220 protein-coding genes, 1 tRNA gene, 5 pseudogenes and 4 riboswitches (1 of these 230 only partly in view) are annotated in these 227,647 nt (G+C 69.7%); of the genes and pseudogenes, 100 read left to right on the top strand and 126 right to left on the bottom strand.

The annotated features are described in order from the left end of the window. Positions 1–8 precede the first annotated feature (8 nt). The 3 genes from EER30_RS09015 to EER30_RS09025 all read right to left on the bottom strand — a co-directional run bounded on the left by EER30_RS09015 (position 9) and on the right by EER30_RS09025 (position 2,475). Positions 9–320: a DUF3040 domain-containing protein gene (locus EER30_RS09015; RefSeq protein ID WP_127499871.1), complete on the bottom strand. Its 312-nt coding sequence runs from the start codon at positions 318–320 to the stop codon at positions 9–11. 412 nt (positions 321–732) lie between these two features. After that, the gene (locus tag EER30_RS09020; protein WP_240669897.1) at positions 733–1,848 is read right to left on the bottom strand and encodes a DNA glycosylase AlkZ-like family protein; all 1,116 of its coding nucleotides are present in this window, start codon (positions 1,846–1,848) and stop codon (positions 733–735) included. A gap of 18 nt (positions 1,849–1,866) precedes the next feature. Continuing rightward, positions 1,867–2,475, bottom strand: coding sequence for a GNAT family N-acetyltransferase (locus EER30_RS09025; RefSeq protein ID WP_127499872.1), 609 nt, complete (start codon positions 2,473–2,475; stop codon positions 1,867–1,869). 191 nt (positions 2,476–2,666) lie between these two features. Between EER30_RS09025 and EER30_RS09030 the strand changes: the two genes are divergently transcribed. Continuing rightward, the gene (locus EER30_RS09030) at positions 2,667–3,176 is read left to right on the top strand and encodes a hypothetical protein (protein ID WP_127499873.1); all 510 of its coding nucleotides are present in this window, start codon (positions 2,667–2,669) and stop codon (positions 3,174–3,176) included. Between the two features lie 25 nt (positions 3,177–3,201). Then, the gene (locus tag EER30_RS09035) at positions 3,202–3,891 is read left to right on the top strand and encodes a TetR/AcrR family transcriptional regulator (RefSeq protein WP_240669898.1); all 690 of its coding nucleotides are present in this window, start codon (positions 3,202–3,204) and stop codon (positions 3,889–3,891) included. On the opposite strand, the gene EER30_RS09040 is transcribed toward EER30_RS09035, so the two are convergent. After that, positions 3,872–5,110, bottom strand: a complete 1,239-nt coding sequence (locus EER30_RS09040) for a saccharopine dehydrogenase family protein (protein ID WP_127499874.1) — start codon at positions 5,108–5,110, stop codon at positions 3,872–3,874. The two genes, EER30_RS09035 and EER30_RS09040, sit on opposite strands and share 20 nt — an antisense overlap. A gap of 125 nt (positions 5,111–5,235) precedes the next feature. Further along, a riboswitch (cyclic di-AMP (ydaO/yuaA leader) is annotated at positions 5,236–5,387 on the top strand. 51 nt (positions 5,388–5,438) lie between these two features. On the opposite strand from EER30_RS09040, the gene EER30_RS49580 reads away from it, so the two are divergent. Next, complete coding sequence (locus EER30_RS49580) at positions 5,439–5,945, top strand: LysM peptidoglycan-binding domain-containing protein (RefSeq protein ID WP_284699704.1); 507 nt, start codon at positions 5,439–5,441, stop codon at positions 5,943–5,945. 61 nt (positions 5,946–6,006) lie between these two features. Next, on the top strand, positions 6,007–6,363 hold the full coding sequence (locus EER30_RS09050) for a GatB/YqeY domain-containing protein (protein ID WP_127499876.1): 357 nt from the start codon (positions 6,007–6,009) through the stop codon (positions 6,361–6,363). 95 nt (positions 6,364–6,458) lie between these two features. Here the strand turns inward: EER30_RS09050 and EER30_RS09055 are convergent, their stop codons facing one another. The 3 genes from EER30_RS09055 to EER30_RS09065 are packed head-to-tail and all read right to left on the bottom strand — an operon-like array spanning position 6,459 to position 9,214. Next, positions 6,459–7,652, bottom strand: a complete 1,194-nt coding sequence (locus tag EER30_RS09055; protein WP_127499877.1) for an NAD(P)/FAD-dependent oxidoreductase — start codon at positions 7,650–7,652, stop codon at positions 6,459–6,461. Between the two features lie 4 nt (positions 7,653–7,656). Then, positions 7,657–8,661 carry a zinc-dependent alcohol dehydrogenase gene (locus EER30_RS09060; RefSeq protein ID WP_127499878.1) on the bottom strand — a complete coding sequence of 335 codons (1,005 nt, stop codon included), beginning with the start codon at positions 8,659–8,661 and terminating at the stop codon, positions 7,657–7,659. Between the two features lie 25 nt (positions 8,662–8,686). Beyond that, positions 8,687–9,214: a TetR/AcrR family transcriptional regulator gene (locus EER30_RS09065; RefSeq protein WP_127499879.1), complete on the bottom strand. Its 528-nt coding sequence runs from the start codon at positions 9,212–9,214 to the stop codon at positions 8,687–8,689. A gap of 154 nt (positions 9,215–9,368) precedes the next feature. On the opposite strand from EER30_RS09065, the gene EER30_RS09070 reads away from it, so the two are divergent. Beyond that, complete coding sequence (locus EER30_RS09070; protein ID WP_164842262.1) at positions 9,369–9,902, top strand: class I SAM-dependent methyltransferase; 534 nt, start codon at positions 9,369–9,371, stop codon at positions 9,900–9,902. Positions 9,903–9,930: 28 nt separating this feature from the next. On the opposite strand, the gene EER30_RS09075 is transcribed toward EER30_RS09070, so the two are convergent. Together EER30_RS09075 and EER30_RS09080 are read right to left on the bottom strand one after the other, a co-directional pair. Then, the gene (locus tag EER30_RS09075) at positions 9,931–10,215 is read right to left on the bottom strand and encodes a hypothetical protein (protein ID WP_127499881.1); all 285 of its coding nucleotides are present in this window, start codon (positions 10,213–10,215) and stop codon (positions 9,931–9,933) included. A gap of 43 nt (positions 10,216–10,258) precedes the next feature. Beyond that, complete coding sequence (locus EER30_RS09080; RefSeq protein ID WP_284699705.1) at positions 10,259–10,921, bottom strand: TetR/AcrR family transcriptional regulator; 663 nt, start codon at positions 10,919–10,921, stop codon at positions 10,259–10,261. A 77-nt stretch (positions 10,922–10,998) separates the two neighbouring features. On the opposite strand from EER30_RS09080, the gene EER30_RS09085 reads away from it, so the two are divergent. Further along, positions 10,999–12,423: a DHA2 family efflux MFS transporter permease subunit gene (locus EER30_RS09085; RefSeq protein WP_127499883.1), complete on the top strand. Its 1,425-nt coding sequence runs from the start codon at positions 10,999–11,001 to the stop codon at positions 12,421–12,423. Then, positions 12,420–12,716, top strand: a complete 297-nt coding sequence (locus EER30_RS09090) for an Rdx family protein (protein ID WP_127499884.1) — start codon at positions 12,420–12,422, stop codon at positions 12,714–12,716. The genes EER30_RS09085 and EER30_RS09090 overlap by 4 nt, the downstream gene beginning before the upstream one ends. Here the strand turns inward: EER30_RS09090 and EER30_RS09095 are convergent. From EER30_RS09095 to EER30_RS09140, 10 genes are all read right to left on the bottom strand, one after another. Beyond that, positions 12,706–13,476: a DinB family protein gene (locus tag EER30_RS09095; protein ID WP_127499885.1), complete on the bottom strand. Its 771-nt coding sequence runs from the start codon at positions 13,474–13,476 to the stop codon at positions 12,706–12,708. The two genes, EER30_RS09090 and EER30_RS09095, sit on opposite strands and share 11 nt — an antisense overlap. A gap of 17 nt (positions 13,477–13,493) precedes the next feature. Continuing rightward, positions 13,494–14,318, bottom strand: coding sequence for an ABC transporter ATP-binding protein (locus tag EER30_RS09100; protein WP_127499886.1), 825 nt, complete (start codon positions 14,316–14,318; stop codon positions 13,494–13,496). Beyond that, the gene (locus EER30_RS09105; RefSeq protein WP_240669899.1) at positions 14,315–15,334 is read right to left on the bottom strand and encodes a FecCD family ABC transporter permease; all 1,020 of its coding nucleotides are present in this window, start codon (positions 15,332–15,334) and stop codon (positions 14,315–14,317) included. Before EER30_RS09105 ends, EER30_RS09100 begins: the two co-directional genes overlap by 4 nt. Positions 15,335–15,336: 2 nt before the next feature. Continuing rightward, positions 15,337–16,356: a FecCD family ABC transporter permease gene (locus EER30_RS09110; RefSeq protein WP_127499888.1), complete on the bottom strand. Its 1,020-nt coding sequence runs from the start codon at positions 16,354–16,356 to the stop codon at positions 15,337–15,339. A 7-nt stretch (positions 16,357–16,363) separates the two neighbouring features. Beyond that, entirely contained in the window at positions 16,364–17,365 is a 1,002-nt protein-coding gene (locus EER30_RS09115) for an iron-siderophore ABC transporter substrate-binding protein (protein ID WP_127499889.1), read from the bottom strand. A gap of 86 nt (positions 17,366–17,451) precedes the next feature. Next, on the bottom strand, positions 17,452–19,620 hold the full coding sequence (locus tag EER30_RS09120) for an FtsX-like permease family protein (RefSeq protein ID WP_127499890.1): 2,169 nt from the start codon (positions 19,618–19,620) through the stop codon (positions 17,452–17,454). 3 nt (positions 19,621–19,623) lie between these two features. After that, positions 19,624–20,367 (bottom strand): ABC transporter ATP-binding protein, encoded by a 744-nt coding sequence (locus tag EER30_RS09125; protein WP_127500249.1) that lies wholly within the window; start codon positions 20,365–20,367, stop codon positions 19,624–19,626. Positions 20,368–20,477: 110 nt separating this feature from the next. Then, complete coding sequence (locus tag EER30_RS09130) at positions 20,478–21,125, bottom strand: response regulator transcription factor (protein ID WP_127499891.1); 648 nt, start codon at positions 21,123–21,125, stop codon at positions 20,478–20,480. Continuing rightward, the gene (locus EER30_RS09135) at positions 21,113–22,339 is read right to left on the bottom strand and encodes a sensor histidine kinase (protein WP_127499892.1); all 1,227 of its coding nucleotides are present in this window, start codon (positions 22,337–22,339) and stop codon (positions 21,113–21,115) included. Before EER30_RS09135 ends, EER30_RS09130 begins: the two co-directional genes overlap by 13 nt. Before the next feature lie 5 nt (positions 22,340–22,344). Then, entirely contained in the window at positions 22,345–23,715 is a 1,371-nt protein-coding gene (locus EER30_RS09140; protein ID WP_127499893.1) for a VTT domain-containing protein, read from the bottom strand. A 130-nt stretch (positions 23,716–23,845) separates the two neighbouring features. On the opposite strand from EER30_RS09140, the gene EER30_RS09145 reads away from it, so the two are divergent. Both EER30_RS09145 and EER30_RS09150 read left to right on the top strand, forming a co-directional pair. Next, entirely contained in the window at positions 23,846–24,424 is a 579-nt protein-coding gene (locus EER30_RS09145; protein WP_127500250.1) for a copper resistance CopC family protein, read from the top strand. 17 nt (positions 24,425–24,441) lie between these two features. Then, positions 24,442–25,575, top strand: a complete 1,134-nt coding sequence (locus EER30_RS09150) for a Gfo/Idh/MocA family protein (RefSeq protein WP_127499894.1) — start codon at positions 24,442–24,444, stop codon at positions 25,573–25,575. On the opposite strand, the gene EER30_RS48510 is transcribed toward EER30_RS09150, so the two are convergent. Beyond that, positions 25,559–26,146, bottom strand: a complete 588-nt coding sequence (locus tag EER30_RS48510; protein ID WP_240669900.1) for a hypothetical protein — start codon at positions 26,144–26,146, stop codon at positions 25,559–25,561. The genes EER30_RS09150 and EER30_RS48510 overlap by 17 nt on opposite strands. A gap of 131 nt (positions 26,147–26,277) precedes the next feature. Here EER30_RS48510 and EER30_RS09160 point away from each other — a divergent pair, with 131 nt between their 5' ends. Beyond that, positions 26,278–27,066: a calcium-binding protein gene (locus EER30_RS09160; RefSeq protein WP_164842263.1), complete on the top strand. Its 789-nt coding sequence runs from the start codon at positions 26,278–26,280 to the stop codon at positions 27,064–27,066. Positions 27,067–27,112: 46 nt separating this feature from the next. On the opposite strand, the gene EER30_RS09165 is transcribed toward EER30_RS09160, so the two are convergent. Then, positions 27,113–27,919, bottom strand: a complete 807-nt coding sequence (locus tag EER30_RS09165; protein ID WP_127499896.1) for an alpha/beta hydrolase — start codon at positions 27,917–27,919, stop codon at positions 27,113–27,115. 116 nt (positions 27,920–28,035) lie between these two features. Between EER30_RS09165 and EER30_RS09170 the strand changes: the two genes are divergently transcribed. Further along, positions 28,036–28,812 carry a polysaccharide lyase family 7 protein gene (locus EER30_RS09170; protein WP_127499897.1) on the top strand — a complete coding sequence of 259 codons (777 nt, stop codon included), beginning with the start codon at positions 28,036–28,038 and terminating at the stop codon, positions 28,810–28,812. Positions 28,813–28,974: 162 nt separating this feature from the next. On the opposite strand, the gene EER30_RS09175 is transcribed toward EER30_RS09170, so the two are convergent. After that, entirely contained in the window at positions 28,975–29,523 is a 549-nt protein-coding gene (locus tag EER30_RS09175) for a TetR/AcrR family transcriptional regulator (protein WP_240669901.1), read from the bottom strand. Between the two features lie 61 nt (positions 29,524–29,584). Here EER30_RS09175 and EER30_RS09180 point away from each other — a divergent pair, with 61 nt between their 5' ends. The 7 genes from EER30_RS09180 to EER30_RS49885 all read left to right on the top strand — a co-directional run bounded on the left by EER30_RS09180 (position 29,585) and on the right by EER30_RS49885 (position 38,104). After that, on the top strand, positions 29,585–31,300 hold the full coding sequence (locus tag EER30_RS09180) for an ABC transporter ATP-binding protein (RefSeq protein WP_127499899.1): 1,716 nt from the start codon (positions 29,585–29,587) through the stop codon (positions 31,298–31,300). Between the two features lie 41 nt (positions 31,301–31,341). Beyond that, the gene (locus tag EER30_RS47870) at positions 31,342–34,083 is read left to right on the top strand and encodes an ABC transporter permease family protein (protein WP_205650146.1); all 2,742 of its coding nucleotides are present in this window, start codon (positions 31,342–31,344) and stop codon (positions 34,081–34,083) included. Continuing rightward, entirely contained in the window at positions 34,073–34,876 is an 804-nt protein-coding gene (locus tag EER30_RS09185; RefSeq protein ID WP_205650147.1) for an ATP-binding cassette domain-containing protein, read from the top strand. The genes EER30_RS47870 and EER30_RS09185 overlap by 11 nt, the downstream gene beginning before the upstream one ends. Positions 34,877–34,976: 100 nt before the next feature. After that, on the top strand, positions 34,977–35,426 hold the full coding sequence (locus EER30_RS09190) for a hypothetical protein (RefSeq protein ID WP_127499901.1): 450 nt from the start codon (positions 34,977–34,979) through the stop codon (positions 35,424–35,426). A gap of 37 nt (positions 35,427–35,463) precedes the next feature. Then, positions 35,464–35,832 (top strand): nucleotide pyrophosphohydrolase, encoded by a 369-nt coding sequence (locus EER30_RS09195; protein WP_127499902.1) that lies wholly within the window; start codon positions 35,464–35,466, stop codon positions 35,830–35,832. Positions 35,833–35,951: 119 nt separating this feature from the next. Next, entirely contained in the window at positions 35,952–37,847 is a 1,896-nt protein-coding gene (locus EER30_RS09200; RefSeq protein ID WP_127499903.1) for a DUF2075 domain-containing protein, read from the top strand. A 41-nt stretch (positions 37,848–37,888) separates the two neighbouring features. Beyond that, positions 37,889–38,104, top strand: a complete 216-nt coding sequence (locus EER30_RS49885; RefSeq protein WP_127499904.1) for an NUDIX domain-containing protein — start codon at positions 37,889–37,891, stop codon at positions 38,102–38,104. Here EER30_RS49885 and EER30_RS09210 read toward each other — a convergent pair. Further along, positions 38,076–39,095, bottom strand: a complete 1,020-nt coding sequence (locus EER30_RS09210) for a TOTE conflict system archaeo-eukaryotic primase domain-containing protein (RefSeq protein WP_240669902.1) — start codon at positions 39,093–39,095, stop codon at positions 38,076–38,078. The two genes, EER30_RS49885 and EER30_RS09210, sit on opposite strands and share 29 nt — an antisense overlap. Positions 39,096–39,154: 59 nt before the next feature. On the opposite strand from EER30_RS09210, the gene EER30_RS09215 reads away from it, so the two are divergent. The 5 genes from EER30_RS09215 to EER30_RS09235 all read left to right on the top strand — a co-directional run bounded on the left by EER30_RS09215 (position 39,155) and on the right by EER30_RS09235 (position 42,043). Beyond that, complete coding sequence (locus tag EER30_RS09215; RefSeq protein ID WP_127499905.1) at positions 39,155–39,466, top strand: calcium-binding protein; 312 nt, start codon at positions 39,155–39,157, stop codon at positions 39,464–39,466. A gap of 195 nt (positions 39,467–39,661) precedes the next feature. Further along, positions 39,662–40,060 (top strand): YbaB/EbfC family nucleoid-associated protein, encoded by a 399-nt coding sequence (locus tag EER30_RS09220; RefSeq protein ID WP_240669903.1) that lies wholly within the window; start codon positions 39,662–39,664, stop codon positions 40,058–40,060. Next, the gene (locus tag EER30_RS09225; RefSeq protein WP_164842264.1) at positions 40,057–40,365 is read left to right on the top strand and encodes a type VII secretion target; all 309 of its coding nucleotides are present in this window, start codon (positions 40,057–40,059) and stop codon (positions 40,363–40,365) included. Before EER30_RS09220 ends, EER30_RS09225 begins: the two co-directional genes overlap by 4 nt. A gap of 218 nt (positions 40,366–40,583) precedes the next feature. Continuing rightward, a complete protein-coding gene (locus tag EER30_RS09230; RefSeq protein ID WP_240669904.1) occupies positions 40,584–41,576 on the top strand; it encodes a CdiA C-terminal domain-containing protein in 993 nt (330 codons plus the stop codon). Between the two features lie 5 nt (positions 41,577–41,581). Continuing rightward, positions 41,582–42,043 carry a SitI3 family protein gene (locus EER30_RS09235; RefSeq protein ID WP_127499908.1) on the top strand — a complete coding sequence of 154 codons (462 nt, stop codon included), beginning with the start codon at positions 41,582–41,584 and terminating at the stop codon, positions 42,041–42,043. Positions 42,044–42,149: 106 nt separating this feature from the next. Here the strand turns inward: EER30_RS09235 and EER30_RS09240 are convergent, their stop codons facing one another. The 4 genes from EER30_RS09240 to EER30_RS09250 all read right to left on the bottom strand — a co-directional run bounded on the left by EER30_RS09240 (position 42,150) and on the right by EER30_RS09250 (position 46,861). Next, on the bottom strand, positions 42,150–42,635 hold the full coding sequence (locus tag EER30_RS09240; protein ID WP_127499909.1) for a GNAT family N-acetyltransferase: 486 nt from the start codon (positions 42,633–42,635) through the stop codon (positions 42,150–42,152). 38 nt (positions 42,636–42,673) lie between these two features. Beyond that, on the bottom strand, positions 42,674–43,804 hold the full coding sequence (locus EER30_RS09245; protein ID WP_127499910.1) for an FxsB family cyclophane-forming radical SAM/SPASM peptide maturase: 1,131 nt from the start codon (positions 43,802–43,804) through the stop codon (positions 42,674–42,676). 14 nt (positions 43,805–43,818) lie between these two features. Then, positions 43,819–43,989 carry a hypothetical protein gene (locus EER30_RS46965; protein ID WP_164842266.1) on the bottom strand — a complete coding sequence of 57 codons (171 nt, stop codon included), beginning with the start codon at positions 43,987–43,989 and terminating at the stop codon, positions 43,819–43,821. Positions 43,990–44,107: 118 nt separating this feature from the next. Continuing rightward, entirely contained in the window at positions 44,108–46,861 is a 2,754-nt protein-coding gene (locus EER30_RS09250; protein WP_164842267.1) for an ATP-binding protein, read from the bottom strand. Positions 46,862–46,963: 102 nt separating this feature from the next. On the opposite strand from EER30_RS09250, the gene EER30_RS09255 reads away from it, so the two are divergent. Together EER30_RS09255 and EER30_RS09260 are read left to right on the top strand one after the other, a co-directional pair. Next, positions 46,964–47,353, top strand: coding sequence for a hypothetical protein (locus EER30_RS09255; protein WP_240669905.1), 390 nt, complete (start codon positions 46,964–46,966; stop codon positions 47,351–47,353). A 138-nt stretch (positions 47,354–47,491) separates the two neighbouring features. Beyond that, entirely contained in the window at positions 47,492–47,797 is a 306-nt protein-coding gene (locus tag EER30_RS09260) for a hypothetical protein (RefSeq protein WP_127499912.1), read from the top strand. A 91-nt stretch (positions 47,798–47,888) separates the two neighbouring features. Here the strand turns inward: EER30_RS09260 and EER30_RS09265 are convergent, their stop codons facing one another. The 4 genes and pseudogenes from EER30_RS09265 to EER30_RS49890 form a co-directional block, all read right to left on the bottom strand. Beyond that, a complete protein-coding gene (locus EER30_RS09265; protein ID WP_127499913.1) occupies positions 47,889–48,398 on the bottom strand; it encodes a DUF6933 domain-containing protein in 510 nt (169 codons plus the stop codon). 98 nt (positions 48,399–48,496) lie between these two features. Beyond that, positions 48,497–49,408 carry a nucleotidyl transferase AbiEii/AbiGii toxin family protein gene (locus tag EER30_RS09270; protein WP_127499914.1) on the bottom strand — a complete coding sequence of 304 codons (912 nt, stop codon included), beginning with the start codon at positions 49,406–49,408 and terminating at the stop codon, positions 48,497–48,499. Positions 49,409–49,418: 10 nt separating this feature from the next. Beyond that, the gene (locus EER30_RS09275; protein WP_240669906.1) at positions 49,419–49,883 is read right to left on the bottom strand and encodes a type IV toxin-antitoxin system AbiEi family antitoxin domain-containing protein; all 465 of its coding nucleotides are present in this window, start codon (positions 49,881–49,883) and stop codon (positions 49,419–49,421) included. Beyond that, positions 49,884–50,006: pseudogene (locus EER30_RS49890) on the bottom strand (type IV toxin-antitoxin system AbiEi family antitoxin domain-containing protein); the annotation flags it as partial. A gap of 298 nt (positions 50,007–50,304) precedes the next feature. Here EER30_RS49890 and EER30_RS09280 point away from each other — a divergent pair. Further along, positions 50,305–50,742, top strand: coding sequence for a hypothetical protein (locus tag EER30_RS09280; RefSeq protein ID WP_127499916.1), 438 nt, complete (start codon positions 50,305–50,307; stop codon positions 50,740–50,742). Between the two features lie 132 nt (positions 50,743–50,874). Beyond that, positions 50,875–52,104, top strand: coding sequence for a hypothetical protein (locus tag EER30_RS09285; protein ID WP_127499917.1), 1,230 nt, complete (start codon positions 50,875–50,877; stop codon positions 52,102–52,104). 159 nt (positions 52,105–52,263) lie between these two features. Here the strand turns inward: EER30_RS09285 and EER30_RS09290 are convergent, their stop codons facing one another. Then, a complete protein-coding gene (locus tag EER30_RS09290; RefSeq protein WP_127499918.1) occupies positions 52,264–52,914 on the bottom strand; it encodes a type IV toxin-antitoxin system AbiEi family antitoxin domain-containing protein in 651 nt (216 codons plus the stop codon). 368 nt (positions 52,915–53,282) lie between these two features. Between EER30_RS09290 and EER30_RS09295 the strand changes: the two genes are divergently transcribed. From EER30_RS09295 to EER30_RS09305, 3 genes are all read left to right on the top strand, one after another. After that, positions 53,283–54,299, top strand: a complete 1,017-nt coding sequence (locus EER30_RS09295) for an ArsR family transcriptional regulator (RefSeq protein ID WP_127499919.1) — start codon at positions 53,283–53,285, stop codon at positions 54,297–54,299. Further along, positions 54,289–54,879: a hypothetical protein gene (locus tag EER30_RS09300; RefSeq protein WP_205650148.1), complete on the top strand. Its 591-nt coding sequence runs from the start codon at positions 54,289–54,291 to the stop codon at positions 54,877–54,879. Before EER30_RS09295 ends, EER30_RS09300 begins: the two co-directional genes overlap by 11 nt. 634 nt (positions 54,880–55,513) lie before the next feature. Further along, positions 55,514–55,589, top strand: a tRNA-Arg gene (locus tag EER30_RS09305). 11 nt (positions 55,590–55,600) lie between these two features. Here the strand turns inward: EER30_RS09305 and EER30_RS09310 are convergent. From EER30_RS09310 to EER30_RS09320, 3 genes are all read right to left on the bottom strand, one after another. Further along, on the bottom strand, positions 55,601–55,936 hold the full coding sequence (locus tag EER30_RS09310; protein ID WP_127499920.1) for a hypothetical protein: 336 nt from the start codon (positions 55,934–55,936) through the stop codon (positions 55,601–55,603). A gap of 1 nt (position 55,937) precedes the next feature. Continuing rightward, complete coding sequence (locus EER30_RS09315) at positions 55,938–56,897, bottom strand: MBL fold metallo-hydrolase (RefSeq protein WP_127499921.1); 960 nt, start codon at positions 56,895–56,897, stop codon at positions 55,938–55,940. A 121-nt stretch (positions 56,898–57,018) separates the two neighbouring features. Next, positions 57,019–57,861 carry a serine hydrolase gene (locus EER30_RS09320; protein ID WP_127499922.1) on the bottom strand — a complete coding sequence of 281 codons (843 nt, stop codon included), beginning with the start codon at positions 57,859–57,861 and terminating at the stop codon, positions 57,019–57,021. Between the two features lie 28 nt (positions 57,862–57,889). Between EER30_RS09320 and EER30_RS09325 the strand changes: the two genes are divergently transcribed. Genes EER30_RS09325 through EER30_RS09335 form a run of 3 tightly spaced genes read left to right on the top strand, consistent with a single transcriptional unit; the run spans position 57,890 to position 60,013 of the window. Next, positions 57,890–58,864, top strand: coding sequence for a LysR family transcriptional regulator (locus EER30_RS09325; RefSeq protein WP_127499923.1), 975 nt, complete (start codon positions 57,890–57,892; stop codon positions 58,862–58,864). After that, positions 58,861–59,316, top strand: a complete 456-nt coding sequence (locus EER30_RS09330; protein WP_127499924.1) for a hypothetical protein — start codon at positions 58,861–58,863, stop codon at positions 59,314–59,316. The genes EER30_RS09325 and EER30_RS09330 overlap by 4 nt, the downstream gene beginning before the upstream one ends. Positions 59,317–59,320: 4 nt before the next feature. Next, positions 59,321–60,013 carry a hypothetical protein gene (locus EER30_RS09335; protein ID WP_127499925.1) on the top strand — a complete coding sequence of 231 codons (693 nt, stop codon included), beginning with the start codon at positions 59,321–59,323 and terminating at the stop codon, positions 60,011–60,013. On the opposite strand, the gene EER30_RS09340 is transcribed toward EER30_RS09335, so the two are convergent. From EER30_RS09340 to EER30_RS09370, 7 genes are all read right to left on the bottom strand, one after another. After that, a complete protein-coding gene (locus EER30_RS09340) occupies positions 60,010–60,846 on the bottom strand; it encodes a hypothetical protein (protein WP_205650149.1) in 837 nt (278 codons plus the stop codon). The two genes, EER30_RS09335 and EER30_RS09340, sit on opposite strands and share 4 nt — an antisense overlap. A 59-nt stretch (positions 60,847–60,905) precedes the next feature. Beyond that, complete coding sequence (locus EER30_RS09345; RefSeq protein ID WP_127499927.1) at positions 60,906–61,571, bottom strand: hypothetical protein; 666 nt, start codon at positions 61,569–61,571, stop codon at positions 60,906–60,908. Continuing rightward, a complete protein-coding gene (locus EER30_RS09350; RefSeq protein ID WP_240669907.1) occupies positions 61,568–62,104 on the bottom strand; it encodes a SigE family RNA polymerase sigma factor in 537 nt (178 codons plus the stop codon). Before EER30_RS09350 ends, EER30_RS09345 begins: the two co-directional genes overlap by 4 nt. A gap of 54 nt (positions 62,105–62,158) precedes the next feature. Further along, positions 62,159–62,617: a lamin tail domain-containing protein gene (locus tag EER30_RS09355; RefSeq protein WP_127499929.1), complete on the bottom strand. Its 459-nt coding sequence runs from the start codon at positions 62,615–62,617 to the stop codon at positions 62,159–62,161. 360 nt (positions 62,618–62,977) lie between these two features. Beyond that, positions 62,978–64,174, bottom strand: coding sequence for an MFS transporter (locus EER30_RS09360; RefSeq protein WP_240669908.1), 1,197 nt, complete (start codon positions 64,172–64,174; stop codon positions 62,978–62,980). A gap of 53 nt (positions 64,175–64,227) precedes the next feature. Then, positions 64,228–65,115 (bottom strand): NAD-dependent epimerase/dehydratase family protein, encoded by an 888-nt coding sequence (locus EER30_RS09365; protein ID WP_240669909.1) that lies wholly within the window; start codon positions 65,113–65,115, stop codon positions 64,228–64,230. Between the two features lie 89 nt (positions 65,116–65,204). Beyond that, positions 65,205–67,181 (bottom strand): glycosyl hydrolase family 28-related protein, encoded by a 1,977-nt coding sequence (locus EER30_RS09370; RefSeq protein ID WP_127499931.1) that lies wholly within the window; start codon positions 67,179–67,181, stop codon positions 65,205–65,207. A gap of 137 nt (positions 67,182–67,318) precedes the next feature. Here EER30_RS09370 and EER30_RS09375 point away from each other — a divergent pair, with 137 nt between their 5' ends. From EER30_RS09375 to EER30_RS09390, 4 genes are all read left to right on the top strand, one after another. Further along, positions 67,319–68,272 carry a hypothetical protein gene (locus tag EER30_RS09375; protein WP_127499932.1) on the top strand — a complete coding sequence of 318 codons (954 nt, stop codon included), beginning with the start codon at positions 67,319–67,321 and terminating at the stop codon, positions 68,270–68,272. A 38-nt stretch (positions 68,273–68,310) separates the two neighbouring features. After that, a complete protein-coding gene (locus tag EER30_RS09380; RefSeq protein WP_127499933.1) occupies positions 68,311–69,531 on the top strand; it encodes a CehA/McbA family metallohydrolase in 1,221 nt (406 codons plus the stop codon). An 84-nt stretch (positions 69,532–69,615) separates the two neighbouring features. Next, positions 69,616–70,815 (top strand): CehA/McbA family metallohydrolase, encoded by a 1,200-nt coding sequence (locus EER30_RS09385; RefSeq protein ID WP_127499934.1) that lies wholly within the window; start codon positions 69,616–69,618, stop codon positions 70,813–70,815. A 7-nt stretch (positions 70,816–70,822) separates the two neighbouring features. Beyond that, positions 70,823–72,043: an EAL and HDOD domain-containing protein gene (locus EER30_RS09390; RefSeq protein ID WP_240669910.1), complete on the top strand. Its 1,221-nt coding sequence runs from the start codon at positions 70,823–70,825 to the stop codon at positions 72,041–72,043. On the opposite strand, the gene EER30_RS09395 is transcribed toward EER30_RS09390, so the two are convergent. Together EER30_RS09395 and EER30_RS09400 are read right to left on the bottom strand one after the other, a co-directional pair. Then, positions 72,040–72,960, bottom strand: a complete 921-nt coding sequence (locus EER30_RS09395) for a LacI family DNA-binding transcriptional regulator (protein ID WP_127499936.1) — start codon at positions 72,958–72,960, stop codon at positions 72,040–72,042. The genes EER30_RS09390 and EER30_RS09395 overlap by 4 nt on opposite strands. 91 nt (positions 72,961–73,051) lie before the next feature. Further along, complete coding sequence (locus tag EER30_RS09400) at positions 73,052–73,960, bottom strand: hypothetical protein (protein ID WP_164842268.1); 909 nt, start codon at positions 73,958–73,960, stop codon at positions 73,052–73,054. Positions 73,961–74,167: 207 nt separating this feature from the next. On the opposite strand from EER30_RS09400, the gene ahcY reads away from it, so the two are divergent. The 8 genes and pseudogenes from ahcY to EER30_RS09440 all read left to right on the top strand — a co-directional run bounded on the left by ahcY (position 74,168) and on the right by EER30_RS09440 (position 82,847). After that, a complete protein-coding gene (gene ahcY, locus EER30_RS09405; RefSeq protein WP_205650150.1) occupies positions 74,168–75,643 on the top strand; it encodes an adenosylhomocysteinase in 1,476 nt (491 codons plus the stop codon). Positions 75,644–75,700: 57 nt separating this feature from the next. Beyond that, entirely contained in the window at positions 75,701–77,338 is a 1,638-nt protein-coding gene (locus tag EER30_RS09410) for a Na+/H+ antiporter (protein WP_127499937.1), read from the top strand. Between the two features lie 57 nt (positions 77,339–77,395). Beyond that, positions 77,396–78,094 (top strand): hypothetical protein, encoded by a 699-nt coding sequence (locus tag EER30_RS09415; RefSeq protein WP_127499938.1) that lies wholly within the window; start codon positions 77,396–77,398, stop codon positions 78,092–78,094. A 261-nt stretch (positions 78,095–78,355) separates the two neighbouring features. Next, positions 78,356–78,727: a hypothetical protein gene (locus tag EER30_RS09420; protein ID WP_127499939.1), complete on the top strand. Its 372-nt coding sequence runs from the start codon at positions 78,356–78,358 to the stop codon at positions 78,725–78,727. A 146-nt stretch (positions 78,728–78,873) separates the two neighbouring features. Further along, a pseudogene (locus EER30_RS09425) lies at positions 78,874–79,552 on the top strand (class I SAM-dependent methyltransferase). Positions 79,553–79,771: 219 nt separating this feature from the next. After that, entirely contained in the window at positions 79,772–80,383 is a 612-nt protein-coding gene (locus EER30_RS49585; RefSeq protein ID WP_127499940.1) for a TetR/AcrR family transcriptional regulator, read from the top strand. Continuing rightward, positions 80,380–81,273 carry an ABC transporter ATP-binding protein gene (locus EER30_RS09435; protein ID WP_127499941.1) on the top strand — a complete coding sequence of 298 codons (894 nt, stop codon included), beginning with the start codon at positions 80,380–80,382 and terminating at the stop codon, positions 81,271–81,273. The genes EER30_RS49585 and EER30_RS09435 overlap by 4 nt, the downstream gene beginning before the upstream one ends. Then, positions 81,270–82,847, top strand: coding sequence for an ABC transporter permease (locus EER30_RS09440; protein WP_127499942.1), 1,578 nt, complete (start codon positions 81,270–81,272; stop codon positions 82,845–82,847). Before EER30_RS09435 ends, EER30_RS09440 begins: the two co-directional genes overlap by 4 nt. A 193-nt stretch (positions 82,848–83,040) precedes the next feature. Here the strand turns inward: EER30_RS09440 and EER30_RS09445 are convergent. The 3 genes and pseudogenes from EER30_RS09445 to EER30_RS09455 all read right to left on the bottom strand — a co-directional run. After that, positions 83,041–83,190 (bottom strand): annotated as a pseudogene (locus EER30_RS09445) (SAM-dependent methyltransferase); the annotation flags it as partial. A gap of 27 nt (positions 83,191–83,217) precedes the next feature. Next, positions 83,218–83,628 carry a hypothetical protein gene (locus tag EER30_RS09450; protein WP_127499943.1) on the bottom strand — a complete coding sequence of 137 codons (411 nt, stop codon included), beginning with the start codon at positions 83,626–83,628 and terminating at the stop codon, positions 83,218–83,220. A 78-nt stretch (positions 83,629–83,706) separates the two neighbouring features. Next, positions 83,707–83,955, bottom strand: a complete 249-nt coding sequence (locus EER30_RS09455) for a hypothetical protein (RefSeq protein WP_240669911.1) — start codon at positions 83,953–83,955, stop codon at positions 83,707–83,709. Positions 83,956–84,035: 80 nt separating this feature from the next. On the opposite strand from EER30_RS09455, the gene EER30_RS09460 reads away from it, so the two are divergent. After that, positions 84,036–84,239, top strand: a complete 204-nt coding sequence (locus EER30_RS09460; protein ID WP_240669912.1) for a DNA-binding protein — start codon at positions 84,036–84,038, stop codon at positions 84,237–84,239. A 15-nt stretch (positions 84,240–84,254) separates the two neighbouring features. Here EER30_RS09460 and EER30_RS09465 read toward each other — a convergent pair whose 3' ends face one another. Further along, positions 84,255–84,950: a pentapeptide repeat-containing protein gene (locus EER30_RS09465; RefSeq protein ID WP_240669913.1), complete on the bottom strand. Its 696-nt coding sequence runs from the start codon at positions 84,948–84,950 to the stop codon at positions 84,255–84,257. An 18-nt stretch (positions 84,951–84,968) separates the two neighbouring features. Between EER30_RS09465 and EER30_RS09470 the strand changes: the two genes are divergently transcribed. Further along, positions 84,969–85,424, top strand: coding sequence for an NUDIX hydrolase (locus tag EER30_RS09470; protein ID WP_127499944.1), 456 nt, complete (start codon positions 84,969–84,971; stop codon positions 85,422–85,424). Between the two features lie 5 nt (positions 85,425–85,429). On the opposite strand, the gene EER30_RS09475 is transcribed toward EER30_RS09470, so the two are convergent. Continuing rightward, entirely contained in the window at positions 85,430–87,370 is a 1,941-nt protein-coding gene (locus tag EER30_RS09475) for an APC family permease (protein WP_127499945.1), read from the bottom strand. A gap of 77 nt (positions 87,371–87,447) precedes the next feature. On the opposite strand from EER30_RS09475, the gene EER30_RS09480 reads away from it, so the two are divergent. Next, positions 87,448–88,146, top strand: a complete 699-nt coding sequence (locus tag EER30_RS09480) for a LamG-like jellyroll fold domain-containing protein (RefSeq protein WP_240669914.1) — start codon at positions 87,448–87,450, stop codon at positions 88,144–88,146. Here the strand turns inward: EER30_RS09480 and EER30_RS09485 are convergent. The 8 genes from EER30_RS09485 to EER30_RS09520 form a co-directional block, all read right to left on the bottom strand. Continuing rightward, positions 88,125–88,688 (bottom strand): DUF1707 SHOCT-like domain-containing protein, encoded by a 564-nt coding sequence (locus EER30_RS09485; protein WP_240669915.1) that lies wholly within the window; start codon positions 88,686–88,688, stop codon positions 88,125–88,127. The genes EER30_RS09480 and EER30_RS09485 overlap by 22 nt on opposite strands. Positions 88,689–88,697: 9 nt before the next feature. After that, entirely contained in the window at positions 88,698–89,489 is a 792-nt protein-coding gene (locus tag EER30_RS09490) for an SAM-dependent methyltransferase (protein ID WP_127499946.1), read from the bottom strand. A 153-nt stretch (positions 89,490–89,642) separates the two neighbouring features. Beyond that, entirely contained in the window at positions 89,643–91,058 is a 1,416-nt protein-coding gene (locus tag EER30_RS09495; RefSeq protein ID WP_127499947.1) for an L-fucose/L-arabinose isomerase family protein, read from the bottom strand. Further along, complete coding sequence (locus tag EER30_RS09500) at positions 91,055–91,651, bottom strand: LutC/YkgG family protein (protein ID WP_127499948.1); 597 nt, start codon at positions 91,649–91,651, stop codon at positions 91,055–91,057. The genes EER30_RS09495 and EER30_RS09500 overlap by 4 nt, the downstream gene beginning before the upstream one ends. Next, on the bottom strand, positions 91,648–93,075 hold the full coding sequence (locus EER30_RS09505) for a LutB/LldF family L-lactate oxidation iron-sulfur protein (protein WP_127499949.1): 1,428 nt from the start codon (positions 93,073–93,075) through the stop codon (positions 91,648–91,650). The genes EER30_RS09500 and EER30_RS09505 overlap by 4 nt, the downstream gene beginning before the upstream one ends. Beyond that, positions 93,072–93,809: a (Fe-S)-binding protein gene (locus EER30_RS09510; protein ID WP_127499950.1), complete on the bottom strand. Its 738-nt coding sequence runs from the start codon at positions 93,807–93,809 to the stop codon at positions 93,072–93,074. Before EER30_RS09510 ends, EER30_RS09505 begins: the two co-directional genes overlap by 4 nt. A 9-nt stretch (positions 93,810–93,818) precedes the next feature. Beyond that, positions 93,819–95,156, bottom strand: coding sequence for a rhamnulokinase (locus EER30_RS09515; protein ID WP_127499951.1), 1,338 nt, complete (start codon positions 95,154–95,156; stop codon positions 93,819–93,821). Continuing rightward, positions 95,153–97,177: a bifunctional aldolase/short-chain dehydrogenase gene (locus tag EER30_RS09520; RefSeq protein WP_127499952.1), complete on the bottom strand. Its 2,025-nt coding sequence runs from the start codon at positions 97,175–97,177 to the stop codon at positions 95,153–95,155. Before EER30_RS09520 ends, EER30_RS09515 begins: the two co-directional genes overlap by 4 nt. A 391-nt stretch (positions 97,178–97,568) precedes the next feature. On the opposite strand from EER30_RS09520, the gene EER30_RS09525 reads away from it, so the two are divergent. The 4 genes from EER30_RS09525 to EER30_RS09540 all read left to right on the top strand — a co-directional run bounded on the left by EER30_RS09525 (position 97,569) and on the right by EER30_RS09540 (position 100,069). Further along, complete coding sequence (locus tag EER30_RS09525) at positions 97,569–97,940, top strand: hypothetical protein (RefSeq protein WP_127499953.1); 372 nt, start codon at positions 97,569–97,571, stop codon at positions 97,938–97,940. Further along, a complete protein-coding gene (locus EER30_RS09530) occupies positions 97,937–98,374 on the top strand; it encodes a hypothetical protein (protein ID WP_127499954.1) in 438 nt (145 codons plus the stop codon). Before EER30_RS09525 ends, EER30_RS09530 begins: the two co-directional genes overlap by 4 nt. A gap of 159 nt (positions 98,375–98,533) precedes the next feature. Next, the gene (locus EER30_RS09535; protein WP_127499955.1) at positions 98,534–98,941 is read left to right on the top strand and encodes a roadblock/LC7 domain-containing protein; all 408 of its coding nucleotides are present in this window, start codon (positions 98,534–98,536) and stop codon (positions 98,939–98,941) included. 327 nt (positions 98,942–99,268) lie between these two features. Beyond that, positions 99,269–100,069, top strand: a complete 801-nt coding sequence (locus EER30_RS09540; protein WP_127499956.1) for an alpha/beta fold hydrolase — start codon at positions 99,269–99,271, stop codon at positions 100,067–100,069. 87 nt (positions 100,070–100,156) lie between these two features. Here EER30_RS09540 and EER30_RS09545 read toward each other — a convergent pair whose 3' ends face one another. Beyond that, positions 100,157–101,233, bottom strand: coding sequence for a LacI family DNA-binding transcriptional regulator (locus tag EER30_RS09545; RefSeq protein ID WP_127499957.1), 1,077 nt, complete (start codon positions 101,231–101,233; stop codon positions 100,157–100,159). 160 nt (positions 101,234–101,393) lie between these two features. On the opposite strand from EER30_RS09545, the gene EER30_RS09550 reads away from it, so the two are divergent. From EER30_RS09550 to rhaI, 6 genes are read left to right on the top strand one after another with little or no spacing between them, the layout of a single operon-like run. Continuing rightward, on the top strand, positions 101,394–103,022 hold the full coding sequence (locus EER30_RS09550) for a sugar ABC transporter ATP-binding protein (protein WP_240669916.1): 1,629 nt from the start codon (positions 101,394–101,396) through the stop codon (positions 103,020–103,022). Then, positions 103,019–104,053: an ABC transporter permease gene (locus EER30_RS09555; protein ID WP_127499958.1), complete on the top strand. Its 1,035-nt coding sequence runs from the start codon at positions 103,019–103,021 to the stop codon at positions 104,051–104,053. The genes EER30_RS09550 and EER30_RS09555 overlap by 4 nt, the downstream gene beginning before the upstream one ends. Next, entirely contained in the window at positions 104,046–105,050 is a 1,005-nt protein-coding gene (locus EER30_RS09560; protein WP_127499959.1) for an ABC transporter permease, read from the top strand. The genes EER30_RS09555 and EER30_RS09560 overlap by 8 nt, the downstream gene beginning before the upstream one ends. Before the next feature lie 22 nt (positions 105,051–105,072). Then, the gene (rhaS, locus tag EER30_RS09565; RefSeq protein WP_127499960.1) at positions 105,073–106,146 is read left to right on the top strand and encodes a rhamnose ABC transporter substrate-binding protein; all 1,074 of its coding nucleotides are present in this window, start codon (positions 105,073–105,075) and stop codon (positions 106,144–106,146) included. Between the two features lie 11 nt (positions 106,147–106,157). Continuing rightward, positions 106,158–106,487, top strand: a complete 330-nt coding sequence (locus tag EER30_RS09570; protein ID WP_127499961.1) for an L-rhamnose mutarotase — start codon at positions 106,158–106,160, stop codon at positions 106,485–106,487. Next, positions 106,484–107,650, top strand: a complete 1,167-nt coding sequence (gene rhaI, locus EER30_RS09575) for an L-rhamnose isomerase (protein ID WP_127499962.1) — start codon at positions 106,484–106,486, stop codon at positions 107,648–107,650. The genes EER30_RS09570 and rhaI overlap by 4 nt, the downstream gene beginning before the upstream one ends. Positions 107,651–107,860: 210 nt before the next feature. On the opposite strand, the gene EER30_RS46970 is transcribed toward rhaI, so the two are convergent. After that, a complete protein-coding gene (locus tag EER30_RS46970) occupies positions 107,861–108,136 on the bottom strand; it encodes a hypothetical protein (protein ID WP_164842269.1) in 276 nt (91 codons plus the stop codon). Positions 108,137–108,309: 173 nt separating this feature from the next. On the opposite strand from EER30_RS46970, the gene EER30_RS09585 reads away from it, so the two are divergent. Together EER30_RS09585 and EER30_RS09590 are read left to right on the top strand one after the other, a co-directional pair. Further along, the gene (locus EER30_RS09585) at positions 108,310–110,967 is read left to right on the top strand and encodes an AAA domain-containing protein (protein ID WP_127499963.1); all 2,658 of its coding nucleotides are present in this window, start codon (positions 108,310–108,312) and stop codon (positions 110,965–110,967) included. A 281-nt stretch (positions 110,968–111,248) separates the two neighbouring features. Further along, positions 111,249–113,444, top strand: a complete 2,196-nt coding sequence (locus tag EER30_RS09590) for a discoidin domain-containing protein (protein ID WP_127499964.1) — start codon at positions 111,249–111,251, stop codon at positions 113,442–113,444. Between the two features lie 168 nt (positions 113,445–113,612). On the opposite strand, the gene EER30_RS09595 is transcribed toward EER30_RS09590, so the two are convergent. The 3 genes from EER30_RS09595 to EER30_RS09605 form a co-directional block, all read right to left on the bottom strand. Next, positions 113,613–114,263 (bottom strand): alpha/beta fold hydrolase, encoded by a 651-nt coding sequence (locus EER30_RS09595; RefSeq protein WP_127499965.1) that lies wholly within the window; start codon positions 114,261–114,263, stop codon positions 113,613–113,615. Positions 114,264–114,465: 202 nt separating this feature from the next. Further along, positions 114,466–115,722 carry an ATP-binding protein gene (locus tag EER30_RS09600; protein WP_127499966.1) on the bottom strand — a complete coding sequence of 419 codons (1,257 nt, stop codon included), beginning with the start codon at positions 115,720–115,722 and terminating at the stop codon, positions 114,466–114,468. 134 nt (positions 115,723–115,856) lie between these two features. Continuing rightward, positions 115,857–116,822 carry a LacI family DNA-binding transcriptional regulator gene (locus EER30_RS09605; RefSeq protein WP_127500262.1) on the bottom strand — a complete coding sequence of 322 codons (966 nt, stop codon included), beginning with the start codon at positions 116,820–116,822 and terminating at the stop codon, positions 115,857–115,859. Between the two features lie 153 nt (positions 116,823–116,975). Here EER30_RS09605 and EER30_RS09610 point away from each other — a divergent pair, with 153 nt between their 5' ends. From EER30_RS09610 to EER30_RS09620, 3 genes are read left to right on the top strand one after another with little or no spacing between them, the layout of a single operon-like run. Beyond that, the gene (locus EER30_RS09610; protein WP_240669917.1) at positions 116,976–118,025 is read left to right on the top strand and encodes a sugar ABC transporter substrate-binding protein; all 1,050 of its coding nucleotides are present in this window, start codon (positions 116,976–116,978) and stop codon (positions 118,023–118,025) included. A 2-nt stretch (positions 118,026–118,027) separates the two neighbouring features. Beyond that, positions 118,028–119,041: an ABC transporter permease gene (locus EER30_RS09615; RefSeq protein WP_127499967.1), complete on the top strand. Its 1,014-nt coding sequence runs from the start codon at positions 118,028–118,030 to the stop codon at positions 119,039–119,041. After that, on the top strand, positions 119,038–119,841 hold the full coding sequence (locus EER30_RS09620) for an ATP-binding cassette domain-containing protein (RefSeq protein ID WP_127499968.1): 804 nt from the start codon (positions 119,038–119,040) through the stop codon (positions 119,839–119,841). The genes EER30_RS09615 and EER30_RS09620 overlap by 4 nt, the downstream gene beginning before the upstream one ends. A 41-nt stretch (positions 119,842–119,882) precedes the next feature. Here the strand turns inward: EER30_RS09620 and EER30_RS09625 are convergent, their stop codons facing one another. Continuing rightward, positions 119,883–120,095, bottom strand: a complete 213-nt coding sequence (locus EER30_RS09625; RefSeq protein ID WP_127499969.1) for a hypothetical protein — start codon at positions 120,093–120,095, stop codon at positions 119,883–119,885. A gap of 156 nt (positions 120,096–120,251) precedes the next feature. On the opposite strand from EER30_RS09625, the gene EER30_RS09630 reads away from it, so the two are divergent. Then, positions 120,252–120,752, top strand: a complete 501-nt coding sequence (locus tag EER30_RS09630) for a DUF2199 domain-containing protein (protein WP_127499970.1) — start codon at positions 120,252–120,254, stop codon at positions 120,750–120,752. 150 nt (positions 120,753–120,902) lie between these two features. Here EER30_RS09630 and EER30_RS09635 read toward each other — a convergent pair whose 3' ends face one another. Continuing rightward, positions 120,903–122,369: a glycine hydroxymethyltransferase gene (locus tag EER30_RS09635; protein WP_349290858.1), complete on the bottom strand. Its 1,467-nt coding sequence runs from the start codon at positions 122,367–122,369 to the stop codon at positions 120,903–120,905. Positions 122,370–122,388: 19 nt separating this feature from the next. Further along, a riboswitch (ZMP/ZTP riboswitch) is annotated at positions 122,389–122,479 on the bottom strand. Positions 122,480–122,519: 40 nt separating this feature from the next. Between EER30_RS09635 and EER30_RS09640 the strand changes: the two genes are divergently transcribed. Further along, the gene (locus EER30_RS09640) at positions 122,520–124,085 is read left to right on the top strand and encodes a cation:proton antiporter (RefSeq protein WP_127499971.1); all 1,566 of its coding nucleotides are present in this window, start codon (positions 122,520–122,522) and stop codon (positions 124,083–124,085) included. A gap of 76 nt (positions 124,086–124,161) precedes the next feature. Beyond that, positions 124,162–125,040, top strand: a complete 879-nt coding sequence (locus tag EER30_RS09645; RefSeq protein WP_127499972.1) for a dioxygenase family protein — start codon at positions 124,162–124,164, stop codon at positions 125,038–125,040. Positions 125,041–125,183: 143 nt separating this feature from the next. Here EER30_RS09645 and EER30_RS09650 read toward each other — a convergent pair whose 3' ends face one another. Together EER30_RS09650 and EER30_RS09655 are read right to left on the bottom strand one after the other, a co-directional pair. Continuing rightward, positions 125,184–126,413, bottom strand: coding sequence for an SLC13 family permease (locus tag EER30_RS09650; protein WP_127499973.1), 1,230 nt, complete (start codon positions 126,411–126,413; stop codon positions 125,184–125,186). Positions 126,414–126,447: 34 nt separating this feature from the next. Next, positions 126,448–126,861, bottom strand: a complete 414-nt coding sequence (locus tag EER30_RS09655) for an ATP-binding protein (RefSeq protein WP_127499974.1) — start codon at positions 126,859–126,861, stop codon at positions 126,448–126,450. Positions 126,862–127,198: 337 nt separating this feature from the next. Here EER30_RS09655 and EER30_RS09660 point away from each other — a divergent pair, with 337 nt between their 5' ends. The 5 genes from EER30_RS09660 (at position 127,199) to EER30_RS09680 (ending at position 130,546) form a co-directional block, all read left to right on the top strand. Then, positions 127,199–128,011 (top strand): RNA polymerase sigma factor SigF, encoded by an 813-nt coding sequence (locus tag EER30_RS09660; RefSeq protein ID WP_127499975.1) that lies wholly within the window; start codon positions 127,199–127,201, stop codon positions 128,009–128,011. A gap of 68 nt (positions 128,012–128,079) precedes the next feature. Next, a complete protein-coding gene (locus tag EER30_RS09665) occupies positions 128,080–128,427 on the top strand; it encodes a DNA polymerase ligase N-terminal domain-containing protein (RefSeq protein WP_127500265.1) in 348 nt (115 codons plus the stop codon). Positions 128,428–128,449: 22 nt separating this feature from the next. Continuing rightward, complete coding sequence (locus tag EER30_RS09670; RefSeq protein ID WP_127499976.1) at positions 128,450–129,127, top strand: DedA family protein; 678 nt, start codon at positions 128,450–128,452, stop codon at positions 129,125–129,127. Positions 129,128–129,180: 53 nt separating this feature from the next. Beyond that, positions 129,181–129,795, top strand: a complete 615-nt coding sequence (locus tag EER30_RS09675; protein ID WP_127499977.1) for a hypothetical protein — start codon at positions 129,181–129,183, stop codon at positions 129,793–129,795. Positions 129,796–129,925: 130 nt separating this feature from the next. Next, positions 129,926–130,546, top strand: a complete 621-nt coding sequence (locus EER30_RS09680) for an HAD-IA family hydrolase (RefSeq protein ID WP_127499978.1) — start codon at positions 129,926–129,928, stop codon at positions 130,544–130,546. Here the strand turns inward: EER30_RS09680 and EER30_RS09685 are convergent. The 3 genes from EER30_RS09685 to EER30_RS09695 all read right to left on the bottom strand — a co-directional run bounded on the left by EER30_RS09685 (position 130,539) and on the right by EER30_RS09695 (position 134,827). Continuing rightward, on the bottom strand, positions 130,539–131,513 hold the full coding sequence (locus tag EER30_RS09685; RefSeq protein WP_127499979.1) for a Dyp-type peroxidase: 975 nt from the start codon (positions 131,511–131,513) through the stop codon (positions 130,539–130,541). The genes EER30_RS09680 and EER30_RS09685 overlap by 8 nt on opposite strands. A gap of 67 nt (positions 131,514–131,580) precedes the next feature. Beyond that, complete coding sequence (locus tag EER30_RS09690) at positions 131,581–132,702, bottom strand: hypothetical protein (RefSeq protein ID WP_127499980.1); 1,122 nt, start codon at positions 132,700–132,702, stop codon at positions 131,581–131,583. A gap of 7 nt (positions 132,703–132,709) precedes the next feature. Next, positions 132,710–134,827 carry an alkaline phosphatase family protein gene (locus EER30_RS09695; protein ID WP_127499981.1) on the bottom strand — a complete coding sequence of 706 codons (2,118 nt, stop codon included), beginning with the start codon at positions 134,825–134,827 and terminating at the stop codon, positions 132,710–132,712. 187 nt (positions 134,828–135,014) lie between these two features. Here EER30_RS09695 and EER30_RS09700 point away from each other — a divergent pair. After that, positions 135,015–136,166 (top strand): annotated as a pseudogene (locus tag EER30_RS09700) (glycoside hydrolase family 18 protein); the annotation flags it as partial. Here the strand turns inward: EER30_RS09700 and EER30_RS09705 are convergent. Next, complete coding sequence (locus EER30_RS09705; RefSeq protein ID WP_205650152.1) at positions 136,126–136,974, bottom strand: LysR family transcriptional regulator; 849 nt, start codon at positions 136,972–136,974, stop codon at positions 136,126–136,128. The pseudogene EER30_RS09700 and the gene EER30_RS09705 overlap by 41 nt on opposite strands. A 69-nt stretch (positions 136,975–137,043) precedes the next feature. On the opposite strand from EER30_RS09705, the gene EER30_RS09710 reads away from it, so the two are divergent. After that, on the top strand, positions 137,044–137,712 hold the full coding sequence (locus EER30_RS09710; protein WP_127499983.1) for a type 1 glutamine amidotransferase domain-containing protein: 669 nt from the start codon (positions 137,044–137,046) through the stop codon (positions 137,710–137,712). On the opposite strand, the gene EER30_RS09715 is transcribed toward EER30_RS09710, so the two are convergent. The 3 genes from EER30_RS09715 to EER30_RS09725 form a co-directional block, all read right to left on the bottom strand. Beyond that, the gene (locus tag EER30_RS09715; protein WP_127499984.1) at positions 137,709–138,428 is read right to left on the bottom strand and encodes a LamG-like jellyroll fold domain-containing protein; all 720 of its coding nucleotides are present in this window, start codon (positions 138,426–138,428) and stop codon (positions 137,709–137,711) included. The genes EER30_RS09710 and EER30_RS09715 overlap by 4 nt on opposite strands. Before the next feature lie 168 nt (positions 138,429–138,596). Continuing rightward, positions 138,597–140,087, bottom strand: a complete 1,491-nt coding sequence (locus EER30_RS09720; protein ID WP_127499985.1) for a DHA2 family efflux MFS transporter permease subunit — start codon at positions 140,085–140,087, stop codon at positions 138,597–138,599. Continuing rightward, positions 140,071–141,384, bottom strand: a complete 1,314-nt coding sequence (locus EER30_RS09725; protein ID WP_127499986.1) for an NAD(P)/FAD-dependent oxidoreductase — start codon at positions 141,382–141,384, stop codon at positions 140,071–140,073. The genes EER30_RS09720 and EER30_RS09725 overlap by 17 nt, the downstream gene beginning before the upstream one ends. A gap of 364 nt (positions 141,385–141,748) precedes the next feature. On the opposite strand from EER30_RS09725, the gene EER30_RS09730 reads away from it, so the two are divergent. From EER30_RS09730 to EER30_RS09740, 3 genes are read left to right on the top strand one after another with little or no spacing between them, the layout of a single operon-like run. Beyond that, the gene (locus tag EER30_RS09730) at positions 141,749–142,276 is read left to right on the top strand and encodes a SigE family RNA polymerase sigma factor (protein WP_127499987.1); all 528 of its coding nucleotides are present in this window, start codon (positions 141,749–141,751) and stop codon (positions 142,274–142,276) included. Continuing rightward, on the top strand, positions 142,273–143,397 hold the full coding sequence (locus EER30_RS09735; protein ID WP_127499988.1) for a TolB-like translocation protein: 1,125 nt from the start codon (positions 142,273–142,275) through the stop codon (positions 143,395–143,397). The genes EER30_RS09730 and EER30_RS09735 overlap by 4 nt, the downstream gene beginning before the upstream one ends. Before the next feature lie 41 nt (positions 143,398–143,438). Continuing rightward, on the top strand, positions 143,439–144,455 hold the full coding sequence (locus tag EER30_RS09740) for a lysylphosphatidylglycerol synthase transmembrane domain-containing protein (protein WP_127499989.1): 1,017 nt from the start codon (positions 143,439–143,441) through the stop codon (positions 144,453–144,455). On the opposite strand, the gene EER30_RS09745 is transcribed toward EER30_RS09740, so the two are convergent. The 5 genes from EER30_RS09745 to EER30_RS09765 all read right to left on the bottom strand — a co-directional run bounded on the left by EER30_RS09745 (position 144,445) and on the right by EER30_RS09765 (position 149,892). Then, entirely contained in the window at positions 144,445–145,131 is a 687-nt protein-coding gene (locus tag EER30_RS09745; protein ID WP_240669919.1) for a tetratricopeptide repeat protein, read from the bottom strand. The two genes, EER30_RS09740 and EER30_RS09745, sit on opposite strands and share 11 nt — an antisense overlap. 53 nt (positions 145,132–145,184) lie before the next feature. Next, entirely contained in the window at positions 145,185–146,132 is a 948-nt protein-coding gene (locus EER30_RS09750) for a cyclase family protein (protein ID WP_127499990.1), read from the bottom strand. An 8-nt stretch (positions 146,133–146,140) separates the two neighbouring features. Continuing rightward, entirely contained in the window at positions 146,141–146,728 is a 588-nt protein-coding gene (locus EER30_RS09755) for a TMEM165/GDT1 family protein (RefSeq protein ID WP_127499991.1), read from the bottom strand. 233 nt (positions 146,729–146,961) lie between these two features. Then, positions 146,962–148,560, bottom strand: a complete 1,599-nt coding sequence (locus EER30_RS09760) for an alpha/beta hydrolase (protein ID WP_127499992.1) — start codon at positions 148,558–148,560, stop codon at positions 146,962–146,964. Positions 148,561–148,653: 93 nt separating this feature from the next. After that, positions 148,654–149,892, bottom strand: a complete 1,239-nt coding sequence (locus EER30_RS09765; protein WP_127499993.1) for an MFS transporter — start codon at positions 149,890–149,892, stop codon at positions 148,654–148,656. An 82-nt stretch (positions 149,893–149,974) separates the two neighbouring features. Between EER30_RS09765 and EER30_RS09770 the strand changes: the two genes are divergently transcribed. Further along, complete coding sequence (locus tag EER30_RS09770) at positions 149,975–150,562, top strand: TetR/AcrR family transcriptional regulator (protein WP_127499994.1); 588 nt, start codon at positions 149,975–149,977, stop codon at positions 150,560–150,562. On the opposite strand, the gene EER30_RS09775 is transcribed toward EER30_RS09770, so the two are convergent. Together EER30_RS09775 and EER30_RS09780 are read right to left on the bottom strand one after the other, a co-directional pair. Then, complete coding sequence (locus EER30_RS09775; protein WP_127499995.1) at positions 150,559–152,313, bottom strand: MFS transporter; 1,755 nt, start codon at positions 152,311–152,313, stop codon at positions 150,559–150,561. The genes EER30_RS09770 and EER30_RS09775 overlap by 4 nt on opposite strands. Before the next feature lie 164 nt (positions 152,314–152,477). Next, positions 152,478–152,918 (bottom strand): MarR family winged helix-turn-helix transcriptional regulator, encoded by a 441-nt coding sequence (locus EER30_RS09780; RefSeq protein WP_240669920.1) that lies wholly within the window; start codon positions 152,916–152,918, stop codon positions 152,478–152,480. A 151-nt stretch (positions 152,919–153,069) separates the two neighbouring features. On the opposite strand from EER30_RS09780, the gene EER30_RS09785 reads away from it, so the two are divergent. Beyond that, positions 153,070–153,630, top strand: a complete 561-nt coding sequence (locus EER30_RS09785) for a hypothetical protein (protein ID WP_127499996.1) — start codon at positions 153,070–153,072, stop codon at positions 153,628–153,630. Between the two features lie 25 nt (positions 153,631–153,655). Here the strand turns inward: EER30_RS09785 and EER30_RS09790 are convergent, their stop codons facing one another. The 6 genes from EER30_RS09790 to EER30_RS09815 all read right to left on the bottom strand — a co-directional run bounded on the left by EER30_RS09790 (position 153,656) and on the right by EER30_RS09815 (position 159,894). Continuing rightward, the gene (locus tag EER30_RS09790; RefSeq protein WP_127499997.1) at positions 153,656–153,961 is read right to left on the bottom strand and encodes a hypothetical protein; all 306 of its coding nucleotides are present in this window, start codon (positions 153,959–153,961) and stop codon (positions 153,656–153,658) included. Between the two features lie 364 nt (positions 153,962–154,325). After that, on the bottom strand, positions 154,326–155,855 hold the full coding sequence (locus tag EER30_RS09795; RefSeq protein ID WP_240669921.1) for an APC family permease: 1,530 nt from the start codon (positions 155,853–155,855) through the stop codon (positions 154,326–154,328). A gap of 101 nt (positions 155,856–155,956) precedes the next feature. Continuing rightward, the gene (locus tag EER30_RS09800) at positions 155,957–156,775 is read right to left on the bottom strand and encodes a carbohydrate ABC transporter permease (RefSeq protein WP_205650153.1); all 819 of its coding nucleotides are present in this window, start codon (positions 156,773–156,775) and stop codon (positions 155,957–155,959) included. A 35-nt stretch (positions 156,776–156,810) separates the two neighbouring features. Beyond that, positions 156,811–157,740 (bottom strand): carbohydrate ABC transporter permease, encoded by a 930-nt coding sequence (locus EER30_RS09805; protein WP_127500000.1) that lies wholly within the window; start codon positions 157,738–157,740, stop codon positions 156,811–156,813. After that, positions 157,737–159,086: an ABC transporter substrate-binding protein gene (locus EER30_RS09810; RefSeq protein WP_127500001.1), complete on the bottom strand. Its 1,350-nt coding sequence runs from the start codon at positions 159,084–159,086 to the stop codon at positions 157,737–157,739. Before EER30_RS09810 ends, EER30_RS09805 begins: the two co-directional genes overlap by 4 nt. A 46-nt stretch (positions 159,087–159,132) precedes the next feature. Next, positions 159,133–159,894, bottom strand: a complete 762-nt coding sequence (locus tag EER30_RS09815) for a DeoR/GlpR family DNA-binding transcription regulator (protein WP_127500002.1) — start codon at positions 159,892–159,894, stop codon at positions 159,133–159,135. A gap of 299 nt (positions 159,895–160,193) precedes the next feature. Here EER30_RS09815 and EER30_RS46980 point away from each other — a divergent pair. Next, a pseudogene (locus tag EER30_RS46980) lies at positions 160,194–160,322 on the top strand (EAL domain-containing protein); the annotation flags it as partial. A gap of 114 nt (positions 160,323–160,436) precedes the next feature. On the opposite strand, the gene EER30_RS09825 reads toward EER30_RS46980, so the two are convergent. Continuing rightward, positions 160,437–160,883, bottom strand: a complete 447-nt coding sequence (locus EER30_RS09825; protein WP_127500003.1) for an NUDIX hydrolase — start codon at positions 160,881–160,883, stop codon at positions 160,437–160,439. 10 nt (positions 160,884–160,893) lie between these two features. Next, a complete protein-coding gene (locus EER30_RS46985; RefSeq protein ID WP_164842270.1) occupies positions 160,894–161,043 on the bottom strand; it encodes a hypothetical protein in 150 nt (49 codons plus the stop codon). Positions 161,044–161,274: 231 nt separating this feature from the next. Between EER30_RS46985 and EER30_RS09830 the strand changes: the two genes are divergently transcribed. Both EER30_RS09830 and pseI read left to right on the top strand, forming a co-directional pair. Further along, entirely contained in the window at positions 161,275–161,727 is a 453-nt protein-coding gene (locus tag EER30_RS09830; RefSeq protein WP_127500004.1) for a GNAT family N-acetyltransferase, read from the top strand. Continuing rightward, positions 161,727–162,755, top strand: coding sequence for a pseudaminic acid synthase (gene pseI / locus EER30_RS09835; protein WP_127500005.1), 1,029 nt, complete (start codon positions 161,727–161,729; stop codon positions 162,753–162,755). Before EER30_RS09830 ends, pseI begins: the two co-directional genes overlap by 1 nt. 36 nt (positions 162,756–162,791) lie before the next feature. Here pseI and EER30_RS09840 read toward each other — a convergent pair whose 3' ends face one another. Both EER30_RS09840 and EER30_RS09845 read right to left on the bottom strand, forming a co-directional pair. Continuing rightward, complete coding sequence (locus EER30_RS09840; protein ID WP_127500006.1) at positions 162,792–164,651, bottom strand: hypothetical protein; 1,860 nt, start codon at positions 164,649–164,651, stop codon at positions 162,792–162,794. A gap of 4 nt (positions 164,652–164,655) precedes the next feature. Beyond that, a complete protein-coding gene (locus EER30_RS09845; RefSeq protein WP_127500269.1) occupies positions 164,656–165,489 on the bottom strand; it encodes a hypothetical protein in 834 nt (277 codons plus the stop codon). A gap of 451 nt (positions 165,490–165,940) precedes the next feature. Between EER30_RS09845 and EER30_RS09850 the strand changes: the two genes are divergently transcribed. After that, a complete protein-coding gene (locus tag EER30_RS09850; RefSeq protein ID WP_127500007.1) occupies positions 165,941–166,570 on the top strand; it encodes a GNAT family protein in 630 nt (209 codons plus the stop codon). A 387-nt stretch (positions 166,571–166,957) separates the two neighbouring features. On the opposite strand, the gene EER30_RS09855 is transcribed toward EER30_RS09850, so the two are convergent. The 10 genes from EER30_RS09855 to EER30_RS09900 all read right to left on the bottom strand — a co-directional run bounded on the left by EER30_RS09855 (position 166,958) and on the right by EER30_RS09900 (position 180,357). Further along, complete coding sequence (locus EER30_RS09855; RefSeq protein WP_127500008.1) at positions 166,958–169,108, bottom strand: MMPL family transporter; 2,151 nt, start codon at positions 169,106–169,108, stop codon at positions 166,958–166,960. 71 nt (positions 169,109–169,179) lie between these two features. Beyond that, positions 169,180–169,824 carry a response regulator gene (locus EER30_RS09860; RefSeq protein ID WP_127500009.1) on the bottom strand — a complete coding sequence of 215 codons (645 nt, stop codon included), beginning with the start codon at positions 169,822–169,824 and terminating at the stop codon, positions 169,180–169,182. 26 nt (positions 169,825–169,850) lie between these two features. After that, positions 169,851–171,149 (bottom strand): sensor histidine kinase, encoded by a 1,299-nt coding sequence (locus EER30_RS09865; protein WP_127500010.1) that lies wholly within the window; start codon positions 171,147–171,149, stop codon positions 169,851–169,853. Between the two features lie 83 nt (positions 171,150–171,232). Continuing rightward, the gene (locus EER30_RS09870) at positions 171,233–173,527 is read right to left on the bottom strand and encodes a hypothetical protein (RefSeq protein ID WP_127500011.1); all 2,295 of its coding nucleotides are present in this window, start codon (positions 173,525–173,527) and stop codon (positions 171,233–171,235) included. Between the two features lie 65 nt (positions 173,528–173,592). Beyond that, a complete protein-coding gene (locus EER30_RS09875; RefSeq protein WP_127500012.1) occupies positions 173,593–175,941 on the bottom strand; it encodes a hypothetical protein in 2,349 nt (782 codons plus the stop codon). Then, positions 175,938–177,125, bottom strand: a complete 1,188-nt coding sequence (locus EER30_RS09880; RefSeq protein WP_127500013.1) for an acyl-CoA reductase — start codon at positions 177,123–177,125, stop codon at positions 175,938–175,940. The genes EER30_RS09875 and EER30_RS09880 overlap by 4 nt, the downstream gene beginning before the upstream one ends. Continuing rightward, the gene (locus EER30_RS09885; protein ID WP_127500014.1) at positions 177,122–178,159 is read right to left on the bottom strand and encodes a LuxE/PaaK family acyltransferase; all 1,038 of its coding nucleotides are present in this window, start codon (positions 178,157–178,159) and stop codon (positions 177,122–177,124) included. The genes EER30_RS09880 and EER30_RS09885 overlap by 4 nt, the downstream gene beginning before the upstream one ends. Then, positions 178,156–179,385: an AMP-binding protein gene (locus tag EER30_RS09890; protein WP_127500015.1), complete on the bottom strand. Its 1,230-nt coding sequence runs from the start codon at positions 179,383–179,385 to the stop codon at positions 178,156–178,158. The genes EER30_RS09885 and EER30_RS09890 overlap by 4 nt, the downstream gene beginning before the upstream one ends. Continuing rightward, a complete protein-coding gene (locus tag EER30_RS09895; protein ID WP_127500016.1) occupies positions 179,382–180,119 on the bottom strand; it encodes an SDR family NAD(P)-dependent oxidoreductase in 738 nt (245 codons plus the stop codon). Before EER30_RS09895 ends, EER30_RS09890 begins: the two co-directional genes overlap by 4 nt. Then, positions 180,112–180,357, bottom strand: a complete 246-nt coding sequence (locus EER30_RS09900; RefSeq protein ID WP_127500017.1) for an acyl carrier protein — start codon at positions 180,355–180,357, stop codon at positions 180,112–180,114. The genes EER30_RS09895 and EER30_RS09900 overlap by 8 nt, the downstream gene beginning before the upstream one ends. Before the next feature lie 191 nt (positions 180,358–180,548). Between EER30_RS09900 and pseB the strand changes: the two genes are divergently transcribed. The 6 genes from pseB to EER30_RS09930 are packed head-to-tail and all read left to right on the top strand — an operon-like array spanning position 180,549 to position 186,756. Next, positions 180,549–181,529, top strand: a complete 981-nt coding sequence (pseB, locus tag EER30_RS09905) for a UDP-N-acetylglucosamine 4,6-dehydratase (inverting) (protein WP_127500018.1) — start codon at positions 180,549–180,551, stop codon at positions 181,527–181,529. Then, positions 181,529–182,647 (top strand): DegT/DnrJ/EryC1/StrS family aminotransferase, encoded by a 1,119-nt coding sequence (locus EER30_RS09910; RefSeq protein ID WP_127500019.1) that lies wholly within the window; start codon positions 181,529–181,531, stop codon positions 182,645–182,647. The genes pseB and EER30_RS09910 overlap by 1 nt, the downstream gene beginning before the upstream one ends. A 3-nt stretch (positions 182,648–182,650) precedes the next feature. Continuing rightward, entirely contained in the window at positions 182,651–183,514 is an 864-nt protein-coding gene (locus tag EER30_RS09915; protein WP_127500020.1) for a hypothetical protein, read from the top strand. 5 nt (positions 183,515–183,519) lie between these two features. Next, on the top strand, positions 183,520–185,016 hold the full coding sequence (locus EER30_RS09920; protein WP_240669944.1) for a class I SAM-dependent methyltransferase: 1,497 nt from the start codon (positions 183,520–183,522) through the stop codon (positions 185,014–185,016). Further along, the gene (locus EER30_RS09925) at positions 185,013–185,738 is read left to right on the top strand and encodes a cytidylyltransferase domain-containing protein (RefSeq protein ID WP_127500022.1); all 726 of its coding nucleotides are present in this window, start codon (positions 185,013–185,015) and stop codon (positions 185,736–185,738) included. The genes EER30_RS09920 and EER30_RS09925 overlap by 4 nt, the downstream gene beginning before the upstream one ends. A 4-nt stretch (positions 185,739–185,742) precedes the next feature. Next, positions 185,743–186,756 (top strand): PseG/SpsG family protein, encoded by a 1,014-nt coding sequence (locus tag EER30_RS09930; protein WP_127500023.1) that lies wholly within the window; start codon positions 185,743–185,745, stop codon positions 186,754–186,756. Here the strand turns inward: EER30_RS09930 and EER30_RS09935 are convergent. Next, complete coding sequence (locus EER30_RS09935) at positions 186,734–187,747, bottom strand: NADPH:quinone reductase (RefSeq protein WP_127500270.1); 1,014 nt, start codon at positions 187,745–187,747, stop codon at positions 186,734–186,736. The genes EER30_RS09930 and EER30_RS09935 overlap by 23 nt on opposite strands. A 108-nt stretch (positions 187,748–187,855) precedes the next feature. Further along, positions 187,856–188,104 carry a helix-turn-helix domain-containing protein gene (locus EER30_RS09940; RefSeq protein WP_127500024.1) on the bottom strand — a complete coding sequence of 83 codons (249 nt, stop codon included), beginning with the start codon at positions 188,102–188,104 and terminating at the stop codon, positions 187,856–187,858. Positions 188,105–188,269: 165 nt separating this feature from the next. Here EER30_RS09940 and EER30_RS09945 point away from each other — a divergent pair, with 165 nt between their 5' ends. Then, a complete protein-coding gene (locus EER30_RS09945; RefSeq protein WP_127500025.1) occupies positions 188,270–188,725 on the top strand; it encodes a response regulator transcription factor in 456 nt (151 codons plus the stop codon). A gap of 92 nt (positions 188,726–188,817) precedes the next feature. Beyond that, a complete protein-coding gene (locus EER30_RS09950; RefSeq protein WP_127500026.1) occupies positions 188,818–190,290 on the top strand; it encodes a DHA2 family efflux MFS transporter permease subunit in 1,473 nt (490 codons plus the stop codon). Here EER30_RS09950 and EER30_RS09955 read toward each other — a convergent pair whose 3' ends face one another. Together EER30_RS09955 and EER30_RS09960 are read right to left on the bottom strand one after the other, a co-directional pair. Beyond that, positions 190,291–191,325: a S66 family peptidase gene (locus EER30_RS09955; RefSeq protein ID WP_127500027.1), complete on the bottom strand. Its 1,035-nt coding sequence runs from the start codon at positions 191,323–191,325 to the stop codon at positions 190,291–190,293. 15 nt (positions 191,326–191,340) lie between these two features. Then, positions 191,341–191,964 (bottom strand): response regulator transcription factor, encoded by a 624-nt coding sequence (locus EER30_RS09960; protein WP_127500028.1) that lies wholly within the window; start codon positions 191,962–191,964, stop codon positions 191,341–191,343. Between the two features lie 240 nt (positions 191,965–192,204). Between EER30_RS09960 and EER30_RS09965 the strand changes: the two genes are divergently transcribed. Beyond that, complete coding sequence (locus tag EER30_RS09965) at positions 192,205–195,513, top strand: ATP-binding protein (RefSeq protein ID WP_127500029.1); 3,309 nt, start codon at positions 192,205–192,207, stop codon at positions 195,511–195,513. A 6-nt stretch (positions 195,514–195,519) separates the two neighbouring features. On the opposite strand, the gene EER30_RS09970 is transcribed toward EER30_RS09965, so the two are convergent. The 3 genes from EER30_RS09970 to EER30_RS09980 all read right to left on the bottom strand — a co-directional run bounded on the left by EER30_RS09970 (position 195,520) and on the right by EER30_RS09980 (position 197,988). Then, entirely contained in the window at positions 195,520–196,230 is a 711-nt protein-coding gene (locus EER30_RS09970; RefSeq protein WP_127500030.1) for an anti-sigma factor family protein, read from the bottom strand. Continuing rightward, the gene (locus tag EER30_RS09975; RefSeq protein WP_127500031.1) at positions 196,227–196,748 is read right to left on the bottom strand and encodes a sigma-70 family RNA polymerase sigma factor; all 522 of its coding nucleotides are present in this window, start codon (positions 196,746–196,748) and stop codon (positions 196,227–196,229) included. The genes EER30_RS09970 and EER30_RS09975 overlap by 4 nt, the downstream gene beginning before the upstream one ends. A gap of 157 nt (positions 196,749–196,905) precedes the next feature. Beyond that, complete coding sequence (locus EER30_RS09980) at positions 196,906–197,988, bottom strand: neprosin family prolyl endopeptidase (protein WP_240669922.1); 1,083 nt, start codon at positions 197,986–197,988, stop codon at positions 196,906–196,908. A 905-nt stretch (positions 197,989–198,893) separates the two neighbouring features. On the opposite strand from EER30_RS09980, the gene EER30_RS09985 reads away from it, so the two are divergent. Further along, complete coding sequence (locus tag EER30_RS09985) at positions 198,894–199,367, top strand: cysteine dioxygenase (protein ID WP_240669923.1); 474 nt, start codon at positions 198,894–198,896, stop codon at positions 199,365–199,367. Beyond that, the gene (locus tag EER30_RS09990; protein ID WP_127500034.1) at positions 199,361–199,771 is read left to right on the top strand and encodes a rhodanese-like domain-containing protein; all 411 of its coding nucleotides are present in this window, start codon (positions 199,361–199,363) and stop codon (positions 199,769–199,771) included. Before EER30_RS09985 ends, EER30_RS09990 begins: the two co-directional genes overlap by 7 nt. On the opposite strand, the gene EER30_RS09995 is transcribed toward EER30_RS09990, so the two are convergent. Beyond that, the gene (locus EER30_RS09995; RefSeq protein ID WP_127500035.1) at positions 199,768–201,420 is read right to left on the bottom strand and encodes an MFS transporter; all 1,653 of its coding nucleotides are present in this window, start codon (positions 201,418–201,420) and stop codon (positions 199,768–199,770) included. The two genes, EER30_RS09990 and EER30_RS09995, sit on opposite strands and share 4 nt — an antisense overlap. Before the next feature lie 93 nt (positions 201,421–201,513). Here EER30_RS09995 and EER30_RS10000 point away from each other — a divergent pair, with 93 nt between their 5' ends. Together EER30_RS10000 and EER30_RS10005 are read left to right on the top strand one after the other, a co-directional pair. Further along, positions 201,514–202,212 (top strand): TetR/AcrR family transcriptional regulator, encoded by a 699-nt coding sequence (locus EER30_RS10000; RefSeq protein ID WP_127500036.1) that lies wholly within the window; start codon positions 201,514–201,516, stop codon positions 202,210–202,212. A 7-nt stretch (positions 202,213–202,219) separates the two neighbouring features. After that, positions 202,220–203,776 (top strand): GGDEF domain-containing protein, encoded by a 1,557-nt coding sequence (locus EER30_RS10005; RefSeq protein WP_127500037.1) that lies wholly within the window; start codon positions 202,220–202,222, stop codon positions 203,774–203,776. A gap of 54 nt (positions 203,777–203,830) precedes the next feature. Here the strand turns inward: EER30_RS10005 and EER30_RS10010 are convergent, their stop codons facing one another. Then, positions 203,831–204,376, bottom strand: coding sequence for a hypothetical protein (locus EER30_RS10010; RefSeq protein ID WP_127500038.1), 546 nt, complete (start codon positions 204,374–204,376; stop codon positions 203,831–203,833). Between the two features lie 32 nt (positions 204,377–204,408). Next, positions 204,409–205,407 carry a LacI family DNA-binding transcriptional regulator gene (locus tag EER30_RS10015; protein ID WP_127500039.1) on the bottom strand — a complete coding sequence of 333 codons (999 nt, stop codon included), beginning with the start codon at positions 205,405–205,407 and terminating at the stop codon, positions 204,409–204,411. A gap of 73 nt (positions 205,408–205,480) precedes the next feature. Between EER30_RS10015 and EER30_RS10020 the strand changes: the two genes are divergently transcribed. Then, a complete protein-coding gene (locus EER30_RS10020; protein ID WP_127500040.1) occupies positions 205,481–206,710 on the top strand; it encodes an MFS transporter in 1,230 nt (409 codons plus the stop codon). Here EER30_RS10020 and EER30_RS10025 read toward each other — a convergent pair. Further along, positions 206,707–207,063, bottom strand: a complete 357-nt coding sequence (locus EER30_RS10025) for an Atu4866 domain-containing protein (protein ID WP_127500041.1) — start codon at positions 207,061–207,063, stop codon at positions 206,707–206,709. The genes EER30_RS10020 and EER30_RS10025 overlap by 4 nt on opposite strands. A 90-nt stretch (positions 207,064–207,153) precedes the next feature. Beyond that, positions 207,154–207,756: a TetR/AcrR family transcriptional regulator gene (locus EER30_RS10030; RefSeq protein WP_127500042.1), complete on the bottom strand. Its 603-nt coding sequence runs from the start codon at positions 207,754–207,756 to the stop codon at positions 207,154–207,156. A 178-nt stretch (positions 207,757–207,934) separates the two neighbouring features. On the opposite strand from EER30_RS10030, the gene EER30_RS10035 reads away from it, so the two are divergent. Next, entirely contained in the window at positions 207,935–208,831 is an 897-nt protein-coding gene (locus tag EER30_RS10035; RefSeq protein WP_127500043.1) for an ABC transporter permease, read from the top strand. Then, entirely contained in the window at positions 208,824–209,600 is a 777-nt protein-coding gene (locus tag EER30_RS10040) for an ABC transporter ATP-binding protein (RefSeq protein ID WP_127500044.1), read from the top strand. Before EER30_RS10035 ends, EER30_RS10040 begins: the two co-directional genes overlap by 8 nt. Positions 209,601–209,648: 48 nt before the next feature. On the opposite strand, the gene EER30_RS10045 is transcribed toward EER30_RS10040, so the two are convergent. Next, positions 209,649–210,686 carry a coiled-coil domain-containing protein gene (locus tag EER30_RS10045; RefSeq protein WP_127500045.1) on the bottom strand — a complete coding sequence of 346 codons (1,038 nt, stop codon included), beginning with the start codon at positions 210,684–210,686 and terminating at the stop codon, positions 209,649–209,651. Positions 210,687–210,689: 3 nt separating this feature from the next. Continuing rightward, a riboswitch (cyclic di-AMP (ydaO/yuaA leader) is annotated at positions 210,690–210,822 on the bottom strand. Positions 210,823–211,033: 211 nt separating this feature from the next. Next, positions 211,034–211,166: riboswitch (cyclic di-AMP (ydaO/yuaA leader) on the top strand. 3 nt (positions 211,167–211,169) lie between these two features. Between EER30_RS10045 and EER30_RS10050 the strand changes: the two genes are divergently transcribed. Beyond that, complete coding sequence (locus EER30_RS10050; RefSeq protein ID WP_127500046.1) at positions 211,170–212,204, top strand: coiled-coil domain-containing protein; 1,035 nt, start codon at positions 211,170–211,172, stop codon at positions 212,202–212,204. A gap of 60 nt (positions 212,205–212,264) precedes the next feature. Here the strand turns inward: EER30_RS10050 and EER30_RS10055 are convergent, their stop codons facing one another. From EER30_RS10055 to EER30_RS10080, 6 genes are all read right to left on the bottom strand, one after another. Further along, positions 212,265–214,628 carry a glycoside hydrolase family 65 protein gene (locus tag EER30_RS10055; protein ID WP_127500047.1) on the bottom strand — a complete coding sequence of 788 codons (2,364 nt, stop codon included), beginning with the start codon at positions 214,626–214,628 and terminating at the stop codon, positions 212,265–212,267. 64 nt (positions 214,629–214,692) lie between these two features. Next, on the bottom strand, positions 214,693–215,433 hold the full coding sequence (locus EER30_RS10060) for a beta-phosphoglucomutase family hydrolase (RefSeq protein WP_127500048.1): 741 nt from the start codon (positions 215,431–215,433) through the stop codon (positions 214,693–214,695). An 87-nt stretch (positions 215,434–215,520) separates the two neighbouring features. Next, the gene (locus EER30_RS10065) at positions 215,521–216,033 is read right to left on the bottom strand and encodes an ATP-binding protein (protein WP_164842271.1); all 513 of its coding nucleotides are present in this window, start codon (positions 216,031–216,033) and stop codon (positions 215,521–215,523) included. A 122-nt stretch (positions 216,034–216,155) separates the two neighbouring features. Beyond that, on the bottom strand, positions 216,156–217,457 hold the full coding sequence (locus EER30_RS10070) for an ABC transporter ATP-binding protein (RefSeq protein ID WP_127500049.1): 1,302 nt from the start codon (positions 217,455–217,457) through the stop codon (positions 216,156–216,158). Between the two features lie 135 nt (positions 217,458–217,592). Next, positions 217,593–219,761: a bifunctional glycosyltransferase/CDP-glycerol:glycerophosphate glycerophosphotransferase gene (locus tag EER30_RS10075; protein ID WP_127500050.1), complete on the bottom strand. Its 2,169-nt coding sequence runs from the start codon at positions 219,759–219,761 to the stop codon at positions 217,593–217,595. Then, entirely contained in the window at positions 219,758–221,608 is a 1,851-nt protein-coding gene (locus tag EER30_RS10080) for a DUF5941 domain-containing protein (RefSeq protein ID WP_127500051.1), read from the bottom strand. Before EER30_RS10080 ends, EER30_RS10075 begins: the two co-directional genes overlap by 4 nt. Before the next feature lie 234 nt (positions 221,609–221,842). On the opposite strand from EER30_RS10080, the gene EER30_RS10085 reads away from it, so the two are divergent. Next, positions 221,843–222,025 carry a PspC domain-containing protein gene (locus tag EER30_RS10085; RefSeq protein ID WP_127500272.1) on the top strand — a complete coding sequence of 61 codons (183 nt, stop codon included), beginning with the start codon at positions 221,843–221,845 and terminating at the stop codon, positions 222,023–222,025. A 59-nt stretch (positions 222,026–222,084) separates the two neighbouring features. Here EER30_RS10085 and EER30_RS10090 read toward each other — a convergent pair whose 3' ends face one another. From EER30_RS10090 to pdxH, 7 genes are all read right to left on the bottom strand, one after another. Beyond that, a complete protein-coding gene (locus tag EER30_RS10090; protein ID WP_127500052.1) occupies positions 222,085–222,855 on the bottom strand; it encodes a DUF4230 domain-containing protein in 771 nt (256 codons plus the stop codon). Positions 222,856–222,897: 42 nt separating this feature from the next. Further along, a complete protein-coding gene (locus EER30_RS10095) occupies positions 222,898–224,064 on the bottom strand; it encodes an acyl-CoA dehydrogenase family protein (protein ID WP_127500053.1) in 1,167 nt (388 codons plus the stop codon). 23 nt (positions 224,065–224,087) lie between these two features. Next, positions 224,088–224,384, bottom strand: a complete 297-nt coding sequence (locus tag EER30_RS10100; RefSeq protein WP_127500054.1) for a type II toxin-antitoxin system VapB family antitoxin — start codon at positions 224,382–224,384, stop codon at positions 224,088–224,090. Positions 224,385–224,459: 75 nt separating this feature from the next. Beyond that, entirely contained in the window at positions 224,460–225,098 is a 639-nt protein-coding gene (locus EER30_RS10105; protein ID WP_127500055.1) for a nitroreductase family protein, read from the bottom strand. Next, the gene (locus tag EER30_RS10110; protein ID WP_127500056.1) at positions 225,098–226,018 is read right to left on the bottom strand and encodes an aldose 1-epimerase family protein; all 921 of its coding nucleotides are present in this window, start codon (positions 226,016–226,018) and stop codon (positions 225,098–225,100) included. The genes EER30_RS10105 and EER30_RS10110 overlap by 1 nt, the downstream gene beginning before the upstream one ends. A 10-nt stretch (positions 226,019–226,028) precedes the next feature. Then, a complete protein-coding gene (locus EER30_RS10115) occupies positions 226,029–227,360 on the bottom strand; it encodes an MFS transporter (RefSeq protein WP_127500057.1) in 1,332 nt (443 codons plus the stop codon). Next, positions 227,357–227,647, bottom strand: the end of a protein-coding gene (gene pdxH / locus EER30_RS10120; RefSeq protein WP_205650177.1) for a pyridoxamine 5'-phosphate oxidase. Its footprint extends 336 nt past the window's final position; 291 of the gene's 627 nt are visible here — the last part of the coding sequence; the start codon falls outside the window, past its right edge; its stop codon occupies positions 227,357–227,359. The genes EER30_RS10115 and pdxH overlap by 4 nt, the downstream gene beginning before the upstream one ends.

The raw sequence follows: 227,647 nt of genomic DNA on the forward strand, positions 1-227,647 counted from the left end.
AGGGTGAGTCAGTGGCCCGGTGGAAGTTCGTCGGGTGTTATTCGCCGGGGGCGGCCCGACGGGCGACGGAGGATGGCGGCGACAACGACGAGGGTGGCGAAGAAGGCGGCGGCCGAAGCGGCGATCCACCAGCCGAGTACGCCGAGAATGAGCGCGGCGATCCAGATGACGACGGCGGTGAGGATCAGCGAGAGCGACGGTTTTCCACGACGGGCCGGTTCGAGCCGGCCGCTGGTCATGCGGGCACAGAACTCGGGGTCATCACGCCGGAGCTGACGCTCGAGCTGCGCCAGGCGTCGGCTGTCTTCCCTGCTCAACATGTCGCCACCTCCGGTCCGGGCCGCGCCACACTCGATCGAACGGCACGCCGCGCGATCACTGCCATTGTTACCTACAGGTTGCGTTCCGGATACCTCTGGAATTCCTCCCGGCCCACTCGCCGGGATCCGACCTGCCCCAACAACCACAACAGGCCGGCCAGAATCCCACTCTGTGGACCCTGATCCACTCCAACGATCCGCCGTGCCTGAGGTTGCCCGAACCATCTAAAATACTGCGGAATGCGGATAATCGGGACCACCCTGACCTGCGGGGTCCGTCGTCTTCGCGAGCCGGCTCGGCTGATCTGACTCGGCGGCAGCAGCCGTTATGCGGTGCATCGCAGGATGCTGACGCGGCGGGCGGACTCGGTGCCGGGCCGCGGTTAGGCGGCGGCGTCCAGCCGAGAGTCGATCAGTCGAAGGTGACTGTCACGTCGGGGAAGGCTCGGGCCCGGGCCACCTCGGTGGATTCTTTCTCGATTTGTTTTCGGTGGGCGGCGGTGAATGAGTCGAAGGGCGTGACGGTCAGGTCGAGGCGTTTGCGGCCGGCGGCCTTGGCCCGCCACACGCCGACGATCTCGCCGTCGAGCAGGAGGGCGCCCGGGTTGCCCAGAACGCGCCAGACCTCTTTCTGGCGAGCACGGTCGGGCACCAGCACGTCGCGGTCGCGGGCTTGCAGCAGCGCGTCCATCGGCGGGAGGAAACGGGCGCCGGACGCGCGCGGCGGGGACTTCAGCGTCTTGGCGGCGTCAGCGGGCAGCCAGGCCTTGCGGCCGTCGACGGAGACCTCGGTCAGGTGGTCGGTGGGCCAGACGGATTTCATCTCGGCGGTTGAGCTGCCCAGATATTTGCCGACCTCGAGCGGAGTCGCCGGGCCCAGGAAGCGCAGATAGCCGAGGATCAGCGAGTCGATGCCCTCGTTCTCGGACGGCATGGGCGGGGCGTCGGGGATCGGGCCGAGCATCGCGTTGCGCCCGCGGGACTGGACCTCTATGCCGCCGGCCAGACCCGAATGCTGCCAGACGTTGCCGGCGATGTGCCGCGCCTCGCAGCTGCGGCAGTCGTAGGTCAGCGAGCGCGGCACCCGCTTGCTGACCTCGGTGCTCACCTCGCCGCGCGGCATCGGCCCCCGCACGACCTCACGGAACGCCGACGCGGTGGCCCGAAAGGCCTCGACACCGAGCTTCATGCCCGACGGGATCTGGCCGCTCTTGATGCGGGCGGACGCGTCGGCGTCGCTCACCGGCCACAACTGTTTGACCAGCGCCGCCAGGTCGGAGCGACGATGCAGGTGGGGCGCCCCGCGGGCCGCCCACACGGTGATCAGCCGGTCGTCGTCGACGTCGGCGCTCGTGCGGGCGGCCAGCGCGACCTGGGCCGAGCCGGGCGTGTATTCCTGCACGCCGAGGTCGAGGACGGGCAGGTCGGCGGGCTTGGCGCGCCACCGCGAGGCGAGCCCGAGCGCGGCGACCCGATAGGCCATGACCTGGGCGCGGTCGAAAAACTGGGCACGGTCGACGTTGACCACGGCACCCCCAAAGGAAATCTAGGTGCGACGACCGTACCGCCGGGCTGCGACATTTTTCAGGCGATCAAGACGGCCGTCCGTCTGCCCCGAGACGAGCTCCCACGTGTCCAGCCGGCTCGACCCGTACGGTCCCTCCTGCAGGATCGGCGCCTCGCCGGTGAGGCGATAACCGCAGCGCCGGGCCACGGCCGTGCTGCTGGCGTTACGCGGGTCGATGCGTAGCAGCAGCCGGCTGAGACCGAGGGAGCTTTGGGCGTACGCCGAAAGAAGTGACAATGCGCCCGTCGCGAGGCCGCGTCGGCGCTCCCCCACGTCGACCAGATAGCCCAGTTCGGCCTCCTTGAGACCGAGGTCGACGCCGAAGAGCAGCACCTCGCCGAGGGGCCGGGAACCGTCGGCCGTGATCGCCAGCTGGATGCGCGATCCGTTGACCCGCCCCTGGTAGGCGCGTTTCAGGTAGGCGATGCCGGCCTCGATGTCGAATGGCGAAGGCATCGGCGTCCACCGGGCGATCTCGGGCTCGTCGAGCATGCGTACGAGATCGTCGAGGTCTTCGGATCGCCATTCGCGCAGGATGATGCCGTCCCCCGGCAGTGTCAGCGGGAAAGGGAGACGGCTTGCGGCCATGATTCGATCCTGCCCGTAAGGACCGGTTCCGGCCAGTAGTGCGGCATATGAAGGCCATGAGTGATTCGTCATGCTCCGCGGGTCGGATAGCCGCTACCGTCCGCGACGGACTCGCGAGATGATGCCGAGGTCCTGTGAAGATCCAGTGTGCGCGGGGAGAAAGACTCGGCCCCACGCGTACGTTGTGGATCATGAGAGCGATCCGCGCCTGGCTGCTGATTTTCGTCGTCGGCCTGGTCCTGAGCGGCGTCACCGCGTTCCCCCTGGTGACCGAGGTCCGCATGCTGGCCGACGTGCTGCACGCCGTGCCCGCGCCCGACGCCCTGACCGCGTGGATCGACCGGGTCCACGAGGGCCTGCGCGTCACCGGAGATCAATACCCGTTCATCGCGTACGGCACCGACTGGCTGGCCTTCGCCCATATCGTGATCGCCGCGGCGTTCTGGGGCCCGTGGCGGAACCCCGTACGCAACATCTGGGTCATCGAGTGGGGCATGGTCTGCTGCGTCGCGATCATCCCATTGGCCTTGGTCGCGGGCCCGATTCGAGAGCTCCCGTTCTGGTGGACCCTGATCGACATCTCGTTCGGCGTCTTCGGCATCGTCCCGCTGATCATCGTGCGTCAGAAGATCAAGAAGCTGGAAATCAAGAACCCGGAGGTCCCCGATTTGACCAATGTGGAGGGTTACCGGGTGACCTGAGCGGGGAAGTCGTAACGTTATGCCGGTGGAGGGACAGACGACTATGACGCGGCGGGGTGAAACTTACGCCGGGCGGTCCCGCGAGCAGCGGGCCAGCGAGCGGCGGGCCCGCATCATGGCGTCGTCGGTGCACCTCTTCGGCACCCGCGATTACGACGACGTCACGGTCGCCGACATCTGCGCCGGCGCCCGAGTGTCCAAAAGGTACTTTTACGAGCACTTCGCCGATCGGGCCGACCTGCTACTGAAAGTGAACCGCGAGCAGAACGAGTGGCTGCTGCGCAACGTCGCGGCGGCGATCCCCGAGCGGCCGCGAAGCCTGGCCGAGGTGTTCCGCCCCGCGCTGCGCACCCTGGTCGAGATGCTGCGCACCCACCCCGAGAGCGCCCGCGTGATCTATGTGAACGCGCCCCGCATGGAGGACCGGCGCCGCGGCGTGCTGCGGGAGGACGCCCAGTTCGTCGCCGCCGTCCTGCGGAGGGCGATCGGCCAACCTCAGGACCAGATCGGGTACGACCGTACGCTGCTCGCCCTCGTCGCCGGCCTCAGCGAGGTCATCATCGACTGGATCTCGCACGACATGGCCGGCGACCCCGATCAGCTCGCCGAGCACCTGACCGGGATCGCCCTGGCCCTTACCGGCAGCATCAAACCTGAGCAGACCGGCAGCGTCACACCCGAGCAGACCGGCAGCGTCACACCCGAGCAGCGCTGATCTCCATACCCGCGGCCCGCAAACGTTCGACCAGCGCGTCACCGAGCGCGGTCGCCGGGGTCAGCACTCCCCCGCCCGACGACGGCAGGGCGTCTCCGTCGTGGGCCAGTGCGAGCGCCGACTCACCCAGCATCACGGCCGTGGCGGCGTACCCGGGGTCGCCCTTGGCTCTGAATCGGGCCGTGTAGCGAGCGCCTGTCGTCGTCGTGGTGAAGAAGTCGATCGTGAAGTGGCCGGCGCGCTGAACCTCCTCGCTGGGCCCGCTGCCGGGTTTCGGGAGCAGACGGTCGAGCAGGAATCGGGTGGGCGGCAGCATCAGACCCGCGACCAGCGCGCCGAAGCCGAGCTTGAGCCCGTTCGCGACCAGCGGCGAGAGCGGCGAGCCGCCCACACTCATCAGCTCGCGATAGCGGAACTGACGACCGTACCGATGGTTGTGCAGGGCGTTGCTGCGGCGCACGACCCGGGTGTTGTAGGACGCCATGAAGAACGGCGCGAGCGTGCCCCGCAGCCGCGGGTGAACGTCGGCACCCCGCACAGTCGCCACGTCGTCCTGACGGCCCAGGTCAGGTTCGGCGTTCCGGTCGGGGCTCAGCGAGTACGGGCTGCCGGCCACCCGCCGCAGCCGGCGATCGTTCTTGACGATGTCGAGCTGGTGGCGCAACGAGTCGATCGTGCCCCCGCTGACGCCGCCGCGCAGGCTCGTCACCACCATCGTCGTGTCGGTGAGCTCCCCGGCGCCGTCCGCCGCGACCTGGGCCGCCAGCACGTGCACGCCGATGTCGGACGGGACCGAGTCGAAGCCGCACGAATGCACGATGCGGGCGCCGGTCTCGCGGGCTGATTCGTGGTTGCCGTCGATGCTGTCGCGGGCGAAGAGCACCTCACCGGTCAGGTCGACGTAGTCCGTGCCGGCCTCGGCGCACGCGCGGGCCAGCGCGACGCCGTATTTGAGATAGGGCCCCACGGTGGTCAGCACGACCCGGGTCGAGGAGGCCAGCGTGGCCAGGGCCGCGGGGTCGGCCGCGTCGGCCACGATGATCGGCCAGTCGACGCCGAGCCGGTCACGAACCTCGGCCAAGCGCTCGCGGGAGCGGCCGGCCAGCGCGAGACGGCTGCCCGCCGGGGCGTGCTCGGCCAGATATCGCGCGGTCAGCACGCCGACGAAGCCGGAGGCGCCGTAGACGACAATATCGTGATCCCGATCGTGGTCGCTCATGAATGTGGATTCTCCATCAGCGCCCCGCGAACCGCTCGGCTCCTTTAGTCTCGATCCGTTTGTTCCCATACACATTCGGCTGGTGACGGGCTGTTTCACGGCTCGGCCGGCCTCCGCGGGCGGAACGCCGAATCCTGCCGCCGCTCGACGGGACGCACACACTCACGGCATGGAGCGGGGAACCCACGTTCCTCGGCGCGATCATGCGCCTCGGGGTGAAGCCGCCACGCGCGGCCGGGCACCTCAGCCCGAACCCGACAGCTCACCTCGCAGGCGTGGAGGGTCCACTGTCATGGCAAAAATCTGCACATCTGCCCGTCTTGCGCTCGTGTTCGCCACCGCGGGCGCCGCGGCCCTGATCGGGACGGCCGCTAAGGCCTCACCCGACATCAACTGGGACGCCATCGCCCACTGCGAGTCGCGCGGGAACTGGAGCATCAACACCGGAAACGGGTACTACGGCGGCCTGCAGTTCAGCCGCAGCACGTGGCGGGCCCACGGTGGGGCGCGCTTCGCCTCCACGGCCGACAAGGCCAGCCGCGACGAACAGATCACGGTCGCCGAGCACGTCGTCCGCGAGGGACAGGGCCTGGGAGCCTGGCCGACCTGCGGCCGAAAGGCCAGTTCAACCCGGGCGTACGGGGCCAGGAGCGCACACGCTCCGAAAACGTCGCCGGCGGTGTCGAAAACCTACGTCGTACGCTCCGGCGACACGCTCGCGAAGATCGCCGCCAAGACGAAGATCGCGGGCGGCTGGCAGGCTCTTTACCGGCTCAACCGCGCCGTGCTCAAGACCCCGCATCAGATCTTCCCGGGCCAACGGCTCAACCTCTGAGCCCGAACGTGCCCGGAAATTGAGCGGCACCCGGCCCGGCCCGCTGGATAACTTCATGGTCATGACTGAGACACCACTGCGGGAGAGGCTCCGCAAGGCTCTCCCGGGGGCCATGAAGGCCAAGGACCGGGCCGCCGTGTCCGCGCTGCGGGCGACGCTCGCGGCACTCGACAACGCCGAGGCGGTCGCCCCGGCCGAGGACCAGCTCCGCGGCCAGGCGATCGAGGAGGCGGCGGTCGGGGCCGGTGCGACCGAGGTGGCCCGCCAGGTGCTCAGCGACGACGACGTCGTCCGCATCGTGCGGGCCGAGGCCGACGAGCGTGAGCAGGCCGCGGCCGAATACCGGGGGCTCGGCCGCGACGACCGGGCCGAGCAGTTGCTGGCCGAGGCGCTCGTCCTGCGCGGCCACCTAGCGTAGGGCGAGGGCGTCGAAACGGACCCGAGCCGCAGGAACGCGGGCGCTCTCGAGCCGCCGCGGGGTCGCGGAGACCGTGGCGGGAGGTGACGCGACGATCAGGCGTGCAGGGCGGCCAGCTCGACCCCGGGGTCGGCGAGGCGGGCGCGGTCGACCGTCACGCGGGATTTGATCAGCTCGCCGATCTGGTCGTTCACGTCCCAGATGTTGACGTTCATGCCGGCGGCGACGCGGCCGTCGACCAACCAGAACGCCAGGAACTCGCGACCGGCCAGATCGCCCCTGATCACCACCTCGGCGTCGGCCGGCGCGGTGCCGATATATTCCATGCCCAGGTCGTACTGGTCGGTGAAGAAGTAGGGCAGGCGGTCGTAGGCGACGGGCTGGCCGAGCATCGCCCGCGCCGCGGCCTGCCCGGTGTGGATGGCCACGTCCCAGTGCTCGACGCGCACGCGGTGGCCGAGGAAGGCGTGCTCGATGTTGGCGATGTCGCCCGCCGCGAAGATGTCGGGGTCGCTGCTCGCCAGGGAACTCGACACGAGCACGCCGTTGTCGACGGCCAGGCCCGCGTCGGCGGCGAGCCCGACGTTCGGCGTGACCCCGATACCGGCGATCACCACGTCGGCCGGCAGACGGGCGCCGTCGGCCAGCACGACCTCGGTCTCGGTCACCTCGACGACGTGGTTGTCGAGCCGCAGCTCGGTGCCGTTGCCCCGGTGCAGGTCGGCGAAGACCTGGGCGATCCGGTCGCCGAGGATCTTCTGCAGCGGCAACGGGGTCGCGCCGACGACGGTGACCTGGGCGCCCCGGCTACGCGCGGCCGCGGCGACCTCGAGACCGATCCAGCCGGAGCCGATCACGACCACGCGCGTCGTCGCGGTGACCGCCTCGGAAATGCGGTGCGAGTCGGGGATCGTACGCAGAAGAAGTGCTCTTTCACCGCCGGGAACCGGAAGACGGCGGGGCGTCGAGCCGGTCGCCAGCAACAACCGCTCGTACGGCACCTCGTCGCCGCTCGCGAGCCGCACGACCTTGGCGCTGCGGTCGAGCTCGGTCGCCGTCGTGCCCAGCCGCAGGTCGACGTCGTGCTCCCGATACCACTGCGGGGAGTGCACGAAGACGCTCTCAAGCTCCTCGGTGCCGAGCAACAGGCCCTTCGAGAGGGGCGGACGCTCGTACGGCCGGTCGGTCTCGGACGCGATCAGCGTGACCGGACCCTCGAAGCCCTCGTCACGCAGGGCCTCGACCGCTTTCGCCGCGGCCAGGCCGCCGCCCACCACTACGTAGGTCATAGCGTCATCCTCGCGGGTCGATGTGAAACTTTGGTGCCGTTCCCCGAAGTCGTCCGGCGAGCACATCCGCCGCCTGATCGAGCCCGACCACCCCGGCGACCAGCGGACGAGGATCGACAGATCCCGACGCGTACGCCTCGATGGTCTCACCGAGTCCACCCGAAGCGCTCAGAATGCCCACCAGAGAAACATCTTTGAGTACGGCCTGACGCGTGTCCACGAAGGACGGCTCACCCGAGATGCCGATGCAGACGACGCGGCCGCCGGGCTCGACGCGGTCGAGGGCGAAGGCCGGCAGCTCCCGCGCGTTGGACGCGTCGATGATCGCGTCGTAGGGCGTGGCCGGCAACTCGTCGCGCGTCCAGGCGTTGTCGAAGCCGAGATCACGCGCGAACTTCAGCGACTCGGGCGTCACCCCCAGCACGTGAACGTCAGCGCCCTTGTAGCGCGCGAACATGGCCGCCAGCAGGCCGATCGTTCCCGGCCCCATGACCAGTACGGTCTTGCCCGGGGCGGGCTCGGCCGCGCGGACGGCGCGCAGGGCGTTGCCGCCCGGCTCGACCATCGCGCCCAACGTGGGATCGACCTCGTCGGGCAGCGCGAAGAGCGCCTTCGCGGGCACCGGCAGCTGCTCGGCGAGCGCGCCCGGCCACCCGCGCCGGATGCCGATCTCGTAGCGGTCGACGCACAGGTGCTGCCGTCCGTTGACGCAGCGGACGCAGTGGCCGCAGCCGAGCATCGTGTCGCCGGTGACGCGTCGGCCCAGCCAGGACGGGTCGACGCCCTCGCCCACGGCCGAGACCGTGCCGCTCCACTCGTGGCCGATGCGCATCGGGTACGCCGCGTCGCCGCTCGCCGTGTAGGCCATGTCGCCACGGAGGATCTCCATGTCGGTGCCGCAGACGCCGGCCCGTTCCACGTCGACCACGACCTCACCGTGGCCCGCCTGCGGCGGCTCGACGTCGACGACCTCGGACCGGCCCGGCCCGGTGATCACGAATGCGCGCATGGGAACAGTCTGCCCGGTCGATCTACTAGGCTGCCGTGACACTGCCGACAGTCAGCTCGCGGATCATCCGGGCCATCTCGCCGGGCCCGTACGGGAAGTCGGCACGGACCCACCAGCCGAGGACACCGACGAGCGCGCTGGCGTGATACTCGGCGACCACGTCGACGGGAAGCCGCAGCTCGTCGTGGGTGCAGAGGTGCTCGCGCATCACCTCGAAGATCATCGGATGCAGGTGGGTGGTGCCGACGGCTCGGTAGACCTGCTGGTGGCGATGGGCGTGCTCGAAGATCACGCTGAGGGGCTTTACCGGGTCGCCGGGCCGCTCGTGGCCGAGGGCGTTCATCTCCCGGTCGAGGTCGTCGCGCAGGTCCTCGAAGCAGGAGGCGAACAAGGTGTCCTTGTCGCGAAAGTGCGCATAAAACGTGGACCGGCCGATGTCAGCGCGTTCGAGCACATCGCGAACGGTGACCCGGTCATAGCCACGCTCGACAACCAGCTCGACCAGGGCATGACGAAGAGCAGCCCGCGTACGCCGAACTCGCCGATCCTCCATGCCGCGCCGCCCCATTCCCGCGCTCGAGCCCGCGCTTCCGGCCACTTTCCGGCTTCTGTTCGGTATCGAACGTCGCGGCGATACCGCCCGTTGACCGTCTCGACCGTAACCGAACATGCTGTTCGAAAGCGAACATGATGTTCAGGGATGGATCATGGAGACGTTCACGAACGCGGAACGATACGACCGCCACGCCGGAAGGCTGGGCCGCAAGCTCTACGACCGAGTCGTGGCGGATGCGCACGAGGCCGGGTTGCCGGCGGGGACACGGGTGCTGGACGTCGGAACCGGGCCGGGGCGAGTGCCGCGGGCGTTGGCTCTGGCCGAGCCGTCCTGGATCGTGGAGGGCGTAGATCTCTCGCCGCAAATGATCGCGTATGCCCGACAGCGGTCGTCAGCAGTCAGCTACGCAGTGGGCGATGTGGCCGCGCTCCCCTATCCGGACGCGAGCTTCGACCTGATCGTGTCGTCGCTGAGCCAGCACCACTGGTCCGATGTGCACGGCGGGCTGCGAGACCTGCGCCGAGTGCTGCGACCGGGTGGACGGCTGTGGATCTATGACTTCCGGTGGGCTCTCGCCCGGGCTTCGCGGGCCGCGAAGGAGCTGTTCACCGAGATCCAGCGCGAGCCAGTGCGGCTTACGCGGTGGCTGTTCCCGCTGATAGCCCGGCTGAGCGCGCGAGGCTGAGGCCGGTCGGGGCTGAACACACGCGGGTTCAGCGGCTCACCTGCGTGAGCCGGGCCTGGCGGGCGGCGGTCGAGCGGCGCGGCTCGGCCAGGATCGCCAGCAGGGCCACGGCGGTCAGGGCTGCGCCGGCCAGCGCGGGATAGCGCGGACCCGCCCCCGTGAGCAGGGCGCTTCCCAGCAGGGCGCCGCCCGTGATGCCGACGTTGAAAGCCGTCGAGGTGCCGGCGGCGGCCATGTCGGTGGTGCCCGGGGCGACTTCGAGCACACGGGCCCCAAGGGCCGCGAGGGCGGTCCAGGCTCGTGCGCGATTCATGTCCCGGACGCTACCCAGGGGGTCCGACAGTTTTCGGGCGGGCTCAGGAGCGGGCGCGGGCCATCGCCTCGACGCCGCTCATCAGCAGGTCGACGCCGAACGTGTAATAGCGCTCGACGTCTGGCTCCCCCGCATAGGTGGCCCCGATCTGCACGAGCATCGGGAACTGGTCGACCGGCAGGCACTCGAGCTCGATGCGCCGCTGCCGCCGCCACTCGGGCACGTCACCGGCCGCCATCTGCGACGGCTTCTCGACCTGGGCGTGCACCAGACCGATCACGCTGTGCAGCAGATAGCTGCCGATCCAGTAGCCCTCCTGCACCGTGAAGCCGGCCTGGGCGAGCAGGGCCAGCGCGTCTTCGGTGGCGCGGTTGAAGCTGGTCGCACGGGCCTTGTCGGACTGGTGCAGCAGGTCGGGCAGGATCGGGTGCCGCCGCATGGCGTCGACCAGCGACTCGACCATCGCGCGGAGCTGTTTCGGCCAGGGGCCGCTCGTGCCGGGGTCGGCCCGCACGTCGCTCAGCGCGTGATCGACCACGCCCAGGAACAGCTCTTCCTTGTTCTTGAAGTGCCAGTAGAGCGCCATCGGGGTGACGCCCAGTTCCTGCGCGAGCCGACGGATCGTCACCGCGTCGAGCCCCTCGGTGTCGCCGAGGCGCAGCGCCGCCTCGGCCACGGTCGCCTTGCTGAGTCGTTCTGCCGCCACTTGACAACCATACAACGTACAGGTCTCATGTACGAGGTACATGTACGCCGTACAAGGACGTTGTACAGGGGGGCGTTATGGAGAAGAACCGCAGGTGGTGGGCGCTGGTCGCGGTGGCGCTGGGCACGTTCATGACCTATCTGGACAACAACGTGGTGAACGTTGCTCTCCCTTCGATCCAGCGCGATCTGGGGCTGAGCATCGAGGGACTGGAATGGATCGCCAGCTCCTACATCCTGGTCTTCGCCGGCTTCCTGCTGGCCGGGGGCCGCATCGCCGACGTGCTGGGCATGCGTGGCGCGTTCTTCGGCGGCCTCGCGATCTTCACGGTCGCCTCGGTCGTCGCCGGTCTCGCGCAGAGCCAGGAGATGCTGATCGGCGCGCGGGCCGTGCAGGGCGTGGGCGCGGCCCTGCTCACCCCGGCCTCGCTGGCCCTGCTGCCGGCGCTGTTCCCGAATCCCCGCGAACGCGGAACGGCCATCGGCATCTGGGGCGGCGTGGGCGCGCTGGCCCTGGCCATCGGGCCGCTGACCGGCGGCTGGCTCAGTGAACACGTGTCGTGGGGCTGGATCTTCCTGATCAACGCCCCGATCGGCGTCGCCACCGCCGTTCTCGCCGCGGTGAGCATCCCGGCCGGTCGTCGCGCCAAGAACCGCGGGCTCGACCTGCCCGGTCTCGCCACCTCGTCGCTCGCGCTCTTCGCCCTGACGTTCGCGCTGATCGAGGGAGAGTCACGCGGCTGGAGCGACGGCCTGATCCTGGCCGGTTTCGCCGTCGCCGCGGTCAGTGCGATCGCCTTCATGGTCATCGAGTCTCGCTCGGCCAATCCGATGATGAACCTCGGCTTCTTCCGCATGCGCGTCTTCAGCGGCGGCCTGCTCGCGATGGGCCTGTGGGCGTTCGGCGTGTTCGGCATCTACTTCTACACGGCCATCTACATGCAGAACGTGCTCGGCTTCTCGCCCACCGAGGCGGGCGCCGCGTTCGTGCCGATGGCGCTGGTCATGGCCGTGATGGCGACGCTCTCGCCGCGGCTCGAGGCACGGTTCGGGGCCGCGCGCACGGTGGCGGCCGCACTCGCGCTCATGGCGGTGTCGGTCGCGGGCATCGCGTCGTACGGGGAAGGAACTTCCTATCTGGATCTGTTGCCGTGGTTCCTGGTCTACGGCGTCGGCGGCGGGTTGCTGGTGCCGCTGAACAACGTCGTGGTCGGCGCACTGCCGCTGAGCCGGGCCGGGATCGCGTCGGGCATGCTCAACGTCTCGCGTGAGGTGTTCGGCCTGCTCGGCATCACGATCCTCGGCGCGATCCTGTCGAACCGGTCGAACGCGGCCACCGGCAGCGAGCTGCACCGCTACCTCGCCGGCTACCAGTTCTCGCTGGTCGTGGCGGCGATCCTGGTGGCCGCGGGCATTCCGATCGCGTTGTGGGCGCTGCGCTCGGTGCGCCCGGCCGCCGTCGACGAGCAGCTGCCGAAGGAACCGGCATACTCGCAGGCGTGACGAGAACACCCCGGTTGGAGATCGAGTACTGCACGCAGTGCCGCTGGCTGATGCGGGCCGCGTGGACGGCGCAGGAGCTGCTCACCACGTTCCAGAAGGAGCTGGGCGAGGTGGCGCTGGTGCCGGGCACGGGCGGGGTGTTCGAGATCCGGCTCGACGACGAGCTGCTGTGGTCGCGCAAGGAGAGCGGTTTTCCGGAGCTGCCCGAGTTGAAGCGGCTGGTGCGCGACCGCATCGCGCCCGGCCGCTCCCTCGGTCACACCGACCGCGCGGCCGAGAGTCCTAGCGGCTGAAGAGCACGTCGAGGTCGCGCTCGGCATAGAGCCGGTGATGCCATTCCTCGTTCAAGACCGTCAACAGGCATTCCCGTACGGGGTACCGGTCCGGCGGCGGCCAGCCGATGCCCTCGGTCGGGGTCGTACGAGAGTCCAGCTCCGCGACGGTCAATGAGCCGACCACCCGGCGTACGGTCGCCATCCGGTCAAGCCGCAGCTCGAGCACCTCGTCGAGGGTCGGCCGCACCGCCCGGTCGCGCGGTACCCCGGGCGTGTCGGGCATGCCGTCCCAGGGCAGCGAGAGCGGATGCCACGGCGCCTGCTCGCCGAGCATCGCCCGGGAGACCCACGACTCGGTGGCGAACGCGAGATGCCGCAGCGTCTCGATGAACGACCATTCGCCGTCGACCGATTCGTGCAGCATCTCCGGCGGCAGTTTGCGGGCCCGCTCGACCGTGCCCTCCCACATGGTCCCGACGAGGTCCCACGCCTCGCGGAACCCGGCCGGGTCGGTCGGGCGCATCTTGGGCCGCCGCGGGTCGCGCCGGTCGAGCTCGGCCTCGACCAGCGGCGCCACGTCGACCCCGTTGATGACCAGGTTCTTGATCTCGCCCTCGATGCTCACGTCGCTCAGATAGACGCTGCGCATGACCGAGCCGAAGAAGTCGGTGTCGCGGAACACCGAGCGCCGCAGGTCGACGTCGGTGAACCGGGACGCGCTCAGGTCGACGTGGTTGAACCGGGACGCGCTCAGGTCCCGCTGCTCGAATTCCGCCATGTCTCGCAGGCTAGGTGCTATTCCGGACGATCCGCTTCCCCGATGCGATGCCGGCCGATCGGGACGATCATCGGCGTGTCCGAGATGGGGTCGTTCACGAGCCGGCAGCGCATGCCGAAGACGTCCTCGATGATCGACTCGCTGAGCACCTCGCCCGGCACGCCCGCGGTCACCACCGCGCCGTCCTTCATCACCACGAGATGGTCGGCGTAGCGGAAGGCCAGGTTCAGCTCGTGCAGCACGATCACGACGGTCGTGCCCTCGGCCTCGTTCAGGTCGGTGAGCAGGTCGAGCACCTCGACCTGATGGCTGATGTCGAGGTAGGTCGTCGGCTCGTCGAGCAGCAGGATCCCGGTGCGCTGGGCCAGCGCCATCGCGATCCAGACCCGTTGCCTTTGCCCGCCGGAGAGCTCGTCGACCGGCCGGGCCGCCAGCGACAGCGTGCCCGTCGCCGTGAGCGCCTGCGTGACGGCGTCGTCGTCCCCGCTGCTCCACCGGCGGAACCAGCCCTGGTGCACGTGCCGGCCCCGGCTGACCAGGTCGGTGACCGTGATGCCGTCCGGCGCGATCGGTCCCTGCGGCAGGATGCCGAGCTTGAGCGCGACGTCCCGGCTCGGCGTCGCGTGTATTGATTTTCCGTCGAGCAGCACCGCGCCCGACGCGGCGGGCAACAGCCGGGCCAGCCCGCTCAGGAACGTCGACTTCCCGCAGGCGTTCGGGCCCACGATGATCGTGACCTTGCCGGTGGGCAGCGCCATGCTCAGGTCGCGGACCACGGTCCGTTCGCCGTATCCCAGCGACAGCCGGTCGGCCTCCAAGTTCACGGGAGCGGGCACCGTCATCCTCCTCGGCCGGAGCGGTTGGCCGTGGCGAGCAGCCACAGCAGGTAGGGGGCGCCGATGACGCCGGTGACGACGCCGACCGGGAACTGGCGGGCGCCGAGCAGGTGTGTGCCGATGAAGTCGGAGGCGAGCACCAGCACCGCCCCGACCAGGGCGGCCTGCACCAGGACGGGCCGTCCACCGCCGACCAGGCGTACGGCGATCGGGCCGGACATGAACGCGACGAACGCGATCGGTCCGGCCGCCGAGGTCGCCATGCCGGCCAGGCACACGCCGGTGAGCAGCAGCGCGAATCGGCTCCACTCGACCCGTACGCCGAATGCTTTGGCCAGGTCGTCGCCGAGCTGCATGCCCGAGAGCACCCGCCCCAGCACCAGGGCCAGCGGCACCAGGATCACCTCGGCGACGGCCAGCGGCACGATCTGGGCCCAGGTGCGGCCGTTCACGCTGCCGGTGAGCCAGATCAGCGCCTCGGCCGCGATCTTCACGTCCGAGCGGGTCAGGATGAACGAGGTGATGCTGGTCAGCGCCGTGCCGACGCCGATGCCGACGAGGATCAGCCGATAGCCGCCGACGCCCTTGCGCCACGAGAGCAGGTAGATGGCCAGGGCGGTGACGACGGCGCCACCCAGTGCGGCCGCCGCGACCCCTCCCCCGCTCACGCCGAAGACCAGCACCGTCGTCACCGCGGCGGCCGTCGCGCCCTGGCTGACGCCGATCACGTCGGGGCTGGCCAGCGGGTTGCGCAGGAGCTGCTGGAAGATCGCGCCGGCCAGCCCGAACGCGAGCCCGGCCAGCGCCGAGACCGACGCCCGGGGCAGTCGCAGTTCGTGCATGACGTACTCGACGCCCGGCGGCGTGGACAGGCCCAGCAGCGAGCGCACCACGTCGGGCAGCGAGATCTGGAAGTCGCCGTAGGAGAGGGCCAGCGCGAACACCGCCACCACGGCGACGGCCAGCACGACGGTGACCCGGCGGCCGCGAGCGAGCTCCCGGCGACGAATGTCGGCGATCACGTTCACAGCTCGGCCAGCCTTTCCCGGCGGGCCAGGATGATGAAGATCGGGGCGCCGATGATCGCGGTGACGATGCCGACCTGCACCTCCCCGGGGCGGGCGATGACCCGGCCGAGCACGTCGGCCAGCAGCAGGAGCAGCGGCGCGAGCAGCATCGAATAGGGCAGCAGCCATCGGTGGTCGGGGCCGGTGATCGCCCGCGCGATGTGCGGGATGACCAGGCCGATGAAGACGATCGGGCCGGCCATCGCGGTCGCCGCGCCGCAGAGCAGCACCACCGCCCCGGCGGCCAGAAGCCGGGCGACGATCACGTTCTGGCCGAACGAGGTGGCGACGTCGTCGCCGAGGGCCAGGGCATTCAGCGCGCGGGCCGACCCGAGGGCGAGCAGCGCCCCGACGATCAGAAACGGCAGGCCCTGTACGGCGATGTCGGTGCCCCGGTTGGCCAGGGCGCCCACCTGCCAGAAGCGGAACTGGTCGTACGCGTCCACGTCGGTGATCAGCACGGCGGTGGTGAACGACGTGAGCCCGGCGGTGACCGCCGCACCGGCCAGCGCCAGCTTGACCGGGGTGGCGCCGCCGCGGCCGAGCGAGCCGATGGCGTACACGACGAACGAGGTGATCGCCGCGCCGAGGAAGCCGAACCAGACGTACCCGGTCAGGCCGGTGATCCCGAAGAAGCTGATCGCGATGACGATGAACAGCCCGGCTCCGGCGTTGACGCCGAGGATGCCGGGGTCGGCCAACGGGTTGCGGGTGACGCCCTGGATCACCGCACCGGCCAGGCCGAACGCGGCCCCGGCGAGCAGCCCGATGATCGTGCGCGGTATCCGCGACTCGGTGACGATCAGGTCGACGGTGGCGTTGGGGTCGGGGCTGACCAGGGCGTGCAGGACCGTGCCGAAGGGGATGGCGCGGGCGCCGACGGCCAGGCTGAGAAGGGCTGCTCCGGCGAGGGCCGCCGCGACCACCACCAGTCCGGTGGTGAGCACGACGGCCCTGCGGTGACGGTTGTCCGGCACCTGCGACTCAGCCGAGGGCGGTAGCCAGCAGCGGGGTGACCTTGTCGACGGCGAACGACAGGCCGCCGACCGACGCGCTCGAGAAGGCGTTCGAGATGTCCTTGTCGTCCATGTAGGCCACGTGACCGGCCTTGACCGACGGGACGGCCTGGAAGAGCTTGTCGTTCTTGACCTGGTCGAGCGTGGCCTGGATGAGGAAGACGACGGTCAGGTCGGCGTCGGCCAGGTCGAGTTGCTCGTTGGAGAGCGGGATGTAGAACGAGTTGGTCTTCTTGGCCTCGATCGCCGGCGCGTTCTTGAAGCCGAGCTTGGTGAGGAAGTCGACCCGGCCGTCGCCGGTGACGTAGGCGCCCCAGCCGTCGCCGGTGCGGGCGACCGCGGCCACGGTGGCGTCCTTGAACTTCGGGTTGGCCGCGGCGGCCGCGGTGAACTTCGCGTCCAGGTCGGTCTTGAGCTTGGCCGCCTCGGTCTGCTTGCCGAGCGCCTTGCCGACCATGTCGAGCTGCTGCTCCCAGGTGGTCAGGTACATCTCGCCGCCCTTGGGGACGTCGATCACCGGAACGCCGAGCTTGCTGAGCTGGTCGTAGCGGGCTTTCTCGCCGCTGGACCGGGTGTCGAGGATCAGGTCGGGCTTGAGCGCGGCGACCTTCTCCATGTCGACCTCGAGCGTGCCGAGCAGCTCGGGCTTCGTCGTGTACTTGCCGGCGTTCCACGGGCCCTGCCCGTCGCCGCCGAAGGCCAGCCAGTCGGACGCGCCGACCGGCTGCACACCGAGGGAGAGCGCCACGTCGGCGTCGCTCCAGCCGAGCGCGACAACCCGCTCGGGCTGCTTGGGGACGGTCACGTCACCGAACGCGGTCGGGATCGTGACCGGGAAGGCGGAGCCGGCTGCGGGTGCGGCGTTGTTCGTGTCCTCGCTGCCGGTCGTCGAGCAGCCGGCGAGGGCCACGACGGCGCCGAGGAGGCCGACCGACAGCAGTCGGCCGGCCCGCGAAAACGGAAGTCGCATCAAGGCTCCATCAAGATTTAGTAGGTGAGCCTAACCTAATGAAGCTCACCATATCCGCAAGCCAGAGCCGTTCAGGTCACATTTTGCTACTCCTTTGTGCCCGCCGCGTGCACCGCCGGCACCCGCAGCAGGCGACCGACCGGCAGGATCGTGGTCACCAGTGCCAGCACCGTCGTGCCGCCCAGCACGACCACCCAGCCCATCGGCGGTATGTAAGGCACCAGCGTTCCGGTCAGGGCGTGCACCACCGCGATCAGCGTCATCCCGGCGATCACGGCGCCGACCGTGAGCGCGGCCCCGAGCAGGCCGGCCTGCTCGGCGTTGACCATGCGCCGCACCTGGCGGCGGGTGACGCCGGCCAGCCGCAACAGGGCCAGTTCCCGGCTGCGGGCCAGCGCCGCCATCACCATCGTGTTGCCGGCCGCGAGCGCCGCATAGCCGACCATCACACCGATCAGCAGCTTGTTGAGCCAGGCGCTGATCGCCAGGTCACGGCTCAGCCGACCGCTCAGGTCGTCGACCGAGCTCACCGTTCCGAAGGCGGCCAGCCGCTGGTCGGCGGTGCCGTCGGTGCGCAACAGAAGCTCGTCGACCGGGCCGCCGCCACCCGGCAGCAGGACGTCGCCGAAGCCGAGCCCACGCTGATAGATCGCGACCACCCGCGCCTGAGCCGGGGAGCCGTCGGCCCGCCAGAAATCGGCCCGGTCACCGACCTTCCAGCCGGACGACGACGCCTGCAGGGCCGAGACCGCGATCGTGCCGTCGGTCAGGTCGGCCAGGCTGCCCTTCTGGACCTTCAGATCCATCGTGGATCGCACGGTGGCCGGGTCGACCTCCCGGGCCACGGAGGCCTGGGCGCCGTCGAAGATGCGCACGACCACCGACGTGTGCCGCACGCCCGTCGCCGTGGCCACACCGGGAACGTGCCGCACCTGGTCGACGATGGTGGCGGGCAGCCCCTGCGGCGCGGTCAGCACCCGGTCGGCCAGCATGCCGTCGCGGCTCTGGCTGATCGTCTGGCGTTGCAGGTTGTCCTGCAGGAACCAGACCGAGCCGCCGAACCCGACCGACAGGACGAGCGCGGTCAGCACCGCCGACATGCCGCGGGCGTTCGCCTTCAGGTTGGCCGCCGCGAGATCGCCCGAGACACCCCAGACCCCGCGCAGGAACGGGCGCAGCAGCCGGGCCGCGAACCCGTTGACCCACGGGGCGAGCAGCGCCACCGCGATGACGAACAGGTAGAGCATGCCGATCGCCGCGGCCAGCGCCCCTTCCCCGGACAGGCCGGCGGCGAAGAACGTGGCCGTGCCGGCCAACGCGAGCGTGAGCAGGCCGAACACGAGACGGACGCGCCCTCCCCGTGCCGGTTCGACGGCGATCTCGCCGAGCGCCTCGACGGGACGAATGCGGGAGATCCGTCGGGCCGCGAGGCGCGCCGCGAGAACGGCGACCAGCAGGATCGCGGCCGTGGCGATCCCGGCGGCGATCCAGGGAGGGGCGATCGGGAAGCCGGCCGGGACGAATCCGCGGGCGACCAGCTCGTGGTGCGTCCAGCGGGTGGCCAGGATGCCGGCGGGCACACCGATCGCGGCGGCGGCCAGGGCGACCGTCGCGGCTTCGGCGACGACCAGGCGGCGTACCTGACGTGGGGTGGCGGCGACAGCGCGGAGCAGGGCGAGATCGCGGCGACGGTGCCGGACGGACAGGCCGACCGTGCCGGCCACCACGAAGACGATCAGCAGGATCACGTAGGCGCCGAACACGCCGCCGACCTCGATCAACAGGGTGCGGGCCTCGGTCGAGGAGGACGGCTCGGCCCAGCCGCGGTCCTTCCCCGCGTACGCCTCGACGCCGTTGCCGCGGGCCAGCCTGTCGATTTCACGTTCCGCCGCCGGCGCCGCCTTGACGGCGATCGCTTGCGCGCGGCCGTTCTGCGGGTTGGCGACCTGAACGTCGGTGACGCCGGGCAGGGCACGGATCTGATCGGCCAGCGCGACCGGGACCGTGCCCTCGGGCAGCGGAACCTCACTGGTGGTCGTGCCGCCGTCGAACTCCTTGGTGGTGACGGTGATCTGCCGGTGAGCGACCACCACGTCGGCCGCCGCGAACTGTTGCGGCTGAGGCCGGTAACGCAGCCCCGACTCGACGAAGACGGCCAGGGTCATCAGGATCATGACGCCGCCGGCCAGGGCGACCAGGGTGGCGATCGAGGTTCCGGGGCGGTGGCGCAACAGGCGGGTCGCGAGCTTCAGCACGGCTCAGCCCCCCACCGTCACGCGGCGGCGGCCCAGGGACGCGAGCACCTCGGCGATGCCTTCGGCGCCGAGCTGCGGCAGGTCGCGCACGATGCGGCCGTCGGCCAGCACCATCACGCGATCGGCATAGGAGGCCGCGACCGGGTCGTGGGTCACCATCACCACGGTCTGTCCGTATTCGTCGACCATCGAGCGCAGCAGGCCGAGAACCTCGGCGGCCGTCTCGGTGTCGAGCGCGCCGGTCGGTTCGTCGGCGAAGACCACGTCGGGACGCACGGCCAGCGCCCGGGCGATGGCGACGCGCTGCTGCTGGCCGCCGGAGAGCTGGGCGGGACGATGTTTGAGCCGCCCGGTCAGGCCGACGCGCTCGACGACGCTCGCCACCCACGGCCGGTCGGGCCGCTCGCCCGACAGCTTGGACGGCAGCAGGATGTTCTCTTCGACGGTGAGCGCGCCGATCAGGTTGAACGCCTGGAAGACGAAGCCGATGCGGTCGCGCCGAAGCTCGGTCAGCCTGGTCTCGTTGAGCTTCGACAACTCGGTGTCACCGATCCACACCCGGCCCGAGGACGGGCGGTCGAGGCCGGCAGCCGTCTGCAACAGGGTGCTCTTGCCGGAACCGGACGGGCCCATCACCGCGGTGAACGTGCCCCGCGCGAACTCTGCGTCGACCCCGGCCAGGGCCGCGACCGCCTGACCGTCGGTGGCGTACGTCCGGGTGAGATTCTCGACCCGGACCGCGACCATCTGGTTCATCACTTGCGCCTCTCGGTAGGGGTTTTCCCTGCACCGAGAACGCTATTTTCGGGGGCGGTCGAGCGCGATGGAGCTAGCTGCCCTGTTCGAGGTACAGCCAGCTATACCTTCTCGAGATAGCGCAGCACGGCGGTCACCCGGCGGTCGGCGCGGTCGTCCGGGGCCAGGTCGAGCTTGGCGAAGATGCTGCGAATGTGCTTGTGCACGGCACCCTCGGTGACCACGAGCTTCTCGGCGATGGCGGTGTTGCCCAGCCCCTCGGCCATCAACGCGAGCACGTCCTGCTCGCGCGGGCTGAGCCGGGCCAGCGCGGTGTCGGGCCGGTTGCGGGCCAGCAGCAGACCGACCACCTCGGGATCGACCGCCGTACCCCCGCCGGCGACGCGGTGCAGCGCCTCGAGGAACTGCTCGACCCGGCCCACCCGCTCCTTGAGCAGATAGCCGAGCCCGCCCGCGCCCCCGGCCAGCAGGTCAGTGGCAAAAGCCTTCTCCACGTACGCCGAGAGCACCAGCACTTTCAGCTCCGGCAACCGCTTCCGCGCCTCGACCGCGGCGACGATGCCCTCGTCGGTATGCGTGGGCGGCATGCGGACGTCGACGATCGCCACGTCCGGTTCGTACGCTTCGACGGCGGCGAGGAACGTGGCCGGGTCGACCGCCGTGGCGACCACGTCGAGCCCCTCGGCCCGCAGCAGCAGGGCCAGGCCCTCACGCAGCAACGGGTCGTCCTCGGCGATCACGATCCGCACGGCAGCTCCACTCGCATCGTCGTCGGTCCGCCAACCGGACTCGACAGCATCAAACTTCCGTCGTACGCCTCCACGCGGCGACGGATGCCGGTGATGCCGGACCCGCCGAGCTCGTCGGCGCCGCCGCGACCGTCGTCCTCGACGGTGACGATCAGCCGGTCACCGGCCCGCCGCACCGCGACGCTCGCCGAGGTCGCCCCGCTGTGCTTGGTGATGTTGGTCAGCGCCTCGGCCACGACGAAATAGGCGGTCGCCTCGACCGAGGCGGCGCACCGGCCCGGCACGTCGACGTCGAGCCGGCAGGGCACGCCGCAGTCGGCCGCCAGCCCGGCCAGCGCGCCGTCGAGACCGCGGCCGTCGAGCACCGGGGGCAGGATGCCACGCACGACCGTACGCAGCTCGGCCAGGGCTTGTTCGGCCGCGTCCTGAGCCCGGTCGAGCACCTCGCCGGCGGTGGCGGGATCGCGGGCGACCGCCCGGCGGGCCGCACCGAGCAGCACGCTGACCGCGACCAGGCGGTTCTGCGCGCCGTCGTGCAGCGAGCGCTCGATGCGGCGCAGCTCGGCCGCGTGCGCGTCGAGGGCGGCGGCCCGGGTCGCGGTCAGCTCGGCGATGCGCAGCGACTGGTCGGTGCCGGGCGGCGGAGCCAGCAGCAGCCGGCCCGGCCACGCCTGCGCGCGGGCCAGCAGCGGATTGCCAAAAAGGGTGAACACGAGCCAGCCCAGACCGATCAGGGCCACGCCGAGCGCGTCGAACAGGTTGTGCACGGCCCAGAACGCGAAGCCCGGCGCCCCGTCGGGTGGGACGGCCCGCCACCAGAGCGGGAAGGTCAGGTCTTGCAGGGCCGAGAACGGCGCGGTCAGGCCGAACAGTCCGATCACGAAACCGAGGCTCGCGTGCTCGGCGACCCACACCAGTTCCCGCCCCAGCGCCGGGTCGCGCCAGGCCCGCAGGCCCGGGCGCAACGGCATCGGCCCGAGGACGGCGGGACCCCATCGGGACAAGCGAGCCCGTTCGCGGTCGGCCACGAAGCGGACCAGGTGCGCGGCGGACGGGGCGAGCAGCAGACCGATCCCGGCCACGCTGAGCACCAGCACGACGATGCACCAGAACAGGGCGGCCATCGCCAGGATCGCGACGCCGAAGCCGCTTGCCAGCCGCAGGAAGGCGTCGACCGCCGAGCGCACCTGGTGCCGCAGCCGATCAGCGGTCATAGCCGTCACCCTAACGCGTGCTCCAGCTCGGCTCGTGCCGGCACCGGCGGCGGGCCGGGGCTGCGGGAAGCCCAGATCGCCGCGTTGAGCACGGCCCAGGCGACACCGAGGAGGACGGCCGCGATCGTCGCGCTCAGATGACTCCAGCCCAGGTAGACCCACGAACCGGCACAGACGGTGAGCCCGGCGGCGGCCACCGTGCCGACCGTGACCCGCCACGGCCACGACCGGCGCCGCGCCAGCAGCCAGGCGAGGAGGCCGACGACCGCGGCCAGTTGGGCGGTCGCCCCGGAGGCCAGGCCGGCCAGGGCCGGAGCGGCGTCGCCGAGCGGAAGCGGGCCGTCGAATTCGAGCACCGACGGGAAGAACACGTCGGGCGGCCCCTGCCAGGACGGCGGGTCCGCGATCGCCAGGATCAGCACGAGCACCGCCATCGGCAGCAGCGGGATCACGGCGTCGAACAGCTTTTCGCGGCGCCACCAGGCACGGGCGAGGGCGACGACCACGGCGCCGCCCAGCAGCGCCTCGGGGCTGACCGAGGTGGCCAGGTCGAGAGCGAAGAGATAGCCGTCGGAGGTCCACTGGCCGCGGGCCCAGCCCGCGACGGCCTGATCGGCCGCGGACAGACCGCTGAACTTGACGATCAGCGGGATGACCAGCAGGAGAAGAACGGCCAGGACCCCCAGAAGCCCCGTGCTCGCGGCCACCGCGAGAGTCCGGTTCGACCACAACCGCACGATCAGTGGATGGTTCAGGCGCATCGACCGGCGCCACGGTTCGGAGCTCACCGGGCGGCTGCCCAGCCAACGACCGGCCAGCGCCAGCCCGATGAGCAGGGCGGTCAGCACGGCCAGCGCTCCCCCGGCCCGGCCCGCGCGGGCGGCCAGCACGTCGTAGGAGGCACCGGCCAGATAGCTGCCGACGACCAGCCACACCGCCCAGCCGACCGCCGCCGGGCTGTGCCAGGCCGCGAACCTGCGGTAAGGCACCCCGTTCATCCCGGCGAGGCGGGGCACGAGCGTACGCGCGCCGACCACCCACTGTCCGAAGAAGACAGCTCGGCCGCCGTGGCGGGTGAAGATGCGCTCGGCCCTCTGCCAGTGTTTCTCCTTGACCCAGCGCACCCGCGGCCCTCGGCGCCGACCGGCGACAAAGCCCGCGGTGCCGCCCAGCAGCGCCGCCCCCACGGCGACCAGCACGGCCGGCACGATGCCCACGACCTGTTCGTTGGCCAGCAGGCCCAGAGCGACGAGGGCGGTCGCCGAGGGCAGCACGAGCCCGGCGAGCAGCGCCGCCTCGGCCAGCACGAGCGCCCCGACGACCGCGAGCACCAGCCCCGCGGGCAGTGCGCCGAGAAGCTGGTCGAGAATTTGCACGCCCGGAGCCTAAGGACGGTCACACCCCGGGGGGATCGGTGACATTCCCTGGCCGTACCCGGAACTCCTGTGCCGTCCGGAGCGACCAACGAGCACTGCCCCGCACCATACGATGGGATGCGTGAACCGCATGAACAAAAGCACCCGTCTTCTCGTCGCGTTGGCCGCCATGGTCGCTGTGCTGCTGCCCGGCGCGCCGGCGCTGGCCCACAACGCGCTGACCGAGGCCACGCCGGCCAAGGGCGCCACGGTCAAGAAGGCTCCGACCAGCGTCAAGCTCAAGTTCCTGCAGAAGCTGAACCCGGAATACACGACGATCAAGCTGACCGGTGCGGCCGCCGTCACCGCCTCCGCGCCCAAGGTCGAAGGGGCCGTGGGGTCGATCACGTTCGAGCCGCTGGTCAACGGCTCTTACACGGTCGCCTACAGCGTCGTCTCCACCGACGGCCACACGGTCAAGGGCTCCTACAAGTTCACCGTGGCCGACCCGACCGCGACGGCCTCCCCCTCACCCACCGCCACCGCCACCACGGCGGCCCCGGCGTCGGCTCCGGCGGCCAGCGTCGCCGCTCCGGCCGACCTTGCCTCCTCGTCGTCCGCCCCGGACGAATCCAGCAACACCGGCCTGATCGTCACGATCGCCGCGATCGTCGTCGCCCTTCTGGCCGTCGGCGGCTTCCTCTTCGCCCGCCGCCGCAAGACCACCTGACGGGTTAGGCTCGGCCGATGGACGAGGTCGGCGTCGCGGTTGTCGGGTTCGGCTGGATGGGCCGGGTGCACGCCCAGGCGTACGCCCGGGTGCCTCACCATGTCGCCGATCTGCCCCCGCTGCGCCTGGTCTCGGTGGCCGACGACGTGCCCGGCCGGGCCACGGCCGCCGCCGTCCGTTACGGCTTCGACGAGTCGACCGCGAGCTGGCGCGACCTGGTCGGTGACCCGCGGGTGCGCGCCGTCAGCATCACCGCGCCCAACTTCCTGCACCGCGAGATGGGCAGCGCCTTCGCGGCGGCCGGCCAGCACATCTGGATCGAGAAGCCGGTCGGTCTCACCGCGGCCGACGCGCGCGCCATCGTCGGCGACGTGCGAGTGACCGTCGGCTTCAACTACCGCAACGCCCCGGCCGTCGAGAAAGCCCGGTCGATCATCTCGGCGGGCGAGATCGGCTCGGTCACGCACGCCCGGTTCCGTTTCCTGAGCGACTACGCGGCCCACCCCGACGGCGCTCTGAGCTGGCGTTTCGAACGAGCCCGCGGCGGCAACGGCGTACTGGGCGATCTGGGTGCCCACGGCGTCGACCTGATCCGCTACCTGCTCGGCGAGATCGACTCGCTGGTGGCCGACACAGCCGTGTTCATCCCCCAACGGCCACGGCCGGTCGGTGCCACCGCCGGTCACGAACGCGGCAGCGGCGAACCGGGCCCGGTCGAGAACGACGACTATTTCGCCGCACTGCTACGCCTGGCCTCCGGCGCCCGCGTGACCCTCGACTGCAGCCGCGTGGCGGTCGGCGAACAGAACAGCTACGGCTTCGAGATCCACGGCACCCGCGGCGCCCTGTTCTGGGACTTCCGCCGCATGGGCGAGCTCGGCCTGGCCGTCGGCTCGTCCTATCAGGACGAACCGGTGAGCACGATCTTCGTCGGCCCGCACGACGCCGACTTCGGCGCCTTCCAGCCCGGCGCGGGCATCCCGATGGGCTACGACGACCTCAAAGTCATCGAGGCGGCCCGCTTCCTGCGTTCAATAACCGACAACCAGCCGTACGGTGCCACCCTGGTCGACGCGATCCGGGCAGCCGAGGCCCTCGACGCGCTGGAACAGTCCGCCGCGTCAGGCGCCTGGGTCACACTGCCGCGGTGATCCTGAAGCTGTCGTCCAGCGCTTCGACCAGGGCAGACGTGCGCCCGCCGAGCCCGGCACGCTGACCCCAGCCGCCCAGCGCGTCCAGAAAACCGACCAGGTCACGCCGAACGTCGGCGAGCAGGCCCGGCAACGCGGCTCGCGGCAGGTCGACGTACGCCTGGCGGTTCTTGCCGTCCTGCCAGACGCGCAGATCCTCGCCGAAGAACTCGATTTCGGGGTCCGGGCTGTGCCCCAGCCAGACCGATTGACCGGCCATCAACTCGGCCCAGTCGCGCCAGTTCTCGAGACCCGCACAGCAGCCCGGCACCACAACCTGTGCCGTGGCTTCGTCGGTCAACCGCACGCCGCCGTTGATCAGCAGAACCTCCTCGGCGATCAGCGCGTCGATGACCTCGGCCAGGCTTCCCGTCGCTCCGCCGATCGACGCCAGGCGCGCGATGAACAGCCCGCTCTCCTCGTCAGTGGTGTTCCTGTCGAGAACCACCCATGACCACGGTGCCGCCGTCGCCACCGGCCAGGACACGTCGTCCACCGGATCGACTTCGAAAACGGCAGTCCAAGAGATCACGATCAGGAAGGTATGTCCTGTCACGGGCTTCGTCCATCGAGTTCCGCGTGACACGAAACCGGGAGATCATTTCGCGAGAGGTCCTCATAGGATTTTCTCAGCGAAACGGGAATGACGACGGGGGATTTTCGATGTATCTGTTCAACCGAAAGGCGTTGGCGGCGATCGGTGCGGCGGCGGTCGCGATGTCGGGCGCGGCGATTCTGTTCGCCTCGCCGGCCCAGGCCGCGACGTCGGCCAAGGCGCAGGTCACCGGACAAAGGGGCAGTGTCGTCGAGTTCTCCGCCGCTTCGGGGCAGACGAACTCGCTGACCATCACGGTTTCCGGCCAGACGATCACGCTGAACGACCGGGTTGCCATCAAGGCCGGCAAGGGCTGCAAGGCGATCAAGGGCGACCGTACAAAGGTTCGATGCACGACGGTGGGTGTGCCGGGACAGGTCCAGGTCCGCCTCGGCAACAAGAACGACAAGGTCGTCAACAAGTCGTCGCTCCCGATGGTCGTCGACGCCGGGTCGGGCAACGACCGGGTGTACGGCGGCTCAGGCGTCGAAACCGTCTACGGTGGCAGCGGCAACGACACCATCCACGGCAACGGCGGCCGCGACGAACTGCACGGGGACACCGGCAACGACTGGATCCGGGGCGGCTCCGGCAACGACACGCTCCTGGGTGGCTCGGGCCGCGACAACGTGTTCGGCGACAGCGGCAACGACTGGGTGATGGGCAGCGTGTTCGACGGCGACGTCCCCGACGGCGGCGACTGGCTGCACGGCGGCACCGGCAACGACCACGTCGGCGGCGACGCCGGCAACGACCGGATGTGGGGCAACGCGGGCAACGACGTCCTCGCCGGTGGCCCCGGCCGCGACCAGATCTCCGGCGGTCCGGGCAAGGACACGATCCGCCACGGCTGGTAATCCGACGCCGAATGCCCCCACCCGGTCGGGTGGGGGCATTGGCGTGTCAGGAGGAGAATTCGCGGCGGAACCACTCGACGGCCAGGCGGTCGACCTCGCGGGCCTGGGGAGTCTGCGGGGCTGCTTCGATGCCGGGCTCGTCGGCCAGGGCGTGCGCCATGTCCGGCACGACCTGGTGGTCAACGGTCGCACCACGGCCGGCGAGTTCAGCGACGATTTTCTCGACCGGTCCGATGAATCCGTCGTACGAGTCCGAGGCGCCAGTGATGTAGCGAAGCGCGACCCCGTCGAGGTCGGCCGCCCGAGCGAGGAAGTCGAGGCGGGCCGCGATCTGGTTCGACGGCGGGGTCCAGTGATACTTCGCGTCGTGGGCGGCGGCGATCGCGTTGATCGAGTCACGCAGCCGGACGACCGGGTTGACCAGCACGGCGACGCGCGCGACGGGCCGCCCCTCGGCCGCCACGAGCTGGGCCGCGGCGGCACCCATCGAGCCGCCGAGCAGCCCGATCGGCACGTCGGCGTCGATCTCGAACCGCTCGCGGATCGCCGCGAACGCGGCCGGGAACTCGTCGAGGGCGCCGAGCACCACGTGGCGGTGCACGTTGAGCACAGCGTCCTCGAGAACGAGCTGCCAGATGTCGGTCTCGGGCAGACGGGAGCCGCTCATCGGCAGGCCGAGGTAGACCCGCCAGGCGTCGAGGCCGTCCAGCGGCAGAGCCGCGGCGAAGGCGACCTCCGTGCGGGGCGCGTCGAGCAGGTGGTAGCCGACGACGACCGGCGCATCGGACCGGGCGCCGCCCGCGGGCGGCGAGACGACGTACGGAACGCCGGCCGCGACTCCCGAAAACTCCATGCCTAATTCGTACGCCATCTCGCCGGCCGCCGTGGCCCATTGACAACGCATAGATAACTGTCTTTATTGTTAGGAGTCTTGCCAATCCCCTTCGAACTGGCAGCGAGGTATCCCCCATGCGCAAGCTGCTCGCCATCGTCGTGCCGGCCGTCGTCGTCGGCGCGTTGAGCGCCCTCGGTATCACCAACGCGTCGGCCGCCGCCCTCGACCCGACCGTCGCCCCCGGCGGCAACTTCAACCTCTCGGTCTGGAGCCTGCAGCTGCCGATCGGCTCGCCCGGCAGCCCCGAGACGATCCCGCCGTCGCGGCTCAAGGGCGCCAACGGCTACAGCAACCCGGCGTATTTCTGGACCGACAAGAACGACGGCTCGATGACCTTCTGGGCGCCGGAGAAGGGCGTGACCACGCCGAACTCGAAGTATGCCCGTTCCGAGCTGCGCGAGATGAACGCCAACGGCTCGGCCGCCGACTGGCCGCTCGCCGGCAACCACACGCTCAGCGCCGACCTGCGGATCGTCTCGGTGACCAAGAACGTGGCGGTCGGCCAGGTGAAGCTCGGAACCGGTGGCACGTCGACGAAGCCGCTGCTCGAGCTCTACTACCGGCCCAACGGCGACATCTACCTCGGCCAGCAGCGCAGCCCGACCGACGGGCAGACGCTCTACAAGGTGGGCAGCGTGCCGCTCGGGCAGCGCTGGACCTACGTCATCAACGTCTCGGGCAACCGCGCCACGCTGACCGTGAACGGCAGCCGCACCACCTACACGATCCCGTCGTCGTTCAACCCCTACAGGCAGTATTTCAAGGCCGGCTCGTACAACCAGTCATCGTCGGAGAGCACCACCAACGGGGCCAAGGTGAAGTTCTACAGCCTCACCGTCAACCACGCCTGACCGTACGATGTAGTCGGCTCGCTGCCAGGGTCGGTCCTCAAGGAAGAACGGCACCTCCCACTCGCGCACCGCGTCGGCCTCATCGTCGCCGCCTTGAGGACCGACGACGAGCTCTTCGATCGCGGCCTCGACCTCGTGCTCGACGCCCCCGGCCGGTCGTGATCACGACCGGCCGGGGGCCAGCGCGTTCGCGAGCGTGCGGGTCAGCAGGTCGAGCACCTGGTGGCGCGACGAGTCCTTGCGTTCGCCGAGGTAGGCCCACGCGGCGTAGAGCTGGGACCAGAGCAGGCTCAGCACCCAGTCGGCCGGCAACTGCGGGTCGATGGAGCCGTCGTTGTGACCGCGCTCGATGACCCGTACGAGGAATTGCTCGTCCTGGGAGTCCCAGCATTCGCCGCCCTGGCCGCTGAACATGAGCGAGAGCAGCGAGCCAAGGTCGAAGTACTCCCGGCAGAGCCGCAGCAGGGCCTCGGCGCCGGTTCCGCGCTCGAGATCGGCCAGGGTCGCCGCGCGCACGAGACGCTCGCCGCCCTCGGCGCCGACCGCCGCGAGCAGGTCGGCGCGCTCGGCGAAGTAGCGGTGCAGCGTGGTCCGCCCGACCTGGGCCGCGGCGGCGATGTCGCCCAGCGAGCAGGCCGGGTTTCCGGCCAGCAGGTCGATCGCGGCATCGATGATCGCCTGCCGCGTGCGGTTCTTCACTCCTGACGTCACGGCCACACTATAAAGGAATTGGCATTGCCCGCGATGGAACAACTGTGTTCCACTACGAATCATGCGGATTCTGCTGAGTCTCCTTCGCCCGCACTGGCCGGTGCTCGCCCTCGGTCTGGTTCTAGGCCTGATCTCGAACGCCGCCAACCTGGCCGCCCCGCTCGCCACCAAGCGGATCATCGACACGCTCGGTACCGGCGACGCCCTGGCCGGCCCGATCAGCCTGCTGCTCGTGCTCGTGGTGGTCGGCGCGGTCATCGGCCTCTGGCAGTGGATCCTGCTGGGCACCCTCGCCGAACAGGTCGTCCTCGACGCCCGCGTCTCGGTGATCCAGCGCTACTTCCGCGCCCGGCTGGCCGAGCTGACCGGCCGACCGACCGGCGAGCTGGTCACCCGGGTCACGGCCGACCCCGGCCTGCTGCACGCGGCCTCGTCCAGCATCGTCGGCCTGATCAACGCGTCGCTGGCCTTCGTCGCGACCCTGGTGCTGATGGGCACGCTCGACCTGGTGCTGCTGCTCTGCACCCTGGCCGCCGTCACGGTCGTGGGCGTGGTCATGGCCGTGCTGCTGCCCACGATCTCGAAGTCGCAGAAGGCCGCGCAGGACGCGGTCGGCGCCCTGGGCGGCGAGCTCGAGGGCACGCTGCGGGCGATGCGTACGGTGAAGGCGAGCCGGGCCGAGGAGCGGCAGGGCACCCGCGTCGAGAAGGACGCGCGCCGGGCCGCCTCGTTCAACGTGAAGGCCGCACGCCGGGCCGCGTGGGTCTGGACGGTCTCGTGGAGCGGCGTCTCGTTCGCCGTGATCGCGGTGCTGGGCGTCGGGGCGTGGCGCGCCGACGCCGGCCTGCTCGAGGTCAGCAGCCTGATCGCGTTCCTGCTCTACGCGTTCCAGCTGATGGGCCCGATCGGCGAGCTGACCCAGAACGTGACGGCGCTCCAGTCGGGCATCGCCGCCGCCCGGCGCATCAGCGAGGTCTACGCCATGAAGGAGGAGACGTCCGATCCTCAGCCCGGCTCTCGCGTCGACGGACCTGTGCTGGCCCTCCGCAACGTCACCCTGCGCTACTCCGAGGACGCCCGGCCCGCCCTCGACGACGTGACCATCCAGATTCCGTCGCGTGGGCACACGGCCATCGTCGGCCCGTCCGGAGCCGGTAAGACGTCGCTGTTCTCACTGCTGCTGCGCTTCCTCGACCCGCAGCGGGGCGAGATCTACCTGCACGGCCGGCCCTATCAGTCGCTCACTCACAGCGAGATCCGGGCCGAACTGGCGTACGTGGAACAGGAAGCGCCCGTCGTCCCGGGCACCATTCGCGAGAACGTCCTGTTCAGCCGCCCCGACGCCACCGAGGAGGAGCTCACGTCGGTGATCGAGCGGGTGCGCCTGGCCGACAAGGTCGCCTCCCTGCCGCTGGGCCTCGACACCCCGCTGTCCGGCGCCGAGCTCTCCGGTGGCGAGCGTCAGCGGATAGCGTTGGCCCGAGCCCTCGTACGCACCCCCGCCGTGCTGCTGCTCGACGAGGCGACCGCCCAGGTGGACGCCTTGACGGAGGCCGCGCTGCAAGACTGCGTACGGGAGAAGGCCTCGACCTCAGCCGTCGTGACCATTGCCCACAGGTTGTCCACAGTGATCGAGGCCGACCGCATCATCGTCCTCGACAACGGCCACGTCCGCGCGATCGGCACCCACGAGTCCCTCCTCGCCTCCGACGACCTCTACCGCGGCCTGGTAGAGGCCTTGCGCATAGCCGTTCCGATGACCCCCGCGGTGCCGTAACTTCTTGGTCGTAGGCCTCCCCGCGGCCGTGAAGGAGGCCCATGGCGCTCGGCGACCGGCTCACCGCGGTCGCGGTGCTCGGTGGGCTGCGGCAGCGGTCGTGGTCGGTACTGATCGTGGCCGCGTTCCTCGTGCTGGCCGCGGCGGGGTCGGCCGGGCCGATGTTCGCCGAGGCCTCCGACAACGCCGCGTTCCAGGTGCAGCGCGACGCCATCCCGGCGACCGCCCGGCAGAACGACGCGGCCGTGGTGCGGGTGTCGGCCGACATCGGGCCCCGCAGCATCGACCAGAAGCCGGTCCTGGCCGATCTCGGGTCGGTGCCGGGGCTGACCGAGCCCGACCTGACCGGCGGTTCGCTCGGCGCCGAGCTGGCCGCACCCCAGTTCTGGGGGTTCTGGGCCGGAGCGGGCGGCCGGCTGGAACGGGGGCGGCTCTTCGCGGTCGAGTCGCCGGAGTCCGAGTTGGTGGTGGTCGACGCGGCGGGCGGGGAAGGGCTGTGGCTGCCGCAACCGTTGGCCGCCGCACTCGCCGTCAAGCCCGGGGACCAGCTTCAGCTCACCCTTCGCCAGGGTGCCCGAGGCAAGCCCAATACGACCCCGACGACCGTACGGGGAATCTATGCCGTCGATGCCGGTGGGCGTCTTCCGGCCGACCTGCCGGACCGCCGGAAGTGGGCTTTGCGCAGCGGGGACACGCCGGGCGACACCGAGTTCGAGACCCTGCCGGCGCACCTGTTGATCGGTGACGTCGCGACGGTCGAACGGCTCGCGGCGGCAGTGGATGATCGCATCTTCTGGTCGGTGGAGTCGGCGCTGGACCCGGGCGCGACGCTGGCCGAGGCGCGACGCACTGCCAGCGACGTCGAACTGCTGCGCCAACGCTACGCACAGAACCAGCCCGCCCTCGAAGACAGTCCGGCCGCGCTGCGCTTCGCGACGGGCATCGGCCGCATCGTCGCAACGGCCCAGGCCACCACCGATGCCGTACGCCACCGCACGCAGCCCGTCGAATGGGCGGCCGTCGCGGTCGGCCTCGCCTCGGTGGCCGCCGTCGGCCTGCTGTCAGCGCGGCGCCGTTCGCGAGAACTGCGCCACGCCGTCGCCGTGGGGCTGTCGCCGCTGCGCGTGGGTGGCTTGTGGCTGCTCGAATTCCTGCTGCCGGCCGTCATCGGGGCCGCGCTGGGCTGGCTCGTCGCCTGGCAGCTCGTGACCCGTCTCGGACCGCCGGGGACGATCGAGGAGTCGCTCTCCACCTCCGCGTCCGGAGCGGTCGTCGCGGCGCTGGCCGGCCTGCTCGCGGTCGCCGTGATCGGCACCGCAGCGACGGCGAGGCTTGTGCGACCCGCGACGCCCACCACCACTCGGCGGCTGCTGCCGTGGGGTTCGATGCTGGTGATCGCCGCGTTGATCGCCGCCGCGAGCCTGATCGGAGCGGGCGGCCCGGCCGGAGGCATCGACCTGCTCGTGCCGCTGCTGGTTCTCGCCGCCGTGGGCGCGGTCGCCGGGTGGTTGCCCGGCCTGCTCGCGGGCGGCCGGATGTCGTCCTCGCCCGTGTTGTGGCTGGCCCGGCGACGTCTCGGATCGGGCGGCACGGAGCGGCGGCTGACCGTCGTCGTGGTCACCGCCGGCCTGGGGATGCTGCTGTTCGCGCTCTCCGCCGTGCAGACGACCGCGATGTCGGCCGACGACCGTGTCGCTGTGGCCGCGGGCGCGGAGGGTGTCGGCGTACTCGAAGGATCGTGGCAGCTCGACGACGCCGCGGTGCTCGTCCCGCCCGAGGACCCGTTCCGGCCGTACACCGACCAGCCCGTGCCCGGCGTACGCGTGCCGCCTTTGCCCTCGGGAAACACGGTCGTGTGGCGGACCGACGTGCGCACGCTGCTCGACGACGATCAGAAGGATCTGCTGGTCATCGACCCGTCGTCGTTCGCTTCCGTCGCGATGTGGGGCCGTGGCCCCGATCTGGCCGCGGCGCGCCGGGCCGTAGCGGACCTGACCGCCGAACCGGCCGACGATGGGGGCCGGCCACGGGTGATCGCGGTGGGTGACCCCGCCTCGGAGGGCGTCGACACGATCCGTATGCAGGTCGGCTTCTCCGATCAGTACATGCAGGTCGCCGCACGGGTGCCCGCCTTCCCCGGCATGCGGGGACGACCGATGTACGTCGTCGCGGCCGACCCGGCGCTCGGCAAGCTCTCCCACGAGGACCCCCGCCTGCGCCCCCGCAACCAGCAGCGCAACCAAGTCTTCACGAACGCCTATCTGTGGAGCTCGGCCGGCTTCGACGGCGTCCAGGCCGTCCTTCTCCCGCGCGGTGTGCAACCGGAACGCGTCAACACCGCCGACACCCTGCGACAGGACGGGGCGTACGTGGCCACGAGCCGGGCGCGCGGCTATCAGGTCGCGATTGCCGGCTACCTGGCGTTGCTGGCGATCCTGACGCTGTGTGTCTATGCACAACGGACGACGGTGCTGCGCCGTCCCGCCGATCTCATGCTGGCCCGCGTCGGTCTGGGCCGTAAGCGGATCAGCCGCGCCCGAACCGTCGAGTTCGTGCTGCTCACGGCGATCGCTCTCGTGGGCGCCGGGGCCGGCGTGGCTCTGCTCGCTCCGCTGGCCGCGCGGTTGCTCGACGACCAACCACTGTTGTTGCCACGCCTCACGTTCCAGCTCTCCCCGATCGGATTGGCGATCACAGCGGCCGCGGCCGTCGTCGCGACCGTGCTGGCTTCCTTCTCGACCTCATCCACCGCGTCGGAGGAGGCGGCCTACCGTGACGACTGAACCCCTGCTCGAGGGCCGCGAACTGCTCCAGTTGTACGCCGCCCGCACCGGCCCGACCCAGGCCCTGCGCGGCGTCGACGTCACCGTGAGCAGCGGCCGGATCAGCGCCATCACCGGCCCGTCCGGCAGCGGCAAGTCAACCCTGCTCGCCGTTCTGGCCCTGCGGGAACGCCCGGCCGGCGGCGAGCTGCGCCACGGCGGCCGCCTGGTCTCCACCCTGTCCCGCCGCGAACTGCGAACCCTGCGCCGCCGCGAGATCGGCTGGGTCTCTCAACGCCCCGCCCACAGCCTGTTCCCGCAGCTCGACGCCCGTGCCCAGATCGCCCAGATGGCGTCACTTCGCGGCGTACGAGTCGACGTCGACGCGGCGCTGGCCGAGGTCGAACTGACATCCCGCGCCAACGCCCGTCCCGCGATATTGTCCGGCGGCGAACAGCAGCGCCTGGCCGTGGCCGCAGCCGCCGTAGGAGCCCCCGCCCTGCTCATAGCCGACGAGCCAACCGCAGAACTGGACGACGACTCGGCAACGCTGGTGCTACGCCTGCTGCGAGCACGGGCCACCGAGGGCAGCGCCGTCGTGCTCGCCACCCACGACGCCCGAGCCATCGACACCGCCGACACCGTGCTGCGCTTGCGGCACGGCGTGCTCTCCGGCTCCGGCCAGGACCGTACCGCAAGCCTCGACGGCCTGGGCCGCTTGCAACTCCCCGTTGAGGCGCTACCCCTCTTCCCGGACGGCCGGGTGGTAGTCACCATCGTCGACGGCCACGTGGAACTCCACCCTCCGGCATGACAGCCCAGGGCTCCCGACCCGGGTGGTCACCGGCTCGATCCCCGGGCCGGCCGGGCGATGCTTCTCCGCGTCAAGTCAAGCAAGCGCTGAGGAGCAAGTCATGGCCACGATTCACCTTCACGAGACGACCACCGCCACCCCCGAGCAGTTCCTGGCCGCGCTGACCGACTTCGGCCCCGGCCGGGCCCAGTTGTTCAGCGCCACCTCCGACGACCTCCTCCTGGTGCACGCCCGCACCGCCACGACCGCCGACGTCACCGAGGGCACCGCCGCCGCCTGGGAGCGCCTGCGGTACGACTGGTCCGACCCGACCCGAGTCGTCATGAAGACCGTCGACTCCAACCTGTGGGGCGGAGCCTCCGGCCACACCTACACGCTCACCCGAAACCCCGACGGCACCACAGCCATCGACGCCGTCGTCGTCCGCGAGGGCAAAGACTTCAAGGGCAAGCTGACCGGCTTCCTCCTCGGCACCGTCGCGAAGGGCGCCCTGGCGAAGGCCCTGGCCAACACCGTCAAGGCCGTCGAGGCCCGCCACTCACTCGTCTGAGAGGACCCCATAAAGATCGGCTCGTAACATTGATCCCATGTCCTCGATCGAAGAGCTGACCACGAGCATCCGGGCGTTCGCACACGCCCGGGAATGGGAGAGGTTCCACACGCCGAAGAACCTGGCCATGGCGTTGGCGGGCGAGGTCGGCGAACTGCTGGCCGAGTTCCAGTGGCTCACCCCGGAACAGTCAGCCGCCGTGATGGACGATCCGACAATCGGCCCCCGCGTGCGCGCGGAAATCGGCGACGTCACCATCTACCTCCTACGGCTGGCCGACGTACTCGGCCTCGACCCCATCGATGCGGCGACCGAAAAACTCGAGGACTCAGGCCGCCGCTACACGGTCGAGGCCGCCCGCGGTTCAGCCTCGAAGATCGAACATTCGCAACCGCCGCCCTCGTAGCAGCGCGATGACTGGTTCGCTACAGTCTGCGTTGTCCGTATGCGGTCCGACAGGCTTCCTGTATCTGGATATGCCTCCCATCCGCACGATCAATTCGTGCTGCCCGGGGGCAACAGTTCATGTCGACATTCCGCATCTCCGCGGCCGGTCTACTACGCCTCGCCACCGAGGGGACCTTGGCTGATCGCGTGGCCGAACAGGTCTGGATGAGCGGCAACGGCGTCAGCCCCGCTGAACGAAGGTCCTGGTCCCGTAGCCTGTCCACGCTCGCTCAGGACCTCGCTGATGCCGGCCTCGACCACGTCGAGGTTCTGGTCGAATACCAGCTCCCCCTGACGAGTCGGCGCATCGACGCAGTCCTAGCCGGTGTCCACCCCGGAACCGGCGATGACTCCTTCGTCGTTGTCGAGCTGAAACAATGGTCGTACGCCACCCGGTACGAAGACTCCGACACCCTGGTCGACGTCGAGCACGCTTCTGGACCACGAATGCACCCCGGCATTCAGGTCGGCGACTATTGCCAGTATTTGACCGACTTTCTCGGCCTTCTCACCGATCACTCCAATCAGGTGCGAGGAGTGGCCTACCTGCACAACGCCATGGATCGGGACGTCGCCGAGCTCTTCGAACGCCAGGCGACGGAGAAGAGCCGAATCTTCACCAAGGAAAGACGCGGCGAGTTTCTCACTTACCTGAGGGCGGCTCTCGATCCCGACCGGCCGGGCGCGCAGGCCGCTGACCGTTTCCTGAAAAGTTCGGTCCGGCCCAGTCGTCACCTCTTGACGTACGCGGCTCGCGAGCTGAAGGAACGCTCGCACTTCACGTTGCTGGACGAACAGCGCGTGGCGTACGAACTGGTCTTGCACGCAGTGGAACGGTCCCGCGCCGCGGACCACAAGAGTGTCGTGGTGGTGTCGGGCGGACCCGGCAGCGGCAAGAGCGTCATCGCTTTGAGCCTGCTCGGCGAACTGGCCCGGCAGGGTCGGACCGCGCTGCACGCCACCGGCTCGAAATCGTTCACCCAGACGTTGCGCCGGTACGCGGGCAAAGGCTCGACCCGGCTGCGGAGTCTGTTCCTCTACTTCAACAGCTTCATGACCGCCGACCGCAACGGCATCGACGTACTCATCTGCGACGAGGCACACCGGATTCGTGAGACGTCGGTCAATCGGTTCACCCGAGCCGCACAGCGAAGCGGGGCCCGTTCACAACTTGAGGAACTGCTCTCCGCGGCCCGCGTTCCCGTCTTTTTGCTCGACGAGCACCAGGTCGTGAAGCCCGGCGAACTCGGCAACGTCGACATCATCACCTCGTACGCGAAGAGTCTGAACCTTGAGGTCAGTCTGGTCTCGCTTCACGACCAGTTCCGCTGCGGCGGCAGTGAGGCCTACGAGCAGTGGGTCCTCGACCTTCTCGGTCTCGACAACGGCGAACCGACAGAATGGTCCGGCGATGGCCGTTTCGATCTGCGGGTGGCCGAAACCCCCGAGGAGCTGGAAGCCTTCCTCGCCGCCAAGCAAGCCATCGGTCAGAACGCGCGAATGACCGCCGGCTACTGCTGGCCCTGGAGTGATCCCCGAAACGACGGCACGCTGGTCAACGACGTCGAGGTAGGCCGCTGGTCAAGGCCCTGGAACGTCAAGAGCGATCGCAGCGTCGGTGATGCACCGGGCAGCCCTTTCTGGGCGACCGACCCCAACGGTTTCGGCCAGGTCGGCTGCGTCTACACGGCACAAGGATTCGAGTACGAGTGGTCCGGCGTCATCGTCGGTCCCGACCTAATCGCACGCGACGGCCGCCTCGTCACCAACCGCGACGCATTCAAGGATCCCGCCTTCCGAAGTCGCAAAACCGTGAGCGACGCCGAAGCGGACCAGCTGATCCGCAACACGTACAAGGTCCTCATGACCCGCGGGATGCGAGGCACCATCGTCTATTCGACCGACGCCGAGACCCGCGCACTCCTGTCCAAACTCGTTCGCGTAGACCAGAGCCCGGACGTGGTCTACCAGTGACCTTCCGTTGACGACATGGCCGCCGTAGCGTGAGCCCCAGAATGAGCCCGACGGCCCGGATCCGCGCGACGTCCTACATCACACGAACGACCCCGTGGGGTCCGCAGCTTCTCGTCTTCGACTACTCATCGCGGCCCGAAGCCGGCACTCATCTCCCCGGTAGCGGCGTCGAGCCCGGCGAGCGCCCCGACGCCGCCGCGATCCGCGAGGCCGTCGAGGAAACCGGCATCATCGGCGATCTCGACCTGCCGCGGTGAGTTGACCGGTGTCAAGGTTCAACCCGGCACCGAGTTCCGCGTGGACCACCGCAGGCAGCGCGGGATGGACCCGCGTTGCGGCGGACCGGCTGATCGTGGCGACGTCGGTTCCGGTGGTGGAGCGTTTCGCGTTTCGGGCGAGGCGTTCCGCATCACCGGGGCTGAGCCGGTCCAGCGTGGAGAGGAACGCCCACTGATCCTCGTACGGTTCGAGCGTGCCGAGATCGAGGAACGTGGTAAGGCCTTCTTCACGGCGGCGGCGGCCGTACAGCGGCGCGGCGATGAGGTTCCCGAACCCGCCGTCGGGCAGGACGTCTTGATTGGGAAACAGCCGGTCGTACGACCGTAGGTCCATCGACCCGCGCAGCACCATCGCCTCGTGCAACAACGCGGTACCGACAGCTCGCGCCGTCGCCGCAGGAAGCACCTCAGTGAAGAAGATCCATACATGGGCCCCACGGCCCGACTGGGAGATCTCTAGCGCGGCGGGCACAGCACTGGCCCACGCCGCCTTGACGTAGGCGAGCGCGTCGAGCATCGCCGTCGCACCGTCGAAGTCGGCGACGACGAACTGACGTGTGTTCCTGGGTAACAGTGGGTAGAGGCCCATGAACACATCACCGACGAGGTGGGCGGCGACGACTTGCGGCGTACGGGGAAGATGGATGGCGCTGCGCCGATCCATGCCCTTGCGCCAGCCGCCGGCGACGGCCGGCGACCACCCGGATGCACCCGTACGAGTGTTTTCCCAGCGGACGGCGTATACATCGGTACGGGCCCGGAACCGGTCGGCGAACAAGGCCAGCTTGTCCGCCACCGGCGAGGACATGGTGACCATCCCCGGCGCGGAGACCGGAGCGGATAGCTGCTGCTCCGGAGACGGGGCAGTGTCCTGACCACGCAGTTCCAGCAGCCGCGACAACCTGGCGTTCTCGGCCTGCAGGCGCTGTACCTCCCGGCGCAGGTCGGCGTGTTCAGCCGTCGCGTCCACCGGTTCATTCTGGCGTATCGGGCTTAGAACCTGCGACGACAGGCCGCTATTCTCCGCCGATGGCATCAAAGCGGGACGCGGCGCTCGAGGCGATGATCGAAGAAGCCACGGTTGACGCGTACAACGACGACGAACAGCTCACCGGACTGTTCACCATGCTCGAAGATCACCTGGTCGTGCCGTTCACCACCACCGCGCTCGGCGTGGAGGTCACTGTAAAGAGACTCGACCTCACTGACGACACCATCGTCGCCGTCTGCGCCCGAGGCCGCGACCGGCAGCGGATCGACCTACTCGACCTGCCACTACCCACCCCACCACCGGACGGCTCAGTATGGATCGATGCCTACCGGTATTGGGCCGGACGGTAGACCACGGTGGGTGAATACCAGTACCACTCCTGTCACGCCTGCCCAACCCCTGGAACGGCAAGGAGGCCGAAAGGTCGCTGGCTCCATGCGCCGGTTTGTCAGGGTTCGAGTTGCTGGGCCAACGACTTCGCAGGAGTCGCCGAGGGTCATTGAACGAACGCTGACGGTGTGCGCGGCCTCGCTAGCATGCGAGGAATGTTCGGGGACGACACGCTCGACAGTGCGCTGGAGCGGATTGACGATTGGGAGCGGTCCATAGCCGACCGCGCCGAGCAAGCGCGTGCTTTGGCGCTGCGGGCATCGGATCTGTCAGCGACCGCGCGGAGCCGCGACGGACTGGTTGAGGTGACCGTCGGCGCGGAGGGCCAACTCATCCGACTGCGTCTTGACGAGCGGACTCGTCAGCAGCCCTCGGCGGCGACCGCGGAATCCATCATGGAGACCCTGCAAGCGGCCAAGGATCACCTGCTCAGACAGTTCGAGGAAGCCACGGCCGAGACGGTCGGCCCGGACAGCGAGACCGGCCGAGCCCTGACCGAGGCGCTGCGCTGGCGGCTCGGGCCGCCCACCGAACCAACCGGCGGGCACCGGTGAGCGGGCCGGCGTTCCAGGTTGACTCGGCCGCCCTCACCGCGCACGCCGGCACGGTCGACTCCATCGGTGACGGGCTCACCACGGCAGCCGACGCCGGACACACAGTCCAGACCGACACCGGCGCCTACGGGCAGTTGTGCCAGTTCGTGCCGGCCCTTCTCAACCAGCTCCAGCAGGCGATGGTTGACGGCATGGCCACGGCGGCCACCTCGGCGCACGAGACCGCCGACGCGTTGCGGTCGGTCGCCGCCGCGTACGACAGCGCAGACCACGCCACCGCCGACAGGCTGCGGAATACCCGATGAGCCCCCTCCGGCCACCGCTCGTCGCCGTCGCCGACCCCGGCACGTCCAACGATCCGTGGGCCGGAATCTGGATCGCCGAGGATATCGACACGATACTCGACGGCGTCCGAAGCGGCAGTTGGATCGACGGCACACTCGGCGCCGTCTCGGCGGGACTCGACACCCTGGCCTTCGTCTCCGATCCGATCGGCGGCCTCCTGCAATACGGCGTCGCCTGGATGCTCGAGCACGTCAAGCCCCTGACCGAAGCGTTGGACTGGCTGGCCGGCGATCCCGGGCAGATCTCCGCCCACGCGCAGACGTGGCGCAACATCTCCGCCACCTCGCACGATCAGGCGGCAGACCTCGATCGTGCGGTGCGCGGGGATACCACCGAGTGGGTCGGTGGCGCCGCCGACGCGTACCGAACCTGGTCCGGCCAGCAACGCGACGCCGTCGGCGCCCTGGCCACCGCCGCCGAGACGATGGCCGCGATCACCGAAGGCGCCGGAACGCTGGTCGCCGCCGTGCGGATGATGGTCCGCGACGCCATCGCCGTCCTCGCATCCCGACTGATCTCGTACGCCGCCGAAGAACTCTTCACGCTCGGCCTGGCCACACCTGTGGTCGTCGCGCAGGTCAGCACCCTGTGCGCGTCCTGGGCCGCCCGGATCGCCGGCTGGCTACGCGGACTCGTGCACAGCCTTGAGCGTCTGCGCGGGCTGGCCGGGCGGATGGGCGACGCGATCGAAGCCATCAAGAAACTCCTCACCCGCCTCCGCAGCCGAGGCGACGGTCTCACCACACCGTCCGGGGCACCAGACCCGGGCCGCAAGCCGCGCGGGGACCGCACCAAGGCACATCCGACGAAACTCAAATCTAAGCCGCTGCGCCGAGAAAACGAATCAGCCGACGTTCTGGCCCAGAATGGTTACGACATCCAGCAGAACCCGCCGACGAAACCCAACGGCAAGAACCCCGACTACCTCATCGAGGGCGAATACTTCGACAACTACGCGCCACAAACTGACAATCTCGACAATATCCGTACGAAGCTCAGCAATAAAGTGTCAGAAGACCAGGCTGATCGTCTCGTACTGAACCTGGACGACACCTCGCGTTCCATGGCGGACATCGCCGACATGCTGCGCCGCAAACCGATCGCCGACCTCAAACAGATCCTCGTGGTCCAGGACGGTACGGTCGTTCGGTTCTTTCCTTTTGAAGGGTGATGAGAGTGGCCCTCGAGTACGACTGGTCCGGTGACGCGGAGGTAGACACTGCCGCGCTACGGACCTTCATCGCGACCGCGACCGGTGGTCAGCAGGCCCCGGACGGCACTGTCTTCCTGGACGGCATGTACGTCACGGCCAGCGCAGACTCCGAAGACGACGTCAACGAGGCGATGCGACTCTTCGGATTCGAGGACCGGTTCTGGGCCACGTTCCGGTTCGCGAACCTCGCGGACGAGGCGACCAGCGACCACAACACGGCGCTGATGGTGCACGTGCTCATAGCCTTCGCCCAAACCCACGGCGGCAGCGGAGTGTTGCTACACAACGGCGAAAGGGCAGTCCTGCAATACGGAAAAGACGGCATCGTCTTCGACGCCGAGTGGGAGGACTGGACCGAGAACGCTGAAGTGGCCCCGCTGCTCACCCAATTCGCCAGCCGAACGCTTCCGCAACCCCTGCTGTAGCGGGTTGAGCCTCGATCCAGGCACGGAGTCGTCCTCCGACCCGCTGGAGCGTGAGGTCACCCGAGAGGGACGAGACGGTCCTACCGGATGCCGATGCCGGAAGCCGTCACGCCCGGCCGAAGTTCGTCGACGCGTCCGCCCTATAGACGATCTTTTCGTCCGACTCCGCGAAGCCCATCTCCCGGTAGAAGGCTCGCGCCCCTTCGTTGGACGCGTCGGTCATCCACTCCAGGCGACTACAACCGGACCTGGAGGCGGCAATGTCTTGCAAGGCCCTCACTAGCGAAGCGCCTACCCCCTCCCGGCGCACATGCCCGGCCACGTAGAGCTCTTTGAGGAACAAGGAGTGGGTCGAACCCGCGGCCGGCCAAAGGTACGAGTACGCAGCAAGACCGACCATGATGCCTTCGTCATCGATGGCCACCAGCGCATACGCCAGTGGTGGATCCGAGAAGAGAGCCTCGGACACGTTTGCCACCCGCTCTTCGAACGGTTCGATGTGCGAAGCGCCATAGTAGGTCTCGACGTCCTCGATGAGCTGGGCGAGCGGCTTGACGTCATCGGTGACGGCCGGCCGGATGCTGAATTCCACTTGTCGCAATCCCTTCAGAAAGATGTCTGCTGCGGCGGCTATTTCCGCCGTAGTCCGACCTCCCAGCCGGCCGCGTCGAGGTGACGCTGCACGTGGCCGATCAGGTAGGTGAGGTCGGCGCAGTACACAGATGGGTTCCGGTATCCGTTCGACGACCTGAAACGGTGTGGGAGGTAACCGCCGCCGCAAACCTCGACGAGAGAGCAGCGCCGGCACTCTTCGCTCAGGCTCTCGAGACCACCGTCGCGAAGAACGATGCTGGGGTGGTCGAGTACTTCGTCGAGCGAGTTCCGGAATACGTCGAGGCCCAGCTTCGACTGCCCGTCCGCGGTTGCTCGGAGCGTGTCCGTGGATTCGAACGTCCCGTCCGACTCGATGACGGCGATCCGGGAGGGGGCGAGGCCCAGCGACTCGACGGATCCCTTGACGCCGCAGGATAGCGCCATAATGTCTTCCGCGAAGCGGACCACGTGCTGGTGGTCGTGACCGACCCAGGCGTCGAAGACGCGGCTCAGCCATACGCCGTACTCCGGCATCGTGGGGACGAAGCGAACCGGAGGCTGGTCGTGGGTGGCGTGCGGGATATTGAAGTCGATGACGTCTGGCTCGAAGGACGCCAGGTAGTCGTGAACGGCGACCGGTTCGTTCCTCAGATCGACCACCGCGAGCAAGCCCCGAAAGACTGCGGGGCGGCTCTTCAGCAATCTGATGCCGCGTTCCACCGCGCGGGTCGTCGAGGCGCCTCGCTTGTCCAGCCGGTGCCGGTCGTTCATGAGTCCGGGGCCGTCCAGACTCACGCTGATCTCGACGTCGAACGCCTCGAACAGGTCGAGCCATTCTGGACTAACGAGCGTGGCGTTCGTCTGCAGCTCGAACCTGATCGCCGAGACCTCTGCGAGAGCTTCTCTGAGTACGAGGAGGAGGTCGCGCGTGAACTCCACTCCGGCCAGCAGCGGCTCGCCACCGTGCAGGACGATGTCGATGGAGTCGATGCCGTGGGTCCGCGCGTGCTCGGCTATCCGCTCGGCCGCACGCCGGGCGGTCGCCGGCGACAATCGCGGAGGGAGAGTCCGCCATGACTGATCAACTGAGTTGAAGACGTAGCAGTAGTCGCAGTCGATATTGCATCGGTTGACGACCTTAAGGATGAAGGTCGAGAAGGCCCGCAAGTCGCCAGCCGCTTCTACCTGGCCGGGATCGACGCCGAGTGAGTCGAGGAGACCTCGTCCGGCGCAGCCCGTTCGGCGCGCAGTCGTGCCCGGATGCGCGCGCTGGACTGCTGGAGGACGGTCTTGTCGCGCTCGGGGGAGCCGATCTGCTCCGGCGTCGAATCAGGGGTTGTCGAGTTCAGCACCGACATTCTCCTTCGTCACACCAACCAAAAAGATTCACGCTGCGCCATGGTGCGCTTACGCTAACGCGAGGCACCAGCAGGGGTCCATGCCCCAGGTGTGCCACGAGTGCCCGCCGACTCATCGCTCCGATTCCAGGACCTCGATGAGCGCTGAAACCTCGCCGGACTCGCGCGCGCCGAGCCGTCGAAACGTGGACTGCGCCCGCCGTAGTAGCTCCAGCCCTTCGTCGCGCTCGCCTGTCACAAGCATGCATCGTGCGAGCCCACGCTGCGCCCGGGCCTCCTCCAGCGGGCAGGAGATCTGCGCCGAGATCTCCACCGCCGCGCGGAAGTACGGCTCGGCTTGTGCCGGTCCCGCGACCTCCATGAGTGCCCAACCCGAATTGTTCTGCGCTTCGCACTCCCCGCTGCGATCGCCGAGCGTGCTGAACAGTTCGGCGGCCCGACCGAAGTCCGTCACGGCCGAGGGCGGGCCGACGATCAGCCCCTGTTCGATGAGTGCGTACGCCTGACCACTGCGGTTGCCGAGCTCGTCGTAGATCGTCTGCGCCGACCGGCACAGCCCGCGAGCCGCCTCCCGGTCACCGGCGAGCCGCTTCACGGCGGCGAGGTGTCGTAGGCTGTTGGCCTCTCCGAAGCGGTCGCCGACCTCGCGATAGATCTCGAGTGCCCGGGTGAATGCCGCCAACGCTTCATCGTCGCGCATGGCGAGCCGGTGGACCGAGCCGATCTCGTTCAACGCGTACGCCTGATGGACCTCGTCACCGAGCAGCACGTACAGCTCGTACGCCTCGGCGTGAAGTTGCGTCGCGGTGCTGTATTCGCCCCGAATGCCGTGGATGATTCCCAGGTCGCGCAGAGAGTTCGCCTGGCCATAGAGGTCCCCGAGTTCCCGGTACAGCTCCAGCGCGGCACCCTGGGCCTCGGCGGCGTCCCGGTACTGGCTCATCTGCCGACGACACATTCCGAGGTCGGCCAGCGCGTTGGCCTGCCCCGGCTTGTCTTCCAGCCGGCGGCAGATATCGAGCGCTTCGAGCTGCGCGTCGGCAGCAGCGCGGTAGTCGGAAATTAGGTACCCGACGATCCCCACCTGGTTGAGCGCCGCAGCGCGACCCGCATCGTCGCCGACCTCGCGGCACAGATCAACCGCCTGATTCAACGCCTCCGACGCGGTCGGGTAGTCGGCCATGAGCCGGCTGACCACACCGAGGTTGGCAAGTGCGCCCGCCTCAGCCTCGCGGTCGCCCAGACCTCGAGCCAACTCGGCCGCGGTCCGGTAGAGCTGCGCCGCCTGGTCCCACGGCCCGGCGTGGCGAAGGAACGGCCCCATCGCCGCCGCGAGTCGCACTGCGCCCAGCGGGTCGCCGTGCGCCTGCGCGTGCTGAATGGTGTTGAGGACGTTGGCTCGTTCGGCGGTCAACCAGTCGAGTGCCTCCGCTCGGTTGCGCAGCGCCGGCATCGTGTCGTCGCGCTCTTCGACCTCGGCCGTCGCCGCAACACGGTCGATCAGGTGGTTCGCGTTTTCCAGCGCGGCCGAGTAGTACGCGACCAAACGGTCTATGGCCATCGTCCGTTCCTCGCCTTCTACAACTTCCGCAAGTTCATGGGCATAGTCGCGCAAAAGATCATGCAGGCGATAACGATCGGGGCTGACCTCGTCCAAAAGGTGATCCTCGTAGAGTTCGGCGAGGCGGCGGCGCACGTCTTCCGCAGCCGCACCAGTGAGCGCTGCCACGGCGAAGTGATCGATATCCGCACCGGGGAAGACGCCCAAATACCGGAAAAGATGCTGTAGGTCGGCGGTCAACGCTTGGAACGAGACGTCGAAGGCCGACTTCACGGCACGAGAACCGGCCCGCATCTCGCCCAGGCGGCTCTGCGCCGCCCGCAGACGCTTCAGGAGTTGCTCGGCGGTCCATACCGGATGATTGCGCCACTGCGTCGCCAGCAGCGATATCGCGAGCGGAAGTCTGCCGCATAGCGCAACAATCTCGCGCACGGTGGCGTCCGATGGCGGCTCTCGACGACGGGACAGCTTGAGGAACAGAGACGCCGCGTCCTTCTCCGGCAACTCGCCGAGTGGGACGCTGTCGCCATCCGGAATGGCCAGGCGGCGCCGACTGGTGATCACCACGAGCGAGCTGCCGTCGCCAGGCAGCAAGGGTTCGACCTGGCTGTAACTCTCGGCGTTGTCGAGGATCATCAGCATCCGCCGACCGGCGAGCCGATCGCGCCAGAGTGCGGCGCGGGCCTGGGTGACGGCGTACCCGTCAGTGCCGGTCGGCAGCCGTTGAGCGTTGACGCCGTCGGCCAAAAGGAGGGCCGCCAGGGCGTCGCACGGATCGACCGGTCGCAGCCCCGCTGTATGCCCGTTCAAGTTCAGGAAGACCTGACCGCCATCGAACTGACCCGCCAACGCGTGACCGGCATGGATCGCGAAGGCCGTCTTGCCAGTGCCGGGCATGCCGTCGATCGCCAGAATCGGGATGACCTCGCTGCTCCGCAACGCCTGGTTCACCTCATCGCGCAGGGCCTTGAGCTCGGCGCCTCGGTTGGTGAAGCTCGCGATGTCGCGAGGAAGTGCCTTGAACACCTTCACCGTGTCGGGAGCGCCGCCCGGAGTCGGCGCGTCTGCCAAGGCCGGCTCGGGCCCAGCGGACTGTTCGGCAAGGATGGCGCCAACGACGGCGAGAACAACCGCGACGGCCGCAATCCCGCCGAACCAACCCCACGGGTTCGCTTGTAGCGGCGCCAACCAGCCGGGCCATCGTTGCTCAGACGACGCCACGTTGGTGACCAACCCGACCAAAAGCGTCACGAGCGAGACCACCACCGCCGAGATAACCACAACGGCGATGCGCCGGGCCTTCATGAGAGAGATCCTAGAACGTCGATGTGTTGGGCACCACATGACGCCAAGACCGATGAGGTCGTACTCACGAAGGGTGAGGGCATGTCCAGTTAGGCTGGGGTCGTGGGTGAGGTCTCTGAAGGCGTTAACGCCAAGCGGCAGGAGCCGGTATCCCTGCCGCCGGTGGGCTACCTTCCGTACGGTGATCGGAAGCCGTATGTCCTGGCCGACACGCTCACCGCGCTGAACGGGCCGACCCGTGGCGTGATCACACTGCCGCACCACCTCGACTGGTCCGGCCACCCCGAATATGACCTGAACCGGCCCGAGTGCCTGGAAAGCCTGTACAAGGTGGTGCTCACCGAGGCCGCCACCCTCGAGGACTTGCACATGTGGCTCTCGGGTGACGTGCTTCTCCGGCTCTGGCCCACGCTCTGGCTGCCGCCGCGGCTCCGGCGGCGTTGGGAAGAACGTTTCCCGGAACTAGCTGCTACCCGCACGAACGCCGCGTAGCAGCTGGTGGATCCCTTTCACGAACGGCTCGCTCGTACGGGGCTTGCGGCCGCTCTGGGACGGCGAAGCCCTCCCGAGACGGGCTCGGTTACCAGCGAAAGGGCTGACAGTGATCAATAGCTATACAGGGTGCGGGCCATGACCGCCTCGATCGGAATTTGGGCGCAGGGAGACACCACCGGCGAATCGGTGCTCTACCGGTGGGAAGCCGACGACCACCAAACCGGCTTCGTGACGTTCGAGGTTCCATCGGGTCGGTTCAGGCCCGCGGACGACCGCAGCCAGCCGATCGGGGACCTGTTGTTCGATCCCGCTGAAGGCGAGCCGGCCGGCACTGCCGCTGGCGTCAACCGGACGCTGTTCATCCAGGTGGTCGTGGCCATTCGCAAGGCCTACCGGTGGGCCGGCGCAGCTCCGACAACCGCCCACGCCTACTACTACTGACGCCCACCTAGCGAGTCGTTCGTGCGGGAACGAACAGTATCTGGGCGACAACGAAGGACACGCTGGCCATTCCTGCCGGACTGCGGTCGGTTCAGGAGTCCGGGCGCTGGACGAGTTGCAGGAACGCTTCGAGCTCACGGTCCGGCCGGACATGACGGCGGTAGAGCGGACTACACGGTGTCTCCGCCAGTCTCATGCCCAGGTCGGCCAGGCTTCTGCCGGGGTCGACGTGCCGGTAGACGTCGGCGAGGTAGCCGAACTCGTTCATGATCCCGACGACGCTGCGGTTCGCGGTAGGCCCGAACCGGCAGTCCCGCATCTGCCTCAACTCGTCGTCGCCGACGGCCGTCGGCGCTTGGTGGGTGGCCAGGGCGGCGGCGATCTCCGGCCCGATACGGGCCGGCACGGTGGCGCCCGGAGCCAGCGGCATCAACACCGGCAACACAGTCTCCTCGTTGACCAGCAGGATCAACTGCTGGGGCCGCCACGGCAGCAGGGTCGCGTACCACTCACCCAGCAGAGTGGTCGACGCTTCACCGTCATACGGCGTCGCCCGCCCGAGCCGCTGGCGTAGCTTCTTGGTCGCCCGGACAATCAACACCAGACCAATCCTGCCCGACGATTGTTGACCGCAGTGGCTGGGCCGGTCCCGTCAGGGGGTGGAGCAAGACGGCAGCGGTCGGTGGCGGCACGGCAGAGTTATACGTTCCATCTGGCTGTCAGGGCGGTCCAGACCGCTCGGCTCGCGACTTCAGACGCCAGCGCCGGGTCGGCGAAGCTGATCACGTCTTCGACAACCTGCGCGAAGCGCTCAGGGATCTTGGCGGCGTCTGGTCCGAGGCGGCGCCTGTAGGCGCTGTAGGCGCCGGCACGGACGACGCCGTAGTCGCCGATAACGTCGGCGAGCGGCCGAAGGGTGACTTCGCGATGCTTGGAGGTCGCCGCCAGAGCAGTAAGTAGGTCTGCCGCAGTGATGTCGAGGCGGCGGGTGAGCGTCCAGATGTCGGCGTAGTCGCGGACACGGCTGTTGCCGGCGCCGAGCTCGACGGCGGTGCAGAGCTTCTCCGCCAGGACGACCGGTAGCGGGTACCCCAGGACGCTCAGGCGCGGATGATTCGTGAGCAGGGTTGGGTAGTCGACAATGGCGGGTGGCGGGGCAACCGGGTCGCCGGTGCTGATGTCCAGGCGCAGCTTCACGAGAGCTCCCGAGACGGTCGCGTCCATAGCGATGCGAACTCCGCCGTAGAGGTCGCCATCCCGGATGGTGCTGGCCTTAGCGGTCTCGGTGCGGAACTCCACGCCATCCTCGACCGGCGCGGGCAGTACGGCGATCTCGACAACCCGCCGAAGGACCGAAGCCTCGTCGAGGTTCAGGTTGCGGGCGAGGAAGTCGGCGTCGACGGTCGCGCGGCGGGCATCCCAAGCGGCCAGCAGCATTCCGCCCTTGAGGACGAACCGATCCGCGTACCCGCTGACCTCGAGGCGGGCGAGAAACCGTTCCAGAACGTAGATGACCATCAACGTCTGGGTTTGGCGGCCCTGACGGCGGGCCAGATTCTGCAAGTCCAGATATGCTCGGCCGCCTGCGTCGGCACGGGTGGGACGGGTCACGACATCCCCTTCATGACGCGGCCAGCACGTCGACCACGGCCCGAACCGGCCCGAGCACATCCAGTGCCTTTGCGTACGTCATGAGATCGGCAACCCGGGCATCACGCCGGGCCAGGTAGCGACGCACGGCCACGTGCGCGACCGAATCCCCGAGCTTGTGCCGCATGTGCATCAAGTCGACGACGGTCCGGCCAGGCGAGTAGATCCTCGCCCACTCCCCCGGCGCCACCTCGACTGATTCCAGACCCAACTCGAACGTCAGCGGGTTCCATACGAACACCTCAACCGGTGGATAGTCGATCTTCGGCGGCCAGGTCCGGCGCGGTATGGCGATCTGCACCGCCATCGGGATCTCGTCGGTCAGGTCGTGAACCGCCGCCGCGGACAGCAGACACACCACTGCCCGCGGAGCCCGCAGCGAGACTGCCAGCAGGTCCGGGTACGCCGCCGCCGGCGCGTCAGCCCGACGAAACACCCCCCGGGACAGTTCGACGAGTTCCCCGTCGTCTCGGGCGGCGTACAGGTCGCGTGGGTGCACACCCGCTGCCCGCGCCTGCCCCGTTGTAAAGGTCAACGGAAGCCCTGGCAACCCCGTCATGGATAAAAGACTAGACTTCTCGCCTGTTAATGACAAGGTATCTATCCAGGGATGCCTGCTCACCCCCCAGGCCTGGCTTCGACTGTCGTGCCCTTGCCGACCCGCCGACGAAGCACTAGACTAGATGTCATTAGTCTACCCCCTGAGCGTACGGAACTGCCGGAGCGTCTGACAGGCGCCCGAGTCGGTGACTGGGGCGCCTAAGCACGTTGGTGGAAGACCTTGCCGGGAGTGGAGAGCTGGTCGGCACAGTCGGAGCAGGGCAATCACGGGGATGACCTTGGAGAGGCGGTTCGGAGTGCCCGACAGAGCTGGACTGATCTTCGTCATCGCTGGGGTTGCCGTTGCCGCCGTCACCGCGATGATCCTTCGGCGCAGAACCGAGCGGCGGGAAGCCGCCGCTCAGTTGCGGGCGAAACAACTGTCCGTCGAGGTGATGCGCTCCTCCGAAGAACTGCGGGCCGGCGCCGTCGCACCATCGGCAGGCGACGCCCCTTCCTTGGCTCGATTGGTCGAACACGACCCGCGGTACCGCGCCGCCGTCCGCGGGCTTCGGGCGGGCGCCTCCTCCGCGCAGGTGACGGCCGCCTTGTCAGAGTTGGAACAGGCGCGACAGCAAGTGCTGGTCGCCGTCGTGGCTCGCGACGCAGACCTTCTCCAAAGCGCGGTGCATAGCTTGGACGAGGCGGTCGAGAATTTCGGGACGGCATCGTCGGTCATCGTGCGACTGGCGTAGCAGACGGCGGGCTCGCGCCAAAATCGGCTGGTCAGCCGGGGTTCGCGTGGCGCCGGTACATCTCTACCGCGTCGGTGCTGCTCGCTTGCCAGAACGCGTTGAAGACCCCTTCGAACGCGTGACAGCCCGTCAGTGCCGGTCGGCGGGCACAGCCAGACGGAGGACTCGGTGACGCAGGGCTTCATCGATTGGGCGAGTCTCACCGAGGTGGCGAACGGCTACGCCGGTCCCATGCGCGATACCTACCGCTGGTCAGCGGTGTCGAGCATCCAAGCCACCTGCGGCATCGTCCACGGCCGACAGTTTCGGGTCCTGCCGAGCCCAGGTAGCAGACGCCTGGCCACGAAGGGACCCCACGACGTTCTGCGGACGGCGGTCACCGACCTCGTCGACAGCGCGCAACTGCCGGCCAACACCGTGGACCGGACAGCGGCCGAGGTCAGCTACTGGGCGCAGGACAACACAACCCGACTCCGCGAGATCGTCGACACCTGCTTGTCGAACCCCGACGAGCTGTACGGGCCGCGGTGCGGGTTTGACCAATGGCTGACCACAGCGCTCGGAGCCAACCGAGAGGCAACGACGTTGCGGGTCGGCGGCTTGTTCGACCTCAACCTGCGTACGCCGTTGTCCGCGGTCCTTGAAGTCAGCGACCAAGAGCTGGTACGGGCCTGGGAACACTCTTCCGAGGCGGCTACGCTCGGCACCGACAGCGACTTGTACGGGCTGGTAAGCCGGGCCCATGTGCTGTCCATCCTGCTTCGCGGCCGTTACCACGATCTCGTCGCACGCAGCGCGGGCATCCAGGTCATGCACCACCCGGTCCGGAGTCCAATGCTTCCGAAGCTCACGGAGGTGCACGTTCCGCCGGTCCCGTACGAACTGACCAACAGCGAACGTTTCATGGCCCAACTCCTCTGGGCCAGCGGCTTCGCCGAACGAGACGCCGACCGGCGAATCCGACTCTGGGCAGACAACGTCCGCCTGGTACGCACCGCAGTCCTGGCGGAAGCGATCGATCTTCCCCATCGAACGAGCGAGACCCGAGCCCTCGACACCGCCGTCGACGCCGCCCGCAGCGCTGGAGTCCGGACGCACTCCCGACTGGTCGACGACGCCATCGATCTACTTCTTGCGGCCGGCATCGGCGTACTCACCAGCTTCGTGGTCAACGGGTGGCCCGACATGCTCACGACCCTCGCCTCCTACGTCGGGTCGCGCAAAGAGCAAATCGGTACTCGAGTCGCCAAGCAGGCCCTCGACAGCAACCGCCGCCTGAAACACCTGGCCGAGACGCCCGGCCGAGTCACCGGACGATTCGCGCCCACTGGCGAACCCGGAACGGCAGACGGCGACGCATGATCGGGGCTCGCGGCGTGCTCGCTATGGAGGGGACGCGCCCGTGCTGGGGTAGTTGACCGAGGCCCACGATCTGGACAGTTGGGTCACTCAGGGGTCCAGATCCGCGCCGAAGGATCCCAGACACCAGTCGCTTTTGCATCCACCGGAACGTAGGCTCGGTCATCGGCGTGTTCCCGTGCCGGTGAGTACCTGGGCGAACTCGCCCGGGTCGGTGTGGCCGTAGACGACCGCGTAGGGCGCGACGATGGCGGTGAACGCCTCATCGCGGAGCAGGCCCAACGCGAGAGCATCTTGTACGACCTGAGCCACCGCGGACTCGTCCTCGCCGTCGGAGAGCAGATCATCAATGATCGCCGGCACGGTGCGCGCCGGAAGCCCATCCCAGATCTCCCAGCTGTCCGGGGCGAGCTGTGACCGGACGCGAAGTTTGATGTCGTTGCGTCGTGGTCGCAGTCGGGTGGTGGCGTAGAAGTCGTGCTCGTACGGAATCAGATCACCTAGCCCGCGCAGGTGTGCGGCACTGCGGTGGCTGATGACGACGTTCGGGGCGGCAGTGCGTTCATGCCACAACTGGGCGCCGCCCAGTTGAAGCCAGGCCGCGCGTAGCGGGTCGAGGTCGGGGTTTTGCGGCGCACCCGTGAGCCGATACACCCGCGCGGCCCGATCGGCGATGGCCAGCGTGCCGTCATCGACGAGTCGGTTCAGGTCTTGACGGGATACCCCGAGCCGGCGGGCTTGCCCTGCGGTGATCATGCCCCACTGCTCGCTGGTCACGGGGCTGATCGCAGCCAGCGCAGTGCGTCTCGACATGGAGCAATCGTAACAATAGTGCGACGAACGCTCCAGCATGCCGTCCGGCCTGACGAATCCGGACTCAGATGAATCGCGTCCTGCCGCGACGCGGGAGACGCTGCATGGTCACCGCCGCAGTGGCGAGCGGGAAGCCCTCACCCAGCCGGGAGAGCATTCCCGGCTCCGCATGGTCCCAGCCTGACGAACCCGAAGGCGAGAAGTGCGAGGTCAGTTTGCGGCCGGAGGAGAAACCTGCCGAAGAGTGCCGTCGACGACCGTGGTTTCGGTCTTGCGGGCGGCCACGCGGTTCCAGCGGCCGACTCTTGCTTGCAAGTGTTCGGTGTTCGGTATTGACCGAACACCGAACGATTGAGACGATAGCCTGCATGGAGACGGAGGCGCTGGTCGTTGACGCTCTCGCTCAGCTGGGGCTGGACGCCCATATCCCTGAAGGCGCATCCGATGCTGGTGTCGACCTGATTCTTGACACTGGCGGAGTGCGTTTGGCGCTTCAGGTGAAGCGGCGTGCCCTTGTGACTGACTCCGTCGCGGAACAGGCACTCCGTACGCTTGCACCACATGCCGAGGCGTTACTGATCGTCGCCGACCGGGTGACCGAGACGGCTCGCAAGATTCTGACTACGCGACAGGCCGGCTATTACGATCTGCGCGGTCGGCTTGCGCTGCGAGCCGACGGCGTCGTGATCGATGCCGAGGTTGCGCCGCTCCGAGAACGCTCTGGGCGGACGAGCCCGTTGAGCGGGAAGGTTGGGCTGGAGATCGCGGCCAATCTCTTGATGCGGCCTCAACGGGAAACCGCGGTGCGTGACCTGGCGCGCCAACTTGGCCGCTCGGCCAGTACGGTCTCCGAAGTTCTTTCCGCGCTTCGCCGCGAGGGGATGGTAGACGCCAAAAATGCAGTTACGGATTCCCGCTTGTTCTGGCTCGTCGCCGATCGCTGGGCAACCCCGCGTACGTATCTCGCTCAGCTGCCACCACCAGGTGATGCAGCCCTGAGCCAGGCACTGCGTCTCGGCGTGGTGGATGTCGAGCATGAAACCGGCTGGGCGCTGACGGACTCCGCTGCAGCGGCCGCATACGGTGCACCGGTGGCGTTCCGATCCGGGCAGGCACTCGACTTCTACGTACCTGATCAGACGGTTCAGCGTCGCGCGGCGACTCTGCTCGGCGCTGCCAGCACGCCGGCGCAAGCTCGAGCGACCGTCAGAATCGCCCCGGCGCCCGCCGTTGTGCAGAGTCGTGTCCACCTCGATGCGAACCCTATGGAGTGGCCGCTGGCGCACCCGCTGTTCGTCGCGCTCGACCTGGCCCAGGACGTCGGCCGTGGTCGAGAGATCCTTGACAATTGGACACCGGGCGAAGGGTGGAGTCGTGTCTGGTAACCGCGTCACCTTCATCGGTGACGCGATGGCCACCGTCGTGCAGGGAGTGATCGAGGTCCGAACACTGCTCGGGCAACCACCGGTGGTCGTCGGAGGCGTTGCCGTCTTGTCTCGGCTGTCGAATCCGTATCGCGCCACAGTTGACCTCGATGTGGTCGATCGACTCCTCGGCGAGGTACCTCACCTCGAGTTGCTGCGCGCTGCTGACGGCGCCGAGCCGGTCCAGCCCGCGGCTGTCCTGCTTTCCACTCCCTACGGCAGGGTGAAGGTCGATGTCCTCGAGGTACGTCAGGTCGAGCTCGACATGCCGAGCGACGATCCCGGCGATCGCTTGCACGCGTCGGCTCACGCGTGGGCCAACGACACCGCGACCGACATTTCGCTCGAAGTCATCCGAACCAATGGCGATCACTTCGAAGTGACCACGCCCGTAGCCGAGCCGGGTCCGTTGGGCTATGAAGCTTCAGGCAGTCATGAACCGGTCTGTCGGCAAGCAGGGAACGGACCTGCTCGACATCACCAGACTCACTCTGGACCCGGCTACCAGACCAGTCGCGCTCGACCAGATCAGCCATGTTGATCCGTCGATTGCCGGCGACATCGCGCTTCACGTAGATCTTTGGTTTGTCCGCCGTCGCGATCAGGCGCTGCGTTGGATCAACTCCGTCGGCGGCGACGACATCGCACCAGACGATGTCGAACTAGTCTCCGAACTTCTTCTGGCGGCCTCAGTCCGTCGTTGACCCCTTGTCCTTGACCGGCAGTAGCAATAACCATCCACCCGGCTCGGCTCCTCGCTGATGCCGCCGAGAGCTCCGATCACTACCGCCGGGGCGAGAAGCCACGCGCCGGGGTGCCTCGTGCGTGAGGCGCCCCGGCGACGCTGCCGCAGGAGGCGCACCCCGCGGTACCGGTGGCACGAACCATCGCGTGACTCCCCCGAACATCAAGTCGACCACCAAAGGTGTTTTCCCAGCTCGGAAGACACCACGAGTGCTCCGGACGTGCTCAGCGAGCGAATAGCACCCCAGATCAGCGCTAGGCACCCGAAGTCACCGCCGGGCACACCGAGCCGCATGTGCCCGAGATTTGCTCCGCATGTCCTCCGACCAGCGGCAAAACCGCCGTCGGCGCATCCGATGGCACCGTTTGGCACTCCACGGGCCGCCCGGGCACCCGCGAGTATCGCCTGGTCGGTACCATATGGGCCGCAGGCCCTCGTAGCTCAGGGGATAGAGCATCGGTTTCCTAAACCGTGTGTCGTAGGTTCGATTCCTACCGGGGGCACCAATCAGCACAAATCACCCCTCAGGTGACCTGACAAGGCGCCGGAGGATGGGTCGACCGATGGCTACGGCCAGGCACGTGGCCGCCAGCAGGGTCAGCAGCGCCAGGGTCGGGTTGATCCAGGGCGCGACCAGGTCATGGTCGGCGTTGCATCTGTTGTGCAGGGGGAAGAACCGGGACGGCTCGCGCCAGTGGGTGGCGCGGTAGGCCTCGTCGTAGGTGGCGCCGACCGCGTGGCAGGACTCCTTCGGGTCTGTGGATGAGCCTGAGAAGATTCCGATGAACCACGTCGCCGCGGCGCCGAGGGTGCAGAGTGCGGCCGCGGCGATGAGCCGGCCAGAGGTTCGCATGTCAGCCGAACGTGTACGGGGTCAGGTAGTCCGGCACGAGGATGCGGCTTCGGGGAGCGAACGCCCGTGCCGCGGTGACGAACTTGTCCAGCCGGAGACGGTCGCCGGGGGTCACCGCGGGTGGGTTGGTCAGGGTCGTCTCGAAGTTGTCCCAGTGGACGGGGACGATGGTGGCGGGTCGGTTCAGGGCGGTCAGCAGGCGGGGGACGTAGTCGTGGGTTGCGTCGGTGTTGGGGACCGCGAGCATGGCCACGTCAGGGTTCAGGCCGGTCAGGTTGCGTTCGACGAAATCGCTGGCGCCCATGAAGAAGACTGACGGGCCACCGGCGACGGTCAGTTGGTAGGCGAGGGTGTCGCCCTCGGGCAGGTCGGCGATTGTTGCGGGCGGTGCGGGCTGCGCCAGCCGTACGCCGGGGAAGGCCATCGAATAGTTCGGGTTGCGGCTGTGCAGGGCGGCGACCGCCTCGACGGTGTAGGCGCCGAAGTCGAGCACCTCGCCGCCTTTCAGCGGGGACAGCTGCGATGTCGGCAGGCCGAAGGCGAGCCCGAGGTGATAGGCCGTCAGGGTGCCGAACACGCGGGCTTCTGACCGCAGAGCGATGTGGGGTACGTCGTTGTAGTGGTCCCAGTGGGTGTGGGTCACGAGGATCGTCTGCGGGCTTCCGGCGTGCTTGCTCACTGTGTCCCCGTCGACCGAGAGCTTGGTGGCCGGGTTGAGTTTCCCGTCGAAAAGTCCTGTGTAGAAGCGACTCAGGAAGGGGTCGATAAGAACGGTGGACCCGCCGATGTCCATACGCCAGCCGGACGTGCCCAGCCAGCGGAACGAGGCCGCAGCACCGCGGCCGGCAGACGCGGGAGACGAGCGGGAAACGGCGGAGGCGGGCACAGCGCCGGCAGCGACGAGAGCGGCCCCGGCCGCCGTACCAAGGAATCCGCGCCGGCCAACAGAGGTTTGCGTCATGCCGGGCAGCCAATCAACGCCCACCAGCCCCGGTCCAAGACCATCCACTCGTATCAGCCATATCCCGACGCATATCAGCCCAGACCAAGATCATCGAGCTGCCGGAAACCGGAGATGTGGATCACATCCGGCGGAGCTCCTCGACCGCCGAGCGCGCCGCCTCCCCGATCGCCAAGTCGACGTCGATGCGCCGGGCCTGCAGCCGCCGCGTACGGGCGAAAACGGCAACCGCATACCGCCCCCCATCCGGATACTCGACCATCCCCGCGTCAATGTGCAGTCCGGGCAACGTCCCCGTCTTGGTCGTCACCCGCACGTCGGCCGGAAACCCTGACGGCAGCCGAGTCCAGAAGATCTGCCGCGCCATCAATTCGCGCACCATCGCGCACGCCGCCGCCGGCCCCGCCTCGTCCCGCCAGATCAGGCTCAGCAGCCGGGTTATCTCCCGCGGCGTGCTGGAAGTCGTCTGCGCCGGATCAAAGACCCGCAGCGCACGAACGCGCTCCTCCGACAGCCCTGCGAACGCGGTCGCGAATGAGGCGGCATCGTGCGCTCCCACGTCCTCGAACATCGATTCCAGCACCTGTCGAGGCCCATCGACCACCCGCGTACGGGATAACCCGAGCTCGGCCGCGAGCATGGGCACCACGTCCGGCCCGACCCGCCGCAGCAGCAGGTCAGCGGCTGTGTTGTCGGTGACCGACATGGCGAAGTACGCGAGATCGCGCAGCGACACCTCGACGTCGTCGGCGCATCCGGCCGTCCCCCAGCCACCGAGCCGGTCCGGGGCGCGCACTACCTCTCGATCGCGCGGATCGAGCTGCCCAGCGACGACCTGCCGGGCGAATTCCAGCACCACCAGGATCTTGAACAGCGACGCGATGACGACCTGATCGTCCGAGCCGACGCCGACGGAGCGCCCGGTGTCGATGTCAACCGCGTGCAGCCGAGCGTCGATGATCACGTCGCCACGGTACGCGTACGGTCGGGTGGTGGATCTTCTGAAGCAGCTGCGCTATTACCTGGCGGTGGCCGAGGAGTTGCACTTCGGGCGGGCCGCCGAGCGTCTCGGGATCGCCCAGCCGCCGCTGAGCCAGTCGATCCAGCGCCTGGAACGCGATCTCGGCGTGGAGCTGTTCGACCGGTCGCGCCGCCGGATCGAGTTCACCACGGCCGGGCGGCTGCTGTTCGACGAGGCCCGTGCCCTGCTCGCCGGTGAGGAGCGGGTTCGCGGTCTGATGCGGATGGTGCGCGACGGCACTCTCGGCACGTTGCGCGCCGGGGTTCCGCCCGAGACGCCGGCGGTCACCTTGCAGGCCCTGCTGCGCCGTCTCTCCGACGAGTTGCCGGGGCTCGATGTCGATCTGCAGGAGCTGACCACCAGTGAACAGGTGCGCCTGCTGGCCGACGCCCGTCTCGACGTCGGTGTTGTCCACCACCCGGTCGAGGCCCCCGACCTGCGTTTCGGGCCGACCACCGACGTACGCCTCGGGGTGGTTCTTCCTCGTGTCTCACCGCTCGCCGCGGCGTCCGAGCTCGCGTTCGCCGATCTGGCCGGTCACGACCTGATTCTGCCGCCGCGCGCCACCACCCCGGGCTGGCACGACCAGGTGCTCGAGGTGTGCCGGCAGCACGGCTTCACGCCCCGGCGGATCCGGCATGCCCGCAACCCGGAGTTCCTTCTGGGTCTGGTGCTCGCCGGTCAGGGTGTCGCGTTCGAACCCGAGAGCGCGACCCGGCGCGAGCCCCGCGTGGTCCATCGTCCGCTCGCCGGCCATCCGTTGCACCGCACCGCTTCCGCGGCCTGGCCGGCCCAGTCGCCGCATCCCGCGGCCGAACGTTTCGCCGAGCTCGCCGCCGAGACGCTGACCGACGCCGTGCCGTCCCTGGGCGTCATTCCGGCCGCGGACGCGAATCGCCCCTGGAGCGTGGTCTTCGACCCGCACACACGGTATACAGGGTCATGAACGACTTCGATTTTCTCGCCGGCTCCTGGAACGTCACCAACCGACGGCTGGTCGAGCGGCTCACGGGCAGCGACACCTGGGAAGAGTTTCCGTCCACCGTGGAATGCCTGCGGCAGTTCGACGGCGCCGCGAACGTCGACTTCAACGACTTCCCCACCAAGAAGATCAAGGGCATGTCACTGCGTGTGTACGATCCCGCGCGCCAGGAGTGGAGCATCTACTGGGTCAGTGACGCCGACGGGGTGCTGCAGCCCGCGGTCGTCGGAAGGTTCGAGAACGGCGTCGGCACCTTCTTCGGCGACGACACCCTGCGTGGACAACCGATCCGGGTCCGTTTCGTGTGGTCGGACATGGACACCGACACTCCACGATGGGAACAGGCCTTCTCGGCTGACGGCGGCGAGAACTGGGAAATCAACTGGGTCATGGAGTTCCGGGCCGCAGTACGGTGAGGGGGTGCTGACCGACCGCGATCGCACTCTGCTGAAGCCCTATGTGGCCATGCTGCGCCTCGCCCGCAACGAGCTGGCCGCCGCGCAACGCGCGTTCGACCAGGCCGAACGCGACCTGGCCGAGTCGAGCAGCGGCACCGACTGGCGCGACCGCATGCTCGGCGGTCTCTTCAGCGCCGACGACAGCCGCACTCAACGTTTCCGGCAGGCGCGTGGCGGTCACCGGGCGGCCGAGAAGGCGCTGGTGGCCGCCCAGGCACGGCACGCCAAATACGCGTCGCAGGTCGACGAACTGCTGGAACCGATCCTCGCCGGCAACGACCCGGGCTTCCGCAGCCGGCGAACGGCCGTGCTCGCGTGCGACAAGGCGCTCAAGGCCTGCGAAGACCTGCTCGCTTCGGCCCGCGGGAGCGAAGCCAAGCCGAAGGACAAAGACGCGGCGGCGTTCGCGAAGACCCTGCGGGACGACTTCCTGAAAGACCTCAAGACCCGCGGTCCGGCCGTGAAGCGCCTGGTCGAGCGGGCGGCCTCGGCGGTCGGGGAGGCGACGGGCGAGCCGGTCGGGCCGGTCGCGCTCGAGTTCGACGTACGCCTCAACAGCCGGCTGAACGCGACGATCGCCGACCTGAAGAAGTGGCGGGCGCGGGCCGACGAGGTTCGCGCCGGCGCGCTGCAGCAGGCCCACGACGAGCTCTAGGAGACGACCGCCCGCGCCACGGCGATGGCGAGCGGCGACCGATCCGTACGCCAGACGTGTCTTTGCTCGTAGGGCCAGGCGTAGACCGGGAACTCGTCGACGCAGAGCTCGGCCAGGCGGGGTTCGCCCAGGTCGGCGGCGGCGTGCGAGTAGAGCTCGGGGATGCGGGGTGCGATGACGCCGTAGTCGACGATGCGGGAGAGGTAGTTCTCGTCGGCCAGGACCTTCTCGATGCCGACCTTGGGGAGCGGATATTCGTCGGGGAGCACGTCCTTGAGCGAGAGGAACAGGTCGGCGCCGCGGCGGCGCGGGTCGCCGAGCAGAGGACCGAGGAACGCCAGGCGACCGAGGGCCAGCCGGGGGCGTACGAGAAGGGCGTGGGCATAGAGAACGCGGAGCAGCGCGACGTCCATGAAGAAACGCTCGAGCGGCCCCTCCCCCGCCACCAGGTCACGATGCCGCAGGTAGCCGTCGACGATGCTCGCGTTGTGGGCCTGATACCAGTGCTCGGGCGAGGGCGCCTTCAAGAAGACCAGCCAGTACGAGACCCCGCGCGAGCTGGCGTCGCCGGGCGCGCCGTTGAAGAGCAGGTCGGCCTCGGCCGCGTCGCGCAGCAGGCCCTCGTTCACGGCCCGCCACCAGGGGCTGCCGCCGGTCGCTCGCAGAACACCGCAGCGGATCTGCCACTTCATGAAGGCGATCTCGGCCCGGCGGTAGGCCCGGATGCCGGGCCGGTCCTCGTAGAAGGCGGCCGCCAGGCGCAGACGGTCCCCCGGGTCGTCGCGTACGGCCGCGACCATCTCCCCGGCCCGCGCGGCGGCTGACCTTGTCATTCCTCGGAACATAGAACGGCCCGCGACCCTTGGAAAGGGCCGCGGGCCGTATTCACGAGTCAGCCGACGCCCTGCTGCGCGTCCTTGTGCACGTGAACGCCGGCGCCGAGCTCGACGATCTGCGAGTCGGTGAGCCCGACGCCCTGCCAGACCTGGACGATCAGCCAGATGCCGGAGGGCTGCTTGAGCCACAACTCCCGGCCGGTGTCACCGTCCTGAGCGGCCGGAACCTTGCCGTCTGGGGTCTCGCCCGGCAGGCTCTTGAGCAGCACGCCGCCCTCGACCTTCTTACCCTCGCGTGACGGACCGTTCTGGTCCTTCGACTCGAGCATGATGGCGACCTTGCCGACGAACGAGTCGGGGTTCGTGTCGCTGCTGTTCTTCGGCGCCAGCGTCAGGTACCCGGTCTCGCTCGCCTCGATCGAATAGCCGTCCGGCACCTTGTCGACCGTGAAGCCCTTGGGCTGCTCACCCTGGTAGGCGACGAGCTGGACCGACGCGGTGGCGGTGACCCGGTCGTCCGCGGGGGCACTCGGGGTGCTGGTGGCGACCGCGATCGCGGCGGCCAGCGCGGCCACCCCGAAGGCGGAACCGGCCACCGACTGAACCACCCGGCGGCGGCGCAGGGCACGGCGGCCGCGGGTCAGGTCGGCGTCGGCCTGGTCGCCGGAGACGGCAGGCATCGGCCCGGCGATCTCGTTGAAGTGGTCACGCAGGTCGGTCATGGGGTGGCTCCCTGGGGCATGAGGGTGGGCAGGGCGGTGCGGAGACGATCCAGGGCCCGGGCCGTCTGGCTCTTGACGTTGCCCTCCGAGCAGCTCAACGCGTCGGCGGTGGCGGCCACGTCGAGGTCGTAGAAGTAGCGGAACACGACGGCCGCGCGCATGCGGGGTGGCAGTTCACGCAGCGCCTGCTTCACGGCCTCACCGGCGGCTCCGGCGCCGGACGGCAGATCGCCGGCCACGTCGGGCAGCTCGGCCACGGTTTTCTCGCGGCGCCGCCAGATCCGCCGCTTCTCGTCGATCAACGCGTTGACCAGCACGCGACGCACGTAGCCGTCCGGGTTGTCGGCACGCTGGAAGGCCGGCCAAGCGACGTACAGCTTGGTCAGCGTCGCCTGGACCAGGTCTTCGGCCAGGTGCGTGTCGCCCGCGGTCAGCAGGGTCGCCGTGTGCAGAAGGCGAGGTCGCCGGCTGACCACGAAATCGTGGAACTGCTCGTCTCGCTCGGTTCTGCCCGAGCCTCGGTCTCGTCTCACACCCCGATGACGATCGCGGTCGCGGCGCGGTTGCATCCGACCATCATCCGCGCGTCAACAAGCCACGAGGCTGCGGCCCTTCTTGCTCGTCCACGAGCACGAGTCCACCGTACGACCGGAAGCGTCGCGCAGCTCAGCGGCGTCACCGGTGTTGTTCCAGACGTAGTTGCCGCTGTTCCAGAAGACGTCGGTCGTGCTCGGGCGGCCCTTGCCGGTGTGCAGCACGACGCGGGCCCCGTTGCCGCGCAGCGTCAGGCCGCCGAACGTGAACGTCTTGCCGGCGTCGTCGCGCACGGTCCAGCGCCGCAGGTTGACGGGTTGGACGCCGGTGTTGACTACCGAGATCCACTCCTGGTTGAGGCTGTCGGGGCTGCGGTTGTCGGCACCGGGCGAGTCGTACTGGACGCTGTGGAAACGCACGACCGGAAGCACTTCGGCGCCGGCCGACCCCGGGGCGATCAGTCCACCGAGCACGATCGCCACCACACCCAGAACAGCACTCAATCTGCGCATATTTCTCCCTTATCGGGCCCAAACGAAGTCGGATTTGCGCTGATTATCGCCATAGGTGGGTCGCGGAAGCGGGCGGATCGCGCAGAGATCCCCCTGTGGATAACTCAGGCCGGTTGTCGGTCGAAGTCGCTAACGTGGACCCCACTCCCGGGTGGGTGGGCCGGGTAGGAGCCAGTAGCTCGACAGTGCGGCGCCCGGGGTCGCCTCAGCTTGGCGGGAGCCAGTTGCGTCAGCTCTGCTTGGCGCGGCCAGCCGCGTCAGGCTGTTGGCCAGGCGCAGCTGCGTCAGCTCTGCATGGCGGACCAGCCGTCAGCTCTGCATGGCGGACCAGCCGTCAGCTGGCCCGGCTGCCCGGCTGGGTCAGCTCGGGCGCGCGAGGGTCGGCTGCGGCTCGGCCTCGTCGGGGGTGGGGCGGCGGCGCAGGCCCGCGGCCCAGACGGCCAGGCCGAGAGCGGGCAGCACGGCCGCCAGCAGGCAGGCCCCCGTCCAGCCGAAGCGGTGGTGCAGAGCGCCGGTCAGGGCCGAGGCGACCGCGCCACCGGCGAAGACCGTGGTCATGAAGACGGTGTTGATGCGGGCCCGGGCATCGCCGCGCAGGGCGTAGATCTCGTGCTGGCTCATGACCTGGTGTGACTGCACGGCGAAGTCGAGCAGCACGCCGGCGATCGCGAGCACGACGACGCTGCGATGCCCGACCGCGGCCGTCACCGCCATCAGCGACGCCAGCGTGAGTGCCCCGCCGCTGGCCAGGCGCCCATGACCGCGGTCGGCGATCTTGCCGGCGACCGGGGCCGCGAGGGCGCCACCCGCGCCGATCAGGGCGAAGACGCCGACCTGGGCCTGACTGAAGCCATGCTCGTCGATCAGTTCATAGCCGATCGCCGTCCAGAAGGCGGTGAACGCGCCGAACATCGTGGCCTGCGTCAGCGCCCTCCGACGCAGGGCCGGCTCCTCCCGGGCCAGCGTCGCCACCGAGCGCAGCAGCGAGCCGTAGCCCGCGGCATGCGAGGGCGACCGCTCCGGCAGCATCCGGCGCAGCACCACGGCCAGCCCCACCATGAGAGCCGCTGAGACGAAGTAGATCGCGCGCCAGCCCCACAGCTCCGCGACCAGCGAAGACACCGTACGGGCGAGCAGAATGCCCAGGATCAAGCCGCTCATCACCTGGCCGACCAGCGCCCCACGCTGAGCCGGCGGGGCGAGATGGGCGGCCAGCGGCACCAGGATCTGCGCCACCACCGAGGTCACCCCGATCAGCACCGCGACGACCAGGAAGACCGTGTACGTCGGGGCGAGCGCCGCCAGCAGCAGAGCGCTCGCCGTGCCGAGCAGCAGCCGGGTGGTCAGCTTGCGGTTCTCGACCAGGTCACCGAGCGGCAGCAGCAGGAGCAGCCCGGCCGCATAGCCGGCCTGGGTGAGGGTCACCACGATGGTCGCGGCGCCCTGGCTCACGCCGAAGGTCCCGGCGATCAGGTCGAGCAGGGGCTGCGAGTAGTACAGATTGGCCACGGTGAGCCCGCAGGCAACCGCGAGCACGAAGATCAAGGAGCGACGCACTCGCGCCAGTCAACCTCGTGGTGGACCTCAACCGCCCGTGGAAGTGAGCGACTTCATCGCGGGTGGGCGGCCACGAAGGAGGCGACGTAGTCGTCGAGGCGGATCTGGGGCTGCCAGCCCAGTTCGGCGGCCTTGGTGATGTCGGCCTGGCCGCGGGTGCGCTCGCCGCGCAGGGCCGGGACCAGCTCGTAGGGGACGCCGAACATCTTCGCCACGTCGAGCAGAGGCCACTCGTGACCGGCGCCGAGCAGGTAGCCGTCGCCGGTTCCCTTCTGGGCGACCAGCACGATGCCACGCACGATGTCGTCGATGTGGGTGAAGTCGCGCGTCTGGGTGCCGGGCGACACGACCGGCAGCGGCTCGCCGTGCAGGTACTTGTCCTCGAAGATGCCGATCACCGTCGCGTACTTGCCGCTGGTGATCTGGCCCGGGCCGTAGACGTTGTAGAAGTATGTGATCGCGTAGTCGAGGCCGTACCAGTTCGCGTAGTTCTGGATGTACTCGATGTTCTTGGCCTTGGTCCACGCGTACGGGTTCAGGTTCTCGTCCTGCCCGTCGTTGCCGAACTTCGAGCTCGAGCCCGCGTAGATCAGCTTCGCTCCCGCGGCCGACGCGAACTTGACCACCTCTTTGGTGCCGAGGAGGTTGTAGTCCCAGGTCAGGTCGTGGTCCTCGAACGAGGTCACGATGCGCGAGTATTCGCCGAGGTGGAAGACGATCTCGGGGCTGGGCAGGCCGCGGTCGGCCCAGATCTTCGCCAGGTCGGCCGTCGAGCCGTCGAGGTAGCTCACCCGGGGATCGTTCACGTGGTTCTCGGGGACGCCGGTGAAGTAGTTGTCGAGCGACACCACCGCCGCCGCCGGGTAGTCGGCGAGCAGAGACTTGATCAGAGCGGAACCGACAAATCCGGCACCACCGGTGACCAGCAGTGTTTGGCTCAACGTACTTCTCCCGACTGAAGACTCCCGGTCGCACAGGCTACCAAGAGGGACCCGCCCTGCCCGAATCGTTCGAGCAGGGCGGGCACCGTTCACCAGGGAGCGGGGGCGGGCGGAGCGACCACCGGCGGACGGTCGTCGCAGGTGATGGTGTTGGGCAGCATCCACGGCGCGAGCCAGCCGTCGTTGCCGCCACGGTCGGTCACGGTGAACTCGGAGCCGGCCGGGGTGAAGCCGAAGCTGCCGCAGTTGTTGACCGGCACGGCACCGATGTTGCGGGCGTCGACGTTCTCGAAGCTCGCGCCTCCGCGCACCCGGGCGCTGAGGACACTCGTACCCGTGCCGTCGATCTTGACGTCCTTGAAGTGGACGTTGGGGATCGAGTAGAGATCCTTCACGCCCCACTCCGAGACCATCATGATCGCGTTGTAGGTGCTGTCGAGGTATTGGTCGCCGGTGACCTGGATATCGGCGTCGATGCTGCGGTCGAGCGCATAGATCCAGATCGCGCCCAGGCCGATGTTCCAGTTCAGCTCGTACGTGCCCGCGCGCACCGTGGTGTTACCGGTGATCTTCAACGTGCCGGCGAACGGCGTGGCGCCGAACCGGGACCCGGCGTGGATCGCGCTGCCCTCGCGGATCGGGTCGGCGATCAGGTTGTTGGAGACGGTGTTGTCCCGGCCGCCGTAGATCGCGATGCCGTTGGCCAGCACGGGCGTCTGCACGGTGTTGCGGTCGAACGTGTTGCCGGCGTTCTCGGTGCCCTCCGACCACATGGCCAGGCCGTCGTCGCCGGTGTTGCGGATGAAGTTGTTGCGCACGACCGATCCGGTGACGCCGGTGTGGAAGTTGAGCGCGTCGGCGATCTGGTCGACCACGATGTTGTTCTCGACCCGGGTGTTCGACATCGGCCCGTCGAACCAGAGGCCGACCTTCGTGTGCTGGATGTAGAGGCCCTTGATCGTCGAGTCGCTCATCGCGCCGCCGATGCCGTTGATCTGGTCGGTGTCGATGCGCTCGCGGACGTCACCCTGGATGGCGAAGCCGGAGAGGTGCACGTTGCGGCTGCCGCCCTCCGTTGCGTCTTTTCCGTAGAACCCGACGCTCGTGTGGGTCGAGCCGTCCGGCGCGGGCGTCGGCAGTGCGACCGTGCGGCCCTTGATCGTCGTGTACCAGTTGCCGGCGCCCTCGATCGTCACGTTGTCGACGATGATGTGCCGGTTGACCTGGAAGACGCCCGGCGGCACATAGACCTTGAGCTTGGCCTTCTTGGCGAACGCGATGGCCTTGTCGAACGCGGGGGCCGAGTCGCGCCGGCCGGTCGGGTCGGCGCCGAAGGCCAGCACGTTGGCGGCCAGCAGGTTGACGTGCGGCAGCCCGACCAGTTCGGAGTCGAGCAGGTCGATCACGGTCCACGGCACGGCCGACGACGCGGTCAGGCGTACCTTCTCGCCGGCCTTGAACGTGCGGCCCAGCAGCAGGCGCTGCTCGTCGTAGAAGTGGCTGGGCCGGAACGGCTTGCTGATCACCGGCGTCGGGGTGGTCGCGGCCGGCACGCAGGCGCACTCGGTGATCCACCAGTCCGGGTGCAGCAGGTCGGCGTTCGGGTCGTTGCTGAACGGATATTGGTTGTAGAGCCACGAATACTGCGAGGTCAGCGTCATCGTGCGGCTGGTCGAGCCGACCTTGACGGCGAGCGGGGCGGTGAGGCCGCCGCCGTTGGGAGCGTCGGGAATGCTGTAGCGGACGGTGAGCGCGTTGGCCGACTTCGGCAGGGTGAACTCGACGTACTGCCCGGGGGTGAGGCGGACGGCGGAACGGCCGGACGCCTCGGCGGGCAGGCTGTAGGCCGTACGGTCGGGGCCGATGACCGTGCCGTTGGAGCGGGCTCGCTCGGCCTCCTGCTCGAGGAACGCGACGGTGGCACCGCGTCCGGCGACGAGGGACGGATCGAGGCCGGCGCGGGTCACCGACAAATCGGGTTGAGCGTGGGCGGCAGTGGGCACCACCAGCACCCCTGCGCTCAAGGCGAGGACGGCCACCAAAGACCGTCGGAACTCCAGGAACATGGACGGACTCTTCTCTTTCGAGGGGAGCGTTCCCGCAGGCGGGACGGGCGCCGATCGGGGTCCAGTGACCATAAGATTGCTGTGAGGTAGTCCACAAGGTTCAGTCCACAGTTTTCGGCAGATTGCTCGGTGCTTACATGAAGCGCGCGCTTTCTTTCACACTCGTCGTGTCGCTGATCGCCGCTTGCAGCAACCCGCCGCAAGACCTCACCTGGTCGAGAATCAACCTGCCCGCGTACGGCCGAGTCGTGCTCACAGACGTCGCCGACTGCGGCGACCAGTGGTGGGCGGTGGGCGCGATCCAGGCTTCCGACGGCGCGACGCGACCGGCCGCCTGGACCGGCGGGCCCGAGGGTTCGTGGACACCCGTCGACTTCGCGCCGTTGCCGTCGAGCTACTACGGCCCGCTCCAGACGATCCGCAGCGTGGCCTGCTTCTCCGGCCGGGTCGCGATGGTCGGCGCGGTCCCGGGCGGCGCGCACGGCAACCCGCGGGTCAGCACGTGGCGACGACTCCCCGACGGACGGATGACCGAGAACGCGGCACCCTTCGAGACCTACGGCGGTGACGAGGCGGTCGACGTGGGCCCGATCGCCGCCGGCCCGCGCGGATTCGCCATCGCCGGCAACCGGTCGAGCGGGGCGGCGGCCTGGTTCTCCGCCGACGGCGTCACGTTCACGCTGAGCGAGAGCCGCCACGCGGGCACGGTCGCCCGCGACGTCACGTCCCTGCCGGACGGACGGTGGCTGATCGTGGGCGACGGGACCTGGCTCGAGCCCTGGGCCGAGGAAGATGTTCCGGTGTTCGAGCGCGTGGTCCGCGCCGGGGACGTCGTGCTCGCGGCCGGCGGGAGCGGCGTGTGGCGGCGGCGCGACGGTGCCTGGTCGATGGCCGAGACCTACGAGGGCATTCCCCCGAGCGTACGGTCGATGGCTGTTCTCGCCGGTCACAGCGTGATCGCCGGCAACGGTCTGCGGATCGCCGGACAGCGCCGCAACTCCCCCGGCGAGCCGGTCGCCGTGGCGGCCCGCGACACCACGCTGCTGCTGGCCACGGACGACAGCCTCTGGCACACCACCGTTCACCGCTGAGACATTTACATTCGTCGCTGCTTTGCGATGCTCGGGGCATGACCGCCCACGAGCATCACCACCATCACCACGTCGATCGCCGATCCCTGCTGGCCGCGTCCGGCGGCCTGCTGGTGCTGGCCGCCACACCAGGCACCGCGCACGCCGCGACCACCGGCGTCGCCGTCGACGGCTCCCCCAAGCGGGCCACCGGCGCCTCCCGCAGCTCGCGGATCAGCCAGGGCACCACGCTGGTCCACGCCGACCTGCACAACCACACGCTCATGTCGGACGGCGACGGCGACCCGGCCAACGCCTTCGCCTCGATGCGCTCGGCCGGGCTCGACGTGGCCGCGCTGACCGATCACACCACGCTCTTCGCGATCGAGGGGATGTCGTCGTCGGAGTGGAAGCGCGCCGGGCAGCTCGCCGACGCCGCCAACGAGCCCGGCGTCTACACCGCGATCCGCGGGTTCGAGTGGTCGCACCCGCTGCTCGGGCACGTCAACGTCTGGTACACCGGCAACTTCACCGACCTGGGCGGCTCGTCGAGCATGGGCAAGCTCTACGACTGGATCAACGGGACCGACGGGATCAGCGGCTTCAACCACCCCGGGCGCGAGCTGCTGCGGTTCAACGACTTCTCGTACGACGCGAGCATGGCCGAACAGATGGTCGGTCTGGAGATGTTCAACCGCGGCGACGACTACCTCTTCGACGGCTGGGGCGACGGGCAGAGCTCGCCCCTCAACGCCTGCCTCAACGCGGGCTGGCGCACCGGGCTGACCGGCGTGACCGACGAGCACGGCACCGACTGGGGCTTCCCCGAGGGCAAGGGGCGTACGGGTCTGTGGGTCAACGAGAACAGCCGCAACGCGGTGCTGGCGGCCATGCGCGCGCGGCGGTTCTTCGCCACCCGGGTCAGCGGGCTGCGGCTCGACGCGACCGCGAACGGCGTACGCATGGGCAGCAGTCTGCCGCTCGCCAAGGGTGACGTGCGGTTCGCCGTCGACCTTGACCGCGGCCCGGAGTGGGCCGGCAAGCCGCTGCGCCTGCAGGTGCTGCGGCCGGGCTCGCGGGCCCCGCAGGTGGCCGACGTGATCGAGACGACGGCCGGGGTGACCACCGAGTTCACGGTGCCGCTCGACCTCGCCGACGGATCGTGGGTCGTGATCCGGGTGTCCGACCCCGCTCAGGCCAACGCCTCCCCCGGCCCGGCCGGGCATCCCTGCAACGACTGGGGCGTGGCCTATTCGAGCCCGTGGTGGCTGACCGCCTGATCGGACGACCTCGGACGGACCAATCCCGGGTGGTCGTTGCGCGATTCCCCTGATCATCGGGCCCGGCCTTGGCATGCTCCACGAGTGAGCGCGCCTCGTCACCACCACCGTGTCAGCCGTCGATCCCTGCTGGCCGGCGCCGGCGGGCTGCTGGTGGGTGCCGCTCCGAGCGGTGCCGCCCAGGCCGCCGGACGCCGGACCTCGCGGGTCAGCCGGGGCACCACGATGGTCCACGCCGACCTGCACAACCACACGCTGCTGTCGGACGGGTTCGGCGAGCCCGAGCTGGCCTTCGAGTCGATGCGCACGGCCGGCGTGGACGTGGCCGCGCTGACCGACCACGCCACCGACGCGGCCTTCACCGGGCTGACCCGGCACAAGTGGAAGAAGCTGGGCAAGCTCGCCGACCACGCCAACCGGCCCGGCGACTTCACCACGCTGCGGGGCTTCGAGTGGTCGCACTCGCACCTCGGCCACATCAACGTCTGGTACACCGACGAGTACGCCGACCTGCACACCGCGGGCGACACCGACCAGCTCTACGACTGGCTTCTCGGCACCGCCGGAATCGCCGCGTTCAACCATCCCGGCCGTCAGCGCCAGCAGTTCAACCACTTCGCGTACGACCCCAGGCTCGCCGGGCACATGGTGGCGCTGGAGATGTTCAACAACGAGGACGACTACGTCTTCGGCGGCTGGCCGCGGCACCCGTCGCCGCTCGCGGCCTGCCTCAACGCGGGGTGGCGTACCGGCCTGACCGGGGTCTCGGACGACCACGGCAGCGACTGGGGGCACGACCGCGACCGCGGGCAGACGGGGATCTGGGTCGCCGCGAACACCCGGGACGGGGTGCTCTCCGCGATGCGGGCCCGGCGCTTCTTCGCGAGCCGGGTCAGCGGGCTGCGCCTGGACGCGACGGCCAACGGCGTACGCATGGGCGGTCTGCTGCCCCTGACCAGGGGTGACGTGACCTTCCGGCTCGACCTCGACGGCGGCCCGCAGACGGCCGACCTGCAGGTGCTGCGGCCCGGCACGACCGCGCCCGAGGTCGTCGCGATCAAGGCGGTGCGGCCCGGCCGGGTCACCGAGCTGACCGTGCCGCTCGACGCCCTCGACGGGGACTGGGTCGTGCTGCGCGTCTCCGACCCGACCAGGGACAACGCGACACCGGGACCCGAGGGGCACCCGTGCAACGACTTCGGCCTGGCCTATTCGAGCCCGTGGTGGCTCCACGGCGGATATGTGCGGGCCAAGTCGTCAGCTCCCGAGCCGTCCGGCCGATAAACAGCGCGTGAAACCATCGAGGTCAGAGTCCGGCACCCAGCTCGTGCACGTGGGGCGCCAGCCGATCTTCGATGCGCGCGGTGACGTAGTCGCCTATGAACTGCTCTTCCGCGGGGACATGGAGGCGGTGGCGGCGGGCCGGCAGGACGCCTACGCCACCAGCAACGTCATGATCAACGCGTTCACCGAGTTCGGCATCCGCGAGGTGGCCGGCGACCGGCTCTGCTTCATCAACCTGACCCGCGAGTTCCTGTCCGGTGAGATCCCGCTGCCCTTCGGCCCGTCGCAGGTGGTGCTGGAGGTGCTCGAGACGGTCGAGCTGGACGACGACGTGATCGCCGGCATCACCCGTCTCGCCGAGGCCGGCTATCGGATCGCCCTGGACGACTTCGTCTGGGGTTCCGGGCATGAGCAGTTGTTCGGCCTGGCCTCGTACGTGAAACTCGATCTTCTCGACGGGGAACTGGGCAACCTCGACGAGGTGGTCGCGGCCATCCGCGAGTACCCGAACATCCAGATCGTGGCCGAGCGGCTCGAGACCGAGGAACAGCTCGCGCTGGCCGACCGCTACGGCATGGAACTGCGGCAGGGGTACGCCCTGAGCCGTCCTCAGGTGCTGACGGCGGCCAGTCTCTCGCCGTCCCGCCTGCGCCGCCTCGAACTGGTCACCGCGCTCAGCGCCCCGGACGCCGACATGCCGCGCATCGTCTCGATCATCGCAAGCGACCCGGCGCTGTCCCTGCGCGTGCTGCGGGCCAGCAACTCGGTGGCCGCCGGGCACGCCAACCGGGTCTCGTCGGTGCGGCAGGCCGTGGTGATGGTGGGGCTCAAGCACATTCGCCAGTGGGCGATGCTGATGGTGCTCGACGACGTCGGCGGGGCAGCCGAGGAACACATGATCGGCGTGCTGACCCGGGCGCGGCTCTGCGAGAACGTCGCCCAGTGGTTCGGGGCGGCGCCCGACGCGGCGTTCATGGCCGGCATGATCACCGGCGTGGCCGAGATTCTGGGCATCCCGCAGGCCACCATGACCGAGCAGTTCCCGCTGGCCCCGGCGGTCGCGGCGGCCCTCACCGACGGCAGCGGGCGCCTCGGGCAGGTGCTGAGCGCGGTGAACTCGTACGAGAAGGGGGATCTCGGCACGTTCGACCTGGTTGGGCAGTACATGGACGCGGTCCGCTGGTCGACGCGCGCCTTCGACGCCTCGAACCGCGTGCCGGCCGCCTAGAGGTTCAACGGCGTCACGATGCGGACCGGTGAGGTGGCACAGCGCACCGGGCCGGGCACGGCGCCCAACGACTGCAGGATCGCCAGGCAGGCCTCGCGCAGACCGGCCCGCAGGTCGTGGTGCAGCACCGCCGAGAGGTGACCTTCCCGCAGCAGGCCGGCGTTCTCGTCGTCGAGGTCGTGGGCCACGAACACGTCGTAGTTGCGATGCGCCTCCCGGAAGGCGGCGGTCACGGCTGCGGTGCGGCCACCCTCGGGCGTGTAGACGGCGCGGATCGACGGGTTGACGGCCAGTTCCTCGCGGACCCGCCCGGTGGCCAGCACGCGCCGGTTCGGGGCGCGATTGCGCAGCTCAGCCCGGAAACCGGCGACGCGCGGCCCGGCTGACCCGACCACCAGAACGTCGCCGGCCCGATCGGCCAGCCACTGGTCGACCAGGTAGGCGGCGGTGGCTCCGGCCTCGGCGTCGTCGGGCCCGACGTGGGCCACCCGCTTGCTGGCGGGAAGGTCGGTGCCGAAAGTGATCACAGGGATCTCCAGACGGCCCACGGCCTCGATCAGCTCGGGAGTCTCCGGGGCCTGCAGAATCACGGCCTGGGTACGGGTTCGGCCCAGCTCTCGGATCGCGTCGGCGGCGGGACGGAAACGGGGACGGATCACCGCCGGGCGCAGGCCGGACAGTTCGGCGCGCAGCGCCCTCTCGACGCGGACGGGGTCGTGGACGATCACGTCCACGGTGAACGTGCGGGCGGGCAGGGGCGGACTCGAACGCTGGTGGTCCAGGGCGGCTATCGCCTGGTGGACGGCGCGGACGGTGCTTTCCCGTACGCCTCCCCGGTGGTGCAGGACGCGGTCCACGGTGGCGTGGCTGAGGCCGGCCTGGGCGGCGATCTCGCGAATCCGGTACGGATGTTCCACGCGCGCCTCCTCCGGCCTCCGTCACAGAATGAGCGGTTCCTGAGGTCTTATGGAAGGACTTTGATGTGTGGTCAGTCCATCGCGTGACTGGTCACGCGTCACCGTCCACCAGGGCCACCATGCGGCGGTGCTCGTCGGCCATCTGGGCCAGGATGAGGTGGCGCTGGGTGGCCGGCATGTCGGGGTGATCGAGGAGCTGATCGAGCTGGGTGCCCAGGTCAGCGAGGCTCGGGCCCAGATCGGGGGCCGGCTTCCGTTCCGGCACCGGCACCGGGACCGGCGCTGGAACTGGCTCTGGCACTGCCACTGGTGGCGGCGGTGCGATGGCGCGGATCTCCATCGTCGGAACCGGCTCTCTCGGCGCTGGGACCGGCTTCGCCTCGGCCCGGGCCCGATCGAGCAGACCGTTGAGCGTCGTGGTCAGCTCGGCCACCTCGCGCGGGCTCTTCACCTCGGGCAGCCGCTGCGCCGGATCGGCCGGGTCGAGGCCGCGCGCGGCGGTCAGCAACCGCTGGAACGGACGCAGCACGAGACCCGTCGCGAACCAGACGCCGGCCGCGCTGAGCACGGCCGCGAGCAGCACCAGCAGATTCACGACCAGCACGTTATCGCTGTGTTGCTCCTCCAGGGCGGCCAGGCTGATCAAAATCTGGAGCTGGGCGCCGGTCGTCAGCGTCTCGGCCAGCGAACGCCACTCGTCGTCGCCCGCGCTGACCGTCGAGTAGCCGTCCTTCACCTGCACCGGGAAGCCGGCCGACGTGCCGACCTGTTTGCGCAGCTCACCCTTGTTGATCAGGCGGACCGCGTACGTCCCGTCGGTCGGGAGCGAGCCGTTCTTGGTGGCCGCCGTCCGCACCTGTTCGGTGCGCGCGGCGAGGACGCGATCGAGCTCGGCCCGGTCGCGGTGGTCGATGCGCACGACGATGAGCAGCCCAGCCAGCACCACGATCAGGGCGACGAGGGCGGTGACGATGAGAGTGAACTGGGTGCGGAGCCTCATGACCGGGGGATTTTCCTCACGACAGAGGGGCGGGGGCGGCGGCTGCCGGTCGAGTCACACAACGGAACCAGAAGATACTGGTTCGGGTTAAGGTATTACCTGCCCGCGTCGAGAGGCGCTGCGACGGAGATCGGTTAGTGCCGTCTCCGCCACGCTCGGCCCGGGTTCCTGACTTCAAGGGCGCCTCCTGATGAGGGAGGAGCCCTCGTGATTTCTGATCTTGGCAAAAGCCGCCTGACCACCGCCAACGGGGTCGAGTTCGCGGTCGCCGACATCTCGCTGGCCGAGGCCGGTCGCCACCAGCTGCGCCTCGCCGAGCACGAGATGCCCGGCCTGATGTCCCTGCGCGAGGAGTTCGGCGCCAGCCAACCGCTCAAGGGCGCTCGCATCGCCGGCTCGCTGCACATGACCGTGCAGACCGCTGTGCTGATCGAGACCCTGGTCGCGCTCGGCGCGCAGGTCCGCTGGGTCTCCTGCAACATCTTCTCGACGCAGGACGAGGCGGCCGCCGCGGTCGTCCTCGGCCCCAACGGCACCGCCGACAAGCCCGAGGGTGTCCCGGTCTTCGCCTGGAAGGGCGAGACGCTCGAGGATTACTGGTGGGCGACCACCCAGCTCTTCGACTTCGGCAACGGCCTCGGCCCCAACATGATCCTCGACGACGGCGGCGACGCCACCCTGCTCGTGCACAAGGGTGTCGAGTTCGAGGCGGCCGGCGCGGTCCCGGCGACCACCGAGGACGACAACCACGAATACAGCATCATCCTCGAGACCCTGCGCGCGAGCCTGGCCTCCGACCCGCAGCGGTTCACCCGCATCGCGGCCGAGATCCGCGGCGTCACCGAGGAGACGACCACCGGTGTGGCGCGGCTCTACAAGCTGGCCAAGGAAGGCACCCTGCTCTTCCCGGCGATCAACGTCAACGACGCGGTCACCAAGAGCAAGTTCGACAACAAGTACGGCATCCGCCACTCGCTGGTCGACGGCCTGAACCGGGCTACCGACGTGATGCTGGGCGGCAAGCTGGCCGTGGTCTGCGGCTACGGCGACGTCGGTAAGGGCTCGGCCGAGACGCTGCGCGGCCAGGGCGCTCGCGTCGTCGTGACCGAGGTCGACCCGATCTGCGCGCTGCAGGCGGCGATGGACGGCATGCAGGTCGTCCGGCTCGAAGACGTGGTCGACCAGGCCGACATCTTCATCACCACCACCGGTGGCACCGACATCATCACGGCCGGCGACCTGGCCAAGATGAAGCACAACGCCATCGTCGGCAACGTCGGCCACTTCGACGACGAGATCGACATGGCCGGTCTGGCCAAGATCCCGGGCGTCGAGAAGGTCGAGATCAAGCCGCAGGTGCACGAGTGGCGCTTCCCTGACGGGCACTCCGTGATCGTGCTCTCCGAGGGTCGCCTGATGAACCTGGGCAACGCCACCGGCCACCCCAGCTTCGTCATGTCGAACTCCTTCACCAACCAGGTGATGGCCCAGATCGAGCTCTGGACCAAGCCCGGCGAGTACGAGAAGCAGGTGTTCGTCCTCCCGAAACACTTGGATGAGAAGGTGGCCCGGCTCCACCTCGACGCGCTGGGCGTACGCCTGACCACGCTCACCAAGAAGCAGGCGGAATACCTCGGCGTCGACATCGATGGGCCCTACAAGCCCGAGCACTACCGCTACTGACAAATCGCTTTCCCCGCCCGGCCTCTTCGGCGGGGCCGGGCGGGGAAAGATGGTTTCGTGCACGTTGAGGAAACACTGCTCTTCGTTCTGGCCGCCGTCGCGCTGATCGTGGCCATGAGGTGGATCGCCGAGAAGACGGGGCTACCCGCCGCCGCGCTGCTGACGATCGCCGGCATCACCTATGCGCTGCTGCCGGGACCCAACCTTGAGCTCGAACCCGAGCTGATCCTGACGTACGTGATCCCGCCGCTGCTCTACAGCGCGGCGCTGGACTCCTCGCTGCTCGACATCCGGCGCCACGCCCGCACCGTCATCAGCCTGTCGGTGCTGCTGGTGCTGGCCACCGCACTGCTCATCGGCTATGGCATCGACCTCTGGGTGGGCGGCGCGACCCTCGCGGCCGGCGTGGCCCTGGGCGCGGCCGTGGCCCCGCCCGACCCGGTCGCCGCGCTCGCCGTCGGCCGCCGGGCCGGCCTGCCCGGCAAGCTGATCACCCTGATCCAGGGCGAGGGCCTGCTCAACGACGCGACGGCGCTGACGATCCTGACCGTCGCGATCGCGGCGGCCGAGGGCGGCGGTTTCTCCGTACCGTCCGCGACCGCGCAGTTCTTCATCGCGGCGATCGGCGGGGTGATCGCCGGCGTGGTGGTGGCCTACGTCGTGCGCTACCTGCGCCCGCTGCGCAAGGACCCGCTGACCGCGAACGCCATCTCGCTGGCCACACCCCTGGCCGCGTACGTCTTCGCCGAGTCGGTACACGTCTCCGGCGTGCTGGCCGTGGTGGTCGCCGGCCTGATCATCGGGCACGACTCGTCCCGGCACAGCGTGGCCGCGAGCCGCCTGCAGACCGGCGCGGTGTGGCGGCTGGTCGACTTCCTGCTCGAAGGCTTCGTCTTCCTGCTGATCGGCCAGCAGTTGCCGACCGTGGTCGACGAGCTCAGCAACTACAGCATGAGCACGATCCTCACCGCCGTCGGCGTGACGGTCGGGGTGACGCTGGTGCTGCGCCCGGTCTGGCTCATCCTCACCCAGCTCCTCCCCCGCTCGCTGCACCTGCGACTCGGTGGCGAGGTCGAGGCCGACGCGTCCAGCGGCCCCCGCCGCGACCCCGAGAAGGCCCTCACCGGCCGCGAGGTCACGGCGCTGAGCTGGGCCGGCACCCGCGGCGTGATCAGCCTCGCGGCGATCTTCACGCTGCCCGCGTCGGTGCCGCACCGTGACCTGCTGCACTTCTGCGCCTTCGTGGTCGTGCTGGTGACCCTGCTCGGCCAGGGCCTGACCTTCGCGCCGCTGGTGCGCTGGCTCGGGCTGCGCGCCAACAAGACCGACGAGGCCCGCGAACGCAACGAGGCCCGCTCGGCGTCGGTGCAGGCGGCCATCGACCGGCTCGACGACATCCGGGACGAGAAGCACGACAACGTCGAGGACCAGGCCATCGAAAGCATGCGCAGGCAGCTCGAGGTGCGGCTCGAACGCTACCGCCGCCGCCTCGACCTGCTCGAGAAGGCCGACTCGGACGAGATCCCCACGTCCCCGCAGTACGAGGCCGCGCTCATGGTGCGCCGCATGGTGATCGAGGCCCAGCGCGAGGAGCTGCTGCGCTGGCGCGACGCCGGCAACCTGAACGACGAGGGCCTGCGCACCCTGGAACGCGAACTCGACCACGAGGAACGCCTCCTGCCGGACCGCTCCTGACACAACTCTTACAAACGGCGAGCACTCCTCTGACCCGCGACCGGAACTCTGAGCGCCATGAGACGAACCCTCGCTTCCCTCGCGCTCACCGGCTTCCTCCTCGCGGGCGGGGCGTGCGCCGCCCAGCCGGGCCCCTCGGTCGCGGCCGTCGACGCCCTGCTCGTCTCGGCCGACCAGCAGATCGGCGAGAACACCGACCCCGCCGACCTGGCCGACGACCTGCGCACCGACCCGCCGGCCAAGGACGTGAACGCCGAGGGCACGACCTCTCAGGAGACCGCGGCGACGGCCAAGCGCCCCGCGAAATCCGTGGCCGAGCGGGTTGACCGCCGCCTGACGGCCTTGAAGCGCTTCGACGCCGCCGTCGACAAGGCCAAGCACCTCCAGCCCGCCCACCGCGACACCCTGAAGAAGCTGATCGCCGACCAGACCACCGGCCTGACCGCCCTGCGCGACAAGACCGGCAAGGACACGGCCCGCAGCATCGTCGTCGACTACCGAGTCTTCGTCCTGACCGCCCCCAAGGTGCGCCTGGCCGCGGCCATCGACACCGAACTGGCCGCCGTAGCCAAACTCCGCGACCGCAAGAACATCGACCAGGCCAAACTCGACGCCGTCGAGAAGTCCCTGACCGGCCAGGTCGACACCCTGCTGGCCCTGAAGCCCGGCCCCGATGCCAAGGCCCTGCGCGCCTCACTCGAACCGATCCGCACCGCCGCGAAGGAAGCCCGCACCACGCTCAAGTCCCTGCGCTGAACCTTCCGAGCCGGCGCTGAGCGAGCCCGCACCACCTTCGGATCCCAGCACTGACGCTTTTCCGACCTGTGGACAACCTCTCCCACCCACCCGGCCCGGCGTAGATTCGCACCTCTCTCCCGGGTGGGTGGGCAGGCTAGCGGTAGGCGCTGGTTGCCCCCATTTGTGTTCCTGGGCCTGTCCCGAGCCGCTCGGCGCCACTGACTGTCGAATCCCGGGGCCACGCGCGGCCGGCCCAGCGATCGATGCCATGCTGCGCGCGTGGTGAGCGTGTCGATCGATTCGGACGGGGATGACCCCGCCGTCGTCGTGGTGATGCTGTCGGCGCCGTCCTGGGAGTTCCATTTCTGGGCTCATCTGAGCGAGCTCGCCCGGCTGAGGTCGATCCGTGAGGCTGACTGGTCCGCGCGTCGGTCGCTGCAGATCGGCGACGCCCGCGGAATGCCGGTCCACTGGTGCATCAACAAGGACAACAACACGGTGTCCGCCCTGATCGGCCCGGACGACGAGATGTGGCACATCTCCTTCGGAATGCCGGTCGACACGATCGATCGACTCGCCGCCGCGGCAGTGGACCTTCTTCCCCCACCAGACCCGCCCACCCCTCACCCGGGACAGCGCGAAATCTTCTGAACGAACCGCGGCGAATCACGGAGACCCGAAGCTGGGCAGCCGGGCCACAATTCGATCGGGCCGCGATCAACCCCCGGGTGGCCGCAGCGGCGCCTTCCGGATCTCGGCATGCTGGGCGATAACTCTGAACAGCGCCGACACGCGCCGTGCCGGAGCGGGTCTACAACCTCGCCACCTGGCGTGCGGCGATCAGCAGGTACTTCGACCCCCACCCCGGTGCGCGCCTGCTCGATCTTGGATGCGGCACCGGAAGTTGGTCGAGGGCGTTCAGCGCCTGGTGGCCCGATGTAGACGTCTTGGCGTGGAGCCCTCTGTCGCGATGCGCGAACGTGCCGTGTTCCGGCGGTTCTGCCGGGAACCGCCGAGGACATCCCTTTCACGGACGCGAGCCTTGACGGAGTCTGGCTGTCCACCGTCATTCACCACGTTGCCGACCTGGAGGCAGCCGCTCGGGAGATCCGGCGGGTGCTGAAACCGGGTGCACCTCTGCTGATCCGGTCGGCGTTCGCGGGGCGGCAGGAAGCGATCAGCCTGTTCCGCTGGTTTCCGGAGGCGGTTGCGGTGCTCGACAGCTATCCGAGCATCGCCGGCGTCGAGGCCGCATTCGCCACGGCGGGGTTCGCGACCGCGGGCTGCGAACCCGTTTCGCAGGTGTCCGCCCCGTCGGTGGCCGCGGCCGCCAGCCAGCTGCGGCGGGAGGCGCACATCCCGCTGCAGCTGATCAGCGACGAGGCGTATGCGGCAGGGGTAGCGCGGCTGGCTGAGGCCGCACGCGCACAGGGCGGGCCGGTCGTCGATGCTCTGGACCTGCTGGTCCTGCGCTGATGGCGTGGGGACTCGCGAACAGTGTCGACAGGTCTCTCGGGCGCAACCACTCACGCAGGTCGCCGTGGTGGGGTGAGCGTTCTGGGCGCGCCGGCGCCCTGCTCGGCCCGCCGCGGCCCTCGGCGGGAGCGACGGTCTGCACCCACCACCCCGCTACGACATCGACCTTGATCTAAAAATTGACACTCCGGCTACACGCTTGTGTAGTAGGCTGCACGCGTGAGTAGCGATCTGACGGCTCGTGCGCGCATTCGGGATGCGGCGATCAAGCTGTTTGCTGAGCGTGGCGTTGATGGCGCCACTGTCCGTGACATCGCGCAGGAGGCCGGCGTCTCGTCGGGGCTGTTACGTCACCACTTCGGGTCCAAGGAGGGCCTGCGGGACGCGTGTGACGAGTGGGCGTTGAGTGAGCTGACGAAGATCAGCGGGCGGTTCACCGACTTCCGCACGCTCGACGGCCTCACCCCTCGCGTCATGTTGCTGCAGCGATACCTGATCCGCTCCACGATGGACGGCTCGCCGACCGGTGCCGCCATCTTCGACCGCATGCTCGAATACGGCGAGCAGTGGCTGGCCACCACCGATCTCAAGGTCGCCGACCCGCGCGCGTTCGTGGCTGTGCTGAGCGTGATGAAAATGTCGATGTTCACGATGCGTGATCTGATGTCGCGGGCTCTGGGTGCTGATGTCACCGAGCCGGCCGCGTGGGCCCGCATGCTCCAGGCGTCTCTTGATCTCTTCTCGCAACCCCTCATCACCCCGGAGCAGGCCCTGCAGGCGCGGGCTGCTCTTGATCGACTCGCCGCCGAGGCGGGAGAGGACGCGTCATGACCGAGGCCATCGATGCCACCGGGCTCGTCAAACGGTTCGGCAAGGTCACCGCCCTGGACGGGCTCGAGCTGCACGTCGAGACCGGCGAGGTGCACGGGTTTCTCGGGCCGAACGGGGCCGGCAAGACGACGACGATCCGCATCCTGCTCGGGCTGATGCGCAGCCACCGCGGCAGCGTGCGGCTGCTCGGCGGCGACCCGTGGGCCGAGGCGACCGCGCTGCACCGGCGGCTCGCCTACGTGCCGGGCGACGTGACGCTGTGGCCGAACCTGACCGGCGGCGAGGTGATCGACCTGCTCGGGCGGCTGCGCGGCGGTCTCGACCCGAAGCGCAAGGCCGAGCTGCTGGATCGGTTCGAGCTCGACCCGCGCAAGAAGGGCCGCACCTATTCGAAGGGCAACCGGCAGAAGGTCGCGCTGATCGCCGCGCTGTCGTCCGATGTGGAGCTGTTGATTCTCGACGAGCCGACCTCGGGTCTCGATCCGCTGATGGAAGAGGTGTTCCGCGAGGTCATCGGCGAGGAGAAGCGCCGCGGCGACCGTACCGTGCTGTTGTCGAGCCACATCCTGGCCGAGGTCGAGGCCCTGTGCGACCGGCTCACGATCATCCGGGAGGGGCGTACGGTCGAGACGGGCACGCTCGCCGACATGCGCCACCTGACCCGCACGACCATTCAGGCCGAGCTGTCCGGGCCGCCCGACGGGCTGGCGACGCTCGCCGGCGTGCACGACTTCCAGCTCGACCACGACCGGGTGCGCTTCGACGTCGACACCGACGCGCTCGAACCCGCCCTGCGCAAGCTCGTGACGGTCGGGGTGCGCAGCCTGGTCAGCCAGCCTCCGTCGCTCGAGGAGCTGTTCCTGCGGCAGTACCAGAAGGACGAGCGATGACCGGCGTCGGCAGTCTGGTCCGGCTGATCCTCCGCCGCGACCGCGTGATCCTGCCCCTGTGGGCGGTGCTGCTCGGGCTGGTTCCGGCGGGCTATGTGGCGTCGTTCGAGGGGCTCTTCCCGACCGTCGCCGAGCGGCTCGACTACGCCCGCGTCAGCGCCACCAACGCCGGTTTTGTCACGCTCTACGGTCCGCTGGAGGGCTCGTCCCTCGGCGAGCTGGTGGCCTGGCGGGCAGGTTTCCTTCCCGTTCTGGTCGCGCTGTGTGCCGTGCTCACGGTCGTGCGGCACACGCGCGCCGATGAGGAGTCCGGCCGCACCGAGCTGGTCGGCGCGGCCGCGGTCGGGCGTCACGCCCAGCTCGCCGCCGCTCTTCTGACGACGGCTGGGGCGAGCCTCGTGCTCGGGGCCGTGCTGACCGCCGCGATGGTCGGGCAGGGAATGCCGGTCGAGGGTTCGCTGGCCTTCGGCGCCGAGATGGCCCTGACCGGCTGGGCGTTCGCGGGCGTCGGCGCGATCGCGGCCCAGCTCACCAGCAGTGCCCGCAGCGCCCGCTCGATCGGCCTGCTCGCGCTCGGCGTGGCTTTCGTGCTGCGCGTCGGCGGCGACACCTCGGCCCTCAGCGACGGCGCGCTCTCGTGGCTGAGCTGGCTCTCCCCGATCGGATGGGTGCAGCACCTCTTCCCGTACGGCGCCAACAACTGGTGGCCCGCGGTCCTCGCGATCGTGTTCTCAGCCGGGACTTCCGCTGTGGCCGCCGTGCTGCTGACCCGCCGCGACTTCGGCGCCGGCCTGCTCCCCGCACGGCTCGGCCCGGCCTCCGCGTCCGCCGGGCTCAGCACCCCGTTCGCGCTGGCCTGGCGACTGCACCGCGGCCTGCTGCTCGGCTGGACGATCGGCTTCGCCCTGCTCGGTCTCATCTTCGGTGGCGTCGGCGGCAGCGTCCTCGACATCGCCTCGGAGAACCAGGGCCTGAGCGACATCTTCGCCCGCCTCGGCGGCTCCGAGGCCCTTGTGGACAGCTACTTCGCCGGCACCGCGGGCATCCTCGGCCTGATCGCCGCCTGCTACGCCGTCCAGGCCACGCTGCGCCTGCGCGACGAGGAACAATCCGGCCACGCCGAAGCAGTCTTGACCACGGCCGTCTCCCGCTACACGTGGGCCGGCACCCACCTGCTCTTCGCCCTGCTGGGCCCGGCCGTGGTTCTCGCCGCCGCGGGCCTGGCCACCGGACTGGCTTATCCACAGGGCGATCTGGGCACGATTCTGGCCGGTACGCTCGTGCAACTACCGGCGGTGTGGGTGCTGGCCGCCCTCGCCGTGCTGGCGTTCGGTCTGCTGCCGCGCCTGTCCGCGGTGGCCTGGGCCGCGCCCGCCCTGTGCCTGCTGATCCTGCTCGTCGGCCAGACCCTCCAACTCGACCAGTGGATCCTCGACCTCTCCCCGTTCACCCACGTCCCCCACCTGCCCGGTGGCGACATCTCGGCCACCCCGCTGGTGACGCTGACCGTGGTGGCCGCGGCGCTGACCGCAGCGGGAATCGCAGGCCTGCGCCGACGCAACATCCCCGATTAAGAGCAAGACGTCGCAGCGGGGTGGGTGGTTACCGACCGTCGCTCCCGCCGAGGGCCGCGGCGGGGTGAGCAGGGCGCTGGCGCGCCCAAACCACTCACCCCACCACGGCGACCTGCGTGAGTGGTTGCGCCCGAAAGACCAGCCGGCGGGGCGTTCGCGAGCCGTCTCGCCGACGCTGGCACAGCGGATCAGATCACCGCAACACCAGCAGGTCCAGAGCATCGACGACCGGCCCGCCCTGTGCGCGTGCGGCCTCAGCCAGCCGCGCTACCCCTGCCGCATACGCCTCGTCGCTGATCAGCTGCAGCGGGATGTGCGCCTCCCGCCGCAGCTGGCTGGCGGCTGCGGCCACACCCAGCCATCCGAGCGGCTAGCAAGACAAACTGCACCGGTTCATATGGGCAGCGGCACGGATCCGGAAGCTACGTCCCCCAGCTTGCCCACCCACCCGGAAGAGCAGGGCGACACAACCTCGCGCCGGAGGGGTAAGACGGGTGGCTTGGGCCGTAAGAACAGGGTTGATGTTGACGTCGCCGGGTTTCAGGCCATCCATGACGTCCGGGTCGCAGTCGACGTTTCCGGCGAGGCGATCACCGGCGCACACGCCGAATCCTCGCTTGCCGCGCTCAGCGCGAGCGTTGTCGGCCAGGCTGTCGAAGTGGGCGGCCGTCGCCTCGGCGGAGCCGCAGGCGCTGGTCAGCCAACGAACGGTCTGCTCATCCTTGCCGGCGATGTGCGCCGCGACATCAACGTCCGTCAGAGCTCGCAGCGTGATCCTCATGCGGTGACCATAGGGAACCGCTCGCAGCGCCCGACAGTCGTCATGCAACCTCGCGGTGGTATCAGGCCAGCATGTCGCTCATCGAAAATGCGTAGATATCCAGGCTTCGACATCCTCGGTCAGCCAGATCCGGCCCGAGTCGAGATCAGCTACGGGTTCCGGGAAGGAGGCGTCCAGGCTGAGGCTGCCGAACTCCCCCGTCGTGACGCCGAGTCGGGCTCGCACCTCGACTACGCCCATCAGGCTGATCTCGCCCGGTTCCTCGATTTCGGGCTCGCCGTCAGCATCACGAGCGAGCTTCGATCCGCTTTGCGTCATGTCGTCCATCTTACGGATGCAGTTGTCATACGTAACCTCTGGAGGCACACTGCGTGTGCCAATTCCGGGGCGTCATAACGTCTGTAGTTGTGGGACTCAAAGGGCGCCTCTTCACGACCGGAGACATCGCTGTCCGGCTCGGCGGTGTCACCCGCCAGTACGCCGCGACCATCGCCGGACGGAAAGGCTTCCCCGAGCCTTTCGAGGACTGGGGACCGGGCCAGCTCAAGGTGTGGCGCGTCGAAGACGTCGAGGCGTGGATCAAGGCCAACCGCCCTGAGCTAGACGCTTAGAACAGCCGGGGCCGGCTATGGGCGGTCGGTATCGATGACGATGCCGAGGGCGCCGGCCAGGATGTAGGACAGCTCCAGTAGGTCGTCGGGGTGGACGATCGCGCCCTCCCAGTTGGTGATGCCACCGATGCCCTGCAGTTCGCAGTGCCGGAACCGGGTGCCGGCCATGGTGGCCTGGTGGAACTGCGCCCCGGACAGGTCGCAGTCGGTGAAGCTCGCACCGCGCAGATCGGCTTCGGTGAAGTCGGCGCCGGCCAGGTTGCAGTTCTGGAAAGTCACCGCCTCGAAGCGCGTGAAGCGCCAGTTCGTCAGGTCGGCCTTGCAGTCGGTGAATGCGACGTCGCTGAGCATCGCGCCGCTGGCCGCCAAGCCGGTCGCTCGGCAGCCCGACAGGCTGACCCGTTCGAGTCTTGCGTTCTCGGCCCGCACGTTGGACAGGTCGGAAGTCTCCACGACACAGTCGGTGAAGCGCACGGTCTGCAGTTGTGCGCCCGCGAAACTCGTCTGGCGAAAGGCGCAGCGGTCGAACTCGACGCTTTCCGCCAGCGTGCCGCCCAGGTCGACGCCCTGATAGCCAGCGGCCTCAACCGTCTGCTCGTGTTCGAGTTCGCACTGCACAACACTGGCCGGAGAGAGCGATTCCGGCAGTTTGGGCGCCAGCGGCGGACCCATGCGCGGACGGCGGTTGGTCGCGGCTCGTCGGTTGATCACCGGATTACCCTAGGCGGCGTGCCTATCCCGGAGTTCGTCGTCGCCCTCAGGAAGAAGGTCGGGCACGACCCGTTGCCGCTGCCGGGCGTGATCGCCGTCGTGCTCGACGACCGGAACCGTGTGCTGCTCGTACGCCGTTCCGACACCGACGAATGGGCGCTGACCACCGGTTGTCTCGAGCCCGGCGAACAGCCGGCCGACGGCGCGAGACGCGAGGTGCGGGAGGAGACCGGCGTCGAGGTCACCGTCGAACGCCTGCTCGCTGTCGAGGCGCTCGATCTCGACGTGGCCCCGAACGGCGACCAGATCTACTGGCTCTGCGTCGGATTGCTGTGCCGCTACGCGGGCGGCGCGGCGCGGGTCAACGACGACGAATCGGTCGACGTGCGGTGGTTCGAGGCCGCGGACGTGCCGGCCCTGCCGCCGCACCAGGCCCGCTGTCTGGAGCAGGCGCTGCGTGGCGACAGGCCGTAGAAGCGTCACCCCACGTGTACGTGAGGGCGTCGGTTGCGGTCGGGTTCGGCCTGGCGGATCATTTCGCGGGTTACCGGGGCCACCTCGCCCTGGCCGAAGATCAGGTAGCGGATGAAGTTGGCGACCGGGCTGCCCTCGGTCCATTCGAAGTAGATGTGTGGCCGGCGGCCCGTGGTGTCGCGGATCCACAGCAGCAGGGCGGCCAGCGCGCTCGGCACCGACGAACTCTCCACGCGCAGCACCCGGTAGCGGTGGTGCAGGACCTCACCCCGTACGCGGAGCTCGGTCTCGAAATCGGAGGCGTCGGCGACCGTCACCTCTACGAAGATCACGTCACGGTCGTCGGCCATGTCGTTGTCGGCGAGGATCTGAGCGATCTTGTCGCTGTATTCGCGGGTGTCGCGGCCGTCGGGCTCGTTGGCGACCAGCCGGATCTGGCGACGACGGCATTCGTTGAGGAAGCCGCGCGCGACCTCGTCGGCTTCGATGTTCGTGACGCGCAGGTCGAACGAGCGGAAGAGCCGGGACAGGAACGAGGTCACCAGGATCGCCGCGATAAAACAGGCCGCGATCTTCACGCCGTCCGGCCGCTCGACCACGTTGGCGACGGTCGTGTAGGCGAACAGCACCGCGATGACCCCGAAGGCGTACGTCCGTTTGCGTTGCCCTCGTCGGCGGGCCGAGAGCGTCACGGCGACCGCGGCTGACGTGATCAGCACCAGGACTCCGGTGGCGTAGGCGCCGCCCTGCGCGTCGACGTCGGCGTCGAAGATCCAGGTGATCAGGAACGCCGTGCCGGTGAAGACCAGCACCAGGGGGCGTACGGCCCGGGCCCAGCTGGGCGCCATGCCGAAGCGCGGCAGGTAGCGCGGCACCAGGTTGAGCAGCCCGGCCATCGCCGATGCCCCCGCGAACCACAGGATCGCGATCGTCGACAGGTCGTACGCGGTCCCGAAGACGTTGCCGAGCCTCTCGTGGGCCAGGAAGGCCAGCGCGCGCCCGTTCGCCTCGCCGCCCGCCTCGAACTCCGACTGCGGGATCAGCACGGTGGTGACCAGGCTGCTGGTCATCAGGAACACGCTCATGATCACGGCGGCCGTGGTGAGCAGCTTCTTCGCGCCGCGGATGCGTCCGGCGCGGTCGCCCTTGATGTGCGGCATGACCGCGACGCCGGTTTCGAAGCCGGACAGTCCGAGGGCCAGTTTGGGGAAGACCAGCAGCGCGATGCCGACCATGGCGAGCGGACTGCCGTGCGAGGTGGTCAGCGCGTCGGTCCAGTCGATCACCGCGTGCGGGTGGGTGATCACCTGCCACAGTCCGTCGCCGATGACGACGACGTTGAGCACGAGATAGATGCCGACCAGGCCGACCGCGATGCCGATCGCCTCGGTGAAGCCCTTCAGGAAGACCGCGCCGAGCAGGGCGATCAGCAGCATGGTCACGATCACCTGGTGGCCCTGCAGCGAGTCGGGCCAGAACGGGTTCTCGTCGATGTGCGCGGTCGCGTCGGCGGCCGAGAGGGTGATCGTGATGATGAAGTCGGTGGCCGCGAAGCCGAGCAGGGCCAGGACGAACAGCTTGCCCTTCCAGAAGGACAGCAGCTTGACCAGCATCGCGATCGAGCCCTCGCCGTTCGGGCTGTCCGAGGCCACGCGGCGATAGACGGGCAGCGCCCCGAGCAGGGTCACCAGCACGAGCACGAGGGTGGCGATCGGCGAGAGAACACCGGCGGCGAGGGCGGCGATGCCCGGCTGGTAGCCCAGCGTGGAGAAGTAGTCCACGCCGGTCAGGCACATCACCTTCCACCACGAGTGCGGCTTCTCGTCGGGGTCGGCCGGCTGGCCGTGCGGGCCCTCGTGGTGCTGTGCGGTCTCGTTCAGTCCGGAGAGCATCCAATCCCGGAACCCGGTTGCGGTCACCGCAAAATGGTTCCATCGTCGTGACATCGACCGCCAAGCGAGAGCGTTAATACGGCGTCAAAAAAGCCGCGCATCCTCTCCGTGGGTAGCGGCGTTGACACGGCGTGCGATTTCTCTCCGTCCTGGTGCTGCTGACCATGAGCGGGGCCGCCCCGGCCGCGCCGCTCGCGGCCCGCTACACGTTCGACGGGCCCGCACCGCTGGCCGACGTCTCCGGGCACGGCCATGACCTCAGCCCGGTCAGCCGGTTCGGCGGCGCGTTCCAGACGGTGCCGCACGGTGCCGGCAAGGCTCTGGCGTTCCCGCCACCGTGCCGCAACGAGCCCTGCCCCCGGATCGCGCTGCGGGCGGCCAGCACGACGGAGCTCAACCCGGGCCGGCGCCCGATCCGCTACGGCGCCTCGGTGCGGCTCGCCCCCGATCAGACGACCGACGGCGAGAACGTGTTGCAGAAGGGCTATTCGATGCGGGGCAGCCAGTACAAGCTGCAGATCGACGGCCTGGCCGGGCGGCCGAGCTGCGTGCTGGTCGACGACCGGCACCCGCGCATCCACGCCGCGATCAGCAGCGTGGGCATCGCCGACGACCGCTGGCACACGCTGGAGTGCCGCCGCGACGGGACCCGCCTGAGCATGCTGGTCGACGGCTTCGAACGCGGGCGGGCCACGTTACCGGCCGGCCTGTCGGTCAACAACCGCCTGCCGTTCAGCATCGGCGGGAAGGGCTCCTACGCCGACAACGACCAGTTCCAGGGCATGCTGGACGACGTCTGGGTGACGATTCAGGCCGGCGGCAGCGCGTAGGGGCGGGAGACGACCTCGACGTTGCTGAACCACGTGGTGACGTGCACGCGGATCTCGGGCGTGCCGGGCAGGCGCGGCACGGCGGCCAGGTGCATGTTGCGCGACGAGAAGACGACCGTTCCGGTCAGGTCGACCTCGACCCCCTCCGGGACGATGATCTTCAGCTCGCCGAAGGTGCAGGTGCCGGCGACCTCGATGACGTCCTGGTCGGTGAGCACCTCGCGCAGGTCGAGCTCGGTCGAGCCGAACAGGGTGAAAAGCTTGAGCCGCGGTTCGCGCAGCCGCCAGCGGCCCCGGCGCTTGTTCTCGCTGAAGACGGTGACGACCTTGTCGACCGTGGTGGCCGAGCCGACGACCGGCGCGCGGCCCAGGTCGGCGGTGACCCGGACCAGATCTTCGGTCGTCTCGGCGGCCCAGACCTCGCCGACGCGCACGCTGAACTGCTCAAGCGTCAGAATGCCGTCGCCGCACGCCTTCTGCAGCAGCTCGGCGGCGCGCTCACGCTCGGGCTCGGAGGGCGGCACCCGCATCGGTGTGGTCACGACGCGATCTTAGGGCTTCCGGGCCACCAGGCCATAGACGCTGACCTCGGCCGGCGTCGGGCGGGGCTGCGGCTCGTCGTCGGCGCGCCAGTCGCTGACGGCCACGATGCCCGGCTCGAGGATCTCCAAGCCTTCGGCGATCGTACGGACCTCGTCGCGCGTGCGCGGCCAGGCGTCGATCTGACCCCGGGCCGCCATCGCCTCGAACCGGGCGCGGGTCTCGGCGTCGGAGAAGTCGCCGGTGCCGTTGCTCAGCACCAGGTAGCTGCCGGACGGCAGGGCGTCGAGCAGCGTGCGCACCAGCCCGGCGGCCTCGTCGGTGTCGCGGATGAAGTGCAGCACGGCGATGAGCATCAGCGCGACCGGCTGATCGAGGTCGAGCACGTCGCGGAGGGCCGGGTCGGCGAGGATCTTGCCGGGGTCGCGCAGGTCGGCCTCGAGATAGGCGGTGCGGCCCTCGGGGGTGCTGGTCAGCAGCGCCCGCGCGTGCACCAGCACCATCGGGTCGTTGTCGACGTAGACGACGCGCGAGCCGGGCGCGATGCGCTGGGCGACCTCGTGCGTGTTGTCGGCCGTGGGCAGGCCGGTGCCGATGTCGAGGAACTGCCGGACGCCGGCTTCCTGGGTCAGGTGGGTGACCGCGCGCCGCAGGAAGCCCCGGTTCTCGCGAGCGGTCGTGCGGATGGTGGGGAAGACCGCGGCGATCTGCTCGCCCGACTCGCGATCGACGGCGAAGTTGTCCTTGCCGCCGAGCCAGTAGTTGTAACGCCGCGCCGAATGTACCCGGGTCTCATCCACCATCCGGGCAGTTTAGTCCTTTGTGGAGGACGTCAGCGCCCCGGAAAGTTCAGCAAACGCCCAGGTGTGCAGCGTGGCGGGAGTCGTGCTGCGAAAATCTCGCGGCGCCCGGTCGGGGTGGTCACGACAATCGTCATGACCACCCGTTTACCCGGCTCAGACCTGCAGGAACTCGATTCCCAGCAAACTGGCGGCGGCCTTGTAGTCGGCGGCGCGGTGGCCGAGCGACAGCGACCAGTGGTGGCCGACGCCGGAGGCGCTCCAGTCGTCGACCCACTCGCCCGGGTCGCGGCCGAAGTCGACCCGGCTCGTGGTGTTGCCGATCGCGAGCAGCGGTCCCTCGACCACGGTGCCCTCGCCCGCGATGAACGACAGCGAGCCGTCCCGGTCCTGGCCCAGCCCGAGCAGGGTCACCGGCCCGGGGCGTACGTCGAATTCGACCGAGACGCCCCAGCCACGCTTGCCGTGATAGACGCCCAGCCCGCGCAGCAGCGGCTGCCGTGAACTGACCGCGAGGTGGGCCGGCCCGTCGTGCCCCATCTCGACGACGTCGTCCTCGAAATTCAGCGCCTGGATCTCGCAGAACGATCCACCTGCCCCGGCGACCTGGGTGGCGAGCTGGGCCACGGTCGTACGCAGCTCGTATTCACCGGTCGTCGGGATGCCCCGCGCGGTCAGCAGCGACGCGCCCAGGATCATGCCGGCGCCGAGCCGCTCGTGCTGCTCGCCGGCCAGCCCACGGTGGTAGTAGGCGAGGCTGTCGAGGTCGAAGTCCTCGGCGAGCTTGTCGAGGCCGACCGAGACGCGAGCGCCCCAGGCGAAGTCGTCGTCCTTCACCGAGTCGTCCAGCACGAAGATCTTGCGGGCCAGCTCCATCCGCTCGGCGACCTCGTCGTCGGTCGCCGCGAGCGTGCGTTCCCGAAGGTCGTCGAACTCGAGCACCTCGACGTGCGAACCGAACGTGGTCGGCAGCAGCGTGAGGTCGGTCGACACGTCGAGCATGCCCGGATAGAGGTGGCCCATCAGCCCGTGCCGGGCCGTACGCAGCGCGGCCCGCACCCGGGCGGCGGTGATCCACCGCGAGATGCGCGTCCAGGCGCTCTCCTGCTTGAGCCAGCCGGTGACCGACCGGAACGGGATGCCGGCCCGCCGGAACAGGTTGCCGACCTCGGGCACCGGGCACTGCCCGCAGTAGGCCAGCCAAGCCCCGGTGTCGAAGGTGGCGTGGTCCATCTTCTCGGTCGGCTGCAGGTCGATGACCAGCACCGGGGTGTTCGACCGCTGCGCGATCGGCAGCACCATCGACGACGTGAGATAGGTGGTCAGGAAGAGCACGATGAGGTCGCAGTCGGCCTGCCGCAGCTTCTCGGCCGCGACCGCGCCCTCCTGCGCGTCGGAGATGAAGCCGACGTCGGTGACCTCGGCGTCCATCTCCTGGAACCGCTCGGAGACGTACCGGGCCGACTCCTGCAACTGCGGCAGCAGGTCGGGGAACTGCGGCCAGTACGTGCCGAGGCCGCCGGCCACCAGCCCGATCCGGGTCTTACGTCGTGCTTTAGGGGTGAGGATCATGCTGTCTCCCAAAGGATCACGTGCAGGTTGCGGGGGCCGTGCACCCCCTCGACCCGGTTGAGCTCGATGTCGCTGGTCGCTGAGGGCCCGCTGATCCACGTGAGGGGGCGGGTCGGTTCGAGCTGGGCCACGGCCTCGGGCACGGAGGCGACCACCTGTTCCGGACGCAGCACGCAGATGTGCAGGTCGGGCAGGAGTGAGAGGATGCGCCGCCCCTGATCGTCGGAGGCGTCCAGCACGATCGTGCCGGTCTCGACAACGGCGACGGCCGCGGCGGTCACGACACCATCGGCCGCGGCGATCTCAGCCGCCGAAAGACCGTCGTCACGACGCACCGGCACCTCCGGCGGCAGCCATTCCCCGGGCAGACCAGGGGGTACGACCAGAGTGCCCGACCCGATGATCTCGGCGATCGCGCCCGAGACATCCGACGTACGGTGAACTACCGCCTTGTAGTCGACCAGCCGCTCGACGAGCAAGTCAAGATCAACAGGTGCCGCGCCGGTCCGATAGTCGCGCGGGATATCGGGCTCCGCGGGAGAAGAACCCAGCGCCTGGCGGATTCGCCCGAGAATCAGCTCTTTGCTGCTCATCGACCCCGCCACCAATCCCTGAAGGTCTCCGACGGCGGCGTGGGCAGGTCGCGCGAGGACGACCAGCCGTTCAACGGCGGCGGCAACCCCCGACCCCGTTTACCGAGCAACTTCGCCAGCCTGGCGGCTTTCTGCGCGCGCTCATAGAGCTTGGGATGGTCCATCGTGTACGCCGCAGCCGCCATCGCGGTCCTCTCGGCGCGCGGGTGCGGCACCTGGTTACGCAGGTGCACGAGGATCGACGGGATGTCGATCTTCACCGGGCAGGCGTCGAAGCACGCCCCGCACAGCGACGACGCGTACGGAAGCGAAGCGTTGTCCTCGACCCCGGTCAGCTGCGGCGAGAGGATCGCGCCGATCGGGCCGGGATAGACCGAGCCGTACGCGTGCCCGCCCGTCCGCTCGTAGACCGGGCACACGTTGAGGCAGGCCGAGCACCGGATGCAGTGCAGCGCCTGGCGACCCACCTCGTCGGCCAGCACCGCCGTACGCCCGTTGTCGAGCAGCACGAGGTGGAAGTTCTGCGGCCCGTCGCCGGGCGCCACCCCGGTCCACATCGACGTGTACGGGTTCATCCGCTCGCCGGTCGAGGCGCGCGGCAGCAGTTGAAGGAACACTTCGAGGTCCTGCCATGTCGGTACGAGCTTCTCGATGCCCATGACGGTGATCAGCGTTTCCGGCAGGGTCAGGCACATGCGCCCGTTGCCCTCGGATTCGACGACGGCGAGCGTGCCGGTCTCGGCGATGCCGAAGTTCGCCCCCGACACGGCCACCTTGGTGCTGAGGAACGTCTCGCGCAGGTAGCGCCGGGCCGCCGCGGCCAGCACGGGCGGATCATCGGTCAGGTCCGGATCGACCCCCGGCATCTCCGAAAGGAAGATCTCGCGGATCTCGGAGCGGTTGCGGTGAATAGCCGGCACGAGGATGTGCGACGGCTTGTCGTGGCCGAGCTGCACGATGAGCTCGGCCAGGTCGGTCTCGACCGGCGTGATGCCGGCGTCCTCGAGAGCCTCGTTGAGCCCGATCTCCATCGTCGCCATCGACTTGATCTTGATGACCCGCTGCTCGCCGGTCGCCTTCACCAGGTCGGTGACGATGCGGTTGGCCTCCGTGGCGTCGGCCGCCCAGTGCACCACGCCACCGGCCGCAGTGACCCTCTCCTCGAGCTGCTCGAGCAGCCGCGGCAGATTGGCCATCGTGTACGCCTTCAGTGCCGACCCCGCCGACCGAAGCTCCTGCCAGTCCGGCAGCTCGGCGATGACCGCGCCCGATTTGCCGCGGATGGTCGTCGTCGCGTGCTGCAGGTTGCGCCGCAGCTGCGGATTCGCCAGCGCCGTCCGCGCCGCCTCAGGGAACGGCTCGTCGCCCCGCAGGTGACCCACACCCCGAGGTGCGTACGCCGGCATGCCCAGAAATGTGCTCACGAGCCAGCCTCCGTCGACGCCAGGATCTCGGCCAGGTGCACCGTCCGCACGCCGGACTGCAGCCGGGACAGGCCACCGCCGATGTGCATCAGGCAGGACGCGTCGCCGGCCGTGCAGACGTCGGCGCCGGTGTCGAGCACGTGCCGCATCTTGTCGGCCAGCATCGCGGTCGACGTGTCCGCGTTCTTCACCGCGAACGTGCCGCCGAACCCGCAGCACTGCTCGGCCGCGGGCAGCTCGACCAGGTCGAGCCCGCGTACCTGGCGCAGCAGCCGCAACGGGCGATCGCCGACCCGCAGCACCCGCAGCGAATGGCAGGTCGGGTGATAGGTGACCCGATGCGGGTAGTAGGCGCCGACGTCCTCGACCTTGAGCACGTCGATCAGCAGCTCGGACAGCTCGTAGGTGCGGCCGGCGACGGTCTCGGCTCGCGACGCCAGCCCCTCCTCGCCGGCCTGGCGCGCGACCATCGCGTGCTGGTGGCGGATCGAGCCGACGCAGCTGCCCGAGGGGGCCACGATGACGTCACACGACTCGAAGGTGCGCACGTAACGGCGTACGAGGGGAAGTGCCTCTTTCTGGTAGCCGGTGTTGACGTGCATCTGGCCGCAACAGGTCTGCTCCTCGGGGAAGACGACCTCGTGACCGAGCCGTTCGAGAAGCTGGACGGTTGCCTTCGCCGCGGCCGGGAACATCGTGTCGGCAAGGCAGGTGGCGAACAACGCTATCCGCACTGCGCCTCCTTAACGGGGGATCTGGGGCTCGTACCGCACCACTCGCTGAGTTTCTCGCAGAACCGTACGCAGCGCCGCGAGGTCACCGTTGATCACCCCGGCCGCGCGGGCCTGCACGAGCAGGTTGCCCAGCGCGGTCGCCTCGACCGGCCCGGCCAGCACCGGCAGCCCGCAAGCGTCGGCGGTGAGCTGGCAGAGCAGCTCGTTGCGAGCCCCGCCGCCGACGATGTGGATCGCGTCGACGTGCCGTCCCGAGAGCTGCTGGGCCTGCTCGACGGCCCGCTTGTGGGCGACCGCGAGACTGTCCACGATGCACCGGGTTAGCACCGCCGGGCTCGGATCTTGCAGACCCGCCGCTTTCGCCACCCGCTGAGCCATGTCGCCCGGCGGCATGAACACGGGATCGTCGAGATCGATGACCACGGGCTTCTCTCGTGAGGCGGCCCGCAGCAGCTCGGTGATGTCCGGGTTGCCCCACTCGCGCATGCACTCCTGCAGCGGCCACAGCCCCATCACGTTGCGCAGATAGCGGATCGTGCCGTCGACCCCGCCCTCGTTGGTGAAGTTGGCCTGCCTCGAGGCCACGCTCAGCACCGGCTCGTTCAGTTCCAGACCGACCAAAGACCAAGTGCCGCAAGAGATGTACGCGAAATGCTCGCTCTCGGCCGGCACACCCACGACGGCCGACGCCGTGTCGTGCGACCCCACGGCCACCACACGCGTGCCGCGGTAGTCGCCGATCACGTCGCCGGGTTGCCGGATCGGCGGCAGCAGCGAGGGTCGCAGGCCGAGCTCGGCGATCAGGGGCGCCGACCAGTCCCGGGTACGCACGTCGAGCAGCCCGGTCGTCGACGCGTTCGTGTATTCGGCGCCCATCTCCCCGGTCAGCCAGTACGCCAGCAGATCCGGGATGAGCAGCATCTGCTGGGCGATCTCGAACTGCGGCGTGCCCTGCGCGGCGGCGAGCTGATAGATCGTGTTGAACGGCAGCTTCTGCAGTCCACTGATCTCGTAGAGCTTCTCGTCGCCGACCGTCAGGCGCACGTTGTCCGTACGGCCGTCGCGGTAGTGCACGGGGTTGCCGAGCAGCGCGCCCGACGCGTCGAGCAGGCCGTAGTCGACCGCCCACGAGTCGATGCCGATGCTCTCGACCGGGCCCGCCTTCTTCAGCCCTTCCAGCACCCCGCGGTAGAGCGAGAGGATGTCCCAGTGCAGGGTGCCGCCGACACGCACCGACTCGTTGGCGAACCGATGTACTTCCTGGATTTCGACGCGGTTCTTCTCCAAGCGACCGACCATGACGCGCCCGCTGGACGCGCCGAGGTCGACCGCGGCGAACGATGTCATCGCAGGAAGGCCGCGGCCACCCCGGCGTCCACCGGAATGTGCAGGCCGGTCGTGTGGGTCAGGTCGCCGCCGGTCAGCGCGAAGACCGCGTTGGCGACGTGCTCGGGCAGCACCTCACGCTTGAGCAGGGTGCGCTGCGCGTAGTACTCGCCCAGCTTCTCCTCGGGCACGCCGTAGACGGCGGCACGCTTGGCGCCCCAGCCTCCGGCGAAGATGCCGGAGCCTCGTACGACGCCGTCGGGGTTGATGCCGTTGACCCGCACGCCGTGGGCGCCCAGCTCGGCGGCGAGCAGCCGCACCTGGTGGGCCTGGTCGGCCTTGGTCGCGCCGTAGGCGACGTTGTTGGGCCCGGCGAAGATCGAGTTCTTGCTGGAGATGTAGATGATGTCGCCGCCCAGGCCCTGCGCGACCAGGATGCGGGCGGTCTCGCGGGAGACCAGGAACGAGCCCTTGGCCATCACGTCGTGCTGCAGGTCCCAGTCCTGCTCGGTGGTCTCGAGCAGCGGCTTGGAGATGCTCAACCCGGCGTTGTTGACCACCAGGTCGACGCCACCGAAAGCGAGAACCGCCTCCTGGAGGCTCTGCACGATCGCGTCGGCGCTGGTCACGTCGGCCGCCACCGCCAGCGCCACGTCGGCGCCGCCGATCTCGCCGGCCACTGTTCGCGCGGCTTCGAAGTCGCGGTCGGCGACGACCACGCAGGCGCCCTCGGCGGCCAGCCGCAGCGCGATCGCCCGGCCGATGCCCGAACCACCGCCGGTCACATAGGCGATGCGGGTCGCGTGGGGCTTCGGCTTCGGCATGCGCTGCAGCTTGGCCTCTTCGAGGGCCCAGTATTCGATGCGGAACTTCTCGGCCTCGTCGATCGGGGCGTAGGTCGAGACGGACTCGGCGCCGCGCATCACGTTGATGGCGTTGACGTAGAACTCGCCGGCGACGCGGGCGGTCTGCTTGTTGGCGCCGAACGAGAACATGCCGATGCCGGGCACCAGCACGATGGCCGGGTCGGCACCGCGGATGGCCGGGCTGTCGGCGGTGGCGTGCCGCTCGTAGTAGCCGCGGTAGTCGTCGCGGTAGGCCTCGTGCAGCTCCTTGGCCCGGGCCACGACCTCGTCGAGCGGGGCGTCGGGGGCGGTGTCGAGCACCATCGGCTTGACCTTGGTGCGCAGGAAGTGGTCAGGGCAGGACGTGCCCTTCTCAGCGAGCTCGCCCAGACGCTCGCTGTTCACGAAGTCGAGAACAACGTCGCTGTCGGTGAAGTGTCCGACCTGCGCCCGATCAGTTGAGGCGAGCCCGCGCAGGACGGGGAAGAGCTCCGCCGCCCGCTGCCTCCGGTTCGGTGCGCTTTCGTGGACTTTCTTACCGAACGGTTCGGCTTTGCCGTGCTCGGCCAGATAGTCGGCGGCCAACTTGATGATCTCGAGCGAGTTACGTTCGGATTCCGCGCTGGTCGCGCCCCACGCGGTGATGCCGTGCCCGCCCAGGATCACGCCGATCGCCTGCGGGTTGGCCTTCTGCACGGCGGCGATGTCGAGGCCGAGCTGGAAACCGGGCCGGCGCCACGGCACCCACAGCACCCGGTCGCCGAAGATCTCCTTGGTCAGGGCCGGACCGTCGGCCGCGGTGGCGATCGCGATGCCGGAGTCGGGGTGCAGGTGGTCGACGTGAGCGGACTCGACCAGCCCGTGCATGGCGGTGTCGATCGACGGCGCCGCGCCGCCCCGGCCGTGCAGGCAGTAGTCGAAGGCGGCGACCATCTCGTCCTCGCGCTCGACGCCCGGGTAGGTGGCCGTCATCGCCCGCAGCCGGTCGAGCCGCAGCACGGCCAGGCCCTTCTCGGTCAGGGTGCCGAGGTCGCCGCCGGAGCCCTTGACCCACAGCAGGTCGGCCGGCTCGCCGGTGACCGGGTCGGTCTCGCTGCCCTTGGCCGAGGTGTTGCCCCCGGCGTAGTTGGTGTTGCGCGGGTCGGCGCCGAGCCGGTTGCTGCGCTCCAGGAGCTCACGCACTGCGGGGTTCGTCATGGTGTCCTTCGCCGGGGTCGCTAGACGTGACGCTGTGTGGGCCAAGGCCGTGGCCGTCGAACTCGGCCCGGCCATTATGCCGTGAAACGTTTCAGACGTTGCCGACACATTACGGGGCTGTAGCGACCGCGGTCAAGATGCCTTCGTCAATTGAAACGTTGCTCCTGCGTCGGTTCGGGTAACCCTCTTTCCAACGTGTCCATCCGACGAAACGGCCGCTTCCTCGCCGATCGGACGACCGCGGACGGGTCAATGGCCAGGACATCTCGATCTTCGGCCTGACCTGGGGCGATTCGCCCTTTCTTGAGTGTTCAACCATTGCGCGACGTGCAACTGTTGCGGCCGTCAATTCGGGAACGCATCTGTTCCTCGTGTCCTTTTGGAGTAGTAAGTGGCGAACATCGAGACTTCCCTCAAGGAAGCCATGACCATCGAAGGCGCCATCGGCGTCGCGCTCGTCGACTACACCAGCGGTCTCACGCTGGGGGTCATGGGCGGCGGCCTGAACATGGACATGAACGTCGCCGCGGCCGGCAACACCGACGTGATCCGGGCCAAGGTCCGCACCCTCGAGATGCTCGGCCTGGGCGACACCATCGAGGACATCCTGATCACCCTCGACTCGCAGTACCACCTGATCCGCCTGCTGAAGGCCCGCGGCAACGAGGCGTTCTTCCTCTACCTCGCGCTGAACAAGAGCCGCGCCAACCTGGGCCTCGCCCGGCACCAGCTCCGCAAGATCGAATCGGAGCTCGAGGTATGACGGCCGCCGACCTAGGCGTACGCGGCACCTCACAGTTGATCACCGAGGCGGTCCAGCAGTTCCGCACCCAGGTGCCGGAATGCGTCGGCGCCGGCCTGGTCGACATGTCCACCGGCATGCTCCTCGCCGCGGACACCCTCGAGAACCACCCCGGCGAGGTCCTCGACCTGATCGCGGCGGCCACGTTCGACCTGTTCCAGGGCCGCAACGTCACGATGATCGAAGAGATCTTCAAGGCCCGCTACGGCGTGCTCGACGGCCGGCACTACTTCCAAGAATTCCTGGCCCAGAGCGACTCGTACGTCCACGTGTTCCTGCGCAGCACCAATCAGGACATCGTCGCCGTCGTGGTCGCCCGCAAGACCGCGAACACCGGCATGATCCTGACCCAGGCCCGCCTGGTCATGAAGCAGCTGGACGCCGGCCTCAGCTGATGTCCGTGCCACCGCTGACGGAGGCGCTCGGCATCCCCGGCGCCCACGCGGTGTCCCTGCTCGACCCGGACGGCCCGCAGGTTCTGTGGCCACCCTTGACCGCGTGCTGGTGGCCCTGCACGACCTGTAGAACCCGGCCCCCCACCCCTGGAGAACGACGTGCAACCCTCCGATCCCTACCAGGCAGTCCGGGCCGAGCTGGCCGCGCTGCGCCACCAGGTCACCGGAGTGCGCGGCTGCGTCATCGCCGGCGTGGACGGCCTGCTGGTCCTACACGACACCGTGTCAGGCCCCGAACCCCACGACATCGCCGCGCTGGCCGCCGGCGCCCACGGCATCAGCCGCACCTGCGGGGCCGCTCTGCAACAGGGCACCTTCCAAGAGGTCACGATCCGCAACCAGGGCGGCTACCTCTCCGTATACGCGGTGGGCGAACTCGCCCTACTCGCGGTAATCGGCGACAGCGGCCTCAACATCGCCCGCCTCCACCTGGAAGCCCGCCCGGTCACCGCCCGCCTGGCTGACCTGCTCCGCATCCAAACCGTGAAATCGGGATATTTCGACTGAGAATCAGAAGACGAGAATCCAGAAGTACGAGTCCTCCAACGAGTTCGGGGCGCTCCTGGCGACCACCTGCAACACCGGGCCGTAGCGCCGGCTCCGGCCGTGGCGGGTGGTCACCCTAAAACCGATCAACCCCGGTACACGCCTCTGCCGCGTTGCGCCCCGCCCACCCACGCGCACCACCACCACCACGCGGCCCGCGACTACACGCCGGCCCACTGCCCCGCCACTACACGCCTGCCTACTACGTGCCCCACCCGACCGCACGCCCTACCACCACGCGCCCCACCCGCCCGGCACGTTGACGGACCGCGCGCTTAGATGGACCGCATGTCTTTGCCGGAAACGTCGGAACTGCGGCTCGCGGATGGGCGGGTTCTCCGCTACGGACTGCACGGCCCGAAAGACGGTCACCCGACGATCTTCCACGGCGGGACGCCGAGCAGTCGCTGGAAGCGGCCCTGGCTGATCGCCGCGATCGAGCGCAGTGAGCTGCGCGTGCTCATCTACGACCGCCCCGGCTACGGCGGCTCCACTCGCGACCCGGGCCGCGACGTCGCCGAGGCAGCGTCCGACACCGCAGCCCTGGCCGACCATCAGGGCTGGACGCGATTCGGGGTCTTCGGCGGCTCGGGCGGTGGCCCGCACGCGCTGGCCTGCGCCGCGTTGCTGGCTGACCGGGTCACGCGGTGTGCGGTGCTTTCCGGCATCAAGCCCAGCGACCCTGAGAAGCCGGCCCGCGACGAGACCGAACTGCGAGCCCGGCTGGCCGAGACCGCGGCCTCGATCATGTCCAAGGTCGAAGCGGGCGGCCCCGAGTTCCCGGGCGAGCCGGGCCCGGCCGCCCGCGACGACCCCGACGCGATGGCGCGGCTCCGGGCGACGTTCGTGGACAGCACCGACGGCTGGGTCGACGACAGCCTCGCCTTCGCCCGACCGTGGGGCTTCGACCCCTCGACGATCGCCGTTCCCGTAGGCGTCTGGCGCGGCACCGACGACGAGACCGTCCCCGCCGAGAATGCCGAGTGGCTACTCACGCACATCCCCGAAGCCGAGGGCCACGTCTACACCGGCGGCCATCTCCCCGGTCCCGAGATCTACTCCGAGATCTACGCCTGGCTTCGCGGGTGACCACCCGCCACGGCCGGAGCCGGCGCTACGGCCCGGTGTCGCAGGTGGTCGCCAGGAGCGCCCCGAACTCGTTGGAGGACTCGTACGTCAGATTTTGCGGTTGCGGTTGACCGTTGAGGCTCGGGCGACCAGCTCGGGGGTGAAGCTGAGCTGCTGGTGGCGGTGGTCGGGGTTGGTCGCCTCGTCGAGGACCAGCTGGGCGGCGGCTCGGCCCAGCTCCTGGCGGGGCTGACGGACCGAGGTCAGCGGGACGGCCGCGGCCGCGGCGAACTCGATGTCGTCGAAGCCGACTATGGCCAGGTCGTCGGGGACTCGCAGGCCGGCGCCGATGCTCTGCTGCAGCAGGCCCAGGGCCAGCAGGTCGTTGGCGCAGAAGGCGGCGGTCGGACGGCGGCGGACGGGCAGGCCGGCCAGACGTTCGCCGGCGGAGCGGCCCTCGGCGACGGTCATCGCCTCGGTGGGCAGGTAGACCAGGTCTTCGGGGTCGCGGCCGAGGGATTCCCAGATCTCGCGGGCGCCCTGCAGACGTTCGCGCACCTGGCCGATCGAGTCGGGACCGCCGATGAACGCGACCCGGGTGTGGCCCTGTTCGGCCAGGTGTTCCACGGCGATGCGGCCGCCCAGCACGTCGTCGACCGCTACCGAGCAGCAGCTGTCGGCGCCCCGGACGCGGTCGACGATCACCATCGGGACGCCGCGGCGGGTCAGTTCGTCGAGGTGGGGGGCGGCGGGGTCGACCGGGGTGATGAGGATGCCCTGCACACGCTGCTGGAGCAGGCGGTCGAGGTGCACCGCTTCGCGGGAGGAGCGGCTGTTGCTGTTGCAGATGAACAGGGACAGGTCGGCGTCCTCGGCGGCGAGCTCGATGCCCTGGGCCACGTCGTGGAAGAACGGGTTGGTGCCGTCGAGCATCACGTACGCCAGGGTGCGGCTGGTGCCGGCGCGGAGCTGGCGGGCGGACTCGTTACGGACGAAACCCAGGTCGGCCATGGCCCGCTCGACACGTTCACGGGTGCGGGTACTAACGACTTCGGGGCGGTTCATCACGTTTGACACGGTGCCCAGCGAGACGCCGGCGGCCGCGGCGACGTCCTTCACGGACGGCGTCCTGCCGTTGAGCACAGCAACCTCCTGGCGCGGATTGTTGAAACGTTGAAGTCGCATCCTACGGCACCCGCCGCAAATGCCTCGGCCTTGTTTCCACAACGTTTCTGACCAACGCTTGACAGGTGTGATTGGGGCCACCTACGTTGCTCGTACGTTCTCTGAAACATTTCAAAGATAGCCGAAAATAGCCCCAACACCCAGGACGTGGAGGTGGACCGTGGCGGAGGCAAACGCCCGGCCCGAGGACCAGCCGACGCGGCGCGACGAACAACCGGCCGAGGCCGGCGACGGGACGGCGGCCCAGCCGGCCGCCCGGTCCGGGGATCGCTCGGGCGCCCGGTCCGGGGATCGCCCGGCGCGGCTCGAGGTCCACGACGTCGCGAAGTCGTTCGGCGCGGTTGCCGCCGTGCAAGGTGTCAGCTTTCCGCTCTATCCCGGCGAGGCGCACGCGCTCGTCGGTGAGAACGGGGCCGGCAAGTCCACGATCGTGAAGATGCTGGCCGGGGTCCACCGTCCGGACACCGGAACCCTGCGGGTCGACGGCGTCGACGTGGACTTCGGCGGCCCCGGTGACGCCAAGGCCGCCGGCATCGCGGTGATCTATCAGGAGCCGACGCTCTTCCCCGATCTCTCCGTCGCCGAGAACATCGCGATGGGCAACCAGCCCCTGACCAAGCTGCGCCAACTCGACCGCAAGGCCATGAACGCCAACGCCGAGCGGCTCTTCCGCCGGCTGGGCGTGCCGCTCGACCCGGCCCGGCCGGCGCGCGGCCTCTCGATCGCCGACCAGCAACTCGTCGAGATCGCGAAGGCGCTGTCCTCCGAGGCCCGCGTGCTGATCATGGACGAGCCCACCGCGGCGCTCTCCGCGGTCGAGGTCGAGCGGCTCTTCTCGGTGGTGCGGTCGCTGCGCGACGAGGGCGCGGCGATCATGTTCATCTCGCACCGGTTCGAAGAGATCACCGCGCTGTGCGAGCGGGTCACGATCATGCGGGACGGCAAGCACGTCGCCACCGAGCTGGTCGCCGATCTCAGCGTCGACGACATGATCCGGCGCATGGTCGGCCGTGATCTGAGCGCGCTCTTCCCCAAGCAGGACGTCGATCCCGGCGAGGTCGTGCTCGAGGTCGAAGGCCTGTCCCGCGAGGGCGTCTTCAAGGACATCTCCTTCTCCGTACGGTCGGGCGAGATCGTCGCCCTGGCCGGGCTCGTCGGGGCCGGCCGTTCCGAGGTCATGCAGGCCGTGTTCGGTGTCGATCCGTACGACACGGGCACCGTGAAACTGCACGGCCGGCGCCTCAAGAAGGGCTCGCCCCGGGCCGCGATGGCGGCCGGCATGGCGCTCGTCCCCGAGGACCGCCGCCAGCAGGGCCTGGTCATGGAGCTGTCGATCGAGCGCAACGTGACCCTGCCCCGCGCCCGCAAGCTGGCCCGGCTGGGTCTGCTCTTCGGCGGCAGCGAGCGGGCCCACGCCCACACCTGGACACAGAAGCTGCAGACCAAGCTGGGCCGGCTCAGCGACGCGGTCGGCACGCTCTCGGGCGGCAACCAGCAGAAGGTCGTGCTGGCCAAGTGGCTGGCCACCGGCCCGAAGCTGCTGATCGTCGACGAGCCCACCCGCGGCATCGACGTCGGCACCAAGGCCGAGGTGCACCGGTTGATGTCGTCGCTGGCCGCCGACGGTCTCGCGGTCGTCATGGTCTCGTCGGAGCTGCCCGAGGTGCTGGGCATGGCCGACCGGGTCGTGGTGCTGCGCGAGGGCCGCGTCGCCGCCCGGTTGGAGCGCGCCGAAGCCACCGAAGAATCTGTCATGTACGCCGCGATGGGTCAGGAGGTCGCAGCGTGACCATCACATCGACGCCCACCAAGGCGCCGCTCGGCAACCCTGTAGCGCAGAAGGCCAGCGGGTTGTTCAAGCAGCGCGAGCTGGGCATCGTGCTCGCTCTCGCGCTGCTGGTCGCCTACACCGCGATCGACAACCCGCGGTTCCTCTCCGGGCAGAGCATCCGCGACAACCTGCTCAACACGGCGATCCTCGCGGTCATGGCGACCGGGCAGGCGATCGTGGTGATCACCCGGAACATCGACCTGAGCGTCGGCTCGGTGCTCGGCATCAGCGCGTTCGCCGTCGCCACCCTGATGAGCAAAAACCAGGACCTGCCGATGATCGTCGCGCTCCTCGTCGGCCTCGGTGTCGGCGCGGTCGCCGGCCTGGTCAACGGGGTACTGGTGCGTTACGGCAAGGTGCCCGCGCTGGTCGTCACCCTGGGCACGCTCTACATCTATCGCGGCATCACGTATTCGTGGGCCGGCGGCTCGCAGGTCAACGCCGACGAGCTGCCCCGGCACTTCCTGACCTTCGCGAACGACAGCATCCTCGGCATTCCGTGGCTGGTGCTGATCGCCCTGGTCGTGATCGCCGCCGGGTCGATCATGATGCGCAACTACCGGGTCGGCCGCGAGCTGTACGCGATGGGTTCCAGCCCCGCCGCCGCCGAGCTCGCCGGCATCAAGGTCGCCCGCAACCTGCTCGGCGCGTTCGTGCTCAGCGGCGCGCTGGCCGGACTGGCCGGGGTGCTCTACGCGGCCCGGTTCGGCACGGTGGACGCCGCGGCCGGCACCGGATACGAGCTGAACGTCGTGGCCGCCGTCGTGGTCGGCGGCGTGGCCGTCTTCGGCGGCAGCGGCACGGTGTGGGGCGCCGCCCTCGGCGCGCTGCTGCTCACCGTGATCGGCAGCGCCCTCGCGGTGCTGGACATCAACCAGTTCTGGCAGCAGGCCATCGTGGGCGCGCTGATCATCCTGGCGATCTGCGCCGACCGCCTGGTCGCCTTCCGCATCGCCCGTTCGCTGCGAAAGAGGGACGCGCATGTCTGACCGAGTGGCCACGCTGCGCTCGAGGCTGACCAGTTGGGACAGCATCATCGTGGTGCTCACCGTGCTCGTCCTGGTGGTCGCCTCGTTCAGCGTCGACAACTTCGGCACCAGCCGGAACTTCACGTTCATGGTCCTCGACCTGCTGCCGATCATCCTGATCGCGCTGCCGATGACGATGATCATCGTGACCGGCGAGATCGACCTGTCGGTGGCCAGCACGCTCGGGCTGACCAGCTCGATGATGGGCTGGCTGTGGAACCAGGGCCTCTCAATCGAGTCGATCATCCCGCTCTGCATCGTGATCGGCGCCGTCTGCGGCGTGGTCAACGGCTTCCTGATCACCGGCCTGGGGCTGCCCTCGCTGGCCGTCACGATCGGCACGCTGGCCCTCTATCGCGGGCTCGCGTTCGTCGTCCTCGGCGACGGCGCGGTGGCCGACTTCCCGTTCGACTACACCGGCTGGGTCACCGGCACGATCGGCGGCGGCGCGGTTCCCAACGTGCTGATCCTCATCGTCGCTCTCGCGCTGATCTTCGGGATCGTGCAGCACGCGACCCCGTTCGGCCGCTCGCTCTACGCCATCGGCGCGAACGCGCAGGCCGCGCACTTCTCCGGCATCCGGGTGGCACGCACCAAGTTCTGGCTCTACGTCGTCAGTGGTGCGGTCGCCGGCCTGGTCGGTGTGCTGTGGACGCTGCGCTACGCCAGTGCCCGGGCCGACAACGGCGCCGGACTCGAACTCGCCGTGGTCGCGGCCGTCCTGCTGGGCGGTGTGTCGATCTTCGGCGGAAAGGGCAGCCTGCCGGGTGTACTCGCCGGCGTCGTGCTGCTGACCGCGCTGCAGAACGCGCTGCGCCTGGAGGACGTCTCCGGCCAGGCGCTCAACATCGTCACGGGCACGCTCCTCGTGCTCTCCGTGCTGCTCCCGAACGTCACCACCGCCGTACGCGGCAATTGGCAACGCCGGAAACTTCGGCAAGCCGCGGCCACACGATAACGATCAGAGATTGGAGTACGCCGTGCTTCGCTCCTCCCGCACACTACTGTCCGTAGGCACCGCCGCACTTCTCGTCACCGGCCTGTCCGCCTGCGGTGGCACCACCAAGGACAGCGCGTCCAACAGCGGCGGCGGTGCGCAGGTCGCCGCCAGCGCCGATCCGAACGCGCAGGCCAAGGAGGGTCTGAAGATCGCCTTCCTGCCGAAGCAGCTCAACAACCCGTACTCGGATGTTGAGGTCGGCGGTGGCAAGGTCGCCGTCGGGGAACTCAAGGGCGAGTACAAGCTGGTCGGCCCGAACGACGCGTCTGCCTCGTCGCAGGTGTCCTACATCAACACCCTGATCCAGCAGCAGCAGGACGTCATCGTGGTGGCGGCGAACGACCCGAACGCGGTCTGCCCGTCGCTCAACCAGGCCCGCGCCGCGAAGATCAAGGTCATCACCTTCGACTCGGACGCCAGCAAGGACTGCCGCGACGCGTTCATCAACCAGGCCACCACGCAGGGCATCGGTGAGTCGCTGGCCAAGATGGCGCTCGAGCAGGCCGGCGGCGCCGGTGAGATCGCGGTCCTCTCGGCCACCCCGAACGCCACGAACCAGAACTCGTGGATCGACGTCATGAAGAAGGAACTGGCCAAGCCGGAGTACTCGAAGCTCAAGCTGGTCAAGGTCGCCTACGGCAACGACGACGACCAGAAGTCGTTCCAGGAGGCCCAGGGTCTGCTGCAGTCGTACCCGAACCTGAAGGCGATCGTCGCGCCGACCACGGTGGGCATCGCGGCCGCCGCGCGCTACATCAGCTCCTCCAGCTACAAGGGCAAGGTCGCGGTGACCGGTCTCGGCCTGCCGAACCAGATGCGCGAGTACGTCAAGGACGACACCGTGAAGAAGTTCGCGCTGTGGAACCCGGCCGACATCGGCTACCTCGCGGCGTACGCGGGTGCGGCGATGGCTTCGGGTCAGATCACCGGCGCCGAGGGCGAGAAGTTCAAGGCCGGCAAGCTCGGCGAGTACACGATCGGCGCCGGCGGCGAGATCGTGCTCGGCCCGCCCACCGAGTTCACCAAGGCCAACATCGACGAGTTCAACTTCTAGGTAGCAGGAACATGCGCTACTGCTTCTCCCTGCAGGTCCGCCCCGAGCGGATGGCGGAGTACGTGGAGCGGCACCAGGCCGTGTGGCCCGAGATGCAGGACGCACTTCGGGCCACCGGCTGGCGCAACTACTCGCTCTTCCTCCGCCCCGACGGACTGCTGATCGGCTACGTCGAGGCGGACGACCTCCAGACGTCCCAGGCGGCAATGGCGGCGCTGGACGTCAACACCAGGTGGCAATCGGAGATGGCGGAGTTCTTCGCCGAGGGCGGCCCGAACGACAGGTTCCCGCTGCTCACCGAGGTGTTCCACCTATCCGAGCATTCTTTGGAGACCCCATGACCGACCTCGCCGCCGTCAAGCGCGCCCTGACGGCCCAGCGCATCGAGACCCCGTCGTGGGCCTTCGGCAACTCCGGCACCCGCTTCAAGGTCTTCGCCCAGCCCGGCGTCCCTCGCACCCCCGAGGAGAAGATCGCCGACGCCGCGGTCGTCCACCGCTACACCGGCATCGCGCCGACGGTCGCCCTGCACATCCCGTGGGACAAGGTCGACGACTACGCGGCCCTCAAGTCGTTCGCGACCGACGAGGGCGTCGGCATCGGCGCGATCAACACGAACGTCTTCCAGGACGACGACTACAAGCTCGGCTCGGTCACCAACCCCGACCCCGGCGTACGCCGTAAGGCCACCGATCACCTGCTCGAGGCGATCGACATCATGGACCAGACCGGGTCGCGCGACCTGAAGCTGTGGTTCTCGGACGGCATCAACTACCCGGGGCAGGACGACCTGCGCGGCCGGCAGGACCGGTTGGCCGCGGCGCTACGCGAGGCGTACGACCGGCTCAGCGGCGACCAGCGCATCCTGCTCGAGTACAAGCTGTTCGAACCCGCCTTCTACGCCACCGACATTCCCGACTGGGGAACGTCGTACGCGCACTGCATCGAACTCGGCGAGCGGGCCACGGTCTGCATCGACACCGGCCACCACGCGCCCGGCACGAACATCGAGTTCATCGTCGCGTTCCTGCTGCGCCAGGGAAAGCTCGGCGCGTTCGACTTCAACAGCCGCTTCTATGCCGACGACGACCTGATGGCCGGTGCGGCCGACCCGTTCCAGCTCTTCCGCATCATGTACGAGATCGTCCGCGGCGACGCGCTCGACCCGGCGTACGGCATCAATTTCATGCTCGACCAGTGCCACAACATCGAGGCGAAAATCCCGGCGATCATCCGCTCGGTCATGAACATCCAGGAGGCCACCGCGAAGGCCCTGCTGGTCGACCGCGACGCCCTGGCGAAAGCCCAGTCGGCCGGCGACGTGCTCGAATCGAACGCGGTCCTGATGGACGCCTACAACACCGACGTACGCCCCCTGCTGGGCGAGGTGCGCGCCGACGCAGGCCTCGACCCCGACCCGATCGCCGCCTACCGCCGCAGCGGCTACCAGGACAAAATCATCGCCGCCCGCGTCGGAGGCACCCAGGCCGGCTGGGGCGCATAAACGCGGCTGCACCGGCTGGGGCGTCGAATCGTGGCTGTTCGACGCCTTGGCCATCCCTGAATTCAAGAATGCAGATGTCGTAGCGGGGTGGGTGGTTGCCGACCGTCGCTTCCGCCGAGGGCCCGGGCGGGCCGAGCAGGGCGCTGCGCGCCCAGAACGCTCGACCCACCCGGGCGACCTGCATAAGTGGTCACCCTCGAAAAATGAAGCTCAGCTGCCCCCGCCGCCTCCGCCGCCCCCTCCGTCGCCGCCACCTCCACCCCAGCCGCCGTCGCTCCAGCCGCCGCTGCTTCCGCCGCCGCCGTCGGAGGACGAGCTGTAGTCGTTGCCGGACGAGGGATGGTCGGTGACACCCTGGGACTGGTATCCACTGCCGGCCGCGTGACGCGCCGGCGGGACTGACGCGCTTCGCTGTGCGCGCCACGCGACTACCGCGGCCACGACGGCCACCATGACGATCAGGATGATGAACAGAACGTTCCCCATGCCGTCATTGTGTGTGGGCGGCGCCACTCCGGGTCGTGGGCGGACCTGAGGGCAGCTCGTACAGCCGCACGTCGGTCAATTCGCCGGCTTCGATGCGGCGGTCTGACCGGTCGCGACCGGCTGCCGACGTCGATCTCCCAGCTCAGCGCGAGATACCGGTAGCCTCCCTTCTGATGTTGCCGTCACGCGTTATGGGTGTGCTCGCTGAGCTGGCGCCGGCGGGGGCCGACCGTGTGCTCGATGTCAGCCGCGGCCAGCCGATCGTGTGGCTGGATGATGCGGAGCGCGCCCCGCGTGGGAAAGCCGTCGACCGCCTCGCGGCCATCGGGGCGCTGCATCGGGACGAGCGTCCGCTGCGCCGGGGCTGGGGATTTCTCGCCGGGCGGGCCGAGATCGACGGGAAGCAGCGGAAGATCCGCGTGCCGTTGCTCAGTCAGCCGGTGCAGCTCGAACGCGGGCTGCTCGGCTATCGGGTGGTGCCGGCCGGCGACGTGGAGATCACGCCGCTGATCGAGGACCGGGAGCTGGCGGCCGCGCTCGAGGCAGCGCCGGGGCTGGCCGGGCCGGGATGGCTGGCGGCCACCGGGAGCAGGGCCTGGTTGTGGTCGGCGGCCGAGGCCACGGGTCTTCCGGTCGATGCGCTGTCGGCCGGGCGAAAGGTGCCCACCGACCGGGTAGTGCTTGTTCCGGAAGCCGGACTGTTCGTGGTGCGGGATGTCTTCGGGGCCGGGCTGGCCGACAGTCTGCGCAGCTGGGCCGGGCGTGACCTCGCCGGCACCGCCCTGGCCGCGATCTATGCGGGCGGCGAGAACACCGATCGGGCGGGCAGCGGGGAAGCGGTGCTTTCGCCGCTGCCGTTGAGCGAGGCGCAGGCCGACGTGGTGGAGCGTGTGCGGACCGCTCCGATCACGGTCGTCTCGGGGCCGCCCGGGAACGGCAAGAGTCACACCGTGGTCGCCGCGGCGCTCGACGTCGTGCATCGCGGCGGTTCGGTGCTGGTCGCGACTCAGTCGCCGCACGCCGCGGAGGTGCTGGCCAAGCTGCTGGAACGCTATCCGGGCCCGGTTCCGGTGCTGTTCGGCGACGCGGCTCGGCGAGAGAGCTTGGCGGCTGAGCTGACCGCGGGCCTCGACGAGGGCGTCACCGACGGCGAGCTGCGCGCGGACGCCGAGGTTGTCCGGCGGGCCCGGGACGCGGTGCGCGATCTGCGGTCCGGCCTGATCGCGGCGCTCGACGTCGAGCAACGCGCGGCCGAGCTGGACGAATGGCAGCCACGCCTGGCCGCGCTGGCCGTCGACGTGCCGGGCGCGTTCACCGACCGGGTTGACCCCGGTGCCGCGTCTCGGAGGATCGCCGGCGGTGGTCTGGCTCGATGGTGGACGCTGCGACGGCTGCGCGCGCGACGGGGCGTACCCCTGGAAAGGGTGACCGACGCGCTTGCCGCGGCCATCGCGCAGCGGGCCGCCGCCCGCCTCGCCGCGACCGGAGGCACCGACCTGGCCTCGCAGTGGCGGGCCCTCGATGACGCCGAGGCGAGACTCGCCGCCGACGTCGGCAACGCCATGCGTCGCGCGGCCCGCAGCCGCCGGCGCTGGGACCGGGCCGGTCGCCGGGGTGCGGCCGACCTGGCCGCCGCGTTGCGGGCCGGCCGTAACCGCCGTCGCGAGCTGCTCGCCGGGTTGGCCGCCGAGCCCCTGGTGCGCGCTCTCCCGCTCTGGATCGGCACGGTGGCCGATGTCGAGGATCTGCTGCCGGCCGCCCCGGGCATGTTCGACCTGGTGGTGCTGGACGAGGCGTCCCACGTGGACCAGGTGCGCGCCGCGCCCGTGCTCGCTCGGGCCCGGCGGGCGCTGGTCGTCGGCGATCCGCGTCAGCTGCGGTTCGTGTCGTTCGTCAGCGACGTCGACGTGGCCGAGGTGCTCTCCCGGCACGGCGCGGACGAGCGGCTCGACGTACGCCGGGTGAGCGCCTACGACCTCGCCGCCGGTGCCGCCCCGGTGACCTGGCTGGCCGAGCACCACCGCAGCCTGCCGCACCTGATCGGGTTCTCGGCGCGGCGCTTCTACGGCGGGCGGCTCGACGTGCTCACCCGCACCCCGGCCGGCGAGCGCACCGACGCGATCGACATCGTGCGGGCGCCCGACGAGGTCGCCGCCGTCCTGAAGATCGTCGAGGAGGAGGCGGCCGCCGGCACCCGTCGCATCGGGGTGATCTCGCCGTTCCGTCCGCAGGCCGACGCCCTGGAAGCGGCCCTGGTCGACGCCTACCCGGTCGAGCGGATCGAGGAACTGGGCCTGCGGACCGGGACCGTGCACGCCTTTCAGGGCAGCGAGGCCGAGGTCGTGATCGTCTCGCTGGGCCTGATGCCCGGGGATCCGCCGGCCCGCCGCCGCTTCGTCGCCGACCCGAACCTGTTCAACGTGATGGTCACCCGGGCCCGCCGGAAGCTCGTGGTGGTGACCGCCCTCCAAGCCGGTGAGGCCGACGGGCTGATCGGTGACTTCTTCCGGTACGCCTCTGTCCTGCCCGACCTGTCCGCCGAGGGGGAACCGGCGACGGGCTGGGCCGGCGAACTGGCCGCCGAGCTGACGCGCCTCGACGTGATCGTCCGCCCCGCGTACGCGGTGGGCCGCTGGACGATCGACCTGTGCGTCGGCCCGCCGGCGAACCCGCTCGGGGTCCTCTGCGGTCCGCACCCGGATGGCGCCGACGCCCATCTGGCCCGCCAGCGCGTTCTGACTCGGGCCGGCTGGCGTCTGGCTGACGGCTTCGCCAGCCGCTGGTCCGGGGACCCTCGGCGGGCGGCCCTCGAACTCGTGAACACACTGTGACGAGGGAAGCGCTTTCCAGCCAAATTGGCTGACTTGCCGTTTTTCGTGATCTGCGCCGGAACCGGTTCCGAGATCTCTGTTATCCGGTCGTTGTCCCTGGTGGAACCGTTTCCGTGTTTCGAGCGCAAGCACCTCACGGTTCCGGAACCATGTTCATCTATGGACAGCTGATGAACGCGTCCCTAGCGTCGGTCGCGGGGGAGCGCTCTCCCTCGTCTTGAGGAGAGTCCTTCCCGAGGGCGCAAGAGTCCCCCTTGCGCATCCCCGCCCAAGGAGAAGCAATGACCATCCCCATCTCCTCCGCACCCGAGCGGAGACGCTCCCCCTGGCGCCTCGCCGCGATAGGTGGCCTCGTCGCCACCGTCGTAGCGGGTTACGCCGCCGCCACCGCGACCGGCGCCAGCGCCGCCGAGATCCTGCTCTCGCAGGGCCGGCCGGCCACCGCGTCGTCCACCGAGGCGGCCGGAGCCTACGCGGCCGCCGAGGCCGTCGACGGCAACACCGGCACTCGCTGGGCGTCGGCGTTCAGCGATCCGCAATGGCTTCAGGTCGATCTGGGCAGCTCGAAGGCGATCACCCGCGTCGAGCTGAACTGGGAGACCGCCGCCGGCAAGGCCTTCCAGATCCAGGTGTCCGACAACGCCAGCACCTGGACCAGCGTCTACTCGACCACGACCGGGACCGGAGGCAACCAGTCCCTCACGGTCAACGGCACCGGCCGCTACGTGCGCATGTACGGCACGCAGCGCACCACCGGCTACGGCTACTCGCTGTGGGAGTTCAAGGTCTTCGGCGACGACGGCGGCACCACCAACCCGACCATCCCGGGCGGTGGCAGCCTCGGCACGAACGTCGTGGTCTTCGACCCGTCGATGTCGAGCGCGACCATCCAGGCCCGCGCCGACCAGATCTTCGCGCAGCAGGAGCGGGCGCAGTTCGGCACCGGGCGCTACGTGCTCGCGTTCAAGCCGGGCACCTACAACAACCTGAACATCCAGGTCGGTTTCTACACGTCGATCGTCGGCCTCGGGCAGAACCCGCAGGACGTACGCATCAACGGCGACATCACCGTCGACGCGGGCTGGTTCAACGGCAACGCCACCCAGAACTTCTGGCGCAGCACCGAGAACGTGTCGGTCTACCCGGTGAACGGCACCAACCGCTGGGCCGTCTCGCAGGCCGCCCCGTTCCGCCGCATGGACATTCACGGAAACCTGAACCTGGCCCCCAACGGCTACGGCTGGGCGTCCGGCGGTTACATCTCCGACTCGCGGATCAGCGGCAGCGAGGGTCAGTACTCGCAGCAGCAGTGGTTCACCCGCGACAGCACGATCGGCTCGAACACGAACGCCGTGTGGAACCAGACCTTCGTCGGCGTGCAGGGCGCTCCGGCCGCGTCGTACCCCACCCCGCCGTACACGGTCATCGGTCAGACCCCGGTGATCCGCGAGAAGCCGTACCTCTACCAGAGCGGCAGCGACTACGCCGTCTTCGTGCCGAACCTGCGCACCAACACGTCCGGCGCGACCTGGATCAACGGCAACACCCCGGGTTCGTCGATCCCGCTGTCGCAGTTCTACGTGGCCAAGCCCGGTGACACCGCCGCGCGGATCAACCAGGCGCTCGCCCAGGGCCTGAACCTGATCTTCCAGCCCGGCATCTACCACATCAACCAGACGATCAACGTGAACCGCGCGAACACGGTCGTTCTCGGCCTCGGCTACGCCACGATCATCCCCGACAACGGTGTCACCGCGATGCAGGTGGCCGATGTGGACGGTGTGAAGATCGCCGGCGTGCTCTTCGACGCGGGCACCACGAACTCGCCGAACCTGCTGGTCGTCGGCCCCTCGGGCAGCAACGCGAACCACGCCGCGAACCCGACGACGATCCAGGACGTCTTCTTCCGCATCGGCGGCTACATCGCCGGCAAGGCCACCAACAGCCTGCTCGTCAACAGCAACAACGTGATCATCGACCACATCTGGGCCTGGCGCGCCGATCACGGCAACGACGGCACCTACGGCTGGACGATCAACACGGCCGACAGCGGACTCATCGTGAACGGCAACAACGTGACCGCGTACGGCCTGTTCGTCGAGCACTACCAGAAGACCGAGGTCCTCTGGAACGGCAACGGCGGCCGCACGTACTTCCTGCAGAACGAGCAGCCCTACGACCCGCCGTCGAACGCCGCGTGGCGCAGTGACGGCGTGCTCGGCTACCCCGCCTACAAGGTCGCCGACAGCGTCTCGACCCACGAGGCATGGGCGATGGGCAGCTACGCGTTCTTCAACGTCAACCCGAACGTCCACTCGGCCAACGGCTTCCAGGCCCCCACCCACGGCGGCGTGAAGTTCCACAACATCTTCACGATCTCCCTGGCCAGCGGCACGATCGACCACGTCGTGAACAACATCGGCGCCCCCGCGACAGCCGCCAACGTAGTCCCCTCCACCGTCACCAACTTCCCCTGATCCACTTCTGCAAGAGTGCGACGCCGCAGGCTTTCTGCGGCGTCGCACTTCTTTCCGAGTACCCCACGTCGCCGCCCTCAAAAGCACCGGGCTCGTTCCCGACGCTCCTCGCGATCCTTGAGCAACCCCGGGCCGCAGCGCGCCTTTCGCGCCACTGCATGGCCGGTGTCAGCGGATCTCGGAGTGACGGCCGGCCAGCCACTCCGCCAGCACCCGTGGCCGCTTCAGATAGACCTCGTGATCGTCAGCTCCGGCAACCCTCTCCGGCTGCTCGCCGATCAGCTTGGCCAGGCGCTCCGCGATGTCGAGGTGCATGGGGTCGGGCTGCTCGCTGACCGCGAGGATCACCTCCCCCGCCGGCAGATCGCCCACGCCGAACGACCGCCGGGTGAGCGGCCGCGCGTCGTCGCGCATGGCCGCCTCGGCGTTGCGCAGCGCGGCCCGCACCTCGGGCGCCTCGAAATCGGGCCGCCCCTCGGACAGCACGGTCAGCACAACCCGCCACGCGCCCTCCCAGTCTTCGGGGTGCGCAACCAGGTGAGCCTCGACCGGCTCCATGATCGCGGCGCGCGTCGCGTCGGCGTCGGGCAGCAGACCGAGAGCGGCCGGCTCCCAGGCAATGTCCTTCCCGGCGAGCTCGGGGTGGCGCTGGGCGAGGGCAAGCGCCGCCACCCCGCCGGAGCTGAACCCCAGAACGGTGACCGGCTCCAGCCGCAGACGCCGGATCAGGTCGGCGGCATCGTCCGCGTGCCGGTCGCCGCGATCGGTGGCCGACTGGCTTACCCGAGCTGCCAGATGCCTGCCGTCGCGCCTACACACACCATCCGACCTGGTACTCTTTCGATTCGCGACACTCCTATGTTCGATTTGCGACGCCCTGACTTTCCATCTGCGGCGCCCCGGGCGTTCAATCTGCAGGGGTGGCAGCGTTCGATTTGTCGGCAAAGTTACTCAATGTGCGGGGATCCCTGTGTTCGATTTGTGAGGCGACGCCATGCCCCCCATCCGGCCATATCGAGCCTCAGATCCCCGAGGCGGCCTGCCAGAGCGCGCTGACCGGCATCGCGCGGAACTTGGGACCGAACGGCAACGTCGAGGTGCCGGTGTAGAGCACGATCCCAGCGAGAAAGTCGTCCGCGAGGCGATCGCTGAGTCGGCGTAGCCCGCGAAAATCGTCCGTGCCCACGGTTGAGGCAGCCTTGACCTCGATCCCGACAACCTGCCCCGACCTGTTCTCCAGCACCGCGTCGACTTCGTACTTGTTGTGATCGCGATAGTGGGACAGCTCCGCTCTTTCTGTGGACCAGGAGAGTTGGCGGGCCAGCTCGGACAGGACGAACGACTCCAGCAGAGGTCCAAACGGCGCACCCGGCCGAAGCAACCCACGACTACTGACGGCAAGCTCGTTGGCGGCGAGCCCGGAGTCGACGAAGATGAGCTTTGGCGCCGCCGTGGCGCGCGTGCCGAGATTGCGAGACCAGCCGGGGATTCGCTTGACGAGGAAGATCTCCTCTAAGGCTTGCAGGTAACGCGTGATTGTCGGCCGGCTCAATCCAAGCGCGGTTTCGAGGGAGTTGGCGGCTATCACCGTCGCGGATCTGGCGGCAAGCAGGCGGACGAGATTGCGCAGTGCGCCTTTGTGCTGGATGTCGGAAAGTTGCCGGACATCGCGATCAATCAGCGCCTGCACGTAGCCATCGAAAAATCTCTGCCGACGACCGGCATCGTTGCGAAAGACCGCCTCAGGTAGGCCACCACGCACGATCCGATCGGCATATTCGGCACGGGTGACGGTCGACTCGTGTCGCACCTCGGGGCCGCGCGCGAAGATCGCGTCGATGAATCCGTCTGGCTCGCCGTCGAGCTCGCCCTGGGAGAAGGGCCAAAGTTGGATGGTTTCCATGCGGCCGGGGAGGGCGTCAGGAGCAGCGATCATGCCAAACAATTTGGAAGAGCCTGTGAGGAGGAAGCGGCCGGGACGAGGGTCCTCGTCGACGGAAGCCTTGATGGCCAGCAAGAGCTCGGGAGCGCGCTGGATCTCATCGATGACCAGCAGCTCCGGGGAGTCGACAAACCCGACTGGATCGGCGACGGCAGCAGCCCGGTCCTGAGCCTTGTCCAGGTCGCGTCGCTCCGCTGAGCGGTCGCCGGCGACCACTCGAACCAGCGTGCTCTTGCCGGCTTGACGTGCCCCACTGATCAACACGACGCGGGTGTCAGCAAGCGCGGCATGCACTTGGCGCGCAGCGTGACGTGGGATCAGGTGTGGCGTCGGCACACCTCATTCTACCTGCGTTCTTTTCAGTATGCGAGCGACATGCTTTCGATCTGCGATCCATGGGTGTTCGATTTGCGACACCGCGACGTTCGATTTGCGGGCGCTTTGCTCCCCTGGGGCGTCGGTGCCGTGCTTCAAAGCTCACCGGAGCCGCGGGGGATAAGTGTTGTGGGGATGCGGATCTCGCGGGGTGGGCCGGTGTGGCCCTCGATGCGTTCGAAGAGGGACAGGGCGGCCGTGCGGCCCAGACGGGCCGGGTCCTGGGCGACGACCGTGATCGGTGGGTCGAGCAGGTCGGCCATCGGGAAATCGTCGAAGCCGACGAGGGCGATGCGGTGCTGGCGGCCCAGATGGCGCAGCGCCCGTACGGCTCCGATCGTGGCCATGCTGTGGGCGGCGAAGATGGCCGTGGCGGAGGACGGGCCGCGCAGCACGGCGACCGTGGCCCGTTCGGCGGCGGTCAGATCGTGCAGATCGTGCACCGCCGGGCCGGCTCGATGACCGAGGGCCCGCTGGTAGCCCAGAAACCGCTCCCGCGCCGTGGATAGTCGCAGGTTGGCGCCCAGATAGGCGATCCGCCGGTGCCCGCGGGCGATCAGATGGCGTACGGCTCCGGCCGCCCCGGAGACGTTCGTCGAAACCACCGTGTCGCCCGTGGCGCCGGTCGGGAGGCGGTCGACGAAGACCACGGGCATGTCCACGTGGAATGCGAGGTGGTCGAGGTCGGCGCCGGTCGGGGCGAGGATCAGGCCGTCGGTCTGCCGCTCGGCGAAGGCCGCGGCCAGGTCTCGTTCGCGGGCCGGGTCCTGATCGAGGCTGCCGGTGAGCACGTGGATGCCGCGGGCGCGCGCCTGGTCCTCGATGGCCCGGTGCACCGCGGCCGAGAACGGGTGGGACACGTCGTCGAGCAGCACGCCGATGGTCCTGGTGCGACGGTCGTTGCGGCGCAGCATGCTGGCGCCCAGGTGGGGCCGATAGTCGAGCGTCTCGACCGCGGCCCGCACCTTGGCGGCCAGGTCGGGCGCGACCGTCGTCTCGCCGTTGACCACGCGGGACACGGTTTTCAGGCTTACCCCGGCGGCGCGGGCGACGTCGTTCATGGTTGGCCGTTGCGGTGTCATCCGTTGACCTCCATCGATGTTGATCACGGTGCGCAACATCTTGGAGACTCATTGTTGACATGGAGTAAACCCGGGAGTCTACTGCGAGACAACGTTGTCTCTCGATTTAGCTAAATCGATTGTGGAGGAGACATGCGCGATCCAACCATGTCCCGGGCAGGAAGGATGGTGGCCGCGGGCTGCGTGGTGACTCTGGTCCTCGGCTCGGCCGCGGCATGCAACCGCGGCACCGGCGAGGACGTCGTCGGCCTGATCACGAAGACCGACACCAACCCGTTCTTCGTCCAGATGCGACGCGGCGCCCAGGACGCGGCCAAGGCCCAGGGCGTCGAGCTGCAGAGCTTCGCCGGCAAACAGGACGGCGACAACGAAGCGCAGGTGCAGGCGATCGAGAACCTGATGTCCTTCGGGGCCAAGGGCTTCCTGATCACGCCGAACGACTCGAAGGCGATCGTGCCCTCCATCGACAAGGCGCACGAGCTGGACATGCTGGTGATCGCGCTGGACACGCCGGTCGACCCGCCGAACGCCGCCGACGCCACCTTCGCCACCGACAACTACCAGGCCGGCAAGCTGATCGGGCAGTGGGCGAAGACGAAGTTCGAGAAGGACGGCAAGCAGGCGAAGATCGCCATGCTCGACCTCAACGCGAACCAGGTCTCCGTCGACGTCAAGCGTGACCAGGGCTTCCTCGACGGCTTCGGCATCGACGTGGGCGACCCGAACCGGATCGGCGACGAGAACGACCCGCGCATCGCCGGTCACGACGTCACCGACGGCGCCGAGGAGGGCGGCCGGACCGCGATGGAGAACCTGCTGCAGAAGGACTCGACGATCAACCTGGTCTACACGATCAACGAGCCCGCGGCCGCGGGGGCGTACGAGGCCCTGAAGTCGGCCGGCCGGGACAAGGACGTCGTCATCGTCTCGGTCGACGGCGGCTGCCCGGGAGTCGACAACGTCGCCAAGGGCGTCATCGGCGCGACCTCGATGCAGTTCCCGCTCAAGATGGCGCAGCTCGGCATCGACGCCATCGCCGCCTACGCCAAGGACGGCACCAAGCCGCAGGCGACCCCCGGCAAGGACTTCTTCGACACCGGGACCCAACTGATCACCGACGACCCGCAGTCCGGCGTGGAATCCAAGGATTCCGCGTGGGGCAAGCAGAACTGTTGGGGCTGATAATGGCGACTGCCACCGCTGACTTCGATGTGCGTGGGCGCGACTCGCTCGGGCTGCGCATCCAACACCTCCTGCACTCCAACCCGATCCTCGGGCCGCTGGCCGTGCTGCTCGTCGCGATCATCGCCTTCTCGATCGTCAACGGGCGCTTCTTCACGGCGACGAACCTCTCCCTGGTCCTGCAACAGGTCACGGTCATCGCCACCCTGGCCCTCGGGCAAACCCTGATCATCCTGACCGCGGGCATCGACCTGTCGGCCGGCGCGATCGCGGTCTTCTCGTCGATCCTCATGGCCACGTTCTGCGTCGACGCCGGTGTGCCCGGCATCATCGCCCTGCTGCTCGGCTTCGCCTGCGGCACCGCGATGGGCGCGCTCAACGGCTTCCTGGTGACTCGGATAAAACTGCCGCCGTTCATCGTCACGCTGGGCACGCTGACCATCTTCTTCTCGCTCAACGCGGTGGTCAGCAACAGCGAGACCGTACGAGGGTCGGACATGCCCTCGCTGATGACCTGGACCGGCAACTCGATCCCGATCGGCAACTTCCGGTTGACGTACGGCTCGATCATCATGCTGTTGCTGTTCGGGTTCTTCTTCTACGCGCTCAGCCGCACCGCCTGGGGCAAGCACGTCTACGCGACCGGTGACGACGCCGAGGCCGCTCGCCTCGCCGGCATCCGTACGAGCCGCGTGCTGTTCTCGGTCTACACGGTGGCCGGCCTGCTCTACGCGATCGGCGGCTGGATCCTCATCGGCCGGCTCGCCTCGGCCAGCCCCAACGTCGGCATCGAGTACAACCTCGACTCGATCACCGCGGTCGTGCTCGGCGGCACCAGCCTGTTCGGCGGCCGCGGTGCTGTTCTCGGCACGCTGGTCGGCGCTCTGATCGTCGGCGTGTTCCGCAACGGCCTGCAGCTCGGTGGCGTCGAGGTGGTCTGGCAGGGCTTCGCGATCGGCCTGCTGGTGCTGGTCGCCGTGTCGCTCGACCAGTGGATCAGGAAGGTGAAGACATGACCGAGGCCAGTCCGCGGCACGCCGCCTCCCAGACCCCGGTTCTTCAGGCGAAGGGCCTGGTCAAGAAGTACGGCCGGGTCGTCGCCATCGACGGCAGCGATCTCGAGCTCTACCCCGGCGAGATCCTGGCCGTCATCGGTGACAACGGCGCCGGCAAGTCAAGCCTGATCAAGGCCCTGTCCGGCGCGCTCGTCCCGGACAGCGGCGAGATCTACCTCGACGGCAAACAGGTCAATTTCCGTACGCCCATGGACGCTCGCACCGCCGGCATCGAAACCGTCTATCAGACCCTGGCCGTCGCGCCCGGTCTCGACATCGCCGACAACCTGTTCCTGGGTCGCGAGCAGCGCAAGGCCGGCCCGCTCGGGTCGATCTTCCGGATGCTCGACCGTAGCCACATGCGCTCCGAGGCGAAGCGGCACATGAGCGAGCTGGGCGTGGCCACCCTGCAGAACATCGGCCAGGCCGTCGAGTCGCTCTCCGGCGGTCAGCGCCAAGCCGTGGCGGTGGCACGGTCCGCGGCCTTCGGCAGCAAGGTGGTCATCCTCGACGAGCCGACCGCCGCGCTGGGCGTCAAGGAGGGCAACCGCGTCCTCCAACTGATCCGTGACGTGCGCGACCGCGGCCTGCCGGTCATCCTGATCAGCCACAACATGCCGCACGTGTACGAGGTGGCCGACCGCATCCACATCCAGCGGCTGGGCCGCCGGGCCACGGTCGTCACCCCGAAGTCCCACTCGATGAACGAGGCGGTCGCCATCATGACCGGCGCCGCCGAACCACCCCCACCGACAGCCTGATCCCCGTCCCCGTAGCCGGCGCTGGTTCCCCCCAGCGCCGGCTACTTTTTCTTGCCCAAGGTGTCCTCGAACATCTGCCCGAGCATGATGTCGTCGCGCTCGGCGGCATCCTGACGCGCGGTCTTCGGCTCCTTGATCGCAACTTTCCAGAAGAACAGCCCGATCACGGCCATCCAGGCCCACCACGGCACCCCCGACGCCGGCCCGAAAAGCGCGGTCGCCGCCTGGTACGCGGTCTCGAGGTACTGATCCATCCGTGGCTCCCCGTCGCTGAAGGTCGGCCCTCTCTATCGACCGCGCCGGTCCCGGCCTTAGCTCTTCCCTCGCGGCTCGGGCTCCGGCGGGCCGACGGGGGTGGCGACGGCGGGGGCGGCGACGACGGCGGGGGCGGCTAGGGCACGATCGTGGCCGTGACTGAGCTTGGTTATGTGTGCGGGGGATGCGGGCAGCGGCATGACGGTTTGCCGTTCTCCTATGGGTCGGAGGCGCCGGTCTATTGGAGTCCCGAGCTGGAGGACGACGAGGGCAGCACGCTCGAGCAGGAGATCTGCATCATCCGGGCGGAGCACTACTTCGTGCGGGCTCGGCTGATCATTCCGGTGGTTGATGCCGACAAGGATTTCGACTGGGGCGTGTGGGTGTCGCTGAGCCGGGACAACTTCAAGCGCGCGCTCGATCTGTGGGAGAGCGACGAGCGGGAGAAGGAGCCGTCGTACTTCGGGTGGCTCTCGACCGAGCTGCCGGGGTATCCGTCGACCGTCAACCTGAAGACGCGGCTGCACAACGCGCCCGTGGGGGTGCGGCCGCACATCGAGCTCGAACCCACGCAGCATCCGCTCGCCGTCGAGCAGCGGAACGGGATCACGGTCGCGCGGATCGAGGAGATCGCCGCTGTCGTGCTGCACGCTTGATTTTCGAGGGTGACCATTCACGCAGGTCGCCCGGGTGGGTCGAGCGTTCTGGGCGCGCAGCGCCCTGCTCGGCCCGCCCGGGCCCTCGGCGGAAGCGACGGTCTGTAACCACCCACCCCGCTACGACATGTTGCTCTTGATCTTTGGAACTCAGCCCAGGTCGACGCTGGGGTAGAGCGGGAAGCCCGACAGCAGTTCGTGGGCCTGCTTGTGGATGCCCTCGGAGACGGCCGCGTCGAGCTGGAACTTGGCCTTGCTGCCCTCGGTGGGCTTGGTGGCGGTGAGGACAGTGTGGATCAGCTCGGCGATCTGGTCCATCTCGGCGACGCCCAGGCCGCGGCTGGTCAGGGCGGGGGTGCCGATGCGGATGCCGGAGGTGTACCAGGCGCCGTTCGGGTCGTTGGGGATCGCGTTGCGGTTCGTGACCACGCCGCTGTCGAGGAGGGCCTGCTCGGCCTGCCGACCGGTGAGACCGAACGGGTGCACGTCGATGAGGACCAGGTGGTTGTCGGTGCCGCCGCTGACGAGCTGGACGCCACGCTTCGTGAGGCCCTCGGCGAGCGCCTGACTGTTGGTGACGATCTGCTGCGCGTAGGTCGCGAAGGACGGCTGGCGGGCCTCAGCGAACGCGATCGCCTTCGCCGCCATGACGTGGGCCAGCGGGCCGCCGAGCACCATCGGGCAGCCGCGGTCGACCTGGTCGGCCAGTTCGGGCTGGGCGAAGACGGCGCCACCGCGCGGGCCACGCAGACTCTTGTGGGTGGTGGTCGTGACGATGTGCGCGTGCGGGATCGGGTTGAAGTCGCCGGTGAAGACCTTGCCCGCGACCAGGCCCGCGAAGTGTGCCATGTCGACCATGAAGGTCGCGCCCACCTCGTCGGCGATCTCACGCAGCGTCGCGAAGTTCACCTTGCGCGGGTACGCCGAGTAGCCGCCGACGATGATCAGGGGCTTGAACTCGCGGGCCGTCTCACGCAGGGCCGCGTAGTCGATCTGACCGGTGGCCGGGTCGACGCCGTAGCTGCGCTGGTCGAACATCTTGCCGCTGATGTTGGGGCGGAAGCCGTGGGTGAGGTGACCGCCGGCGTCGAGGCTCATGCCGAGCATGCGCTGGTTGCCGAAGGCTTGCCGCAGCTCGGCCCACTCGGCGTCGGTGAGGTCGTTGACCTGGCGCTTCTCGAACTTCTTGAGGTGCGGCACCTCGACGCGGTCGGCCAGGATCGCCCAGTATGCGACCAGGTTGGCGTCGATGCCGGAGTGCGGCTGGACGTAGGCGTAGGGGGCGCCGAACAGGGCCTTGGCGTGCTCGACGGCGATGGCCTCGACTGTGTCGACGTTCTGGCAGCCGGCGTAGAAACGGCGGCCGATCGTGCCCTCGGCGTACTTGTCGGAGAGCCAGTTGCCCATCGCCAGCAGCACGGCCGGGGAGGCGTAGTTCTCGCTCGCGATCAGCTTCAGCGACTCACGCTGGTCGTTCAGTTCCTTGGCGATCGCGTCGGCGATGCGGGGCTCGACGGACCGGACCACCTCGAGGGCGGAACGGAACGCGGCGGATTCGGGGTTCAGCTTCATCGGCGGGGTGACATTTTGTTTTCCGCCGCGGTCAGAATCAGACATGGGACCTCCCTATCACGATGCAGAGAGCCCAGGCGCACGGCAGGTCGTCGTCGAGACGAGGCCGCTCCCCGGTGGTTGACCACCTTGACGCGCCAGTCACGGCCCGTCAGAAGCATACCGGCCGCTAACTCGATCACTAGGGTGAGCTAGGTGAACGGCGTACAGATCCTGCTGATCATCGGTATCGGGATCGCGGTCTCGGCCATCGCCCGCAAACGCGGCGTGGAACCAGGCATGATCATCGTGGTTCTGGCCGCCGGGGTGTCGTTCATCCCGGGAGTTCCGCGGCTCGAACTGGAGAGCGAGCTGATCCTCGCGATCGTCATCCCGCCGCTGCTCTACTCGGCGACCCGCGGCGCCTCGCTGTCGAGCTTCGGGGCCAACCTGCGGGCGATCTGGGCGCTGGGCGTGGTGCTCGTGGTCATCACGACGGGCGCGCTCGGGCTGATCGCGTCGTGGTTGTTCCCCACGGTCGGGCTGGCCGTCGCGTTCGTGCTGGGCGCCGTGCTCGCGCCGCCGGACACGATCACGACGGTCTCGCACGGCGCCGAGATCGGGCTGCCGAAGAGGGCGACTTCGATCCTCACCGGCGAAAGCCTGGTGAACGACGCCACGGCGCTGACCCTGTTCAGCATCGCGGTGGGGGCTGTGAACGGTGAACACACCACCTGGCAGGGCGGGCTCGGCGAGTTCCTGCGTACGGCGTTGCTCGGTCTCGGCATCGGCGCGCTCTACGCCGTGATCGCGCTGTGGATCCGCAAGCGGCTGGGCAACCCGACGCTGGAGACGACGCTCGTGCTGCTCGTGCCGTTCACGGCTTTTCTGACCGCCGAGGAACTGCACGCCTCGGGCATCCTCGCAGTGGTCGCGGCGGCGTTCTCGCTGAGCGTCAACCTCACGCTCGACCCCAAGCACCAGTACCCGGGGGCCTATCGCACCCGGTTGCAGGAGGAGGAGGTCTGGCCGGTCATCGATTTCCTGCTCGAGACGTTCGTGTTCGCGTACATCGGTCTGCAGTTGAAGTTCGTGCTGTCCGACCTGGCCGCGTCGGACGACCCGGGTCTGGGTCGCACGGTGACGGCGGCCGTGGTGCTGCTGGCCGCGGCGATCGTCATCCGGCTGATCGGGGTGGAGATCATCTTCGGTCGCTGGCTCATGAAGGAGCGGCAGGTCAGGCGCCGGGCCGAACGCAGCGACCGCTTTCGCGAACGGTACGAGCGCTGGCGTTCGCGGCGACGGCAGCGAGGTGGCGAACCACTGCCCCCGCCGACCCGTAAGGAAACGCTGCTGGTCGGCTGGACCGGCATGCGCGGCATCCTCACGCTGGCCGCGGCGGCGTCTATCCCCGAACACACGTCGTCGGGCGAGGAGTTCCCCGGCCGTAGTGCGATCCAGGCCATCGCCCTCTTCGTCACGCTGGGCACGCTGCTGCTGCAGGGCACGACGGTCGGCTGGCTGGCCCGCAAGCTGCGCTTCGACGTGAGCGGCGAACGCGCCGAGGACGAGAAGATGCGCGAGCTCGGCCGCCGGATCGCCGCCGACGCGACCCCAAAGCCGTTCACCGACACGGACGCCGCCTTCGAGGCCCAGCGGTTGGCTCTCGGGAAGGCGGTCTACGAGCGCAAGCTGACCGAGGAGATCGCCCGCGAACTCATCGAGGATATCGACCTTCGCCAGGCGGCCCGGCACACGGCCGCCCCGACCGGCCCGGTCTGAGCGAAGCACAGGACATTCACCGGCTTTACCTAGGAATCGGACTTACGCTCGGCCAAACCACGACGAGGAGCGACCGATGACTGACTATGAGGGACGACGGCTGCCTCGACCCGATGAAGAGGTCGTCGATCAGGGGCTCGGGTTCGACCTCGGCACGCTTATGAGTCGGCGGCATCTGTTGCGCGGGGTCGGGCTCGGGGCGGCGGTTCTCGGGCTGGCGGCGTGCAGCGACTCGGGGTCGGACAACACAACCGCCACTTCCACGTCGACCGGCGCGACCGGGGAGATTCCGGAGGAGACCGCCGGGCCCTATCCGGGGAACGGGTCGAACGGGCCGGACGTGCTCGAGCAGAGCGGCGTGGTGCGTGGCGACATCCGGTCGAGCTTCGGCACGGCGAGCGGGACGGCGCAGGGGGTGCCGATGACGCTCGAACTGACCATTCTCGACATGGCCAACGGCGACAAGCCCTTCACCGGGACGGCGGTCTACGTCTGGCACTGCGACCGGGCCGGGCAGTACTCGCTCTACTCCGAGGCGGTCAAGGATCAGAACTACCTGCGCGGGGTCCAGATCGCCGACGCCTCGGGCAAGACCACGTTCACCAGCATCTTCCCGGCCTGCTATTCGGGGCGCTGGCCGCACATCCACTTCGAGGTCTATCCGGGTCAGGCCGACATCACCGACGCGTCCAAGACCATCGCCACGTCGCAGGTCGCCCTGCCCAAGGCGACCTGCGGAGCCGTTTATGCCACCACGGGGTACGAGGATTCGGTGCGCACGCTCGGCGAGGTGAGCCTGGACAGCGACAACGTCTTCCGGGACGACTCGGCCGCCTTGCAGATGGGCGCGGTCTCGGGCGATGTGAACAGTGGATATGCGGTGTCGCTGACGGTTCGGGTCGACACGCGGACCACGCCGGCCGGGGGTGGCGGTGGGGCGCCTCCGCCCCGCTGAGTTCCGTAACCAGTTTTACTTGCCTGTAACAGACGCATCGATAAGACTGACTGCGTCGGACGCACCCCGCCGCCGAAATCCCCCACCGGATCACCTCGGCCTTTCCCCGGACCGATCCCGGCGCGGCGGCGAGGGTGCGCCCCCTAACCGCCGAAGCAGCGGAGCCCCAGCCAGAGCGTCAGCACCCCGGCGACCAGGGTGAACGGCACCGTCAGCGCCCCGAGCCGCAGGAAGTCTCGTGCGTCGGGCGCCGCGTCCTGGGCGTGCAGGATCTGCCGCCACAGCAGGGTGGCGAGCGAGCCCACATAGGTCAGGTTCGGCCCGACGTTCACCCCGATCAGCATCGCCAGCAGCAGGCCGGGCTTCGATTCCACGGCCGGCATCAGGGCCAGCGTGGCCGGCAGGTTGTTCAGCAGGTTGGCCAGCGCCGCGGCGAGGAAGGCGACGGCCAGCAGGCCGAGCAGGTCGGCGTGGTCGGGGACGATCGCGTGGACCAGTCGTTCGAGTCCGTGCCGCTGCACCGCGAGCACCACGACGCCGAGGGCCAGCACGAACGCGCAGAACGCCGGGTTGGCCTCGCGGACCAGCGTGCCGACCGGGACGCGGCGGGGCACGGCCAGCAGCACCGCGCCGGCGACCGCGACCCAGGCCGGGTGGACGCCGAAGGGCTGGGCCACCGCGAAGCCGGCGAGCGTCGCGGCCAGCACGATCAAGGCGTACCGCGGGGGTGGGCCGTCGTGTTGCGAGGGGGTGGGCTTCGTCCGGGCCCGCAGGTCGCGGGCGAAGTAGAGGCGGAAGATCACGTACTCGACGAGGATCACGACCAGCCAGGGCAGCGCCATCAGGGCGGTGAAGCCCAGGAAGGTCAGCCCGCTGGCGGCGAAGGCGAGCAGGTTGGTCAGGTTCGAGACGGGCAGCAGCAGCGAGGCCGAGTTGGCGAGGTGGGCCGAGGCGAAGGCGGGCGGACGGGCCCGGGCGCCGACGCGGGCCGCGGTGGCCAGCACGACCGGGGTCAGCAGCACGACGGTCGCGTCCAGGCTGAGCAAGGCCGTGGTGAGCGCGGCGGCGACGAAGACCGCGGCCAGCAGCTTGGGCGGGTGACCTCCGCCGATGCGGGCCGCGACCGATCCGGCGTACCGGAAGACGCCGTGCTCGGCGGCGAGGTGGGCCAGCACCAGCACCGCGGCGAGGAAGCCGACGGTCGGGCCCAGCGAACGGAACTCGGTCAGCGCGTCGCGCCACGGCACGATGCCGGTAGCGATGACGATGCCCGCCGCGGGGACAGCGGCGACCGCCTCGGGCAGGCCGCGCGGGCGCACGACGGCGAAGGCCAGCACACCCGCCAGCAGCACCGCCGAGACGATCAAGGACACGGCGGAAGCGTATTTCTATCGGCAGCGCGGGGATTCAACCGGGGAAGCTGGCCCAGACGTGCTTCGTCGCGTTCGTCGCATACCAGCCGACGTCGATCGCGAAGGTCTTCGTGAGCTGCAGCCCCAGCCCGCCGGCGCCGAGCGGGCGGTCCTCGTCGAACTCGGGGAGCGTGCCCAGGTCGTGATCGGCGACGTCGAGGATCAGGTGGTCGCCGGCCCGCAGCAGCCGCACCTCGGTCGGGGGCAGCCCGTGCCGCAGCGCGTTCGTGGCCAGCTCGGTGGCGACCACGGCCATCTTGTCGAACAGGTCGTCGATCTCCACGCTGTGCGACTCGATCGTCTCGCGGAGCGAGGCCCGCAGACCCCGCAACTCGCCGAACGTGGCGAGAGTCCAGCAGCGCAGCTCGTCGGCGTCCGGGGCGGGAGCGGAGGGACGCAGGGCAGGCATGTGCTCCATCTTCCCCGCGGCCTCAGGTTTGACACTGGCCCGTGCGGGTCACCACAAGGGCCGTACGGGCTAATCCGTCCCTCACGCGATCCAGGGAGTTCGATCTTTGTCAAGATCCGCTACGTATATTTGCTATCACGCAAAGTAACTCATACTTTCGGCTAGGCTTTTCTCGTCCTCTCAGCTAGGTTGGTCTTATCCGAACGGCCTAAGCATGCGCGGTGACGGCGATCTGATCGATCACTGTCGACCAGTTGATAGGAACACCCGACCGACCCGGGTCCCACGATTTCTGAGGGACCGGCTCTCCGGACAGGTGCCAGGGAGGACCACAGACATGACCGTCACCGAGACCACCACCAGCCCCGCTGAGACACTTCCGGCGTCCGCGAACGCGCCCGCCGACAGCGCCGCCGAGCTGCTGAACGCGATGGCCGCTATGCCGGTCGGCCACCCGTCGCGGGCCTCGCTGCGCGACCGGGCGATCGAGGCCTGGCTGCCGCTGGCCCGCCACCTCGCCCACCGCTACTCCGGCCGGGGCGAGCCCACCGACGACCTGGTGCAGACCGCGACCGTCGGCCTGATCAAGGCGGTCGACAAGTTCGACCCCGAGCGCGGCGTCGACTTCGCCGGCTACGCGATCCCCACGATCATCGGTGAGATCAAGCGCCACTTCCGTGACCGTACGTGGTCGGTGCGTGTGCCCCGCCGCCTGCAGGAGCTGCGGCTGGCGATCACCGAGGCCAACAGCACCCTGACCCACAGCCTCGGCCGCTCGCCGACCGTCGCCGACGTCGCCACCCACCTGGGCGTCAGCGAGGAAGACGTGCTGGAGGGCCTGGAGGGCGCCCGCGCCTACAACGCGACCTCGCTCAGCACGCCGATCAGCGCCGACGGCACCACCGAGCTCGGTGACACCCTCGGCGGCGAGGACTACGAGTACGAGCTCGCCGAGACCCGCGTGGCCCTCGGCCCCGCGCTGGCGACCCTCGACGAGCGCGAGCAGAAGATCCTGACGCTGCGGTTCTACGGCAACCTGACCCAGTCGCAGATCGCCGACCAGATCGGCATCTCCCAGATGCACGTCTCCCGGCTGCTCACCAAGGCGCTGACCAAGCTGCGCGGTCAGCTCGCCGCCGACACGCTGTAGCAAGTGGTCCCCGAATCTTCGTGGCCGGCCCGGTTCGGGCCGGCCACGAGTAGTTTCCGCCAGACGTGATGGAGCCCGCATTCGTCCTGCATGATCACCGCAAGCCGCGGCCGCATTTCGACCTGCGGCTCGAGGAGGACGGCGTGCTTCGCTCGTGGGCCGTTCCGCGCGGCCTGCCCACCGATCCGGCCCGCAACCGGCTGGCCGTCGCGGTCCCTGATCATGGACTTGACCACCTCACCTACACCGACACGGACAAGTCGATCGCGGACACCGGCTGGTGGCAGCAAGAGGATCGCAACGACAAGAGAATCGTGTTCGTGCTGCACGGACGCATGGGCGCGCACCGATACGCGTTGATCCACACCGACGGCGTGAACTGGCTCCTGCACCGCACCAAGGACCAACCTCGGTGAACATCCGGCTACCGTTGACCCGATGCCTCCTGTTGCCGACCTCCCGGGATTCCTGCACGGTGTCGCCCCGATCCTCGACCGCTGGGGCTACCTCGCCGTCGCGGGAGTCATCGGGGTCGAGAGCTTCGGGGTCCCCGCGCCGGGTCAAACGATCATGGTTGCCGCCGCGATCTACGCCGGTGCCGGCCGCCTCAACATCTTCGCCGTCGCGGCCATCGCGTTCGTCGCGGCCGTGCTCGGCGACAACATCGGCTACTGGATCGGGGTGCGCGGCGGCCGCAAGGTGGCGCTGCGCTGGGGCAAATACGTGTTCCTCACCCCCGAACGGCTCGCCCGCGCCGAGGGCTTCTTCGCCCGCCGCGGCGGGCGCATCGTGCTGGTCGCCCGCTTCATCGACGGGTTACGCCAGTTCAACGGCGTGATCGCCGGCATCACCAAGATGCCCTGGCGCACGTTCCTGATCTACAACACGGTCGGCGCGGCCCTGTGGGTCGGCCTCTGGACCACGGTCGCCTATCTGCTCGGCGCCAACCTCGTCGAGATCATCGAACACGCCCACCGGTACAAATGGTGGGCCATCGTGATCGGTGTACTCGCCGTCGGCGGCTACATCACGCTGCACATCCGGCACATCCGCCGCCGCCGCGCGCGTCAGGCCGAGCAGACGGCCAAAGAAGCGGTGCCAGACACAGTTCCCTGACGGTTGCACAGGCCCGACCGGGGTAGGCGGAAGAAAACACGGAAGGAGAAGCTGTGACCAACAAGCAGCTCGACCGACGCCGGGAGCAATCCGCGGCCGCGACCGCCGCCGCCGAGCGGACCAGGACGACCGTGACCGAGCTGGAGAACCGGCTGCGCACCAACGCCGATCTCACCCGGCAGCAGACCCAGGCACTGCGCAACGCCGAGGCCGAGTCCAAGCGGCTCAAGCGCTCGCTCAAAACTCAAGCCCGCGACAAGGACCGGCTCGAGAAGGCGCACCGCAAGGCGGTGACCCGCGCCGAGAAGGCCCAGACGAAGGCCGCCTCGGTCGAGGAGAAGTACGACAAGTCCCTGCTGTCCGACCTGTTGCGGCGGGAAAAGGAGCGGGATCGCTCGGCCAAGCCCGTGCAGGCTCCGGTGAGTCCGGCGCTGCCGGCCGTCGTGCCACCCGCACCCGAGGAGACGCCCGAGGAGACGCCCGCCGCGCCGGCCAAGGCGACTTCCTCGCGAGCTCCGGCCCGGGCCACCGCAGCACGCAAGACCGCGGCGAAGGCGGCCGGGACCACGGCCACTCGCACCCGGGCTCCCCGCAAGACCACCACCGTGGTCGAGACTCCGGCACCCGCTACGACTCGGCGACGCCAACCCCGAAAGAGCACTTCCTGATTTCGTACGCCTTCCCAGGTCCCACAACCGCAACGAGGGCGGTTCTCTCCCGTACGACAGAGGGCCGCCCTCGATTCACCCGGCACATGCGTCCGCGCAGAATGGTCGCGAAGACCCCGGGAGGTTCGACATGAACGCGTTCGACGTGACCACCGTGCGAGCGATCCTGTTCGACATGGACGGCACACTGGTCGACTCCGACGGCGCGGTCCTACGCTCGTGGCTGTCCTGGGCCGCCGAATATGACGTCGACGGCCGGGAGGCGTACGAGATGGCGCACGGCAGCCCGAGCGCGTCCACGGTCAACAAGCTGCTGCCGCACCTCGACGAGGGCGCCCGGGTCGTGGCCGCGGCGCGCCAGCTCGAACTCCAATACGACGATTTGTCAGATGTGGTGGCCACACCGGGCGCGAACAAGCTTATTGAACTGCTCACCCGCACAGGCGTGCCCTGGGCGGTAGTGACCAGCGCCGACGCCCGGCTCGCCAAGGCCCGGCTGGCCGCCGCCGGCATCGTCGCGCCGGTGCTGGTGACGACCGACGACATCGCCGCCGGCAAACCCGACCCGGAGGGTTATCTGCGCGCCGCCGAGCTGCTCGGCGTCGACCCGGCCCACTGCCTGGTGGTCGAGGACGCCGAGGTCGGCTTGGCCGCCGGTCGCGCTGCCGGGGCCCGCACCGCCGCCCTCCGCGGACTCGACGGCGACCTGCGCCTCGCCTCCCTGCGGGACCTGACCGCCGCCCTCAGCTAGAAGCGGGAGTGGCGGGCGCGTCCGGCAGGTCGTCGAGGAAGTCGGCCGTGGGCGCGAAGAACAGCGACCCCGTCAGGGCGGTCGAGAAGTCGAGAATGCGGTCATAGGTGCCGTACGGCTCACCGATGAACATGCGGCGCAGCATCAGCTCGGGCACATCGGGCGTGGCGGCGTACGCGATGTAGTAGGTGCCGAACTGGCCCTCCCTGACCGAGCCGAACGGCATGTTGTCGCGCAGGATCTTGAGCTCGTTGCCGTCCGCGTCCTCGATGACGTTGAGCGCGAGGTGCGAGTTCGGCGCCTTGTCGTCGTCGGGGATCTCGACGTTGTCGAGCTTGCGGCGGCCGATCGCGGCCTCCTGGTCCTCGACCTTCAGCGCGTTCCACGATTCGAGGTCGTGGATGTATTTCTGCACCATCACATAGGTGCCACCGGCGAACGCCTCGTCCTCGTCGCCGATCACCACCGCCTCCATCGCCTTGGCACCGCTCGGGTTCTCGGTGCCGTCGACGAAGCCGAGCAGGTCGCGCTCGTCGAAGTATTTGAAGCCGTGCGTCTCGTCGACGATGTCGCCGGCGCCGCGCAGCCGCTCACCGATCTTGCTGGCCAGCTCGAAACACACGTCCATCTGACCGGCCCTGATGTGGAACAGCAGGTCACCCGGCGTCGAGGGCGCGACGTGCTTGGGGCCCTTCCACGAGCGGAACCGGTGGAGCTGAGCCGGGCGCGGGCCGTCGAAGAGCCGGTCCCACAGGTCGGAGCCGATGCCGGTGACGCAGGAGAGCTGAGCCGCGGGCAACCGGAAGCCGACCGTACGCTGCAACGCGCTCATGTCTTCGAGCAGATCGCGCACGGCCTGCTCACCGCCGGGGCGGACGGTCGCCACCAGGAAGATCGCGGCGTCGGTGAGCGGGGCCAGCACGGCCTGCGAGGAGACGGTCGGGCCGACGGATCGGGGCGCGGTCATGAGCCGCAGTTTATTGAACCCGGACCGGTTATGGACCCATGAGTGATCGGGCTGACCATGAGATCACCTAGAACGCGGCGAACCGCCGGCGGTCCCTGCCGTCGATGGTCGTGAAGTCGCCGCCGGCCTCGATCGTGCCGGCCACATGGTTGACGCCCAGCACCCGCACGCCGATCACCCCGTTCGCCCTCGGCGCCCACTCCGTGAGCTGCCCCCTCGCGGTCACCGCGGCGAGCTTGAAGCGTGGCCGGGAGCCGTCGACGCAGCCGCCCTTCTGGCCGTTGCGCTCGGTCAGGCAGGCGCTGTCGAAGTGCCCGCCGACATAGGTGATGCCGCCCGTGGTAACGATGGCCGACGCGTCGCCGTCGAACACCCGCTGCCAGCGCAGCGCGCCCGCATAGCTGTAGGCGATCGCCCGTCCGCCCACGCCGGCCGTCGCGACGTGCACGCCGGCCGGGTCCAGCGAGATCGACCGCACCTCGGCCGGGACCCGGGGCTTGAACGCCGGGTCGACTCCCCCGCTGACGCCGTTGATCGTGGCGAGCCGCAGCGTGCCCTTTACCGCGTTGACCGTGTGGAACCCTCCCCCGACGACTACCCGGGCTCCGGCGACCGCGATCGCGTGCACGGTGTCGTCGGCGGCCGGGCGCCAGCGCGGGTCGAGCACGCCGGTCGCCAGCGAGAAGGCAGCCAGGTTGGCCCGTCGCTGACCGGTCACCTCGTTGAAGCTGCCGGTCAGATAGAGCCGGCCGTTACCGGTCGCGAGCGCGTAGGGCGTACCGGAAACGGTGTGCCGGAACGAGGCGACGGCGCCGCTCGTCGGGTGAAGACGGGCCAGGGAGTCACGCTTCTGGCCGCTCACGCGGTGGAAGTCGCCGGCCGCGTAGACGCTGTCGGGGGTGGCGGCCAGGGCCCGTACGACGCCGTCGGCGCGGGGCGCCCAGTCGAGCAGCTTGCCGGTGCGTGAGTCGAAGGCGGCCATCCGGTCCCGCGGATAGGTGCGCCCACCGGCCGTCGCCGTGGTGAACGCGCCACCCACGTAGACCGTCGCGCCCCGGTGGGCTATCGCGTAGACGCCGCCGTTGAAGGTGGGCGCGGACGACTTGGCCCGGGTGCCCACGGCCGGGGCGGCGGAGGCCGGAACGAGCAGGGCGATCACGGCGAGCAGGACGAGCGGAAGACGAGGCACAAAGTGCCTAACCGTCGTGCGTCCGGGAAAGTCTCGGGATCTCGCTCTCCTCAAAAGACTCATGCGCCTCCCGCTCCAGCGCGCGCGTCTCGTCGGCGGCCGGCGTCTGGGTGCGCAGCCCGAGCATGGCCAGCCATTCGACGAGCTGGCGGTGCACCGCGTCGGGGCCCTCGATCTCGGGCTCGCTGACCGGCCAGCGCGCCGGGTGCACGAGCACCGCGTCGGTCTGCCAGCCACCGAGCCCGCCGTGCGAGCCGACCAGCTCTTCGAAGGCCGCCACCTCTTCGGTGAGCGGGTCGACGCAGCTGATCAGCACCAGGTCGCCGATGTGCGCGGACTCCTGGTGGCGCAGCAGGTCGTGCCGGGCGCGCGGGCCGTAGGGCAGCAGTGGGTCGACGCCCTCGACGGCGCCGTCGATGAGCCGGTGGCTGCCCGAGCCGCCCAGCGCGACCGGCCCGTGCTCGGTCTGCACGACGACCAGGCCGATGCCCGGATGGGCGGCGAGGCCGTGGACGAGCCGCGGATAGGCCCGGTCGATCGCGGCGCGGTCGAGCCGTTCGGGATAGCGGGTCAGATAGACCAGTGCCAGGTTTCCCGACGCGACCACCATCAGCGGGGCGATCGGCGGCTCGGGGAAGTCGGGCTCCTGGGTCGCCTCGGACTCGGCCGGCGTCTCGGGCGCGTCGGCCTTGTCGGGCGAGGAGAAGCGCTCGACCACCTCGTCGAGGGTCTCGCCGTAGCGCTGCAGGAAGGTCGAGCCCTGGCTCTGGCCGTGATCGGAGAGGACGACGAGGTGGTAGCGCCGGGCGGCCTCGGGGGCGAGCCGTTCGAGCACGCCGAGCATGCGGTCGAGGCTTTCGAGCTGGCGCATCGACTCGGGCCGGGCCGGGCCGGCGTGGTGGGCGACCTCGTCGTAATCGACCAGGTCGCAATAGATCGCCGGGGCACCGCGGGCCATCTGCTCAGCGATCAGCGAGACGTTGACGTCGCGCAGCAGCATCGAGGCCGGGCGCAGGGCCAGGAACGCGCCGGAGCGGCTCACCCGGGGCAGCAGGTTGCGGCGGCGCTGCAGGCGGGCCTGGTGCAGTTCGGTGAGGACCTCGCCGACGCCGAGCACGAGGGCGCGGGTGAAGCCGTACGGCGAGGCCATGAACGCCGCCCAGCCGCGCGCTGACCGTCCCGGCAGCGCCGCGTGGCTCACCGTGAGCAGACTGACCGCGGCGTCGCCGCTGAACGCGTTGCCGATGCTGACGCCGCCGTCGCGCAGCAGCCCGCGGCCGTCACTGAGCCGGGGCTCGAGGATCGCCGCGTCGCGCGGGCGGTTGGTCACCATGAGCTGGCCGGTGTCCTTCTCGAACCACCGGAAGGCCGGGATCTGCCGGGTCGCGCCGTGCAGGATGCCGGCCTGCGAGGCGGGCGTGGTCGACGGCAGGCCGGTGTGCCAGCCGCGCATCGAGTGGCTGCCCGAGCGCAGCCAGTGCCCGAGGGTGGGCAGGTTGCCGGCCCGCACCGCCCAGCGCAGCACCGGCTCGGACAGGCCGTCGAACTGCACCATCAGCAGGCCCGGTTCGGTGCCCTGGCTCGGGCGGCGGAAGGTGAGGAACGGGCCGCCGCCGAGCCGGGCCTGCCGGCGGCGCACTCCGCGCATGAGCCGCTTGGCCTCGCGCACGAAGGTGTCGTCGGTGCCACTGTCAACCATCCAGTCGACGATCGCGGCGAAGATGACGGCCAGGATCGCGGTGATCACCAGCGAGGGCAGTCCGCTGATCCGGTTGGCCGGGTCGATCTCGAGCGCGACCACGATGACCACGACCTGGGCGACGACCCCAAGCAGCATCGCGCCCCAGCCGCCGAGCGCGACGATGCCGGCCAGCAGCAGCGGGCGCAGTACGGCACCCACCGCGGCGACCACCACGACCAGGCCGAGGGTGTCGACGATGTCGTTGCTGGCCACGCCGGGCATGAGCCAGAGCGTCAGGGTCAGCACGACGAAGGTCAGCAGCGCGCTGCGCAGCACGGCGCGGAACCGGTTGAGGACGCGGCGCCAGGTCAGCAGGGGTCGCAACTCCGCACGCCAGCGCCGGAGAGTGGGGACGTCGGTGGGCTCGTGGGGGCTGATGGCCACCGCAAAACAATCGCACAGGCCAGGCCCGAGGTGGACGACCGTGCGGGGAATCACCCGGTCCCGGCCCGGGTACCCGGACGAGTGATCACTTACGGCTTACTTGTCCCGTACGGATAGCTTCGGAGCGGTGCATGCCCGATTCGCGTTGATCATCCTTATCCTGCTCGGTCTCGCCGCTTGTGGAACGCCCGACGAGCCCGAGCCGGCCCCCGCCCCCAAGGTCGTCGGCTATTTCACCGGGTGGGGTGTCTATGCCCGCGACTTCCAGGTGAAAGACCTGGACACCAGCGGCGCGGCGGGCAAGCTCACCCACCTGCTGTACGCCTTCGGCAAGCTCTCGAAGGGCACATGCACCGCGGCCGACAAGTGGGCCGACTACGAGAAACCGATCGACGCGGCGCAGAGCGTGGACGGCGTCGCCGACGAGGCCGGCGCGACCCTGCGCGGCAACCTCGGCCAGCTTCGCAAGCTCAAGCAGAAACACCCGGGCCTGCGGGTGCTCTGGTCGTTCGGCGGCTGGACCGGGTCGGGCGGCTTCACCGAGGCGGCCCGCGACCCGCAGGCGTTCGCCGCGTCGTGCCACGCCCTGCTCACCGATCCGCGCTGGTCGGGCGTCTTCGACGGCATCGACGTCGACTGGGAGTATCCGAACGCCTGCGGCGTGACCTGCGACAAGAGCGGTCCCGAGGCGCTTGGCCGGGTGCTGGGCTCGCTGCGCTCGGCGTTCGGGCCGGACGCGGTGATCACTGCGGCGGTGCCGGCCGACGTCGGCAAGCTGGCGGCGACCGACTATCGCGCGGCGGCGGGCTCCGCGGACTGGCTGAGCGCGATGACGTACGACTATTTCGGCGCGGGCGGCGACGACGCGCAAAAGGTGCAGAAGACCGCCCCGCACTCGCCGCTGGCCGCCTACCCCGGCATCCCGCGCGAGACGGCCCACACGTCGGCCACGGTCGACAAGCTGCTCGAACTCGGCGTTCCCGCGTCGAAGGTGCTGCTCGGGATCGGCTTCTACGGTCGCGGGTGGACCGGGGTCACCGCCGACGAGCCCGGTGGCGCGGCGGACGGCCCGGCCGCGGGCAAGCACGAGAAGGGCCTCGAGGACTACAAAGTCCTGATCAAGCGCTGCCCGCCCACCGGCACGGTCGCCGACACCGCCTACGCGCGCTGCGGTTCCCAGTGGTGGTCCTACGACACCCCGCAGACGATCAAGACCAAGATGGCGTACGCCCGCGGCAAGGCTCTCGGAGGCGCGTTCGCATGGGAGCTCTCGGGCGACACGCCGCAGGCTGAGCTGCTCAACGCGGTGTCGGAAGGCCTGTCGCCCTCAGCACGCTGAGCACCCGGTCACGACCCGGCGTCGGCGGCTCGCCGGCCCGGGTCGCCAGGTAGACCGTGTTGAGCGGGCCGAGGGCCGGTTCGTGCAGCCGCACCAGCCGGCTCGCCGCGAGGTCGTCCGCGACCAGGTATTCGGGAAGGACGCTGCACCCGGCGCCGGCCAGCACGAGTGCCCGCACCGCGAGCAGGCTCGGCACCACGACCGCCGCGTCCCGGGGCGGACGTTCCCCGAACTCGCTGAGCCAGTAGCGCCGGATGATCGGCAGATCTTCGGCGTACGCGATCAGGGGCGCCTCGACCGTGCCACCCGGCGGGCCGACGAACAGGAAGTCCTCGTCGCCGATGGCCTCGACGTGCAGCCCTCGCACCCGGGGCCGCTGACTGAGCATCGCCACGTCGATCGCGCCGTCGCGCAGGCCGGCGGCCAGCTCGTCGGGCAGGCCGAAGGTGACGCGGAGCTGAAGCCCCTCGGCGACCAGGGCGGCCAGGGCGGGCAGCACCACCTCGGTCAAAAACTCGGCCGGGCCGCCCAGGTGCACGACGGCGGCCAGTCCGGCCGGCTCATCGAGCTCGGTGACCCGGGCCAGCTGGTCGAGCGGGTCGCTGACCCGGCGGGCCAGCAGGTCACCGGCCGGGGTCGGCGTGACGCCGCGCGGCAGCCGCGTGAACAGCGGACGGCCGGTCGCCGCTTCGAGCGCTTTGAGCTGGGCGGTGACGGTGGGCTGGGACAGACCGAGCCGCCGCGCGGCCGCGGTGATCGAACCGGCCCGGTAGACGGCGAGGAAGGTGCGCAGCAGGTCAAGGTCCATAGAAATTCTGATGGTAGTGACAACAAGCCGCTATTTGTCCGATGGCTCGGCCCGGCGGACGATAGCCGCATGTCTACGAAAAAGATCGCCATCGTCCTGAGCAGCCACGAGCAGCTCGGCGACACCGGCCGCACGACCGGCTACTACGTCTCCGAGGCGGCCCACCCGTGGGTCGAATTCGTCGACGCCGGCTACCAGGTCGAGCTGCTCTCGATCGCGGGCGGCACCCCGCCGCGCGACGGCGAGGACCAGTCCGACCCCGCCCAGCGGCGCTTCCTGGCCGAGGCGGCCGACGACCTGGCCGCGACCCGCCGCCCGCAGGACGCCGACCCGGCCGGCTACGACGCCGTGCTGCTCGCCGGCGGCCACGGCACGATGTGGGACTTCCCCGGCTCGGCGCCGCTGGCCACGCTGGTCCGCTCGGTGTGGGAGCAGGGCGGCGTCGTCGGCGCGGTCTGCCACGGCCCGTCGGGTCTGGTCGACGTCGTGCTGGCCGACGGCAAGCCGCTGGTCGCGGGCCGCGCGGTCGCCGGCTTCACCAACGCGGAGGAGGCCGCCGTCGGGCTGACCGACGTGGTGCCGTTCGCCCTGGAAACCCGGCTGCGCGAGCTGGGCGCCGACCACCGCCCGGCCGCCGACTGGCAGCCCCAGGTCGTGCGCGACGGCCGTCTGGTCACCGGCCAGAACCCGCAGAGTGCTCCCGGGGTCGCCAAGGCGATGCTCGAGGCACTGAGCTAGCCGACCTGCACCCAGACGTTGTCGAGGGCGCCGTTGAACTGGTCGTTGTCGGCGTAGGCCCCCTTGCCACCGATGCTCATCGGGCGGTTGTTGGTGACTGAGAGCCCCGGCGGCAGGGGGATGCGGCCCCTCATGACGTCGTCGACGTGGATCGACAGCCAAGCGCCGGCCCGGGAGCAACGGATCCGGTGCCAGCGGCTGTCCGCGACCGTGACGGCACTGGTGGCCATCTTGATGTGGCGCGGCCGGTCGCCGACCAGCACACAGCTCGGGCGGCCGGCCGCGCCGTCGATCTGGAGCTTCCACTGACTGCTCGTCGACGAGTAGCCCTTCTGGATGACGTTCTGCCCCTTGCTCGTCTGGCCCGGCCGCAGAAACACGTCGGCGCCGTACGAGATGTTCCGGGGGCCCGGGTTCAGGTCGGGGGTCGACGGCGTCTGCAGCGCCACGTGCGGGCAGACCCGTGACACGCAGCGGGCCGGGAAGAGCAGCGCCGACCCCTGCCCGTGCACGACGTGGCGCACGGTACCGCCGTGGCCCGAGATGACGCGCAGCGTGTGCCCGCGGCCCGACTCGTCGACGATCGAGGCGGACCGCACGTTGAACGCGTAGCGGGCCATCATCACGCCCGGCGCGTCCACCTCGGCCGCCGCCGCGGGCGCGGTCCCGCCCACGGCCACGGCGAGGACCACCCCTACGAACCAGCAAGATCGCATGCCCGAATTATGGCTTGTAAACGGTTTGTCAATGACTGGGTGGCCTGGACCCCCGCGCGAGCCCACCCACTCGAAAGGGTTGATAACCCCCGAAAGGGGATTAAATTCAGCCGCGCTGGGTAGCGGCGACCACTCGCGTGGGCGGGCCTCCCGCGTCGGGTAGCGGCCTCAGCCCGCGTGGGCGGCTGCCGGCTCGGCCGGCAGATCCTCCTTGTGCGCCTGGATCAGAAGGGCCGAGACCCCGGCGGCGACCAGGATGATGATCGCCGCCCAGGTGAACGCGATCGTGTAGCCGTCCAACTGGGCGAGCAGGCCGTTGCGTTCCCCTTGCGCCGGTGTCGTGGCCACATGGGCGGCCAGATAGGCCGTGATGGCGCTCGTCGCGATGGTGTTCAGCAGGGCCGTGCCCAGGGATCCGCCGACCTGCTGGGTCGCGTTGAGGGCCGCGCTCGCCGCACCCGCGTCGTGCTCGGGCACGCCGATCAGGGCCAGGCTCGACAGTGGCACGAACGTGAAGCCCAGGCCGAGACCCAGCAGCAGCTGCGCCCAGGCCAGGTGACCCCAGAACGACGTGTCGAGGTCGACGAAGCGCAGCCAGAACATGCCGCCCGCGGCCAGGATCGGGCCGACCACCATGAGCGGTTTCGGACCGATCCTCGGCATCAGGTTGCTGGCCGCGCCGGCTGAGATCAGCACGCCGACGGTGACCGGGAGCGCGGCGAAGCCCGCCTTCAGCGGCGTGTAGCCGAGCACGTTCTGCTGATAGAGCGTGAGGAAGAGGAACGCGCCGAAGAGCCCGGCGCCGACCAGCATCGACGTGATGTAGGCCCCGCCGCGGTTGCGTTCGAGCACGATGCGCAGCGGCAGCAGCGGGTTGCGGACGCGCCGCTCGATCAGCACGAAGACGGCCAGCAGGGCCAGACCGCCGAAGATGCAGCCGAGGGTGACCGGCGAGCTCCAGCCTCGGTCGGGCTTCGCCGCCTCGTTGAAGCCGTAGACCAGGGCCACCAGGCCGAGCGTGACCACCACGGCCCCTGGCAGGTCGTATTTCGTGTTGCCGGTCGCCTTGCTCTCGGGCACCAGTGGCAGCGCCAGGAACAGCACGAGGATGGCGATCGGGATGTTGACCAGCAGGCACCAGCGCCAGTCGGCGTACTCGGTGAGCACGCCACCGAGCAGCAGACCGACCGCCGACCCGCCGCCCGCGATGGCGCCGTAGACGGCGAACGCCTTGGCCCGCTCTCTCGCCTCGACGAAGAGCACGGTGAGCAGGGCCAGCGACGCGGGAGCGAGCAGCGCGCCGAACGCGCCCTGCAGCGCCCGCGCGCCGAACAGCATCGGGCCGTTCTGAGCCAGGCCGCCGATGGCCGACGCGGCCGCGAAGCCGAGCGCGCCCACGATGAACGTGCGCTTGCGCCCCCAGTAGTCGGCGATGCGGCCGCCGAGCAGCAGCAGGCCGCCGAAGGCGAGGGTGTAGGCCGTGATGACCCATTGCCGGTCGGCGTCGCTGATGACGAGCTCACGCTGGGCACTGGGCAGGGCGATGTTCACGATGGTGGCGTCGAGGACCACCATGAGCTGGGCGAGCGCGATGACGCCGAGCGTGACCCAGCGGCGCGGATTCGCGTCGGTGGACGTCGCTTCAGTTGCTGCTGACACGTGGTTGTTCCTCTAGCTCAGGGGACGCGCTGTCCAACGGCACCGATCGGCCGGGCACGAGTCCTAGTTGGACTCCCTGGCGAGGCAGCACGGCGTCGAGCAGCCAATCGGCGGCCACGCGCACCCGGTTGCCGGGCATCGAGAGCAGGTGGTAGCCGCGGGTCACGACCTTGGCCGGGAAGCCCGAGAGCGGCACGCCGAGCGGGTTGGCCGCCGAGTCGAGCCCGCCCAGATCGACCACGAAACCAAGGTCATAGTGCTTGTACGGCTTGCGGCTGCCGTCGCCGTACGACGCCGCGATGTTCTTCGCCGCGACCACGCCCTGGCGGCTGGCGTGCTGCGCGGTCATGCCGGTGATCTCGCCGGGGCGGGTCAGGTCGGGCACGGCGGCCGCGTCGCCGATCGCGTAGACGTCGGGGTAGCCGGGCACGGTGAGGAACTCGTCGACCACCACGCGGCCCTCGCGCAACGGCAGGCCCAGGTCGGCGACCATCGGGTCGGGGCGCACGCCGACGCACCAGATCAGCGACCGGGTGACCACGAAGTCTCCCGTGGACAGGTGAACCCCGGCCTCGGTGGCCTCCTTGACGCTGGTGCCCAGCATGAGCTCGACCCCGCGGGAGCGCAGCACCTCGTCGGAGGCGACGGCGAGCCGCTCGTCGAGGCTGGGCAGCACCCGGTCGGCCGTGTCGAGCAGGATCCAGCGGACCTTGTCGCGCAGTTCGGGGCGGTCGGCCGTCAGCGCCCGGGTGAAGAGCACGCCCTGGGCCGCCACCTCGGTGCCCGTGTAGCCGGCGCCGACCACGACGAAGGTGCACCGGGCCCGCTGCTCCTCCTCGGAGGCGGCGTTGACCGCGAGCTCGATCTGGCGGGTGATGTGGTCGCGCAGGAAGAGCGCCTCGGGGATGCCGCGGAAGCCGTGGGCGTACATGGTCACGCCGGGCACGGGCAGCAGCTTGTTCACGCTGCCGGCCGCGATGACCATGCGGTGGTAACCGATCGTGCCGGACTGGCCGTCGGGGTTGCGATAGGTGACCGTGCGGTTGCCGAGGTCGAAGCGGTCGACGTGGCCCAGGATCTGGCGCGCACCGGGCAGCGCCGCCTGCAGCGAGACGGTGACCCGCCGGGGCTCGAGGATCCCGGCCGCCACCTCGGGCAGCAGCGGGAGGTAGAGGAAATAGTCGGTCGGGTTCACCACGACGATCTCGGCGCCGCCCCGGGAGAGCTTCGTCAGGGTGCGGGCCGCGGCGAAACCGGCGAAACCGGCTCCGACGATCACGATGCGGGGGCGTGCCATGGCGGGTCCTTCCGTCCAGGGCGCCGTCAACGCCCGCCGAGCAGAACCGTTGCCCCACCGACGCTACCGAAAACCGTCTGACCTGCGATGTGAGCGGCGTGACATCGCGTGGTCGGCCGTTCGGCCGATATTCGAATTCGGCCGAACGGCCGTCGTCCATCCATCGACGTCCTCGCGTCTAGTACGGCGCCGGACGATGCCCTCACGGGGAGGCGTCGCACGGCGGCGCGGCCGGTCGGTGCCCACACGGGGTGGCATCGCCCGGCCGCTTGAGAGGGGAGGGGGAGACGTGGTCGGCAGCGCGGTGCTTGATCCGCTTGAGTACGCTCACATCTCCCCCGCCCCCTCGAACGGACACCCTCGAATGGACGCCCGTGAGGCCGACTATGCGCATTTCGTCCGCTCCCGGACCCACGCATTGTTGCGCTCGGCGTACCTTCTGACCGGCGATCAGCACCTCGCCGAAGACCTCGTGCAGGAAGCCCTCGCGCGCACCCACCGGGCCTGGGCGCGCCTCGACCGCACCGAACACGCCGAGGCGTACGCCCGGAAGGTCATGTACCACGCCCAGGTGTCGATCTGGCGCCGCCCGAAGGTCGCCGAGGTGCTGCCGGCCGACTTCGAACCCGACCGCAACCACGGCGCCGACGACCACGCCGAGTCGGCCGTCGAGCGCCTCGTGCTGCGCCGCGCCCTGCTCACGTTGAGCGCCAAGCAGCGCGCCGTGATCGTGCTCCGCTTCTTCGAGGACCACACCGAGGCCGAGGCGGCCAAGCTGCTGGGCGTGTCGGTCAGCACGGTCAAGACCCAGACCGGTCGCGCCCTCGACCGGCTGCGCGCGCTCCTGCCCGACCTGCGGGTGCTCACCGAGATGCCGGAGCCGGGCCGATGACCGCCGAGGACGACCGCCTGCGGTGCGCGCTGCGTGACCTCGCCGACGTCGCGGAGCCCACCGACCTCTACGAACGCGCGCTCGGCTGCTCGCGCCGCATCGCCCGCCGCGAGGCCACGATCGGCGCCTGCGCCGCCGTGGTGGTGATCGGCGTGCTGGTCAGCGGGCTGTGGGGCCTACCGCACACCGAGCAGCACGACATCCCGGTCGCCGCCGCCTCGCAACCCGGCCCGTCGTCCGGACCGTCGAGGGCGCCGACTGCCACGGTGTCCCGGCCCGGGCCGGAGAGACCGACCGAGGCGGCCCACCAGCCCGCGCCCGAGAAGAGATCCGAGGTGGCGATCCCCCCGGCCGAACCGAGCTCGCTGACGCTGGCCGACCTGCCGGGACACGTCTTCTACTCCGGTCGCGACATCGTCCGCCTGTCGCCCTCCAGCGGCGAGAGCGACGTCGTGCTGGCGGACGCGCCCTCCTCGGTCGGCGTCTCGCCCGACGGCCGTCGCATCGCCTTCGTCACCGAGGGCCGGCTGCTCGTCAGCGAGAGCGGCCGCGAGGCGAAGCAGGTGGCCGACGGGGTGGCCGACGCCGACCAGGCCCCGGTCTGGTCCCCCGCCGGCGACCGGCTGCTCATCGACGCCGCCGCACCGGGCGTGCTCGACCTCGGAACGGGAACGATCACACCGCTGCCCAGCAGCCTCGCCACCGGGCAGCACTTCCGGTGGTCGGGCGACGGCAACAAGCTCGTGTACGCGACGTCGTCGTGCGACCTGAAGCTCTCGGCCGACGACGCCGCGGCGGAAACCTCCGTGGCGGTGCCGGGCGAGGTCTCGGCCTGCAAGCCGACCAGCGTCGACGCCACCGGCGAGCGGGTGACCGTGCCCCTGCAGACCGACGACACCGCCGACACTGTCATCGACACCGCCACCGGCCGGCCCGAGGTGCTCCCGGTCGAGGGCACGGTGATCGGCACGGTGTTCGACCCCGACGGCAACCTGCTCGTACGCACCGCGGACGACAGCGGGACCGTGCTCTGGCTCTTCGGGCCCGACAACGAGTTGCTGGTACGCGCGATCGAGCCCAGCGGCGTACGAGATCTGGATCTGCTGGCCTACACCCGCTGAACGCCCGCACCGTCCCCGCGGCGGATGCGACCATGATCTCGATGGCGTTGTCGCAACAGACCGTCCCGGCTCCGTGGTGGCGCCGCGGGCCGGCCGTCGCCGTGCTCGTCGTGACCGTGCTCGGCGTCGAGCTGGTGCTCGGCTGGTCGTCGCTGACCGGGGCGCTGACCCAGCTACGCGAACCGCAGTGGAAGTGGGTGGCCGCCGCGCTCGTGGTCGAGCTGATCTCGATGGGCTCGTACGCCCGCATGCAGCGCGCGCTGCTGCACGGGGCGGGCACCAAGGTCAGCATGCGCAAGCACGTGGCCACCGCGTACGCCGCGCACTCGCTGAGCGCCACCCTGCCCGGCGGCCCGGTCTTCTCGACGACGTTCAACTTCCAGCAGCTCCGCCGCTATGGCGCCTCGCCGGCCGTCGCCTCGTGGTGCGTCACGCTCAGCGGCGTGCTGTCGACCGGCGCGCTGGTGGTGATCGGCGCGGTCGGGGGCCTGCTCGCCCGCAACACCGGAAGCTGGCGTTCCCTCGCCGGTTACGCGGTCGCCGCCGTGGTGGTCGCTTTCGGCGTACGTCAACTCGCCGAGCACCCCCAAGCGCTGGACCGCCCGGTCCGCGCCGTGCTGAGCGGGGTCAACCGGCTGCGCAAACGCCCGCCCGAGCACGGCCACGCCCGGCTGATCGGCTTCGTCGAACAGCTCCGCGAGGTGCGCGTGCACCCGGCCAACTTCGCCGTCGCCGTCGTGCTCGCGCTGCTCAACTGGCTTTTCGACGCGCTCTGCCTGTGGCTGTGCTGCGTCGCGGTGGGGGTCGGCGAGATCAGCCCGGTCAGCCTGGTCATCGCCTACTGCGCGGGCATGGCCGCGGCCAGCGTGCCGATCGTGCCCGGCGGGCTCGGGGTGGTGGACGCCGCCCTGGTGCTCGGTCTGGTCGCCGGCGGCCTGGGCGGCGCGCACGCGGTCGCCGCCGTCGTGCTCTACCGCCTGATCAGTTTCGGCTTCATCATCGGTCTCGGCTGGCTGGTCTGGCTGGGCCTGCGCTACAAGTACCGCGTCAGCGCTTGAACAGCCGCCAGCCGCGCTTCTTGACCTCGGGCGGTCGCTCGGCGACGCCGTTGAGCTGGGCCAGGCGGCGCTGGGCGATCGGATTCTCGGGCTCCATCCTCAGCGACGTGAGCAGCGCCTGGCGGGCCTGGTCGACGTGGCCGAGGGCGTCCAGCGTCACGCCGTGGGTGTAGTAGTAGTGCGCCTCGGTCGGGTCGAGCCCGATGGCCGTACGGGCGGACTGCTCAGCGTCGGAGATCTGCCGGTCGGCCGCGAGCAGGGCCCACGCGACCCGGTCGTGCCAGAGCGCGTTGCGCGGGTCGGCGATGACGGCCCGGTAGGCCATCGTGACCGCCTCCTCGTGCCGGCCGAGCACGGTGAGCGCGCGGCTCGCCAGCGCGAGCGGCCGCGGATCACTCGGGTCGAGCTGCACGGCGTGGTCGGCCGCGTTGAGCGCTTCCTCGACGTTTTCGAGCGCGAGCTGCAGCCGGGCGAGCAGGATCCAGCCCTCGGCCGCGTCCGGGGCGGCGGCGAGCGCCGGCTGGAGCGTCGCTACGGCCCGACCGAGCTCGAGCTGCTCGAAGAGCGTGGCCGACTGCGCGATCGCCAGTTCGGTGGGGCCGCTGAACGCGCGCGCTTCGGTGAGGGGGCGCGCCGTCGGCGGCGCGTCCCTGGTCCGCAGGGGGTTGGCGGTCACATCGGGATGATCGGCCGGTTCGCACCGCGGATGAGGGTTTCGGCCAGATCCGGCTATGAGGCCGTGGGTTGCCAGCCGGCCGAGCGGGTGTGGTCGTGCGCCTCGTAGAAAGGCACCTGGGCGTACGCCCGCACCGGGAACGTGCCGAACGCGGTGATGCGCGGGGGCGCGGCGGTGAAGCGGGCGCCGTGCGGCGGCAGGTCTTCCAGGCCGGTGAGGTGCTCGACGATCGGGATGCCGGCGGCCAGCAGCACGGAGTGGGCCGGGCGCTCGCCACCGGCGGCCGCCGTCGAGTCGTCGATGTTGACCGAGTCGATGCCGACCAGGGCCGCCCCACGCTCGACCAGCAGCGCCGCCGCCTCCCCGGTCAGATAGGGCGCGTCCACCGCATAGGCCGGCGTGCCCCAGCCCCGGTCGCCGCCGGTGTGCAGCAGCACCGCGTGGCCGGCGACGGTCAGCGGCTCCAGATCGGCCTCGGTGACCGCGCGGCGACCGCTGCCGGCCGTACGCACCACGACGGCGGGCAGGTCGGCGAGCCGCTCCAACGGCACCCCGGCCAGGTCGGTGCCGCCCACATAGCGGTGCCGTGGTGTGTCGAGGTAGGTGCCGGTCTGGCCGAGCATCTCGATGCGGTCAAGGCTGAACTCGGTGCCCTCGGCATAGTTCGGGCGCGAGTCTTCCCAGGTCAGGTGGGGTGTGATGACCGGCGCGGGGAAACCCGGATAGGTGATCAGGCCGTCGGAGATCACGTGGCTGAGCTCGACGAAGCGCAGCCGCGGCGGGCCGGGCGGGCCGGCCACCACCGGATCGGCGAAGGTGCGCACCGCGGTCAGCTCGACCCGCTCGACGTCGCGCAGGCCGAGCGAGCTGACCAGGATGCGCGCCAGGTCGGCCTCGGTGACGTCGAGGTGCGGAATGTCGACCCGCAGCCCTTGCGCCCCGAGGTGACCACCGGTGGTGAAGGCGATGTCGGCGGTCAGCTCCGCCCGGTACTGCTGCACGAGGGCTCCTATCGCAGCTCGATGACCGCTTCCACCAGCAGCCAGATCCCGAAGATAGCGAAGAGCGCCGCCGCGCCGTACTTGATGAGCTTTTCGGGCAGGTGACGGCCGAGCAGACGGCCGACCAGGATCGCGAGCGCGTCGGCGGCGACCATGCCGACCGTCGACCCGAGCCAGGTGCCGAACCAGCCGTGCTGGGTGGCCAGCGTGATCGTGGCGAGCATGGTCTTGTCGCCCAGCTCGGCCAGGAAGAACGCGCCGCCGACGGCCAGGATCGCCGAGCCGGTGCTGCGCTCGGCCTTGGTCTTCTCGTCGTCGGTGAGCTTGTCGCCGCGCAGCGTCCAGGCACCGAACGCGAGGAAGGCGACGCCGGCGACGAGCGAGATCCAGCCGGTCGGCAGGGTGGCGCCGAGGCCGTAACCGATGCCGACCGAGACGGCGTGCACGATCGCGGTCGCCACCGTGATGCCGATCAGCACTGGCACAGTTTTGAAACGGGTCGCGAAGGTCAGCGCCATGAGCTGGGACTTGTCGCCCAGCTCGGCCACGAAGATCACGGCGAAACTGATCGCCGTCGCGGCAAGAAAACCATCCACCGAAGGTGCTCCCGGTTATCAAGGACCGGGAAGAAGTGGCGCAGGGCGACCTCGACCCGGCCGTCGTGTAAACAGCCAAGTCGAAGGTCTCGCTCGCCTTTGTGAAAGGCCGCGCGGCCGGACTCACAGCTTTCGAGAGTCAGCATGTCGACCGCGACATTGGGAGCTACTCCCCTTCGCAGTGACGAGCATAGCCAACGGTCCCCACCCGAAGGCGGGGACCGTGAGCCTGATCACCGACCGGTGATCATTTTCTGCAGTTCGAGGCGCTCGGGAGCACGCTTCGCGGTGACCGTGTTCGATGCCGCGGGCGGCTCGATCGGCTTGCAGCGCTTGTCGGAGCGCTCGCCCGGCAGCCGCTTCGGCAGTTTGCCGGAGGCCAGGTAGTCGGCGATGACGTCGTCCACGCAGCGGTTGCCCCAGAGCGAACCGGAGTGGGTGGTGCCGTCGACGCCCTCGATCAGCACCGAGCGCGGGAAACGCTTGCGCACCTCGAGGCTTCCGGTGAACGGGGTGGCCGCGTCGAGGGTCTCACTGATCAGAAGCACCGGGGCCACGGTCTCGCCGGAAACGGTCACCGGGATGCCGCTGCGCGCCGGCCACGTGCGGCAGGGCGCGTTGTACCAGGCGTTGGCCCAGGTCTCGAACGGCGCCTTGCGGTGCACCTCCCAGTTGTCCGAGGCCCACTTGCTCCAGCTCTGCGGCCACGGGGCGTCGGTGCACTGCACGCCGAGGTAGACCGCGTAGTTGTTGTCCGCGTCCTCGCCCCGGGGGTTGTTGGTGTCGTAGAGCTGGCGCAGCGGCCGCGCGTCCCGCTTGTGCACCCAGGCGCTGAAGGCCCGGCCGATCTCGGCCCAGCCGAAGGTGTAGTAGCCGGCCTGCAGGAAGATGTCGGTCAGCTCGGACGGGCCGAGTACGCCCCCGGCCGGCTTCTTGCTCAGCCGCCGCTGCTCGGCGTCGAAGCGTCGCTGCACCTCACGGCCGGTGCGACCGAGCCGGTAGGTCTTGTGGTTCTCGGCCAGCCAGGCGAAGTAGATCTTGACGTTGCGGTCGAACGCGATGTCCTGGTCGAGGTTCGAGTCGTACCAGACGCGTGACGGGTTGACGTTGCCGTCGAGCACCATGCGACGGACGCGCTCGGGGTAGCGCGTGGCATACACCTGGCCGAGATAGGTGCCGTACGAGAAGCCGTAGAAGTTGATCTGCCGAGCGCCCAGCGCGAGCCGCAGCGCGTCCATGTCCCGTACGGTGTCGAGGGTCTTGAGGTGGTCGAGCAGCTTGCCGCCGGCCTTCTCGCACGCCTTGGCGTAGCCCTCGGTGCGCTGCAGCCAGACCTTCTCGATCCGCGGGGTGCTGGGCACGTACGCCGGACGCCTGTACCCCGCGTAGTCCTTGTCGCAGCTCAGCGACGGCTTGCTGGCGCCGACACCACGGGGGTCGAAACCGATCCAGTCGTACGCCGCCCCGGCCTGACGCGGCACGAGAGAGCCGAGGACCGAGAGCGCGCGGCCCTTGCCACCCGGTCCGCCCGGGTTGACCAGCACGATTCCCTGGTACTTCTTCTCCGGCACGGTGTGCTTGACGCGGGACACGGCGATCTGGATCTTCTCGCCGTCCGGGTTCGCGTGGTCGAGCGGCACCGAGAGGAAGCCGCACTGGGCCTTGTGCGGGCGCAGGGCCGGGTCGGTGCAGGCGCTCCATTTGATCGGCTCGGGGCGCGCCGCCCGCGCGTCAGTCGCCGGCGGCTCGGGACGCGCTGCTCGCGCGTCGCTCGCCGGGACCCCGATCACCGCCAAGGCGATCGTGGTGGTCACCGCCAGAAGTCGTCTCATGCCAGCCTCTCGTGTCCGATTCGCCCCCATATGGTGCGGCGTGGACGGTCACATCCGGACCGTCCACGCCGGGGCGCCACGAAAGAAGCCGGGTCACGCCATGGCGGCCTTGCGGTGCCGCAGCCGCTGGGAGACCAGGGCGGTGAGGCCCAGCAGGGCCACGACCAGGCCGTAGATCAGGGCCGTGAGGTGCAGCCCGGCTGACGTGGCGGCGAAGCCGGCGATCACGGCCGGGACGCTGAACGCGATGTAGGCGATGGTCAGGACGACCGCGAAGAGTTCGCCGCGCTCGTGCGGGGCGGCCAGCACGGCCAGCGCGCCGAGGGTGGCCAGTGAGGAGGCGCCGAACCCGATGCCCGAGATCACGGCGCCGACGGCGGCCACGATCGTGCTGTTGATCTCCAGCCCGGCCACGCTGATCACCGAGCCGACGGTGAGCAGGCTGCCGGCCAGCAGCAGGGTGGTCTTGGCCGGAACCTTGCGCAGCAGGAAGGAGCTGATCGCGCCGGTGCCGCAGAGCAGCGTCACCACCAGGCCTCCGACAAGGTGGCTGCTGAGGCCGAAGACGCCGGCCGCGACGGACGGGCCGAGCGACAGGTAGAGCCCGGCGATCGCCCAGCTCGCGACGAGGATCGGCAGCAGGGAGATCAGGTCGCCGCGCAGGCGGTCGGGCACGGCGAGCTTGGGCGCGAGGGAGGCGACGGCCCCGGGCTTGCGGGCGGAGGTCTCCGGGATGCGGGCCACGACGATCGCGGCGAGCACCATGCCGACGAGGAGCAGCGCCCAGACGAGGTGGGTGGGCTGAGGGGCGTACTGGACCAGGACGCCGGTGCCGAGCGCGCCGATGGCGAGGCCGCCGATGGGGGCGAGGCTGTTGATCAGGCCGGCCCGGGCCGGTGCGTGCGGCGGCTTGAGATCGACCAGAGCCGCGCCGAGGGTGGTCAGCGCCGCGCCGGTCGCGATGCCCTGGAGCAGACGGGCGACGAGCAGGACGGTGACGTCACCAGCGGTCAGGAAGAGCACGAACGACACGGCCTCGATCGCGATCGCCACGGCCAGGACGGGACGGCGGCCGATGTGATCGCTGAGCGCACCGAGGGTGAGAAGGGCGGCAACCAGCCCCACGACGTAGACGGCGAAGACGAAGGTGAGTGTGGTCGCCGAGAAGTTCCACTCGTGCTGATACACGACGTAGAGCGGAGACGGCGCCGCGGAGGCCGCCGAGAACATCAGGAAGATCGCCGTGATCGCCGCGAACGCGATCGGGCGGGAGAGCCGTCGGCCGCGAGGCGCGACGGTGCTGGACGGCGGAGCGTCGGCGAGGGTGGTCATGGAGCGGGCCTCCGAAAAATGTGACAGACAGGTCTGTCTGACCAGGCAAGACTAGACAGGTCTGTCTGCTATCGTCAACGACATGTCCGCCACATCACCATCCGTCGCTCGGAAGCCGTCGGCGCGTGACCGCCTGCTGGCCGCCGCCGACGAGCTCTTCTACGCCGAGGGCGTGCACACCGTCGGCATCGATCGCGTGATCGAGAAGGCCGGCGTCGCCAAGGCCTCTCTCTACAGCTCCTTCGGCAGCAAGGACGAACTGGTCAAGGCCTACCTTCAGGGCCGCCACGAGCGCCGCCGCGCCCGCATGCTGGCCGGCCTCGAGCGCTACGACGACCCGCGCGACCGCCTGCTGGGCGTCTTCGAGGTGCTGGCCGAGGTGGCCGGCAACCCGGGCTTCCGCGGTTGCGCCTTCGTCAACGCCAGCGCCGAGTCGCCGCGTGGCGGGCCGGTCGAGGAGGTCTCCGACATCTACCGCGCGTGGGTGCGTGGCCTGTTCCACGAGCTCGCCCGCGACGCCGGCGCCAAAGACCCGGCCACCCTGGCCGACCAGCTCGTCGTGCTCTACGACGGCGCCTCGATCGGCGCCCGCATGGACGAGGGCGGCCCGAAGGCCGCCCTCGTGGCTCGCGACATCGCCGCCACCCTGTTGGCGGCGGCGACTCTTTAGGCCTCGCGCAACGGTTCCGCCACGGCGGTGGCCGGGTTCAGCGGCTGAGCTTCCTCGAGTTCGGCCTTGAGTTCGGCCTCGTGGGCGACGAAGCCGGTCGCGGCCCGGCCCTTCACCAGCGACGCCAGCGCGCCCACCACGGCCATCGCGATCGCCAGCCCGAAGACGATCACCAGGCCGTCGTGGAACGGCTCGGAGATCAGCCGCGGGAAGAACTCGAGGCCGGTCAGCCGGGCCGCGTTGCCGGGCGGCAGCGCGGCCAGCACGTGGGACCCGAGCAGTTCACCGATCGGGTTGTAGCCGAGGAACGCGGCGAACAGCGTGCCCACCGGCGGCAGCGCGGCGATCGCGGACGCCGTCGCGGCCGGCACGCCCTGGCCGGTCAGACCGCTGTTCAGCGAATCCGGCAGCGAGTCGGCCAGACCGGCCACCATCAGCGAGAAGAAGACGCCGATGGAGAGCACCTGACCGGCGTTCTGGAAGGTGGCCCGCATGCCGGAGGCCGCGCCACGCATCTCGGCGGGCACGCTCGACATGATCAGCGAGGTGTTCGGCGCCGCGAACAGGCCGCCGCCGACGCCGTTGATGAAGATCAGCGCCGCGAAGACGACATAGTTGAAGTTGGCCGGCAGAAGCAGCAGACCGACGAAGGACGCGGCCATCACGAACAGGCCCCCGGCGGCGAACGGGCGCGGGCCGAACCGGTCGGAGAGCGTTCCGGCGATCGGCCCGGCGGCCAGGAAGCCGATCGTCAGCGGGACCAGATAGATGCCGGCCCACAGCGGCGTCGACTCGTAGCTGTAGCCGTGCTGCGGGAGCCAGATGCCCTGCAGCCAGATGATCAGCATGAACTGCAGGCCGCCACGGGCCACGCTGGCCAGCAGGTTGGCCGCGTTGCCGCTGGCGAAGGCGCGGTTCCGGAACAGGGCCAGCGGGAACATGGGTTCGGCCACGCGCTTCTCGATCACGCCGAACGCGACCAGCACGAGTGCGCCGCCGAGCAGCCCACTCAGGACCCACGGGTTGGTCCAGCCCATCGTGTGGCCGCCGTACGGCTGGATCCCGTACGTGATGGCGGCCAGGACGGCCGTGAGCCCGATCGCGAAGGTCGCGTTTCCCCACCAGTCGATCTTGGCTTTCCGGCGGACGCCGGTGTCGCGCAGCGAGCGGTAGGCCCACACGGTGCCGAGGATGCCCAGCGGGATGTTGACCCAGAAGATCGAGCGCCAGTCCCACTCGGCGAGCACACCGCCCGCGACCAGGCCGATGAACGAACCGGCCAGCGCCGAGACGATGTTGACGCCGAGCGCCATGCCGCGCTGCTCGGGCTTGAAGGCGTCCGTGATGATCGCGGCCGAGTTGGCCATCAGCATCGCGCCGCCGACCGCCTGCAGCACCCGCCAGCCGATGAGCCAGAGCGCGCCGCTCCCGCCGTCGAACGGGTCGAGCGACAGGACGATCGAGGTGAGCGTAAAAATCGCGAAGCCCGCGTTGTAGATGCGGACGCGGCCGTACATGTCGCCGAGCCGGCCCAGGGTGACCACCAGGACGGCGGTGACCAGCATGTAACCGATCAGCATCCACAGCAGATAGCTGACGTTGGCGGGCTGGAGCGGGTCGACGTGGATGCCCTTGAAGATGGCGGGGAGCGAGATCAGCACGATCGAGGCGTTGATCGTCGCCAGCAGGGTGCCGAGCGTGGTGTTCGACAGCGCGATCCACTTGTAGCGCGGATGGTCCACGGATAGCACGCGGTCAACTCCTGTTCATTTATGCGTACATTTCGGGCAGCCAGGGCCGCGCGCCACTCTGCTCCGCGGTCGGCGGGCCCACTGTTCGGCAACCGGACCATGGCCCGCCAACCAGGCCGCTGTTCGGCAACCAGGCCGCCGTTCGGCCGTCGGGCGCCGAGCGGCTACTCGGTGGCCAGGTCGCTCAGCCGCTCCAGCGCGGGCAGCGCGGCCACGATGGCCGCGTGCTCAGCCGGAGTGAGGCCCCGGAGCAGGTCGGACAGCGCCGTCGCCCGCACCTCGCGGCGGTGGGCCACGGCGGCCCGGCCGGCCTCGGTGATGCTGACGACCACGGCACGCCCGTCGTTGGGGTCGCCGGTCCGCTCGGCCAGCCCCTCCTTTTCGAGGCGGGTGACCAGCTGGGTCATCGCCGGCTGGCTGATCCCCTCGGGCGCGTAGAGCTCACTGAGCCGATGGGGACCCGAGCGCTCCAGCCGGCGCAGCGTCGAGGCCGCGGTCAGGCTGAGCGGACCCCGCGGCGTGAGGCGCCGGAGCGTCTCGTAGAAGCGCTCGAACCCGGCCGCGATGGCCGCGTCCTCCTGCGTGATGGCGGTGACAGGCTGCACAATGAGAATGTATATCACGCGCTTATGAATGACGCGCGACAAGTGACCCAGGCCTCACTTGCGCCACGCTCATTGTCACAATGTTGCAATTCGCCCATACGCGCCGGGCCGTCGGGCGGACGAATGGCGACCGAAATGTCACCATGCAGTCATGGACGAGCAAACCCTTTGGGCCTTGGTCGACCACAGCCCGGAGCACGCCGACCGCGACTCCTGGCTGCACCCCCACCTGGGCACCACCACCGGCGGCGGCCACGCCCCGCGCGAATATGTGGTCGCGCTCCGCCACGTCGCGATGATCCTGGACGCCGATCCACGCTGGCGGTCCTGGTGGCAGCAGTCCGGCCTGGCCGCCTGCGAGCTGGGCATCGTCGCCGAGGGACGGCTCGACCATCTGCGGCCCAGCGCCGACATCCGCCGCTTCGACGACCGCCTCCAGGCCAACTTCACCTGCGCCCTGCCGGCCGGGCCGCCGACGGCGGGCACCGTGGAGCAGGCCACCCGCACCGCCGCCGAAGAGGTGCGGGCCATGTTCGAGGTGATCCGCCAGGCGCTGACCCTGCCGGCGCTGCCGCCCACCCCGCCGGTGCCGAGCCCGCCCACCGACGTCCCGGACGTGCCGGTCACCGCGAAGCGCGTGCCCGACCCGCCGCACGAGCCCGAACGGCAGGGCTACCTGACCCTGACCCAGATTCAGGAGTTCTTCGCCTGAACCGGGCGCCCGAGGAGCAGGCAGCTCACCAGGTCAGGTCGACCAGCTCGTGGAGCTGCGCCAGCGCGTCGCCCTTGCCCGGACCGTCCGGGAGTTCACGGCGGGCGGCCGCGACAAGGTCGGCCCGCAGCAGCGTGTAGATCTCCTCCCGGCCCGCGTCCGGAAGGTCGGGGATCCAGAGGCTGCCGAGGTTCTCCGCGACGACCATGCGGAGCCAGTCGGCCGTCTTCCGGTCGTCGAGCCGCGGGATGAGATATTCCAGCGTCCACTCGAAGAGCCCACCCGTCGCCTGCCAGTCCTTGCCCGTCCGGACCATGATGAGTGCCGCCATTGTCGCCGCCCCAGGATGAAGACACGCGGTGCCAAGCCTCGCTCCGCCACGAACCGTTCGATCCTTGCCACCTGGTCCGCGGTGAACTGGGTGACGTCCACCGGAACCAGGTCCGCCTTTTCGAGGTGCAGCACGATCTGCTGCGAGAAGCGCGCCCACTGTCGTTCGAACCGGTGGGCCGCGAACGGGCCCACTGCGTCATAAGAACGACCGCCTCGGTCGAACCAGTCGGCGCGGCAGCCGGGCGCGGCCCGGGTTAGGCGTACGCCCAGCTCGATCTCGATGAGTACGGCCGTCTCGGCCTCGTTGGGCCGGAACCGGCCGGTGGCCGGATCCATGCCGAGCGCCCGGACCCGCGCGCGCATCAGCGTTTCACCCGCTCGGGCCGATGAGCGCCGGGTTCGTTCGGAGGCTCCTTCGCACCGGATCTCCCCGGGTCAGGCCCCGCCAGGGGGTCTCGCGGTCGCGGCAGCGGCGGTGTGACCACGACCGGGACACCGCCCTGACCGATGCCCGCATAGACCACCGGCCTGGCCGCCCGCAGCGCCATCGCGTGCAGCACGCCGAGCGCCACCACGCCGCCGATCGCGACCGGCACGATCCACGACGTCACGGTTCCTAAAAGGACGCCGAGATCACGGAAGGCCAGATGGCCCAGCAACCCGAGCGCCACGGTGGCGAAACTCGGTGCGACGAACCGGGTCCACACGCCCTCGCCGTTGGGCACCCGATTCAGATGCAGCAGCGCGGCCACCGACGTGGCGACCAGCAGCACGAGAATGCCGAGACCGCCGACAATCATGAGACGACGTCCGGTGAGCAGCGGCGTTCTGGTCAGCACGGCCGCGGCCAGCAACCCGGCGGTGACGGCCGAGAGGGTCAAAGACGCAGAGCGAGGAGCCGCCGTACGCCGTGACGTGCGCCCGAAAGCAGCCGGCAGAACCCGCTCGCGCCCGAGAGCGAACAGGTATCGCGCCATCACGTGATGCAGCGCGAGAATCGCCGCGACCAGGCCGGTCAGCAGGATCAAGCGGCCCAGCGTGACGGCCCACGGCGCGAGCCGAGCCGTGGCGAGATCGAAGAACAGCTCGAACCCTCGGCCGCGGGCCAGTTCGGTGATCCGGTCGGCGCCGGCCGCCGTGCTCAGCGACCACGAGACGCCGGCCAGCAGAACGGCGAGGGCGGCCACGGTCGCGTACCCGGCCAGACCGGGATCTCGGCGTGGACGGATAGCCTCCTCGGCGTAAGCCCCTGGGGTCTCGAGACCGACGAAGGCCAGCAGGCCCACGGCGAGCAGCAAACCGAGGGCGGGCCGGTCCACGCCGGCCGGGACGATGCTGTCGGCGGTGACCACCCCGCCGGCCGGATCGAGCACGTTGGCGGCCGCGAAACCAACGGCGACAGCGGCCTCGCCGAGCACCAGCAACGCGATCAGGCCGCCGCTGACCTCAGCCCTGATGATGCCGCCGAGCGCGACCAGCAGCCAGCAACCGGCGGCGACCGTCCACCACTCGGCGTCCACCTGGAACCACGAGCTCAGCAGGGGTGCGGCCGCGGCGCCGACCAGGCTGTAGAGACCGAGTTGGATCGCCTGGTAGCAGGCGAGGGCGAGCCAGGCGGCGCCGACACCGGCGGGCCGGCCCAGGCCGCGGGCGATGTAGGCGTACATCGCACCGGCGAAGGGTGCCCGGCGGGCCAGGGCCGCGTAGCCGGGCGCGAAGAGGAGGCCGACGATGCCGATGGCCAGGAAACTCAGCGGAACGAGAGGCCCGCCGCCGGTGGCGTAGGCGGCGGGCACCACGGTGGTCAGAACGACGATCGGCGCGGTCGCGGCCAGCGCGAAGAACGTGACAGCGGCCGCGCCGAGACGGCCCGGGGCGAGGGTGGTACCCACAGATCCATTTGATCTGAAGGCAAGCGTGGAGACAACTGGCCGTATCTGTTCACTCACCAATAGTGAGAAGGTTTGGCACGAACACGGTCCCATCAGGACCGTTACTTGACGGCACCCATCGACAGACCGCGCACCAGCTTGTTCTGGGCCACCCAACCGGCGATCAGCACGGGCAGCGAGACGATCGTCGCGGCCGCGCAGAGCCGGGCCAGGAACAGGCCCTCCGACGAGATGAACCCGACCAGGAAGATCGGCGAGGTGCCCGCGTTCGTCGCGGTCAGGTTCACGGCCAGGAAGAACTCGTTCCAGGCGAAGATGAAGCAGATCAACGCCGTCGCGGCCAGACCCGGGCTCACGATCGGCATGATGATCTTGCGGATCGAGGTGATCAGCGAAGCGCCGTCGACCTCGCCGGCCTCGAGCACCTCACGCGGCACCTCCAGCAGGAACGACCGCATCATCCAGACCGCCAGCGGCAGGTTCATCGAGGTGTAGAGCACGACCATCGTCCAGATGTTGTCGAGCATTCCCAGGTGCTTGACCAGCAGATAGATCGGCAGTAGGGCGGCCACCGCGGGCATCATCTTGGTGCTGATGAAGAAGAAGAGCGTGTCCGTCCACTTTGCTACCGGACGAAGAGACAGGGCGTACGCCGCAGGGGTGGCGAGCAGCACGACCAGGAGCGTCGAGAAGACGCTGGCCATGAGTGAATTCAGCAGGAACGGCGTGATGTTGCGGTCGAAGACCTGGCCGTACTGCGCGAGGGTCGGGGCGAAGGTCCAGGCCGGCGGGTTGCTGGCCGCGTCCTGTTCCTGCTTGAAGCTGGTCAGCACCATCCAGATCACCGGAAAGACGAAGACCAGCCCCGCTATCCAGGCAACCGTGCCCCAAATCGTGTTGTTCCAATGACGATTTTTCATTCTGTTTTCCGCCGCGGGCGGGCTCAGGCGGGCCCTCATCGGTGGTCCTCCATCTTGAAGAGGCTCGATATGACCCGCAGCGCGAAGGTGGCCGCGATGATCGTCAAGATCACCACGATGACTCCGGCCGCGGAGGCCTCGCCGTACTCGAACTTGCGGAACGTGGTCAGGTAGATCTCGTACGGCAGGTTGGTCGTCGCCGTCCCCGGCCCGCCCTGCGTGATGCTGAAGATCGCGTCGAACGTGTTGACCAGGTAGATCGAGCCCAGCAGCGCGCCCAGCTCGAGATATTGCCGCAGGTGCGGGAGGGTCATGCGGCGGAAGACCTGCCACGCGTTCGCGCCGTCGACCCGGGCCGCCTCGATCACGTCGTTCGACTGCGACTGCAGCCCGGCCAGCAGAATCAGCATCATGAACGGCGTCCACTGCCACACCAGGGTGGCGATCACGGCGCCCTTCGGATAGGACGAGACCCAGTCGGTCGAGCCGCCGAAGATGCCGTTGACCAGGCCGTAGGTCGGGTTGAAGATCGCGTGCTTCCAGAGCAGCGCGGCCGCGATCGGCATGACCAGGAACGGTGTGATCAGCAGCGTCCGCACGATCGAGCGGCCGATGAACTTGCGGTCGAGCAGCAGCGCGAGCGCCAGGCCCAGGATCATCGAGAAGACCACGGCGCCGGCGGTGAGCAGCACGGTGTTCAGCAGTGCTGAACGAAGCCGCGTGTCGGTCAGCACCGTGACGTAGTTGTCGAGCCCGACGAACGGCCTGTCCCCCGGGCGCAGCGCGTTCCAGCTCAGCGTGGAGAGGTAGAGGGTGTAGAGGAACGGGATCTGCGTGACGATGAGCGCGAAGATCAGCGCGGGCAGCAGCGGCGCCCGGCGCACCCAGCGGTCCTTGGCTCCGCCCTTGGGGGGCCGGACGGGCGGCTGGGTCCGCTCGTCCGGCCGGGCGGCCAAGGTCGTCACTTGTACTTCTTCGCCACGTCTTCGGCCTGCTTCTGCCCGTCGGCCAGCGCCTTGTCGACCGTGTTGCTGCCGGCGATGGCCGCGCTCACCTCCTGCGACACCTTGGTGCCGAGGTCGGCGAATTCAGGGATGCCGACGAACTGCACGCCCAGCGCGGGCCGCGGCTGCACACCCGGGTTGGTCGGGTCGGCGTGCTCGATCGAGCCCAGAGTGACGTCGGCGAATGCCTTGGCCGATTCCTTGTACTCCGGGATCGAATAGGTCGAGGTGCGCTTGCCGGACGGAACCCGGGACCAGCCGAGCTGCTGGCCGACCAGCTTCTCATAGTCCTTACTGGTCGCCCACGACATGAACTTCCACGCGGCGTCGGCCTTCATGGTGGTCTTGGGCATCGCCCAGGCCCAGGTCCACAACCAGCCCGAGTACTCGGTCTTGTTCACCGGGGCGTACACATAGCCGACCTTGCCCGCCACCTTGCTGGCGTTCGCGTCCTCCAGCGTGCCCGCCGCCGACGTGGCGTCGTACCACATGGCCGCCTTGCCCTGGCCGAACGTGTTGAGGCATTCGGTGAATCCGGACTGCGGCGCGCCGGGCTGCCCGTGCTGCTTCAACAGATTGACGTAGAAGTTCGTCGCCTCCTTGAATTCCGGCGAGTTCACCTTCGCGGTCCAGTCCTTCTCGAACCAGGTCCCACCGTACGTATTGACGACCGTGGTGAGCGGCGCGAAGAGCTCGCCCCATCCGGGCAGCCCTCGCAGGCAGATTCCGGCGACGCCCTTGCCCTTGTCGTCGAGCTTGGCCGCGAAGTCGGCGACCTGCGCCCACGTCGGCTTCTCGGGCATCTTGAGGCCCTTGGCGGCGAAGAGTTCCTTGTTGTACATGAGGAACGACGACTCGCCGTAGAACGGGGCCGCGTACAGCTTCCCGTCCTCGCCCGTCAGCGACGAGACCATCGGCTTGATGAGGTCGTTCACGTCGTACGCGGAATCGGCCTGGGCCTGCGTCGAAAGCTCGTGCAGCCAGCCGTTCTTCGCCCAGATCGGCACCTCGTACGCGCCGACGGTGGCGACGTCGTACTGCCCGCCCTGGTTCGCGACGTCCTGGGTGACCTTGTCCCGCAGTTCGTTCTCCGGGAGGATCGTGAACTTCACCGTGATGCCGGTCTGCTTGGTGAAGTTCTCGGCGGTCAGCTTCTGGATGTCCTCCATCTGCGGGTTGCCGACCATCAGCGCCGTAATGGTGTTGTCGGCCTCACCGCCGCTGCCGCCGGCGGTCGATCCGGCGCCCGAACAACCGGCCGTGAACAGCAGCAGGCCGACCGCGGCCAGCGTTATTTTTCTGGGCATGGTGGAACCTCCGTTTTATTCGAAAACGGCTAGTGGGCGTTACTGGTCAGACCCGGATGACCTGTGGACCCAGCCGGGCGTATCGGTTCGCCTCGGAGACCGGCAATGCGGTGTCCGTGACCAATGACTCGAAATCAGATATCTCGGCGAATCGGCAGAACGTGCGAACACCGAATTTCGTGTGGATGCCGACGAAGACGCGTCGACGAGCGGCCGCGACCGCGCGCGCCTTCACGTCCGCGACGGCCGGGTCCGGTGTGGTCAGCCCGACCTCGCGGGAGATCCCGTTCGCCCCGACGAAGGCCAGGTCGATCACGAAGCTGGAGAGCATGTTGGCCGCCCAGTGGTCCACCGTGGCCAGAGTGCGCCCCCGCACCCGGCCGCCGAGCAGCAGGACCGTGGCCGGGGTGGAGGCGGCCATCCAGGCTGCGGTGTTCAGCGAGGCGGTGACCACGGTCAGCGGCCGGCCCGTGGGCAGGGCCTCGGCGATGAGCTGAGGGGTGAAGCCCTCATCGATGAAGATCGTCTCCGCGTCACCGATGAGCCCGGCCGCAGCGGCCGCGATCCGCCGCTTCTCGGGCACCCCGCGCACGGTCCGCATGGCCAGGTCGGTCTCGAACTTCGCGGTCTCCACCGGATAGGCCCCGCCGTGCGTGCGCCGGATCAGACCGTGTTTTTCCAGCAGGCGCAGATCGCGGCGAATGGTCTCGGCCGAGACGTCGAGCTCGGCCGCGAGCTTCGCGACTTCGACCTCGCCGTGCCGGCGGGCCAGCGCGACGATCTGATGCTGTCGCTCGTCCGCATTCAATTCGCCGCCACCTCCGCCCCATATCGACCGACCTATTTGTAACACCGGAGAAACCTGTGGCCTCCATCACAAGGTCGCGGACTTCGTTGTTTACTTGCCCGTTTCGCCGGCCTCTCCGGCCGACCAAGATCGTCGCAAAGTGCAACCAAAGACGCGAATCGACTGACCGTTTCCTCGGAAAACATGACCACTTCGTGACCGGTCGTGCGCGTTTCCCTCAACCAGCCGCGCTCGTTGCCGACCGGCAAGGCCGTGCAAGCGACGGATCAACTGACGAAGTCGACCACCGCCCCGTCACGCTCGAACGACTGGCCGCACTCAAAGCCCTGGGCGTACGCCTCGCGATCGACGACTTCGGCACCGGCTACTCGTCCCTGGCCTACCTGCGGCGGTTCCCGGTCGACATCATCAAAATCGACAAGTCCTTCGACGCAATGACGTCGCGATTTGCCACGAGACGCCGGTTTGCCACGTCGTGGCAAACCGGCGTTTGGTGGCGAACTTCGAGCCTGCCTGGCCACCCCACCGCTAGTCGGGAAGCCTCATGTGGCGAGCAGAGTGACGATCTCACCCAGCGTGGGCGGCTCCAGGCGGCCGGGGAGGGTGGCGAAGTCGGCCGGAAGCACCCAGTCGTGGCCGAGCAGGTCGTCGACCTCGTACGGCATCAGGCCGTCGGCCGAGAGGGCCGGGCGCGAAACCGTGTAGCGGGCGGCGAAGAACTGCTCCTCCCCCACGTAGAGGCACCCCTTCCACCAGGTCTCGCGATGGACGTCGAGGTAGTGCGGGCCGATGCGCGAAGTGTCGAGCCCGGTCTCCTCGGCCAGTTCGCGCCGCGCGGTTTCGAGCGGGGTCTCGCCTTCCTCGACGCCGCCGCCGGGTGGTTCCCACAGGTGGGCGCCGTCGTGGGGGTCGCGCCAGTTCAGCAGGAGCACCCGCCCATCGGCGTCGAAGCAGATCACCCGTACGGCCGGTCGATGCGAGCTTTCCACGAAACGAAGCCTAGGCCGCGACCGAGACCCGGGCGTCCGGGGCGGTCTGGCTGAACGAGCCGTCGAGCTTGACCCCGTGCACGGGGCGCAGCGAGTCGCGCAGCACCCAGCGGCCGAGCCCGACGATCAAGCCGGTGCGCTCGGCCAGAGCAGCGCCCACGGGATCACCGGCGTACCCGCATTGATCGCCGTGGCGCCCACCGTCACCAACAGCAGCATCCCGGACACCCGGAGTGGCCGGCTCGGCCGTTCGCGCACTAGGCCCATGCGGCCCGCCTCTCTCACCGAAATTGCTCCCATTTCATCGGCAGCGAGCGACCGAGGGTGAGGAATTGCGCTGTGACCCAGGTCCCCGGCGCAAGCGCGGACGAGGCGGCCATACTTTGTCACTGTGCTGCGACCTGCGACCTACGCCGAACGGGACCTGATCCTGCCCTGGCGCAACCACGAGTCGGTGCGTGCCGTGAGCCTGACCACGCACGAGATCAAGCCCGAGGAGCATGCCCGGTGGTGGGAAAAGCGCTGGCGGGACGTGCTGATCTATGACGATGATGCGGGCACGCCCGCCGGAGTCGTGATCTTCGACGGCAACACGTGGTCCTTCTATCTCGACGTGGCAGGGTTGGGTGACCGGCTGCTCGCCGCGTGGATGCGGCTCGAGAAGGAGGCAGTGGCGTACGCCTTCGACACTCTGGGCCTGGAGACGCTGGGCGGCGAGACGCTCGCCGACAACAAGCAGGTGCTCGCGCTGCACCGGCGGTTCGGGTTCAAGGAGACGCGGCGATACGAACGGCTCGTCGACGGCGAGATGAAGACTGTCGTCTGGACGGAGAGAGGGAAGTAATGACTAAGTTCGGGCCCGACAAGCGGCCGTACATCGTCGCGGAGATGTCGGGCAACCACAACGGCTCTCTCGACCGGGCACTCGCGCTGGTCGACGCGGCGGCGGACGCCGGCGCGGACGCGATCAAGATCCAGACGTACACGGCCGACACCATGACCGTGGACGTGAAGCACCCCCGGTTCCAGATCTCCAAGGGTCACGAGCTGTGGTCGGAGGCCTACCTCTATGACCTCTACGAGCGGGCGCACACCCCGTGGGACTGGCACCAGCCGATCTTCGACCGGGCCCGGGAGCGGGGCATCACGCCGTTCTCCAGCCCCTTCGACCGTACGGCGGTGGAACTGCTCGAGAAGCTCGACGCCTCGCTGTACAAGATCGCGTCCTCGGAGATCACCGACCTGCCGCTGATCCGTCTGGCCGCGAGCACCGGCAAGCCGATCATCATCTCCACCGGCATGGCCTCGGTGAAAGAGATCGCCGCCGCGGTCGAGGCGGCCAAGGAGGTCGGGGCCACCGACATCACGGTGCTGAGCTGCACGGCTTCCTACCCGGCCCCGCCGGAGTTCACCAACCTGCGCCGCATCCCGGTGCTGGCCCAGATGCTCGAGCTGCCGATCGGTCTCAGCGACCACACGCACGGCATCGGCGTGCCGATCGCCTCGGTCGCGTTCGGCGCCTGCCTGATCGAGAAGCACGTGACGCTCGACCGCGCGGACGGCGGCGTCGACTCGGCCTTCTCGCTCGAGCCGGCCGAGCTCAAGGCCCTCCGCATCGAGTCGGAGCGGGCCTGGCAGGCGCTGGGCACCACGCACATCGGCCCGACCGAGGCCGAGAAGGAGGGCCTGCGGTTCCGTCGCTCGCTCTACGTGGTGGCCGACGTCAAGGCGGGCGACACGCTCACCCCGGAGAACGTCCGGTCGATCCGGCCCACCGGCGGCCTCGAGCCCGACGCGATCGGGCAGGTCCTCGGCCGCACCTTCACGGCCGATGCCGCCAAGGGCACCCCGCTGACCTGGGACCTGATCTGATCAACACCTGAGAAGGGGGCCGAAAGGCCCCCTTTTTCAGCGTACGGCGTTGGTCTGCTCAGCCCGGCGGGCCCGGCGGCCGCGCACGAACTTGCGGCTGTCGCGCACGATCACGCGGTATCCGCTGCGCGCGACCCAGAGGAACCGGCCGGCCCAGGTCTTCTTGTAGAACTGGACCTCCCAGTCCATCTTGCTGACGGCCAGGTCGCGTGACTTGATCATCTGCTCGGTCCACTCCATCATCGCGAGCAGATGGCTGGCCTCGTAGCGCTGGCGCCAGAGCGCCTCGGTGAGCTCGCGGAAGCCGGGTACGTCGACCGCGGCCGTGCCGGGCGTGACGGCCAGGAGCTGCAGCCGCCGGTCGTGCTGCTCGGACAGGCTCAGCTCGAGGTCGGCGGTCTCGAGCCGCAGGTGCAGCTCGACCGCCTCGCGCACCTGCTCGGCGCCGACGCCCTGGCCGACCATGCCGAGCATGATCGCCGTCAGGTCGACCGCGTTGGAGGCGATCGGCCACGGGTGCGGCTGGCCCGAGGTGATGAGCTGGACCGCGAGCTGCCACACCGCGCGGACCGCCGCGGTCTCGACCGGCACGGGCTCGACCGGCTCCCACCGGGTGGGCAGCAGGGCCGGGCCCCGCTCGGTGACGAAGACGTCGGCCACCCCGGCCAGCGCGGCCGGGCCGCTGAGCAGGCCGTCCAGGGCCAGCGCGCGCAGCCAGGTGTCGAACTGGGCCAGCTCGAGCCGCATCCCGCGCAGGTCGTTGGTCGCCGCGAGGTGCAGCAGACGCTCCTCGAGCACGTAACCGTCGTCGGCGCCGGGCGCGGTCGGCTCGCTGATGCGGCGCAGACCGGACCGCTCGATCGGCTCGGCCAGCGGCTCCACCACGGTCGTGCGCACCTCGCCCGCTGTCGAGGAGACCTCGTAGGCGAACGTGCCCCGGGCATCGCCGACCAGCAGCTCGTGCCGGTCGACCGCGGGCGCGTCGCCCGGCCCCCGCGCGATGACCAGCCAGGCCGGGGCCACGGTCGTCTCGGCGCCGGCCAGCAGCGCGCGTTTGACCAGGCGGCGCGGGTCACAGAGCACCGGCCGGTCGCGGAAGGCCGCGGCGAGCGCCTGGGACAGCGCCGTGCCGAGCCGGGGACGCAGCGGCGACGACACCTTGCCCTGCAAGCCGTCGCCGATCAGCACGGTCAGCGCGGCCGGGTCGGGAAAGGCCGCGTACGACGCGTCGACGCTCAGCCCGGCGGTGGTGAGCCGGGCCGCGAGCTGCTCGGGCGAGGCGGGCCGCTGCGGGTCGTTCTCGTCTTCGGCCGGATACCACTCCGAGTCGAGGCGCTCGCGGGCGCCGGGCTCGAGGCGCACGGTGTGGTGCACGCCGAGACGGTTGTCGTGCACCAGCACCAGCACACCCTCGGGACGTACGGCCTCGGCGAGCCGGTCGATCAGCTCGGCCGCGGAAAGTTGTTCGCCCTCGGCCGAGTTCAGCCGGTCGACACCGTCGGCGGCGACCACGAGGTCGTACTTCTCGGTCGGGTCGAGCTTGCTGACGGCGCCGGACAGCACCGTGATCTGCGGGTGGTTGCGGGCCGCGTCTTCGGCGTCGAGCAGCGAGCGCAGCAGCCACGACACCGAGGCGCCGCTGTCGGCCAGGGCTACGACGACCTCGTCGGCGTGCGGACCGGCCACCAGCACCGAGCGGCCCGGACCGGCGTACCGGCCCAGCAGGTGGCGCAGCACCGCGCCGCGCGGCAAGGCCGAGCTGCGCCGCGGGTCGCCGTCGGTCCAGGCGAACATCTCGCCGCCGAGCCGTCGCAGGTTGGTCACCGGGGGCGCGGAGAGCGCGGCGGCGTAGTCCGTGCCCTGGTCGCGAAGAAGGGCGGCGCAGCGCTCCGACATCACGTCACCTCTCTGTGGAAGCGGGCCAGCCGAGCAAGGCGCGCAGTTCGTCGGGGTGGGCCAGCTCGTCGGCGCCGAGCTGCAGACGGGCCAGCGCGTGGGTGGCGGCGGCGTCGGTCTCGTGCCCGTAGAGCTCGGGCCACTGCCGGCGCAGACGGGGCTCGCCGCCGAACGTGGGGTCAGCGTTGTCAAGAACCATCGGGTCGCCGTAGACGGCGACGTCTCTGCTGGTCAGAGCGCCGTACCAGACGGCACTGCAGAGCCGGTTCGACACTACCCGCCGATGGCGGCGCAGCTCAGCGAGCTGCCCGATGAGGAAGTCCCGGTTGTGCTCCCGCCACCAAAAACCTCGGTAACCATGACAAATTACCCTAAAACCCGCTTTCTCGTAAATCTTGCGGACGCTCTTCATCCGATATTCGTTCCAGTACAGGCAGGCGGTGACCGGACCCTGCTCGACGGCCTTGACCTCGTCGATCAACTTCTGGTGGTCGCCGCTGATCTGCTGGCCCTCCCAGCCGTGGAAGGGATAGAAGATGGTGCCCTCGGGCTCGGGGGCGCCGGCCGGCTCGGGCTCCATCTCGACCAGGTAGGCGAACGGCGCGCCGACCACGACGACGTCACGGCGGCCCTGCGACCAGGAGCGACGGCGTGTCTCCTCGGACCAGGCGAAAATGCGGCTGCCCTCGACGAACGGCGTGCCCGGGGCCAGCCCGTCACCCATGTTCCAGCCGTGCTGCAGATATCCCTGCAGGCGCGGCGGGTGCAGCGGGTCGGGCAGAGCGCAGTAGCGGGCCAGCAGGTGCGCATGACCGTAGTGATAGTTGGCGTGATGCATTCCCTCGTCCGTCACCGGCTGCTGGTGCGCCGCCATCTAGGGTTCGCTCGAGCGCGCGAGGCCGTCAGGCCGTCCCGGCCCGGCAGGTCGACGCCGAAGTTACCACCCAAGGTTAGAGTCAGCCGGGCCGTTCGGCAGCGGTTCTGCGCTCGGTCCGGCGCGCCGCCCCACCGCGCCGACCTGCGAAGATCGTCGGCGGCGAAGCCTGTGCGCCCCGGCGTCGCCGGCCGCCCGCCGTTCTCATATCTCGCCCCTCAAGCGGCATTTTCCAAGATCGTCGCCTACAGTGGACGCTGCTGTGCCGACCGGCGATCGCCGAGACCGGCCGGGGCGGACGCCGCCACGTCCGCTCCGGCCCCGGCACCGTTTTCGCTCCCGTCGGCAACCCGGCGACTCGCCCGCCGGTCCGGAAATTTCCCTCCAGTGGGCGACAAAAACACAATGTGTAGTCATGGAGCTGGTCGAAATTCTTCGGGCCGCGGCCCACGGGTCGTTCCCGCCCCCCGACGGAAGCACCACCGTCGTACCGCAGCCGAGCGAGCGCGACGCCGGTGTGCTGGCCCTGACCGCGCACACCGTGATCTTCCTCGACGAGGACCCGGCCTGGATCCACGCCACCCTCACCGGTCTCGACACCGATCCCCTGGCGGCGGCCATGAACCCGGTCTTCCTGGCCGCTCTCCTGGCCCGCACGGGCCGCCACGCCGACACGATCGACCTGCTGACCGCGGCGCCCGCCCTGCCCGGCCCGCCCCTGCTCCCACTGATCGAGCAAGATCAAGACCACCCCCGCGTACGCCGGGCGCTCCGTCATCGCGACGACGTGCGAACCTGGACGACCCCCGGCGGTGTGCTGACCCTCGGACGCGGGGTCGCGGGCCGCTGGGAGGTCTCGATCGAGGTGTCCGAAGACGTTCGCGACCGTGGCCTGGGCCGGGTCCTCGCCCTCTGCGCCCGCCACCTGGCCCCGGCCGACGCGACCGTCTGGTCCCAGCAGGCCGCCGGCAACGCCCGCAGCATCCGCGCCTTCCAGGCCGCCGGCTACCGCCCGATCGGCGCCGAACTCCTCCTCCACCCTTAGAGAGCCTCCGGGGTCGCGGTGACCGGTTGGTCGCGCAGGCTATCCAGGCCGGCCACCGTCGTGGGTGCCGCAGTAGTGCGGCCGGTCGCGGTGACCGGTTGGCTCGCCGCCGTGCCTAAACCAGGAAACGGGCCCTTCCCCGGCTTGATCGTTGAGCTGGTCCTTGATGTGGGGGCCTCGATCGCGTTCCAGGGGCCTGAATCCAGGGTCTCGGATCGATCATGGAAGGGGAGGGGCCTGCATTCCTGAACTCGGGAACTGTCCCGGGCCGAATCCCCGACCCGGGACAGCTGAGGGCAGACCTCCGCGGCAAAGCTCGAGCGGGGGTCGCAACAGGTCGGATGGGGCCCCGGCTACGCCGGGACCCCATCTCTATCGACCCCCTGGTCAGACCGGCGTCAGCTCGCGGTCGCGGGCCTCGGCCGGAGCCTGCGGCGGCTCGTGGGCGATCTGCGGCAGCCAGCCCAGCCAGCGCGGCAGCCACCAATTCTTCTCGCCCAGCAGCGCCATCACCGCGGGCAGCAGCACCGCCCGGATGATCGTCGCGTCCAGCAGCACGGCCGCCGCCAGGCCGATGCCCAGCTGCTTGGTCGAGGCCAGCGGCAACGTCGCGAACAGCGCGAACACCGCCACCATGACCACCGCCGCACTGGTGATGACCCCCGCCGTACGGCCGATGCCCTCTCGCACCGCCTCGCGGGTCGCCAGCCCGCGGTCGTGGCCCTCACGAATCCGGCTGAGCACGAAGACGTGGTAGTCCATCGACAACCCGAACAGAATGATGAACAGGAACAGCGGCATCCAGTTGACGATGCCATCGCTGGCCTGGAAGTCGAGCGCGCTCTCGAAGTGGCCGTACTGGAAGACGAAGACCAGCATCCCGTACGCCGCCGCTACTGAGAGCAGGTTCAGCACGACCCCGGTCAGCGCCACCACGACCGAGCGGAACGACACGAGCAGCAGCAGGAACGCCAGTCCGAGCACGAAGCCGAACACCCACGGCATGCTGGCGTCGAGCCGCGCGTTGAAGTCGGCTTCCCCCGCCGCCTCCCCGGTGACCAGCGCCGACGATCCGAACGCGGCGGGCACGAGGTCGCCGCGCAACAGCGTCAGCGCTTCCTTGTCGACCAGGCCCACCGAGACGATCGCGACCGTGCCGGCCGGGTTCAGCCGCACCTCGACCGGCCCGGCGAGCCGCCCGTCGCTGGACTCCACCGCGGTCCGGAACCCGTCGACCTTCTGCTCGAAGCCGCCGCCCGGGTTCGGCACGACGATCTCGGCCGGCGAGATCTCGCTCGGGAACGCCTTGTCGACCGCCAGGTAGGCCTGCACGATCGGCGCGGTCGGCGACAGGTCCTCGATCCCTTCGCCCTTCGTACGCAGGTCGAGGGCGGGGGCGGCCAGCACGGCCAGGGCGCCCACGGCCAGCACGGCCGAGATCAGCGGCTTGGCCAGCACCACCCGCAGGAACCCGTTCCACACGCGGCCGTCACTGCGCCGCCGGTAGAGCCCCGGGATCTTGACCGCGTCGACCCGGTCGCCGAGAGCCGACAGCAGCGCCGGCAGCACGGTGAGCGAGCCGAGAACGGCCGTCGCGACCACGAGGATGGTGCCGACGGCGAAGGAGACGAACGTGGCGTCGTACGTCAGGAACATGCCGGCCATGGCGACGATGACCGTCAGGCCGGAGACCCAGATGGAACGGCCGGACGTCTGCGCCGCGATGACGAGGGCCCGGTGCGGGTCGGCGCCGGCCCGGCGCTCGTCGCGTTCCCGGCGGATGTAGAAGAGGCAGTAGTCGACACCGACCGCGAGGCCGACCAGCAGCATCACGTGCGCGGTCGTGTCGACCGTCGGCGCCAGCCGGCTCGCGAAGGCCAGCAGGCCCATCGCCGCCACCACAGCCATGATCGCCAACGCGACCGGCAGCAGCGCGGCCACCACGGCGCCGAAGGCGACCAGCAGGATCCCGAGCGTCACCGGGATCGACAGCAGCGACAGCCGGTGCAGCCCCTCGTCGAGATCGTCGCCGATGAGCTTGTCGCCGCTCGCGTCGCCGCCCTGGGCGATGTAGAGGTCGGGGTGCGCGGCCTGCACCCGGGCCACGGTGTCGAGCGACGGCTGCACCCGCTCCGAGGCCGTCTCGGCGTCCCCGCCGATGCTGAACGTGACGAGCGACGACCGGCCGTCCGGCGACTGGATCGGCGGCTGCACGTCGATGACGTCCGGCGTCTTCTTGAGCTCGGCGGCCACGTCGGCGAGAGCCGCCGCGCGGTCGGTGCCGGCCCGGTTCTGCACGATGACCATCTCGCCCGCGGGCCGCTCGGGGAACCCGGCCGCCTCGACGATCAGGTCGGCTTTCTTCGAATCGCCGTGACCCTGATCGACACCCTTGGCCTCGATGGTGCCGAGCTGTCCACTGAGGACGGTCACACCGACGACGAAGACGATCCATCCGATGATCGCGAGCGCCCGGTGGCGGGCACTCCAGAGCGCGGCGCGGGCCGCGATACCTTTGACTCTCTCCGGGTTCTCCATGCTCAGAACGCTATGGAGCTTCACGACCCCGATCGATCCGGCTGACCCGCGTATCGGTGGTAGTGCTACCACTACCCCTGAAGGTAGGCCAGCACCGCCATGACGCGGCGGTGCTGTTCGTCGTCCTGGTGGAGGGCGAGCTTGGTGAAGATGTTACGGACGTGCTTCTCGACCGCGCCCTCGGTGACGACCATCTTGCGGGCGATCGCGGTGTTCGACATGCCCTCGGCCATCAGGCCCAGCACCTCGCGCTCGCGTGGCGTGAGGGCGCGCAGCGGGTCGTCGCGGCGGCGGCGCACGAGGAGCTGGCTGACCACCTCGGGGTCGAGGACCGTGCCCCCGGTGGCGACGCGGCGCAGGTTGTCGAGGAACTCGGCGACCAGCGATACCCGGTCCTTCAGCAGATAGCCGACCGCGCCCATGCGGTCGGCCAGCAGATCATCGGCGTACGAGACCTCGACGTATTGGGAGAGCACGAGGATCGGGGTTCCGGGCACCAGGGCGCGCGCCTTCACGGCGGCCCGCAGTCCCTCGTCGGTGTGCGACGGCGGCATTCGCACGTCCACGATGGACACGTCTGGCTTGTGCTCGACGATCGCGGACACGAGGGATGGCCCGTCGCCGACGGCCGCCACCACGGTGTGGCCGTTCTCCTCGACGAGCCTGACGAGTCCCTCACGCAACAGCACCGCGTCGTCGGCAATCACCACCCGCATGACGCCATGCTGTCAGAAAACCTGAACTATTGGACGGGCAGGGCGGCTGTGAGCCTGGTTCCTCCTCCGGCAGGGCTGTCGACGTCGAGCACTCCACCGGCGGCGCGGACCCGGTCGTCGAGGCCGGCCAGCCCGTGCCCCTTGGCGACACTGGCGCCGCCCACGCCGTCGTCGGCGATCGAGACGATCAGGCCGGTGTTGTTGCGCCGCACGCTGACGTGCACCTCGTTGGCGTGGCTGTGCTTGGCGACGTTGGTGAGCGCCTCGGCGACCACGAAGTAGGCCGTCGATTCCAGCGTCGGCTCGAGCCGCTCGGCCAGCGGGGCGTCCAGCTCGACCGGGACGAGGCTGCGGCCGGCCAGCGCGGTCAGCGCGGCCTGAAGCCCGCGGTCGACCAGGATCGGCGGGGCGATGCCGCGGGAGAGGGCGCGCAGCTCCTCCAGCGTCTCGCGGGTCTGGGTGAGGGCCTCGGCCACGGTGGCGCGGGCGGCGTCAGGGTCGGTGGCGAACTGCTGCTCGGCGCGGCCGAGGTCCATCGCGAGGCGTACCAGGCGCTGCTGCGGGCCGTCGTGGATGTCGCGCTCGAGCCGGCGCAGCGCGGTGGCCTCGGCCGAGACGGCGGCCGCCTTCTGCTGCTGGGCGACCTCGCGGGCGGCGTTGGCCGTGGCGACCTGTTCGCGCAGCTCGTTGACGCCGCTCAGCAGGGCGCGGGCGAAATAGGCCTCGAGCAGGGCGAACGCGCGGACGACGGGGTAGAGAGTGCCGGCGAAGAAGACGCCGAGGGCGAAGTAGAAGATGATCCGGGTCGTCGCGCTGTCGCCCATGCCGAGCAGTTCGGGCAGGTCCTGGTTGCCCGGCGGGCGCGGGATCGACCAGTCCCAGAGGATGGCGGTCAGGCCGCCGATCGCACCGGCCCACCAGGTGACCACGAAGCTGAAGCCGATGGTGCTGGGGATGAACCGGAACATGCCGTGGACCAGGTCGAGCCACGATTGGCCGTCGGCCAGCGGGGTCAGGGTGCGGCGCACCAGGCTGCCCTCGGGCGACTTCTTGTAGTAGGGATGCGGAACCTTGCGGCCGAGGACCGGGCCGATGCGCAGGCGTTCGACGGCAGCGAAGCCGCGCGCCATCATCAGCGTCGCCACCAAGAGCGGGATGCCGAACCAGAGCACAACCAGGCCGAGGCTGGTGAAGAACGCGGTCATGAAGAGCGTGACGGTGATGATGCCCAGGGGGAACCCGAGCAGCACGTATTGGGTGTCTATGCCGAGCTGGCGCACCAGCTTGACCACCGGTGAGGGCGCGGGAGAGGCGTACGTCGTCATGTCCTTGACGCTAGGCACCGGCGCGCTCCGTTCCGATCCTGCCCACCGCCGGATCGACGGTAGGGTTAACCCCACCGTACGGGTCAGGGTAACTCGAAAATCGTCACCGGGCCCGAGCTGAAACGGGGCGTCGCCAGCTCGCTGAGGTGCGGCGACACACCCCCGAAGGCCCGGTCGTCGGCGAAGAGCCACCGCACCCCGTACAGGCTCCGCAGCCGGGCCAGGTCGTCGGCCTTACCGTCCGTGAAGACCCGTTGGTTGAGCAGGTATCGCAGAATGTCGGGGGCCGGCTGCTGGGCGAAGCCGAGGCCGTTGACGCCGTGCCGGGCGACGACCTCGTCGGTGTAGCCCCAGCTCTCGATGACGGTGCGCCGGCCGCCGACCCCGGCCACCCAGAACGCCCGCGCGTCGCAGCCCGAGACCCAGTCGATCGGCTGGCAGTGCACGTTGGTGGCCACGACGTCGTCCCGTCCCGCGTGCTCGTCGAGCCACTTCGCCGCGATCAGCTCCTCGGTCAGGATCAGCTTGCCCGAGCGGTCGACCGGCGCCGGCTCCGCCAGGGCCGCCCTGACCTGAACCTGGGCTCCGGTGGCCAGCCCGCCGCCGAGTGCGGCGGCCAGCAGGGCGGGCAACAGACCCTGCCACGAGCGCCGGAGCGTCACCACGATCGCGGCCACGGCGACGACCACGATCGCCGTGCGGATCAGCGGCTCGGCCAGGGTGACCAGCCACGAGCCGAGCCGGTCGTGAACCGGCGGGGGCATGCGCGGGGCGAGCAGGGCCCAAGCGCCACCGGCGAGCGCGCCGGCCAGCACCGGCCGCCATCCACGAGCCAGACGGGCCAGGACCACCGCGACCGCGACTGTCCCGAACGGCACCGCGCCCGAGAAGAAGTAGACCTGGCTCGCCGCCGGGTGCCAGAGCAGGTAGGCCGCACCGGCCCCAGCCACGATCATGCCGTTGAGCAGCCAGAGCGCCGGTTCACCGCGGGTCTTTCGGGTGATCAGGCCGACGAGGCCGAGCAGGCGCGGCGCCTGCGCAACCACCCACCAGGTCAGCAGCCCTACGAGGAACAGCCACCCCGCGGTGCCGACCTGTTCCACCCCGAGCGGCAAGGATCGGGCGCCGTCGACGGTGTCGTATCGCCCGAGGGTGAGACGGTAGGGATCGGCCCAGTGCAGCAGGGCCAGCGGCTGGAACCCCAGCGTGCCCGCTCCGCCCCCGGCGAAGAGCCGGAAGCCCAGCGCCATCGCCGCGACGGTCAGCCCGAGCAGGGCGAACCCCGGGAGCAGCGGCCGCCGGTGACGGAACGTCAGGATCACCAGAGCCGCGAGCAGCCCGGCCACGTACGGCGGAAGCGCGCTCGATTTGGCTCCGGCGCAGGCCAGCCCGAGCGGGAAGATCAAAATCCAGGCCCACCGCAGCGGGCGCCCGCGCAGCACGTCGACGGCGAGCGTCACCAGCAGGGTCAACAGCGGGAGCCCGTACGTCTGGGAGGGGCTGGTGCCGGAGATCGGGCTCCCGCCGATCGGGGAGACGGCCGCGCCGAGCAGCAGCGGAAGCCCGACGATGGCCGTGACCCCGCCGAGCGCCCCGGCCCACCACTTGCCGCTCAGTTCCCGGGTGAGCGCGGCCAGCGCCAGAATGGCCGTCCCCGCGATCGGCACGATCCACAGGCGCAGCAGCACGACGGCAGGGTCGATCTTGGTGATGAGGCCGGCCGCGGCGATGTCGGCGTCGGAAAGGTAGTGGTAGCGCAGCGGCTCGCCGAGCATCTGCGGCACCTGGAACGGCATCGCCCGCGTCATCTCGTGCACGAGGGCCAGGTGGTAGAAGAGGTCTTGATAGATGACGCCACCGACGGGCGGCAGCGGCGTGGTCGTCCAGCCCGGGTATTGCGACGCGACCACCAGCACGAGCCCGGCGGCGACGATCCACGACCAGCGCAGCGGCAGGGGCCGCGGGTCACCCACCTTCCAGTGCCGGTGCAGTCGCGGCACGGCGAGGAACGGCACCACGATCAACGCCGGCCACCAGGGCAGCAGAACGTGCTTGTCGGCGGCGGCGGTCAGCGCCCAGCCGCCCACCATGAGCAGCAGCCCGGTGGCCGCGCCGAGACCGAGGTCTTCCGGCAGGTTGCCCCGGCTGCCTCGCAACGCGCGGTGGACGAGCGTGCCGGGAAGCACGATGTCGACGGTGAAATAGAACCCGTAGAGGAAAATGTCCGACCCGGAGACGCCCGTGTCCAGCAGCGCCACCACGAGCGCGGCCGCGGGAAAGAGCCACGGCAGAACAGCGAGTGGCCACCGCGGGAAGCGGCCGGCCGGCCGGGCCACCGGGGACGCCGCCATCTCGACGGGTTGGAGCACTGCGGTCACTCGGCCAGTTTCACCAACCGAGTGACCTCAGGGTGGGAGATCGCGCTCCCCGTCAGGGGGACGGGTCAGGGCAGCTCGTAGACGGTGACCGGTCCCGAGGCGAACCGGGCGACGGCCAGGTCGGCGAGGCGCGGCGACACTCCCCCGGCGGCCCGCCCGTCGGCGAACAGCCACTTCACGCCGTACAGGCGCCGCAGCTCGGCGACGTCGTCGGCCTGCCCGTCCGTGAAGACGCGCTGGTTGAGCACGTATCGCAGAGTGTCGGCGGGCGGCTGCAACGAATAGCGTTCGCCGTTCACGCCGTCCTGGCTGACCGCCTCGTCGGTGTAGCCCCAGCTCTCGAGGACCGTGCGGCGCCCGCCGACGGCGGCCACCCAGAACGCCCGCGAGTCACAGATCGAATTCCAGTCGATCTGCACGCAGTGCACGTTGGTGGCGACGACGTCGTCCCGGCCGGCGTTGTCGTCGAGCCATTTCGCCGCGACCAGTTCGCCGGTGAGCACGAGCTTGCTCGGATCGGCCAGCGGGGCCGGTCTCGCGGCGAGGGCCGCATCGACGGCCGTGACGTGACGTTCGCCCCCGCCGGCCAGCCCGGCACCGAGCACGGCCGCGAGCAGCCCGGGCACGATCGCCCGCCACGGCGTGCGGCCGGTCCAGCGGCGACGCAGTATCAGCGCGATCGCCGCCACGCCGACGGCCGCGATCGCCGTGCGGACCAGCGGCTCGGCCATGACCAGGACCCAGTCGACCATCCGCTCGGAAGTGGGCGGGTAGAGCTGGGGGGAGATCAGAACCCAGATGCCACCCACGAGCACTCCGGCCAGCACGGGTCGCCAGCTTCGAGCCAGCCTGGCCATGACCACCGCGACCGCCACCGTGCCGAACGACAACGCGCCGCCGAAGAAATAGACCTGGCTGGCCGACGGGTGCCAGAGCAGGAACATCGCCCCCGCGCCGGCCCCGGCCATGCCGTTGAGCAGCCATATCGACGGATCACGCCCGATGCGGCCGGCGAGGCCGATGACGCCGCCGAGACGCGGCGCCTGCATGATGAACCACCAGATCAACAGCCAGGCGAGGAACAACCGGCCCGCCGTACCGGCCTGCTCCACCCCGAGCGGGAGGAAGCGGGTGCCGTCGATCGTGTCGGACAGCCCGAGGGTCTCGGCGTAGGGCGCCGACCAGAAGAGGATCGACAGCGGCTGAACGGCCAGGGTGCCGGCGCCACCACCGGCGAAGAGCCGGAAGCCCAGGGCCACGGCCGCCACGGTGAGGACGCCGAACGCGATCGTAGGCAGCAATCGCCGCCAGAGCCGGCCGAACAGAACGATGACCGCGGCGGCGGCCAGCCCGGCGAGCAGCGGAGGCAGCGCGCTCGACTTGGCCCCGGCGCAGGCCAGCGCAAGCGGGAAGACCAGCAGCCAGGCCCAGCGCAGCGGACGGCCGCGCAGCACGTCGGTCGCGAGCATGACCAGCAGGGTGAGCAGCGGGAGGGCGTACGTGAGGGAGGGGCTGTTGAAACTGATCGGGGTGCCGCCGATGGCTCCGACGGCCGAGCCGAGGGTCAGCGGGAGCCCGACGACCGCCGCGACGCCGCCCACCGCTCCGGCCCACCACTTACCGCTCAGTTCCCGGGTCAGCGCGGCCAGTGCGAAGATCGCCGTGCCCGCGATCGGCACGATCCACAAGCGCAGCAGCACCACGGCGGGATCAATCTTGGTGACCAGGCTGGCCGCGGCCATGTCGGCGTCCGAGAGGAAGTGATAGCGCAACGGCTCGCCGACGACCTGCGGCACCTGGAACGGCATCGCGCGCATCATCTCGTGCACGAGGGCCAGGTGGTAGTAAAGGTCCTGGTAGAGCACCCCGCCCTGGGGCGGCAACGGGGTCGACGTCCAGCCCGGCCAGTGCCAGGCGACCAGCACCAGCAGGCCTGCGGCGACGATCCACGACCAGCGCAGCGGCAGGGGCCGCGGGTCACCCACCCGCCAGTGGCGGTGCAGCCGCGGCACGGCGAGGAACGGCACCACGATCAACGCCGGCCACCAGGGCATCAGCGTGTGCTTGTCGGTGTACGAGGTCAGCGCCCAGCCGCCGATCATCAGCAGCAGCCCGGTCGCGGCGCCGAGTCCGAGGTCCTCGGGCAGGTTGCCCCGGCTGCCGCGCAGCAGGCGGTGGACGAGCGTGCCGGGCAGCACGATGTCGACGGCGAAGTAGAACCCGTACAGGGCGATGTCCCGGCCCGAGACACCCGTGTTCAGCAGTGCTACAACCAGCGCGACCGCGGGAAAGAGCCAGGGCAGCAGCGCCGCCGGCCACCGCGGGAAGCGGCGACCGACCGGAGGACGGCGTCGGATCTCCGTCGAGGGGCGCGCGATCGGCGCCGCCTCGACGGGTTCGAGCACAGCGGTCACTCGACGAGCGTCGTCAGCCGGGTGAACTCACGCGGGAGGTCGTAGCCGTCCCAGATCGAACCGAAGGTCAGGGCCTGACCGAACGGGACGATCCGGTCGACGCCGCGCCCGCCGAGCGTCAGCGCGAACTCGCGCAGCTCGTCGTGGGTGAAGCCGAAGTGGCTGAACGTCTGGTCCTGCCGGTTCATCGCCGGCACCAGCTCGAGCAGCGACCCGACCTGCGCGAACGGGAAGGCGCCGGCCCCGATCCAGCGGCGCGGGGCGTCGGGCACGGCGGCCAGCGACATCGCGGTGACCGAGTTGGCCGGGAACTCCATCGAGGACACCGCGCCGGTCGCGGCCAGCCCGTAGGCGTTGACCCGCTTCTCGACCGCCATGGCCGCGTCGATCTCCCAGCCGCGCTGGTCGACGACCTGCAGGAGAAGCTCGATGAACTCGGCGCGGACGTCGTCGGTGTTCTCGCCGACCAGGAAGACCGTGCGCGGCGAGGAGCAGGCAGCCTGGTCGAACCAGTACGAGTCGTTGGTGAAGCCGAGAACCGCCTCGCGACGCTTGGCCGGGTCGGCCGCACGCCAGCCGGCCGCCGACAGGGCCGCCCACGAGGTGCGGTCGGGGAAGGTCAGGTCGCGGGCCGACGGGCGCAGCGGGTGCTTGCGGATCGCTTCGACGGCCGAGTCGCCGCCCCAGATCACGCGCAGGTCGGCCCACTTGCTGAGCGCGCCGGTGACCGCGTCGTCGCGACCGTAAGTGATCATGCGCTGAGTGCGGGCGATCACCGGGTCGGCGTCGGCGAGCACCTCGTTGAGCGCGGTCAGGATCGTGTCGGCCGCGGTGGCCGAGCGTTCCGAGATGCGTACGACATTGTGGTTGCCGGCCAGCGCGGAGAGCGCCCACGAGTAGACGAAGATCGTGTCGACGTTCGCCGGCGGGATGTGGAAGACGTTGCCGCGCGGGAAGACCAGCGCGTCGGGCCGCTGCAGGTGGGTGACCGTGCGGTGCAGCTCGGCCGGCCGCAGGAAGAAGCCCAGCGAGCCGAGCTCGGGGTGCCGCCGGGCGACGGCCGGCACCAGCAGCTTGCGGGCGAGCTTGCCGAGGAAGTCGATGACGCGGGGGTCGCCGACGGTGAGCCGGTCGTCGGAGGGGGCGGTCAGGTCGCCCTCGACGCCGAAGCGGTACTGGATCACGCGGCCTCCCGGTAGGTGTCGGAGCAGCCACGCGCCTCGGCCCGCGGGAGCCGGCCGAGCACCGAGAAGCGCTTGCCGGGCCAGTCTCCGTCGTCGACGCCGTGCACGACGCCGAGGTCTTCGGTGAGCAGAACGTGACCGGGGTAGGACGTCGGGAGCGTGCTGATCACCTCGATCAGGCCGGGCTTGCCGACCGGCTGCTCAGCCCAGGTCTCGGGGTCGCGGATCACCACGTCGGCGAAGTCGGGGCAGTAGAGCGAGCCGCCGGACTCGCCCTCGAGGAAGATCGTGCCGATCTGCTCGATCATGCCGTAGTAGTTGTGCACCTTCGTGAGCCCGACGGTGGCGAGCCGCTTGCGGAACTCTTCGGGCGAGACGGCCTGGTCGACCAGCTTCTTCCAGCCGCCCGAGTGGATCAGGATGCCGTTGCCGAGGTCGAGCCCGTGCTCGCGGGCGACCTCGTAGAGGTGCAGCCAGACGAGGTAGGTGAAGCCGAAGATCAGGAAGGGCTCGTCGCCGTACTGCTCGAGGAAGCCACGCAGGGCCTCGACGTCGACCTGGCCCTCGTTGTCGAGCGCCCAGACGTGGTTGCGCCCGAAGTTCGACATGCCCAGGACGCCGGCACCGCGCGCGCTGAACGACTTGCGATCTTTCAGCATGGCCTTGGTGTCGACCAGGATCATCGGCAGTCGCTTGGGGCCGAGCACGCTCTGCACGGTGGCGCCGAGCTTGCGGGTCTGCTCGGCGGCCGACGCCTTGTCGAGGTAGATCTTGCTGACCTCGGCGCCCGTGGTGCCGCTGGAGGTGAGCACCTTGTAGACCTCGTCGTCCGGGATGCTCTTCAGATCGAGGTTCTTGAAGAGCCGCACCGGCAGCCAGGGCAGGCCGGCGACGGACGTGGCGGGCTGATAGCCGGAGGCGGCGAGGATGCGCCCGTAGGGCTCGCAGCGCTCCCGGTGGTGCTCGACCAGCGTGGAGAGCTCCTTGAGAAGGACCTCTTCCTTCGCGGCCTGAGACAGGGTGAAGACACTCACAGCGAAGACTCCAGCGCCCGGTAGTCGATCTTGCCGTTGGGCAGTAGCGGCAGGGCCTCCACACTACTGACCACGACGCCGGAGAAGTGTGTCCCGAGCCACTCGGCGATCTTGGTGCGGAGCCCGCGTGCCTCGTCGTCCGAGACGCCCTCGGCGAAGACCACCAGCTTGTCGTCGCCGGCCACGGCGGCCACCGGGAAATTCTTCTCGACGTCGTCCAGATTGATGCGGACGCCGAAGACCTTCCCCATCCGCTTGATGCGGCCGGTGATGAACAGGAAGCCCTCGTCGTCGACCCGGCCGAGGTCGCCGGTGCGCAGCGCGCCGCCCTGCACGTCGCCGAGCGCCAGGTCGGCGGCGGTGTCGGCGTAGCCCATCATCACGTTCGGGCCGCGGTAGACGACCTCGTCGTCCTCGATCGTGAAGGTGCCGCCGGGCAGCGCTCGGCCGACCGAGCCGAGCTTCTCGTCGAGCCGCTCGGGCGGGAGGGTGGCCATGCGGGGCGCCGCCTCGGTCTGGCCGTACATCACATAAAGCTTGCCGCCGACGGTCGCCATCCGCTGCGCGAAGTCGGTGACCAGGTCGGTGCGCAGGCGGCCACCGGCCTGGGTGAGGCTGCGCAGCGTCGGGTACTTCGCCGGGTCGAACCGCAGCCGGCGCAGCATCTCGTACTGCGAGGGCACGAAGGCCATCGAGGTGACGCCGTGCTCGTTCACCGCGGTCCAGAAGTCGCGCTGCATGATGCCGGTGCGTTCGAGCACCACCGTCGCGCCCCTGATCAGGTGCGAGTTCAAGACCGACATACCGTACGAGTAGAAGAGCGGGAGAGTCGTGACGGCGACCTCGCCGGCGGTGATGTCGAGGACCTCGGCGATCTGCTCGGCGTTGGTCCGCACGGCGTCGGCCGAGAGCCGCACCAGTTTCGGATTGCCGGTCGAGCCGCTGGTCGTCAGCAGCAGAGCCAGGTCGGGGTGCACCTCGGTGGCGCTGAACCGCTCGATCAGCTCGGCGTGATCTTTCTCCGGGTCGAGCAGCACGACCGGACGGCCCAGCCGGAACGCCGCGAGATAGCGGGCGATCGACGGGATCGTCGTCTCGATCGGCAGGAACACCACCCCGCCCGGCTCGGCGGCCAGCGTGGCCTCGGCGGCGGCCACCGTTTCCTCGGTCAGTGTTTCGCCGGTGACCGCGTCGATCACGCGGGCACCGGGGTGGAGCAGGTTCACAGCGTCAATCCTCCGTCGACCCCGAGCACCTGGCCGGTCACGAACCGGGCCTGCTCGGAGAGGAGGAACGCGATCACGTCGGCGACCTCGTCGGCCTCGCCCAGCCGGCCGAGCGCCGTGTCGGCGATGCGTTCCTGGCGGCCCTTCTCGTCAAGAGTGTCGAGCATGTCGGTGGCGATGAAGCCCGGCTCGATCGCGTTGACCCGGATGCCCTGGGGGCCCAGTTCTTTGGCGGCCGACCTGGCCAGGCCGGCCACGGCGGCCTTGGATGCGGCGTAGACGGCCTGACCGGCGACCCCGCGCGAGGCGGTGATCGACGAGAGCAGGACGACGGCCGGGTTCTTGCCCCGGGCGAGCAGGCGGGACGCGCCGCGCAGGGTGTAGACCGCGCCGGCCGCGTTCACCGCGAAGAGCCGCTGGATGGTCGCGTCGTCGGTCATGCCGAGCATGCCGGCCGCGTGGGTGCCGGCGTTGACGACCAGCGCGTCGAGCCGCTTGAAGTTCTGGAAGGCGAGCTGCGTGAGCGCCTTGCTCGTCTCGGGCTCGCCGATGTCGCCGTGGGCGTGCACGACCGTCACGCCGTATTTGTCGGCCAGGTCGGCGGCGACGGGAGCGATCGACTCGGCCCGGTGGCCGTGCAGCACGAGGTCGTACCCGCGCTCGGCGAGACGCGTGGCGGTGGCCCGGCCGATTCCGCGGGAGGCGCCTGTGACCAGGGCCACCCGGTCACTCATTGACGTTCACTCCGTACTTACCAAGAATGCGCACAGCCTCGTCGAAACTGGACATGTTGATGACGTCGTCTGTGTCAATCATCACCGAGAACTCGTCCTCGATCGCCGCCACCAGGGACATGTGGGCCAGCGAGTCCCACTTTTCGTTGTCCTGGTACCGCAGGTCGTCCACGGGCGCCTCCGCCGGAAGGTCAAGGGCGGTGCGGAACGCCTCGCGCAGTCTCTGCAGTTCACTCACGGGGGTACTCCAAGGGGGCGGGTGGACAGAGGATTCTTAACTTCGCCGTGCCTGGCTAACAGGCCGCCAATCCTAACCGAATGCGAGATGAACTACGGTGAGCGTTTGAGGTTGACCCGCGAAAGGGCTGGTGAGCTGGTTATGCTTCCGGCTCGTACCGCCGTCCTGCCCCACCCCCCGGGAGAAATCAAGTGTCTGTACTCAGCGGATCGTCGATCCTGGTCACCGGTGCTACCGGGTCCTTCGGCAAGGCATTTCTGAACTATGCCTTGACCCACCTCGACCCGCAGCGCATCGTCGTGTTCTCCCGCGACGAGCTGAAGCAGTACGAGCTCCGGCAGATGTTCGGCGACGACCCCCGTCTCCGCTTCTTCCTCGGTGACATCCGGGACAAGGCCCGGCTCGAGCGGGCCATGCACAACATCGACTACGTGGTCCACGCCGCCGCCCTGAAGCAGGTCGACACCGCGGAGTACAACCCCTCCGAGTTCGTCGAGACCAACATCAACGGCTCGCAGAACGTCATCGACGTCTCGATCGACAAGGGCGTCAAGAAGGTCGTCGCGCTCTCCACCGACAAGGCCTCCAGCCCGATCAACCTGTACGGCGCCACCAAGCTGGTCGCCGACAAGCTCTTCATCGCCGGCAACCACTACGCCGCCACCCACCCGACCCGCCTCGCGGTCGTCCGCTACGGCAACGTCATGGGCAGCCGCGGCTCGGTCGTCCCGCTGTTCCGCAAGCTCGCCGCTGAGGGCAAGAGCCTGCCGATCACCGACAAGCGCATGACCCGCTTCTGGATCACGCTCCCCCAAGCCGTGAAGTTCGTCGTCGACTCGTTCGACACGATGCAGGGCGGCGAGCTGTTCGTCCCGCGCATCCCGAGCATGCGCATCCTCGACCTGGTCGAGGCCGTCGCTCCGAACTCGGCCACCCACGAGATGGGCGTCCGTCCGGGCGAGAAGCTGCACGAAGAGATGATCGCCTCCGACGACAGCCGTCGCACCCTGCGCTTCCCCGACCGCTACGTGGTTCAGCCCGTCGTCGCCAGCTGGGGCTACGAGACCCCCGAGGGCGGCGAAGAGGTGCCGGACGGCTTCAACTACCGCTCCGACAACAACGACCTGTGGCTCTCAGTCGAGGACATGCGCAAGCTGCTCGAGGAGAACTGATGCTGCCGTACGGACGGCAGTCGATCGACCAGTCCGACGTGGAGGCGGTCGTCGCCGCCCTCGGCAGTGACTGGCTGACGACCGGCCCCCGTGTCGCGCAGTTCGAGGCGGACATCGAGGCGGTCGCCGGCGCTCCGGCGGTCACCGTCACCAACGGCACGACGGCGCTGCACACGGCCTACGCCGCCGCCGGCGTGACCGCGGGCGACGAGGTGATCACCACCCCGATGACCTTCGTCGCGACGGCGTCCGCCGCGGCGATGCAGGGGGCGACGATCGTCTTCGCCGACATCGAGGACGAGACGGCGAACATCGACCCGGCCGCCGTGGAGGCCGCGATCACCGCGCGCACCAAGGCGATCGGCGCGGTCGACTACGCCGGCCACCCGGCCGACTACGACGCGCTCCGCAAGGTCTCCGAGGGCGTCGGCGCCGTGCTGATCGGCGACGCCGCGCACTCGATCGGCTCGACCCTGCACGGCCGCCCGGTCGGCTCGCTCGCCGACCTGACCACCTTCTCGTTCTTCCCGACGAAGAACCTGACCACGGCCGAGGGCGGCGCCGTCGCGTCGATCCGGCCCGACCTGCTGAAGCGGGCGCGCACGTTCCGCACCATCGGTGTCGTGCGCGAGGGTCTTCGTCGTCCCGACGAGGGTCCGTGGTTCTACGAGGTGCACGAGTTCGGCGAGAACTACCGCCTGCCCGACGTGCTCTGCGCCCTCGGCAGCTCGCAGCTCAAGCGGCTGGCCGCGTTCAAGGCGCGCCGGCAGCAGCTCACCGCGCGTTACGACGAGTTGCTGGCCGACGTGCCGGGGCTGCGCCTGCCGATCCAGCGTGAGGGCGTCGACCCGCTGCGTCACCTCTACCCCGTGCGGGTGCTCGACGGCCGCCGCCGCGAGGTCTTCGAGCGCATGCGCGAGGCCGGGATCGGCGTACAGGTCAACTACATCCCCGTCTATTGGCACCCGGTCTTCGAAGACCTGGGCTACCGCCGGGGTATGTGCCCCGTGGCGGAGACCTTCTACGCTGAACAGCTATCGTTGCCGCTCTTCGTCGATCTCTCCGACACCGATCAGGACCGCGTCGTGGAGACGCTGCGTAACATCCTCGGGAGCTAGCGGGTGCACCACGCCAACCACTTCTACGGCCACGCCCACATCCTGGCCGAGTACTGCGGTCTGGACCGGGAGCATCCGCCCCGGATCAACGGATACCTGCAGCACGGATGGAACGTGGTCGACGGGCTCGGCGCCGGCACGCCCTACGTGCCGGGCCGCCCGATCTTCGTCTGGTCCGAACAGACCAGGCGCAGGGCGTGGTCGATGGGGCGCCGGCAGGCCACGGTCGTCGGCGCTCCGTTCCTCTACCTGCTGACCATGCGGCCCGAGCCGGTGAACTCCGAGCCCCGCGAGGGCACGATCTTCTACCCGTTCCACGGCTGGGAGGGTCAGCACATCGCGGGCGACCACCAGCGCCAGGTGGAAGAGATCATGGAGACCGAGCAGGGCCCCGTGACGTTCTGCCTCTACTGGCACGAATACCGCAACGACAAGGTGCGCGCCGACTACGAGCGGTACGGCCGGGTGATCTGCCACGGCTACCGCGGCTTCCAGTGGCGCGACACCGACATCGACTTCCTCGACAACCAGCTTGCTGAGCTGCGCAAACACAAGCGCGTGGCGTCGAACAGGCTGAGCAGCGCGGTCTTCCACGGCGTCGCGGCGGGTTGCGAGCCGGCCGTCTACGGTGACCCGATGCACCTCGACCAGGAAGACCTGCCCACCGCCGACCGTGTCCGGCGCAGCTGGCCCGAGTTGCACGGGAAGCACGTCGACCTGCCCGCCGCCCGCGCGTCGGCCCTCTACGAGTTGGGGGCCGGTTACCTGGCGTCACCCTCGGAGCTGCGCGCGATGCTGGGTTGGACGGGGTATTACACTGCCGATCCCGCCGAGTCGGAGGACGAGCGAACCGAGGTGTCCGCGTGATCGAGATGATCGGAGGCGAGATGCCGTCCTTCACCGAGGACCGGCCGCGAGCCGGTGGCGCCCTCTTCGCCTACCTGGCCGGACGCGTTCCGGCCGGGGCCGAGGTGCTGATCGCCGGCCCGCACACCGACGAGCTGATCGACGCCGTCGCCGCCCACGCCACGGTGACCTGCCTGGTCCGTTCCGAGCCCGAGGCCAACGAGCTCGACGCCCGCGGCGTCACCGTGCTCTGCGGCACGCTCCCCAAGCTCGAAATCGCTGAGCGTTACGACGTCGTCGTCGCCCTCGACGGACTCGCCCGGCTGTGCTCGGTCGAGGAGACCCAGCTCGACTGGAACGAGAGCCTCCGGGCCCTCAAGCGGGTCCTGCGCCCCGGCGGCACCCTGCTGCTCGCGGTCGAGAACGAGCTCGGCGTGCACCGGCTCGTCGACCCGACCACCACCACATCGGCCGAGATCGACAGTGCGTGGTTGCCACTCGGCGAGTTCGACACCAAGCCCGGCAACCCGACGCGGCTGGCCGGCCGGCTCTCCGCCGAGGGCCTCGCGATCGACTGGCTGGGCGCGGCCTGGCCGGTGCCCGAGGCGCCGACCCTGATCGCCACCCCCAACGCCCTGCAGGACGGCCCAGCCGACGCGCTGGCCGCCGTCGCCGCGGGAGCGGTCGGTCAGGCGTACGCCGACAAGCCCGTTCTCAGCGACCCTCGCCGCCTCGCCACGGCTGCCGTGCGCGGCGGTCTTGGCCCCGAGTTCGCCGCCGCCTGGCTGGTCGTCGCCCACCGCGCACCCCGCCCGTCGGCCGCGATCGCCCTGCCGCCCGTGCTGGCCGGCGACGGCCCGGTCGTCGAGCTGGCACCCGGCCCCGACGGCGCCTGGATGCGTCGGGTGCTGCAGGAGGCGCCCGATCGCGACCTGGCCGTCCTGAACGGACCGCTACCCGCCGGCCGGCTCCTCGAGGAACTGCTGCTCGCCGCGAGCCTGCGGCACGACCTGCCGATCCTGCGGCGGTTGCTCAGCGGGTGGAACGCCTCGCAGCCCACGGCCACCGCCGACAACGTCGTGGTGCACAACGACACCTACGCCGTGCTCGACCCCAGCGTCCCCGCGCAGACCGACGTGATCCGCCGGTTCGCGCAAACGCTGCTCAGTGGCGGCTACGCCCACCCGTGGCCCGCCGCCACCGATCTGCAGACCCTCACCTCGGTCCTGCACGGCGCCGCGGGCATGCCCGACGACGTCCCGGCCGTCCCGGCCGAAGATCTGCCGCTGCCCGACTCGCGCCGCGAGCACGAGGAGCAGCTTCGGGCCCTGCGCCGCCAGGTCGCCGACGCCTCCTCGCGCGCCCAGTGGTACGAGCGGGAGCTCAACAAACGGGACAAGGAACTCCGCCGGTCCCGCGAGAAGATCGCGCTCTTCAGCGGCACGGTGACCTACCGCGCCGCGAAGATCGGACTCGCGGCCGCTCGCAAGGCACGGAACCGCCTTCGAAAAGGACTTCAATGACAACCCTCGGCATCATCCAGGCCCGGATGGGCTCCTCGCGCCTGCCCGGAAAGGTGCTGCGCAAGCTCGGCGGGCGCAGCGTTCTCGAGCGCGTGGTCCGGGCCGCCCAGGCGAGCGGGGTCCTCGACACGCTCGTCGTGGCGACGACGGTCGAGCCGGCCGACGACGCTGTCGTCGCCGAATGCGCCGCGATCGGCATCCCCTGCTACCGCGGCCCGGTCGACGACGTGCTCACCCGTTTCCTGGGCGTGCTCGACCAGCACGAGAGCGATGTCGTCATGCGGTTCACGGCCGACTGCCCGCTGCTCGATCCGCACCTGGTCGCGCTGGCCCACCGCGTCTTCACCGCCGCCCAGGTCGACTACATGACCACGTCGATCACCCGTACGCTGCCTCGCGGTCTCGACGTCGAGGTCGTGCGGACGCCGGTGCTGCGGGCGGTCGACGCGCTGGCCACCGACCACCACCGCACGCACGTGACGTCGTACATCTACACGCACGCCGACGACTTCGACGTGATCGGGCTGACCATGCAGCCCGACCTGTCGCACCTGCGTCTCACCCTCGACACCGAGGACGACTGGAAGCTCATCGAGGCGATCGTCGGCCACTTCGGCGAGGAGCCGCTCTCGGTGCGCAAGCTGGCCGACTGGCTGGCCGGGCGCCCCGACCTGATCGAGCTGAACGCGCACGTCCTCCAGAAGGCCCTGGTACAGGCGTAAAACCGTGACGATCGTCGGTATTCGCTGCGACGCCGGTGCCCGCACCGGCGTCGGGCACCTGGTCCGGTGCGTCGCACTGGCCGAAGAGCTCGTCACCCGCGGCGTCGGGGTGCGCTTCCTCAGCGACCTCGGCGGCGTGGAGTGGGCCGAGTCCCAGCTCACCCAGCGCGGCCTGCCCTGGCACCCGCCGCCGTTCGACGAGGTCGGGCTGGTCGCCGCGGTCGAGCGGCTCGAGCTGGAGGCGCTGATCATCGACTCCTACACGCTGCCGTCGCGGCATTCGGTCGCGGTCCGCAAAACCGGCCGCCCGGTGCTCGCGATCGTCGACGGCGACTTCCGCGGGCAGACCGCCGACATCTACGTCGACCAGAACCTCGACTCCGTGATCACGGTCGACGACGCGCTCGGCCTGGCCGGGCTCGACTACGCGTTGTTGCGCGGCTCGGTGCGCCACCTGCGTCCGTCCGCGCCGCCGGTGCACACGTCGACCCGTACGCCCAAGGTTGTGGCCTTTTTCGGGGGGACGGACGCCTATCGGGCCGCTCCCGAGATCGCCCGGCTGCTGACCCGCACGGGCGTGCCGTTCGAGGCGACGATCATCGGGGCGAACGAGAGCCTGCGGGCCGAGCTGAACGAGGTCGTTCCGGGCGACGGGCAGCGGCTCGACGTCATCGCGCCCACCGACGACCTGCCCAAGCTGCTCGCCGAGGCCGACCTCGCGGTCAGCGCCAGCGGCACGTCGACGTGGGAGCTGCTCTGCCTGGGCCTGCCGGCCGCCCTGGTCTGGGTCGTCGACAACCAGATCCTCGGGTACGACCGTACGATCGCTCGCGGCTTCGGCGCCGGGCTCGGCCAGCTCGGCCACCTGGGCGACGACTCCGTGGCGACACTGCGTCACCTGCTCACCGACGCGGCCGCCCGCACCGAACTGGCCCGGAAGGCCTGGTCGGCGGTGGACGGCCGCGGCGTGGAACGGGTAGCCGACGCTCTGCTGGCTAGGGTGCGGTCACCTCGATGACGACCTTGCCGACCGCGTTGCGTTCCACGGCTTCGTGCGCGGCGGCGACGTGCTCGAACGGGTAGCGCAGGATCGGCAGCCCCGCTTCCTCACCCACCCGGAAGGCACCTGAGTTGACCGCCTCGGCCACGGCGGCGACGGCATTGTCCTTCTCCTCGTCGGTGGTCGTATAGGTCAGCACGAAGTCGAGGCTGACGTTCTTGAGCATCGCCTTGAAGCTCGGAATCGTGATCTCGCCGCCGACGTAGATCGCGATGTTGCCACCCGGCGCGATGAGGGTCAGGTCCTGCCGCACGTTGTCGACGCTGACCTCGACGATGACCTGCGGCCCGGTGGCGCTCAGATCGCGGACCCGGGCGACCACGTCCTCCTCGCGATAGTTGATCACCGCGTCGGCGCCGGCGGCCGCGGCCAGATCGGCCTTCTCCTTTGACGAGACGGTGGTCAACACGGTCGCGCCGGCCCACTTGGCGAGCTGGATCGCGGCGTTGCCGACCGCACCCGCACCGCCGGAGACCAGCACGGTGCGGCCCTCGAGCGCACCGGGCGCGAGCCGGGCCGGGCCGTCGCTGGCCAGGGTGAGGCAGCGGTGGGCGGTGAGCGCCGGGATGCCCAGCGCGGCGCCGACCGCGAACGGGACGTCGTCGTTCATCCGCACGACCTGGCGGCGGGGCAGCACCACATATTCCTGGGCGGTGCCGTTCGCCCGGCGGTAGGCCGCGTCCCACACCCAGACGTGGTCGCCCGGCTCGAGGCCGCTCACCCCGTCGCCGACCGCGTCGACCACACCGGCGCCGTCCTGGTCGGGCACGCGCGGCGGCGAGACGCCGTCGGGCACGCCGCGGCCGGCCCGGGTGCCGGTGTCGGTGGGGTTGACCGCGGAGAGAACAATCCGCACCCGGACCTCGCCGGGGCCGGCGGGCGGCAGATCCCGATCGACGATCTTCAAGACGGACGCCGGACCTGGCTCGGGGAACACGGCTGCACGCATCATGCATCCCACCCTAGTTTCCAGTTTGTTACAGCGTGCCCACGCATCGTCCGGCGTGCTCGGTGATCCGGGCGACCATCCGCTCCGGCCGTCTCGCCCGAGCGCGGCTCACGACCGGTCCTGGCCGAATGCGTCGAGGTCGAGGGCCGGCTCGGGACGCACGTCGAGGACGAGCCCGAGCGCAGAGACCACTTTGAGAACCAGTCCGACCTCGGCGGTCGGCTTGCCGGCCTCGAGACCGGTCACCCATCGGCGACTGACCCCGGCCCGGGTGGCGAGCTGGGCCTGCGTCATGGCGGCCGCACGCCGTCGATCCCGCAGGTATCGGCCCAGGTCGGCAGTCTCAATCAGGCGCACATGACCTCCCTGTACGCGTTCATGTGCGCATCGTAGCCGCTGCGCGCGTACGTGCGCATCCCTAGCGCGCGAACGTGCTCAGGCGTCGGAACGGCTCAGCGACGGCGGGGGTGCACCGAAGAGCAGGGTGGTATTTCAGTAACAGATCTGTCCCTGGAGGTCGCTGTGCCGACTGTGCTCATCGCCGACGACGATGCCGACCACCGCGATCTCATGACGTTCGCGCTGACCCGGGGCGGCCACCGGGTGGTCGCCGCCGTGGACGCCGCCGCCGCGATGACCGAACTGCTCTCTGGGGAGGTCGACGTCGCCCTGCTCGACGTGCGGATGCCCGGCGAGTCCGGCATCGACCTGTGCCGCCGGCTGCGGGCCCAGCCGGTCACCGCCCTGCTGCCGATCATGCTGGTGAGCGCCGACGTCAACGACCGGCACATCCTGACCGCCCTGTACGCGGGCGCCGACGACTTCATGCCCAAGCCGTTCCGCCGCGCCGAGATCTGCGCCCGGCTCGACAATCTGTTGCTACGCAAGCACGGCATCGCCCGACGGCCGGCCCGCGTGGCGAGCGCCCGCACGGCAGCGGTCCGGCCGCCACGGCCGGTGTCGGCACTCACCGCCTGACTTGTCACACAGGCGGTGTGGTGTCGGGATGCACAGGCTGACCAGTCAGGCGGCCGATTCCCGAACGGCCTGCTCAGGGATAGTGTCGCCGGATGGATCTCACCACCGGTGGGCCGGTCCGCTACAGCACGGCGGCCGGTCGCTGGGTGCTGCTCGCCACCGTTCTCGGCTCGAGCCTCGCCTTCATCGACTCGACCGTCGTCAACATCGCCCTGCCCGAGATCGGCCGTGATCTTGGCTCCGGCGCGGCCGGGCTGCAATGGACGATCAACGGTTACTCGCTGAGCCTGGCGGCGCTCATCCTGCTCGGTGGCTCGCTCGGCGACCGGTTCGGCCGCAAGCGCATCTTCATGATCGGCGTCACCTGGTTCGCGATCGCCTCACTGCTCTGCGGCATCGCCCCCAGCATCGAGACGCTCGTCATCGCCCGCATCCTGCAGGGCATCGGCGGCGCCCTGCTCACCCCGGGCGCGCTGGCCATCCTCGAGGCCTCGTTCGCGCCCGAGGACAGGGCCAAGGCGATCGGCGCCTGGTCGGGCCTCGGCGGCATCGGCGGCGCGCTCGGCCCGTTCCTGGGCGGCTGGCTGGTCGACGTCGGCGACTGGCGCTACATCTTCCTGATCAATGTGCCGCTCGCGGCCCTCGTGCTCTGGGTCGCCGCCCGGCACGTGCCCGAGTCCCGCAATCCGGCGGCCGCTCAGCGCATCGACAGCATCGGCGTGGTCACCGGCGCACTCGGCCTCGCCGGTCTCACGTACGGCTTCACGGCCTGGCCCTCTCGTGGCCCGGGCGACCCGATGGTGGTGGCCGCGCTGGCCGTCGGGGTTCTCTCGCTCGTCTTCTTCGTCCTCTTCGAGCGCCGCTCGGCCCATCCGATGCTGCCCGTGCGGATCTTCAACAACACCGCGTTCAGCGGGGCCAACCTGGTGACGTTCCTGGTCTACGCGGCCAACGGCGGGGTCTTCTTCCTTTTCGTGATCAATTTGCAGGTGGTGTCCGGCTACACGCCGCTGGCCAGCGGCATCGCGCTGCTGCCGACGACCGCGCTGATGCTGGTGCTGTCGGCCCGCTCGGGCGCGTTGTCGCAGCGCACCGGCCCGCGCATCCCGATGACGGTCGGGCCGCTGGTCTGTGCCGTGGCCCTGGTGATGATGTCGCGCATCGGCGCCGACGCGCCCTACTGGACGGCGGTCTTCCCGGCGGTGGTGGTCTTCGGGCTCGGCCTCTCGATCCTGGTGGCTCCGCTGACCAGCACGGCCCTCGGCGCGCTGGAAGACTCGTACGCCGGCATCGCCTCGGGGGTGAACAACGCCGTGGCCCGCGCGGCCGGCCTGCTCGCGGTGGCCGTGCTGCCGCTCGCGGCCGGACTGGGCGGCGGCAGTCTCACCGACGCCACCCAGCTCGAACCCGTCTACCAGAACACGATGCTCATCTGCGCCGGCCTGATGGTGGGCGGCGCGGCTCTGGCCTTCCTGCTGGTGCCGAACATATTGCCTGCACACGCATCGGCTCGCACGTTCTGCGATCCCGGCAGCCCGCTCGCCGTCCGTGAGCCGGCGGCCTGATCAGAAATGCGCGACTACCCGCCGTCCCGGTCCGTCGACCGTCATGCGGCCGCCGTAGGGCAGGATCCACTGCGGCGAGGTATGTCCGAAATCGAGGCCGAAGACGGCCATCGCCTCCGGGTTGTAGTCGGCCAGCGCCCGCAGCACGGCGTCGCGCTGCTCGTCGCGATAGCGGGCCCGCTCGGCCTGCGGCGGCCGGTGCTCGCGGTTGCTCGCCTTGGCCGCGGCGACCAGCACGGCCGGGAACTGCCGCAGCAGACCGCGCTCTCCGGCGTTGCGCAGCACGCGGAACACGCTCTCGGCCGATGGCAGCTCCTCGGACGTCTCGAGCAGCAGGATCGCGCCGGCATAGCGCTCGGGCGGCAGGATCCACCGGCCGGCGGCCAGGTTCCAGCTCAGGATCTCTACGCTGCCGCCCCACGTGGGCGCGGTCACGACCGTGGTGGGCTGGTGCCAGTGCCACCCGGGGCTGGGCGCCGTGGGTCCCGGCGTGGTCAACGAGGCCGGGTCGTCCCAGCGCAGCTCCTCGTCGCTGAACTCCTCGAGCGGCACGATCGGCAGGTCGACGGTGTCGAAGAGGGCCGCTCGCAGCGAGGCGGCGTGCTCGGGATCGACGCCTCCGCCGTTCGCGAGATGCACCAGCGTCGAACCGCCGTGATAGCCGGCCACCCCGTGCATCCAGAGCCAGTTCAACAGGTTCGTGTTGTCGGAGTAGCCGAAGAAGGGTTTCGGGTCGGCCCGGAACGGCGCCGGGTCGAGGTGCGGCAGCACGGTGATCTGGTCGTCGCCGCCGATGGTCGCGAATACCGCCCGGATGGAGGGGTCGGCGAAGGCGGCCATGAGGTCCGCCGCACGGTCGGCCGCCGTCGAGCCGGGCACCCGCGTCGTCGCAAACTCGACCGGCACCAGGCCGAAGTCGTCACGCAGGCGGCGCATGGCCTGCTCGTGCCGCACCGGAAAGACTCCGGGACCGGCCCACGAGGGCGAGACGATCGCGACCCGGTCGCCGGGCCGGAGTTTGGGGGGATTGTCCATCCCCCCACCCAACTGCTAAATCATCCCGGCCCGCAACGCATATGCCACCGCGTGCGAGCGATTGCGCAGTTTGAGCCGGTGGGTCACGCCGTAGATGACGTTCTTCACAGTCCGCTCCGAGTAGCAGAGCTTGCCGGCGATCTCATTGGTGTCGAACCCGTCGGCCATGAGCCGCAACACATCGATCTCGCGCGGCGTCAGGCCCGAGGCGTTCAGGCCGTTCGGCGCGAGCACGTCGCGCTGCATCCGCTCGACGTGTTTGAGCAGTTCACCGACGAGGTTGGGCGGCAGCACACCGCCGCCCGCGGCGGCCGCCCTGACGCTGTGCGCCAGCCTCTCGGGCGAGACCGCACCGCGCGGCAGAATGGCCACCACTCGGCATTCGACCGCGGTCAGCAGATCGCCCTCGTCAATTTCGGACACCACCAGCACGACCGGCACGCCTGTTTCGGCTCCGGCGCGGCGCAACGTGGCCACGACCTCGGTGCTGAGGCGCTCGGCCGCTACCACCAGCACGTCCGCCTCGGCACGCTGAGCGTTGCGCAGCACCGTGAGGTCGCCGCGGAACTGGAGCAGCGCGGCAAGGCCGGCGTGGCTGAGCGGGTCCGTCGCCTGTACAGCGACCCGGGTCTGTTCCATGGCTGCCTCCCCATAACAGTCAGGGAGATCAGTCTCGGGAAAGGGCCTTCAGGGAACCTTCATAGATCCTTCATCACCGGAGGAGGGCCCATGCACCAGTTGAGCAGAGGTCCTCGACCGCGCGAAAGAACGAGGGCCCAACGGTGCCCCTCCGTGCGCTTCCTGTTATCCGTCAACACCCCTGACTGTCCCCTTAGGTATTGACAAACGACATAGATGATCATCGACCCGGGAGGACACGTGCCAGATGTGCTGCGCATCAATGTGCTCGGGCCGGTGCGCGCCTGGACGGGCGAGACCGAGCTCGATCTGGGGCCGGCCCGGCAGCGGGCCGTCTTCGCCGTGCTCGCCGCCCACGCCGGCCGCATGGTCGGGCGCGACGAGCTGATCTCGGCGATCTGGGGCGACTCGGCGCCGGCCACGGCAGTGGGCAGCGTCTATACGTACATCTCGGGTCTGCGCCGCGTGCTGGCGCCCGAGAACCTGGTGTCGGGCTCAGGCGGCTACGTGTTGCGGGTCGACCCGGCCCAGCTCGACGCGGCGCGGTTCCAGCGGCTGCGGGCCGCCGCGACCGAGCTGCTCGCCGCCGGTGACCCGGCCGGTGCCCTCGCCCGGTTCGACGAGGCGCTGGCCCTGTGGCGCGGCGACGCGTACGCCACCCTGGGCGGCCCGTTCCTCGAGCTCGACCGTCAGCGGCTCGCCGAGCTGCGACTGGCCGCGGCCGAACAGCGCGCCCGGCTGCTGCTCGAGGCGGGCGGCGACGACGGGCTGATCGCCGAGCTCACCGCACTGGTGCGCGACCACCCGCTGCACGAGCCCCTGCACGAGTTGCTGATGCGCGCGCTGCACCGGGCCGGCCGGCACGGCGAGGCGCTCGAGGCGTTCCGTACGGCCCGCCGCACCCTCGTCGCCGAGCTGGGCATCGAGCCCGGCCCGGCGCTGCGCTCGCTGCAGCGGCAGTTGCTGTCCGGCGCCGGTGATCGGACGCCGGCGAAGCCCGGTCCCGACTCGTCGCGCACCGTCGTGCCGACCCCGATCGCCAAGGCGCTGCGGGACGGCCTGGGCGGACGATCGTGGGTCGGGCGGGTGACCGAGATCGATCACCTGCGCCGTCTGGTGAGGACAGTCGCGGCCGGCGTCGGTGGCGCGGTGTGGATCTCGGGCGAGCCGGGGATCGGCAAGACCGAGCTGCTCACTCACGCCTTCGCCGACGCGGCCCGGTTCGGCTGCCGGGTCGCCTGGGGCGCGGCCGACCAGCTCGGCTCCCGCGTGCCGCTGCAGGTGCTGTCCCGGGCCCTGGGCCTGGAGACCGCCTCGCGCCGCCCCGAGGCCGAGCCCGTCGACGACCAGATCGTCGCGGCCGTGCGCTCGGCCTGCCAGCGCGCGCCGCTCGTGCTGGTCGTCGACGACATGCAGTGGGCCGACAGCGCGACCGTCCGGGTCTGGGAACGGCTGCTCGGACTGGTCGAGAAGCTGCCGTTGCTGCTGGTCGCCTCGGCCCGGCCCGACGCCCACCAGGCGAGCCTGCGCCGCAAGATCCGGGCCCGGCAGACGATGCCGCTCGATCTCGGCCCGCTGGCCCCGGCCGACCTCGACCGCCTGGTGAACGTTCTGGTCGGCGCCCCGCCCGGCCCGAACCTGCGGGCGCTGGTGGCCCGCTCGGGCGGCAACCCGCTCTTCGCCCGCGAACTGGTCGCGGCGCTGCGGCAGCGGGACGCCATCGACATCGCCGACGGCCGCGCCGAGATCGGCCCCGAGGTGACCGTCGACCCGCCGCAGACGCTGCTCGACGCGGTGCACGCCGCGCTCGCGGTGCTCTCGGCCGAGACCCGCGAGGTACTGCGGCTGGCCGCGCTGCTCGGTTCGGAGTTCTCGGTCAGCGAGGTCGTGGCGGTCACCGGCCGCTCGGCGCTCGACCTGGTCGGGGCACTGGAGGAGGCGCTCGCCGCGGCCGTGCTCGTCGACAGCGGCACCGACCTCGCCTTCCGGCACCCGTTCCTGCGGCAGGCGCTGGTCGCGAGCGTGCCGCCGGCGTTGCGCGCGGGCCTGCACCGGCACGCCGCCGAGGTGCTGGCGGCCGGCGGGAGCCCGCTGACCCGGGTGGCCGAGCAGCTCAACGCGGCCGCGCCGCATGCCGACTCGTGGGTGCTGAACTGGCTGGTCGCGCACCACGCTGCGGTCGTACGCCGGGCGCCGCAGATCGCCGGTGACCTGATCCGCCGTACGCTCGCCACCGACCTGCCCTCGGCCGAGGACCGCGGCACCCTGCTGGTCGCGCTGGTACGGCTCGAGTTCCGGCACGGACGCCAGCCGATGAACCAGGCCGAAGAGGCGATGAGCCTGGCCTCCGACCCGAACGACCGAGCCGAGATGCGCCAGCTCCTGGCCACCATGCGGCACCGGCGCGGCGAGACGGCCGAGGCCGAGGCGATGCTGCACGACGCGGTCGACGATGCCCGGGTGCCCTCGATCTGGCGCTCACGGCACCGGGTGCTGCTGGCCAACTTCCGCCGGGGCGACCTCGACGATCTCGACGCGGCCGAGTGGCGCGCGCGGGCCGTGCACGACGAGGCCGTGGCGGCCGGTCAGCCCTACGAGGCGGCGTTCGCCCTGCAGACGATCTGGCTGACCAGCTCGATCCGGCGCGACCACGAACGGGCGCTGGAGCATGTGGACCGTGCCCTCGAGGTCGTGCGGGGCCGCCCCGCGCTCGCCGGGACCTACTTCGACCTGCTCGACAACCGGATGTTCTCGCTGCAGAACCTCGACCGGCTCGACGAGGCACAAGAGACACTGCGTACGGCCGCCGCCTTCGCCGCCGAGCAACGCCTGCCCGCCGGGCTGCAGGTCGGCGCGGCCGTGCAGGACTACTGGCTGGGCCGCTGGGACGAGGCGCTGGCCGAGGTCGGCGCGGTCACCGAGGACGGGCCGGGCATCACGTTCCACGGCCAGCGCGAGCCGGGCGCGGTGACGATGCTGCTGCACGGGGTGGCCGCGCTGATCGCCCTGCACCGCGACGCCCGCGACCTGGCCACGGCCCACCTGGGCGCGGCCGACGCGGTGCCGGCCAGCGAGGCCGAGCGTGAGAACTGCGACTTCCTGCTGGTCGCGCGGGCGCTCGCGGCCGAGCAGCGGGGCCGGCCGGACGAGGCGCTCGATCTGCTCGGCCCGCTGCTGCAACCGGCGTACGCCCCGCTGATGTTGCGCCATCAGTGGCTGCCCGACGTGTTGCGGCTCGCGCGGGCCAACCACCGCCCGGACATCGCTGACCGCGCCGCCGCCATCTGCGCCACCGAGGCTGCCCGCGAGCTGCGCCCCGCACGGGCCTACGCGGCCAATCTGCGCTGCCAGGCGCTGTTGCTCGGCGACCCGGCACCGGCGCTGGCCGCCGCCGCTCACTACCGCAAGGTCGGCCGGGTCTTCGAACTGGCCGGGGCGCTCGAGGACGCCGCGGTGCTCAGCGGCGAGCGGCCCGAGGAGGCGCGGCGCCTCTACGCCTCGATGTCGGCGCGCTGGGACGTCGCCCGCACCTCGAAGCTCATGATTTGATCAATATCAGTCGACCTCGGCCGTCCCCACGACGTTGCCGTTGTGGTCCTGCACCTCGATCTTGCTGACGTTCGGGAGCTGGATCGAGCTCGCCCCTATCACCTTCGCGTTGCCGCTCGGCGTCGTCCCCCAGACCATCGCCTGCTCCACCTGCCCCGACGACCCCTTCACCTGGCAGTGGAACGGCCCGGCGCCGCCGAGCTTGCTCACGTCGAGGGCCACCGAGACGCCCCATGTCTTCGGGGTCAGCACCGCCTGGCCGGCCATGCCGCTGCCCGCGGCCGGCTCGAACTGCGCGGTCACCAACCCCGGGCTCGGCAACACCTGCGGTGGCCGCTCCTCCCGGGTGCCCCGCAGCACGCCGACGCCGATCGCCACCGCGACCAGCACGACCGCGGCCGCGGCCAGCCAGCGCACGCCGGCCAGGCGGCTCTGCCGGTGACGCTGGGTCCGCATGCGCCGCAGCAGGCCGTCGATGTTCGCCTGGCTCGGCCGCGCCGACAGGCTGACCGGAGCGACCGCCCCGGACGGGTCGGCCCGTTCGGCGTCGGGAAGCCGGCGCAGCAGCTCGGGCACGGGCGCCAGACGGTCGAGTTCCTCGCGGCACCGGTCGCAGTCGCGCAGGTGGGCGTCGAGCCGCTCGGTGTCGACCTCGTCGAGGCCGCCGAGCAGGTAACCGCCGAGCAGGCGATGCAGTTCGTCGTGGTCGGTGCTCACCGCAGCACCCCCATCTCTTCGAACACTGTGCGCAGCGCCCGGACCGCGTAGTAGGCCCGGGACTTGACCGTGCCCTCGGGCACCGACAGCTTGCGGGCCGCGTCGGCCACGCTCTGGCCCTCGTAATACATCGCCCGCACCACCGCCTGGTGGTCGGCCGACAGCCGCTCGAGCGCCTCGGCGACCAGCCAGCCCTCGACCATGCGGTCGACGTTGTCGGCCGACGGCATGGCGTTCACCGCGGCCTCGTCGGCGACCAGGTGGGGACGGCGCTGCTCGGCCCGCCACGCGTTGGTGACCACGTTCCGCGCGATGGTCAGCAGGTACGACCGGGTGCGTCCGGGATCGGTGTCGAGGTGGTCGATGTGCTTCCAGGCCCGCAGCAGCGTTTCCTGCACGAGGTCTTCGGCGCGGTGCCGGTCGTGCACATAACGCAACACGAAGCTGAGCAGAACCGCATAGTGCTCGGTATAGAGCGCGGTCATCAGCTCCTCGTCGGGGCTCACCCTTCGCCTCATCCGCGCCCGCCTTCTCGACCTTCGGTCCGCCACCACGTTGTACACCGTGATGATGAACTCGGTTCGATCGAACGCGCCGGGAACCGCTCGGAAAGGGGACGATGCCCGGTCCCCCTCGCCGGGACCGGGCATCGCGTCACTTGCTGGGACGATCGGCTCAGCAGGCCCCCGGCCCGCCGTATCGGAACGATCGGCCCGAAAGCTTCGACACGTTGTAGAGGTCGTTGGTGCTGCGGATGAACATGTCGACCGGCGGGCCCTCGAGATAGGCGACGCTCGAGACACGGGCCGCGGTGTCCTTGTCGGGCTCGGTGCCGTTGCCCATGTCGGTGCAGGTCTTGGCGGTGGACGCGGCGACCTCGCCGAACACCTGCACGAACCCGGAACGGTCGAACTTCGTGCCCTTGTCGTTCCAGATCTTCTCGGGGAAGTAGCCGACCCACTCGGTGTCGTAGGCGATCCACCAGGCGTCCTTGTAGTACTGGATGCCGAACTTCTTGGTGACGCCGTAGGTGAGCGTCGAGCCTGGCTTGACGTTGGGGCTGACCTGCTCGAAGCCGCACTCGTTGTAGCAGGTGGGCTCGCCGTTGATCCAGTGGAAGACGAACAGGTGCGGGTCGTCGTCGCCGTTGACCAGGCGGTCGACCGTCCAGCCGACCTCGACGATCTGCTTGCCGTCGGCCGACTGCAGGGCCAGCTCGGCGAGGGTGTGGTAATCGTCGCGGTCGAGCTCGGGCTTGCCGATCGTCACGTTGGCGTAGATGCCGCCGGTGTCCGCGGTCTGCGAGCCGACGTTGTAGAGGTAGTTGACCTCGTTCTCGGCGGCGGCCTTCACGCCCAGCGGCTTCGGCGGCACGGCGTGGGTCTGCTCGCTGCGCAGCACGCTGCTCTTGCCGCTGCGACCCTTCGGTCCGTACTTCGGGCGGGGAGCGAGCGAGCCGCTCGTGTCGGGCGCGGCGACGGAGAGGCCCTCGGCCCGCAGGGTCTTGCTGGTGGCGCCGGCGCGGCCCTTCTTGACCCGCTTGGGGCGGTCGCCCCAGGGCAGAACGGGCGGCTCGACGCTCGGCGGGCCGGCGTCCGCGTCTGTGGAGTCTGGAGAGTCAACCGCCGGGGCCGAGGCCGCCTCGGGCGGGCTCGCGATCTGGTCGGCGCCCGCGTTCACCGTGGAGACGACGCCGATGGCGCCGATCACGGCAACCGCAAGGCCGGCGGCCAGAAGGCCGCGGCGTGACTTCAACACGTGTCCGTCCTCGTTGATCGGGGGGATTCGGAGGGGGCGGCGAGGATGCCTCCGGCACCGGCTTCCCGGCGGCGGAGTCACCATATAGCTATCTCGATTGGAGGGTGCCTGCTCAGGCGGATTTCCGCCTTAACGGTGGAGGTGCCGAACCGATCCGGTGATACATCGGCGCATCTCGCTGACGGAGAGTGTCCACATGACTCCGCAGTGCCGCGATCCGCGCTCGATCGGAAAGAGGCTAACCGGCATGAGCTTCTTTCAGCTACCGCCCCCGGCCTGGTCACGATCTTGACGGACGTCGCTTCGTCTTACTAGGACGGACATTCCCGAATACGGCAGCGAGGGCGCGTGGGCATTCATCGACGTGTTAAATTCCCGTGCTCGGAAAGGCCGTGACTGTGCGCAATCGGATGTCCTGATTTATCCGGACCAGAATTCCGCGCCTTGCACGTTGCGCCAGATCGACTATTACCCCAAGTCGGTCATGTACGCATTTATTGGTTAATCGTGGTTCAGGTACCGCGTGGCGATTCGCGCGCAGAGTGAAAAGGCCCGGCCTATCGCGACCTGGCCGCTCGGGCCGCGGCTGAACCGGATCCGCGCGGCCCGGCCAAGCAAGCTCTCTCACATCTTGGACGCGGTTTGACGATCAGGACTCGGGCGAGCCAGCATGTCGACCATGCAGCGGATGGGTATCCCTCTCATCGCCGACCTGGCGGTTGATCTGGCGCGGTGCGCCAGCGCGTGCTGTCCGAGCTGACCTGCGTCTTCCGCGCGACCTCGACGCCGCGCCCCCCGATCGGCCAACTTTCCGCCGCCTTCCCGAGCGCCCCGCTATCCTGGACGACGTTGTGGCGGTAAACCTATAGGACTGATAGGCAATGTATACAAAGCGAGGAGCTCCCGTGACCGTCGTCGACATCCGTCTCGACCAGCTCGCCGTCGCCGCGAGCTTCGCCGCCGCACCCGAGCAGTGGCCGGTCGCACCCCGGTTCAACCCGCTCGACCGCTGGTACCACCGGCTGCACGTGGCCGAGGACCACGAGGTGTGGCTGCTGACCTGGCTGCCCGGGCAGGGCACCGAGTGGCACGACCACGGCGGTTCGGCCGGGGCGTTCCACGTCTTCGGCGGCACCCTGACCGAGGACACGGTCACGGTCGACGACGGCCGCCCGCCCCGCGTCACCTCCCGTGAGCTGGGCGAGGGCGCCGGCCGCCGGTTCGGCAGTCACCACGTCCACCGCATGACCAACCGGTCGAACACTCCCGCGGTCAGCGTCCACGTGTACGGACCGGCCCTCACCACGATGACCAAGTACCGCGTCAGCGCCGAGGGCCTCGAGACGCTCGCGATCGAGCGGGCCGGTGCCGAATGGTGACGGTGGCGCCGCCCGGCTCGCTGGGCATCAACGAGATCCTGTCCAACGCCCGCGCCCGTCTCGTGCGGGTCGGACCCCGCGAGACGCACGAGGCGATGTCCCGCGGGGCGATCCTGGTCGACATCCGCCCGGCCGCCCAGCGCGCCGAGTTCGGCGAGATCCCGGGCGCCGTGATCATCGAACGCAACGTGCTGGAGTGGCGGCTCGACCCGCGCAGCGACGCCCGCCTGACCTTCGCCGGGTCCTACGACCTCGAGGTCATCGTGACCTGCCAGGAGGGCTACACCAGCAGCCTGGCCGCGGCCGCCCTGCAAGACCTGGGCCTGACCCGCGCGACCGACCTCGACGGCGGCTTCGCGGCCTGGCGCGACGCGGGCCTGCCCACGACCGGCGGGAGGTCCTAGACGGACTCCTCCGGACGGGCTCGCTCCGGCAGCAGGAACGACAGGCCGAAGGCGAGCGCCAGCAGGAGGAACGACACCCCCGCGGTCCAGATCGTCGCGTCCTGGAAGCCGGCGCGAACCTGTTCCCGGGCGTACGCCTGCACCTGGGGTTGGATCTCGCCCCGGCAGCTCGCCGGCGTCACGTCGGGATCATCCTCGGCCATGCGGTCGTGCAGGCAGTCGCGCAGACCGGCCGTCACCGCAGGCTGCGTGTCCGCGGGAACGCCGGCTGTCGTCAGCACTGAGCGCAGCGATGCCGCCGAGTCGTCGACGTGCTGGGCGACCTGGCCGGGCACCAGCGCGAAGAAGATCGTGCCGAGCACCGCGACGCCGAAGGCGCCGCCGAGCTGCTGCACCGAGGTGAGCGCCCCCGAGGCCGAGCCGGTCTCCTCGTCGTCGACGCCGGCCAGCACGATGTTGAAGAACGGCGCCATCGCCAGGCCCATGCCCGCGCCGGTGACGACGAGCGCCGGGATCAGGCGCCACGGGCTGATGGCCCCGCCGGCCAGCCACACCGTGGTCATGAAGCCGGCCGTGCCCGCCATCATCACGGCGGTGCCGATCAGCAGCAGCCTGCGGCCGAGCCGCTCGCTCAGCCCGGAGCCGGCCACGACGAACCCGGCGACCGAGCCGAGCGCCTGCGGCAGCGTGGTCAGACCGGCCTTCAGCGGTGAATAGCCCAGGCCGACCTGCAGATAGAAGGTGAAGACCAGGCTGGTGCCGATGAGCGCGGCGAAGAACACCAGGCCGACCGCGAGGCCACCGCTGAACGCGCGCTTGCGGAACAGGCTCGGCGTGACCAGCGGGTCGAGCCCGCGACGCTCGCGGCGGCTCTCGTAGATCGAGAACAGCCCGAAGACGACCAGGCCGGCGGCGAGCAACACGAAGCACCAGACCGGCCAGCCCAGCTCGCGGCCCTGCACCAGCGGGTAGAGCAGCAGGAACGCGCCGAGGGCGGCGAGCAGCACGCCGAGCCCGTCGAGCCGCGGCGCCCGCTCGCTCTTGAACTCGGGCAGGAATTTCAGCGCGCCGATCACGGCGAACACGCCGAGCGGCAGGTTGATGAAGAAGATCATGCGCCATCCGGCGCCGAAGAAGTCGGCGTCGACCAGCCAGCCGGCCAGCACCGGGCCGCCCACCGAGGACAGGCCCATCACCGGCCCGAACGCGCCGAACGCCTTGGCCTGCTCGGCCGGCGAGAACATCTGCTTGATCATGCCGAGACCCTGGGGCAGCATCACCGCGCCGAACAGGCCCTGGATCGCCCGGCCGACGATGAGCTGACCCGGTGTCTGGGCCAGCCCGCAGAGCAGCGAGGCGAGGGTGAAGCCGGCCGCGCCGATGAGGAACATGCGACGACGGCCGAAGATGTCGCCCAGACGGCCGCCGGTGAGCAGGCCGATCGCCATGGCCAGTGTGTAGGCGGCGCCGAGCCATTGGATCAGGCTGTACGAGCCGCCGAGCTCGGCCCGGATGGCCGGGCCGGCGATGTTGGTGACGAGCGCGTCGAGGAGATCCATGACCTCGACGGCCAGGATCACGAAGAGCGCGACCCAGCGGTAGCGGTACGGCGCGCGCTGCTCGGCCGTCCGCTCGAGGACGACGTCCATGTCAAGACCTTCCAGGCGAATGACGAACACTGTTCGCTGAACGAACACCGTTCTACTCGCGAACACTGTTCGACGCAAGGTAGATTCGGGGACGTGACCGAACTCAACTGGCCGCCCGGCACGCGCCCCCAGCGACCGGCCAAGGTGCCGCTGAGCCGCCCCGAGATCGTTCGCACCGCCCTGACCATCGTGCGGGCCGAGGGCATCGACGCGGTGAGCATGCGACGCGTCGCGGCCGAGTTCGACACCGGGCCGTCCAGCCTCTATGCCCACGTACGCAACAAGGACGAGCTGCTCGCGCTCATGTTCGACGAGGTCTGCGGCGAGGTCGAGGTGCCCGAGCTCGACGCCTCCCGGTGGAAGGAGCAGGTCAAAGACCTGGCCCGCGCCGGGCACGCGGCGATGCTGCGCTACAACGACCTGGCCCGCGCCGCGCTCGCCACCATTCCGACCGGGCCCAACGCGCTGCGCATCTCCAACGCGATGTTCGGCATGATGCTGGCCGGCGGCATCCCCCCGCGCATCTCGGCCTGGGCGATGGACCGGATCTTCCTCTACCTCACCGCCGACGCGTACGAATACTCGATCTGGGGCCCGAACAGCCGGCCGCAGTCGATCGAGGCGCTGGGCGCCAACGTGCTCGCCTATTTCAAGCAGCTTCCGGCCGACGTCTATCCGCACGTCGTGAAGCACGCCGACGCCCTGGTCGGCGGCAGCAACGACGAGCGGTTCAACCTCGGTCTCGAGCTGCTGGTCGACGGTTTGGACAAGTACGCGACACCTCCCCCATAGTTGGACCATGGACGGCGAGATCGAGACCGATGCGCGACTGCCGGTGCCGGTCACGGCATTCGGTCCGCTGCATCTGCTGGCCCGCCGCGTGCACCGGCTGTCACACACCGGCCACTGTCACGAGGCGCTCGCGGCCGCCGACGCCTACCTGGCCATCGCCAACGCCGTCGGCGACGACCGCACCGTCCCCTTCCTGGTACAGGGGCAGATGTACGCCAACCTCCACATGGGACGGCTCTCCGAGGCGGTCGGCCACGGCGAGCGGCTGCTGCGTCTGCACCGCGCGGCCGGTTCCGCGCTCGGCGAGGCCAAGACCCTCTGCGACCTGGCCCAGCTCGAGGTCCTGCGGGGCCGCTACTTCCTCGGCATGCGCTATCTGGCCCGCGCCGCCGTGCTGCTCGACCTGCCCTTCACCGACCACGAACGGCGCGTCTCGGCCCTCTGCTCGTTCGCCGAGGCGGCGACCGCGGCCGAGATGTACGAGACCGCCGCCTCCACCTATGAGCAGCTCAGCATCGTGCACGGCGGCTTCGGCCTGGTGCACGCGGCCACCCTGCTGCACTGGGGTCTGCGGCTGAGCCACGTCGGGCGGCACGACGAGGCCGCCACCCGTCTGCGCCGCTGCGCCGAGATCATCCGCCGGCACGTCGAGCAGCGCCCCGACGACGTGGTCGCCACCGCGATGCTCGCCCTCGCACTGGCCAAGCTGGGCGACGTCGTTCCGGCCGAGAAGCTGGCCCGCGAGGCGGTGATGCCGCTGCGCGAGGCGGAGAACTACCGGTACGCCCGCATGGCCCACCTGGCCCTCGGCGTCAGCCTGCGGTCGCAGGGCGCGCTCGCCGCGGCTCGCACCGAGTTCGTGGCGGCCCGTGAGCTCTGCGCCTTCGGCACCCGCCCCGACGAGCAGCCGATCATCCAGTTCGAGATGGCGCTGACCGCCCTGGCCACCGACGACAGCCAGGCCGGCCGGGACATGTTCGAGGCCGTCGAGGGTCAGACCCGGGAGCTGTGGCGGCTGCGTCAGCAACGGCTGGCCATGTTGCGCCAGGCCCGCCAGCGCGAGGAGTCCGAGGCGGCCCGGGCGCGGGCGGAGCGCGAGGTGCTGCGTGATCCGCTCACCGGCCTCGACAACCGGCGCCGCTTCGACCTGCTGATGGAACGCATCGACGCCGGGCTGACCACCAGGCCGCTGGTGCTGCTGATCGTCGACGTCGACCACTTCAAGGCGATCAACGACGCCTATTCGCACGCCACCGGTGACCGCGCGCTGCGCGAGGTGGCCCGCATTTTGCGCGCCCACTGCCGCGCCGACGACGTGCCGGTGCGCTACGCCGGCGACGAATTCACGGTCTTCCTGCAGGGTGACCTGACCGTCGGGCGCGAGGTGGCCGAGCGCATCCGGGCCGCCGTGGCCCGCACCGACATCCTGCCCGGCGTGCGTCTCACGGTGAGTGTCGGCCTGGCCGCGCTGGGCGAGGGCATGTCCGGCGAGACCCTGTTCCGCGAGGCCGACGACCGCCTGTACGCCGCCAAGTGGAGCGGCCGCAACAAGATCGCGGCCTAGGGCGTGTTTTGGAATGGGGTCGAGTCGCGGGCGCGGTCCATTCCAAAACACGCCCTAGTTCGGCGTCATGATTTCCGAGCGGCCGCTGTAGAGGCTGCGGGAGCCGTCGACATCGCGCGGGGTGTCCGGCGCGTCCAGCCAGACCACGTACGCGGCCCCGGATTTCAGCCCGCTGATGGTCGCGCTGCCGGTGCACTCGGCGCCCGTGGTGATCGTCTGCCAGACGGGCTCGGGCTGAGCACCGCTGACGATCTCCTGCGGCACGGCGGCGACGCGATAGCGCTTGCCGTAACGGTTGGGCCATTGCACGCTCAGCGAACCCCGCCCTGGCGTCACGATCATCGGGATGAGGACCTTGCCGACGTCCTCGTTCCACGCGATGGCGCAGGCCGAGCCCGTGGGCAGGAAGGAGACGGGCGGAAGAGCGGGCCGGGGCGATCCGCCCGGCCCGGTGGTGGGACTGGTGGTCGGCTTGCCGGGCTGCACGTTGATCCAGGAGTCGCCTGTGGGGCTCGCGCTTCCGGCCGACGGTTGCGCACCACCGCCGCACGCGCCGAGCAGCAACGGCAGCGCCGCGAGGGCCGGCGCGAATCTCCTCACACCCCCACCGTTCGGCGCACCCGGCCCGCGGCTTAGCCGACCGGTCCCGTCGTGCCGCGAACGACCAGCCGCGGCGGGATGACCACCTCACGGTGGGCGACCGTGGCGCCGTCGACGCGTTCCACCGCCCGCGCCACCGCCAGCGTCGTCATCGTGTCGATGTCCTGCGCGACGGTGGTCAGGTCGATGTGCGCGAGCCGGCTGAAGCTGCTGTCGTCGTAGCCGACCACGCTGATGTCGCCGGGCACCGACAGTCCGTGACGGCGCAGCACGTCGAGCAGGCCGGTGGCGCTGAGGTCGTTGAAGACGGTCACCGCGGTCGGCGGCCGGTCGAGCAGCTCGCGCGCCGCCCGAGCGCCGTCCTCCTCGCCGAAACCACCGACCACCACCCGGGCGTACGCCTCCAGGCCGTGCCGCCGCATGGCATCGCGATAACCCTGCCGCCGCTCGCTCGACGACAACCACCGTCCGCCGTCGACATGTGCGATGTCGCGGTGCCCCAGCGACACCAGGTGGTCGACGGCCAGGTGCAGGCCCCGCGCGTCGTCCGTACGCACCACGTCGACCTGGCGGTGCCGTACCGTGCGCATCATCGCCACCACCGGCAGCCGTCCCGCGATGGCCCCCAGTTCAGCGGTGGGCGTGAGCGGCCCGAGCAGCACGAGCGCCGCGCACCGGTCCTGCAGCAGACCCGCGACGGCCGTACGTTCGTCGCGTCTGGGGGTGACCGCGCTCAAGGTCAGCTCGTAACCGATGCGCTCGGCCGCGTCGTACAGGCCGGTGAGCATGTCGTCGTGGAACGGGTGCTGCACCGCGAAGACCACCCCGAGCAGCCGGCTGCGTCCGCTGCGCAGCAACCGCGCGCGACTGTCGGGCTGGTAGTCGAGGCGGCGCGCGACCTCGAGCACGCGCTCGCGGGTGGCCGCGCTGGCGCCGGGCGCGTCCCGCATCACGATCGACACCAGCGCCACCGAGACTCCCGCCTCGGCCGCGACGTCGGCCAGAGTCGGGCGGCGCTCTCCGGAACCCATGACCGAAGAATTTACCTGTGATGACTAGAACGTTCTACCGCGCCACGCTCTAGAACGTTCTAGGGTCGATCAAGTGGAAAACCTGACCGCCGGCCGCCGCTGGGCCGCCCTGACCGCCCTCGCCCTCGGCGGCTTCGGCCTGGGCCTGACCGAGTTCGTGGCCATGGGACTGCTCCCCGACCTGGCTCGCGATCTACTGCCGGCGGCGTACGCCCGGTCGACCGAGGACGCGGTGGCGCAAGCGGGCTGGATGATCTCGATCTACGCGCTGGGCGTGGTCGTCGGCGCCCCCACGATCGCCGCGCTCACCGCCCGGCTGCCGCGCCGGCGTCTGGTGCTGGGCCTGTTGTCGACCTTCGTGGTCGGCACGGTCGCGTCGGCCCTGGCACCCACCTTCGCCCTGGTGCTGACCGGCCGCTTCCTGGCCGCGCTCGCCCACGGCGCCTACTTCGGCGCGGCCGGGTTGCTGGCCGCCTCCATGCTCGGCCCACGCAGCCAGGGCAAGGGCTTCTCGATCGTGCTGGGCGGCCTGACCGCGGCGAACGTCTTCGGCGTCCCGCTGATCACCAGCCTCGGGCAGTCGGCCGGGTGGCGGGTGGCCTACCTGGCGGTGGCCGGCGTCTTCGCCCTGACCCTGGTCTTCGTGCTGCTGACGGTGCCCGAGGCGGCGGCGGCGCCGGGCGGCTCGCCCCGGGCCGAACTGGCCGCGTTCCGCTCGCCGCAGGTGTGGCTGGCCGCCGCGGTCGCCGCCATCGGGTTCGGCGGGTTCTTCGCCGTGAACAGCTACATCGCGCCGGTCACGACCCACGTGACCGGCCTGCCCGAGTCGTACGTGCCGTGGGTGCTGGCCGTCATGGGCACCGGCATGACCGTCGGCAACGCCCTGGGCGGCATCGCGGCCGACCGCAACCTGCGCCGCAGCGTCCTGCTCGGCTTCGCCGCCATGATCGCCACCATCGCCCTGTTCGGGGTGGCGTCGCACACCGTCGTCGGCCTGTTCGCGGGGGCCTTCCTGGTCGGCGCGGCCGCGCTCTTCATCGGCCCGGCGCTGCAGGCCCGCCTGATCGCCGTGGCCCCGCAGGCCCAGCTCATGGGGGCCGCCGTCAACCAGTCGGCCTCCAACGTCGCCAACAGCGCGGGCGCGGCCCTGGGCGGTGTCGTCATCGCCGCCGGGCTCGGCTACCTCTCCGCCGCCTGGATCGGCGTCCTGCTGGCCGGCACGGGCCTGGGGCTGGCCTTCCTGAGCTTCCGCCGGGACGAGGAGCCCGCGGTCGTCCCGGAGCTCGAGCCCGCGCGGGTCTAGCGGGGAGCCAGCACGAACCCGGCCATCTCCAGCACGCCGTCGCCCACGGTCACGGGCGTCCGCAGGCCGGACTCGTCGCGGAGGGCGAGCACTCCGCCCTCGACCGAGTAGGTTCCCCGGGCCCGGCGCTTGCGCCCCGCCACCCGGCCCGCGTACGTTCCGTCCGTCTTGATGTCAAGATGAACCGTCCCGCCCGCGCTGTGCCAGGCCCCGACCGGCGCCGCGGCCGTGATCCGCGGCGGCAGTCCCGCGCCCGATCCGACCGGCGTCGACCCGCGACCCACCACCAGCGCAAAGAGCGCGGCAGCGTCCAGAACGGTGGTGTCGACGTGCTGATCTGCAAGCGTTGGCATGACGGCTCCGAGATAGGGGTTTCCAGAGCCCCCACCTTCGGCAGACCGGTGCGCGCCGCGCGGCTTTCCCCCGGTGCTGTCCGGTTGCCGTCAGGGAGCCGCGCTGCGCAGGGCGGTCGTCACCGCGGCCATCAGCTTTTCGAGGTAGACGTCGTCGGGCTTGCTGCGGGCGACGGCCAGCCGCCAGTAGAGCGGGCCGAGAATCAGGTCGACGGCCAGCTCAGGGTCGGTGCCCTCGGGCAGCTCACCCCGGGCCACGGCCTGGCCGACCAGTTTCTCGCCGACGGCCTGCTGGTGGGTGCGCAGGGCCCGCTGAAGCGTCTCGGCGATCTGCGGATTGCGCGCGGCCTCGGCCATCAGGTCGGGGATGATCTGCGACGCGATACGGTGTTGGAGCGCCCTGCTGACGATCATCATGATCAACTGCAGGTCGCCGGCGAAGCTGCCCGTGTCGGGCAGCGGCACGCTGCGGCCCGCCACGTCGGAGACGATCTCGAGAACCATTTCGAGCTTGTTGCTCCAGCGCCGGTAGATCGCTGTCTTGCCGACCCCGGCCCGGCGCGCGACCGCCTCGATGGAGAGCCGGCCGTAACCCACTTCGGCCAGCTCATGCATCACCGCGTCACGAATCGCCACGGTGATGTCGCTACGGAGCACCGCAGCCCCGGCTGGTGCACGCTTTCCAGTCGCCACGTGGTCACTATACGGCAGGACGTAACGGTTGCGTTCCGCCCTTCGGTCGGATAACCTTCCCGCACGTCGATACGAAGCCGTTCCATCGGCTGAGGCTTGACATGCTTCATGAGTGTTCTCGCCTAAGGAACCAGGGCCCGGCATCCCTAACGGGCCGACGAGATCGGAGCACCACCCCATGGCTCAGACGGCGCTCGCCGAATCCGATACCGGGCCATCGCTCACCGAGCTGGCCCGGCGGCACGGTCTGTCGAAGGCGGGGCGTCTGCCCAGCCTGCCGGAATACACCAGGCACCTCTGGTCCTACCGGCACTTCATAGCCGCCTTCGCCAACGCGAAGGTGAGCGCTTCGCTCGGCAGCACCCGGCTGGGCGTGATCTGGCAGGTCCTCACCCCCCTGATCAACGCCGGCGTCTACTACGTCATCTTCGGCGTTCTGATCAACACCAAGCAGGGCGTCGACAACTTCATCGCGTACCTCTGCGCCGGTGTCTTCATCTTCGGGTTCACCCAGTCGGTGGTTCAGGCGGGCACCCACTCGATCACCGCGAACCTGGCGATGATCCGCGCCCTGCATTTCCCGCGGGCCAGCCTCCCCATCTCGATCTGCCTGGTCGAGGTGCGCAACATGGTCGCCTCGATCGTCGTGCTGATCGCAATCGTGCTGGTCAGCGGCGAACCGCTCACCCTCGAGTGGCTGCTGCTCCTCCCGGCCCTGCTGCTTCAGTCGATCTTCAACGCCGGCCTGGCCCTGTTCGTCGCCCGCCTGGTCTCCAAGGCGACCGACCTGCGGCAGCTCATCCCCTACATCATGCGGATCTGGATGTACGGCTCCGCGGTGCTCTACCCGGTCACGTTCTTCTCGAACCGGCTGAGCGGTTGGCAGCTCGCGGCGATCGAGGCCAACCCGCTGCTGATCTTCATCGAGCTCGTCCGGCACTCCCTGATGGAGAACATCGAGCTCGCACAGCCGGCCGGCCTGCTGTGGATCCAGGCTCTGATCTGGACCGTGGTCGTCGGTCTCGGTGGTTACGTCTACTTCTGGCGCGGAGAGAAGGGCTACGGCCGTGGCTGACAACGAGCGGGTACCCACCGTCGTCGCGGACAACGCGCACATCGTCTATCGCATCTACGGTTCGGTCGCGCCGGGCACCAACTCGCCGCTGGCGAGCTTCAAGCGCATCGTCACCGGCAAGAAGAGCAACGCGGTCCGCGAGGTGCACGCCGTCAAGGGCGTCAGCTTCGTGGCCTACAAGGGCGAGGCGATCGGCCTCATCGGCACCAACGGCTCGGGCAAGTCGACGCTGCTGCGGGCGATCGCCGGGCTGCTCCCGGTCGAGCGCGGCGGCGGCATCTACGCCTCCGGCCAGCCGTCCCTCCTCGGGGTGAACGCGGCGCTGATGAACGACCTGTCCGGCGAGAAGAACGTCGAGCTCGGCTGTCTCGCCATGGGCATGTCGCCGGCCGAGGTCAAGGCGCAGGCGGCCGGCATCATCGAGTTCTCCGGCATCAACGACCGGGGCGACTTCAGCTCGCTGCCGATGAAGACCTACTCCTCGGGCATGGCGGCCCGGCTGCGCTTCTCGATCGCCGCGGCCAAGAAGCACGACGTGCTGCTGATCGACGAGGCACTGGCCACCGGTGACGCGAAATTCCGCAAGCGCAGCGAGCAGCGGGTCCGCGATCTGCGCAAGGAGGCCGGCACGGTCTTCCTGGTCAGTCACAGTGAGCAGTCGATCAGGGACACGTGCGAGCGCAGCATCTGGCTCGAGTCCGGCGAGATCCGCGCCGACGGTCCCACCGCCGACGTGATGAAGGAATACGAGACGTACGTCAACAAGTGATCTGGACATTGAAAAGGCCGGCCCCTCGGGGCCGGCCTTTTTCGTGGGCTACCGCATCGACAGGTGCACGTGGTTCGTGTGATCGCTGGACGGATCACCGTTACCCCGCGAGTACGCCTTCCAGCCGCTGCTCGGCAGCCAGATGCGCTCGAACCAGATGACGTAGAGCACGCCCAGCCGGCTCGCGTTGTTGATGAAGTAGTTGGCCAGGCGGTTGCCGTAGGCCTTGTCCTCGCCCGAGGCGACCCCGCCGAAGCCGTTCTTCTCGGCCGCGAAGTCACAGGCCTGACCCTTGGGGTGCTCACCGCTGTTCTGTTCGCGGAAGCAGGCCACGTAGTGGTTGAAGCCGTCCTTCTGCGCCTCCTGCAGAGCGTGCAGCGTGCGCGGGGTCAGGCAGCCCGACTTGGTGGTGGGGTCGTCGACCGAGCAGCTCTCGTCGCGGAACGAACCGTTCGAGCCACGGGGCGCCGCACTCGCACTGGCGCTGGAACCGCCGTCGCTGGGCTCGTCGGCGTTGCCACCGGTGTTGGCCGCTTTGAGCGCGCTCTCGGCCTGCACCTTGCGCTTGGCCATCGCGGTGACCTGCTTCTGCTCGTTGCGCACCTCGGCGTCGATCGCCAGCTTGGCGCGTTGCTGCAGGTCACGGGTCGCCTTGAGGTTGGCGACGGCGGCGTTCTCCTTGACCGCGACGGTCTCGAGCGTCTCGGCCCGGTCGAGGAAGCCACCGGCCGAGTTGGACGCCAGCAGTGCGCTCATCGGTCCGAGCCGGCCGGTCCGGTACGACTGCTGGATGATCTCGTCGATCGCGGCCTGCCGCGGTGCGACCTGCGCGTCGAGCTCCTTGACCTTCGCGGCGAGCTGGGCCTGCCGCGTCTTGGAGCGGGCCAGCGCCTCCTTGGCCTCGACGAAGCCCTTGGAGGCGGCTTCGAGTTGCTGGATCAGCGTCTTCGGGGCGCCTTCGCCGTCGTCGCCGTTGTCGCCGGGCGCCGCGGAGGCCGGAGAGCCCACCGCCAGCGCGAGACCGGAGATCGCGACGAGCAGCGATAGGAAGAACGCCGACCGTCGCGGGACAGTCTTGTGCCGCACACCTGTTCCTTCCGTCGGCCGCCGACCGAGTTAGCTGACGGGTTCGGGACGGAAGTGATCCCTACCGCTGTGCGGATTCACCCCGGGAAAGATTGGTTCCCCGGCTTGTCTCACGACAATTAGGCGGCGGCCCCCTGGGGGTGGAGACCGCCACCGACCATACCCACAACATCGAATGATCGACAGTTATCGCACGCTGCGCATTCCACTAGCGACAATCCGTCACGGAAATCACGGAAAGTGTTCCCGCGATTACGAAATTGCCCATTCGTCGAGCCTGAAGCAAACAGAACTCTCGGGTAAACTGGCCGCCGGTTCTGCCGTCGTGGCACCGCCCCCGAGGTGCCGGCAGGCCACCGCCCAATCGCCGCGAGGCGAGCCGGGGAACCAGGTCAGTGGGGTGCATCCGCGACAGCGGTAGGGATCGCTTCCGTCCCGAACCCGTCAGCTAACCCGGTCGGCGGTTTACCGGAAGGAACTGCATTGACCGTACGACCCCGCCGGTGGCTGACCCTTGCCCTGGCGCCGCTCGTGGCCCTTTCATTCCTTGCCTCACCCGCCTCCCCGGCGATGGCCGAGCCGGATGAGGGATCCTCGTCCGCCCCCGACGAGTCCGCCCCCACGGCGGGCGACAAGAACCTCCTCCTCGACGACGTGCTGGAATCGTCGAACCGCCGTTTCGTGCAGGCCAAGGCCGCCGTGGCGAAATCGACGACGGCGCAGAAGAAGCTCGCGGCCGAGATCAAGGTCGCCGAGGGACGCCGCCTCGCGCTGATGCCCGAGGTCAACGCGATCGCCTCGCAGCAGTACCGCACCGGCCACCTGGGCACGGTCAGCTTCCTGCTCGGCAGCCAGGGCTCGAACGAGTTCCTGGCCAAGGCGGTGTCCCTCGAAGAGATCAACACCATTCAGGACCGCAAGCTGGGCGACCTGAACCGGGCGATCGCCGAGGTCAACGCGAAGAAGGCCGCGCTCGACGCCGAGGTCAAGAAGCAACAGAACAGCCTCGTCGCGATGAAGAAGCAGAAAGAGGCGGCCGACAAGGCGCTCGCCCTGGTCGGCGGCCGCAGCGTGACCCTGGGCCTGGTCGTCTCGAAGTCACCGCCGGCCGCCCCCGCGCCCCGCAATTCCGACGGCGGCTTCTCGGCCGAGCGTTGCAATGTGACCGACCCCACCACAAGTGGTTGCATCACGGCCCGCACGCTGCACATGTACAAAGAGACGAAGAAGGCCGGCTTCAGCCGGTTCGTGGGCTGTCACCGCGACGGCGGGCCGTTCGAACACCCTAAGGGCCGGGCCTGCGACTGGTCGTTGCAGAAAAAGGGCTTCGCGGTCATGCACAACGACGACATGCGTAAGTACGGCAACAACCTGATGGCATTCCTGGTGCGTAACGCCGACAAGCTCGGCATCTATTACGTCATCTGGAACAAGCAGATCTGGTTCCCGGCCAGCGGCTGGAAGAGTTATCACGGACCGAGCGCGCACACCGATCACGTCCACGTGTCGATGCTCTGACCGCGCTACTACGCGAAAAAGGCCCCGGGTTGGCCCCGGGGCCTTTTTCGTGCGCCTTGATCAGCTCGTAGCGCGCCGCACCGGCGCGCGACCGGCCGGCTGGGTCGGCGCCGGACCGACCGGGAGCGGCGGCGGGATCGGCACGGTGACCGGCTTGACCTGGGTGACCTCGACCTCCTTGCCGTGGTGCGTGAGCACCAGGCGGGCCGAGCCGCCACCGTTGCGCAGCGAGTAGGTGACCTCCTCGGCGGTCACGTTCACCCGCAACCGCAGCCCGCGCCATAGCAGCGAGAACTCCAGGTTGTTGATACGGCTGGGCAGACGCGGCGCGAACGAGAGATGCCCGTTGAAGTCGCGCATGCCGCCCAGGCCGCCGACCAGCGACATCCAGGTGCCGGCCAGCGAGGCGATGTGCAGGCCGTCACGCGAGTTCTGGTGCAGGTCGTGCAGGTCCATCAGGGCGGCCTCGCCCAGATAGTCGTGCGCGAGCTCGAGGTGGCCGGTCTCGGCGGCGAGGACCGCCTGAACGCACGCCGACAACGACGAGTCCCGTACGGTCCGGGCGTCGTAGTAGGCGAAGTTGCGCGCCTTCTCCTCCGGGGTGAAGGCGTCGCCCCGCACGTACATCGCCATGACCAGGTCGGCCTGCTTGATGACCTGCTTGCGGTAGAGATCGAAGTACGGGTAGTTCAGCAGCAGCGGGTAGGCCTCGGGCGGGGTGTTCTCGAAGTCCCACTCCTGCAGCCGCGTGAAGCCCTCGGACTGCTGGTGCACGCCCAGTTCCTTGTCGAACGGGATGTGCACCGACGCCGCCGCGTCCCGCCAGCTCGCCGTCTCCTCCTCGTCCACGCCCAGCTTGCGGGCGAGGTCGGGGTGGCGCTTGGCCGCGTCGGCCGCGGTCATCATGTTCAGCTGGGCCATCAGGTTGGTGTAGACGTTGTCGTCGACGACCGCGGTGTACTCGTCCGGGCCGGTCACACCGTCGATGTGGAAGCGCCCGTGCCGGTCGTGGTGACCCAGCGAGCGCCACAGCCGCGCGGTCTCGACCAGCAGCTCGAGGCCGACCTCACGCTCGAAGTCGTAGTCGCCGGTCGCCTGCACGTAGCGGCGGACCGCGTCGGCGATGTCGGCGCCGATGTGGAAGCCCGCCGTGCCGGCCGGCCAGTAGGCCGAGCACTCCTGCCCGCGGATGGTGCGCCACGGGAACGCGGCGCCCTGCAGGCCGAGCGTCTGCGCCCGCTCCCGGGCCAGATCGAGCGTCGAGTGCCGCCAGCGCAGCACGTCGGCCGCCGCGGCCGGCTGGGTGTAGGTCAGGGCCGGCAGCACGAACGTCTCGGAGTCCCAGAACGTGTGACCGTCATAACCCGGGCCGGACAAGCCCTTGGAGCCGATCGGGCGCTGCTCGGCCCGGGCGCCGGCCTGCAACGTGTGGAAGAGGCCGAAGCGGACCGCCTGCTGCACCTCGGGGTCGCCCTCGACGCGTACGTCGGAGTGGTCCCAGAAGGCGTCCAGGTAGTCGCGCTGAGCCTCGACCAAGCCCTCCCAGCCGTCCAGGCGGGCGCTGGCCAGCGCGGCGCCGACCTGATCGCGCACGGCGGGCAGCGAGCGGTGGCTGGACCAGCCGTACGCGGCCAGCTTGACCACGCGCAGCTTCTGCCCCGGCTCGAGCTTGCAGGCGACGGTCGTACGCAGCCAGTCGGGGTGGCCCTCGGTGGTCACCGCGTGCTTGCCGGACGCCTCGACCAGGTGCTCCATCGCCGCGGCCATGCGCAGATCGCTGGCCTTGGTGCGGTGCACCAGCAGTCCGCCGGTGCGCTGCTCGAGCACCTCTTCCGACTGCAGCGGGTGGTCGAGCACGGCCGCGACCCGCGGGTCCTTGCTCATCGGCGGGAGCTGCTCGTTGGCGACCAGCTCAGACTGCAGGATCAGGCGGGTGGCGGCGTCGAGCGCCTCGACCTCGTACAGGAAAGCGACGACCGAACGCTGGGTGAAGGAGACCAGGCGCACGGTGCGGACCCGGATGGCCTGGCCGGAGGGCGAGACCCACTCGACGTTGCGCTCGAGCGTGCCGGCCCGCAGGTCGAGCACCCGCTCGTGCGACCGCAACTCGCCGTAGCGCACGTCGAACGGCTCATCGTCGACCAGCAGCCGCATGAGCTTGGCGTTGGTGACGTTGACCATCGTCTGGCCTGACTCGGGGAAACCGTAGCCGGCCTCCGCGTACGGCAGCGGGCGAAGCTCGTAGAACGAGTTCAGATAGGTGCCCGGCAGACCGTGCGGCTCGCCCTCGTCCAGGTTTCCGCGTATCCCGATATGCCCGTTGGCCAGCGCGAACACCGACTCGGACTGGGCCAGCAAGTCCAGGTCGAGGCGAGTCTCCCGGATGTGCCAGGGGTCGACGGGATATGCCCGTTCACGGATCACGGTGGTGCCTCTCGGAAAAATCTGAAAGGAGGAAAGTCTTGAAGATATAAACGCTGATACGGGCTCAGCGCGTCAGCAGTTCGGACAGGTCGGTGACGACGATGTCGGCACCGTTGTCCAGCAGGGCCTGGGTCTGACCCACGCGGTCCACCCCGATGACGATCCCGAAACCGCCCGCGCGACCGGCGGCGACACCGGCCTGGGCGTCCTCGTAGACGGCACAGCTTTCCGGCGGCAGACCGAGCTGCTTGGCGGCGTAGAGGAACGTGTCGGGCGCAGGTTTCCCTGGCAAGTTTTCCTCACGGGCGGTGACGCCGTCCACGCGTACCTCTATGAGGTCCGCGATACCCGCCGCTTCGAGGACATCTTTGCAGTTGGCGCTGGCCGACACGACGGCCCGGCGCAGGCCCGCCTGCTTCGCGGCCTTCAGGTATTCGACCGAGCCCTCGTAGACCTGGACGTAGCCGTCTTTGATCTTCTGAAGGACGAGGAGGTTCTTCCGGTTGCCGATGCCGTTCACGGTCTGCTGGTCGGGACCGTCGTCCGGGGTGCCCTCGGGAAGGGTGATGTTCCGAGAGGCCAGGAAGGTGCGAACGCCATCGGCGCGTGGGCGGCCGTCGACATATCGGTGGTAGTCGGCGCCGGAGTCGAACGGCACGAATGCTTGCCCGTGCTGCACCGACCACGCTTCGAGGAAGGTGTCGAACGTCTGCTTCCACGCGGCATTGTGCACAAGAGCGGTTTGCGTGAGCACGCCATCAAGATCGAAGAGGCACGCTGTTACGTGAGGAGGTAGTCCGAGCACGCGCCCAATGTAGTCGCCCCCGGGCACCCGTGACCCCGGAAGGGCGGCTTCACGTCTCAACGGCGCGTTTACGCCCTGATCAAACTCCTATTTCCGGGCGGTGTCGCCCGGCGTGGCGAGCAAGATCCGCAACCCGACCGTGGTACCGATCGGGCCGGTCGCCACGGTGACCTCGTCGCACAGCTGCTGGGCCAGCCAGAGGCCGCGGCCGCCCACCTCGAAGGCCTCGGGCACCTCGAGATCGGTGAGGAAGCGCGCGGGGATGCCGGAGCCGGAGTCGGTCACCGTGCACCAGGCGGAAGGCCCGGCGACCCGGAGCAGCAGCCGTCCGCTGCCGCCGGCGTGCAGAACAACGTTGGTGACGACCTCGTTGACGGCGAGGACGAAGCCGTGCAGGCGGTCACCGGCGAGCCCGGCGGCGGACAGCCGGGACGACACCTCATGGCGCACGAGCGTGATGTCGTCGCGGCCGAAGAGACGGTCGAGCAGCCGGCCCGAGCTCGTCGGGATCGGCTCGGCAAGGACCCTCGGCGAGGCACCGGACTCCACCGGCTCCGCAACCGGAGCCGGCCGCACCCCCTGCTTCACTGTCTCCTCCACCGACGTGCAGCCTACGCGGTGTGGCGCCTCAGTGGCACCACGCGTCTGCGATTCAGCTTGGGAAGTGCCCACTCGCGAGGACGGGCCGGTACCGTCGATACGCAAGCGGAGCGGTATCGCTCTCAGCGCCAACCGACGTCGATGCGATCGCCGCGTTCGTCGAAGAAGTGGAGCGCGTCCATCCGCACGGCGACCGAGAGCGGGTGCCCCGACGTGACCGGCGGATAGGGCGCGAGCCGCACCCCCAGCTCGGCCGGGCGCCGGTGGTGGCGCCCCGGGTCGTTCAGCACGCTCTGCCGCTCGGGCCGGCGGTGCTGGGCGACCGAGCCGTTCGACCGGCCGGTGAGCCGTTGGAGGGCCCCGCCGATCCGCTTGAACGCTCCGTTCGTGGGCGTCACCTCGCTGCGCTCCCGGCCGCCCATCTCGTCGATGACGATCGCCGTGGCGCCGATGTCGAGGAACGCCAGCGACTCGTGCCCGTGGTGCTCGAGATGGCGGATGCGGCCGCGCAGCACGTCGCCCGGCACGTCCGGGGCGACCGGGGTGAGCGCCTCGGCTCGCATGCCGACGACGATCCGCTCGCCGTGATAGTGCGACACCGCCCGCGCCCGCAGGTCGTTCCACGGCAGGTAGAGCGCCTGCTCGCCGAAGTTCAGCTCGATGTAGCGCTCGAGGTGCACGAAGACGGAGGCCTCGAGGAGGTTCATCCGCGGCGCACCGAGGAACGCCGCCACATAGAGGGTCGCCGGCCGCCCGTACACCTCGGTGGGGGTGCCGACGTCCTGAAGCACGCCCTTGCGCATGATCGCGACCCGGTCGGCCATGGTGAGCGCCTCGGCCTGGTCATGGGTCACGTACATGGTGGTGACGCCGAGCTCGCGGGTCAGACTGGTGATCTCGGTGCGCAGCTCGGCCCGCAACCCGCTGTCCAGGTTGGAGAGCGGCTCGTCCATCAGGAACAGGCCCGGCCGCCGCACGATGGCCCGGCCCATCGCGACCCGCTGCCGCTGGCCGCCGGAGAGCTGGCTCGGCTTGCGGCGCAGCACGTCGCCGATGCCCAGAGCGGAGGCCACGTCGCCGATCCGCTCCCCGCGCGGGACGGGCTCGATGCCCGAGAGCTTGAGCGGGAAGCCGATGTTGTCGCCGACCGTCATGTGCGGATAGAGCGCGAAATCCTGGAACACCATGGCGATGCTGCGGTCGCGAGGGGCCAGCTCGAGAACCGGGTCGCCGTTGAGCAGGATGTCGCCCTCGGACGGGTCCTCCAGGCCGGCGATCATCCGCAGGACCGTGGACTTGCCGCAGCCGGACGGGCCGAGCAGCACCAGGAACTCGCCGTCGTCCACGTCCAGGTTGACGTGGTCGACGGCGATCGTGCCGTCGGGCCACACCTTGGTGACGTCCTTGAGCGAGACGGTCGACACCGCCTACCTCCCCTGCCGGGCAACCTCAATGTGATCCCGGTCGCATTACGGCCAGGCAATCGGCCCTAATTTGACGAGGAGTATCGATGTCACACCATCGGGTGAACGTGCCATTTGCGCTGTGTGACCGAGTAGTTACGGATTACCGTCCAAGAAGACCCGGCGTACGACCCTCTCCGCGGCACGACCGTCGTCGAGCGCGCAGAAACGCGCCCGGAACGCCGCGCGGGCCGCCGTCGACGCTCCATCCGCGTAACCGCCGTCGCTGAACAGCCCGACCAGGGTCGCGTAATCGGTGGCCACCGCACCCGGCGGCTCGGCGAGCAGGTCGAAGTAGGTCCCACGGATGTCGCGGTAGACCGGCCAGTCCGGCGCGAAGATCACGATCGGCCGGTCGAGCACCGCGAAGTCGAACATCGCCGACGAGTAGTCGGTGAGCAGCACGTCGGCGGCCAGGTAGAGATCCTCGACCACCGGGTGACCGGAGACGTCGACGACCCGTCCGTCGGCTATCGGCGCCGGGGTCGCGGCGTCGGCCGGAACCGCGAAGTAGTGATCGCGGACCAGCAGCACCGTGTCGGGCCCGAGGGCGCCGGCCAGCCGCTCGGCGTCGAGCACGTGGCGCCCGGCGGGCAGCCACTCCCGATGGGTCGGCACATAGAGCACGACCCGCCGGCCGGGCGGCAGACCCAGGCGCTCACGGGCGGCGGCGCTGTCGGCGGCCGACGCGACGGCCAGCCGGTCGTTGCGCGGGTAGCCCACCTCAAGCGTCTCGTACGAGCACGGGTAGGCCGAGGCCCACGCGACCGTCGTGTGCGCGTTGGCCGTGACGCTGAAGTTCCAGCGGTCGGCCCGGCGCATCTGGCCCTTGAAGTCGGCGTCGCGCACGGCCGCGGGGTGGTCCACCTGGTCGGCGCCCATCTTCTTCAGCGGGGTGCCGTGGTGGGTCATGACGTGTGTGGTGCCGCGCCGCTTGACCATCCGATTGGGCCAGTTGACGTTGTTCACCAGGAACCGGGCGCGCGCGAGGGCCCGGTAATAGGCGAACGAGCCCGCCACCACATGATCGGTGCCCGGCGGCAGCGCGCCGGCCCGGGCCGCGTTCACGACCCAGACGTGGCGCACATGCGGGGCCATCTCGGCGGCCTTCGCCGCGATCGCGGCCGGGTTGCAGCTCACGCCGCGGTACCAGTAAGCGGCGTAGAGCGCGAGCGACCGGTCGACCGGCAGGCGCAGCTGCGCCCGGTAGTAGAGATGAGCGGCCGCCTGCCGGGCCCGGCGCAGCACCGCCTTGCCGGTCTTGCGTACCGACCGCTTGGTCTTGCGCACGTTGCGCTGGGCGAAATCGAACAGGCGCATCCACCGGTACGAGCCACGCGCGATCGACCGGTAGCGCACGCCCTCGGCACCGGCCGGCATCGGGTAGCCGCCGGACGGAAGGTACTGCTTGTACATCTCGGTCATGCGCCGGAAGAACCGGGCCCGTGACTTGCGCGGCACCCGGGTGTCGTGGCGCAGCACCCGCAGGAAGTGCCAGATCATGCGGCGGAAGAGCAGCCCGCGGACCTCGTCGTTGGGCGTCGCGTACTTGGCCGCGAGCGCGAGGGCGTGCTCCCAGTGGTCGAAGACCTCGAAGTGACGGTCACCGACCGTACGGGTGATCGCGCCCGTACGGCGCTGCCGGTAGTGCACGCAGGTGCGCGGCAGGGTGCTGATCCGCGGGGCGGCGAGCAGCACGGGGAAGGTGAACGACACGTCCTCGTACCACCCGGATTCGAAGACGAACCCGAGGCGCTGCAGAAAATCGCGCCGGACGATCTTGTTCCAGGCCACGTGCAGGACGTTGAGGACGCGCGGCCACTCCTCGACCGAGAAGACGTCAGGCGCGTCGGCGAACACCTTGCGGGCCGAGCCGGGCTGCACCGGGCCGTCCCAGTGCACCCGGTCCCAGCCGACGATCAGCACGTCGGCGTCGGTCGCCCGCAGCCGCTCGGCCACGGCGGCCAGCGAACCGTCGGACAGCCAGTCGTCGGAGTCGACGAACCACACGTACTCGCCGGTGGCGTGCTCAAGACCGAGGTTGCGGGCACGGCCCAGCCCCAGGTTCTCGGGGGCGGTCACCACCCGTACGCGGGGGTCGCGGGCGGCGTATTCGGCCAGGATCTCACCGCTGTGGTCGGGCGACCGGTCGTCGACCGCGACGACCTCGAAGTCGGTGAACGACTGGCTCAGCAGCGAGTCGAGGCACTGCCGGAGGTAGCCCTCTACCTTGTAGACGGGCAGGACGATGCTGAGGAGCTTCACGGGCGGGTGCCACCTGTCCGCCAGTCGGCGATCGCGTTGATCAGGAAGGTGCCGCCGACGAGGACGGCCAGAACCACCATGCCGGCGGTCGGAACACCGGCCAGCGCGGCCGCGGCCAGCAGCACCACGCGGCCGTCCCAGCCGAGCGGGTCCCCGGTCGCCCGGCCGGCCGGAGCGCCCTTCTCCATGCGCGCCACCAGGTCGTAGTGGTGCAGGGTCAGCATGAAGACGAGCAGGAAGACCACCGGCGTCGGGGCCGGACCGGAGAGGCCGACGGCCGCCACGAACAGGTACTCGGCAGCGCGCAGGAAGGCCGGGATCAGCCAGTCGAGCGGGCCGCCGTGCCGCGACCGGGCGGGCAGCCCCGCACCGAGAACGATCAGGGCCACGACCGCGAGCAAGATCTTCGCGGGCGGCTCGGCCCAGCCGGCGAGCAGGGCGACCACCAGGGCCAGCGCGGCGACCGCGGCGAGAGCGGCGAAGGCGAGCGGCGCCGGCAGCTTGGCCCGGCTCAGCACCCGGCGCACCAGCAGGCCGTCGTCGCGGAAGCGCGAGGTGTCCACCGTGTCGAGCACGCCGACGCGCATGCTCAGCGCCCGCAGCGAGCGCAGGGCCAGCGTGTAGGCGAACGCGACGAGCCCGCAGATGACCGTGCCGGCCAGCGCGATCCGCCCGTTGGTGAAGATCGCCAGCACGGAGAGCAGCGCCCACCGCTCACCGATCGGGAAGACCACGATCCGCTTCAACCAGTACGCCACCGAGCCCGTGTCGCCCTGCACGCGGGTCGAGGCGGCGCTCAGCCGGGCGCCGACCCCACCCGCGGCCTGCGGACGGGGACGGGAGGCGGCCTCGTCGTGCAGCGCGCCGTACCAGGCGTCGGTCATGTGCCGCACGGTCTGCAACACGATCGCGGTGATGGCCAGAGGCCAGGCGTACGGCAACCCGATGCGCTCGGCCCCCGCGGCGAGCCCGGCATAGGCCGCGTACTCCTTCGCGCGGTCGGCCATCGTGTCGAGCCAGCCGCCGAACGCGCCGAACCGCCGCGTGTAGCGGGCGAGCTGACCGTCGACGCAGTCGAGCACGAAGCCCAGGTAGAGCAGGATGCCGCCGGCGATCATGGCGGGCCGGGACGCCTGCCAGAACGCGAGCGCGGCCGCCACGGCGAACAGCACCGAGATCGCGGTGACGCCGCTCGGGGTCAGGCGCAGCCGGGCGGAGGCCTTGGTGACGATCGGCGACCAGGTGCTGACGGCGTAGGTCGTGAAGAAGTCGTCCTTCTCCTTGACGGCCATGCGCAGCCGGGCCCGGTCTTCGTCGACGGCGGCGACCTCGGCGCGGGCCCGGCCCAGCTCGGCGGCGTCGTGCACCAGCTCGGCCCGCAACAGCCGCAGCGGGGTGGCGACCGGCACCAGACCGGCCTCGAGCAGCGCGGCGAACACGTCGGGGCGGTCGGCGACCTTGGCCAGCACCGGCAGGTCGGCGGGGGCGACGCAGATCGCGCCGCCGTAGCGCACGGTGCCGGGTCCGTCGGTCGCGGGCAGCACCTTGCCGCGGTCGTCGCTCAGATCACCGGCCGGGTCGGGGACGACCAGGGCGGTGGTGCGGCCGGCGGGCTCGGTCGCCAGCATCCAGAGCAGGCTGGGATGGGCGACCAGGTTGTCGGCGACGACCAGCACGGGCTCGTGGGACTGCTCGGCGCGCTCGACGACGTGGCGCAGGCCGGCCGGGCCGCGTTCGACCTCGGTCGCGCCGGCCGCCCGCAGCGCGGCGGTGAGCTCCTCGGCGAGAGGGGCTGCGTCGGCGGGCTCGAGGGTATTGCCGGTGCTGGTCAGAACGGCCAGCGTCACCGGAGAGTCACCGGCTGCCTCCTAGGGCGCGAGTGGCGTTGCCGGGCGGGTCTGCTCCGGGGCCGAAAACGGGACCCAGGTTAACAGCGAATGGCTTAGGGGTACGGGTCACCCTTACGGGAGCCGAGCCGCCCATCTCCACCTACGGACCGAGGGCAGACGGTCACCCTGTGCATACCGTCGAAGAGGAACCGGCGAAACCGCCGGAACCTTCAATGAAGGAGTGACGTGACCTTGACTCGCCGACTCGCTCGCCCCCGGGACGACCGCTGGATCGCCGGTGTCTGCTCCGGCCTGGCCCGCCGCTTCGGCGTCTCCCCCGGCATCATGCGACTGATCTTCGTCGTCTCCTGCCTGCTGCCCGGCCCGCAGTTCGTGCTCTACCTGATTCTCTGGGCCCTGCTCCCCAACGAGTAACCGGCAGTTGACCACCGGGCGCTGCCGGCCCCGCCCCGCGGCCGACGGCGCCCGGTTCCTTACGGCTGGTCGAAGGTGACCGTGACCGTGCTGTAGCCGAGGCGCGTGAACAGGCTCTGCAGCATGCGCTCGGTGTTCTGCCGGGCCCGCTCGTCGAGCCCGCTGGCCCGGGCCGCCTCGGTGATGCGCTGCTGGGCCAGGGCGTAGACCTGCTGCTGCTTGCCAGGGTCGCTGCGGAAGGCGTCGCCGATGCGGTTGAACAGGCCGCGCTCCTCGGCCACGACGTAGCTCTTCTGCATGTCGAGCGCCGCGTTCGACTGCTGCGGCGGCGGCAGCGTGATCGTCACGGTCATCGCTTCGTTGTCGACCTTGACCGCGTTGTCGGCCAGGCCGCCGAACTCGACGTATTGCTCGACCGTGCCCGAGCCGACGAACAGCGTGCGCCGGTTGACCAGGAAGTCGGGGATGTTCTCCTTGCTTTCCTGCAGGTCGACGATGACCTGGAAGGTGCCGTCGGCCGCGACGTAGCGGCTGAGGTCGCGCATCGACTGCAGCAGCACCGGCTGGCTGCGGTCGGTCGTCTTGTCGGCGAACGGGTTGTCGAAGCTCGGCAGCACGTTTACCGCGCGCAGGCCGAGACACGTCGCGACCAGCAGCGCGAAGACGAAGAAGGTGAAGATCAGCAGACGGGCGAAGCCGCTGCCGCGAGGCTTCTCCGGAGTCGCCGGGGCAGCCGGCGGCTCGTTCGACACGGCCGGGTATTCGCTCGTCGGGTCTTCGACGGCGGCAGGGAGCGCGGGTGCCGGAGTGGCGTCCGGTGACTTGGCCATGACATCAAGGTACGAGGGGGGTACGACAATTGCAGCGCCGGCTCAGGCGAAAGCGTTGAGTCCGGTCAGCTTCTGGCCGATGACCAGCTGATGGATCTCGGAAGTGCCCTCGTAGGTGAGCACACTCTCCAAATTGTTCGCATGGCGCATAACGGGATATTCCCCACTGATCCCGTTGCCGCCGAGAATCGTGCGGCACTGCCGCGCGATCGCGATCGCCTCGCGCACGTTGTTGAGCTTGCCCACGCTGACCTGCTCGGGCCGCAGGTGCCCGGCCGACTCGCGCAGCCGCCCCAGGTGCAGCGCCAGCAGGAAGCCCTTCTGCAGCTCGAGCGTCATGTCGGCCAGCTTGGCCTGGGTGAGCTGGAACCCGGCGATCGGCCGGCCGAACTGCGATCGGGTGCCCGCATAGTCGAGCGCGACCTCGAGGCAGTCCCGGGCCGCACCCATCGAGCCCCAGATGATGCCGAACCGGGCCTCGGTCAGGCACGACAGCGGCGCCTTGAGCCCCCGCGCCTCAGGCAGCCGAGCACTGTCCGGAAGCCGGACGCCATCGAGGTTGATCTCGCCCGTGCTCGACGCGCGCAGCGACATCTTGTGCTTGATCTCGCGCGCCGAGAAGCCGGGCGTTTCCGTCGGCACGGCGAAGCCGGCCACGCCCTCCTCGGTGCGGGCCCAGATCACCGCCACGTCGGCCAGCGGCGCGTTCGTGATCCACATCTTGCCGCCGTCGAGCACCCAGTCGGCGCCGTCGCGGCGGGCACGGGTGGCCATGTTGGCCGGGTCGGAACCGTGGTCGGGCTCGGTCAGGCCGAAGCAGCCGATCAGCTCGCCGGCCGCCATGCCCGGCAGCCAACGTTGTTTCTGCTCCTCGGAGCCGAAGCGCCAGATCGCGTACATGGCGAGCGAGCCCTGCACGCTGACCAGCGAACGCACACCGGAGTCGGCCGCCTCGAGCTCCATGCAGGCCAGGCCGTAGGAGACCGCGGACGCCCCGGCGCAGCCGTAACCGGTCAGGTGCATGCCGAGCAGGCCCAGCTTGCCGAACTCGAGGGCCAGCTCGCGCACCGGCACGTGGCCCGACTCGTACCACTCGGCCACGTGGGGGCGGACGCGGTCGTCGGCCACCCGGCGGACGAGAGCGCGGATGTCGCGCTCCTCGTCGGACAGCAACGTATCGACGTCGAGGAGATCCAGCGGAGCTGCCATGTCAGTCAACTTAACGTGGTGGCCTAGCTGTCGACGACCAATACGCGGGCGTGAATCTGGTTGCGCTGCTGCAGGGCGGCCCGCAGCGCGCGGTGCAGACCGTCCTCGAGGTAGAGGTGGCCCTGATATTCCACGACGTGCGGGAAGAGGTCGCCGTAGAACGTCGAGTCTTCGGCCAGCAGCTTGTCGAGGGCCAGCTCGCGCTTGGTGGTGATGAGGTCGGCCAGCCGGATGGGCCGCGGCGGGATCTCGGCCCAGGCCTTCAGGGTGGTGTGGTGATCGGGATACGGGGCACCGTCCCGGACCGCCTTGAAGATCACCGCTCCCCCTCCCTGTGCCGAACAGCGCAGAACCGAATCACACCGCAGTCAACCCTCAGCCTAGCCCGGCGTCCGTCACGCCGGTGCCGCAGTCCATCGGCCATGATGCACCACGTCGTCCACCGGACGGTGCCCCCGCTTGAGTGACGGAGACCTCTTGTCCGGTGCCCGATAGCCGACCGTCAGGGTGCCGATCGGGGTGTATTGCTCCGGCACCCCGAAGGCGTCCTTGAAGGTCTGCACCGCCGGCACCGGAACGCCGAAGAAGCAGGACGCCAGCTCCTCGTTGACCGCCGACAGGTGCATGAGCAGCGCGGCGAAGCCGGTGTCGATATCCCAGTAGGGCACCGGCCAGTGCGACTCGCTGCGGTCGGTCCAGCCCTTGTCGGGCTGGGCGTAACGCTCCAGATAGGCCGACTTGTTGGAGAGGGCCACGATGATCACCGGCGCGGTGCGCATGCGGGTGAGCCAGTCGCCCTTCCACGCCTCGTCGGTCTTGGCGTCGCCCAGGTCGCCGTCGGTGGTCGAGCTCCAGTAGAGGTCGCGGTCCTTCTGCTCGGTGAGCACGAGGAACCCCCAACCCTGCGAGAAACCGGCGCTGGGGGCCCGCAGACCGTGCCGGACGATCTTGTCGATCAGGTCGGGCTCGACCGGACGGTCCGGGTCGTAGCTGCGGATCATCCGCCGGCGACGGACGACCTCCTCGAACTCCATCAGGCCTTGATCCCCCACGAGGCGGTCCAGCGCTCGCCCGGCGCCAGCACGATCAGGTCGCGCCCGGTGCGGAACGAGTCGGGCGGGCAGGTCATCGGCTCGATCGCCACCGAGCGGCGGAACCGCTCGCCGTGCAGGGTGTCGCCCGTGAAGACCTGCCAGTAGCGGAACTTCTCGTCGGCCCAGACCACGATCTTGCGGTCGGAGGACGGGTCGGCGATGGTCACCTCGGTGATGCCGTCGGCGTCGTGCGTGATTTCGCCGAAGCTGGTGTCGAGCACCAGGTCACCGATGCGGCGGGGCTCGGTGAAGTCGTAGTCGGTGCCGGCGACCGCGGAGGCCCCGATCGGCAGCAGCCGGCCGTCGGCCACGATGCGCGTGCGGCCGGGCACGTGCAGCACCGTGTCGTTCACGCCGACACCGGGAAGCTGCAGGTAGGGGTGGACCGAGTAGCCCCAGGGCGCGTTCGACGGCGAGTTGTTGACGACCTCCTGGTCGCAGCGCAGCCCGGCGGCCGAGATCGACCACGTCGTACGCAGGGTCAGCCACCACGGGTAGCCGATCTGGGCCGGCACCTCGACCTCGAGGGTCAACGACGACGGCGTCTGCTCGACCAGCGACCAGCGACTCCAGTTGACCAGGCCGTGGATGGCGTTGTGCTTGGCCGGCTCGGTCAGCGGGAGCTGGTAGTCCTGCCCCTCGAACGTGTATTTACCGTCGCGGATGCGGTTGGGCCAGGGCGCCAGGATCTGACCGGCCGAGGCCGGGGAGAGCTCGTCCGCCTCGAAACCGTCGAGCACCGCGACATCGCCGACGGAATAGCCGCGCAGCACGCCGCCGACCTCCACGACGACGGCGCTCTGCCCGTCCGACTCGATGGACCACTGGGTGCCGGATTTCGCGGCAACGACACTCGTCATGGCTTGGACATTATCGGTTCGCCTCGTCGGGGTTGTCAGCCACGGGGGACGCGGGTGGCCGGTATCGCAGCAGGGCCGGGAACGTCGCTGCCAGCACGACCGCGAGTCCGGCGGCCGCGAAGCCTCCGCCCGCCCACGAGAAGGTCGTCGAGGAGAGCTCCGCCGTGCCGCCGGCGCGCAGGTCGCCGAGGCGCGGGCCGCCGGCGACCACCACCGTGAAGACCCCCTGCAGGCGGCCGCGCAGGTGGTCGGGTGCGTAGACCTGCAGGATCGACTGCCGGTAGACCGCGCTGACCAGGTCGGCCGCCCCGCCCACGGCCAGCAGCAGCACCATCAGCCACAGACTGTGGGCCAGGCCGGAGAGCCCGATGGCCACACCCCAGGCCACCACGGCGATGACCAGCGCGACGCCCTGGCGCTTGACCCGGCCGATCCAGCCCGAGGTCAGGCCGCCGACCACCGAGCCGATCGCGATCGCGGCGAACAGCCAGCCGACCGCCCAGTCCCCGCCGAACCGGTCGGCCGCCACCTCGGGGAAGAGCGCCCGGGGCATGGCGAAGACCATCGCGATGATGTCGACGGCGAACGAGAGCAGCAGCACCGGCTGGGTGACCAGGAACCGCAGGCCGTCCACCACGCCGCGCAGGCCCGCGCTGGGCTTGGGGGCGCCCGGCTCGTGCTCGACCGGCGGGATCGAGGGCAGTTTCCAGGTGGCCCAGAACGAGATCGTGAAGAGCACCGCGTCGACCAGGTAGGCGACGGTGACGCCGGTGCCCGAGCCGGCGACCGCGAAGATCAGGCCGGCCGCCAAGGGTCCGAGCACGCCGCCGGCTGTCGTGGTCGTATAGGCCAGCGTGTTCGCGGCCGGAACCAGGCCGCCCGGCACGATCCGCGGGATGATCGCCTGCCGGGTCGGCGTGCTGATCGCGAAGCCGGCCGACTGCACCGCGGTCAGCACCAGCAGCAACCACCCGCTGTTGACGCTGAACAGCGCCTGCACCAGCAGCCCGGCGGTCGCCAGCCAGGCCAGCATCGAGCTGGCCAGCAGCAGCTTGCGCCGGTCGACGACGTCGGCCAGGGCACCGCCCCACAGACCGAAGACCAGCAGCGGCACCAGACCGGCGATACCGAGCAGGCCGACCCAGGCCGAGGAGTGCGTGATCGCGTACATCTCGACCGGCACGGCCACGGAGGTGAACTGGAACCCGAAGAACGCGACGCCGTTGCCGATCCACATCCGCCGATAGGCCTTCACCCGCAGCGGGCGGATGTCGATCACCCAGGACTTGCGTTCACGCTCTTCGACGAGCTTCTCGGTGGATTCGACCGAGTCCTGGCTCACGGCGCCAGCCTCTCGACGACCCAAGAGCCTTCCCCCGTACGGCGGTAGCGCAGCCGATCGTGCAAGCGGTTGCTTCGCCCCTGCCAGAACTCGACCGTCTCGGGCGTCACCCGGAACCCGCCCCAGTGCTCCGGCGCCGTCACCGGACGGCCGGCGAAGCGCTGCTCAGCGGCGGCCAGTCCGGCTTCGACGGCATCCCGGTCGGGCAGCACCGACGACTGCGGACTGGCCCACGCCCCGAGCTGCGAGCCCCGCGGCCGCGACGCGAAGTAGGCCTCGGTCTCGGC

The sequence above is a fragment of the Actinoplanes solisilvae genome (assembly GCF_003999975.1).
Classification (GTDB): domain Bacteria; phylum Actinomycetota; class Actinomycetes; order Mycobacteriales; family Micromonosporaceae; genus Actinoplanes; species Actinoplanes solisilvae.

What these genes read in the sequence shown, in the direction of transcription:
- EER30_RS09015 (WP_127499871.1), bottom strand. Translation starts at nt 320, where the DNA reads ATGTTGAGCAGGGAAGACAGCCGACGCCTGGCGCAGCTCGAGCGTCAG.
- EER30_RS09025 (WP_127499872.1), bottom strand. Translation starts at nt 2,475, where the DNA reads ATGGCCGCAAGCCGTCTCCCTTTCCCGCTGACACTGCCGGGGGACGGC.
- EER30_RS09030 (WP_127499873.1), top strand. Translation starts at nt 2,667, where the DNA reads ATGAGAGCGATCCGCGCCTGGCTGCTGATTTTCGTCGTCGGCCTGGTC.
- EER30_RS09040 (WP_127499874.1), bottom strand. Translation starts at nt 5,110, where the DNA reads ATGAGCGACCACGATCGGGATCACGATATTGTCGTCTACGGCGCCTCC.
- EER30_RS09050 (WP_127499876.1), top strand. Translation starts at nt 6,007, where the DNA reads ATGACTGAGACACCACTGCGGGAGAGGCTCCGCAAGGCTCTCCCGGGG.
- EER30_RS09055 (WP_127499877.1), bottom strand. Translation starts at nt 7,652, where the DNA reads ATGACCTACGTAGTGGTGGGCGGCGGCCTGGCCGCGGCGAAAGCGGTC.
- EER30_RS09060 (WP_127499878.1), bottom strand. Translation starts at nt 8,661, where the DNA reads ATGCGCGCATTCGTGATCACCGGGCCGGGCCGGTCCGAGGTCGTCGAC.
- EER30_RS09065 (WP_127499879.1), bottom strand. Translation starts at nt 9,214, where the DNA reads ATGGAGGATCGGCGAGTTCGGCGTACGCGGGCTGCTCTTCGTCATGCC.
- EER30_RS09070 (WP_164842262.1), top strand. Translation starts at nt 9,369, where the DNA reads ATGGAGACGTTCACGAACGCGGAACGATACGACCGCCACGCCGGAAGG.
- EER30_RS09075 (WP_127499881.1), bottom strand. Translation starts at nt 10,215, where the DNA reads ATGAATCGCGCACGAGCCTGGACCGCCCTCGCGGCCCTTGGGGCCCGT.
- EER30_RS09085 (WP_127499883.1), top strand. Translation starts at nt 10,999, where the DNA reads ATGGAGAAGAACCGCAGGTGGTGGGCGCTGGTCGCGGTGGCGCTGGGC.
- EER30_RS09095 (WP_127499885.1), bottom strand. Translation starts at nt 13,476, where the DNA reads ATGGCGGAATTCGAGCAGCGGGACCTGAGCGCGTCCCGGTTCAACCAC.
- EER30_RS09100 (WP_127499886.1), bottom strand. Translation starts at nt 14,318, where the DNA reads ATGACGGTGCCCGCTCCCGTGAACTTGGAGGCCGACCGGCTGTCGCTG.
- EER30_RS09115 (WP_127499889.1), bottom strand. Translation starts at nt 17,365, where the DNA reads ATGCGACTTCCGTTTTCGCGGGCCGGCCGACTGCTGTCGGTCGGCCTC.
- EER30_RS09125 (WP_127500249.1), bottom strand. Translation starts at nt 20,367, where the DNA reads ATGGTCGCGGTCCGGGTCGAGAATCTCACCCGGACGTACGCCACCGAC.
- EER30_RS09135 (WP_127499892.1), bottom strand. Translation starts at nt 22,339, where the DNA reads ATGACCGCTGATCGGCTGCGGCACCAGGTGCGCTCGGCGGTCGACGCC.
- EER30_RS09145 (WP_127500250.1), top strand. Translation starts at nt 23,846, where the DNA reads ATGAACAAAAGCACCCGTCTTCTCGTCGCGTTGGCCGCCATGGTCGCT.
- EER30_RS09150 (WP_127499894.1), top strand. Translation starts at nt 24,442, where the DNA reads ATGGACGAGGTCGGCGTCGCGGTTGTCGGGTTCGGCTGGATGGGCCGG.
- EER30_RS09160 (WP_164842263.1), top strand. Translation starts at nt 26,278, where the DNA reads ATGTATCTGTTCAACCGAAAGGCGTTGGCGGCGATCGGTGCGGCGGCG.
- EER30_RS09165 (WP_127499896.1), bottom strand. Translation starts at nt 27,919, where the DNA reads ATGGAGTTTTCGGGAGTCGCGGCCGGCGTTCCGTACGTCGTCTCGCCG.
- EER30_RS09170 (WP_127499897.1), top strand. Translation starts at nt 28,036, where the DNA reads ATGCGCAAGCTGCTCGCCATCGTCGTGCCGGCCGTCGTCGTCGGCGCG.
- EER30_RS09180 (WP_127499899.1), top strand. Translation starts at nt 29,585, where the DNA reads ATGCGGATTCTGCTGAGTCTCCTTCGCCCGCACTGGCCGGTGCTCGCC.
- EER30_RS47870 (WP_205650146.1), top strand. Translation starts at nt 31,342, where the DNA reads ATGGCGCTCGGCGACCGGCTCACCGCGGTCGCGGTGCTCGGTGGGCTG.
- EER30_RS09190 (WP_127499901.1), top strand. Translation starts at nt 34,977, where the DNA reads ATGGCCACGATTCACCTTCACGAGACGACCACCGCCACCCCCGAGCAG.
- EER30_RS09195 (WP_127499902.1), top strand. Translation starts at nt 35,464, where the DNA reads ATGTCCTCGATCGAAGAGCTGACCACGAGCATCCGGGCGTTCGCACAC.
- EER30_RS09200 (WP_127499903.1), top strand. Translation starts at nt 35,952, where the DNA reads ATGTCGACATTCCGCATCTCCGCGGCCGGTCTACTACGCCTCGCCACC.
- EER30_RS49885 (WP_127499904.1), top strand. Translation starts at nt 37,889, where the DNA reads ATGAGCCCGACGGCCCGGATCCGCGCGACGTCCTACATCACACGAACG.
- EER30_RS09215 (WP_127499905.1), top strand. Translation starts at nt 39,155, where the DNA reads ATGGCATCAAAGCGGGACGCGGCGCTCGAGGCGATGATCGAAGAAGCC.
- EER30_RS09220 (WP_240669903.1), top strand. Translation starts at nt 39,662, where the DNA reads ATGTTCGGGGACGACACGCTCGACAGTGCGCTGGAGCGGATTGACGAT.
- EER30_RS09230 (WP_240669904.1), top strand. Translation starts at nt 40,584, where the DNA reads ATGCTCGAGCACGTCAAGCCCCTGACCGAAGCGTTGGACTGGCTGGCC.
- EER30_RS09250 (WP_164842267.1), bottom strand. Translation starts at nt 46,861, where the DNA reads ATGAAGGCCCGGCGCATCGCCGTTGTGGTTATCTCGGCGGTGGTGGTC.
- EER30_RS09260 (WP_127499912.1), top strand. Translation starts at nt 47,492, where the DNA reads ATGACCGCCTCGATCGGAATTTGGGCGCAGGGAGACACCACCGGCGAA.
- EER30_RS09290 (WP_127499918.1), bottom strand. Translation starts at nt 52,914, where the DNA reads ATGTCGAGACGCACTGCGCTGGCTGCGATCAGCCCCGTGACCAGCGAG.
- EER30_RS09295 (WP_127499919.1), top strand. Translation starts at nt 53,283, where the DNA reads ATGGAGACGGAGGCGCTGGTCGTTGACGCTCTCGCTCAGCTGGGGCTG.
- EER30_RS09310 (WP_127499920.1), bottom strand. Translation starts at nt 55,936, where the DNA reads ATGCGAACCTCTGGCCGGCTCATCGCCGCGGCCGCACTCTGCACCCTC.
- EER30_RS09315 (WP_127499921.1), bottom strand. Translation starts at nt 56,897, where the DNA reads ATGACGCAAACCTCTGTTGGCCGGCGCGGATTCCTTGGTACGGCGGCC.
- EER30_RS09330 (WP_127499924.1), top strand. Translation starts at nt 58,861, where the DNA reads ATGAACGACTTCGATTTTCTCGCCGGCTCCTGGAACGTCACCAACCGA.
- EER30_RS09340 (WP_205650149.1), bottom strand. Translation starts at nt 60,846, where the DNA reads ATGACAAGGTCAGCCGCCGCGCGGGCCGGGGAGATGGTCGCGGCCGTA.
- EER30_RS09345 (WP_127499927.1), bottom strand. Translation starts at nt 61,571, where the DNA reads ATGACCGACCTGCGTGACCACTTCAACGAGATCGCCGGGCCGATGCCT.
- EER30_RS09355 (WP_127499929.1), bottom strand. Translation starts at nt 62,617, where the DNA reads ATGCGCAGATTGAGTGCTGTTCTGGGTGTGGTGGCGATCGTGCTCGGT.
- EER30_RS09370 (WP_127499931.1), bottom strand. Translation starts at nt 67,181, where the DNA reads ATGTTCCTGGAGTTCCGACGGTCTTTGGTGGCCGTCCTCGCCTTGAGC.
- EER30_RS09375 (WP_127499932.1), top strand. Translation starts at nt 67,319, where the DNA reads ATGAAGCGCGCGCTTTCTTTCACACTCGTCGTGTCGCTGATCGCCGCT.
- EER30_RS09380 (WP_127499933.1), top strand. Translation starts at nt 68,311, where the DNA reads ATGACCGCCCACGAGCATCACCACCATCACCACGTCGATCGCCGATCC.
- EER30_RS09400 (WP_164842268.1), bottom strand. Translation starts at nt 73,960, where the DNA reads ATGAGGCTCCGCACCCAGTTCACTCTCATCGTCACCGCCCTCGTCGCC.
- EER30_RS09415 (WP_127499938.1), top strand. Translation starts at nt 77,396, where the DNA reads ATGAGACGAACCCTCGCTTCCCTCGCGCTCACCGGCTTCCTCCTCGCG.
- EER30_RS09435 (WP_127499941.1), top strand. Translation starts at nt 80,380, where the DNA reads ATGACCGAGGCCATCGATGCCACCGGGCTCGTCAAACGGTTCGGCAAG.
- EER30_RS09440 (WP_127499942.1), top strand. Translation starts at nt 81,270, where the DNA reads ATGACCGGCGTCGGCAGTCTGGTCCGGCTGATCCTCCGCCGCGACCGC.
- EER30_RS09450 (WP_127499943.1), bottom strand. Translation starts at nt 83,628, where the DNA reads ATGAGGATCACGCTGCGAGCTCTGACGGACGTTGATGTCGCGGCGCAC.
- EER30_RS09455 (WP_240669911.1), bottom strand. Translation starts at nt 83,955, where the DNA reads ATGGACGACATGACGCAAAGCGGATCGAAGCTCGCTCGTGATGCTGAC.
- EER30_RS09475 (WP_127499945.1), bottom strand. Translation starts at nt 87,370, where the DNA reads ATGTCACGACGATGGAACCATTTTGCGGTGACCGCAACCGGGTTCCGG.
- EER30_RS09490 (WP_127499946.1), bottom strand. Translation starts at nt 89,489, where the DNA reads ATGGTGGATGAGACCCGGGTACATTCGGCGCGGCGTTACAACTACTGG.
- EER30_RS09495 (WP_127499947.1), bottom strand. Translation starts at nt 91,058, where the DNA reads ATGATCCTCACCCCTAAAGCACGACGTAAGACCCGGATCGGGCTGGTG.
- EER30_RS09500 (WP_127499948.1), bottom strand. Translation starts at nt 91,651, where the DNA reads ATGAGCAGCAAAGAGCTGATTCTCGGGCGAATCCGCCAGGCGCTGGGT.
- EER30_RS09515 (WP_127499951.1), bottom strand. Translation starts at nt 95,156, where the DNA reads ATGACATCGTTCGCCGCGGTCGACCTCGGCGCGTCCAGCGGGCGCGTC.
- EER30_RS09520 (WP_127499952.1), bottom strand. Translation starts at nt 97,177, where the DNA reads ATGACGAACCCCGCAGTGCGTGAGCTCCTGGAGCGCAGCAACCGGCTC.
- EER30_RS09530 (WP_127499954.1), top strand. Translation starts at nt 97,937, where the DNA reads ATGACGGCCGCCGACCTAGGCGTACGCGGCACCTCACAGTTGATCACC.
- EER30_RS09540 (WP_127499956.1), top strand. Translation starts at nt 99,269, where the DNA reads ATGTCTTTGCCGGAAACGTCGGAACTGCGGCTCGCGGATGGGCGGGTT.
- EER30_RS09545 (WP_127499957.1), bottom strand. Translation starts at nt 101,233, where the DNA reads ATGCGACTTCAACGTTTCAACAATCCGCGCCAGGAGGTTGCTGTGCTC.
- EER30_RS09560 (WP_127499959.1), top strand. Translation starts at nt 104,046, where the DNA reads ATGTCTGACCGAGTGGCCACGCTGCGCTCGAGGCTGACCAGTTGGGAC.
- EER30_RS09570 (WP_127499961.1), top strand. Translation starts at nt 106,158, where the DNA reads ATGCGCTACTGCTTCTCCCTGCAGGTCCGCCCCGAGCGGATGGCGGAG.
- rhaI (WP_127499962.1), top strand. Translation starts at nt 106,484, where the DNA reads ATGACCGACCTCGCCGCCGTCAAGCGCGCCCTGACGGCCCAGCGCATC.
- EER30_RS46970 (WP_164842269.1), bottom strand. Translation starts at nt 108,136, where the DNA reads ATGGGGAACGTTCTGTTCATCATCCTGATCGTCATGGTGGCCGTCGTG.
- EER30_RS09585 (WP_127499963.1), top strand. Translation starts at nt 108,310, where the DNA reads ATGTTGCCGTCACGCGTTATGGGTGTGCTCGCTGAGCTGGCGCCGGCG.
- EER30_RS09590 (WP_127499964.1), top strand. Translation starts at nt 111,249, where the DNA reads ATGACCATCCCCATCTCCTCCGCACCCGAGCGGAGACGCTCCCCCTGG.
- EER30_RS09605 (WP_127500262.1), bottom strand. Translation starts at nt 116,822, where the DNA reads ATGAACGACGTCGCCCGCGCCGCCGGGGTAAGCCTGAAAACCGTGTCC.
- EER30_RS09610 (WP_240669917.1), top strand. Translation starts at nt 116,976, where the DNA reads ATGCGCGATCCAACCATGTCCCGGGCAGGAAGGATGGTGGCCGCGGGC.
- EER30_RS09615 (WP_127499967.1), top strand. Translation starts at nt 118,028, where the DNA reads ATGGCGACTGCCACCGCTGACTTCGATGTGCGTGGGCGCGACTCGCTC.
- EER30_RS09620 (WP_127499968.1), top strand. Translation starts at nt 119,038, where the DNA reads ATGACCGAGGCCAGTCCGCGGCACGCCGCCTCCCAGACCCCGGTTCTT.
- EER30_RS09625 (WP_127499969.1), bottom strand. Translation starts at nt 120,095, where the DNA reads ATGGATCAGTACCTCGAGACCGCGTACCAGGCGGCGACCGCGCTTTTC.
- EER30_RS09635 (WP_349290858.1), bottom strand. Translation starts at nt 122,369, where the DNA reads ATGTCTGATTCTGACCGCGGCGGAAAACAAAATGTCACCCCGCCGATG.
- EER30_RS09645 (WP_127499972.1), top strand. Translation starts at nt 124,162, where the DNA reads ATGACTGACTATGAGGGACGACGGCTGCCTCGACCCGATGAAGAGGTC.
- EER30_RS09655 (WP_127499974.1), bottom strand. Translation starts at nt 126,861, where the DNA reads ATGCCTGCCCTGCGTCCCTCCGCTCCCGCCCCGGACGCCGACGAGCTG.
- EER30_RS09660 (WP_127499975.1), top strand. Translation starts at nt 127,199, where the DNA reads ATGACCGTCACCGAGACCACCACCAGCCCCGCTGAGACACTTCCGGCG.
- EER30_RS09665 (WP_127500265.1), top strand. Translation starts at nt 128,080, where the DNA reads ATGGAGCCCGCATTCGTCCTGCATGATCACCGCAAGCCGCGGCCGCAT.
- EER30_RS09670 (WP_127499976.1), top strand. Translation starts at nt 128,450, where the DNA reads ATGCCTCCTGTTGCCGACCTCCCGGGATTCCTGCACGGTGTCGCCCCG.
- EER30_RS09680 (WP_127499978.1), top strand. Translation starts at nt 129,926, where the DNA reads ATGAACGCGTTCGACGTGACCACCGTGCGAGCGATCCTGTTCGACATG.
- EER30_RS09685 (WP_127499979.1), bottom strand. Translation starts at nt 131,513, where the DNA reads ATGACCGCGCCCCGATCCGTCGGCCCGACCGTCTCCTCGCAGGCCGTG.
- EER30_RS09705 (WP_205650152.1), bottom strand. Translation starts at nt 136,974, where the DNA reads ATGGACCTTGACCTGCTGCGCACCTTCCTCGCCGTCTACCGGGCCGGT.
- EER30_RS09710 (WP_127499983.1), top strand. Translation starts at nt 137,044, where the DNA reads ATGTCTACGAAAAAGATCGCCATCGTCCTGAGCAGCCACGAGCAGCTC.
- EER30_RS09715 (WP_127499984.1), bottom strand. Translation starts at nt 138,428, where the DNA reads ATGCGATCTTGCTGGTTCGTAGGGGTGGTCCTCGCCGTGGCCGTGGGC.
- EER30_RS09725 (WP_127499986.1), bottom strand. Translation starts at nt 141,384, where the DNA reads ATGGCACGCCCCCGCATCGTGATCGTCGGAGCCGGTTTCGCCGGTTTC.
- EER30_RS09730 (WP_127499987.1), top strand. Translation starts at nt 141,749, where the DNA reads ATGGACGCCCGTGAGGCCGACTATGCGCATTTCGTCCGCTCCCGGACC.
- EER30_RS09735 (WP_127499988.1), top strand. Translation starts at nt 142,273, where the DNA reads ATGACCGCCGAGGACGACCGCCTGCGGTGCGCGCTGCGTGACCTCGCC.
- EER30_RS09740 (WP_127499989.1), top strand. Translation starts at nt 143,439, where the DNA reads ATGGCGTTGTCGCAACAGACCGTCCCGGCTCCGTGGTGGCGCCGCGGG.
- EER30_RS09760 (WP_127499992.1), bottom strand. Translation starts at nt 148,560, where the DNA reads ATGAGACGACTTCTGGCGGTGACCACCACGATCGCCTTGGCGGTGATC.
- EER30_RS09765 (WP_127499993.1), bottom strand. Translation starts at nt 149,892, where the DNA reads ATGACCACCCTCGCCGACGCTCCGCCGTCCAGCACCGTCGCGCCTCGC.
- EER30_RS09770 (WP_127499994.1), top strand. Translation starts at nt 149,975, where the DNA reads ATGTCCGCCACATCACCATCCGTCGCTCGGAAGCCGTCGGCGCGTGAC.
- EER30_RS09785 (WP_127499996.1), top strand. Translation starts at nt 153,070, where the DNA reads ATGGACGAGCAAACCCTTTGGGCCTTGGTCGACCACAGCCCGGAGCAC.
- EER30_RS09790 (WP_127499997.1), bottom strand. Translation starts at nt 153,961, where the DNA reads ATGGCGGCACTCATCATGGTCCGGACGGGCAAGGACTGGCAGGCGACG.
- EER30_RS09800 (WP_205650153.1), bottom strand. Translation starts at nt 156,775, where the DNA reads ATGAAAAATCGTCATTGGAACAACACGATTTGGGGCACGGTTGCCTGG.
- EER30_RS09810 (WP_127500001.1), bottom strand. Translation starts at nt 159,086, where the DNA reads ATGCCCAGAAAAATAACGCTGGCCGCGGTCGGCCTGCTGCTGTTCACG.
- pseI (WP_127500005.1), top strand. Translation starts at nt 161,727, where the DNA reads ATGACTAAGTTCGGGCCCGACAAGCGGCCGTACATCGTCGCGGAGATG.
- EER30_RS09840 (WP_127500006.1), bottom strand. Translation starts at nt 164,651, where the DNA reads ATGTCGGAGCGCTGCGCCGCCCTTCTTCGCGACCAGGGCACGGACTAC.
- EER30_RS09845 (WP_127500269.1), bottom strand. Translation starts at nt 165,489, where the DNA reads ATGCATCACGCCAACTATCACTACGGTCATGCGCACCTGCTGGCCCGC.
- EER30_RS09850 (WP_127500007.1), top strand. Translation starts at nt 165,941, where the DNA reads ATGGAGCTGGTCGAAATTCTTCGGGCCGCGGCCCACGGGTCGTTCCCG.
- EER30_RS09855 (WP_127500008.1), bottom strand. Translation starts at nt 169,108, where the DNA reads ATGGAGAACCCGGAGAGAGTCAAAGGTATCGCGGCCCGCGCCGCGCTC.
- EER30_RS09860 (WP_127500009.1), bottom strand. Translation starts at nt 169,824, where the DNA reads ATGCGGGTGGTGATTGCCGACGACGCGGTGCTGTTGCGTGAGGGACTC.
- EER30_RS09865 (WP_127500010.1), bottom strand. Translation starts at nt 171,149, where the DNA reads ATGACGACGTACGCCTCTCCCGCGCCCTCACCGGTGGTCAAGCTGGTG.
- EER30_RS09895 (WP_127500016.1), bottom strand. Translation starts at nt 180,119, where the DNA reads ATGAGTGACCGGGTGGCCCTGGTCACAGGCGCCTCCCGCGGAATCGGC.
- EER30_RS09910 (WP_127500019.1), top strand. Translation starts at nt 181,529, where the DNA reads ATGCTGCCGTACGGACGGCAGTCGATCGACCAGTCCGACGTGGAGGCG.
- EER30_RS09920 (WP_240669944.1), top strand. Translation starts at nt 183,520, where the DNA reads ATGATCGGAGGCGAGATGCCGTCCTTCACCGAGGACCGGCCGCGAGCC.
- EER30_RS09925 (WP_127500022.1), top strand. Translation starts at nt 185,013, where the DNA reads ATGACAACCCTCGGCATCATCCAGGCCCGGATGGGCTCCTCGCGCCTG.
- EER30_RS09935 (WP_127500270.1), bottom strand. Translation starts at nt 187,747, where the DNA reads ATGCGTGCAGCCGTGTTCCCCGAGCCAGGTCCGGCGTCCGTCTTGAAG.
- EER30_RS09950 (WP_127500026.1), top strand. Translation starts at nt 188,818, where the DNA reads ATGGATCTCACCACCGGTGGGCCGGTCCGCTACAGCACGGCGGCCGGT.
- EER30_RS09955 (WP_127500027.1), bottom strand. Translation starts at nt 191,325, where the DNA reads ATGGACAATCCCCCCAAACTCCGGCCCGGCGACCGGGTCGCGATCGTC.
- EER30_RS09960 (WP_127500028.1), bottom strand. Translation starts at nt 191,964, where the DNA reads ATGGAACAGACCCGGGTCGCTGTACAGGCGACGGACCCGCTCAGCCAC.
- EER30_RS09975 (WP_127500031.1), bottom strand. Translation starts at nt 196,748, where the DNA reads ATGAGGCGAAGGGTGAGCCCCGACGAGGAGCTGATGACCGCGCTCTAT.
- EER30_RS09990 (WP_127500034.1), top strand. Translation starts at nt 199,361, where the DNA reads ATGGTGACGGTGGCGCCGCCCGGCTCGCTGGGCATCAACGAGATCCTG.
- EER30_RS09995 (WP_127500035.1), bottom strand. Translation starts at nt 201,420, where the DNA reads ATGGACGTCGTCCTCGAGCGGACGGCCGAGCAGCGCGCGCCGTACCGC.
- EER30_RS10005 (WP_127500037.1), top strand. Translation starts at nt 202,220, where the DNA reads ATGGACGGCGAGATCGAGACCGATGCGCGACTGCCGGTGCCGGTCACG.
- EER30_RS10015 (WP_127500039.1), bottom strand. Translation starts at nt 205,407, where the DNA reads ATGGGTTCCGGAGAGCGCCGCCCGACTCTGGCCGACGTCGCGGCCGAG.
- EER30_RS10025 (WP_127500041.1), bottom strand. Translation starts at nt 207,063, where the DNA reads ATGCCAACGCTTGCAGATCAGCACGTCGACACCACCGTTCTGGACGCT.
- EER30_RS10035 (WP_127500043.1), top strand. Translation starts at nt 207,935, where the DNA reads ATGGCTCAGACGGCGCTCGCCGAATCCGATACCGGGCCATCGCTCACC.
- EER30_RS10090 (WP_127500052.1), bottom strand. Translation starts at nt 222,855, where the DNA reads ATGGCCAAGTCACCGGACGCCACTCCGGCACCCGCGCTCCCTGCCGCC.
- EER30_RS10095 (WP_127500053.1), bottom strand. Translation starts at nt 224,064, where the DNA reads ATGGCAGCTCCGCTGGATCTCCTCGACGTCGATACGTTGCTGTCCGAC.
- EER30_RS10105 (WP_127500055.1), bottom strand. Translation starts at nt 225,098, where the DNA reads ATGGAGTTCGAGGAGGTCGTCCGTCGCCGGCGGATGATCCGCAGCTAC.
- EER30_RS10110 (WP_127500056.1), bottom strand. Translation starts at nt 226,018, where the DNA reads ATGACGAGTGTCGTTGCCGCGAAATCCGGCACCCAGTGGTCCATCGAG.